Annotated in this window: 208 protein-coding genes and 2 pseudogenes (2 of these 210 only partly in view); 96 read left to right on the forward strand and 114 right to left on the reverse strand. The window is 63.0% G+C overall.

From position 1 onward, the window contains the following. The 6 genes from AB3G31_RS16835 to pruA all read right to left on the reverse strand — a co-directional run. Positions 1 to 2560, reverse strand: the 5' portion of a protein-coding gene (locus tag AB3G31_RS16835; protein ID WP_367847222.1) for a proline dehydrogenase family protein. The gene continues 1124 nt to the left of window position 1, outside the view; the window shows 2560 of its 3684 coding nt (coding positions 1-2560); its start codon is at positions 2558 to 2560; the stop codon falls past the left edge of the window. Continuing rightward, entirely contained in the window at positions 2560 to 3393 is an 834-nt protein-coding gene (locus AB3G31_RS16840) for an ABC transporter permease (protein ID WP_367847223.1), read from the reverse strand. The genes AB3G31_RS16835 and AB3G31_RS16840 overlap by 1 nt, the downstream gene beginning before the upstream one ends. Positions 3394 to 3397: 4 nt before the next feature. Continuing rightward, positions 3398 to 4681: an ABC transporter permease gene (locus tag AB3G31_RS16845; RefSeq protein WP_367847224.1), complete on the reverse strand. Its 1284-nt coding sequence runs from the start codon at positions 4679 to 4681 to the stop codon at positions 3398 to 3400. Positions 4682 to 4705: 24 nt separating this feature from the next. Beyond that, a complete protein-coding gene (locus AB3G31_RS16850; protein ID WP_367847225.1) occupies positions 4706 to 5776 on the reverse strand; it encodes an ABC transporter substrate-binding protein in 1071 nt (356 codons plus the stop codon). 57 nt (positions 5777 to 5833) lie between these two features. Further along, complete coding sequence (locus AB3G31_RS16855; protein WP_367847226.1) at positions 5834 to 6910, reverse strand: ABC transporter ATP-binding protein; 1077 nt, start codon at positions 6908 to 6910, stop codon at positions 5834 to 5836. Positions 6911 to 7230: 320 nt separating this feature from the next. Next, positions 7231 to 8829 (reverse strand): L-glutamate gamma-semialdehyde dehydrogenase, encoded by a 1599-nt coding sequence (pruA, locus tag AB3G31_RS16860; RefSeq protein WP_367847227.1) that lies wholly within the window; start codon positions 8827 to 8829, stop codon positions 7231 to 7233. 232 nt (positions 8830 to 9061) lie between these two features. On the opposite strand from pruA, the gene AB3G31_RS16865 reads away from it, so the two are divergent. Continuing rightward, positions 9062 to 10099 (forward strand): LysR family transcriptional regulator, encoded by a 1038-nt coding sequence (locus AB3G31_RS16865; protein ID WP_367847228.1) that lies wholly within the window; start codon positions 9062 to 9064, stop codon positions 10097 to 10099. 135 nt (positions 10100 to 10234) lie between these two features. On the opposite strand, the gene AB3G31_RS16870 is transcribed toward AB3G31_RS16865, so the two are convergent. The 5 genes from AB3G31_RS16870 to nirB all read right to left on the reverse strand — a co-directional run bounded on the left by AB3G31_RS16870 (position 10235) and on the right by nirB (position 17309). Further along, positions 10235 to 11986: a protein kinase gene (locus AB3G31_RS16870; RefSeq protein ID WP_367847229.1), complete on the reverse strand. Its 1752-nt coding sequence runs from the start codon at positions 11984 to 11986 to the stop codon at positions 10235 to 10237. A gap of 7 nt (positions 11987 to 11993) precedes the next feature. After that, positions 11994 to 12806, reverse strand: a complete 813-nt coding sequence (locus AB3G31_RS16875) for a formate/nitrite transporter family protein (protein WP_367847230.1) — start codon at positions 12804 to 12806, stop codon at positions 11994 to 11996. 308 nt (positions 12807 to 13114) lie between these two features. Next, a complete protein-coding gene (locus tag AB3G31_RS16880) occupies positions 13115 to 14422 on the reverse strand; it encodes a nitrate- and nitrite sensing domain-containing protein (protein ID WP_367847231.1) in 1308 nt (435 codons plus the stop codon). Between the two features lie 4 nt (positions 14423 to 14426). Then, positions 14427 to 14774, reverse strand: coding sequence for a nitrite reductase small subunit NirD (gene nirD, locus AB3G31_RS16885; RefSeq protein ID WP_367847232.1), 348 nt, complete (start codon positions 14772 to 14774; stop codon positions 14427 to 14429). A gap of 12 nt (positions 14775 to 14786) precedes the next feature. Beyond that, complete coding sequence (gene nirB / locus AB3G31_RS16890; protein WP_367847233.1) at positions 14787 to 17309, reverse strand: nitrite reductase large subunit NirB; 2523 nt, start codon at positions 17307 to 17309, stop codon at positions 14787 to 14789. 712 nt (positions 17310 to 18021) lie between these two features. Here nirB and AB3G31_RS16895 point away from each other — a divergent pair. From AB3G31_RS16895 to AB3G31_RS16925, 7 genes are all read left to right on the forward strand, one after another. Further along, a complete protein-coding gene (locus AB3G31_RS16895; RefSeq protein ID WP_367847234.1) occupies positions 18022 to 19278 on the forward strand; it encodes an extracellular solute-binding protein in 1257 nt (418 codons plus the stop codon). A 12-nt stretch (positions 19279 to 19290) separates the two neighbouring features. Next, a complete protein-coding gene (locus AB3G31_RS16900; RefSeq protein ID WP_367847235.1) occupies positions 19291 to 20424 on the forward strand; it encodes a carbohydrate ABC transporter permease in 1134 nt (377 codons plus the stop codon). Beyond that, entirely contained in the window at positions 20424 to 21311 is an 888-nt protein-coding gene (locus AB3G31_RS16905; RefSeq protein WP_367847236.1) for a carbohydrate ABC transporter permease, read from the forward strand. The genes AB3G31_RS16900 and AB3G31_RS16905 overlap by 1 nt, the downstream gene beginning before the upstream one ends. Positions 21312 to 21342: 31 nt before the next feature. Then, positions 21343 to 22734: a glycoside hydrolase family 32 protein gene (locus tag AB3G31_RS16910; RefSeq protein ID WP_367847237.1), complete on the forward strand. Its 1392-nt coding sequence runs from the start codon at positions 21343 to 21345 to the stop codon at positions 22732 to 22734. 14 nt (positions 22735 to 22748) lie between these two features. Further along, positions 22749 to 23918 (forward strand): ABC transporter ATP-binding protein, encoded by a 1170-nt coding sequence (locus AB3G31_RS16915; RefSeq protein WP_367847238.1) that lies wholly within the window; start codon positions 22749 to 22751, stop codon positions 23916 to 23918. A 23-nt stretch (positions 23919 to 23941) separates the two neighbouring features. Further along, the gene (locus AB3G31_RS16920) at positions 23942 to 26587 is read left to right on the forward strand and encodes a GH32 C-terminal domain-containing protein (protein WP_367847239.1); all 2646 of its coding nucleotides are present in this window, start codon (positions 23942 to 23944) and stop codon (positions 26585 to 26587) included. A 70-nt stretch (positions 26588 to 26657) separates the two neighbouring features. After that, positions 26658 to 27710, forward strand: a complete 1053-nt coding sequence (locus tag AB3G31_RS16925; RefSeq protein ID WP_367847240.1) for a LacI family DNA-binding transcriptional regulator — start codon at positions 26658 to 26660, stop codon at positions 27708 to 27710. Between the two features lie 47 nt (positions 27711 to 27757). Here the strand turns inward: AB3G31_RS16925 and hisF are convergent, their stop codons facing one another. From hisF to AB3G31_RS16970, 9 genes are all read right to left on the reverse strand, one after another. Beyond that, positions 27758 to 28540: an imidazole glycerol phosphate synthase subunit HisF gene (hisF, locus tag AB3G31_RS16930; RefSeq protein ID WP_367847241.1), complete on the reverse strand. Its 783-nt coding sequence runs from the start codon at positions 28538 to 28540 to the stop codon at positions 27758 to 27760. A gap of 18 nt (positions 28541 to 28558) precedes the next feature. Then, the gene (locus AB3G31_RS16935; RefSeq protein WP_367847242.1) at positions 28559 to 29401 is read right to left on the reverse strand and encodes a D-hexose-6-phosphate mutarotase; all 843 of its coding nucleotides are present in this window, start codon (positions 29399 to 29401) and stop codon (positions 28559 to 28561) included. Further along, a complete protein-coding gene (hisA, locus tag AB3G31_RS16940) occupies positions 29394 to 30137 on the reverse strand; it encodes a 1-(5-phosphoribosyl)-5-[(5-phosphoribosylamino)methylideneamino]imidazole-4-carboxamide isomerase (RefSeq protein ID WP_315191474.1) in 744 nt (247 codons plus the stop codon). The genes AB3G31_RS16935 and hisA overlap by 8 nt, the downstream gene beginning before the upstream one ends. A gap of 46 nt (positions 30138 to 30183) precedes the next feature. Further along, complete coding sequence (gene hisH, locus AB3G31_RS16945) at positions 30184 to 30846, reverse strand: imidazole glycerol phosphate synthase subunit HisH (protein ID WP_367850374.1); 663 nt, start codon at positions 30844 to 30846, stop codon at positions 30184 to 30186. A gap of 60 nt (positions 30847 to 30906) precedes the next feature. Further along, complete coding sequence (hisB, locus tag AB3G31_RS16950; RefSeq protein WP_367847243.1) at positions 30907 to 31506, reverse strand: imidazoleglycerol-phosphate dehydratase HisB; 600 nt, start codon at positions 31504 to 31506, stop codon at positions 30907 to 30909. Continuing rightward, complete coding sequence (gene hisC / locus AB3G31_RS16955) at positions 31503 to 32525, reverse strand: histidinol-phosphate transaminase (protein WP_367847244.1); 1023 nt, start codon at positions 32523 to 32525, stop codon at positions 31503 to 31505. The genes hisB and hisC overlap by 4 nt, the downstream gene beginning before the upstream one ends. Before the next feature lie 49 nt (positions 32526 to 32574). Beyond that, complete coding sequence (locus tag AB3G31_RS16960; RefSeq protein WP_367847245.1) at positions 32575 to 33543, reverse strand: bile acid:sodium symporter family protein; 969 nt, start codon at positions 33541 to 33543, stop codon at positions 32575 to 32577. Positions 33544 to 33606: 63 nt separating this feature from the next. Further along, positions 33607 to 34431 (reverse strand): NUDIX domain-containing protein, encoded by an 825-nt coding sequence (locus AB3G31_RS16965; RefSeq protein WP_367847246.1) that lies wholly within the window; start codon positions 34429 to 34431, stop codon positions 33607 to 33609. Further along, complete coding sequence (locus tag AB3G31_RS16970) at positions 34428 to 35414, reverse strand: quinone oxidoreductase (RefSeq protein ID WP_367847247.1); 987 nt, start codon at positions 35412 to 35414, stop codon at positions 34428 to 34430. Before AB3G31_RS16970 ends, AB3G31_RS16965 begins: the two co-directional genes overlap by 4 nt. Positions 35415 to 35479: 65 nt before the next feature. Here AB3G31_RS16970 and AB3G31_RS16975 point away from each other — a divergent pair, with 65 nt between their 5' ends. Next, the gene (locus AB3G31_RS16975; RefSeq protein WP_367847248.1) at positions 35480 to 36379 is read left to right on the forward strand and encodes a DMT family transporter; all 900 of its coding nucleotides are present in this window, start codon (positions 35480 to 35482) and stop codon (positions 36377 to 36379) included. A gap of 59 nt (positions 36380 to 36438) precedes the next feature. Here AB3G31_RS16975 and AB3G31_RS16980 read toward each other — a convergent pair whose 3' ends face one another. From AB3G31_RS16980 to AB3G31_RS17070, 19 genes are all read right to left on the reverse strand, one after another. Next, on the reverse strand, positions 36439 to 37404 hold the full coding sequence (locus AB3G31_RS16980) for a polysaccharide deacetylase family protein (protein WP_367847249.1): 966 nt from the start codon (positions 37402 to 37404) through the stop codon (positions 36439 to 36441). Beyond that, positions 37397 to 38725 carry a putative O-glycosylation ligase, exosortase A system-associated gene (locus tag AB3G31_RS16985; RefSeq protein WP_367847250.1) on the reverse strand — a complete coding sequence of 443 codons (1329 nt, stop codon included), beginning with the start codon at positions 38723 to 38725 and terminating at the stop codon, positions 37397 to 37399. Before AB3G31_RS16985 ends, AB3G31_RS16980 begins: the two co-directional genes overlap by 8 nt. A 20-nt stretch (positions 38726 to 38745) precedes the next feature. Continuing rightward, positions 38746 to 40086: a phenylacetate--CoA ligase family protein gene (locus AB3G31_RS16990; protein ID WP_367847251.1), complete on the reverse strand. Its 1341-nt coding sequence runs from the start codon at positions 40084 to 40086 to the stop codon at positions 38746 to 38748. A gap of 54 nt (positions 40087 to 40140) precedes the next feature. Further along, positions 40141 to 41223, reverse strand: coding sequence for a glycosyltransferase family 4 protein (locus AB3G31_RS16995; RefSeq protein ID WP_367847252.1), 1083 nt, complete (start codon positions 41221 to 41223; stop codon positions 40141 to 40143). Beyond that, a complete protein-coding gene (locus AB3G31_RS17000) occupies positions 41223 to 42446 on the reverse strand; it encodes a TIGR04063 family PEP-CTERM/XrtA system glycosyltransferase (protein ID WP_367847253.1) in 1224 nt (407 codons plus the stop codon). The genes AB3G31_RS16995 and AB3G31_RS17000 overlap by 1 nt, the downstream gene beginning before the upstream one ends. Next, on the reverse strand, positions 42443 to 44377 hold the full coding sequence (locus AB3G31_RS17005) for an XrtA/PEP-CTERM system amidotransferase (protein WP_367847254.1): 1935 nt from the start codon (positions 44375 to 44377) through the stop codon (positions 42443 to 42445). Before AB3G31_RS17005 ends, AB3G31_RS17000 begins: the two co-directional genes overlap by 4 nt. A gap of 16 nt (positions 44378 to 44393) precedes the next feature. Then, complete coding sequence (locus AB3G31_RS17010; protein ID WP_367847255.1) at positions 44394 to 45542, reverse strand: TIGR03088 family PEP-CTERM/XrtA system glycosyltransferase; 1149 nt, start codon at positions 45540 to 45542, stop codon at positions 44394 to 44396. Between the two features lie 29 nt (positions 45543 to 45571). Further along, on the reverse strand, positions 45572 to 46852 hold the full coding sequence (locus AB3G31_RS17015; RefSeq protein WP_367847256.1) for a nucleotide sugar dehydrogenase: 1281 nt from the start codon (positions 46850 to 46852) through the stop codon (positions 45572 to 45574). A 44-nt stretch (positions 46853 to 46896) separates the two neighbouring features. Then, positions 46897 to 48453: an exosortase A gene (gene xrtA, locus AB3G31_RS17020; RefSeq protein ID WP_367847257.1), complete on the reverse strand. Its 1557-nt coding sequence runs from the start codon at positions 48451 to 48453 to the stop codon at positions 46897 to 46899. Further along, positions 48450 to 49652, reverse strand: a complete 1203-nt coding sequence (locus tag AB3G31_RS17025) for a TIGR03087 family PEP-CTERM/XrtA system glycosyltransferase (protein ID WP_367850375.1) — start codon at positions 49650 to 49652, stop codon at positions 48450 to 48452. The genes xrtA and AB3G31_RS17025 overlap by 4 nt, the downstream gene beginning before the upstream one ends. A gap of 26 nt (positions 49653 to 49678) precedes the next feature. Beyond that, complete coding sequence (locus AB3G31_RS17030; protein ID WP_367847258.1) at positions 49679 to 50725, reverse strand: FemAB family XrtA/PEP-CTERM system-associated protein; 1047 nt, start codon at positions 50723 to 50725, stop codon at positions 49679 to 49681. 3 nt (positions 50726 to 50728) lie between these two features. Next, positions 50729 to 51568, reverse strand: coding sequence for an XrtA system polysaccharide deacetylase (locus tag AB3G31_RS17035; RefSeq protein ID WP_367847259.1), 840 nt, complete (start codon positions 51566 to 51568; stop codon positions 50729 to 50731). An 18-nt stretch (positions 51569 to 51586) separates the two neighbouring features. After that, the gene (gene wecB / locus AB3G31_RS17040) at positions 51587 to 52714 is read right to left on the reverse strand and encodes a non-hydrolyzing UDP-N-acetylglucosamine 2-epimerase (RefSeq protein ID WP_367847260.1); all 1128 of its coding nucleotides are present in this window, start codon (positions 52712 to 52714) and stop codon (positions 51587 to 51589) included. Between the two features lie 9 nt (positions 52715 to 52723). Next, a complete protein-coding gene (locus tag AB3G31_RS17045) occupies positions 52724 to 53788 on the reverse strand; it encodes an XrtA/PEP-CTERM system-associated ATPase (RefSeq protein WP_367847261.1) in 1065 nt (354 codons plus the stop codon). Positions 53789 to 53791: 3 nt separating this feature from the next. Then, the gene (locus AB3G31_RS17050) at positions 53792 to 55348 is read right to left on the reverse strand and encodes a TIGR03016 family PEP-CTERM system-associated outer membrane protein (RefSeq protein ID WP_367847262.1); all 1557 of its coding nucleotides are present in this window, start codon (positions 55346 to 55348) and stop codon (positions 53792 to 53794) included. 27 nt (positions 55349 to 55375) lie between these two features. After that, positions 55376 to 56293, reverse strand: coding sequence for an XrtA-associated tyrosine autokinase (locus tag AB3G31_RS17055; RefSeq protein ID WP_367847263.1), 918 nt, complete (start codon positions 56291 to 56293; stop codon positions 55376 to 55378). A 3-nt stretch (positions 56294 to 56296) separates the two neighbouring features. Then, positions 56297 to 57874, reverse strand: a complete 1578-nt coding sequence (locus tag AB3G31_RS17060) for an XrtA system polysaccharide chain length determinant (RefSeq protein ID WP_367847264.1) — start codon at positions 57872 to 57874, stop codon at positions 56297 to 56299. A gap of 53 nt (positions 57875 to 57927) precedes the next feature. Further along, positions 57928 to 58581, reverse strand: a complete 654-nt coding sequence (locus AB3G31_RS17065; protein WP_367847265.1) for an XrtA/PEP-CTERM system exopolysaccharide export protein — start codon at positions 58579 to 58581, stop codon at positions 57928 to 57930. 954 nt (positions 58582 to 59535) lie between these two features. Beyond that, positions 59536 to 60588, reverse strand: coding sequence for a CDP-6-deoxy-delta-3,4-glucoseen reductase (locus tag AB3G31_RS17070; RefSeq protein ID WP_367847266.1), 1053 nt, complete (start codon positions 60586 to 60588; stop codon positions 59536 to 59538). A gap of 45 nt (positions 60589 to 60633) precedes the next feature. On the opposite strand from AB3G31_RS17070, the gene AB3G31_RS17075 reads away from it, so the two are divergent. After that, a complete protein-coding gene (locus AB3G31_RS17075; protein ID WP_367847267.1) occupies positions 60634 to 61563 on the forward strand; it encodes an SDR family oxidoreductase in 930 nt (309 codons plus the stop codon). A 67-nt stretch (positions 61564 to 61630) separates the two neighbouring features. On the opposite strand, the gene AB3G31_RS17080 is transcribed toward AB3G31_RS17075, so the two are convergent. Further along, positions 61631 to 62545, reverse strand: coding sequence for a M14 family metallocarboxypeptidase (locus tag AB3G31_RS17080; RefSeq protein WP_367847268.1), 915 nt, complete (start codon positions 62543 to 62545; stop codon positions 61631 to 61633). A gap of 111 nt (positions 62546 to 62656) precedes the next feature. On the opposite strand from AB3G31_RS17080, the gene trxC reads away from it, so the two are divergent. Together trxC and AB3G31_RS17090 are read left to right on the forward strand one after the other, a co-directional pair. Beyond that, positions 62657 to 63097, forward strand: a complete 441-nt coding sequence (trxC, locus tag AB3G31_RS17085; protein ID WP_367847269.1) for a thioredoxin TrxC — start codon at positions 62657 to 62659, stop codon at positions 63095 to 63097. A 106-nt stretch (positions 63098 to 63203) separates the two neighbouring features. Beyond that, positions 63204 to 64268 carry an alkene reductase gene (locus AB3G31_RS17090; protein ID WP_367847270.1) on the forward strand — a complete coding sequence of 355 codons (1065 nt, stop codon included), beginning with the start codon at positions 63204 to 63206 and terminating at the stop codon, positions 64266 to 64268. Here AB3G31_RS17090 and AB3G31_RS17095 read toward each other — a convergent pair. Further along, on the reverse strand, positions 64265 to 64726 hold the full coding sequence (locus AB3G31_RS17095; protein ID WP_367850376.1) for an EVE domain-containing protein: 462 nt from the start codon (positions 64724 to 64726) through the stop codon (positions 64265 to 64267). The genes AB3G31_RS17090 and AB3G31_RS17095 overlap by 4 nt on opposite strands. A gap of 158 nt (positions 64727 to 64884) precedes the next feature. On the opposite strand from AB3G31_RS17095, the gene AB3G31_RS17100 reads away from it, so the two are divergent. Together AB3G31_RS17100 and AB3G31_RS17105 are read left to right on the forward strand one after the other, a co-directional pair. Further along, positions 64885 to 65133 (forward strand): hypothetical protein, encoded by a 249-nt coding sequence (locus AB3G31_RS17100; protein ID WP_367847271.1) that lies wholly within the window; start codon positions 64885 to 64887, stop codon positions 65131 to 65133. A gap of 124 nt (positions 65134 to 65257) precedes the next feature. After that, positions 65258 to 65485 (forward strand): hypothetical protein, encoded by a 228-nt coding sequence (locus AB3G31_RS17105; RefSeq protein ID WP_367847272.1) that lies wholly within the window; start codon positions 65258 to 65260, stop codon positions 65483 to 65485. Here the strand turns inward: AB3G31_RS17105 and AB3G31_RS17110 are convergent. After that, positions 65469 to 66296 carry an MBL fold metallo-hydrolase gene (locus AB3G31_RS17110; RefSeq protein WP_367847273.1) on the reverse strand — a complete coding sequence of 276 codons (828 nt, stop codon included), beginning with the start codon at positions 66294 to 66296 and terminating at the stop codon, positions 65469 to 65471. The genes AB3G31_RS17105 and AB3G31_RS17110 overlap by 17 nt on opposite strands. A gap of 98 nt (positions 66297 to 66394) precedes the next feature. Then, positions 66395 to 67444: a GlxA family transcriptional regulator gene (locus AB3G31_RS17115; protein WP_367847274.1), complete on the reverse strand. Its 1050-nt coding sequence runs from the start codon at positions 67442 to 67444 to the stop codon at positions 66395 to 66397. A gap of 61 nt (positions 67445 to 67505) precedes the next feature. On the opposite strand from AB3G31_RS17115, the gene AB3G31_RS17120 reads away from it, so the two are divergent. The 3 genes from AB3G31_RS17120 to AB3G31_RS17130 all read left to right on the forward strand — a co-directional run bounded on the left by AB3G31_RS17120 (position 67506) and on the right by AB3G31_RS17130 (position 69443). Continuing rightward, a complete protein-coding gene (locus AB3G31_RS17120) occupies positions 67506 to 68249 on the forward strand; it encodes an SDR family oxidoreductase (protein WP_367847275.1) in 744 nt (247 codons plus the stop codon). Between the two features lie 45 nt (positions 68250 to 68294). Then, positions 68295 to 68834, forward strand: coding sequence for a DUF924 family protein (locus AB3G31_RS17125; RefSeq protein ID WP_367847276.1), 540 nt, complete (start codon positions 68295 to 68297; stop codon positions 68832 to 68834). 138 nt (positions 68835 to 68972) lie between these two features. Beyond that, a complete protein-coding gene (locus AB3G31_RS17130) occupies positions 68973 to 69443 on the forward strand; it encodes a TerB family tellurite resistance protein (RefSeq protein WP_367847277.1) in 471 nt (156 codons plus the stop codon). Between the two features lie 28 nt (positions 69444 to 69471). Here AB3G31_RS17130 and AB3G31_RS17135 read toward each other — a convergent pair whose 3' ends face one another. From AB3G31_RS17135 to AB3G31_RS17145, 3 genes are all read right to left on the reverse strand, one after another. Then, positions 69472 to 69903: an MAPEG family protein gene (locus AB3G31_RS17135; RefSeq protein ID WP_367847278.1), complete on the reverse strand. Its 432-nt coding sequence runs from the start codon at positions 69901 to 69903 to the stop codon at positions 69472 to 69474. Between the two features lie 67 nt (positions 69904 to 69970). Beyond that, positions 69971 to 70801, reverse strand: coding sequence for a class I SAM-dependent methyltransferase (locus tag AB3G31_RS17140; protein WP_367847279.1), 831 nt, complete (start codon positions 70799 to 70801; stop codon positions 69971 to 69973). Between the two features lie 88 nt (positions 70802 to 70889). After that, positions 70890 to 71849: a hypothetical protein gene (locus AB3G31_RS17145; RefSeq protein ID WP_367847280.1), complete on the reverse strand. Its 960-nt coding sequence runs from the start codon at positions 71847 to 71849 to the stop codon at positions 70890 to 70892. Positions 71850 to 71982: 133 nt separating this feature from the next. Here AB3G31_RS17145 and AB3G31_RS17150 point away from each other — a divergent pair, with 133 nt between their 5' ends. From AB3G31_RS17150 to AB3G31_RS17160, 3 genes are all read left to right on the forward strand, one after another. Beyond that, positions 71983 to 72951 carry a cupin domain-containing protein gene (locus tag AB3G31_RS17150; protein WP_367847281.1) on the forward strand — a complete coding sequence of 323 codons (969 nt, stop codon included), beginning with the start codon at positions 71983 to 71985 and terminating at the stop codon, positions 72949 to 72951. A gap of 80 nt (positions 72952 to 73031) precedes the next feature. Then, positions 73032 to 73871, forward strand: coding sequence for a peptidoglycan DD-metalloendopeptidase family protein (locus AB3G31_RS17155; protein ID WP_367847282.1), 840 nt, complete (start codon positions 73032 to 73034; stop codon positions 73869 to 73871). Between the two features lie 225 nt (positions 73872 to 74096). Beyond that, positions 74097 to 75629: a diguanylate cyclase gene (locus tag AB3G31_RS17160; RefSeq protein WP_367847283.1), complete on the forward strand. Its 1533-nt coding sequence runs from the start codon at positions 74097 to 74099 to the stop codon at positions 75627 to 75629. Between the two features lie 96 nt (positions 75630 to 75725). Here AB3G31_RS17160 and polA read toward each other — a convergent pair whose 3' ends face one another. Both polA and AB3G31_RS17170 read right to left on the reverse strand, forming a co-directional pair. Further along, positions 75726 to 78524, reverse strand: coding sequence for a DNA polymerase I (gene polA / locus AB3G31_RS17165; protein WP_367847284.1), 2799 nt, complete (start codon positions 78522 to 78524; stop codon positions 75726 to 75728). Between the two features lie 141 nt (positions 78525 to 78665). Further along, positions 78666 to 80054, reverse strand: a complete 1389-nt coding sequence (locus AB3G31_RS17170; protein WP_367847285.1) for an MFS transporter — start codon at positions 80052 to 80054, stop codon at positions 78666 to 78668. 334 nt (positions 80055 to 80388) lie between these two features. On the opposite strand from AB3G31_RS17170, the gene AB3G31_RS17175 reads away from it, so the two are divergent. The 5 genes from AB3G31_RS17175 to AB3G31_RS17195 all read left to right on the forward strand — a co-directional run bounded on the left by AB3G31_RS17175 (position 80389) and on the right by AB3G31_RS17195 (position 87574). After that, entirely contained in the window at positions 80389 to 81159 is a 771-nt protein-coding gene (locus AB3G31_RS17175) for an IclR family transcriptional regulator C-terminal domain-containing protein (RefSeq protein ID WP_367847286.1), read from the forward strand. 203 nt (positions 81160 to 81362) lie between these two features. Continuing rightward, complete coding sequence (locus tag AB3G31_RS17180; protein ID WP_367847287.1) at positions 81363 to 83660, forward strand: penicillin-binding protein 1A; 2298 nt, start codon at positions 81363 to 81365, stop codon at positions 83658 to 83660. 53 nt (positions 83661 to 83713) lie between these two features. After that, positions 83714 to 85237 (forward strand): DUF1800 domain-containing protein, encoded by a 1524-nt coding sequence (locus tag AB3G31_RS17185; protein ID WP_367847288.1) that lies wholly within the window; start codon positions 83714 to 83716, stop codon positions 85235 to 85237. A 64-nt stretch (positions 85238 to 85301) separates the two neighbouring features. Then, positions 85302 to 86486: a DUF1501 domain-containing protein gene (locus AB3G31_RS17190; protein ID WP_367847289.1), complete on the forward strand. Its 1185-nt coding sequence runs from the start codon at positions 85302 to 85304 to the stop codon at positions 86484 to 86486. A gap of 95 nt (positions 86487 to 86581) precedes the next feature. Further along, positions 86582 to 87574, forward strand: coding sequence for a DMT family transporter (locus tag AB3G31_RS17195; protein WP_367847290.1), 993 nt, complete (start codon positions 86582 to 86584; stop codon positions 87572 to 87574). A 21-nt stretch (positions 87575 to 87595) separates the two neighbouring features. Here AB3G31_RS17195 and AB3G31_RS17200 read toward each other — a convergent pair whose 3' ends face one another. Then, entirely contained in the window at positions 87596 to 88234 is a 639-nt protein-coding gene (locus AB3G31_RS17200; protein WP_367847291.1) for a hypothetical protein, read from the reverse strand. 155 nt (positions 88235 to 88389) lie between these two features. Here AB3G31_RS17200 and AB3G31_RS17205 point away from each other — a divergent pair, with 155 nt between their 5' ends. Beyond that, on the forward strand, positions 88390 to 89019 hold the full coding sequence (locus tag AB3G31_RS17205; RefSeq protein ID WP_367847292.1) for a TetR/AcrR family transcriptional regulator: 630 nt from the start codon (positions 88390 to 88392) through the stop codon (positions 89017 to 89019). Positions 89020 to 89130: 111 nt separating this feature from the next. On the opposite strand, the gene AB3G31_RS17210 is transcribed toward AB3G31_RS17205, so the two are convergent. The 10 genes from AB3G31_RS17210 to AB3G31_RS17255 form a co-directional block, all read right to left on the reverse strand. Beyond that, positions 89131 to 89445, reverse strand: coding sequence for a cytochrome C oxidase subunit IV family protein (locus tag AB3G31_RS17210; RefSeq protein WP_367847293.1), 315 nt, complete (start codon positions 89443 to 89445; stop codon positions 89131 to 89133). 7 nt (positions 89446 to 89452) lie between these two features. Then, complete coding sequence (locus tag AB3G31_RS17215) at positions 89453 to 90154, reverse strand: heme-copper oxidase subunit III family protein (RefSeq protein ID WP_367847294.1); 702 nt, start codon at positions 90152 to 90154, stop codon at positions 89453 to 89455. A 32-nt stretch (positions 90155 to 90186) separates the two neighbouring features. Continuing rightward, positions 90187 to 90810, reverse strand: coding sequence for a cytochrome c oxidase subunit 3 (locus tag AB3G31_RS17220; protein ID WP_367847295.1), 624 nt, complete (start codon positions 90808 to 90810; stop codon positions 90187 to 90189). Continuing rightward, positions 90807 to 92573 (reverse strand): cbb3-type cytochrome c oxidase subunit I, encoded by a 1767-nt coding sequence (locus tag AB3G31_RS17225; protein WP_367847296.1) that lies wholly within the window; start codon positions 92571 to 92573, stop codon positions 90807 to 90809. Before AB3G31_RS17225 ends, AB3G31_RS17220 begins: the two co-directional genes overlap by 4 nt. Before the next feature lie 8 nt (positions 92574 to 92581). Next, positions 92582 to 93778, reverse strand: coding sequence for a c-type cytochrome (locus AB3G31_RS17230; RefSeq protein ID WP_367847297.1), 1197 nt, complete (start codon positions 93776 to 93778; stop codon positions 92582 to 92584). A gap of 142 nt (positions 93779 to 93920) precedes the next feature. Continuing rightward, positions 93921 to 94436, reverse strand: a complete 516-nt coding sequence (locus AB3G31_RS17235) for a DUF1269 domain-containing protein (RefSeq protein ID WP_367847298.1) — start codon at positions 94434 to 94436, stop codon at positions 93921 to 93923. Positions 94437 to 94623: 187 nt separating this feature from the next. Further along, on the reverse strand, positions 94624 to 94932 hold the full coding sequence (locus AB3G31_RS17240; RefSeq protein WP_367847299.1) for an EthD family reductase: 309 nt from the start codon (positions 94930 to 94932) through the stop codon (positions 94624 to 94626). 53 nt (positions 94933 to 94985) lie between these two features. Next, positions 94986 to 95474, reverse strand: coding sequence for a VOC family protein (locus AB3G31_RS17245; protein WP_367847300.1), 489 nt, complete (start codon positions 95472 to 95474; stop codon positions 94986 to 94988). Positions 95475 to 95603: 129 nt separating this feature from the next. Beyond that, positions 95604 to 95993 (reverse strand): nuclear transport factor 2 family protein, encoded by a 390-nt coding sequence (locus AB3G31_RS17250; protein ID WP_367847301.1) that lies wholly within the window; start codon positions 95991 to 95993, stop codon positions 95604 to 95606. Positions 95994 to 96117: 124 nt separating this feature from the next. Then, positions 96118 to 97023 (reverse strand): LysR family transcriptional regulator, encoded by a 906-nt coding sequence (locus AB3G31_RS17255; RefSeq protein WP_367847302.1) that lies wholly within the window; start codon positions 97021 to 97023, stop codon positions 96118 to 96120. Between the two features lie 203 nt (positions 97024 to 97226). Between AB3G31_RS17255 and AB3G31_RS17260 the strand changes: the two genes are divergently transcribed. The 7 genes from AB3G31_RS17260 (at position 97227) to AB3G31_RS17290 (ending at position 105235) form a co-directional block, all read left to right on the forward strand. Beyond that, the gene (locus tag AB3G31_RS17260) at positions 97227 to 98744 is read left to right on the forward strand and encodes an aldehyde dehydrogenase family protein (protein WP_367847303.1); all 1518 of its coding nucleotides are present in this window, start codon (positions 97227 to 97229) and stop codon (positions 98742 to 98744) included. A gap of 6 nt (positions 98745 to 98750) precedes the next feature. Next, positions 98751 to 99929, forward strand: a complete 1179-nt coding sequence (locus AB3G31_RS17265; protein ID WP_367847304.1) for an NAD(P)/FAD-dependent oxidoreductase — start codon at positions 98751 to 98753, stop codon at positions 99927 to 99929. Positions 99930 to 99937: 8 nt separating this feature from the next. Beyond that, on the forward strand, positions 99938 to 101614 hold the full coding sequence (locus AB3G31_RS17270) for a thiamine pyrophosphate-binding protein (protein ID WP_367847305.1): 1677 nt from the start codon (positions 99938 to 99940) through the stop codon (positions 101612 to 101614). Between the two features lie 100 nt (positions 101615 to 101714). After that, on the forward strand, positions 101715 to 102191 hold the full coding sequence (locus AB3G31_RS17275; protein ID WP_367847306.1) for a DUF4019 domain-containing protein: 477 nt from the start codon (positions 101715 to 101717) through the stop codon (positions 102189 to 102191). 14 nt (positions 102192 to 102205) lie between these two features. Then, positions 102206 to 102829: a glutathione S-transferase family protein gene (locus tag AB3G31_RS17280; RefSeq protein WP_367847307.1), complete on the forward strand. Its 624-nt coding sequence runs from the start codon at positions 102206 to 102208 to the stop codon at positions 102827 to 102829. Positions 102830 to 102843: 14 nt separating this feature from the next. Beyond that, on the forward strand, positions 102844 to 103068 hold the full coding sequence (locus AB3G31_RS17285) for a zinc ribbon domain-containing protein (RefSeq protein WP_367847308.1): 225 nt from the start codon (positions 102844 to 102846) through the stop codon (positions 103066 to 103068). Positions 103069 to 103270: 202 nt separating this feature from the next. Then, entirely contained in the window at positions 103271 to 105235 is a 1965-nt protein-coding gene (locus AB3G31_RS17290; RefSeq protein ID WP_367847309.1) for a methyl-accepting chemotaxis protein, read from the forward strand. A 27-nt stretch (positions 105236 to 105262) separates the two neighbouring features. On the opposite strand, the gene AB3G31_RS17295 is transcribed toward AB3G31_RS17290, so the two are convergent. The 7 genes from AB3G31_RS17295 to AB3G31_RS17325 all read right to left on the reverse strand — a co-directional run bounded on the left by AB3G31_RS17295 (position 105263) and on the right by AB3G31_RS17325 (position 111729). Next, entirely contained in the window at positions 105263 to 106075 is an 813-nt protein-coding gene (locus tag AB3G31_RS17295; protein ID WP_367847310.1) for a ZIP family metal transporter, read from the reverse strand. Between the two features lie 247 nt (positions 106076 to 106322). Then, a complete protein-coding gene (kynA, locus tag AB3G31_RS17300) occupies positions 106323 to 107183 on the reverse strand; it encodes a tryptophan 2,3-dioxygenase (RefSeq protein WP_367847311.1) in 861 nt (286 codons plus the stop codon). Position 107184: 1 nt separating this feature from the next. Continuing rightward, complete coding sequence (gene kynU / locus AB3G31_RS17305) at positions 107185 to 108483, reverse strand: kynureninase (protein ID WP_367847312.1); 1299 nt, start codon at positions 108481 to 108483, stop codon at positions 107185 to 107187. Between the two features lie 10 nt (positions 108484 to 108493). Continuing rightward, positions 108494 to 109120: an arylformamidase gene (gene kynB, locus AB3G31_RS17310; protein ID WP_367847313.1), complete on the reverse strand. Its 627-nt coding sequence runs from the start codon at positions 109118 to 109120 to the stop codon at positions 108494 to 108496. Positions 109121 to 109284: 164 nt separating this feature from the next. After that, positions 109285 to 109602 (reverse strand): YkgJ family cysteine cluster protein, encoded by a 318-nt coding sequence (locus AB3G31_RS17315; protein WP_367847314.1) that lies wholly within the window; start codon positions 109600 to 109602, stop codon positions 109285 to 109287. A 4-nt stretch (positions 109603 to 109606) separates the two neighbouring features. Next, entirely contained in the window at positions 109607 to 110530 is a 924-nt protein-coding gene (gene argF, locus AB3G31_RS17320; protein ID WP_367847315.1) for an ornithine carbamoyltransferase, read from the reverse strand. Beyond that, positions 110527 to 111729, reverse strand: a complete 1203-nt coding sequence (locus AB3G31_RS17325; RefSeq protein ID WP_367847316.1) for an aspartate aminotransferase family protein — start codon at positions 111727 to 111729, stop codon at positions 110527 to 110529. The genes argF and AB3G31_RS17325 overlap by 4 nt, the downstream gene beginning before the upstream one ends. 308 nt (positions 111730 to 112037) lie before the next feature. Here AB3G31_RS17325 and AB3G31_RS17330 point away from each other — a divergent pair, with 308 nt between their 5' ends. After that, complete coding sequence (locus tag AB3G31_RS17330) at positions 112038 to 112343, forward strand: DUF3579 domain-containing protein (RefSeq protein WP_367847317.1); 306 nt, start codon at positions 112038 to 112040, stop codon at positions 112341 to 112343. Between the two features lie 9 nt (positions 112344 to 112352). On the opposite strand, the gene AB3G31_RS17335 is transcribed toward AB3G31_RS17330, so the two are convergent. Further along, positions 112353 to 113882 (reverse strand): methyl-accepting chemotaxis protein, encoded by a 1530-nt coding sequence (locus tag AB3G31_RS17335; protein WP_367847318.1) that lies wholly within the window; start codon positions 113880 to 113882, stop codon positions 112353 to 112355. A 275-nt stretch (positions 113883 to 114157) separates the two neighbouring features. Between AB3G31_RS17335 and ugpB the strand changes: the two genes are divergently transcribed. From ugpB to ugpQ, 5 genes are all read left to right on the forward strand, one after another. Then, positions 114158 to 115471 (forward strand): sn-glycerol-3-phosphate ABC transporter substrate-binding protein UgpB, encoded by a 1314-nt coding sequence (gene ugpB, locus AB3G31_RS17340; protein ID WP_367847319.1) that lies wholly within the window; start codon positions 114158 to 114160, stop codon positions 115469 to 115471. An 8-nt stretch (positions 115472 to 115479) separates the two neighbouring features. Continuing rightward, the gene (gene ugpA, locus AB3G31_RS17345) at positions 115480 to 116361 is read left to right on the forward strand and encodes a sn-glycerol-3-phosphate ABC transporter permease UgpA (protein WP_367847320.1); all 882 of its coding nucleotides are present in this window, start codon (positions 115480 to 115482) and stop codon (positions 116359 to 116361) included. Between the two features lie 12 nt (positions 116362 to 116373). Further along, the gene (gene ugpE, locus AB3G31_RS17350; protein WP_367847321.1) at positions 116374 to 117225 is read left to right on the forward strand and encodes a sn-glycerol-3-phosphate ABC transporter permease UgpE; all 852 of its coding nucleotides are present in this window, start codon (positions 116374 to 116376) and stop codon (positions 117223 to 117225) included. Positions 117226 to 117297: 72 nt separating this feature from the next. After that, complete coding sequence (locus tag AB3G31_RS17355; RefSeq protein ID WP_367847322.1) at positions 117298 to 118314, forward strand: sn-glycerol-3-phosphate import ATP-binding protein UgpC; 1017 nt, start codon at positions 117298 to 117300, stop codon at positions 118312 to 118314. Positions 118315 to 118316: 2 nt separating this feature from the next. Beyond that, a complete protein-coding gene (ugpQ, locus tag AB3G31_RS17360; protein WP_367847323.1) occupies positions 118317 to 119090 on the forward strand; it encodes a glycerophosphodiester phosphodiesterase in 774 nt (257 codons plus the stop codon). On the opposite strand, the gene AB3G31_RS17365 is transcribed toward ugpQ, so the two are convergent. Next, positions 119080 to 119346, reverse strand: coding sequence for a hypothetical protein (locus AB3G31_RS17365; protein WP_367847324.1), 267 nt, complete (start codon positions 119344 to 119346; stop codon positions 119080 to 119082). The two genes, ugpQ and AB3G31_RS17365, sit on opposite strands and share 11 nt — an antisense overlap. 67 nt (positions 119347 to 119413) lie before the next feature. Between AB3G31_RS17365 and hemA the strand changes: the two genes are divergently transcribed. The 5 genes from hemA (at position 119414) to AB3G31_RS17390 (ending at position 124514) form a co-directional block, all read left to right on the forward strand. Then, positions 119414 to 120682 carry a glutamyl-tRNA reductase gene (gene hemA / locus AB3G31_RS17370; RefSeq protein WP_367847325.1) on the forward strand — a complete coding sequence of 423 codons (1269 nt, stop codon included), beginning with the start codon at positions 119414 to 119416 and terminating at the stop codon, positions 120680 to 120682. 82 nt (positions 120683 to 120764) lie between these two features. After that, positions 120765 to 121847 carry a peptide chain release factor 1 gene (gene prfA, locus AB3G31_RS17375; RefSeq protein ID WP_367847326.1) on the forward strand — a complete coding sequence of 361 codons (1083 nt, stop codon included), beginning with the start codon at positions 120765 to 120767 and terminating at the stop codon, positions 121845 to 121847. A gap of 13 nt (positions 121848 to 121860) precedes the next feature. Beyond that, positions 121861 to 122862, forward strand: coding sequence for a peptide chain release factor N(5)-glutamine methyltransferase (gene prmC / locus AB3G31_RS17380; protein ID WP_367847327.1), 1002 nt, complete (start codon positions 121861 to 121863; stop codon positions 122860 to 122862). Positions 122863 to 123031: 169 nt separating this feature from the next. Beyond that, on the forward strand, positions 123032 to 123358 hold the full coding sequence (gene grxD, locus AB3G31_RS17385; protein WP_367847328.1) for a Grx4 family monothiol glutaredoxin: 327 nt from the start codon (positions 123032 to 123034) through the stop codon (positions 123356 to 123358). A gap of 160 nt (positions 123359 to 123518) precedes the next feature. Further along, the gene (locus AB3G31_RS17390; RefSeq protein WP_367847329.1) at positions 123519 to 124514 is read left to right on the forward strand and encodes an AAA family ATPase; all 996 of its coding nucleotides are present in this window, start codon (positions 123519 to 123521) and stop codon (positions 124512 to 124514) included. Between the two features lie 12 nt (positions 124515 to 124526). On the opposite strand, the gene AB3G31_RS17395 is transcribed toward AB3G31_RS17390, so the two are convergent. From AB3G31_RS17395 to AB3G31_RS17415, 5 genes are read right to left on the reverse strand one after another with little or no spacing between them, the layout of a single operon-like run. Next, positions 124527 to 125333 (reverse strand): S1C family serine protease, encoded by an 807-nt coding sequence (locus tag AB3G31_RS17395; protein WP_367847330.1) that lies wholly within the window; start codon positions 125331 to 125333, stop codon positions 124527 to 124529. A gap of 9 nt (positions 125334 to 125342) precedes the next feature. Then, positions 125343 to 128117 carry an XrtA/PEP-CTERM system TPR-repeat protein PrsT gene (gene prsT, locus AB3G31_RS17400; protein ID WP_367847331.1) on the reverse strand — a complete coding sequence of 925 codons (2775 nt, stop codon included), beginning with the start codon at positions 128115 to 128117 and terminating at the stop codon, positions 125343 to 125345. Positions 128118 to 128142: 25 nt separating this feature from the next. Continuing rightward, entirely contained in the window at positions 128143 to 129504 is a 1362-nt protein-coding gene (gene prsR / locus AB3G31_RS17405) for a PEP-CTERM-box response regulator transcription factor (RefSeq protein WP_367847332.1), read from the reverse strand. Next, a complete protein-coding gene (prsK, locus tag AB3G31_RS17410; RefSeq protein WP_367847333.1) occupies positions 129501 to 131606 on the reverse strand; it encodes an XrtA/PEP-CTERM system histidine kinase PrsK in 2106 nt (701 codons plus the stop codon). Before prsK ends, prsR begins: the two co-directional genes overlap by 4 nt. A 39-nt stretch (positions 131607 to 131645) precedes the next feature. After that, the gene (locus tag AB3G31_RS17415) at positions 131646 to 132941 is read right to left on the reverse strand and encodes a TIGR03013 family XrtA/PEP-CTERM system glycosyltransferase (protein WP_367847334.1); all 1296 of its coding nucleotides are present in this window, start codon (positions 132939 to 132941) and stop codon (positions 131646 to 131648) included. A 467-nt stretch (positions 132942 to 133408) separates the two neighbouring features. Between AB3G31_RS17415 and AB3G31_RS17420 the strand changes: the two genes are divergently transcribed. From AB3G31_RS17420 to AB3G31_RS17450, 7 genes are all read left to right on the forward strand, one after another. Continuing rightward, complete coding sequence (locus AB3G31_RS17420) at positions 133409 to 134605, forward strand: FAD-dependent monooxygenase (RefSeq protein WP_367847335.1); 1197 nt, start codon at positions 133409 to 133411, stop codon at positions 134603 to 134605. A gap of 219 nt (positions 134606 to 134824) precedes the next feature. Then, complete coding sequence (gene groES, locus AB3G31_RS17425) at positions 134825 to 135115, forward strand: co-chaperone GroES (RefSeq protein WP_295951957.1); 291 nt, start codon at positions 134825 to 134827, stop codon at positions 135113 to 135115. 51 nt (positions 135116 to 135166) lie between these two features. Further along, positions 135167 to 136819, forward strand: coding sequence for a chaperonin GroEL (gene groL / locus AB3G31_RS17430; RefSeq protein ID WP_367847336.1), 1653 nt, complete (start codon positions 135167 to 135169; stop codon positions 136817 to 136819). A 332-nt stretch (positions 136820 to 137151) separates the two neighbouring features. Further along, positions 137152 to 137712 carry an isochorismatase family protein gene (locus AB3G31_RS17435; protein ID WP_367847337.1) on the forward strand — a complete coding sequence of 187 codons (561 nt, stop codon included), beginning with the start codon at positions 137152 to 137154 and terminating at the stop codon, positions 137710 to 137712. After that, positions 137709 to 138323: a DJ-1/PfpI family protein gene (locus tag AB3G31_RS17440; protein ID WP_367847338.1), complete on the forward strand. Its 615-nt coding sequence runs from the start codon at positions 137709 to 137711 to the stop codon at positions 138321 to 138323. The genes AB3G31_RS17435 and AB3G31_RS17440 overlap by 4 nt, the downstream gene beginning before the upstream one ends. Beyond that, entirely contained in the window at positions 138305 to 139300 is a 996-nt protein-coding gene (locus tag AB3G31_RS17445) for a GlxA family transcriptional regulator (protein ID WP_367847339.1), read from the forward strand. Before AB3G31_RS17440 ends, AB3G31_RS17445 begins: the two co-directional genes overlap by 19 nt. A gap of 163 nt (positions 139301 to 139463) precedes the next feature. After that, a complete protein-coding gene (locus AB3G31_RS17450; protein WP_367847340.1) occupies positions 139464 to 140273 on the forward strand; it encodes a GntR family transcriptional regulator in 810 nt (269 codons plus the stop codon). A 54-nt stretch (positions 140274 to 140327) separates the two neighbouring features. Here AB3G31_RS17450 and pgi read toward each other — a convergent pair whose 3' ends face one another. The 5 genes from pgi to AB3G31_RS17475 all read right to left on the reverse strand — a co-directional run bounded on the left by pgi (position 140328) and on the right by AB3G31_RS17475 (position 147563). After that, on the reverse strand, positions 140328 to 141896 hold the full coding sequence (pgi, locus tag AB3G31_RS17455; protein ID WP_367847341.1) for a glucose-6-phosphate isomerase: 1569 nt from the start codon (positions 141894 to 141896) through the stop codon (positions 140328 to 140330). Positions 141897 to 141921: 25 nt separating this feature from the next. Beyond that, positions 141922 to 142869, reverse strand: coding sequence for a transaldolase (tal, locus tag AB3G31_RS17460; RefSeq protein WP_367847342.1), 948 nt, complete (start codon positions 142867 to 142869; stop codon positions 141922 to 141924). A 151-nt stretch (positions 142870 to 143020) separates the two neighbouring features. Continuing rightward, on the reverse strand, positions 143021 to 144067 hold the full coding sequence (locus AB3G31_RS17465; RefSeq protein ID WP_367847343.1) for an ABC transporter ATP-binding protein: 1047 nt from the start codon (positions 144065 to 144067) through the stop codon (positions 143021 to 143023). A gap of 86 nt (positions 144068 to 144153) precedes the next feature. Further along, a complete protein-coding gene (locus tag AB3G31_RS17470; protein ID WP_367847344.1) occupies positions 144154 to 146352 on the reverse strand; it encodes an ABC transporter permease in 2199 nt (732 codons plus the stop codon). Between the two features lie 185 nt (positions 146353 to 146537). Continuing rightward, complete coding sequence (locus AB3G31_RS17475) at positions 146538 to 147563, reverse strand: ABC transporter substrate-binding protein (protein WP_367847345.1); 1026 nt, start codon at positions 147561 to 147563, stop codon at positions 146538 to 146540. A gap of 271 nt (positions 147564 to 147834) precedes the next feature. Between AB3G31_RS17475 and zwf the strand changes: the two genes are divergently transcribed. Both zwf and AB3G31_RS17485 read left to right on the forward strand, forming a co-directional pair. Then, positions 147835 to 149295 carry a glucose-6-phosphate dehydrogenase gene (zwf, locus tag AB3G31_RS17480; RefSeq protein ID WP_367847346.1) on the forward strand — a complete coding sequence of 487 codons (1461 nt, stop codon included), beginning with the start codon at positions 147835 to 147837 and terminating at the stop codon, positions 149293 to 149295. Positions 149296 to 149298: 3 nt separating this feature from the next. Beyond that, the gene (locus AB3G31_RS17485; protein WP_367847347.1) at positions 149299 to 150147 is read left to right on the forward strand and encodes a MurR/RpiR family transcriptional regulator; all 849 of its coding nucleotides are present in this window, start codon (positions 149299 to 149301) and stop codon (positions 150145 to 150147) included. A 50-nt stretch (positions 150148 to 150197) separates the two neighbouring features. Here AB3G31_RS17485 and AB3G31_RS17490 read toward each other — a convergent pair. Then, a pseudogene (locus AB3G31_RS17490) lies at positions 150198 to 150653 on the reverse strand (hypothetical protein); the annotation flags it as partial. Here AB3G31_RS17490 and AB3G31_RS17495 point away from each other — a divergent pair. Together AB3G31_RS17495 and pcaC are read left to right on the forward strand one after the other, a co-directional pair. Further along, positions 150643 to 150879, forward strand: a pseudogene (locus tag AB3G31_RS17495) (LysR family transcriptional regulator); the annotation flags it as partial. The pseudogenes AB3G31_RS17490 and AB3G31_RS17495 overlap by 11 nt on opposite strands. A 30-nt stretch (positions 150880 to 150909) precedes the next feature. Then, positions 150910 to 151287: a 4-carboxymuconolactone decarboxylase gene (pcaC, locus tag AB3G31_RS17500; protein WP_367847348.1), complete on the forward strand. Its 378-nt coding sequence runs from the start codon at positions 150910 to 150912 to the stop codon at positions 151285 to 151287. Here pcaC and AB3G31_RS17505 read toward each other — a convergent pair. Both AB3G31_RS17505 and AB3G31_RS17510 read right to left on the reverse strand, forming a co-directional pair. Beyond that, entirely contained in the window at positions 151268 to 152911 is a 1644-nt protein-coding gene (locus tag AB3G31_RS17505; RefSeq protein WP_367847349.1) for an EAL domain-containing protein, read from the reverse strand. The genes pcaC and AB3G31_RS17505 overlap by 20 nt on opposite strands. A 184-nt stretch (positions 152912 to 153095) precedes the next feature. Then, on the reverse strand, positions 153096 to 153680 hold the full coding sequence (locus AB3G31_RS17510) for a helix-turn-helix domain-containing protein (RefSeq protein ID WP_367847350.1): 585 nt from the start codon (positions 153678 to 153680) through the stop codon (positions 153096 to 153098). 89 nt (positions 153681 to 153769) lie between these two features. Here AB3G31_RS17510 and kbl point away from each other — a divergent pair, with 89 nt between their 5' ends. Both kbl and AB3G31_RS17520 read left to right on the forward strand, forming a co-directional pair. Further along, the gene (gene kbl / locus AB3G31_RS17515; RefSeq protein ID WP_367847351.1) at positions 153770 to 154987 is read left to right on the forward strand and encodes a glycine C-acetyltransferase; all 1218 of its coding nucleotides are present in this window, start codon (positions 153770 to 153772) and stop codon (positions 154985 to 154987) included. Further along, positions 154984 to 155931, forward strand: coding sequence for an NAD-dependent epimerase/dehydratase family protein (locus AB3G31_RS17520; RefSeq protein WP_367847352.1), 948 nt, complete (start codon positions 154984 to 154986; stop codon positions 155929 to 155931). The genes kbl and AB3G31_RS17520 overlap by 4 nt, the downstream gene beginning before the upstream one ends. Here AB3G31_RS17520 and AB3G31_RS17525 read toward each other — a convergent pair. After that, a complete protein-coding gene (locus tag AB3G31_RS17525; protein WP_367847353.1) occupies positions 155916 to 156284 on the reverse strand; it encodes a phosphomannose isomerase type II C-terminal cupin domain in 369 nt (122 codons plus the stop codon). The genes AB3G31_RS17520 and AB3G31_RS17525 overlap by 16 nt on opposite strands. Positions 156285 to 156519: 235 nt before the next feature. Here AB3G31_RS17525 and AB3G31_RS17530 point away from each other — a divergent pair, with 235 nt between their 5' ends. Further along, on the forward strand, positions 156520 to 156834 hold the full coding sequence (locus tag AB3G31_RS17530; RefSeq protein ID WP_367847354.1) for a BON domain-containing protein: 315 nt from the start codon (positions 156520 to 156522) through the stop codon (positions 156832 to 156834). Between the two features lie 10 nt (positions 156835 to 156844). Here the strand turns inward: AB3G31_RS17530 and AB3G31_RS17535 are convergent, their stop codons facing one another. Then, positions 156845 to 157576, reverse strand: a complete 732-nt coding sequence (locus AB3G31_RS17535) for a response regulator (protein WP_367847355.1) — start codon at positions 157574 to 157576, stop codon at positions 156845 to 156847. Positions 157577 to 157653: 77 nt separating this feature from the next. Here AB3G31_RS17535 and AB3G31_RS17540 point away from each other — a divergent pair, with 77 nt between their 5' ends. Next, on the forward strand, positions 157654 to 159747 hold the full coding sequence (locus AB3G31_RS17540) for an ATP-binding protein (protein ID WP_367847356.1): 2094 nt from the start codon (positions 157654 to 157656) through the stop codon (positions 159745 to 159747). A 66-nt stretch (positions 159748 to 159813) separates the two neighbouring features. Continuing rightward, positions 159814 to 160188, forward strand: a complete 375-nt coding sequence (locus AB3G31_RS17545) for a hypothetical protein (protein WP_367847357.1) — start codon at positions 159814 to 159816, stop codon at positions 160186 to 160188. A gap of 66 nt (positions 160189 to 160254) precedes the next feature. On the opposite strand, the gene AB3G31_RS17550 is transcribed toward AB3G31_RS17545, so the two are convergent. The 4 genes from AB3G31_RS17550 to AB3G31_RS17565 all read right to left on the reverse strand — a co-directional run bounded on the left by AB3G31_RS17550 (position 160255) and on the right by AB3G31_RS17565 (position 166552). Further along, the gene (locus AB3G31_RS17550; RefSeq protein ID WP_367847358.1) at positions 160255 to 161487 is read right to left on the reverse strand and encodes a M20 aminoacylase family protein; all 1233 of its coding nucleotides are present in this window, start codon (positions 161485 to 161487) and stop codon (positions 160255 to 160257) included. A gap of 119 nt (positions 161488 to 161606) precedes the next feature. Beyond that, positions 161607 to 164555, reverse strand: coding sequence for a peptidase C1 (locus AB3G31_RS17555; protein ID WP_367847359.1), 2949 nt, complete (start codon positions 164553 to 164555; stop codon positions 161607 to 161609). A gap of 75 nt (positions 164556 to 164630) precedes the next feature. Then, positions 164631 to 165884 (reverse strand): c-type cytochrome, encoded by a 1254-nt coding sequence (locus tag AB3G31_RS17560; RefSeq protein ID WP_367847360.1) that lies wholly within the window; start codon positions 165882 to 165884, stop codon positions 164631 to 164633. Then, positions 165881 to 166552 carry a cytochrome c gene (locus tag AB3G31_RS17565; RefSeq protein WP_367850377.1) on the reverse strand — a complete coding sequence of 224 codons (672 nt, stop codon included), beginning with the start codon at positions 166550 to 166552 and terminating at the stop codon, positions 165881 to 165883. Before AB3G31_RS17565 ends, AB3G31_RS17560 begins: the two co-directional genes overlap by 4 nt. A 125-nt stretch (positions 166553 to 166677) precedes the next feature. Here AB3G31_RS17565 and AB3G31_RS17570 point away from each other — a divergent pair, with 125 nt between their 5' ends. Both AB3G31_RS17570 and AB3G31_RS17575 read left to right on the forward strand, forming a co-directional pair. Further along, entirely contained in the window at positions 166678 to 168129 is a 1452-nt protein-coding gene (locus AB3G31_RS17570; RefSeq protein ID WP_367847361.1) for a PLP-dependent aminotransferase family protein, read from the forward strand. A gap of 97 nt (positions 168130 to 168226) precedes the next feature. After that, positions 168227 to 168613 carry a hypothetical protein gene (locus AB3G31_RS17575; RefSeq protein ID WP_367847362.1) on the forward strand — a complete coding sequence of 129 codons (387 nt, stop codon included), beginning with the start codon at positions 168227 to 168229 and terminating at the stop codon, positions 168611 to 168613. A gap of 19 nt (positions 168614 to 168632) precedes the next feature. Here the strand turns inward: AB3G31_RS17575 and AB3G31_RS17580 are convergent, their stop codons facing one another. Then, positions 168633 to 169499 (reverse strand): pirin family protein, encoded by an 867-nt coding sequence (locus tag AB3G31_RS17580; protein ID WP_367847363.1) that lies wholly within the window; start codon positions 169497 to 169499, stop codon positions 168633 to 168635. 134 nt (positions 169500 to 169633) lie between these two features. Here AB3G31_RS17580 and AB3G31_RS17585 point away from each other — a divergent pair, with 134 nt between their 5' ends. Then, the gene (locus AB3G31_RS17585) at positions 169634 to 170539 is read left to right on the forward strand and encodes a LysR family transcriptional regulator (RefSeq protein WP_367847364.1); all 906 of its coding nucleotides are present in this window, start codon (positions 169634 to 169636) and stop codon (positions 170537 to 170539) included. 60 nt (positions 170540 to 170599) lie between these two features. Here the strand turns inward: AB3G31_RS17585 and phbB are convergent, their stop codons facing one another. The 3 genes from phbB to phaC form a co-directional block, all read right to left on the reverse strand. Continuing rightward, positions 170600 to 171337: an acetoacetyl-CoA reductase gene (gene phbB, locus AB3G31_RS17590; protein ID WP_295953763.1), complete on the reverse strand. Its 738-nt coding sequence runs from the start codon at positions 171335 to 171337 to the stop codon at positions 170600 to 170602. Between the two features lie 37 nt (positions 171338 to 171374). Next, a complete protein-coding gene (locus tag AB3G31_RS17595) occupies positions 171375 to 172553 on the reverse strand; it encodes an acetyl-CoA C-acetyltransferase (protein ID WP_367847365.1) in 1179 nt (392 codons plus the stop codon). Between the two features lie 133 nt (positions 172554 to 172686). After that, positions 172687 to 174405: a class I poly(R)-hydroxyalkanoic acid synthase gene (phaC, locus tag AB3G31_RS17600; protein ID WP_367847366.1), complete on the reverse strand. Its 1719-nt coding sequence runs from the start codon at positions 174403 to 174405 to the stop codon at positions 172687 to 172689. A gap of 148 nt (positions 174406 to 174553) precedes the next feature. Between phaC and AB3G31_RS17605 the strand changes: the two genes are divergently transcribed. Continuing rightward, positions 174554 to 174826, forward strand: coding sequence for a hypothetical protein (locus AB3G31_RS17605; RefSeq protein WP_367847367.1), 273 nt, complete (start codon positions 174554 to 174556; stop codon positions 174824 to 174826). Here AB3G31_RS17605 and pgeF read toward each other — a convergent pair. Continuing rightward, positions 174755 to 175537: a peptidoglycan editing factor PgeF gene (gene pgeF, locus AB3G31_RS17610; RefSeq protein WP_367847368.1), complete on the reverse strand. Its 783-nt coding sequence runs from the start codon at positions 175535 to 175537 to the stop codon at positions 174755 to 174757. The two genes, AB3G31_RS17605 and pgeF, sit on opposite strands and share 72 nt — an antisense overlap. A 13-nt stretch (positions 175538 to 175550) precedes the next feature. Beyond that, entirely contained in the window at positions 175551 to 176048 is a 498-nt protein-coding gene (locus tag AB3G31_RS17615) for a flavin reductase family protein (RefSeq protein ID WP_367847369.1), read from the reverse strand. Positions 176049 to 176339: 291 nt separating this feature from the next. On the opposite strand from AB3G31_RS17615, the gene AB3G31_RS17620 reads away from it, so the two are divergent. From AB3G31_RS17620 to AB3G31_RS17635, 4 genes are read left to right on the forward strand one after another with little or no spacing between them, the layout of a single operon-like run. Then, positions 176340 to 176969: a paraquat-inducible protein A gene (locus AB3G31_RS17620; RefSeq protein WP_367847370.1), complete on the forward strand. Its 630-nt coding sequence runs from the start codon at positions 176340 to 176342 to the stop codon at positions 176967 to 176969. Next, positions 176966 to 177625, forward strand: coding sequence for a paraquat-inducible protein A (locus AB3G31_RS17625; protein WP_367847371.1), 660 nt, complete (start codon positions 176966 to 176968; stop codon positions 177623 to 177625). Before AB3G31_RS17620 ends, AB3G31_RS17625 begins: the two co-directional genes overlap by 4 nt. Beyond that, positions 177612 to 179276: an intermembrane transport protein PqiB gene (locus AB3G31_RS17630; RefSeq protein ID WP_367847372.1), complete on the forward strand. Its 1665-nt coding sequence runs from the start codon at positions 177612 to 177614 to the stop codon at positions 179274 to 179276. The genes AB3G31_RS17625 and AB3G31_RS17630 overlap by 14 nt, the downstream gene beginning before the upstream one ends. Beyond that, positions 179273 to 179923 (forward strand): membrane integrity-associated transporter subunit PqiC, encoded by a 651-nt coding sequence (locus tag AB3G31_RS17635; protein WP_367847373.1) that lies wholly within the window; start codon positions 179273 to 179275, stop codon positions 179921 to 179923. The genes AB3G31_RS17630 and AB3G31_RS17635 overlap by 4 nt, the downstream gene beginning before the upstream one ends. 54 nt (positions 179924 to 179977) lie before the next feature. Here AB3G31_RS17635 and AB3G31_RS17640 read toward each other — a convergent pair whose 3' ends face one another. Further along, positions 179978 to 181201: a sugar MFS transporter gene (locus AB3G31_RS17640; RefSeq protein WP_367847374.1), complete on the reverse strand. Its 1224-nt coding sequence runs from the start codon at positions 181199 to 181201 to the stop codon at positions 179978 to 179980. Positions 181202 to 181446: 245 nt separating this feature from the next. On the opposite strand from AB3G31_RS17640, the gene AB3G31_RS17645 reads away from it, so the two are divergent. Beyond that, a complete protein-coding gene (locus AB3G31_RS17645; protein WP_367847375.1) occupies positions 181447 to 181965 on the forward strand; it encodes a glycine zipper 2TM domain-containing protein in 519 nt (172 codons plus the stop codon). Positions 181966 to 182023: 58 nt separating this feature from the next. Here the strand turns inward: AB3G31_RS17645 and AB3G31_RS17650 are convergent, their stop codons facing one another. Next, positions 182024 to 183556: an aminotransferase class V-fold PLP-dependent enzyme gene (locus AB3G31_RS17650; RefSeq protein ID WP_367847376.1), complete on the reverse strand. Its 1533-nt coding sequence runs from the start codon at positions 183554 to 183556 to the stop codon at positions 182024 to 182026. A 101-nt stretch (positions 183557 to 183657) separates the two neighbouring features. Here AB3G31_RS17650 and AB3G31_RS17655 point away from each other — a divergent pair, with 101 nt between their 5' ends. Next, positions 183658 to 184146, forward strand: a complete 489-nt coding sequence (locus AB3G31_RS17655) for an Lrp/AsnC family transcriptional regulator (RefSeq protein ID WP_367847377.1) — start codon at positions 183658 to 183660, stop codon at positions 184144 to 184146. 45 nt (positions 184147 to 184191) lie between these two features. Next, positions 184192 to 185127, forward strand: coding sequence for a ribosome biogenesis GTPase YlqF (gene ylqF / locus AB3G31_RS17660; protein ID WP_367847378.1), 936 nt, complete (start codon positions 184192 to 184194; stop codon positions 185125 to 185127). Positions 185128 to 185218: 91 nt separating this feature from the next. Here ylqF and AB3G31_RS17665 read toward each other — a convergent pair whose 3' ends face one another. Next, positions 185219 to 186265 (reverse strand): porin, encoded by a 1047-nt coding sequence (locus AB3G31_RS17665; RefSeq protein ID WP_367847379.1) that lies wholly within the window; start codon positions 186263 to 186265, stop codon positions 185219 to 185221. Positions 186266 to 186698: 433 nt separating this feature from the next. Between AB3G31_RS17665 and AB3G31_RS17670 the strand changes: the two genes are divergently transcribed. Both AB3G31_RS17670 and coq7 read left to right on the forward strand, forming a co-directional pair. After that, on the forward strand, positions 186699 to 188054 hold the full coding sequence (locus tag AB3G31_RS17670) for a porin (protein ID WP_367847380.1): 1356 nt from the start codon (positions 186699 to 186701) through the stop codon (positions 188052 to 188054). A 119-nt stretch (positions 188055 to 188173) separates the two neighbouring features. Further along, a complete protein-coding gene (gene coq7 / locus AB3G31_RS17675; protein ID WP_367847381.1) occupies positions 188174 to 188818 on the forward strand; it encodes a 2-polyprenyl-3-methyl-6-methoxy-1,4-benzoquinone monooxygenase in 645 nt (214 codons plus the stop codon). Here coq7 and AB3G31_RS17680 read toward each other — a convergent pair. Beyond that, on the reverse strand, positions 188815 to 189267 hold the full coding sequence (locus AB3G31_RS17680; RefSeq protein WP_367847382.1) for an OsmC family protein: 453 nt from the start codon (positions 189265 to 189267) through the stop codon (positions 188815 to 188817). The two genes, coq7 and AB3G31_RS17680, sit on opposite strands and share 4 nt — an antisense overlap. A gap of 281 nt (positions 189268 to 189548) precedes the next feature. On the opposite strand from AB3G31_RS17680, the gene ilvA reads away from it, so the two are divergent. The 3 genes from ilvA to AB3G31_RS17695 are packed head-to-tail and all read left to right on the forward strand — an operon-like array spanning position 189549 to position 192522. After that, the gene (gene ilvA / locus AB3G31_RS17685) at positions 189549 to 191135 is read left to right on the forward strand and encodes a threonine ammonia-lyase, biosynthetic (RefSeq protein ID WP_367847383.1); all 1587 of its coding nucleotides are present in this window, start codon (positions 189549 to 189551) and stop codon (positions 191133 to 191135) included. Positions 191136 to 191149: 14 nt separating this feature from the next. Further along, positions 191150 to 191947, forward strand: coding sequence for an adenosylcobinamide-GDP ribazoletransferase (locus AB3G31_RS17690; RefSeq protein ID WP_367847384.1), 798 nt, complete (start codon positions 191150 to 191152; stop codon positions 191945 to 191947). Continuing rightward, positions 191944 to 192522, forward strand: a complete 579-nt coding sequence (locus AB3G31_RS17695) for a histidine phosphatase family protein (RefSeq protein WP_367847385.1) — start codon at positions 191944 to 191946, stop codon at positions 192520 to 192522. Before AB3G31_RS17690 ends, AB3G31_RS17695 begins: the two co-directional genes overlap by 4 nt. Here the strand turns inward: AB3G31_RS17695 and AB3G31_RS17700 are convergent. Then, the gene (locus AB3G31_RS17700; protein ID WP_367847386.1) at positions 192467 to 192922 is read right to left on the reverse strand and encodes a type II secretion system protein N; all 456 of its coding nucleotides are present in this window, start codon (positions 192920 to 192922) and stop codon (positions 192467 to 192469) included. The genes AB3G31_RS17695 and AB3G31_RS17700 overlap by 56 nt on opposite strands. Positions 192923 to 192944: 22 nt before the next feature. Between AB3G31_RS17700 and gspG the strand changes: the two genes are divergently transcribed. From gspG to AB3G31_RS17765, 13 genes are all read left to right on the forward strand, one after another. Next, positions 192945 to 193397 (forward strand): type II secretion system major pseudopilin GspG, encoded by a 453-nt coding sequence (gene gspG / locus AB3G31_RS17705; protein ID WP_367847387.1) that lies wholly within the window; start codon positions 192945 to 192947, stop codon positions 193395 to 193397. 124 nt (positions 193398 to 193521) lie between these two features. Continuing rightward, a complete protein-coding gene (locus AB3G31_RS17710) occupies positions 193522 to 193914 on the forward strand; it encodes a type II secretion system protein GspH (protein ID WP_367847388.1) in 393 nt (130 codons plus the stop codon). Next, positions 193911 to 194264 carry a type II secretion system minor pseudopilin GspI gene (gene gspI / locus AB3G31_RS17715; protein ID WP_367847389.1) on the forward strand — a complete coding sequence of 118 codons (354 nt, stop codon included), beginning with the start codon at positions 193911 to 193913 and terminating at the stop codon, positions 194262 to 194264. Before AB3G31_RS17710 ends, gspI begins: the two co-directional genes overlap by 4 nt. Positions 194265 to 194335: 71 nt before the next feature. Continuing rightward, positions 194336 to 195022, forward strand: coding sequence for a type II secretion system protein J (locus tag AB3G31_RS17720; RefSeq protein ID WP_367847390.1), 687 nt, complete (start codon positions 194336 to 194338; stop codon positions 195020 to 195022). 104 nt (positions 195023 to 195126) lie between these two features. Next, the gene (gene gspK, locus AB3G31_RS17725) at positions 195127 to 196059 is read left to right on the forward strand and encodes a type II secretion system minor pseudopilin GspK (protein ID WP_367850378.1); all 933 of its coding nucleotides are present in this window, start codon (positions 195127 to 195129) and stop codon (positions 196057 to 196059) included. Between the two features lie 45 nt (positions 196060 to 196104). Then, a complete protein-coding gene (gene gspL, locus AB3G31_RS17730) occupies positions 196105 to 197331 on the forward strand; it encodes a type II secretion system protein GspL (protein WP_367847391.1) in 1227 nt (408 codons plus the stop codon). After that, entirely contained in the window at positions 197328 to 197834 is a 507-nt protein-coding gene (gspM, locus tag AB3G31_RS17735; RefSeq protein WP_367847392.1) for a type II secretion system protein GspM, read from the forward strand. The genes gspL and gspM overlap by 4 nt, the downstream gene beginning before the upstream one ends. After that, positions 197834 to 198652: a type II secretion system protein N gene (gspN, locus tag AB3G31_RS17740; protein ID WP_367847393.1), complete on the forward strand. Its 819-nt coding sequence runs from the start codon at positions 197834 to 197836 to the stop codon at positions 198650 to 198652. Before gspM ends, gspN begins: the two co-directional genes overlap by 1 nt. Before the next feature lie 4 nt (positions 198653 to 198656). Beyond that, entirely contained in the window at positions 198657 to 200879 is a 2223-nt protein-coding gene (gspD, locus tag AB3G31_RS17745) for a type II secretion system secretin GspD (protein ID WP_367847394.1), read from the forward strand. A gap of 15 nt (positions 200880 to 200894) precedes the next feature. Further along, a complete protein-coding gene (locus AB3G31_RS17750) occupies positions 200895 to 202292 on the forward strand; it encodes a GspE/PulE family protein (RefSeq protein WP_367847395.1) in 1398 nt (465 codons plus the stop codon). A 5-nt stretch (positions 202293 to 202297) separates the two neighbouring features. Beyond that, positions 202298 to 203524: a type II secretion system inner membrane protein GspF gene (gene gspF, locus AB3G31_RS17755; RefSeq protein ID WP_367847396.1), complete on the forward strand. Its 1227-nt coding sequence runs from the start codon at positions 202298 to 202300 to the stop codon at positions 203522 to 203524. Positions 203525 to 203526: 2 nt separating this feature from the next. Continuing rightward, entirely contained in the window at positions 203527 to 204429 is a 903-nt protein-coding gene (locus tag AB3G31_RS17760) for a 5'-nucleotidase (protein ID WP_367847397.1), read from the forward strand. A gap of 59 nt (positions 204430 to 204488) precedes the next feature. After that, complete coding sequence (locus AB3G31_RS17765; protein ID WP_367847398.1) at positions 204489 to 206252, forward strand: ABC transporter ATP-binding protein/permease; 1764 nt, start codon at positions 204489 to 204491, stop codon at positions 206250 to 206252. A 42-nt stretch (positions 206253 to 206294) separates the two neighbouring features. Here the strand turns inward: AB3G31_RS17765 and AB3G31_RS17770 are convergent, their stop codons facing one another. The 3 genes from AB3G31_RS17770 to AB3G31_RS17780 form a co-directional block, all read right to left on the reverse strand. Further along, complete coding sequence (locus AB3G31_RS17770; protein ID WP_367847399.1) at positions 206295 to 207014, reverse strand: hypothetical protein; 720 nt, start codon at positions 207012 to 207014, stop codon at positions 206295 to 206297. 129 nt (positions 207015 to 207143) lie between these two features. Beyond that, the gene (locus AB3G31_RS17775) at positions 207144 to 207617 is read right to left on the reverse strand and encodes a DUF1854 domain-containing protein (protein WP_367847400.1); all 474 of its coding nucleotides are present in this window, start codon (positions 207615 to 207617) and stop codon (positions 207144 to 207146) included. Positions 207618 to 207619: 2 nt separating this feature from the next. Beyond that, positions 207620 to 209896, reverse strand: coding sequence for an ABC transporter ATP-binding protein (locus tag AB3G31_RS17780; protein WP_367847401.1), 2277 nt, complete (start codon positions 209894 to 209896; stop codon positions 207620 to 207622). A 153-nt stretch (positions 209897 to 210049) separates the two neighbouring features. Here AB3G31_RS17780 and cphA (AB3G31_RS17785) point away from each other — a divergent pair, with 153 nt between their 5' ends. The 7 genes from cphA (AB3G31_RS17785) (at position 210050) to AB3G31_RS17815 (ending at position 218427) form a co-directional block, all read left to right on the forward strand. Next, positions 210050 to 212296 carry a cyanophycin synthetase gene (gene cphA, locus AB3G31_RS17785; RefSeq protein ID WP_367847402.1) on the forward strand — a complete coding sequence of 749 codons (2247 nt, stop codon included), beginning with the start codon at positions 210050 to 210052 and terminating at the stop codon, positions 212294 to 212296. Continuing rightward, positions 212296 to 214863 (forward strand): cyanophycin synthetase, encoded by a 2568-nt coding sequence (cphA, locus tag AB3G31_RS17790; RefSeq protein WP_367847403.1) that lies wholly within the window; start codon positions 212296 to 212298, stop codon positions 214861 to 214863. Before cphA (AB3G31_RS17785) ends, cphA (AB3G31_RS17790) begins: the two co-directional genes overlap by 1 nt. A gap of 226 nt (positions 214864 to 215089) precedes the next feature. Continuing rightward, the gene (locus tag AB3G31_RS17795) at positions 215090 to 215908 is read left to right on the forward strand and encodes an outer envelope protein (RefSeq protein WP_367847404.1); all 819 of its coding nucleotides are present in this window, start codon (positions 215090 to 215092) and stop codon (positions 215906 to 215908) included. 124 nt (positions 215909 to 216032) lie between these two features. After that, a complete protein-coding gene (gene minC, locus AB3G31_RS17800) occupies positions 216033 to 216767 on the forward strand; it encodes a septum site-determining protein MinC (protein ID WP_367847405.1) in 735 nt (244 codons plus the stop codon). A 95-nt stretch (positions 216768 to 216862) separates the two neighbouring features. Further along, the gene (gene minD, locus AB3G31_RS17805) at positions 216863 to 217678 is read left to right on the forward strand and encodes a septum site-determining protein MinD (protein WP_315230520.1); all 816 of its coding nucleotides are present in this window, start codon (positions 216863 to 216865) and stop codon (positions 217676 to 217678) included. Between the two features lie 3 nt (positions 217679 to 217681). Continuing rightward, positions 217682 to 217945: a cell division topological specificity factor MinE gene (minE, locus tag AB3G31_RS17810; RefSeq protein WP_315205081.1), complete on the forward strand. Its 264-nt coding sequence runs from the start codon at positions 217682 to 217684 to the stop codon at positions 217943 to 217945. Between the two features lie 14 nt (positions 217946 to 217959). Further along, entirely contained in the window at positions 217960 to 218427 is a 468-nt protein-coding gene (locus AB3G31_RS17815) for a CreA family protein (protein WP_367847406.1), read from the forward strand. 1 nt (position 218428) lies between these two features. Here AB3G31_RS17815 and AB3G31_RS17820 read toward each other — a convergent pair whose 3' ends face one another. From AB3G31_RS17820 to cobM, 13 genes are all read right to left on the reverse strand, one after another. Next, positions 218429 to 219079: a DUF2076 family protein gene (locus AB3G31_RS17820; protein WP_367847407.1), complete on the reverse strand. Its 651-nt coding sequence runs from the start codon at positions 219077 to 219079 to the stop codon at positions 218429 to 218431. Between the two features lie 165 nt (positions 219080 to 219244). Continuing rightward, entirely contained in the window at positions 219245 to 219586 is a 342-nt protein-coding gene (locus tag AB3G31_RS17825; RefSeq protein WP_367847408.1) for a ferredoxin, read from the reverse strand. Continuing rightward, positions 219583 to 220554: a precorrin-3B C(17)-methyltransferase gene (gene cobJ, locus AB3G31_RS17830; RefSeq protein WP_367847409.1), complete on the reverse strand. Its 972-nt coding sequence runs from the start codon at positions 220552 to 220554 to the stop codon at positions 219583 to 219585. The genes AB3G31_RS17825 and cobJ overlap by 4 nt, the downstream gene beginning before the upstream one ends. Beyond that, on the reverse strand, positions 220551 to 221348 hold the full coding sequence (locus AB3G31_RS17835; RefSeq protein ID WP_367847410.1) for a CbtA family protein: 798 nt from the start codon (positions 221346 to 221348) through the stop codon (positions 220551 to 220553). The genes cobJ and AB3G31_RS17835 overlap by 4 nt, the downstream gene beginning before the upstream one ends. A 14-nt stretch (positions 221349 to 221362) precedes the next feature. Beyond that, positions 221363 to 221563: a CbtB domain-containing protein gene (locus AB3G31_RS17840; RefSeq protein ID WP_367847411.1), complete on the reverse strand. Its 201-nt coding sequence runs from the start codon at positions 221561 to 221563 to the stop codon at positions 221363 to 221365. Positions 221564 to 221577: 14 nt separating this feature from the next. Next, the gene (locus AB3G31_RS17845) at positions 221578 to 221979 is read right to left on the reverse strand and encodes a cobalamin biosynthesis protein (RefSeq protein WP_367847412.1); all 402 of its coding nucleotides are present in this window, start codon (positions 221977 to 221979) and stop codon (positions 221578 to 221580) included. Positions 221980 to 222039: 60 nt separating this feature from the next. Further along, positions 222040 to 222783 (reverse strand): cobalamin biosynthesis central domain-containing protein, encoded by a 744-nt coding sequence (locus AB3G31_RS17850; protein WP_367847413.1) that lies wholly within the window; start codon positions 222781 to 222783, stop codon positions 222040 to 222042. Continuing rightward, complete coding sequence (gene cobI / locus AB3G31_RS17855) at positions 222780 to 223574, reverse strand: precorrin-2 C(20)-methyltransferase (protein ID WP_367847414.1); 795 nt, start codon at positions 223572 to 223574, stop codon at positions 222780 to 222782. The genes AB3G31_RS17850 and cobI overlap by 4 nt, the downstream gene beginning before the upstream one ends. After that, on the reverse strand, positions 223571 to 224872 hold the full coding sequence (cbiE, locus tag AB3G31_RS17860) for a precorrin-6y C5,15-methyltransferase (decarboxylating) subunit CbiE (RefSeq protein ID WP_367847415.1): 1302 nt from the start codon (positions 224870 to 224872) through the stop codon (positions 223571 to 223573). Before cbiE ends, cobI begins: the two co-directional genes overlap by 4 nt. Next, a complete protein-coding gene (locus AB3G31_RS17865; protein WP_367847416.1) occupies positions 224869 to 225966 on the reverse strand; it encodes a cobalt-precorrin-5B (C(1))-methyltransferase in 1098 nt (365 codons plus the stop codon). Before AB3G31_RS17865 ends, cbiE begins: the two co-directional genes overlap by 4 nt. Positions 225967 to 226135: 169 nt before the next feature. Beyond that, positions 226136 to 226825: a precorrin-8X methylmutase gene (locus AB3G31_RS17870; RefSeq protein ID WP_367850379.1), complete on the reverse strand. Its 690-nt coding sequence runs from the start codon at positions 226823 to 226825 to the stop codon at positions 226136 to 226138. Continuing rightward, positions 226806 to 227753: a sirohydrochlorin chelatase gene (locus AB3G31_RS17875; RefSeq protein ID WP_367847417.1), complete on the reverse strand. Its 948-nt coding sequence runs from the start codon at positions 227751 to 227753 to the stop codon at positions 226806 to 226808. The genes AB3G31_RS17870 and AB3G31_RS17875 overlap by 20 nt, the downstream gene beginning before the upstream one ends. Then, positions 227750 to 228147 carry the end of a precorrin-4 C(11)-methyltransferase gene (cobM, locus tag AB3G31_RS17880; protein WP_367847418.1) on the reverse strand. The gene runs 421 nt beyond the window's last position, so only the last 398 of its 819 coding nucleotides appear in the window; its start codon lies beyond the right edge, outside the window — the gene reads right to left on this strand; it ends in the stop codon at positions 227750 to 227752. The genes AB3G31_RS17875 and cobM overlap by 4 nt, the downstream gene beginning before the upstream one ends.

Below are 228147 nucleotides of genomic sequence, written 5' to 3' on the forward strand. Positions count from 1 at the left end.
ACTGTTCGAATGTCTGGCACATCGCCGCATGGGGAAGCGGGCCAATGTCACTGGCGCTGGCCAGCGCGTCGCCGACACCGCGTTCGTTGAGCATGGCGCACAACATCTCCAGAACCTTGGGCGCCACAACATCCTGCACACAGAGTATTTTGAGAGCTCCGGCTTGGCGGCCCGCACCATCGAACGCACCAGTGACTGCATCGGTAATGACCTGCTCAGGGAGCGCCGAACTATCGACCACCATGGCGTTGCATGGAGTCGACCGGGCCAGCAGCACCGGGACCTGTATTGAAGCCGTCACGTTGCGCGCGACCTCTGCCACCGTGCCACGAGAACCCGCCAGTAAAACTGCGGCCGTGTAGGGATGCGCAACCAGGGCTGCACCCAAGGTACGGCCATCACCGACCGCAAGCTGCAGCACCTTGGGCGGGACTCCGTTGGCGTGGAAGAGTCCCACCAGACACCACCCCGTACGGTTCGCCAGGGATGTAGGCTTGAATACGACTGCATTGCCCGTTACCAGGGCGGCCGCAATCTGCCCGACCGGCCACGCCAGAGGGGACGTCATGGGTGCGAGTACCACCACCGGTCCGCGCGGTTTGGCGGTTGACAGGTTCTTGTCCGAGAGCGCCTGTGCAGCATAGAAACGACAAAGGTCGGCCGCGTTTCGGAGCTCCTCGCTCGCATTGGCAAGGGTCACTCCGCTTTCGTGCACGAGCACCGATTGCAGAACGGGCACACCTTGCTCCAGACGTTCGGCAACCCTCACGAGAATCTGCGCACGCTCGTGGACGGGCAACGCACTCCATCCACCGCCCGCCTGCGCTGCCACCAGCATCACGCTGTCTGCGTCAGCATGGCCAAATGTCAACGGCACTGCATCGCCCTGCGCGATGCCCGCTCCCACCTTTTCCGTGGCCGTGGCGGCGGATGCGCTCGACCGCCAGGGCAACAGCATGGTGGGCATCGGAATCGCCGGGTGCGATAGTCCACCCGTGAGGGCAGATGTTGCGACAGGATCCGCCACGATGTCTTCGATCGAGATAGAGGTATCCACCACCTGGTTCACAAACGAAGAGTTGGCCCCGTTCTCCAGCAGCCGACGCACCAGGTAGGCAAGCAGGGTGGCGTGTCGGCCCACGGGCGCGTAAACGCGACAGGCGCGGCCTAGCCGACGGTCCCCGACCACCTGGTCATAAACCGATTCACCCATCCCATGCAAACACTGGAATTCGTACGCCTTGCCTACGCCCAAGGTATGCACGGCAGCGATGGAAAATGCGTTGTGGGTGGCAAACTGCGGGAAGACCGCATCGGGAGCCGCGAACAATGCCTTGGTGCACGCCAGATAGCTCACATCCGAATGCACCTTGCGTGTGAACACGGGATAGCCCGCGCTACCTTCCGCTTGGCAACGTTTGATCTCCGTGTCCCAGTAAGCGCCCTTGACCAAACGAACGAAGATGCGCCGCTTGGTTTCACGCCCCAGCGCAATGACCCAGTCGATCACAGCCCGTCCGCGCTTCTGGTAGGCCTGGAGCGAAATGCCCAGGCCCTCCCAGCCTGCCAGCTCGGGCTCATGCGCCAGACGCTCCAGCATTTCCAGCGTCAAGGGAAAGCGTGCAGCCTCTTCCTGGTCCAGATGGAAGCCGATGTTCCAGCGTTTTGCGGCCCTCGCCAGCGCCAGCAGCCGGGGGTACATCTCGGCAAGCACACGGTCGCGTTGCAGAACTTCATAGCGGGGATGCAGTCCCGTCAATTTTACGGAAACACCAGGGCCCTCAATCGCCCCCCGGCCTGCCGCGGCGCGGCCCACCTTCTCGATGGTGTGTGCATAGGCTTCATAGTAGGCATCTGCGTCATCAGATGTCAGCGCGCTTTCGCCGAGCATGTCGTAGGTATAGCGATAGCCCAGACGCTCCCGACCCTGGGCCAGGCCAAGCGCTTCTTCAATGGTCTGGCCGGTGACGAACTGCTTGCCCAATAGCTTCATCGCAAATGCCACGCCCGCCCGGACCACGCGCTCCCCGCCGGTCCGCAGTACGCCCGTCAAGGCAGATGCCAGCGACTTCTCGTCGGGCTGCTTCAGTATCTTGCCGGTGAGCGCGAGTCCCCAAGCGGAGGCATTGACAAACAGCGATGGGGAGTTCCCCACGTGGGACTGCCAGTCTTGGTCCACGATCTTGTCGCGGATCAGCTTGTTGCGGGTCTCCGTGTCCGGCACACGCAGCATTGCCTCGGCCAGGCACATCAGTGCCACACCTTCACGGCTGTCCAAGGTGAATTCCTGGGTGAGCAAATCGACACCACCAGAGTCAAGGCGCGCCTTGCGGACACCCTTTGCAAGTTGGGCCGCTAGGGTCTGGGTTGTCTTGAGCTGTTGTGGCTCCAGCTTGGCCTCCTCCGCGAGCGATGCCATGACGGCGTGTTCGTCCAAACCGTCAAAGGTGTAGATGCGCTCGCGCAGAATGCGCAAGGTGGCGGAAGGAGATGGCTCTTGCAGCACGAAAGAATCGGTCAAAACGGTAAGCTCCAGATCGGAAATAGTGGAAGTTTTCATCAATTTCTTTGGATTCCGCGCAGCCGCTCAGTACGCCTGCGCAGCGCCTCTAGGGTAAAGAGCAGGAGCGCGGAGACAACCACGAGCGTCGTCGCCACGGCGAGAATGGTGGGGCTGAGCTGCTCGCGCACGCCTGACCACATCTCGCGCGGCACCGTACGCTGGTCCGGCCCCGTCAGAAAGAGTGCCACGACCACCTCATCAAACGACGTGGCGAACGCAAACAGTCCGCCCGAAATCACCCCGGGTGCAATCAATGGCAGCTTGACGCTCCAGAACACCCGCAAGGGAGAGGCTCCCAGGCTGCGGCCAGCACGCGTCAGGGTTTCATTGAAGCCTGCCAGCGTGGCGGCGACCGTCACGACAATAAAAGGCACACCCAGGGCGGCGTGGGCCAGGATCAAGCCGAAAAGGCTATTCACCAGCCCAAAGGGGCTGAAAGCGAAGTACACCCCCACGGCCGTGATGATGGTGGGCACAATCATGGGCGAAAGCAGCAAGCCTCGGATGAAGGCCCCGCCCTTCAAGCGCTGGTGCATCAGCCCCAACGCGGCCAGCACGCCCAGGACGGTGGCCAACAAGGTAGAGGCAGCCCCCACAACCAAGGTATTTTGCAGCGCCAGACGCCACTCAGGGCGTTCAATGAACATCTGGTACCACCGGACACTGAAGCCAGGCATGGGATAGGTGAAGTACGGCTCGCTGTTGAACGACAGCGGCATCACCACCAGGATGGGCAGCAGCAGCCCAAGCAGCATCAGCACCGAGAACACCGCGTGCGCGACGCGCCCGATGGCTCCCCAAACAGTCACATAGGCTGGAAATTTCAACATGGTGTTAACCCAATTTGACGCCCGACCCACCGGTCAGACGCACAAAAACTGCATACATAGCCGTCACGCCGACCAAGAGCATGGCGGCCAGTGCTGCAGCCAGCCCCCAGTTCAGCGTGGTGTTGACGTGGTTGGCGATGTAATAGCTGACGAGCTGATCGTCCGGACCACCCAGCATGGCGGGCGTAATGTAGTAACCAACGGCCAGGATGAAGGTCAGCATGCCGCCAGCGGCAACCCCGGGCAGCGAGTGCGGAAAGTACGCGCTGAAGAACGCACGCGCCGGACCGGCCCCCAGCGACCTGGCAGCCCGCATGTAGATGGGCGGGATGTTTTTCATCACGCTGTACAGCGACAAAATCGCGTACGGCATCAGGATATGCGTCATCGAGATCAGCACGCCCCAGCGGTTGTAGATCAGGTTCCAGCCGCTCGCAGAAATGCCCAGTACCGACAGCAATCCGTTGAGCACACCGTTGCTTTGCAGGATCACCATCCACGACACCGAGCGCACCAGGAAGGATGTCCAGAACGGCAGCAGTACCAGGATCATCAGCACATTGCTCATGCGGGGCGGTAGCGTGGCCAAAAAGTACGCGACCGGGTAACCCAGCAACAGGCACAGCGCGCTCACCGAGAGGCCGACCCAGGCCGTGCGCACGAAAACGTCACGGTACAGACGCAGTTCTTCCGGCTGCTGGACGATGGCACCGTGGTCGTCACGGGTCAGATCCAGGGCCTTGAGGTAGTACTCAATGGTCCAGGTCCGTGCGGCATACTTGAGCGTCACCCAGGTCCGCGCAGCGCTCCACCGCGGGTCGATGGCAGCCAGGTGTTCACGCCAGTCGACCTGCGGGAGCCCATCGAGGCCGCGCACCGTTTTCAGGATGAGACTGCGCATGCCTGCTTCGTCGTAGTTGAGCCGCATCGCCACCTTACCCGGGCCCTCCGTACCTTTTTTGGCCGCAAGCTCCGCGGCAAATGTTGCAAACACCTCTTCGGGCGGCAACTCTTGTTGCTGGGGATTCCACAATTGCAGCGCCGCAGAAGTCTGAGGCAACTCCTCAGAGAGGGTGGTGTCTTTCACGCTTTTCAGCAGCAAATTCCCGATAGGCACGATGAACGTGAACAGCAGAAACACCAAAAGCGGCAGCACCAACAGATAGGCGCGGAATTGGCCCATGCGCTCCGCCCGGCGCAGGCGCGCCTTCAGGATGCGGCTGTCTTCGCCCAGGCCGACGCTGGGCGCTCGCAATGCGGTTGCATCCGCTGTAGCAGAAATGTTCATCGTGTCCCTCCCCAAGGCCTGGCCTTACTTCCGGTTCAACCAGGCGGAGAACTTCTGGTTCAGGTCGTCCGAATGGTCGGCCCAAAAGGTCGCGTCCACTTCCACCGCGCCAACCTGGTTCTTGGGTGTGGTCGGCAGGTAAGGCGCCACCTTGGGGTCCACCATGCCAACGGCCGACTTGCGCATCGGGCCGTAGGCGGTCAGCGGTGCGAGTGCAGCCAGGCGCTCGGGCTCGGTCGCAAAGCGTACGAAGGCTTTTGCATCCTTCAGGTTTTTTGTACCCTTGACGATGGAATAGCCCTCCACGTTTTTCAGCTGCCCATCCCAGAGGAAATCAAACGGTTTTTTGTCCTTCACGATGGCGGTGTAGATGCGTGCGTTGTAGGCACTGGTCATGACCACCTCGCCGTCGGCCAGGAGTTGGGGCGGCTGGGAACCGGCCTCCCACCACACGATGGACGGCTTGATGGTGTCGAGCTTCTTCAAGGCCCGGTCCACCCCGGCAGGTGTACCCAACACGGTGTAGACCTGGGCTGCAGGAACGCCGTCCGCGAGCAGGGCCCACTCCAGTGCCCCCTCAGGCGACTTGCGCAGGGCGCGCTTGCCCGGGTATTTCTTGAGGTCGAAGAAGTCGGCTACTTTGGCCGGTTCGGTCGCGCCGACCTTGGTCTTGTCATACACCAGTACCGTGGACCACACGATCGTGCCGGCCAGGCATTCGTTCAGGCCCTTGGGCAAAAAGTCTGCACTTGCCGGTGTGCCGTCCTTGGCTGGCGCGAGGTCTTGGGCGGGATTGATTTTTTCAAGCAGACCTTCGTCGCAGGCGCGCATGGAGTCCGACAGCTGCATGTCCACGATGTCCCAGGTGACATTGCCGGTCTGGACCTGGGTGCGCAGCTGCGCAATACCGCCGTTGTAGCTGGCAATCTTGCTGGTCACGCCGGACTTGGCCGCAAAGGGCCGCGTGTGAACGATTTCTTGTGCATCTTGCCAGGAACCGCCCCACAGGGCATAGGTCAGTTCGGCAGCCTGGGCTTGCGATGCCAGCACCAGCGTGGCGGCCACTGCCGCGAAAATTTGGCTTTGAGTCTTCATGGGAACCTTGGTCAATAAAGTAAGAAAACGCGTTGTATCGGGCCTAAACCCGGCCTCTCAATGCAGAGCTCGGCTAGCCTCCGCCCTCCAGCCAACAGAAAGTGCATCGCCCACCTGGATACGCTGCGCCTCGCCGTCATTCGGAATCTTCACAATGAAATCCTGGTGCCCACATACGCTGCACAGCAGCCGCAGGTGGTCGCCGTAATAGATGACATCCGTCACCCGGCTTTCGAAGTTGTTCTCACACGAGGCGGCCACCGCGCCGACCAGCACCTTCTCTGGGCGCATCAGCACGCTGGCCTTGGACCCCACCGCGATATCGGGCCCGACCACCGCCTTCAGCACCACGCCGTTCTCCAGGGCCAACGCACAGAACCCACCCGAAATCGACTGGACCGTGCCGTGCATCTCGTTGCTCTCGCCGATAAAGCGGCCCACGAATGCGGTATCGGGAGACTCGTAAAGGCTTGAGGGCGAGGCGAGTTGCTGGATGCGACCGTTGTTGAAAACCGCGATGCGGTCGGACATGGTCATGGCCTCGTTCTGGTCGTGCGTGACGTAGACGATCGTCAGTCCGCTTTGGGCGTGGATACGCTTGATTTCATATTGCATCTGCTCGCGCAATTGCTTGTCCAGAGCCCCCAACGGCTCGTCCATCAACACCAGTGCAGGCTCAAACACCAGTGCCCGCGCAACGGCAATACGCTGTTGCTGGCCGCCCGAGAGTTGACCCGGCATCCGGTCGGCAAACTTCTCCATCGTGACCATTGCAAGGGCCTTTTTGACCCGATCCGCTATCTCCGTCTGGGACAGCTTGCGCACCTTCAATGGAAAGGCCAGGTTTTCCCGCACCGACATATTGGGAAACAGCGCGTAGCTTTGGAACACCATGCCAATGTTGCGGCGCTCCGGCGGGATGCGATTGATCTCCCGCTCCTTCAACAGGATCTGGCCGTGGGTGGCGGTCTCAAATCCGGCAAGCATCATCAGGCAGGTGGTCTTGCCCGAGCCGGACGGGCCCAGCATCGTCAGGAACTCGCCTTCGCGGATGTCGAGGTTGAGATTCTTGACAACCAACGATTCTCCATCGTAAGTTTTCTGAACATTTTTAAAAGAAACGATCGTGTCCATTTTTATCTTCAGGAAAATTTCGGCACAAAGCCGATGGCCATCAGGAGGTGTGAAATACGTTGCCATTGGCGGCTGGCGAGAGGTTTCAACCCACCGTTTCATGCCAGCGTTCTGTCACATTGGGACCAAGCTTAGTGGCTGGCTTCGAATTCCTTTCAACACAAATTTGCGTTAATACTTAGGTTCAGACTTGCTGATAAACATCGGCTCTGGGGTTGGATCCGGGGTCCGCAGACGGCGTGATGGCAGACGCAGAAACGGGCCTTGCGGCCCGTTGGGGTGGTTCACCGGCCAGCGCCAGGCTGGCCAAATTTCACTGCTTAAAGCCCTCGCGCAGGCGCGTAGGTCTCTTTCACGACGCGCGGCGAAGTCCAGCGCAGCAGGTTCATCCAGGAACCGGCCTTGTCATTCGTGCCACTCGCGCGACCGCCGCCAAAGGGCTGCTGGCCCACCACGGCACCGGTAGGTTTGTCGTTCAGGTACAGATTGCCAGCCGCGTGCAGCAGGGCATCTTGCGCCTGGCGCAGCGCGGCCCGGTCGGTGCAGAAAATGGAACCGGTGAGCGCGTACTCGGATGCGGAATCGACCTCTTTCAGCACCTCATCCCAGGCGCTGTCCTGGTATTCAAACACCGACAGAATCGGGCCAAACAGCTCTTCCTTCATCAGCGAGTGGCGCGGGTCGTTGACCTGCAATACGGTGGGCTGGATGAAGAAGCCCGTCTCGTCACTACAGGCCCCGCCCGAGACGAGCTGGACCTGGTGGTCGTTTTTCGCCGCGGCAATCCGGGTGCTGAGTTTCGCGTAAGAGTTTTTGTCGATCACGGCTCCGATGTAGGTGGCCGGGTCGGCGATATCGCCCATCTTCACCTGGGACAGCAGACCGCAGAGCACATCCTTGACCTGGGGCCACAGGCTGGCCGGAATATACGCACGCGACGCGGCACTGCACTTCTGCCCCTGGTAGCCAAAAGCACCGCGCAACAGGGCCACAGCCACCTCGTTGGCATCCGCAGAACGGTGGGCCAGCACAAAATCCTTGCCACCGGTTTCGCCCACCATGCGGGGGAAGGTGCGGTACTGGTCAATATGGCCCGCAGCACGCTTCCACAAGGAGCGAAACACCTCCGAAGAACCGGTGAAGTGCAGGCCGGCAAAGTGGCGAGAGCCATAGACGGCATCGCTGACCGACAGGGCTTCACCCGGCACAAAATTGATGACCCCCGGCGGCAGACCCGCCTCTTCCAGGGCCTGGAAGAACAAATAATTGGCCAGGGTCGACTTGTTCGAAGGCTTCCAGAGCACCGTGTTCCCCATCAGGGCCGGGGCGCAGCTCAGGTTGGCCCCAATGGCGGTGAAGTTGAAGGGCGATACGGCATAGACAAAGCCCTCCAGGGGCCGCCAGTCCGTGCGGTTCTGTGCGGTCCGCACCGTCAAGGGTTGGTCGGCCAGGATGGTCTGTGCGTTGAACGTGTTGAAGTGCAAAAAGTCGATAAGTTCGCAGGCGCTGTCGGCCTCGGCCTCTTCCAGCGTCTTGCTCTGGCCCAACATGGTGGCCGCATTGATGCGGTGGCGCAGGCGCCCCTGCACGATCGCTGCCGCTCTGTGCATGATGGCCGCGCGGTCGGCAAAGTCCATGCGCGCCCAGTCGTGGGCGGCATCGAGATTGCTCTGGATGGACTCCTGCACCTGCGCAGCGTTGGGACGGTGGACCCGGGCAATGGTGCGGTGGCGGTCGTGCGGAACAATGATGTCCTCTACGTCACCCGAAAAAATCTTCTTGCCACCAATGACGGCCGGGATGTCAAGCACCTCGCGGTTGTCAAGCTCCTTGCGCAGCTGGGCCAAAGCCTCGGTGCCCTCGGTGTAATCGCAAGTGGGTTCGTTCTCGGGGCGGGGAAAGTTCGGACGAAAATGCATGTAAACCTCATAAAGAAAACTGTTCAATGGCCCATACACCCCCCTGGCCGGGCACGGCCGACACGGGCCAACAGAGCGGCATGCCAGCCCAGGGGGCGAGTAACATCAAGTCTGAACCATGAGACCCCTGTGATGGACACCATCAAGAATTCTGATGTTATGCACTCATGCCAACAATAAAGCGAAGCTTCCGATTTCTCCAGGCAGCCGTTGCCACCGAATCGGGCCCTCCATGAACGACGAACCCTCGAACCAATACCCCGAATGGGGGCTGCTCAGTGCCTGGGTGGCCGTGGTGGAGTCAGAATCTGTCTCCCTGGCTGCCCGACGGCTGGGCCTGTCGCAGGCGGCCGTGTCCATGCGCATCAAATTGCTGGAAACAAAACTGAACACCGAGTTGCTCGACCGAAGCACCCGCCCGGCCAAGGTCACCCTGGCGGGTCGGCGCCTGTATGAAAGCACCACACCCTTGCTCCGCAATGCCGACGAGATGCTGGAAAGTGTGCGCGGCATCAGCCGGGCCAAGCGGTCGGTGGTGCGCCTGGGCTGTATCGACTCTTTTGCCGCGACCGTCGGGCCGGTGCTGTTCCGGGCACTCTCCAACACCACCCAGCAGGTGCGCCTGTGGTCCGGGCTCACGCCCTCCTTGATGTCGCAGTTTGTCAACCGGCAGCTGGACATGATGATTACCACGGCACCCGAGATACCCCTCAACGATGTCGCGCATCTGCCGCTGTTCTCCGAGCAATACCTGCTCGTCATGCCGGCATCGCACACATTCCGGCCTTTGAGTTCGATCAGCGACCTGGCCCAAAAACTGCCCCTGATCCGCTATAGCGCGCGCTCCAATATTGGGGAGCAAATCGATAAATTCCTCGCGCTGCATGCCGACCATGTAGAACGCACCTGCGAATTCGACACCTCCGACCCGCTGCTGAGTCTGGTGGCCGCAGGGATTGGCTTTGCCATCACCACGCCGATGTGCATCTGGCAATCCCGCCATTTCGTGCCCCAGTTGCGCATGGTGCCCTTGGACGCCTTGCGCAGCCGCGGCCGCCCCTATGCCCCCATCCAGCGCACCTTCTACCTCACCTACCGGCCCGGAGAAATGGGCAAGCTGCCCAAAGAAGTGGAACACCTCACCCGCATTGCCATGGGCAGCCATATCGCGGCGGATATGGAGACCACGCTGGGCCTGCCGCGCAGCATGATTCTGTCGCCCGTCCATTCTGGCGAGCCGTCAGGTGGCGGGGCTGGCGACACTGGGTAGCTGCTCCAGCCGTGGCCCCGCCTGCCTGTGTGAGGGGGGTTATACGGGCCATCACGATTTATAAGAAATCAGCCCCCTGCGCTTATGGAATGAGCATGAGCAGCTATAAAAAATAGAGCATAAGCCATTTGACGCCTAGCGCAGCCCCAGCAACACCAGCACCGCAATAGCCAGCACCACCGCCACCCCTTGCCAGAAGACCACCGGGTTGCGCTCTACCAGCGGCGGGGTGCGTTGGCTTAGATATTGGGGGCCGGGCGCATGCAGGTCTTGCAGGAATTCAGACAGCGCTTCCTGCCGCTTGGCCGGGTGCGGGTGCAGGGCTTTTTGCAGCACGCCATCCAGCCAGGCGGGGAGCTCGGGGCGCAGGTGGCGTACCGGCACATACCGCAGCCGCTTCAGATCGGCGGGCGACTGCACCTGGGTAACCTGCAGGCCGTACGGCAGCTGTGCGGTGAGCATCTGGTAGGCCAGCACCGCCAACGAGAACAATTCCGACTGCGCACTACCGCCACCACCGGTGAAGTACTCCGGTGCGGTGTACTGCAGCGTGCCGACGATGGCATCGGCACGGGCGCGCGGCGTGCCTTCGGTCAGGCCCGCCACGTGGGTGGACGCAAAGTCGATGATCTTCACCGTGCCGGTGCGGTCGACCATCAGGTTCTCGGGCCGCAGGTCCTGGTGCAGCATTTCCTTGCCATGGAAAGCCTGCAGCCCTTTGGCCACCTGGGCGACGATGCTGCGCACGGTGTCCAGGTCGGGGCGGGGGTGGTCGGTCATCCACTGGGTGAGGGTCTGGCCGTCGACAAACTCCATCGCCACAAAAACGTGGTGGCGCGGTCGATCGGTGGCAAAGGCTTTGAGCACGTGCGGGCTGTGCAGGCGGCGCGCCACCCATTCCTCCAGCAAAAAACCGTCCAGGTAGGCCGGGTCTTCGCGCATATCCACCGAGGGCGTTTTCAGCACCACCTGCTGGCCGGTGGCATCGTCCACGGCCAGGTGCACATGGCTACGGGCACTGGCATGCAGGCTGCGCACCACGGTGTAGCCCTCAAATGCCATGCGCGGCGACAGCGGTGGCGGCACGGCCAACCCCTGGCGCTGCGCCTGCAGGTGCAGCGGGTCGGCGGCGGGCAGCGCGTCGATGCGCAGCAGCTGCACCGTCATATCGTCGTCGGCACCGCGCGCCTGGGCGGTGCTGACCAACACGCTGGCGGCAGCGTCGAAATCGTCCGGGCACAGCGCCAGGGCGGCATGCACGGCGGCCGCATCGAAGTGCAGGTAGGCGCCGTCGGTGGCCAGCACGTAGATCTCGCCCACTTCGGCGCTGAGGCATCGGTAGTCGATCTCCACATTCGGGCCCACACCCAGTGCGCGGCCCAGATAGGACTCGGCGGATGAGAGGTGGACGCGGTGGTCTTCGGTCAGCTGCTCCAGCGCCTGCGGGTGCAGCCTGTAGATGCGCGAGTCGCCCACGTGCAGCAAATGCACCTCACGCCCCTTCAGCACCAGGGCGCTGAAGGTACAGACGTAGCCCCGGTCTTTATCAAACCGCGCATGGCTGCGCATGGTCTGGGCGTGCAGCCAGGCGTTGGTGGCACCCAGCACGCGCTGGGCCGAGCGGCGCACCGACCAGGCGTCGGACGTGGCGTAGTAGTCGTCCAGAAAGCCGCGCACCGCCGCCGCACTGGCCTCCTGGCTCACCGCGCTGGAGCCAATGCCATCGGCCTGCGCCACCACAATGCCCTTGCTGCTGCGCAGGGGCTCCAGCGGCAGCATGGCACCGTGGAAGTCCTGGTTGATGCGAACGGCGCACTCTGCGTCTTCAACCCTTTTCCGCCCGGCCCGCGAGTGCTGGCCCAGCGTCACACGCAAGGCGTGGGTCATGCCGACTTCAGCCCACTACGCGCTTGGGGGCCGTTTTGTAGTGCGTGGAGTACAGGGTCAGACCGACGAAGGTCAAACCACCCACCAAGTTACCCAGCACGGTGGGGATCTCGTTCCAAATGATGTAGTCCATCAGGGTGAACTTGCCGCCCAGCATCAGGCCGGTGGGGAACAGGAACATGTTGACGATGCTGTGCTCGAAACCCATGTAGAAGAAGATCATCACCGGCATCCACATGCCGATGGCCTTGCCCGAAACGGTGGTGGACATCATGGCCGCCACCACGCCGGTGGACACCATCCAGTTGCACATCACGGCGCGCACAAACAGCGTCAGCATGCCCGCAGCGCCGTGGGCCGAATAGCCCAGGGTGCGGCCTTCACCGATGTGGCCCAGCTTCTCGCCAATGGCGTTAGGCGCTTCGCTGAAGCCAAAGGTGAAGATGATGGCCATGAACACGGCCACCGTCAGCGCACCGGCAAAGTTGCCCACAAACACCAGCCCCCAGTTGCGCAGCACACCGGCCCAGGTAGCCCCCGGGCGCTTGTCGAGCACGGCCAGCGGCGCCAGCGTGAACACGCCGGTCAACAGGTCAAAACCCATCAGGTACAACATGATGAAACCCACCGGGAACAGCATGGCGCCGATGAGCGGATTGCCGGAGTTGACGGTGACGCTCACGGCAAATGCCGCGGCCAGGGCCAGGATGGCACCGGCCATGAAGGAGCGGATCAGGGTGTCGCGGGTGGACATCAGCAGTTTGGATTCACCGGCATCGACCATCTTGGTCACGAATTCGGCAGGGGCGAGGTAGGCCATATAACTTCCTTAGGAACGGAAAACTGAAGAGCGCCCCCAGACGGAGTGCCTGGGGTGGCGCACAAAAGAAAACGGCATCCGCGGCAGCACCCGGTGTAAGGGTGAAGCCAGGGACGCCGTTATCCTTGGATGCACGAATCAACTGTTTGCGAGAGATCCGCAAACACCATGCTCTAGAGCCGCCTTTAGCCCAACAACGCAGTAGCTATGCAAGTTTCGTACCGCAGGATTCCGATGCAATCCAGCCATTTGCGCCTTCAACCATCCCCATAAGCCTCGACCCGGTGCACGTTGCGCACCAGCCTGGTTCAGCCCGGGGATTTCTCGCCTGGTGGCGCCGGCGGTGCAAACGCCAGGTTGGGCAGCGACAGTGTGGCTTCGGCCACTTCCAGCAAACGGCGGTTCTGGTCCATCGAGGTTTTTTGCAGCACCCGAAAGGCGGCGTCCTCGTTCATACCCAGCCGTGCCATCAGCACACCCTTGGCCCGTTCGATCACCTTGCGCTCGTGCAGGGCGCGGCGGGCGGCATCAAGCTCAGCCTCCATGCTGGCCATGCGGGCGGCTTGCGCCTGCAGCAGGTCGCGCAGCGCGGTGGATTCGCTGGCAGAGCTGCCCGCGGGTTCAGGCGCGGCGCTGGGGAGGGAGCCGGTGTCAAAAAACCGGTCTACCGCATGCGTGCGCTGCGGCGGGTTGTCGCGCAGGCGGCGCAGCAGGCCCTTGGAGTCTTGCAGGTCCTGCTGGGCCTCCAGGATGCGGGCCGCGCAGTCTTCGCGCAGGCATTTGACCAGTTCCACCTGCAACTGCCACAGGGCGTTGATGCGCTCGGTGCACACCTCGAACCACGGCTCGCTGAGCTTGCTATCCAGCGCCGCGCCGGGTTTGGCGATGCACAGCGTGCGGCGCAGGCGTTCCAGTTGGGCTACCCCCGGGGCCAATTGTTCTTGCTCCCAGCGGGCGCGCAGGGCCGGTTCGGCGAATTCGGCAAACACCTGCAGGCTGCGCTCCTGCGCGTCGATCAGGTGCACCACGCGCTGCTGCTGCGCCTCGTTGCCCAGGCCCGAGGCATACATCAGCGCGCCCACAGCCCGCTCCTGGCCCGCCTCTTCCTGGGCCTGCACCAGGTGCAGCAAAGCCACCAGCAACCGCGACACGCTGGGCAGCCCGGCCCCATCGGCCACATGGAAGACCAGCTCGACCAGCCCGGCGATCAGGTGGCTGAAAGCGGCCACGGCATCGTGGGCGCCCATGGCCTGAAGCGCGATCTGGCTGCGCAGCGCTGCCAGCGCGTCCAGGCCCAGCAGGGCCCAGGCCATCAGGGACAGCGCCTTGGCGGTCGCACCCTGGGCAGGTTCCAGATGCTCGGCAAACACCGCGCGCAACTGGGCTTCCAGCGGCTCCACCTCGCTTACTATTTTTCGGCGCATATCGGCAAAGCGCTGCGCCTGGGATGCCAGGTAGATACCGGAAGCCCCACGCTCGCGCTGCAGGCCCTGGATCAACTGGCCAATGGCATCCACCAGCGCGGCCCGGCTGGCCAGCTGGCGCACCGCGTCGATCTCCAGCTGCTTGGCGCGCAGCACCAGGCTGGAGACCGACAGGGCGGCGGCCAGCGGCATGCCGTTAGGCCAGGGCCACGCTGACGCGGCCTGCGTCGATGCGCACACCATGGGCGCGCACCGACTGCTCGGGCGTTTCGATGCATTCACCGGTGCGCAGGTCGAAGTGGTTCTTGTACAGCGGCGAGGCGACGACGATGCGCTCGCCCAGGTTGCCCATCAGCCCGCGCGACAGCACGCTGGCCCCCGATTTGGGGTCTACATTGTCGATGGCGAAGAACTGGTCGCTTCCATCGACAGTGTTCAGGCGGAACACCGCCACGTGCCGGTTCTCCACCAGGGCGCACACGCCGGTGCGGGGCAGGATGTCATCGACCGCGCAGATGTCGGTCCAGGTTTTGGTAGTGGTCATCGCGGTGTGTCCTTATGCAGTTTCAACAGCCTGGGCGCGCTCTTCGGCACGGGCCGGGCGGATCTGGCCACGCTCTTCCACGAAGATCACGTGCTCGTCCTGCTTGTCGCTGTTCACAAAAGAGCGGAAACGCTTGCGGGTTTCGGGGTCGGTCACCGCGGTTTTCCACTCGCACTGGTAGGTGTCCACCACGTGCTGCATCTGCGCTTCCAGCTCGGCGCACAGGCCCAGGCTGTCTTTGATGAGCACGTCTTTCAGGTAGTCCAGGCCGCCTTCCAGGTTTTCGCGCCAGGTGCTGGTGCGCTGCAGGCGGTCGGCGGTGCGCACGTAGAACATCAGCACGCGGTCGATCATGCGCACCATGTCTTCCTTGGACATGTCGGAGCCAAACAGCTCGGCGTGGCGCGGCTTCATGCCGCCGTTGCCGCAGATGTAGAGGTTCCAGCCCTTCTCGGTGGCGATGATGCCGATGTCCTTGCCCTGGGCTTCGGCGCATTCGCGGGTGCAGCCCGACACGCCAAACTTGATCTTGTGCGGGCTGCGCAGGCCCTTGTAGCGGTGCTCCAGCTCGACCGCCAGGCCCACGCTGTCGCCCACGCCGTAGCGGCACCAGGTGGAGCCCACGCAACTCTTCACCGTGCGCAGCGACTTGCCGTAGGCGTGGCCCGACTCGAAGCCCGCGTCAATGAGTTCTTCCCAGATGGGTGGCAACTGCTCGACGCGTGCGCCGAACAAATCGACCCGCTGGCCGCCGGTGATCTTGGTGTACAGGTTGTACTTCTTGGCCACCTGGCCTACGGCGATCAGGCCGTCGGGTGTGACCTCGCCCCCCGGCATGCGCGGCACCACCGAGTAGGTGCCGTCTTTCTGGATGTTGCCCAGGTAGTAGTCGTTGCTGTCTTGTAGACCGGCCAGGTCTTTCTTGAGCACAAACTCGTTCCAGCAGGAGGCCAGCACGCTGGCCGCCACCGGCTTGCAGATGTCGCAGCCCAGGCCGGTGCCGTGCTTGGCCATGAGTTCGTCAAAGCTCTTGATGTTGCCCACGCGCACCAGGTGGTAAATCTCTTGCCGCGAGTACGCAAAGTGCTCGCAGATGTGGTTGTTGACGGCCATCCCCAGGCGGCCCATCTCGAACTTCATCACCTGGGTGACCAGGGGCACGCAGCCGCCGCAGGTGGCACCGGCCTTGGTACAGGCCTTGATCTCGGCGATGGTGCAAGCGCCCTCGCCCACCGCGGCGCAGATAGCACCCTTGCTGACGTTGTTGCAGGAGCAGATCTGGGCCGTATCGGGCAGAGCCTCCACGCCCAGGCCCGGCTTGGCCTTGCCGTCGCTGGACGGGAAGATCAGGAATTCGGGGTCCGCAGGCAGGGTGATGCCGTTCAACGCCATCTGCAGCAGCGTGCCGTATTCGGTGGCATCGCCAATCAGCACCGCGCCCAGCAGTTGCTTGCCGTCTTCGCTGATGACGATCTTCTTGTAGATCTGGCGCAGCTCGTCCACGTACTGGCAGCTGCGGCTCTTGGGCGTACGGCCATGGGCATCGCCAATGCTGGCCACGTCCACACCCATCAGCTTGAGCTTGGTGCTCATGTCGGCACCGACGAAGGCCGCGTCCTTGTCACCCGCAATATGGCGGGCCACTACGCGGGCCATCTCGTAGCCTGGGGCCACCAGGCCAAACACCTGCTCGTTCCAGGACGCGCATTCGCCGATGGCGTAGACGTTGTGGTCGCTGGTGCGGCAGGCGCTGTCGATCACCACGCCACCGCGCGGGCCGATGGCCAGCACGCACTGGCGGGCCAGGTCGTCGCGCGGGCGGATACCGGCTGAGAACACGATCATGTCGGTTTCCAGGTGCGTACCGTCGGCAAACACCATGCGGTGGCGGGCACGGGCTCCGTCGGTGATCTCCAGCGTGTTGCGGCCGGTGTGCACGGTCAGGCCCAGCTCTTCTACCTTGGCGCGCAGCACGCGGCCACCGCCTTCGTCGACCTGCACCGTCATCAGGCGTGGGGCAAATTCCACCACGTGGGCTTCCAGGCCCATGTCGCGCAGGGCCTTGGCGCATTCCAGGCCCAGCAGGCCGCCGCCCACCACCACGCCGGTCTTCGACTTGGCACCGGAGGCCTGCATGGCCTCCAGGTCTTCGATGGTGCGGTAGACGTGGATGTGTTCGCGGTCACGCCCCGGTACCGGCGGCACAAAGGGGTTGGAGCCGGTGGCCAGCACCAGCTTGTCGTAGGGCAACACTTCACCGTCCAGGGTGGTCACGGTGTGGGCGATACGGTCGACCGAGGCGGCGCGGGCCGCCAGGCGCAGCGTGAAACCGGTGCGCTCGAAAAAGCCGGGCTCGACCAGGGACAGGTCGTCGGCGGTTTTTCCGCTAAAGAATTCGGAGAGGTGGACGCGGTCGTACGCGGGGCGGGGCTCCTCGCAGAGCACCGTGACTTCGACACCGGTCATGCCGGTCTCACTCAGGCTTTCAAGGAACTTGTGGCCCACCATGCCGTGGCCAACTAAAACTATTTTCATCATGCTTATCCTGCAATGACCCGGGGCGAACCGCAGGGAACAGGTACATCACACAGCATCCACGGCGAGGCCATGGGCATACGATGCAAAGCACCCTCCGCGAAGCCACGGGTGTGGGTTGGAACATCCAAACGACCAGGCACTCAGGCCCAGGCTCAATCGGGGTTCCGCCTTCGTTAGCGGAGGGATCTATCGCTCCACAGGCAGCTTTACCTGCGGACACGGTGGATTAAGCAGTATCCATGCCAGGCAATAGGGCAGAGAAAAGCATGGTTTGCGCGCGAATCCCGGGGGTGTTGCCTCATCGCGGTGCAAGCCGTCACCAACTTGGGGCGCACAGCCGGGGTTCTGTCTTTGCAATTGCTTACAGTCCCCACCGTCCATTCCGAGTCTGCTACACAAAACGTAGCTTCTCATGCTGATGGAATGGGCGTAAAGAGCCTTTTTTATATAAATTTTATCGGTCTGCGCAAGCACCCTATCCCACACCTGCGACAAGGGGGTTGGGCTGCAACAACCGCTCCAGACACCCGACCTGCGGGTAACTACTGAATTGACAGTGCATTCCTTCAATCAAATAATCCAACCGCCACCTAATACGATTTAATCACCACTTGCAGCGCACCCGTGGGCTTAGTTGGTACACCCTCCGTTTGCTTTGAATGCCGTTCCGCCCGTTTCAGTTTTCTAACCTAATACGTAAAAGTCAACTATGAAAAAAACCCTGCACCTCACCCCCCTGCTGCTGTCCGCCCTGGGTGCCACCGCCATGGCCGCGCCCATCGATATTCCGCTGTGGCGGCACGAAAGCGGCGACCTGGAAGTCACCGTGACCCGGGCCATGATCGACGACTTCAACAAGTCGCAGCCAAAGTACAAGGTGGTCTACGAGAACCTGCCCAAGGGCTCGTACACCCAGTCGGTCACTGCCGCCGCCGTGGCCAAGAAACTGCCCTGTCTGATCGACATGGACCAGCCCACGGTGGCCAACTTTGCCTGGTCGGGTTATGTGCGCCCACTCGACAAGCTGCTGGACAAAGACCTGCAGGCCGATCTGCTCGAAGGCGGCAAGGGCACTTACAAGGGCGTGCTGTATTCGGTGGGCCAGTACGACGTGGCCCTGGCCCTGTATGGCCGCAAATCGGCACTGGCCAAAGCGGGCGTGCGCGTGGCCACCATCGCCCAACCCTGGAGCCTGGCCGAGACCAACGATGCGTTCGCCAAACTGAAGAAGCTGCCCGAATTTGAATACGTGATCGACATCCACAACAGCTACGACGGCGAATGGTGGACGTATGGCTTCTCTCCCTGGCTGCAAAGCTTTGGCGGCGACCTGATCGACCGCAAGAGCATGACCACCGCCGAGGGCGCGCTCAATGGCAAGCCTGCCGTGGCATTTGGCGGCTGGTTCCAGGATTTGTTCAAAAAGGGCTTTGTCAACAAGAAGCCCGCCGATGACAAATCCTTCGTCCAGGGCCGGGTACCGCTGGACTTCATTGGCAGTTGGGGGCACGACGAGATTTTCAAGAAATGGGGTGACGATGCGGTGGTGATGCCGGTGCCCGATTTCGGCAAAGGCCCCAAGATCGGTGCAGCGTCCTGGCAGTACGGCATCAGCGCCAGTTGCCCGAATCCGGAAGGCGCGGCAGCCTTCATCGACTTCATGCTGCAGCCCGCCAACGTAGCCAAGCTGGCCCAGGCCACCTCGCTGCTGCCCGCCACCAAGCGCGCGGCGGCCCTCACCACCGACTACCGCGAAGGCGGCAAGCTGCGCTTCTATTACGACTTTGCGCAGAAATACGCCCTGACCCGCCCGTCCACGCCCGGCTATCCATTCCTGACCAGCACGTTTGAAAAGGCCTTGCGCGACATCGCCACGGGCGCCAATGTGCAAACCACGCTGGACAACGCCGCCGATGCGATCGACCGCAACATCGCCGACAACAAGGGCTACGGCTTCAAGCGCTAAGGCCGCACCGCCATGTCCTCCACCCTCCCCCTCCCCACTGCGGCGGGCACCCCGGCGGCGCGGCCCAGCCTGCGCCGCGTGCACCAGCAGGAGTCGCGCACGGCCTGGCTGATGTCGGCCCCGGCGCTGGCCGCCCTGCTGCTGTTTGTGGTGCTGCCGTTTGTGCTGGCCATTGTGTTCAGCTTTACCAACCAGCGCCTGCTGTCGCCCAACCCGACCGAGTTTGTCGGGCTGCGCAACTACGACCGCCTGCTCAGCGTCACCGTGGTGCCGATCCAGGCTGAAAAGACCGAGGCCGGTCGGCCGGTGCTGGACGCGCAAGGCCAGCCGCAGTACCCGCGCCTGCGCAGCGTGGTCCGGGGCAACCCGGCCTACGTGGGTTACGAGGACTACCGCGAGGTGTCGGCCTGGAACCTAGGCGGCACGCGCTACACCCTGGTGGCCAAAGACCCGCTGTTTTGGCGCGGCCTGTTCAATATTGCGTTTTTCGTGCTGCTGGTGGTGCCGCTGCAATGCGGCGCGGCGCTGGGCTGCGCCCTGCTGATCAACCAGAAGCTGCCCGGCATGACGTTGTACCGCACCATCTTTTTCAGCCCGGTGGTGATTTCGATGGTGGTGATCAGCATCGTCTGGACGTTTTTATACGACCGCCAGTTTGGCCTGGTGAACCAGTTGCTGGGCAAGCTGTCGTTCGGTCTGATCCAACCGATCGACTGGCTGGGCGACCCGGCGGTGGCCATGATCGCCATCGTCATCATGAGCGCCTGGCAGGCCATGGGTTTGCAGATGGTGATCTTTTTGGCGGGCCTGCAAAGCATCTCGCCCGACCTGTACGAAGCCGCCAGCCTGGACGGCGCCAAGGTGTGGAACAAGTTCCGCCACATCACCCTGCCCGGTCTGCGCAATACCACGGTGTTCATCCTCACCGCCACCACCATGCAGGCGTTTGCCCTGTTTACCCAGATCGACGTGATGACCCAGGGCGGCCCCGAGGACTCGACCGTCACCGTGATGTACAGCGTGGTGCGCACCGGCTTTCGCGAGCAGGACATTGCCTACGGCAGCACCATCACCGTGGTCTTCTTCGCCCTCATTTTGCTGATTGCCTTCTTGCAGCGCCGCCTGATCACAGGGGGTGACAAATGATGGCCGCCAGCAAACGCATGCGGCGCAATACCAAGCTACTGGGCAACTACGCGTTGCTGACCCTGGTGGCCCTGGTGTTCGTGCTGCCCATCGCCTTCATGCTGGTGTCCAGCCTGAAGAGCAGCGACGCCATCTTTGCGGACCTGCGCTCGTGGCGGGCGTTTTTGCCGGTGGGCGAGCTGACGCTGGACAACGTGCGCTACGTGCTGGAGCGGGGCAACTTCCAGCGCTACGTGGTCAATTCCATTCTGATCACCGGCATCACCGTGGTCTTGAGTGTGGCGGTCAACGGCATGGCGGCCTATGCGCTGGCACGGCTGCAGTGGCGCGGGCGCGGCATGGTGCTGATGCTGGTGGTGGCAATTTTGATTATTCCGTTCGAAGCGATTGCGATCCCGCTGCTGATGCTGGTGAGCGCGCTGCCGGGCATCAGCTTCAGCGGCGGCATCCACATCACGGACACGCTGTTCAACACCCATCTGGTGCAGATATTGCCGTTCGTGGCCAGCCCGTTCTCGATTTTCTTGTTCTACCAGTTCTTCCGCGATTTGCCGCGCGAGCTGGACGAGGCCGCCCGCATGGACGGGGCCACGGCCTTCCAGGTGTTCACCAAGATCATCCTGCCGCTGTCCAAACCGGTGATTGCCACGGTGGCGATTCTGCAGTTTCTGGGCATGTGGAACCAGTACCTGTGGCCGGTGATGGTGGTGCAAAGCGCCGATGTGCGCCCTGTGATGCCCGGCATCCAGGAGTTCTTCAACCGCACCCCGGCCTGGGGGCAAATCATGGCCTATGCGGCCATGGTCACGCTGCCGGTGCTGACGGTGTTTGCAGTCTTTCAACGCTGGTTCATCCAGAGCGTCGCCGGTAGCGGCGTCAAGGGGTAATTTTTTGAGCAACGCCACTTCCACACCCACCATGCCCACCACTGATCAAGACATGCACCGACCGCGCTACCACTTCACCGCCCCCAGCGGCTGGATCAACGACCCCAACGGCATCGGCTTCTACCAGGGCCGCTACCACGTGTTCTACCAGTACAACCCGGACGCCCCCCGGTGGGACCGCATCCAGTGGGGCCACGCCAGCAGCGCCGACCTGGTGCAGTGGCGCGACGAGCCTATCGCCCTGGTGCCCTCGCCCGGGGACGATGCCGATGGCTGCTTCTCCGGCAGCTTTGCCGTGGTCGACGGCCAGCCCACCCTGTACTACACCGGCTACACCCTGGAGCGCCAGGTGCAGTGCGTGGCCACCAGCAGCGACATGCTCAGCTGGACCAAACAGCCCGCACGTACCATCCGCGAGCGGCCCGCAGACGTGCACCTGCAAGACTTTCGCGACCCGTACGTATTCCAGCACGGCGGCTGGTGGTACATGGTGGTGGGGGCCTCCGCCGACCACGCACGCGGCCAGGCCCTGCTGTACCGCAGCGCGGACGGGGTGGACTGGGCCTACCGCCACCCGCTGTTCACCTCCCCCCTGCCTACGCTGGGGGTGGTCTGGGAATGCCCCAACTTCTTCCAGCTGGGCGACAAATGGGTGCTGACGGTATCGGTCTGGCCCAACCTGGGGGCGCACTACTTTGTGGGCCGGTTCGCGGACGAGCGCTTCATTGCCGAGTCCGACGGTGTGCTGGACAGTGACAGCGGCGCATTTGCCCACCTGGCCATGCAAGCCCCCGATGGCCGCACCTTGCAATGGGCCTGGATCAAAGAACAGCGGGAACAGCCGCTGATCGATGCCGACGGCTGGAGCGGTGCCCTCACCGTACCGCGCGAACTGTCGCTGGACGCCCAGCAGCGCCTGCAGATGCGCCCGGCCGCCGCCCTGCAGGCCTTGCGCGGCGCGCCTGTGCCTGTCGCTGCTACCGGGGCCACCCGCGGCGAGTTGCTCCACTTCACTGGCCGCTGCCTGGACATCGAAGCCACATTCACCCTGCACGACCACCACAAGGTCGCCCTCACCGTGCTGGCCGCGCCCGATGGCAGCGAGGCCACCCGCATCGAATACTGGCCAGATGCGCGCCGCCTGACGGTGGTGCGGGCCCGTAGCTCCCTGTCGCACCAGGTCAGCCACCAAAACGTGGTCGGCCATCTGGAGCTGGACGCAGGCGAGCCGCTGCACCTGCGGGTGCTGCTGGACCACAGCGTGCTGGAGGTGTACGCCAACCAGCGCCTGTGCCTGACCACCCGCGTCTACCCCACGCTGGCCGAGAGCGTGCACGCCAGCCTGTCCGTCGAAGGCCATGCCGAGGCCACGCTGCAGGCTTGGGGCATGGGTTCCATCCACCTAGACCGCCAAACAACCTAAAACCGGAGACGAGCATGTCCGAGATCAGTTTCAAAAACATCAGCAAGGTCTACGCGGGCAGCCAGCGTGCGGTGATCCATAACGTCAACCTGCAGATCGTTGATGCCGAGTTCTGCGTCTTCGTCGGCCCCAGCGGCTGTGGCAAATCGACCCTGCTGCGCATGGTGGCCGGGCTGGAGGACATCAGCAGTGGCGAGCTGCGCATCCAGGACCAAGTGGTCAACGATGTGCCACCGTCGGACCGGGGCGTGGCCATGGTGTTCCAAAGCTACGCCCTGTACCCGCACATGACCGTGGCCGAGAACATGGGCTTCTCGCTCAAGCTGGCCAAGCACAGCAACGCCGAGATCAAGGAAAAGGTGCTGGCCGCCGCCAAGATCCTGCAACTCGAAGAACTGCTGGACCGCCAGCCCAAGCAGCTCTCGGGCGGGCAGCGCCAACGGGTGGCGATTGGCCGGGCCATCGTGCGCCAGCCAAAGGTATTCTTGTTTGACGAGCCGCTGTCCAACCTGGACGCCGCGCTGCGCGTCGCCACCCGCATGGAAATCGCTCGCCTGCACCGCGACTTTGGCAGCGCCAGCATGGTCTACGTGACCCACGACCAGGTCGAAGCCATGACGCTGGCCGACAAGATCGTGCTGCTCAACAGCGGAGCCGCCACCGACAAATACGGCACCATCGCCCAGGTCGGCTCGCCGCTGGAGCTGTACCATCGCCCGCGCAACCGTTTCGTGGCGGGCTTCATCGGCTCGCCCAACATGAACTTTGTGCCCGGTGTGCGCCAGAGCGTGGACAACGCCACCAGCCAGATCACCGTGGTCGGGGGCCGCACCGTCCAGGCCATGGTGTGCCCTGGCGCGCGCAACTCGACTGGCACCGGAATGAGCATCGGCATCCGGCCCGAACACGTGCGCTTGACCGATGCGGACAACGCCGAGCGCAGCGTGCAAGGCCGTGTGGTCTACGCCGAATACCTGGGCGAAAGCAGCTACGTGCAGGTGCAACTGGCTACCGGCGAGATTCTGCTGGCTAAGGAAGAAGGCACGGCCAACGCGGTGATCGGCGACACCGTGGGCCTGCACTTCCCGCCCGACAAGCTCTACGCCTTCGATGCGCAAGACCAGGCTTACACCCGCACCGCACCCGAGCCCCGCATCCACATCGGCAAACCCGTTCACGCATAGACATAGCCCCTAAAGGAGACAACATGAAGAACCCACCCACCCTGCTCGCCGCTTGCATCGCGGCCCTATTGGTTGGCTGCAACAGCAGCACCGATGGCGGACCCACCCAGTCCAAATACCTCGAAACCTACCGCCCCCAGCTCTCGTACACGGCGGCCAAGAACTGGATGAATGACCCCAACGGACTGGTGTACTACGACGGTGAATACCACCTGTTTTACCAGTACAACCCGAACGGCAATGTCTGGGGCGACATGTCCTGGGGCCACGCCGTCAGTACCGACCTGGTGCACTGGAACGAGTTGCCCATCGCCCTGGAGGCGGAAAAGGATGCCAGCGGCAAGGTCACCCAAATGTTCTTCTCCGGCAGCGCCGTGGTCGACACCGCCAACACCAGCGGCTTTGGCAGCCCCGGCAAGCCCGCCATGGTGGCCATCTACACCAGCCTGTACCCCCAGGGCAAAACGCTGGCCAACGGGCAAGTGCTACCACCCAACACCCAAGCCCAGTCCATCGCCTACAGCCTGGACCGGGGCCGCACCTGGACGCAGTACGCAGGCAACCCGGTGATTCCTACGCCGCCCACACCGTTTGAAAACGAGTTTCGCGACTTCCGCGACCCCAAGGTATTCTGGTACGCGCCAGAGCAAAAATGGGTCATGGTGGCGGTGGCTTCGCAACTGCACAAGGCACTGCTGTTTTCCTCCAAGAACCTGCGCGACTGGACCTACATGAGCGCCTTTGGCCCGGCCAACGCCGTGGGCGGCGTGTGGGAATGCCCCGACCTGTTCGAGCTGCCCGTGGACGGTGTAGCCACCCAACGCAAATGGGTGATGAACATCAACATCAACCCCGGCTCGGTAGCGGGCGGGTCCGGAGCCCACTACTTTGTGGGGCAATTCGACGGTACGCAGTTTGTAGCCGATGCCAACAACGTGATCGACAAATCTCCCCCTGCAGGTACCGTCTACCAGAACTTCGAAGCCGCCAGCCTGGATGCCACCGGGTGGACAGCCACCGGCGACTTTGTGGGCCAGGCCCCCGTAGCCCCCTCGCATGGCGTGGCCGATAGCCAGGGCAGCCAACTGCTCGACACCTTCCGGCTGGGCAAAGATGACGCAGCCGTGGGCACGCTGACCTCGCCCAGCTTTACCGTGTCCAGCAAATACATCAATGTGCTGGTGGGTGGTGGCCGCCATCCCCGCGTGGCCGATGCAGGCGATGGCACGGTCCCGGCGGGCACCTTGCTGTTTCCTGGAGCGGGCTTTGAAGGCGCGGCCAATGCCACCTACGCCGACCTGGGCTGGACGCCCACGGGCGACCTGGTAGGGCAAAAAGTCTCCACCGGGGCCATCACCGACCAGCAGGCGGTGTCCGGCTTTACCGGCTCGGGTTTGCTCAACACCTTCTTTGGTGGCCTGCTGACCCCTCCACAGGGCGGTGACGCGGCCAAGGGCAGCCTGACCTCACCCACCTTCACCATCTCCAAGGCCTACATCAACTTCCTCATCGGCGGCGGCAACCACCCCTATAGCGGCGACAACCCGACGGCAGTGGTGCTCAAGGTCAATGGCACGGTCGTGCGCAGTGCCACCGGCTCGGACAACGAAACCCTGAACTGGACGAACTGGGACGTGCGAGAGTTTGCCGGACAGCAGGCGCAGATGGTCATCATCGATGCCAACGCCGGCGGTTGGGGCCACATCAATGCCGACGCGTTCGAGGCATCGGACCAACCCGCCAAACCGGTCACCAACGAAACCACGGTCAATCTGCTGGTGAATGGCCAGGTCGTGAAGAGCGAAACCGGTGCCAACTCCGAAACCATGGACTGGCGTAGCTGGAACGTTGCCGCCTACCAGGGCAAGAGCGCGCAAATCCAGGTGGTGGACAAAAATACCGGCGGCTGGGGGCATATTCTGGTGGACCAGATCGTCTTCTCCGCCACCGCCAAAGAGCAGGCCAATTGGCTGGACTACGGCGCTGACTTCTACGCCGCCGTGACCTGGAACGGCACACCCGACGGTAAGCGCGTCGGTCTGGGCTGGATGAGCAACTGGAACTACGCCGGCAACACACCCACCACCCCGTGGCGCAGCGCCCAAACCTTTGCCCGTGAATTCACGCTTCGCACCATAGGCGGCCAGGTGCGGCTGGTGCAGCAGCCGGTGGACAGTTTCAGCCAGCTGCGCAGCAAAGTGCTCTACAGCGCCAAAGACCGTACGGTGGCCGTCGGAGCGCAAGCGCTCAACATCGCTACCAGTCCGGGCCAGGCGCTGGACATCCAGGCGCAGTTCACCCCCGGCAGCGCTTCGGGTTTTGGGTTGAAAGTACGCACCGGCAGCAACGGCGAAGCCACCACGGTAGGCTATGACGCGGTGGCGGGCGAGGTCTACATCGACCGCACCCAATCGGGTGATGCCAGCTTTGACACCAGCTTTGCCGCCCGCCATACCGCCCCCCTGCCACTGCGCACCGGCGTGGTGGATCTGCGCATCGTGGTGGACACCTCGTCGGTGATGGTGTTTGCGGGCAACGAGGTGGTGTTGACTGACCAAATCTTCCCCCACCCGTCGAGCAACGGCGTCACGCTGTTCGCCGAAGGGGGTCCGGCGCGGCTGAACGATCTGAAAATTTGGTCCCTGAAGTCGATCTGGGCCGACCGCTAAAACCGACCCACACGGGCCTCTAAAATGGCCCGTGCCTGATTCCGGGCTGAACAGGTGTACCTACTTCCCCATGCCCACGCCCTCGTCTACCCGCAGCCAGCGCATGCAAGCCCCCACCATGCGCGACGTAGCCAAGGCCGCAGGTGTGTCGCAAACGGCGGTGTCGTTTGTGCTCAATGGCCGGGCCGACAAAGAGATTTCCAAGGACACCAGCGAACGCATCTGGGCCGCCATCCGCGCGCTGGGCTACCGGCCCAATGCGGTGGCGCAAAGCCTGCGGCTGGGGCGCTCCAGCCTGCTCGGACTGGTGACCGACGAAATCGCCAGCACGCCGTTTGCCGTGGACATCGTACGGGGCGCCCAAGACGCCGCCTGGGCCGGGGGCCGCATCCTGACGCTGGTCAACACCAACCGCCAAAGTCGGCTGGAGTCCGAGGCCGTGGCCGCACTGGTCCAGCACCAGGTGGAGGGCATCATTTTTGCCATGATGTACCACCAGGAAATCGTGCTGCCGCCGGTACTGGGCCCGCGGCTGCCGGTGGCGCTGGTGAACTGCTTCAGCGCCGACCCCGCAACCCGCTGCGTAGTCCCCGACGAAGAGCTGGGCGGCTACACCGCGGTGCAACACCTGGTGCGACACGGCCACCGCCGCATCGGCTTTATCAACAACATCGACCCGATTCCGGCCACGGCAGGCAGGCTCGCGGGCTACTGCCGTGCGCTCCAAGAGGCGCATATTCCGGCGCGCCCCGAGGCCGTCGCCCAGCAGCCCAGCAGCCAGGAAGGCGGCTTTGACGGCACTTTGCAGCTGATGGCCCTAACCCCCGCGCCGACCGCGCTGTTTTGTTTCAACGACCAGATGGCCATGGGAGCCTACGCGGCGCTGCAGACCCTGGGCCTGCGCATTCCCGAAGATGTGTCTGTGGTGGGTTTTGACGACCTGCAGCTTATCGCACCGCACCTGCGGCCCGCACTGACCACCATGGCACTGCCGCATTACGCGATGGGCCGCTGGGGGGTGGATGTGCTGTTTGATCCCCCGCAAGGGCCGTCCAAAACGCTGATGGCCTGTGCACTGGTGGAGCGGGCCTCGGTGGCCGCGCCACGCGATTTGCTATCGTAAAAATAGCTGCTTACGCCCATTGCATAAGCGCAAACAGCCGATTTTCTTTAAACCAGCCGCACCGGAATACCCCGCTCGGCCATGCGGGCCTTGGCCTGGGCCACGGTGTATTCGCCGTAGTGGAAGATGCTGGCGGCCAGCACGGCATCGGCACCGCCCAGGCTGACGCCGTCGGCCAGGTGGTCGAGGTTGCCAACACCACCCGAGGCGATGACCGGTACGCTGATGGCGTCACTCACGGCGCGGGTCAGGGCCAAATCAAACCCGGACTTGGTACCGTCGCGGTCCATGCTGGTGAGCAGGATCTCGCCCGCGCCGCGCCGCGCCATCTCGGTGGCCCAGGCCACGGCGTCCAGGCCGGTGTTTTTACGGCCGCCGTGGCTGTACACGTCCCAGCCGGGGCCGCGGGTTAGCGCGTCTTCTGCGCTGCGGCGCTTGGCATCGATGGCGACCACGATGGCCTGCGCGCCGTACTTGGCCGATGCGGCCTCGATCACCTCGGGGTTGCTGATGGCGGCCGAGTTGAAGCTGACCTTGTCGGCCCCCGAATTGAGCAGCCGCCGCACGTCTTCCACGGTACGCACGCCGCCGCCCACGGTCAGCGGAATGAACACCTGCGAGGCCACGGCTTCGATGATGTGCAGGATCAGGTCGCGGCCATCGCTGGTGGCGGTGATGTCAAGAAAGGTGAGCTCGTCGGCCCCCTGGTCGTTGTAGCGGGCGGCGATTTCCACCGGGTCGCCTGCGTCGCGCAGCTCGACAAAGTTGATGCCTTTGACAACCCGGCCGCCGGTCACGTCCAGGCAGGGAATGATGCGTTTGGCCAGCATGGCGGTTTCCAGAAAAAATTAGTCGGGAGTGACAACGATGAGGCGTTGCCAGCCGGTCCACTCGGCGCCTGCGGCCAGGGTCACCGGCGTGTTGACGTGCGCGGCTTCCACGCACACCATGTGCTTGAAGCCATCGAACGGCATGTCGGCGATGGCGGCGCATTTGGTCGGGCCGGGGTTCCACACCACCGTCTCGGCGAGTTCCGGGCTTTGGTCGATGCGCAGTTGCACCGGGCCATCCACCAGGGTCAGCGGCTCGGCAGCGGCCTGGTAGACGCGGTCGACCTCGCCTTCGAAAATCACCACATCGGTTTCCAGGCGATCGGTCTGGGCCACGTCATCCCAGTAGGGCTGGCCAGCCAGGCCGCGCAGGTCCAGGCCGGGCAGGTCCTGCACGCGCAGGTAGGTGTGCAAGGCCAGGGCAAAGTCCAGCGGCTGCGCACCGGTGTTCTGTACGGTAAAGCCCAGCTCCAGCGCGCCCGGTGCCAGGTCGATGCGCAGGGTGGCGCTGAAGGCGTGGGGCCAGAGTGCCAGCGTGGCGGGGCTGCTGTGCAGTTGCAGCTCGAGCCAGTCTTCGCCGCTGCCAGACGCCGTCCAGGCGGACGTGCGGGCAAAGCCGTGCTTGGGCAGGGGGCCGCGCATGTTGAACTGCGGAAAGCACACCGGCACGCCACCGCGGATGGCGGTGGCGCCGTCAAATACCGCTTCGGGGCTCAGGTACAGCCGCTCTACCCCGCCGCTGGTCCACGACAGCACGTGCGCGCCATGCAGCGCCACCAGCACCGCGTCGCCATTGGCGTGGTGCAGGCGCAGGCAGGGTTGGTTCTGGAAGACTTCGGGACGGGCCTGCAAATCAGACATCGCCGTAGTTGTCGGCGCGTTCCTGGGCCGACGTGAAATCCAGGTCGCCGGTGTAGATGGCGCGGCCACAGATCACGCCTTCGATGCCTTCGTCTTCCACATCCAGCAGGCGCTCGATGTCGGCGATGTTGCTCAGGCCACCCGAGGCGATGACGGGCGTGTGCAGGGCCTGGGCCAGCTTGACGGTGGCTTCGATGTTGATGCCCGAGAGCATGCCGTCGCGGCCGATGTCGGTGTAGATGAAGGATTCCACGCCGTAGTCCTGGAACTTCTTGGCCAGATCGACCACTTCGTGGCCGGTGAGCTTGCTCCAGCCGTCGGTGGCAACCTTGCCGTCCTTGGCATCCAGGCCGACGATGATGTGGCCGCCAAAGGCGGTGCACGCATCCTGCAAAAAGCCGGGGTTCTTGACCGCGGCGGTGCCGATGATGACGTAGCGCAGGCCCGCGTCGAGGTAGCGCTCGATGGTGTCCAGGTCGCGGATACCGCCGCCGAGCTGCACGTCGATCTCGCCGCCCACCTCTTTGAGGATCTTGCGGATGGCCATTTCGTTCTTGGGCTTGCCCGCAAACGCACCGTTCAGGTCCACCAGATGCAGGCGCCGCGCACCCTTGTCGACCCAGCTACGGGCCATGGCGGCGGGATCCTCGCCAAAGGTGGTGGATTGGTCCATGTCGCCTTGTTTGAGGCGTACGCAGTGGCCGTCTTTCAGATCGATCGCAGGAATAAGAAGCATGGTGCCGTGAACAGCGGGTTAGTGGAGAAATATTCCGAAAGTGGAATCAGGGAGACCAGTGGAGGAAGTTGCGGTAAAGAGCCAATCCGTGTTCGGCGCTCTTCTCTGGGTGGAATTGTGTCGCAAAAATATTATCACGCGCAATGGCCGCGCTAAACGCCGCGCCGTACTCCGTCAAGCCTGCGCTGTGGCGCGCATCCGACGGATCAGCGTAAAAACTATGCACAAAGTAGAAGTAGCTGTCGTCCGGCACCTCGCCCCACACCGGGTGGCGCTGGCCGCCGTGGACCTGCTGGCGCACCTGGTTCCAGCCCATTTGCGGCACCTTGAAGCGGCTGCCATCGGCCTGCAGGCGGCCCGCCAGGTCAAAACGGCGCACGGTGCCGGGGATCAGGCCCAGGCCGGGGGTGTCTTGCTCTTCGCTGTGGTCCAGCAGCATCTGCATGCCCACGCACACGCCCATCAGCGGCTTGTTGCGGGCGGCATCCAGCACGGCTTCTTTCAAACCCGAATCGTGCAACTCGCGCATGCAGTCGCGCATGGCCCCCTGGCCGGGCAGCACGACGCGCTCGGCGGCGAACACGTCTTCGGGGCGGGAGGTGACCACCACCTGGTAGCCGCTGGCCGCGGCCACATGCATCACGGCTTGCGATACAGAAAACAGGTTGCCCATGCCGTAGTCCACCACGGCGACGGTTTTATTTGCTATCAATTTGATTGCTGCTTGTGCAGGAGGAATGAGCGGTAGGGCCCGATTTTACTTAAAACCTTACAGAGAACCCTTGGTGGACGGGATCATGCCCACCGAGCGCGGGTCCAGCTCCAGCGCAGAGCGCAGCGCCCGGGCGAAGGCCTTGAACACGGTTTCGGCCTGGTGGTGCGCGTTCACGCCCTTCAGGTTGTCGATGTGCAGGGTGACAAACGCATGGTTGGCAAAGCCCTGGAAGAACTCGTAGGTCAGCTGGCTGTCGAAGCCGCCAATCATGCCGCTGGTGAAGGGCACGTGCATTTCCAGGCCCGGGCGGCCCGAGAAGTCGATCACCACGCGGCTCAGCGCTTCGTCCAGCGGCACGTAGGCGTGGCCGTAGCGGCGGATGCCTTTTTTGTCGCCCACCGCCTTGTGCACGGCCTGGCCCAGGGTGATGCCCACGTCTTCCACGGTGTGGTGGCCGTCGATGTGCAGGTCGCCTACGCAGGCGATGTCCAGGTCGATCAGGCCGTGGCGGGCGATCTGGTCCAGCATGTGGTCGAAGAAGCCGATGCCGGTGTGCAGCGTGGACTTGCCGGTGCCGTCCAGGTTGAGCTTGACGGTGATTTGGGTTTCAGCGGTGTTGCGGCTGACTTCGGCGGTGCGTTGGGTCGTGGTCATAAAGATTTTTGGAAGGCGGCCAGCATGCGCAAATTCTCTTCGGCGGTGCCGACGGTGATGCGCACGCAATTGAGCAGCAAGGGATGCATTTTAGAAACGTTCTTGACCAGCACGCCCTGGGCTTTCATACCGTCGAAGGTTTTGGCCGCATCGGGCACCCGCACCAGCAGCATATTCGCGTCGCTGGGCCAGACTTTCACGCCCGGCAACACCCCAAGTGCTACTGTAATAATAGCGCGCTGCGCCCGTATCTCCTGCGCCTGGGCCGCAAACTCCTCTAAATGCGCCAGGGCGAACAGCGCGCACTCGCAGTTCAGCACGCTGACGTTGTAGGGCGGGCGCACCTTGTCGATCTCGGCCACCAGCGCCTGCGGGCCGATCAGGTAACCCAGCCGCACCCCGGCCAGGCCGAACTTGCTCAGGGTGCGCATCAGCAGCACGTGGGGGTGGCGGGTGAGCCTGTCCAGATAGGTTTTACTGGAAAACGGCTGGTAGGCCTCGTCGATCACCACCAGGCCGGGCGCGGCTTCGATGATCTGCTCGATCGCCGCGTCATCCCAGAGGTTGGCCGTAGGGTTGTTCGGGTAGGCCAGGTAGACGATGACGGGCTGGTGCTGCGCAATCGCGGCCAGCATGGCGGGTGTGTCCAGCTCGAAGTCTGCCGTCAAGGGCACGCCCACAAAGTCCAGGCCCAGCAACTGCGCGGCCATGCCGTACATCACAAAGCCCGGCACCGGGGCCAGCACCGTAGCCCCCGGGCGGCGGCAGGAGATGGCCAGCAGGTTGATGATTTCGTCGGAACCGTTGCCCAGAATCAGCCCGTAGCCCGCAGGCAGGCCGGTGTGGGCGGCCAGCACCTGGCGCAAGAAGTCCACCCGGCCATCGGGGTAGCGGTTCAGCGCCACCTCGCCCAGGCGCTGGCCCAGTGCGGCCTGCAGGGCGGGCGGCAGCCGGTGCGGGTTTTCCATCGCGTCCAGCTTGACCATGCCGGTGGCATCCTGCACCACGTAGGATTGCATGGCGCGGACGTCGGGGCGGAGGGTGTCTAGGGGGTTTCTCATAGGGCGCTTAAATGGGTCTTTTGGCATAGCGCTGCGCCAATACCGCGCAGACCATCAACTGGATTTGGTGGAAGATCATCAAGGGCAGCAGCATCACGCCCACCACGGGCGCGGCAAACAGCACCTTGGCCATGGGTACGCCGCTGGCCAGGCTCTTTTTGGAGCCGCAAAAGACAATGGTGATCTGGTCCTCTGGCGAGAAACCCAGCAGGCGGCCCAGCCGGGTGGTCAGGGCCAGCACCAGGGCCAGCAGCACGCAGCTGGCCACCACCACGCCCAGCAAAATGGGCAGCGGCACCTGCTTCCACAGGCCCTCGATCACCGCCGCGCTGAACGCGGTGTAAACCACCAGCAAAATCGAGCCCTGGTCGACAAACTTCAGCCCGGCGGCGTGCTTTTTCACAAAGCCGCCCACCCAGGGCTGCAGCAGTTGGCCCAGCACAAACGGCAGCATCAGCTGCAGCATGATGCGCCCCACCGCCTCCAGCTCGCCCGCACCCGACACCCCGCCCGGCACCACCAGCCAGCCCACCAGCAGCGGCGTGATGAACACCCCGATCAGGCTGGACGCCGAGGCGCTGCACACCGCCGCCGACACATTGCCGCGCGCCATGGCGGTAAAGGCAATCGCCGACTGCACGGTGGCGGGCAAGGTGCATAAAAACAGCATGCCCAGCGCCAGATCGGGCGTGAGCATGGCCGCGAACAACGGCTTGAGCAGCAGGCCCAGCACCGGAAACAGCGCAAACGTGCAGCCCAGCACCAGCAGGTGCAGCCGCCAATGGCTGATGCCCGCCACCACCGCCGCCCGCGACAGCTTGGCCCCATGCAAAAAGAACAGCAGCGCGATCGCCGCCGTGGTGAGCCACTCAAACCCCCGCGCCACCGCGCCCTGGGCGGGCCACAGGCTGGCCAGGGTGATCACGGCGATCAGGAGCAGGGTGAAGTTGTCGGGGAGGAAGCGGGGGCGGATCATGGAATTCGGTCAAACGCTATTTTTTATATAGCTGCTTACGCTGATTGAATGGGCGGTAGAGGGCTATTTTATGTGTAACTGGCGGTGGGCTTCCAGGTAGTCCGCCAGGATCAGGGTGGCATCGTCGGTGAACGCACCCTGCGCCAGTTGCTGTAGCAGTTCGGCCGGGTCCAGCAGGGCAAAGGCCTGCACCTCACCGTCCTGGTTCTGCGGCTCCAGGCCTGCGGGCACGGTGCAGGCATACCAGTGGATATGCTCCACCACGTAGCCCGCGCCGCCACAGTCGGTGCTGGGGCGGCGGGTGGTGAGTTGGCCGCCGGGGCGCAGCGCCTGCAGCGTGGGCAGGCGCAGACCGGCCTCTTCCCAGGTTTCGCGCTCCAAAGCCGTGTCCAGGTTGTCGGCGGCAGCCACCATGCCGCCGACCAGGGTGTCCCACAGGCCGGGATCGTTGGGCTTGGTGAGGGCGCGTTGCTGCACCCAGACCCGGCCATCGGGCGCGTCCGCCACCAGGTGCACGGCACGGGTGGTGAGCCCCAGGGCGCGCACCACGGCCCGCTCCACGGTGGCAACGATCTGGCCGTCGGCAGCGGGCACGGCCAGTTGCTCGTCGCGCCATGCGGCGGCCAGGCCCGCATCGCGCAGGGCGTGGGCCAGGTGCGCCAGGCTGTTGGTGGCGTCGCCCTGCAGTTGCCACCCTGCCACGCCGCTTTGCTCCACTTTCAAGAGCACTCTGTGCAGGTAGGGTAAGCGCAGGCGGTCGATTTGGTGCATGAACTCTGGCTCGACCGAGCCGATCTGCGCCGCACCCACCCACAGCGGTGCACGGGGGCGCCGCGGAGGCTGATCGGCATCGGCGCGCAGGCGGGCCAACCAACTCGGCAGGTTCATAGCGTGAGGATGGTGCAGCCGGTGGTTTTGCGGGCTTCCAGGTCGCGGTGGGCCTGTTGCACGTCGGCCAGGGCGTAGCGTTGGCCGATATGGATCTGCACCTGGCCGCTGGCCACCACGGCAAACAGGTCGTCGGCCATGGCCTGGGTGCTTTCGCGGGTGGTGATATGGCTGAACAGGGTGGCCCGCGTGAGGTACAGCGAGCCCTTGGCACCGAGGATGCCGGGCGCAAACGGTGGCACCGGGCCGGACGCGTTGCCAAACGACGCCAGCAGGCCGAAGGGGCGTAGACAGTCCAGCGATTTCTCGAAAGTGTCTTTGCCCACCGAGTCGTAAACCACCTTGACGCCTTGTCCGCCGGTGATCTCCTTGACCCGGGCGACAAAGTCTTCTGCTGCGTAATTGATAGCGTATGCCGCCCCATTGGCGAGCGCCAGGGCACATTTCTCTGCCGAACCCGCGGTGCCGATGAGCTGCAGGCCCAGGGCCTTGGCCCACTGGCTGGCGATCAGGCCCACCCCCCCGGCGGCGGCGTGGAACAGCACAAAGTCGCCGGGCTGCAGGCCACCCTGGGGCAGGGTTTTCTTCAGCAGGTACTGTGCCGTCAGGCCCTTGAGCATCATGGCCGCGCCGGTGTCGAAGCCGATGGCATCGGGCAGCTTGCAGACGCAGGTGGCGGGCATCACGCGGCGCTCGCAGTAGCTGCCGGGCGGGTTGCTGGCGTAGGCGGCGCGGTCGCCCACCTGCAGGTGGGTCACGCCCTCGCCCACCGCCTCGACCACCCCGGCGGCCTCCATGCCCAGCTGCACCGGCAGGTTCTGCGGGTACAGGCCGCTGCGCTGGTACACGTCGATGAAGTTCAGGCCGATGGCGTGGTGGCGGATGCGGATCTGGCCCGGGCCGGGCTCGCCCACGTCGACGTCGGTCAGGGTCAACACTTCGGGGCCACCGTGCTGGTGGATCTGGATGGCTTGGCTGCGCATAGGGAAAAGCTCCTGAAATGGGTTCGGCAGGATGGTGCCATGAAAGCCCAGGTAAAGTGCGCGGCATGCAAGAACGCCTTACTTTTCGCACCGCCCTGCTGCTGGCCTTTGGCCCCCTGATGTGGGCGGGCAATGCGGTGGTGGGCCGGGTGGTCCACACCCTGGTGCCGCCCATCACCCTGAACTTTCTGCGCTGGGCGCTGGCGTTTGCGATTTTGCTGCCCTTGGGCGGTTGGGTTTTGAAGCGCGGCAGCGGGCTGTGGCCGTACTGGCGGCGGTTTGCGCTGCTGGGGCTGCTGGGCGTGGGTCTGTACAACGCGCTGCAGTACATGGCGCTACAGACCTCCAGCCCGATCAACGTGACCCTGGTGGGGGCCAGCCTGCCGATGTGCATGCTGGTGGTGGGTGCGCTGTTTTTCGGGGCCAGCGTGTCGCGCCAGCAGGTGCTGGGCGCGCTGCTGTCGCTGGCCGGGGTGCTGCTGGTGCTGAGCCGGGGCGAATGGCAGCAACTGCTGGGCCTGCGCCTGGTGCTGGGCGATGTGTTCATGCTGCTGGCCACGGTGTCGTGGGCGTTTTATAGCTGGCAGCTGACCCTGCCGCGCGACCCACCCACCGTCCGCGCCGACTGGGCGGCGTTTTTGCTGGCGCAGATCACGTTTGGCCTGCTGTGGTCGGGCGGCATGACGGCGGTGGAATGGGGCCTGGGTGCCGCCCCCATCCAATGGGGCTGGACGCTGGCCGCCGCGCTGGTGTTTGTGGCCGTGGGCCCGGCGGTGCTGGCCTACCGCGCCTGGGGCGCCGGCATGCAGCGGGTGGGGCCGAACGTGGCCGGGTTGTTCATCAACCTCACGCCGCTGTTTGCCACGGTGCTGTCGGCCGCGTTTCTGGGCGAATGGCCGCACCTGTACCACGGGCTGGCATTTGCGCTGATCGTCGGCGGGATCTGGGTGTCGGCGCGGCGCTGACGCTACACATTCAGGAGCTGCTCATGCTTATGGAATAAGCGCTGGCGGCCTAAAAAGCATCAGGTTTTCCAGAGGTTCCCGGCAAAGCGCGCGCCAAAGCGCAGCTTGCTGCGGTCCCACGGCGTGAAACGCGGGATCTGGAACACATCGGTGCCCGCACGCGACGCACCCCAGGTGGTGGACACGGCGGCGTCAAAGCCCAGGTCGCGCACGATTTGCACGCTCTCGGGCGAGTAGTCGGTGCCCGGCTTGCCGTTGGGGTAGGCGAACAGGCCGACGCGTTCGCCCAGCAGTTGCTCCAGGCGCAGGCGGCTCTCATAGATCTCGGCCCGCGCGGCATCGGCGCTGAGGGTGGCCAGGATGGGGTGGGTGCGGGTGTGGGCCCCGATTTGCATGCCCGCCTGGCGCAGTTCGCGCACCTGCTGCGAGGTCATCATCAGGTCGGTGGGCGGCTGCACCTCGGCACAGTCGGCGATCTGCAGGGTCAGGGCGTGGCGCTGGGCCACGGGCAGGTATTTGATCTGGCCGATGATGGCCCCGATGGCGCTGCGCTTGTCGGCGGGGCTGGCGATGGTGTGCAGACCTAAATCACCGGTGCCATCGGGCTTGGCGACGCTGCGCAGATCCAGCTGGGCCGCACGGCAGCCGCGCACCGACTCGATCACGGTGTCGTTCCACATGCGGCCGCCGTCCAGGAAGTCGGTGGCAATGAAAAAGGTGGCGGGGAGGCCATGGCGCGCCAGGATGGGCTGGGCCTGGGTACGGTTGTCGGCGTAGCCGTCGTCGAAGGTGATGGCCACGGCCCGCTCGGGCAGCGTGCCGTCTTGCAGCCGGCGGGCCGCCTGGTCCAGCGGCAGCACATTGCACCAGGATTTCATCCAGCGGCAGATGGCATCGAACGTGGTGGCATCCACCTCGCCCGGAAAGATGGGGTCGGGCTCGGGCAGCACGCGGTGGAAGATGAGCACCGACAGGCGGCCCCGCGCTCCCGCTGGAGACAGGGGCTTGAGCAGCGTTTTAAACATAGCGTTTGACGGGGGAAGGCTTGGGCAAAATGGGGCGCGCCATGCCAGGAATATTTTTCCAGCCAGGCAGATTAGCCGGCTCACGCAGCCAGCCCTTGGTTTGCACCCACACGCGGGTCAAGACCACCATCACCATCACGTTGTAAGGCAGATCGAAGTACGCCAGGCTGAGAAAAGCCCCGCCGACGGCATAGCCCATCAGGCAGACCTGGCACATCGCCCCCAAGTCGACGCACCAGGCGGCCTCTGGAATCTTGCCGCATTGGGTGCGCAACCAGCCGGCCGAGCGCCAGGTGAGAATCCAGATGGACAAAAAGATGAACAGGCCGATAAAACCGTGGTTGCCCAGCACCTGGAAGTAGATGCTGTGCGCGGCATGGACCATGTCGGGGTATGGGGAGAAGCGGGCAAACAGCTCGGGCCGGGCGGCATTGAAGCCCACACCCAACGGGTAATGGAAGGCGATGTTCCAGGCATTCCACCAGGCGGCGATGCGGCCCATGGAGGATTCGTCCTCCTGGTAGTCGTTGATGGTGGACATGCGGCCCATCCAGGCATCGGGCATGAAGGCAATCAGCAGCGGCACGGCCAAAAACAGCACCAGGCCCACGGACAGCTTGTTTTTGCCGTTCCACCACAGAAACGCCACCATGGCCCCCATCGCCAGCAGTGCGCCGCGCGAATAGCTGCCCAGCGACGCCACGGCGCACATCAGCATGGTGACGCTCATGGCGTGCCTGCCCCAGCGGTTGGTGAGCTGCAGCTGCAAAAAGCGCAGCAAGGGGATGGCCATCACCAGCGACAGTGCAAATTCGTTGTTGTCTTCAATGAACGAGCCCGGCGGGCCCCAGACCCGGAAGTTGCCCCCGGTCGTCAAGGTAAACAGCCCGCCCTTGGCCCCCAGCAGGGCCAGGGAACCGGCCGAAATCCAGGTCAGGGCCAAGATATGTTTCTTGGTGTGCAACAAGACCAGGGCGATCAAGATCATGGCATCCACCTTCATGACCTTGTTCCACTGCCAATAGTCGTCTCCCGGGTCCAGCCCGAACAAGGTCGACAGGGAAATCCACACCATGAAGACCACGAACATGGTGACCGCCGCATTCTTGAACGGCGAGGTGCGCTCCTTGGTCATGAGCAAACCCAGGGTGGTGGCCCCGAAAGCAATGGCGGCCACCGGCGCATCGTAGGCAAAACCGAAGGCGTAGCGGTGCGGGTTCATGATGCTCAACCAGGTCCACAGCATGACGCCGATCCAGGGCCGCTTCAGTGCGGCGAACGCGGCGGCGAACACGATCGACATGATCAAAATGTCACGCATGGGAAAGACTACCTGGTTGGTTAGACGGCATGGCTGATGATGTAGCGGAATTTACCCGACTTCTCGGCGGCAATTGACTCCACCAGCTCCACCTCCACCGCCACGTTGGCCCCGAGGCGGCGCTGGAAACCGGCAATGATCTGGCCCACCATGGGCGGCTCGAATCCGGCTCCGGTGACCAGCAGCACGCGGGTTTTTTCGCGCGACTCCTGCACCACCTTGAAGGACTGCACCCCGGCCAGGTCGCGCAGGATGTAGATCAGCGACAGACCGTGCATCACCGTGCCGTCGGCGGCAATCACAAAGTCGGTGCTGCGGCCCTGGATTTCCTTGAGCACCGGCAGGCCCCGGCCACAGCTGCACGGCGCGTTGCCCTGCACGCCAATGTCGCCGGTGCGGTAGCGGATGAACGGAAAGTCGTTGGTCGCCAGGTGGGTGACGACGATCTCGCCCGCCACGCCGGGTGGCTGCACTTCCCCCGCTTCGTTGATGATTTCCACCACCAGGTCGTCGGCGGTGATGTGCATGCTGCCCGCCGGGCATTCGTGGGCAATGAAGCCCGCGTCGCGCCCGCCGTAGCCGTTGGCCACCGGGCAGCCAAACGCCTGGCTGATGGTGGCGCGCTGGTTGTCGTACAGGCGCTCGGAGGTGACAAAGGCCACCTTGATGCCCAGGTCGTCCATCGCCACGCCGCGTTTTTGCGCATGCTGGGCAATGTGCGTCAGGGCCGAGGGGTAGCCAAACAGCATCTTCGGGCGGGTGCTGCGGATGGTGGCGATGAAGCCGTCGAGCTTGGCCTCGGACATCTCGAACGCGGGCAGCAACTGGGTGCGCAGCATCTTGTCGCGCACCTGCTTGATGCGGTCTTGCCCGCCGAGCTCGATGGGCGAGCCCCAGACCACGATCTCCGGGTCGCCAATGTCCACGCCCCACCACCGGGTGGCCCGCCACTTGGCCGCCACATCGTGGCTGACGCGCTTGGTGCCGATGAAGAACACCAGCGGTTCGCCCGACGAGCCACCGGTATTGAAGCGGGCCAGGCCCTGGGCGTGGGCGTGGCGCAGCGCGTCGGTATTCGCTTTGATGACCGATTTGGTGAGAAACGGCAGGCGGGCCAGATCGGCCACCGACTGCACCTGCGCCGGGTCAAAGCCGGTGCGGGCAAACAGGTCGCGGTAGTACGGCACATGCTGGCCCACGTCGGCCAGCAAGGCACGCAGCTGCTGTAGCTGGTAGGCGGCGATCTTCGCAGGCGGCCACCACTGCGCGGTTTCCATATGGCGGCGGGTGGCCACGGTGCTGTGGTTCTTGAGCCGCTCGTGCAGCGGAAATAGCAAACCGGAGACCAGGGATGTGTACATATCAATACTACAAAATGTATAGCTTCTTACGCCGATGGAATAAGCGGTAGAGGGCTATTTTGCTTGAATCGCTTGCCGGTAGTGCGCTGCCAGCAAGGGGGCGACCTGGCCCCAGGTGTAGCGCTGCACTTCCGCCAGGCCCGCCTGCTGCAGGCGCGCCCACAGGCCCGTATCGTCCAGCAGCCGCAAACAGGCCGCGGCCATGGCCTGCGGCTGGGCCGGGGGCACGAGCAGGGCCGTCACGCCGTGTCGCACCATGTAGGGCACGCCGCCCACATCGGTACTGACCACCGGCACGCCGCTGGCCATGGATTCCAGCACCGAATTGGGCATGTTGTCGGCCAGGCTGGGGTTGAGCATGATGTCGGCCTCGCGGTACAGCGCGGCCATGGCATCGCGGTCCAGCCGCCCGGTGAAGTGCACGCAGGCCTGCAAACCCAGGTCGGCCACCAGCTGGCGCAACGCGGCTTCTTGCGGGCCGCTGCCCGCGATGGTCAGCCGCGCCAGAGGCCATTGCGCCTGCACGGTCTGGAAGGCGCGGATGGCGGTGGTGTTGTCATAGAGCGGCTCCAGGTTGCGGGCCACCACGATGTGTGCGGACTGCGCGAGTTTGCCGCCACGCGGATGGAAGCGGGCCAGGTCGATGATGTTGGGCACGATGGCCGCCTGCATGCCGAAGCGGGCAAACACTTCCTGCAAAAAGGCCGACGGCACCAGCAGGCCCGCCGTGGCGGCCATGGAGGTGCGCACCACGGCCTGCGCGCCTTGCAGGAATTGCGCTGCCTCGCCGCCCCGGTAGTTGACCACCACCGGAATACCGCGCAGGCGCGCGATCCAGATGGCGGGCGCAGCAAACAAATGCCAGGACCAGCCCGAGTTGGCCATGATGTGCAGCACATCGCTGTGGCCCGCGGTACGCCACAGCGCCGCCAGGTACGGTAGCAAGCGAAACACCGCCCGCAGGCCCGGCAGCCGCCCGGCCCATTGGGGGCGGTACGGCGCATTGGTTTGCACCAGAGTGACCTGGGCCTGGGCTGACCGCAGCAGTTCGGCCAGTTGCCTGGTCTGGTTGGCCATGCCGCCCGCGGGCGGTGGCAAGGGACCGACCAGGCCGACCCGGATACCCGCCAAATCCATCAGGCCGCGCTGCCAGTCAACGCGCCGTAGGGACGCTGGTAATGGGCAATACTGGCTGTCCAGTTGCGTTCGGATTCGACAAATGCACGGCCGGCCGCACGCAGCTGGGGCCAGCGCTCGGGGGTCGCCAGCAGATCCAAAATGGCCTGGGCCAGCGCAGGCGCACTGCCCGCTTTAAACAGCATGCCAGTTTCGCCATGGCGGATCAGCTCCTTGTGGCCACCCACGTCGGACGCCACCAGCACCCGGCCTTGCGCCATCGCTTCCAGGGGCTTGAGGGGGGTGACCAGCTCGGTCAGTCGCATGGAGTGGCGCGGGTAGGCCAGCACGTCCACCAGGTCGTAGTACCGCTGCACTTCGGCATGCGGCACGCGGCCGGTGAACACCACTTTGTCCTGGATACCCAAGGCCTGGGCCTGGGCTTTGAGCGCGTCGTCCTGCGGGCCACCGCCCACCAGCAGCAGGCGCACCTGGGGTTCCTTGGCCAAAATCTGGGGCAAGGCGGCCAGTAGCAAATCCAAGCCCTCGTAGGCGTAAAAAGAGCCAATGAAGCCCACGACCTTGCAGTCGGAAAGGCCCAGTCGGGCCTTCAGCGCCATATCGGGCACGCCACCGACATCGAACGAGTCGACATCCACCGCATTGGGAATCACTGTGACCTTGGATGCGGGGATGCCCCGCGCCACGATGTCCGAGCGCAGGCCTTCGCAAATGGTGAAGATATGGCTGGCCAGCTTGAAGGCCCGGGTTTCCAGACGGCGCGTCAGGCGGTAGCGCAGGCTGCCCTCGGCCGTGGTGCCGTGGTCTACCGCCGCATCTTCCCAGAACGCCCGCACTTCGTACACCACGGGGATGCCTAGACGCTTGCCGACCCGCAGGGCGGGCATGGCGTTGAGCACAGGGGAATGGGCGTGCAGGATGTCGGGGCGGACCCGCTCGGCCACCTCCTGCAGGCGGCGCTCGACCTGGCGCATCATTGCCCACTCGCCAAAACCTGGTACGGCGGGCAGTGCACTGCCCTCCCCTGCCACCGCTGGCGTGCGGTAGAAATGCCAGCCGTCTACATCCTCTTCCAGCGCATTGCCGTGGGTGTGTTTGGGGGTGGTGAGGTGGAAGGTCTCCCAGCCCAGCTTGCGCTGTTCGCGCAGGATGGACAGGGTGCGAAAGGTGTAACCACTGTGCAGGGGAATGGAGTGGTCCAGCACATGCAAGATGCGCGTCATACCGCCACAGCCTCTGCAGGTGTGGGCATGTGCACTTCGGGCTGCATCACATTGCGCAAAAATGCCTCGAACATCAACAGCGTCCACAAAGGCGCGCTGTAGTCACGGGCACCTGAGTCGTGCGCGTCCACCAGATGCTCCAGGTACTGGCGGTTGAACCAGCCTGTTTCCGCCAGGCGTGGGCCCAGGACCGCATCGCGCACGCGTTGGCGGAGCGGGCCGCGGAACCAGCGTGCCAAGGGCACCGAAAAGCCCATTTTGGGACGGTACAAAATATCATGCGGCAGGCGGGGTTCCATGGACTTCTTGAGCAAATATTTGCCCTCCTGCCCTTGGATCTTGAGCGAGGACGGCAAGGTGGCCATCCATTCGACCAACTCGTGGTCCATCAGCGGCTCACGCACTTCCAGCGAATGGGCCATGCTGGCGCGGTCCACCTTGGTGTTGATGTCGCCGACCAGGTAGGTCTTCAGGTCCAGGTACTGGATCAGGGCCAGCGGATCGTCGGTACCGGCCTGGCTGGCGTGGTAGTTGAAGACCTCCTGGGCGTTGTATCCCGCCAGTTCGGTCTTGAAGCGCGGGCTGAACAACTGGTCGCGCATGGGGCCACGCAAAATCGACACCGAATGGAAATACGCCTCCACCGAGCTGCGGGCCATGCCCTCGAACGTGGTTTTGGCGCGGAACATGCGCGGAGCCCAGTCGGCCTTGGGGTAAATGCGGCCCAAGGTCTTGAACAAGGGCTGGCGCAGCGCCGAAGGCATGGACGAACGCATCTTTTCTTCCATCAGATGCATGCGGTAGCGGCGATAGCCGCCAAATGTCTCGTCGCCACCGTCACCAGATAGCGCCACCGTAACGTGCTTGCGCGCCAGCTCGCACACCCGGTAGGTTGGAATGGCCGAGCTGTCCGCATAAGGCTCGTCGTACAGACGGGCCAAGGTGTCGATCAGGTCGAAGTCGTCGCTCTTGACCATTTCCACATGGTGGTTGGTGTGGTAGCGGTCAGCCACGGTTTGGGCGAAGGCGGCCTCGTTAAAAGCCGGGTCATCGAAAGCGATGGAGCAGGTGTTGACGGGTTCCGGCGAGATTTCGGCCATTTCTGCCACCACCGCGCTGGAATCCACGCCGCCCGACAAGAATGCACCTAAAGGCACTTCCGCGATCATGCGCAACCGCACCGATTCCTTGAGCTTTTCGTCCAACTGCGCGCAAGCTTCATCTACGCCGATCTTGCTGTCCAGCGTAAAGCGCACATCCCAGTAGGGTTCGGGCTCCGCCAGCGGCTGACCGCGTCGGATGGTCAGGGTATGTGCAGGAGACAACTTTTTGGCTTGCCGGAAGATCGTGCGCGGCTCGGCCACGTAGCCCAGGGCGAAATACTCCTCCACAGCCAGCGGGTCCATATCGCGCTTCAGGCTGCCATGGGCCAACAGCGACTTCAATTCCGATCCAAACACCAGCATGCCATCGTCCAACACCGCGTAGTACATGGGTTTGACTGCCAAACGGTCACGCGCCATGAAGAAGGTTTGCTGGTTACGGTCCCACAGAGCAAAGGCAAACATACCGCGAAACCGCTTGACGCAATCCTTGCCCCAAGCCTCCCACGCGTGGACGATCACTTCGGTGTCGCTGCGCGTATGGAACACATGCCCCAGGGCTTGCAGTTCTGGAATCAGTTGCTGGTAATTGTAAATTTCACCATTGAACACCACCACCACTGAACCGTCTTCGTTGAACAGCGGTTGCTGCCCGGTAGCCAGGTCAATGATGGAGAGACGCCGGTGCCCAAAACCCACACCAGGTTCCAGGTACAAACCACCTTCCACCGGCCCTCGATGGCGCTGGGACTCGTTCATGCGGTGCAGCACAGCGCGATCGATGTCGCGCCCGCTTCGGGTATCAAAAATGCCGACAATTCCACACATGGTATTTATCTACTGGTTATCTGTTGCTGGGAGGTAGCCGCCCACTGCTTTCGCCTGCGCCCGAAAGTCGATCGTACAGGCCTTGGTAAGTACCGACCATCGCCTCGAGGCTAAATTTCTCAAGGACACGCTGCCGACCGGCGCGCCCCATCTCTTGCGCCAATTCTGGTGAAGTCGCCAACTGCACCAAACTGCGTGCAATCGCCTCCACATCGCCCACAGGCACGATCTGCCCCGTCACGCCTGAGAGCACCAAATCGGCATTACCGCCCACGTCGGTGGCGATCACTGGCAGGCCGCAGGCCATGGCCTCCAATATCGTATTGGAAATACCTTCGGCCAATGATGGCAATACAAAGCAATCAAGTCCTCGCATGATCTCTGCCACGTCGTTACGTGCTCCAGGAAGCCAGGCAAGCTGCGCTACCCCCGCAGAATCTAACAATTTTTGGCAGGACACTCTCAATGGGCCATCGCCCACCATGGCGAGACGTAAATGCGCTTTAAGCTCCGGCGCAATCTCTAAGGCGCGTATGAAGGCGCGCGTCAGAGTGAGTTGGTCTTTGACGGTCTGCATCCGCCCTACCGTGCCGACTATCCACAAGCCTCTATCCGCAAATGGACTCCCTTGGATCACCGACTGTTTGATCGACTCCGCGGGCGAAAAGCGAACTGCATCTACGCCGTTATAAACCTGTGTTATCCGCTTGCTAGAAATATGCACTTTCTCGGTCAGATACAAAGCCAAATCACGCGACAAGGCCAAATAATGGGTAACGAAGGGCGCATAAATACGGCGCATCCATTGGTACTTCGCATTGTTGCCATCAAAATCACCCACATCGCGACCATGCTCTCCATGGATACGCACCGAGACGCCAGCAGCCCATGCAGGTACTAAAACTTCCAAGGCAGCCAGGTTTCTGGTGTGAACTATGGCCGGACGCAGCTTCCTGAATAGCCGAAAAAGCTTGGGATATAGCCAGAAGGCATGGCCTGCTGGTTTATTCAAAGCATAAAACACAACATCATCGCGCCCAACTCGATTACGAAAATCGGTAATCTCGGTCAAGGCAACTACTGCATGGCGGTATTTTTCAGAATTCATATTGTTAATCAAATTAACAACTCCATTCTCCAATCCCCCCATGTCAAAGCGGTACACAATATGCACCACCAAAGGACGGATATCTGTTAGAGCCTCCACAACTTATAACCAGCAGCTTCAATCGCCACACGATCAAATGACGACTTCACATCAATGAAAGCACCGCCCTTGACCAATTTTTTTCCAAAATCTTCCATGGACAATGCCGCATATTCACTGTGCGCAACAGCAGCCACAATAGCATCTGCACGCGGCAACTCATCCCACGTCAGCAAACGAACGCCGTACTCGTGCATTGCCTCCTCAGCTTCAGCCTGAGGGTCGGTGACAAACACCTCTACACCGTAAGAGCGCAATTCCTTAATGATGTCAATCACCTTGGAATTTCGGAGATCGCCACAATTCTCTTTAAAAGTGAGTCCCAGCATATTGACCCGAGCACCCTTTATGTAGCTACCAGAAGCAATCATATGCTTGATCGTCTGCTCAGCAATAAACTTACCCATGCTGTCATTGATGCGGCGCCCAGCCAAAATAACCTCCGGCTGGTAGCCGAGCATAGCTGCCTTATGGGTTAGATAATAAGGATCAACACCAATGCAATGCCCACCAACCAGACCTGGCTTAAATTTCAAGAAATTCCATTTGGTTCCAGCGGCCTCAAGAACTTCAGTCGTGTCAATACCTATTTTGTCAAAAATAATTGCCAATTCATTCATCAGCGCAATATTCAAATCTCTTTGAGTATTTTCAATTACTTTCGCCGCTTCAGCCGCCTTGATCGACGAAGCCCGATGAACCCCAGGAATAATAATTCTTTCATAAAGCTGAGCAACTTTCTCTAAAGTGTCTGGGGTATCACCAGAAACCACTTTCAAAATTTTCGTCAAAGTATGTTCTTTATCACCAGGATTGATACGCTCGGGAGAGTATCCAATAAAGAAATCTTGCTTCCACTTCATGCCAGATTCGCGCTCTAAAACCGGAATACAAACTTCTTCGGTAGCGCCTGGGTAAACGGTAGACTCGTAAACAACAATAGCACCAGCCTTCATATGACGACCAACACTTGTACTTGCACCAATTAACGGTCGGAAATCAGGGATATGCGCATCATCCACGGGTGTCGGGACGGCTACTACCACAATATCAGCTTCAGTAAGCATCGTAGCGTCATAGGTATACAAAGCATGGGCAGCACTCTGCATTTCCTCATTGGATAACTCTCGCGAAGGATCAACACCCTTCAAACAAGACTCCACCTTCGACACTGATATATCAAAACCAATAGTTTTAAAGTGCTTACCAAATTCAATTACCAATGGTAGGCCAACATAACCTAAACCGATTACAGCAACAACAGTCATTTCAGTTCCTCAAAAATCTTTAGAATTTACTCAATAAACGGCAACTACTCACTGCGAGATTTTTCAAGCAAAATTTTTATTTCAGAATAATTATCTTCTAAAAACTCTTCCATTGCTCTTTTTGCCGAACCATCACCATCATCTCTAGCATACAAAACGATAACAGCTGAATCATCCCCTCCACCAAACAATCGCTGAACAGCACCGTAAATTTTGGCTACATAATCACTACCAGTAAACAAACCATTTACCCAGTAAAACTGCCAAACCTGCAACTTTACGTCAACGGATTCCTCGCGAAGAAGCAGACTTCGCCAAGTGCTTGCCTGGACCGCTAAAGGATCAGCTAGCTTATGTAATACATAATTTCCACCACTCGTCTTTAACCAATCCTTATTTTTAGAATTGAAAATAGAATTTTCAGAACTTACCAACTTACTGTCATAATCTTGATTTCTATAATAAGCGATATAAATACCAGACTGCAAAGAACCTTTTTTATACACATCGCTAACGTCAACAGAATAACCATGAAAATTAGGTTTCAAATTTAAAAATTTATTATCAACTCTATCCCAAGTAGAAGAAAAATTTTCTGGCGCAGTCAAATGAGGAAGGTTAAAATTGCTTTTACTTAAAATAAATTTCCCCCATCCAAAAGGAATAGCCATCGCTATGGCAATTAATATTGAGAGCAACCAAAAATCCGAAGGCTTATAAACTCTATTTACCACACGGTCTACGGGACTATTTTCTTCAATATCTGTATTCTCAGCCCAGCGCCCGCCTATCAAAAACATAAGCATGATAACAACGCCGAAAAAAACCCATCCATAGATTAAATGATCGAACCCCACAGCAAGCCGATTTTCGGAAAAATGGCCCAACATCACAATGAAATAGGCTCTCATCCAATTCGCCAAAACAGGAACCAGTATGGAGACACAAATAAATATCAGACGTCTATTTAAAGATCGGTAATTAAGATATGAGTAAAGCGTGCCGATCATCACAGAGGAAATCAAATATCGAACACCACTACAGGCCTCGACCACAGACCAACTACCGGAAGATATTACAAACTGCAATCCCTCTTGGTAAACCGGAACGCCACTCAGTCGAATTGCAATGACAGTGAACTTTGCGGTCCACTCCATAAGTAAAGGCAAAAGAAACTCGCCCAATGGAACCGAAAAAAACAGAAAAGCAAGTGGAAAAACAATAACCGACGTAACAGACCAACCAAAAACCGCTAAAACTAATAAAACAACAAAACTTGTAGCAGCCAATTGGGTAACTGAATTAATAGAAACCAAATCACCTAAAAGCCATATCAGCGATATGGCAACAATGGGTAAAATATAAAAATAATTAGGGTCTGGCAGCCGGGCAACAATCAATTTTCGTTTACGCCAAATCAGCCAAATAACAATCGGCAAAACTAAAAAACCATGGGTGAAGGTTTCAGATCTAGCCCAAATAGAAACCATTCCAGAAAACGTATTCCAAAATAATAAAATTACCCATGAAATAAGTACTAGGAAGGCAAATATTGCATATCGCCAAATTTTTCTATCAGAATCTGACAAGTAAACACTCATAAAACGTCTTCAATCTTATCAAATTCTAAATATTGATCAATCTTCTTTAAATGAGAATGCCAGCTATACTTATCTTCCACATTAATCCTCGCAGCGCGTCCAATCATTTCTGCACGCTGGTCATCAGCAATCAAAAAATCAATTTTGTTAATAAAATCCATCGGAGTTTCTGCAGACAAAATATCCACACCATCCGTTGAATCGATGGCGCGAACACATTCTACCGATGCAATAACCGGTTTTTGCATGGACATAGCCTCAAGTATTTTATTTTGAACTCCACGTGCAATTCTTAACGGAGCGACCACAATTTTCGCAAATTGCAAGTAAGGCCGAACATCAGCGACGGTACCGGTTACTACAACGAATTTAGAATTAAGATTTAAAACTGCTTGAGTTGGATTACGTCCAACAATATAAAATCGAAAATTTGATTTTTTTTGAATCAATAATTTAAATACATTTTCAAAAAACCAAGTTACTGCATCTACGTTAGGCCAGTAATCCATTGCGCCAGTAAACACTATCTGAGTGCATTCGTTCTCATCCTCAATAAACGGAGAGGAGAAAGAGTCATTTTGTGTGAAAAAATCGGAATCGACGCCATTATTTAGAGAGCTCGTTTTGAGTACACTGTCTGGCGCAAAATTGGAGAATATATTCCGCTCTTTTTCTGTCACAAAAAAAGAGTGTTTTACTTTCGAAGCCAAAAAACGCTCGTATTTTAGAAGAAGTTTACTCTCCCTTCTATACAACCAAGAAATGGGAAAATTTTTTTTATCAGCGTATTCACTCCATTTCTGTGAATCAACATCAACAAAGTCAACAAGCGTACGAGAATACCAATCAATTTCAACAAATTGCGCCATTGCAGACGAAAAAACGACAATGGCATCAATTTTGTTATTACTTATAACGGCATTCACCCATTTTTTAAAATTACGACTTCGATAGTAATTTAACGTCAGCGGACTCTCATCCATAAGCCCAACCAAACTCTGAAGTTTAGAGTTTATAGGATTTATATTTTCGTAATAAAAAGATTTACATAAACCTTGCACAACGGGTATATATTTATGATCTTCAGGATCATCGACAAATGTACCCAAGAAGATATTATAGGAAATTGCAAGATGTTTTAATAAATTAAAAGACCTAACCTTATCTCCTTTGTTTGGAGGATAAGGAAGTCTGTGCACCAGATAAAGAATATTACGCAAAAAGATTAACCTAAATTTTTGACGATAAAAGGACCGATTGCGTTTGCAAAGGAAATAGGCAACCGCTTCCAAGTCGAAATTAGTAGCGAGAATTTTTTGTTCGATGGATTATTTTGAGGAATAGATCTACTTCTATAGAGACAATATTCATAACTCAATTGCTTAGCATCAAAACCCCAATTCTTCTTAAATGCAAAAGAACCAGTATTAACTTTACTTCGTCCATAGTCGAACGTCTTTAATCCGGCTTCACAAGCTCTCCGCAACAGTTCCCAATACTTAAAGTCATTCGCTGCCAAATCACGAGCGGCTACACTATCACCCGCATAATATGGGAGTACTTCATCTCGAAAATAAAAGCTCATGACACTACTAATTGGAATGCCATCATTACTGGATATGATTAATATCTCGCAGTCTTGGTCAAATTCCTTTTTTAGGGCCGAAAAATATTTCTTTGGCATTGCTGGTGTTCCATGTCGGTGAACGTTATCAGCATATAAATTAAAAAATACATCAACATTTGAGTCAATGCTGCTGCATAAGCCATTTTTGATGCCCTTGCGTATCATTGCGCGCTGCTTGCGAGGTATGGCTAATAAATTTTCCTCCTCTGTAGGAAGAATAGTTTTTCGAAAAGTTACATAAATGTCTTGGGCGGGCCAATCTAGATTACGTTGATCTAAATTCCGAAGCTCAAGATGATCAACGTCCAATTTTTTTGCCAGTTCTTGCGCGGCAAATTCTAAACTATTCGCGACCTCATCATTGATCGCGACAACTCCACCATATACGGCAAACGGCAAGCTAATAAGTGAGTTTCCAAACAAAATGCTTTTAACGTGCGCTAATGGAAGAATTCCTTGAATGCAACCATCGGATTCAACGTATAAGAAATATGTCGGATGATTAAATACACTACTAATAATTTTTTGCCAGCCTGCACGATGAAAAAAAGTGGCATTAATATTAGAAAAAACAAATTCATCCCACAAATGAGTACTACGAGAATCAGTAACTTCTAAACGCTTAACCTCAATTTTAGAATTCATAAACTATATCGAAAAAACTCTATCAACTCTATCCCAATTAAAATCCAATAGCAATTTTTTTATTTTTCCTTCCATTCCTTTAATATTCACATAGTGTCTAAATTTCGTTTTTATATTTACACCCGGGATTCTTGGTTGTTCAATATCTATTTCCCAAGGATGAAAATAAAACATGGCAGACTGCTTATCGGTAGCTAAAACTCGACCTATCATCAATTTCGATATAGAGTAGGGTAGCAATCTAAAATAACCACCACCACTAGACGGAAAGTTTTTGCCAAAGAGTCGAACAGTAGTGATCGGTATCTCTATCAATCCTTCTCTAACGGGATAAGAAAATCTCGGTGCATCAGGCATCCCATAATGATCATGCTTGATTGGATAAATACTCGAGCTGTATTTGTACCCTGCAGAAAGCAAACAATCAAAAGCCCATAAATTACTGTAACTAATAGAGAAGCTCGGCGCCCTGTAACCTTTAACTTCAACGCCAGATATATCTTCTAGTAGTTTTTTAGAAGATTTAATATCAGATAAAAAATCCTTCTCAGACAAATCAGAAGCACGGTCATGCTGGTAGCCATGACTTGCCAGCTCATGTCCCTCCTGCACAATTTTATTTACTATCTGTGGGTATCGCTCCGCGATCCATCCCAATGTAAAAAAAGTGGCTTTAGTGCCACTATTATCTAATAATTCTAAAATTTTACCGATATTTCTTTCAATGCGACACTCATGCACATTCCAGTCATCTTTTTTTATGTAGGGAGAAAATGCAGAGACCTGAAAATAATCTTCTACATCAATAGTAAATGCGTTCGTGATGACACTATTATGATTCATGCTGAGAGATATCTAAAATTACAAAACCAGCCATGCTTTTAAATCATCAGCAATACGCTCTGCGGCTGCTCCGTCCCAAAATTCAGGCACTCGCCCGGACTTACCTCTGCCTGCCAATATCTCATCCAAGCAAGACAAAATCAAATTGCGATCACTACCAACGATCGTATTTGTCCCCTGCTCTACTGTAATTGGTCTTTCAGTATTTTCTCTCAGAGTTAGACAGGGAATTCCCAATGCGGTAGATTCTTCTTGAAGCCCCCCTGAATCGGTAAGTATGAGAGAAGCACTAGACATTAAGCCGAGCATTTCAAGATATCCTTGCGGTGGTAGAAATACTATATTCTTGACATCAAAAATGTATGTCAGTTTAAATCTCTCTATATTATTTTTGGTCCGTGGATGAAGCGCAAATATTAATGGCAATCTATTAGATATCTCAATCAATATATCCAACAAATGCTGCAAACTATCCGGTTGATCCACATTTGATGGTCGATGCAATGTCACCACTGCATAATCTTTTAGACCACTCAAAACGGAGGGGTCAATACCGGCTGACTTTAATATATCTAATACCTGCGGCGCGCCTTTTTGGCCATAGATCAAAGAATCAATCATTACATTGCCAACAAAGCAAATTTGGTCGGAAGGGATTCCTTCCTTCTTTAGATTTATCTCAGCAGATCGCTCAGTGGTATAAAGTCGATCAGCAATTTGATCAGTCAAAATCCGATTAATTTCTTCCGGCATTTTTTTATCATAACTACGGAGGCCAGCCTCTACGTGTACGACGGGAACATCCTTTTTAACCGCCACCAATGTACATGCCAGTGTCGAATTTACATCTCCAACAACGATGACACAGCAAGGCTGGTATGTGTCTAAAATTGGCTCGAACTTTCGCATCACATCTGCAGTTTGAACCGCATGGGTCGCGGAGCCAACCTCAAGATTTATATCTGGTCGCGGTAATTTCAAGTCATCAAAAAGTCGATCACTCATATCCTTGTCGTAATGTTGCCCAGTATGGACGAGGAGAACCTGAATATGGGGTAGTTTTATCGACAAAGCCCGCAGAATGGGCGCCATTTTCATAAAATTTGGGCGGGCACCAACTACGCAGATGATATAGCGACTGGACATAAATATAAATTATTTGTTATTAGCTTTTATGGAAAAAAGGATATCTTTTAATATCAATAATGTTTCTGCATTGTTTTTTTCAAGACGCAACATGCTATTCTCAACGCGCTCAATCTTATCGTTTAAACCCGAGTTTTCCATTTCGTTTATTTTTCGTATAGAAAAATCATTGAGGTCAGAAAAATCGCGAGAATTATTACCTTGGGATTTATCGGTTTCATTAAAAGAATTTCTAATTGAAATATTTTCAGTAGATATGTGGCCAGATTCTTCTAATATTTCGCGAGAAACTGTTTTAACGTCATTTTCATCAAATCCATCTTTGTTTTCTAAAAAACCTAACAATAATAATCTATCACAAATTGAATTAATGCGTCTAGGTATTCCTCCACTTGCATCAAAAATGGATTCAAATGCCTCAGCATTAAAATTCGGTTTATTCGTCCAACCGGCACATTTCAATCTATGCTCGATATACCCCTGAGTTTCTTCTATATCCATTGGTCCAATATGACAAGCGGCAATTACCCGTTGCCGTAACTGTTGCATACTTGGGTTCTGCAATATATCTCTGAACTCAGGCTGGCCAATTAAAAAGCTTTGTAACAATGATTGGCTACCAAATTGAAAATTCGATAACATTCTCAACTCTTCTACGGCACGGGGAGTAAGATTTTGAGCCTCATCAATTATTAATAAACAACGTTTACCTAGGCTTGTTTGGCTAACAAAGAAAGCTTCTAGTGCCAATAAAATATCAGCCTTGGATGAGTCATTTGTACGCACACCAAATGCCGCTCCAACCATACGCAGAGTATCTTCAGCGTCTAACTGGGTAGTGACCAAATTACCAGCTACAACCTTGTCCGCATCTAAACTATCTAATAGACTTCGGACGATCGTCGTTTTACCCGCACCAACCTCGCCCGTAACAATAATAAACCCTTCGTTTCTTAAAACACCATATTCTAAATAGGCTTTAGCTCTCCTATGTTGTTTGCTCGCAAAATAGAATGATGGATCAGGGTTTAGCTGAAATGGCTTAGTGGTAAGCCCGTAAAAATTTTCATACATAACTTAAAACTGCACCGTTAAATTACCTGTCACAGCTGCCTCGCTGTAAGGAAATGATCCACTTGCAGACACTGAGCGCCGCGCACTCACCGTCAGGTATGCTTTCGGCCCAACACGCGTTGAAGCACTAATATTGGCAGATCTAACTTCCGATTTTTGAGAGTCTAATTGTCCACTCGTTTTTTGAATTGAAATTTGATTACTAATCGTTGTGTCAGGGGTTAATCTATGTGTGTAAGCAATAGTAAGTCCATTTTGTCGTATAGAACTAGAATTGCTAAAGTCGTCTATAAGAGAGGGGGAGGTGCTAACACTCTTACCTGTACTTCTTGAGGCGGTAAATGTAATGGTATCGCGAAGGCCAAGCAGCGCAAAAGAAATATTTTGTGCCCTTTGCAATGAAGTTCCTGAGGTTAAATAGCCATTTAATGCAACCGAATTTGGATTTATTCCATATGTTTGCAAATAGCTATTAACAAGTTGCGCTCTTTTTATAGGGTCAGGTTCGATTGAAGAAAATTGATTAAATAATAAATCATAGTTGCCACCCAAACTTGAAGGATTTATTCCATTCGACATGGATACGCTTCTGACGTCACTTAGTCGCCAGCTTGTACGAGGTGTTCTATGTTCGAAATTTAAACTATGCATCTTTCCCAGGGGATTATTCTCAATATTTGCTGAAATCTTAGTCATTTCAGAAACAGACCAGTTTAATCCCATCCCAGAAGTCCAAGAACCAACTTTTCCCGTTGAGGTGTAATTTTGACGTTCACGTCCACCAGAGACAGAAACGACTAGGTTGCTGACGATTGGGTAGTTCAACGAAGCTCTGACACTATCTACTTCGGTATCTGGTGCGCTATTTCGCGAAATAATTTGACGGTTTAACCCTAATGTCCACGATAACCTTCCGAAAAACTCATCACCGTTTAAGCTAATTGATGAGGCTTTTGAATCGGATGAAAAATTATTGGCACTTTTGGCGCGTGTCGTGGTTAAGCTATATCGCGCTTCATAGTCAATATATTTAGACAATCTACCTCGATAGTAAGGCGCCAAACTGTAAGTTGAAACTTCCGTCTTATTTGAATTTATACTATCTAAGTTACTATTTTGAATCGAAAAAGCGGAAATTGTCTGTTGAGTTATAACTCCAGATATATCTACAAATCCGTGCCTGTCAATGGCTTCAATATTGACAGATGAATTCAATGAATTCTGTAATGAATTTTTACCTTGACCGCCACTATGATTCAAAATATTCAAAGAATAATTTAAATAACCTTTTACTCTCCCAGATCCACTTCGAATATTTAGTCCTGGACTGATCTCGGTAATCCAGCCAGACTTTTTGCTTCCATTTTCTAAAGATAAATTATCTGTCCAAGTTTCGGTTAACGATAGACTTGGTGAAACGTGGAAGATTCCACCCAAATTCGAAGGGGTCGGTAAGCTTTCCTGAGCATTTGAATTTGTTGCGATACACAATAAGACAACAAGAACAAATGATAATTTTGTACATTTAAACGCACATGAATTATCATAATATAAGTTCATATTAATTTAAAAACGAAGATTAGTTACTTATTGTTCATATCCGTAGCCATATCCATATCCCCCATACCCGCCCTGTAGACTATTCTTAGCTTGATTCAACACCATCATTTTGACAGGGCATGCCTCAATTGAAGCGAGCGCATGTTGAATATCCACTTGGAGAGTTTTCTCAGCATGCACTACCATCACTATTTGTCCCATATGGGTCGCAAGAACTCTAGACTCAGTAGTCAATAAGAGCGGAGGAGAATCAAAAATAATAATCCGATCTGAATATCTATTTGCGATATTTTTAATTAACTGACTCATTGCCTCACTAGCCAATAATTCTGTGGCGCGCAAATGTGGCGTTCCGCTAGGCAATAAAGTCAATTTATCGATATTTGTTTTTAATAAAACACTAGATAAATCATCAACGTCTCCAACAAGCAAATCAAGCAATCCAGGACTAGCCGGTAATCCTAGCATTCGCAGGACTGATGGGCGGGCAACATCGGCATCAACAAGCATCACCGTGTTATCCAATTCGGTTGCGATACTCATGGCCAAATTAATAGCAGAAAAGCTTTTACCTTCTCCGGCCAAAGCGCTCGTGACCATTATCAAGTTACCGTTTGCAATTAACGAAGCCCCTTTACCCATTGCATTGCTGATGAGCGGCCTTTTTATTACACGATATTGATCGGCAATTTGTGATCTTGGGGCATTAGGGCTGACAATACCCGCCCCTGCTAGTGCATCTAAATCTAAATCGACTTTTCTTGAGAAAGATGATGGCTTTATATTATTTTCAGGAATTTTTTTCTCTGACAATTGCAAACTGTCCGCACCTGATCTGTTAGCGGTTATGTCGCCGGTATTTGCATCCTCAAGAGCCTTTGGGATTACTCCAGCTTGCCGCAACTGTTCGAGACGACGGGTTGCCTGTTCAATTAAGCTATTCATTTTTTAACCTATTTGTCCAGATATAAATGCCAAAGCAGAAATTAACAAAATGAATGCGACAATTAATGAAATTAAGACCGCAAAAAATTTGCGGAGATCTGATCTCTCTTTACGTTTTGCAGCCTCACTCAACACTAAAGTAACTACTCCCAAAAGCGGCAAGTCAATTACGTTGCGTAGCGTCCGTGCGTCATGAAATACAGGTCTGAGCTGGCTAGCGGCAAAAGCAGTGAAGCCCCCAGCACCCAGTGCTGCAACCAAGGCCAGCAGCAAAAGTAACAGACGATTAGGTGCCACGGGTTTTGGAGAAACTCTTGGCGGATCGATTAATCGGAAATCAGCAACACCGGCGGCAGACTCTAAATCACCAGATAGAGATGCCGATTCACGTCTGCTGACTAAATCTTCATAGTTCTTTTTGTTAATGGCATAATCTCGATTCAGCTGAGCATATTCAGCCTCTGTTTGCGGCGCAGTCTTTAAAAATTCACGAGCCTTTTCGTATCTGGATGTGTATTCAGAAACTCTGGCACGCAGAGATGCAACTTGCACTTCGGAAGCCGCGAGCAACCGACTCATCTCTTGCGACGCCAAGCTATTGTTGCTTGAAGACAATGGGTTCGCCATCGCGGATTTACGTAGCTCCTGAATCTCTTTTTTCTTTTGATCTTCCAATTCTTTAATTAATCTTCGAGCACCTATAACGTCAGGATGTTGCTCCGTAAATCGCTGTAACAACCCATCTAAATTTCTTTTCTGTACTTCGATACGTGAATCAATTTCAGGTGTGGCTAATGACTGCGCTGATTCCTGCATTAAGCTTTTGGTTGAAATATTTGCGCTATCAGACTTTTCATTTTGAAGCTGCAATTTAGAAGCATCCCGTGCATTTTCTGCTTCACGTAACTCTAATTTCGCTTGATTAAGCTGTGTACTTATTTCGCTTAATTTCCCGGCAATATCGGTTCCACCATTCGCCGTTTGAACATCAATATTTCTTAATTTAAATTCTTTTAGGCGAGCTTCTGCAGACTCCAATTTTGATTCATACGTTTTTATTTGTTCTGTGATGAATTTTTTTGCTGCATCGGTATCTTTGCGGCTGTCACCTAAGCTTGATTCCACAAATATCGAAACCAGTGACTGGACGACGCGCTTGGCCTTATCTGGATTTTGATCTTGATAAGAAAGAGTATATAAATTATCCCTTGCTGTACTCTTTATTTGCAACGTGTTCATTAATTGTTCGACCAATCCATCTTGGGACCCTTTGGATGTGGTTCCCAAATCAAGATCAGCCATCCGAATTAATTTTTCTACATTTGGCCGCGTAATAAGTGTCCGACTCAACATCCCAACCTGTTGATCTACGTTTGGCTGTACGGCTAACCCTGACATCAATGGCTTGAGAATTGATTGGGTGTCTACGTAAATACGCGCTGAGGCTTCGTACTTGTCCGGCACCCGAAGCACTATGCCTGCTCCTATCACACCGACTAGCCATGCAACAAGAACCCCCAACCAACGGTGCTTCCAGGAGCCTTTTGCAAAAGTCAATAATTGACTAATTAACTCATCCATTATTTTTTATATTCTAAAAGTTAATTAAACAATTGCTACATTCACGCAACGCATTAAAACCATCCTTGTGGAATAATTAGAATATCGCCGGGCTTCATTTCAACATTACCTGAGAAATCGCCACGCTTAATTAGGTCCTTTAGTCGAACAGAGTATCGCTTTTCACCTTCCGAGGTTCTCAGTATTGTTGCGCTGTTTCCATCTGCAAAATCTGTCAGACCTCCAACGGAAATCATCACATCCAAGACCGTCATTTTGCTTTTGTAAGGCAATGTCTGAGGCTTTGCCGCTTCACCTACCACCCTTATCTGTTCACTGTAGGGACCTACAAAACCAGTCACCATTACGGTCACAACAGGGTCGCGTACAAATTTCGCAAGTACTACTTCAATTTCTCGAGCAACTTGTACAGAGGTTTTCCCTTGTACTACTAATTCATCTACCAGTGGTGTTGTTAACTTGCCATCGGGCCTTACTGGAACTGACATTGACAGTTCAGGATTACGCCACACGGTAATACTTAATGCGTCGCCTGGTCCGATAATATAGTTGTAATCATTCGTGATCGCGGTTGCGGGTGCCGGTGGATAGCCAGTCGTAAAAATTGAACACGATGCCATTAACCCGCACAGAGAAGTTAAGGCCAAAAGGCGGCTCGCAGATGAAAGATATTTACTATTTTTTTTCAAAATTTTCCCCTTGATCATAGAATTTATACTTATTGATGTTCGAATATAGCGCAAATCTAGACTATCCATCTACCAAATATTTCACATTTATGGTGCTTATTTTGGATTTTGCCTGTTTAGCTTAATTTAATTCGCTGTGTAAATTTAATAACTATTTAATTTCATTAAACTATTACTTTTTAATCCGCGATAGCATCGAATTAAATTTCAAATAACTTGAGCCAATGATATTTCTGTCGTCTATAAATATCATAAATCTTCATGAACCGTAGAAAATTGCATTAAATTTAATGGCGGCGCCGATCGACGAATGTCAAGCGCAATGATAAAGGGCTTCTACCTTTTTTGGCACCTATGGGTTCGCACGCAAACTATACCGCTGCAGCAACACAGCCAATGGCGCATGTTGGCTGCCCCAGTTTGACCAGATCCAAGGTTAACTTATTGCTCGCTCAACTGGAAGTCTGCGGTGTGGGCTTGAGGGCAAGATATAGGCTGCCCCGTGTTAATTGCGGCCGCCTTCGGCAGGCTCCAAAGTTTACGCTGGTGTTTGCTTCCGGCCAACTTGCAACGGCCCGGACGTCCTGTGATGCCATATGGGCTTCGGGCAAGCTCCGGGAGTGTGCAGAACAGCAAGCAACTGCCACCTTGACGGATAGTGAAGACAGCTCTGCCACGTAGATCAGGGTGGCTACGCCCACTGCCACACCGCGAATAGAGTGCACGTACCCTGCCATCAGAGTCCGCCCTTGGTTTTCGCGGCTTCGGCTGCCCCCGCAATGCCTGGGCCGTGTTATGACACTCTTGGAGAAGCAAGACTCAGCGCACACCCTGCTCCAGAACAGGCAAAGCCAAGTGCACGATATCCGGGTTTCCAGCACCTTGACCAGGTGCGCAAGGCCGTTTCTCTGCATATCCCCCAGAATCTCCAAACGCAGGAGATCAGGCCATCGGGGGCACCAGTGGCCAAGTCTAGAGTGCGGCTTTGTCGGCCTCGCTGGTGAACGCGTCTGCAAAGAATGCATCCGGTGACAACCCGGCCTTGGCTACGTAATCAGCCTGGGCCGAATCAACAACGATGGGGGCACCGCAGGCATACACCTCAAAATTGGACAGGTCCGGCAGATCCTGCAGGACAGCCTGGTGAACGAATCCTGTGCGGCCCGTCCAGCCGTCTTCGTGCAGCGCGTCAGAAATGACTGGCACGTAGGCCAAATGGGGCATCGAGGCCAACTGGGCTTGCACCCAGTCGTTCAAATACAGATCGCTGGGACGGCGACCGCCCCAGTACAGCGTAGCCGGGCGGGTGATGGCTTTGTGCTGCATGTGCTCAATGATGGCCTTGATCGGCGCGAAGCCGGTGCCAGAGGCCAGCAGCACGATAGGTTTGTCGGAATCCTCGCGCAAATAGAAGCTGCCGTAGGGGCCCTCGATACGCTGGATTTCCTTTTCCTTCATCGTCCCGAACACATGGTCGGTGAACTTGCCACCGGGCATGTGGCGGATATGCAGCTCCACCACCGGACCGGTGTGCGGAGCGTTGGCCATGCTGTAGCTGCGCCGGGCACCATCGCGCAGGATGAATTCGATGTATTGGCCCGGGTGGTAGCGCAGCGTGTCGTTGGCAGGAAGTTGCAACTTGAGGACCATCACATCGCTGGATACTTTCTCCAGCGAAATCACCCGCGACGGCATCTTCTTGATTGGGAAGGCGCTTTCGTCGGTCACCTGGCGTGACTCCAGCACCACGTCGGTCAGGGGCATGGCGCAGCAAGTCAGCACCAGACCAGCGGCTTCTTCCTCCACGCTCAAGGCCTTGCTTTGGTGGGGACCGTGGAACACCATGCCTTCGAGCTTCTTGCACTTACAGGAGCCGCACGCGCCGTCCTTGCAGCCATACGGTAGACCAATACCCTGCCGAATGCCGGCAGTCAAGATGGATTCATCGGCGGTGGCAGCAAAAGCGCGGCCACTGGGCTGCACAGTGACGGTGAAGGCCTGCGGCGTGGGGATGGGATGGGTCATGGGGTTCGGTATGCTCAGTGGATTCTGTCTCTAACGGTCTCGATTTTGCCTTCAAACCAATCCCCTCTTGGCGCCTTGCCATCGCGCTTTCGCCGTGAGCGCGTGCTCATCATCGGTTGCGGCGACATCGGTCTGCGCGCCGCCGGTCAACTGCCGGGTACTTTACGCTTGCTGGCACTGACTTCCAGCCCCGAACGCCGCCCGACCCTGCGCTCCCAAGGCATCACCCCCCTGTGCGGCAACCTGGATGACCCGCAGTCCTTGCTGCGCCTGTCTGGCCTGGCCACCCGGGTACTTCATTTGGCCCCACCCCCCGGCGAAGACCGTCACGACCCACGCACCCGCAACCTGCTTCGGGCACTGCAGCTGCGTGGTGCTCCACGGGCCTTGGTATACGGGTCGACCAGTGGCGTGTATGGCGACTGCCAGGGAGCGATAGTGAACGAAACGCGCGCTGTGGCCGCCACCACCCCCCGCGCCCTGCGCCGAGTGGATGCCGAGACGGCGGTGCGCCTGTTGGGCCGCCGCGCCAGCCGGGTCCGCACCAGCATTCTGCGCATACCCGGCATCTACGCCCCCGACCGCGACGGTGGCACGCCCGAAGCCCGGTTGCGCAAAGGCACCCCGGTACTGGAGCGTTCCGACGACGTATTTACCAACCACATCCACGCCGACGATTTGGCGCGCGCCTGTGTCAAAGCCCTCTGGTGCGGTCGGCCGCAGCGGGTCTACAACGTGAACGACGACAGCCAGATGCGGATGGGCGACTATTTCGACTTCGCTGCCGACCTGTATGGCCTTCCCCGCCCACCCCGCGTGCCGCGCCACGCCGCGCAAGGCCAGTTGTCGCTGATGCTACTGAGCTTCATGTCCGAGTCGCGGCGGATGGACAACACGCGGATGAAACGTGAACTGCGGCTGCGGCTGCGGTATCCGACGGTCGACACGGGTTTGGTGTCAGACCGACAGACCTAGGGCAGCGCGCATGGCCATGCACACGAAAACCGCTGATGGCCAGGCCAGCAAAACAACCGGCAGGAGCCTACCGGCACGCAAACTCCACCCCCGCACACACCGCCGCCACCTGCGCGGCAATGCACTGCTCTGGCGTGGCACGGGGGCTATCGGGGTAGACCTCGGTGGTGGTGGTGTAACGCGCGCCCGAAATGCCTGCACACAGACCCAGCGCGGTCATCGCATAGTGGATCACGCCATGCGCCACCAGAGGTGAACCGATGATGCCGCCCTGCGCATCTGCGGGGGCGATGTGGGTCACCCACTCTACCGCTGCGATGATGGCCTGCTGGAACGCGGGCTGGGGGTTGGCCGTGTCGTCCACCAGGTAGAAGCCGTCGGGGATGGTGCCAGGCGCAAACGGCTGGCCATCGCGGGCGGCCACGGCGGGGCGGTATTCGGACTCGTCGGTGTCGGTGGTTTCGTGCAGGTCGATGTGGACAGTGAACTGGCCACGCAGGGGCTCCACCAGTCGCATCAAGGCGGCAGACTCTTGCGCGGGGCTGTCTGGGCGGAATGAGCGGTTCGGGTCCAGAGCGTCGAAGTTCCAGCGCTGCACCCGCTCGTAGGCCCAGGGGCTGACGCAGGGCACCACCAACAGATTCACCCGGCCCGCAAAGTTGTCCGCACGCGCCTCCAAAAAGCGCAGCGCGCCCAGCACACCGCTGGTTTCATAGCCATGCACGCCACCGGTCACCAGCACGCCGGGCAGTGCGCTGTCCCAGCCCCGGCTGCGGATGGCGAACAAGGGGAAGCGCTCTTCCCCATAGGTCACCTCACCATACGGCACCACGTCAAAGCGCGCGCGCAGCATCTCGATGCGCGGCAACACGTCGTCTGCATAGCTGCGCTGGCGCACCTGGCACGCACGCCATTGGGCCAACTCTGCAGTGCCCCAGGCTTGGCCGGAGGTACCGATGGGGTAGAAATGGGGGTTGCTCATGGGTGTTTGGCAGATGGGATTACCGAAAAAAACCAGCTGCATTATGGGGTTAGGCCTTGCAGGCAACCCGCCGCCCTTGCAATCCGGCCCACCCGCCACGACATGGACCCAATGACCGAATCCCTGCACATCGTCTGCCCCCATTGCCACACCACCAACCGCTTGCGCTCCGACCAGCTGGGCAGCGCGCCCGATTGCGGTAGCTGCAAAAAGCCCTTGTTCACCGGCAAACCCGTCGATCTGGATGGTGCCGCGTTCGACAAGCACCTGCAGCGCAACCAGATTCCGCTGCTGGTAGATTTTTGGGCGCCCTGGTGCGGGCCGTGCCGCCAGATGGCACCCGCCTACGTGCAGGCCGCCGCCCAGCTGGAGCCGCGCATCCGCGTGGCCAAGGTGGACACCGAAGCCCAGCAGGCGCTGGGCGCACGCTTCCAGATCCGCAGCATCCCTACGCTGGCGCTGTTTGTGGGGGGCCGCGAGGTGGCCCGCCAGGCCGGTGCCATGGGCGCGGCCGACATCGTGCGCTGGGTGCAACAGCACGCGCCGCATTGACTTTTGCGTTTAAACGCCTACTCCATTTCGCAATAACCCGGGCGTAGTGGTCTTATCCACCCGCTGTTACCGTTTGCCCCCTTTCCCCTACCAACCCTTCGACACCATGACCCTATTTACCCCCCTGCAAGTCGGCTCGACCACCCTGCCCAACCGCATCCTGCTGGCCCCGCTCACCCGCACCCGCGCCGACGCGGGCCACCTGCCCAACGCACTGATGGCCGACTACTACAGCCAGCGCGCCACCGGCGGCCTGCTGATCACCGAGTGCACCATGGTGGCCCCCGGCACCTCGGCTTTCATCAACGAGCCCGGCATCTACAGCGACGCGCAGGTCGCAGCCTGGAAACAGGTGACCAGCGGGGTGCACGCCAAGGGTGGCCGCATCTTCCTGCAGATCTGGCACGCGGGCCGCGCCGCCCACCCCGACATCAATGGCGGTGTCCCCACTGTGTCCAGCAGCGCCACGCCCATCGAGGGCGAGATCCACACCCCCAGCGGCAAGGTGCCCCATGCCGTGCCGCATGCACTGACCGCAGACGAGATTCCAGCCATCGTGGCGGCCTTTGCCCAGGGCGCCAAGAACGCCATCGCCGCCGGTTTTGATGGTGTGGAAGTGCACGGTGCCAACGGCTACCTGATCGACCAGTTCCTGCGCGACACGCCCAACCAGCGCACCGACGGCTACGGCGGTTCGCTGGAGAACCGCACCCGCCTGCTGTTCGAGGTGCTGACCGCGGTAACCGCCGCCATTGGCGCCGACAAGGTGGGCCTGCGCCTGTCGCCGCTGAACAGCTACAACAGCATGCAAGACAGCGACCCGCTGGCGTTCATCGGCTTTTTGGCCGAGAAGCTCAATGCCTTCAAGCTGGCTTACCTGCACGTGATGCGCGCCGACTTCTTCGGTGTGCAAAAGGGCGATGTGCTGGCCGTGGCCCGCGCAAAGTACCACGGTGTGCTGGTGGGCAACATGGGCTACACCGCCGAAGAGGCCGAAGAGGCCATCACCGCAGGCCAGCTCGATGCCGTGGCCTTTGGCACGTCCTTCCTGGCCAACCCGGATCTGCCCGCCCGCATCCAGCTCAAGGCCCCGCTGAACACGCCGGACCAAAGCACTTTCTACACCCAGGGTGCCAAGGGCTACACCGACTACCCCACGCTGCAAGGCTAAGCCAGCAGCGCCTCGATCACCTGCCAGTGCGCCGGGTCCACCGGCATGATCGACAGGCGGTTGCCCCGGCGCAGCAACTGCAGATCGGCCAGGGCCGGGTGGGCGCGCAGCGCGGACAGGGCCAGCAGCCGCGTCTTGCGTACCGCCTGCACGTCCAGCAGCAGCCAGCGCGGTGCGTCGGGTTTGCTGGCGGCATCAAAGTACGGTGAAGCCGGGTCAAACTGCGTGGGGTCGGGCCGGATGCCCGAAGCCACGCGGGCCAGCCCGGCAATGCCCGGCTCGGCGCAACTCGAGTGGTAGAACAGCACGCCGTCGCCCGGCTGCATCTGGTCGCGCATGAAGTTGCGGGCCTGGTAGTTGCGCACGCCGGTCCATGGCACGGTGCGGTCTGGCGCGGCCAGGGCATCGTCGATGGAGCATTCGCTGGGTTCGGATTTCATCAACCAGTAGTGGGGCATGGCGGGCTCGCGTGAAGTCATGCCGCCTAGCTTACTCCTGTTTTCATAGCTGCTCACGCTCATTCCATAAGCGCCAGCGGCCTATTTTTCTTGAATTTTAAAACCGGCCCATGGGCTTCGGTTACCCTCCTCCCTCTCCCACCTCTCGGACCTTATCCATGAAAAAACTCCACATCACCATCCAGCTCGAAATGTCTGTTCCCGACGACTGGGAACTGGCCACCACATCCGAAAGCGGCCAGGTACTGAAGCTGCCGAACGGCCAATTCATGGACATTGCCATCGAACCGATGTTTGCCACCGACCCCGAAGACACCTGGACCAGCACCGGCGACGACGACGTGCTCAACGACGTGCTGGACATGATCGATTCCGAAGACGTGACCTACCAGTTCGTCACGCACTGAGCCTTGGGTAGACGCGGCGGTGTGGAACACCCCTGCGGGTGTTTATCTGACACGCCGCAGCCGGGCAACGGTCTGTAATGCAAGCTTGCCGCAGTTTTTTGCGGCCGCCCTACCGGAGCCCGCCATGCAACCCACCCACACCATACAAGCTACCGTCGCCGACCACGTCACCTACACACCGGGTGACGGCGCACCCATCGTGATCCCCAAGGGGCCGGTCGAGATCGAGCTGGCTTCTGAGAGCGCCACCATCAGCTGGACGGCCGACAACGGCGCCGCCGGCTTGGCCGCCATCCCGCTCACACAGTACAAAGAGTACGTGCGCGACAAGAAAATCACCGTGGCAGCGTAGGCACAGCGCCCCAGGCTGGCCGGGGTTGGGTGTCGATCAACGCCTGCGGCACCTGGTAGGCGCTTTGGTCAAACAGGTCGATGCCGCACTGCAAGCCTTCCACCCAGTCAAAAAAGTCGCTGATCGCCGCCGCGCCCTCGATCGGCGCACCGTGCTGCGGCACCAGCATGGCGATGTCGAGCTGGCGCGCCATGCGGGCCCACAGCCGCAAAACCTTGTTCGACACCATGTAACGGCGGTGAAAGCCCTCCATGCGCGCAATGTGCGGAGCCAGCTCGCGCACCGGCTGCTGCGCCTGCACGCCGCTGGTCAGCGACACGCCCAGGTCGCCAGTGAACAGGATTCGGCTCACCGGATCATAGAAGTGAAAGTTGCCCTCGGAATGCAAAAAGTGCGCGGGCAGCAGCCACAGTTCGCTGGCCCCCAGCGGCAGGCGGCCCCCGGCATCGGGCACGGCAATCACCCGCTCCTGGGTCTTGCCGCTCTTGGCGAAATGCGGCACAAAACGCTCCCACACCCTTGAGATCACCAACTGGGCCGAGGTGGTGGTGAGCCAGCGGTCCAACGCCCCGATGATGTCGGGGTCGGCGTGCGAGGCGATCAGGTAACTGAGTTTTTGCGGCGCGAAGTGGCGCGTCATAGCCAAAAACAGCTCGTTGAAGGCGATGTTGCCGCCGGGATCGATGACCGCACCCACGCCGTGGTCGACGACCAGAAACTGGTTGGACTGCACCGCCTGCTCGCCCTCGTGCACTAGGTCAGAAAACATCAGGCAGGCGTGCTGCGCATTGCGGAAAAGTTCGATCGGCACAGCAGCCTGCGGGTATTGGGTGGATGGGGGAGCCACTGTATCTGCCCATCCGGTCCGCAGAGTTGATGCAGATCAGATGCAGGTCAAGCGGTGGCGGATCAGGCTGCTGCGCCATCGCCGCGGGCAAACCGCCTGCGGTAGTCGCGCGGGGCCACGCCCAGGTGGCGCTGGAAGCTCACGCGCATGCGCTCTTCCATGCCAAAGCCGCAGCGGCTGGCGATCTGGTCCACGTTGTCGGTGGACTCTTCCAGCAGGCGGCGGGCGGCCTCCAGGCGCAGCACTTCCACCGCCTTGGCCGGGGTGCGCCCGGTTTTTTGCTTGTAGACGCGGGCAAAGTTGCGCGGGCTCATGCGGGCCTGCTCGGCCAGGCACTCCACCGTCAGGTCGGTGCGGGCCAGGTTCTCGCCCAGCCACAGGTGCAGGGCATCGAAGCTGTCCGCCCCCTGGGTTTGCGATTCCAGCAACACGCTGAACTGCGACTGCCCGCCAGGCCGCTTCAAAAACACCACCAGCTCCCGCGCCACCTCCATGGCCACCGTGTGGCCGCAATCGGCCTTGACCAGCGCCAGCGCCAGGTCGATGCCTGCGGTCACACCCGCCGATGTCCACACCGCCCCCTCGTGCACAAAGATGGCATCGCGGTCGATCTGCAGCGCCGGAAAGCGCTGCTGCAGCATGTCGCACATGGCCCAGTGGGTGGCGGTGCGCTTGCCGTCCAGCAGCCCGGCTGCCGCCAGCAAAAATGCCCCGCTGCACACCGACACCGTGCGCCGGGCGCTGCCTGCAGCCCGCCGCAGCCAATCCACCAGCGGGGCCGACCGGTCCAGCACCGCGCTGATGTGCGGCGAGCCCGGCACCACGATGGTGTCCACCGCCAAGCCAGCCAGGTCGGCCAGGGCCGTGGTGTGCAGCTCCAGCCCCTCGGCGCTGCGCACCAGCCCGCCGTGCAGGCTGGCGGTGCACGGCGCGTAGCCCGGCAGTCCGCGCGCCTCCATGGCTTTGGTGGCGGCCCAGAACACGGTTTGCGCACCGCTCAGGTCCAGCAGGCCCACCGCGTCAAAGGCCACAAACAGCACGCGGCGCACCGGTGGGTGCAGCGGCGGGCGCGGAGGAACAGCTGTTGGCAGTAATTCTGGGCTATTCGTCATTTACGACAGATTGTTCCACACCTACGATCGCCCCATGCAGAACCCCACAGAAAGAATTGCCATGAAAATCGTCGTTATCGGCGGCACCGGATTGATCGGTAGCCAAGTCGTCCAGCTGCTGCGCCAGCGCGGCCACGAGGCCATCGCCGCCTCGCCCGCCTCGGGCGTGAACACCCTCACCGGCGAGGGCCTGGCCCAGGCGCTGGCGGGCGCGCAGGTGGTGGTCGATGTAGCCAACTCCCCGTCGTTCGAAGACCAGCCGGTGATGGACTTCTTCACCACTTCCGGGCGCAACCTGCTGGCCGCCGAGGCGGCCGCGGGCGTGCTGCACCACGTGGCGCTGTCGGTGGTGGGCACCGAGCGGCTGCAGGGCAGCGGCTACTTCCGCGCCAAGCTGGCACAAGAGGCGCTGATCCGGGCCGCCCAGATCCCCTACACCATCGTGCGGGCCACGCAGTTCATGGAATTTCTGGGCGCCATTGCGCAGTCGGGCACCGAAGGCAGCACCGTGCGCCTGCCGCCCGCGCATCTGCAGCCCGTGGCCTCGGCCGACGTGGCCGCAGCGGTGGCCGACTGCGCGCTGGCCGCGCCGCTCAACGGCATGGTCGAAATTGCCGGGCCCGAGCGCGCCAGCATGGCCGCCCTGGTGCAGCGCTACCTGGCGGCCATCGGCGACCCGCGCACCGTGGTGGCCGATGCCCAGGCCCCGTACTTCGGTGTGGCGGTCAACGACCAGTCGCTCACCGCCAGCGACGGCGCACGCATCGGGGCTATCGGCATCCAGGAGTGGATGGCGCACAAGTAGGCAGCTGGCGCGCACCGGGCGGCGGCCTTCCCCGACAATCGCCCCATGCACGCCCAAGACATCCTCGACTTCTGGTTCACCGAACTCACGCCCCAGCAGCACTTCGCCAAAGACGCTGCGCTGGACGACCGCATCCGCCAGCGTTTTGCCGCCACCCTGGAGGCCGCCGCCCGCTGCGAGCTGTTTGCCTGGCGCGCCACGCCGCAGGGGCGGTTGGCAGAAATCCTGGTGCTCGACCAGTTCTCGCGCAACCTCTACCGCGACACGCCAAAGGCCTTTGCCCAGGACCCGCTGGCCCTGGCGCTGGCGCAAGAGCTGGTGGCCAGCGGACAGGACCGCAGCCTGCCCCTGGCCCAGCGGCCCTTTGCCTACATGCCGTACATGCACAGCGAGTCGCGGGCCATCCACATCGAATCGATGGCCTTGTTCACCCAGCTGGGGATCGCCGACAACCTGCGCTTTGCCAGCCGACACCAGGCCATCGTAGAGCGCTTTGGCCGCTATCCGCACCGCAACGCCGTGCTGGGGCGCAGCGCCAGCGCCGAGGAAGTGGCTTTTCTGGCCCAGCCCGGGTCGTCGTTTTGATTGCTATATTTTAAATAGCTGCTTACGCCCATAGATTAAGCGCAAACGGCCAATTCTTTATATATCTTCACCAAGGCACGGGGAACCAACGGCCGGGGCGCGGGGTCCATCTATTCCCGTAGTTTTACCCTCCTCCCCATGCTGCGTGCCCTGAAAGAGATTTTCGACGGACTGCTTGCCCAGTCCAGCGAGCCCTCGCCCGCCGAGCGCCAGAGCGCCGTGAACCTGGCCACCGCCGTGCTGCTGGTCGAGGTCATGCGCGCCGACCCCACCAAGACCGCCGTGGAGCGCCAGGCCGTGGTGCTCGCGCTGCAACAGCGCCTGAACCTGGACGGTGCAGCGCTGACGCAGCTCATGCGGCAGGCCGAACAATCCGCCGCCCGCGCCTACGACTACCACCGCTTCACCAGCGAACTCAACGCGCAATGCACGCATGCCCAGAAGATCCGGGTGGTGGAAGACATGTGGCAGGTGGCCTACGCCGACGGCCAGCTCGGCGCGGTGGAAAACAGCGTCATCAACCAGGTGGCCGGCCTGCTGTACGTGACCCACGGCGAATACATCGGCGCCAAGATGCGCGCCAAGGAAGCTGCGGGCCTGCTGCTGTAACGCATGAACCGCCCTGCAAGGCTTGCCACTACGCCACTCGCAGGTACGTGGCAACGATGGTTCCCACCAGCCAAAAATAGCAGACAAACTGCACGAAGAAGAAGGTAAAGCGCAGCGTAGCGACGGTGTTGGTATGCACGAAGCACACATGCACCAGCGACTGGAAAATCCGGGCAACCAGAACGACCGTTGCCAGGGTGTCCACCAGCGGGCTCTCCACGTGGCCCACGTAGAGCCCGAAAACAATCGCACCGAACACCGGAAGGTTCTCGATGCAGTTGGCGTGGGCCCGCGTCGCACGCCGATACCACGCGTCCCCCCCGGCGGCATCGGCCGGAAAATTCCGGATAGCCGTCCGGCCGCTCAGAATACGGCTCCAGCGGTACACCCCAATCGTGAACAGCAGCAACAGCGCCGTCCACGTGGCGAACCCCAGCAGCATCCATACTGGCACTGTCATACATCACCCTCCTGGTGCAGACTTGGCTTGGGGCCGGAGTACCCCCCAGCCGATGGCCAAGACAAGGTCAAAAGCCGTTGCCCTTACCCACGTGAACCGCCACCCGCAAATAGGTCGCTGGAATGCAGGTTGCGTCTTGGTGGGTGCTTTGGTTCTGGACCTGGAACAGGTCTTCCAGCTCGCGCTGCAAGTCGTCCGACTGGCCGGTTTTGGCTGCGGCATCGAAGGCGCCCATGGTCGGCCCATAGAACTTCCTGAACGTATCGACAACCGTGGACGGCGCATCGGGAAACTCAAAGGTGTAGGTCTGCTTTTGGCAGGAAATGCACTCCCTCGGGATGCCCGCGCCTGCAAAGCGTTCCATCACGTGGCTCTCTACCCCCCAGGCCATCGGGCTGACGAAGCCTGCTGGCGGCGGTGGCATGTAGCTGGCGCTGATTTTCAGGATCTGGGCCACCAGCGTCGGGTCGTTGGGAATCCAGTTGCCCATCACGATCCGGCCACCCGGCTTGCACACCCGCACCATTTCCCTGGCCACATCCAATGGCCTGGGCGCAAACATGGCACCAAAGATGCTCACCACCAGGTCAAAAGAGCTGTCGCTCAGCCCCTGGAGGTCGCACGCATCCCCCTCCTGGAAGCGGCAGTTTTTCAGGCCCTCTGCGTTGGCGCGCCGGTTCCCGGCCGCAACCAGGTTGGCGGCGATATCCACGCCCAGAACGTCCGCCCCGAGCCGGGCTTGCGGCAGAGCCGTCGTGCCGTCACCGCACCCCAGATCCAGCACCTTCAAGCCGGGGGTGATTCCCAATGTGTGGGCCAGCGACTCGCCACTCTTGCGCATGCCCTGGGCGATGCGGGTGAAGTCGCCTTTTTCCCATAGTTCCTTATTTGCATTCATTGCCGTTCTCCTGTTCTGGGTCTGGATACGCCCGTGCAACGGGCGATGGGGCCAGCGCGGCGGGTGCCTGCGCCGGTTTTTTGGCACGTCAATGCGCCGAGACGTGCTGCAGCACCGGTGCCAGCGCCTGCGCAATGCGTTCGCCCTGGGCGGGGGTGATGAGGCTGCCAAGCGTCTTGCCGAAGTGCGGCTCTTGCACACCCGACACGATGTACTGCCACCGGTACGCCTTGAGCAGGGCATCCTTCACCCGCGCCTGGTTGGCATCCGACAGCGTATGGCCACCGATGGCGGTGAAGTACGCCGCGTCGGCCGCCGACTGCATCTGCAGTATTGCGTCGACCGCGCCCACCAGTTCGATCAGGTCTGTCACCGCCTGGTCGCGCGCTTGCGGCGTGAGCTTGGCGTCCTCGCGGATCCATTCCAGCTCGTCCAGAATCGCGTGCTGGGACTCCTCTTTCCAGTGGAACAGGAAAACGTCTTTCCACAGCGCCGAGAGGTTCTCGTCCGCGTCGATGCTTTCGCGGTAGTGCTTCTGGGTGAACAGCTCGATGTGGCAGGTGAGTGCCAGCACCGACCAGGTTGATTTCCCGAGCACAAAGCCGGCCACGCCGTCCGGCTCAGGCACAAACGTGTAGCCGAAAGGCATGCCCGCGGCCATCATTTGCTCCAGGATACGAAACAGCTTTTGGTGCTTGAGCTCTTCATCGCTGAAGCGCACGAGCGCCTCCAGCGCGACCTGGTCGCCCAGCCAATGGTCGCGGCCAACCTCCAGCACTTTCGCGTTGATGAACCGCTCAACCAGCCCGAACAGGTTGGCGTAGGTGCGCCCCTGGATCTGGCTCAACAGGCGTTTGTCGGGTTCCGACAGGAAGTCGAGTTGGTCCAGCCGCGCAAGGCCGTCGGGCAGGAATTTCTTCGAAAAATCGAAGTCTCGCCCGCGTATCACGTCCTTGTCGATGTCCCAGCGGATGCGCTTGGAGGCCTCGATGGTTTTGGCGTACTGCGAGGGTCGCGCCACGGAAACAGTCTGCTCTGCGTCGTTCATGCTACTTACTCCTACATCAAAGTTCGGCGACAATTCGCCGTGGGATCAATGGTGTTCGCGAAGGGGGATGAAATCCTGTCCAACCGTCCGAGCTTCTTGACCAATCCTCTTTTCACGGCTTAAAGGAATTACCGTGGACGTGCTTTCGGATGTGCTGCACACCATTCGCATGCAAGGCGCGATATTTCTCAACGCAGAGTGCCATGAGCCCTGGTGCGTGGACGTTCCCCAGACCTCTGAATTGGCCCGGTTTCTCAAGCCGGGCGCGCGCAGTCTGGCGATTTGCCACACCGTTCTGGAAGGCAGCTGCTGGGTGCAATTGCCCGGCGGTGAGGCGGTCGCCCTGCATGCCGGCGATGTAGCCACCATGCCCCATGGGGACCCGCACCTGATCGGCAGCGGCCTGCACCACGCGCCCGTCAGCATCGACCATGTCGTCAAAATCAAGGAACCGCACCTGACGCCCATTCGGTACGGAGGCGAAGGCGACCGCACGGTGCTGATGTGCGGGTGGTTCGCCTACGAACAGGACATCCCCAACCCGCTGGTAGCCAGCTTGCCCAAGCTTTTCTGTTCGGCTGTGGGCAAGCGACCGTCCGGTCCGTGGATCGAGCAGTCGCTGCGGTACGCCGTCGGAGAAGCCGCCATCGGCCAGCCCGGGTCCGGGGCGATGGCGGCCAAAGTGGCCGAATCCCTGTTTGTGGAGACGCTCCGCGGCTATATCGAATCCCTGCCCCCACGGCACCTGGGCTGGCTGGCTGGCCTTCGCGATCCACAGGTTGGCAAATGCCTCAGCCTGATCCACACCCATCCGGCCAAAGACTGGTCGGTTGAGTCCCTGGCGGGGGAGGTGCACGTGTCGCGCAGCGTGCTGGCCCAACGGTTCAACGAACTGGTCGGCATGCCGCCCATCCAGTACCTCATCCGCTGGCGACTTGCCGTTGCTGCGCGACTCTTGCGCAGTGAGCGCATCAGCCTGGGCCGTGTCACCGAAGCCATTGGGTATGAATCGGAGGCCTCGTTCAGCCGGGCCTTCAAAAAAGAGTTTGGCGTGGCCCCCGGGCAATGGCGCAACGGGAAGGCGGCCGCGCTTTCCGGCTAAGGGCCCGCGCCGCACCCGCCTGCGGCTGGGGGGTATTGCAGGAGCGATACTGTGGAACCACTTTCTCGACCGTTATCCCCATGCCACTGCCGACCCGCCGCACCACCCTGCTCGCCACCCTGGGCCTGCTCGCCAACCGCCTGCATGCCGCCCCGCAAGCCCCCGCCGTGTGGCCGCACGAGCTGCAGGTGCCCGGCGGCGTGGCGCGGCTGTCGCTGGGGCCTGCGGCGGTGCGGCCCGTGGCGTTTGCCAACGAACTGCCCCTGCTGGTACTGGGCGATGCGATCGAGTGGACGGCCATCGTCGGCATCCCGCTGGCGGCGGCGCTGGGCCCGGCCCACATCGACCTGCAGTCCGATGGCGGCACCCGCCCGGTGCCCTACACGGTGGGGCCCAAACAGTACCGCGAGCAGCGGCTGAAGGTGGCCCCCGGCACGGTGGATTTGTCGCCCGAGGACGAGGCCCGCTACAACCGCGAGCACGCCCACCTGCAAACCGTGGTGGCCACGTTCAGCGAACCACCACCCTACGGTCTGCGCATGCGGGTCCCGGTGCCGGGGCGGCGCTCCAGTTCGTTCGGGCTGCGCCGGGTGTTCAACGGCCAGGCACGCAACCCGCACAGCGGCATGGACATCGCCGCCGCCACGGGCACGCCGGTGGTGGCACCGCTGCCGGGCCGGGTCATCGACACCGGCGACTACTTCTTCAACGGCAACACCGTCTGGCTGGACCATGGCGGCGGCCTGCTGGGCATGTTTTGCCACCTGAGCACCATTGCGGTGCAGGTGGGCGACGTGCTGCAGGCCGGCCAGCGCCTGGGGGCCGTGGGGGCCACGGGCCGGGTGACCGGGCCGCACCTGCACTGGTCGATCAGCCTGAACCGGGCCATGGTGGACCCGGCGCTGTTTGTGGAAAACTGAGTTTGCTACATTTTCAGTAGCTTCTCACGCTTATTCCATAAGCGCTAGAGCCCTATTTAATCCTGAATTCACCACCCGGCAGCCAGGTTACGGCTCTGGCCTGTTGCCTGGCCGCGAGACCGTAAAGCCTGCGTTTTTGCGCACCTGCAGGCCAATTTTCCAGCCCTGTACAGGTAGTCGCTGCTATGCTTTGTTACTTGCGTTTACACACTCTGGGCACACGCCATGTTTCGTTTTTCGGTTTTGCGCGCTGGCGCATGGCCACCGCTGGTTGCTGTAGCGGCTTTGGTCGCGGCGCAGGTTGTATTGGCCTGGCTGCCGCTGGCCTGGCCGGTGGTGGTGGTGCAAATGGCGCTGGTGGCGGGCTGGGTGGCCCTGGCAGGGTGCATGCGCAGCGCTGCCGTCCCCGAGGCCACGCCGGTGCTGGGCATAAGCGCCGAGCAAGCGCTGGAAGCCGCGCTGGACGTCCTGCCCGACAACAGCACCTTTGCCCTGTTTGACGCACAGGAGCGCCTGCTGCTGGTGAGCGCACGCACCCGCGCCCTGTACCCCCAGTCAGCGCCTTTCATGCTGCCGGGCGTGTCTTTTGAAGCCGTTCTGCGCCACACCGTTGCGCTCGGGGAAATGCCCGAATCCGAAGGCCAGGAGGCCTGGATCCAGCAGCGGCTGGCCGCCTTTCGCCTAACGGTACCGGTGCAGGTCCAGGAACTGCCCCAAGACCGCTGGATGCGCATCAGCCAGCGCCGCTTGCCGGATGGCAGCACCGTGGTGCTGCGGGCCGAGATTACCGACACCGTGCGCAAGGAACGGGCACTGGAACGGGCGCGGCAAGAGGCGCATGCAGCCCAGTCGCAGCTGTCGGAGGCGCTGGAGGCCATGCCCATTGGCATCGAGCTGTACGACGCGCACGACCGCCTGGTGTATTTCAACCGCAAGATGGGCGAGATGCGCCCTTGGTTCACGCTGGAGGAAGGCCGGGGCCTGACCCACGAGGCCCTGGTGCGCATCGGCCTGCGCCAGGGCTTTCCGCAGGAGGCCATGGGCCGCGAAGATGAGTGGATGGCGACCCACCTGGCCGCGCGCGGCAACCGCGCCATGCCCGAGGTGCGCTCCTACCCCATCGGCGTGTGGATGCACGCCTACGAGTCGCGTACGCCGTCGGGCTACATCGTGGCGGTGCGGCTGGACATCACCGAAATGGTGCTGCAACGCCAGGCGCTGGAGCAGGCCAACCATCGCCTGGCCCAGCTGTCGGCCACCGACGGGCTGACCGGCATCGGCAACCGGCGGCATTTTGACGCGGTGCTGGCCACCGAATGGCTGCGCGGTGCCCGCCAGCAGGAGCCACTGGCCCTGCTGATGATCGACATCGACCACTTCAAGCTCTACAACGACCACTACGGCCATCTGGCGGGCGATGCCTGCCTGCGCCGCGTGGCCCAGCTGCTGACCACCTGCGTGCGCCGCGCGGGTGAGCTGGTGGCGCGCTACGGCGGCGAAGAATTTGTGCTGCTGCTGCCCGGCACCGACCAGGACCACGCCCGCATGGTCGCCCAGCACTGCATGGACGCGCTGGGCCAGGAGCGCATTCCGCACGCGGGCTCCCCCACCGCCGACCATGTGACGCTGAGCATCGGCATCGCCCACACCGTGCCGCACGCCGACCGCAAGGCCGACACCCTGGTGGACGCCGCCGACAGCGCGCTGTACCGGGCCAAGAACGCCGGGCGCCAGCAGTTTGAAGTGAGCCGACTTTAGGCACCCGCCCCCGCTCCGAGGATTTAAGCCTTTTAGGCCGCTAGCGCTTATTCCATCAGCGTAAGCAGCTACTCATTCAGTAGCAAGCGATGCGCCTCAGTGGGCTTTGTCCCAGTTGGGGCCCACGCCCACTTCGGCCAATAGCGGCACTTTGAGCGCGGCCACACCGGCCATCAGCCGCGGGATCTCGACCCGGACCCAGTCCACCTCGGCCTCGGGCACTTCAAACACCAGTTCATCGTGCACCTGCATGATCATCTTGGTGGCGCGCTGCTCGGAATCCAGCGCCTTTTGCACCGCCACCATGCTGAGCTTGATCAGGTCGGCGGCCGTGCCCTGCATGGGGGCGTTGATGGCGGCGCGCTCCAGGCCCGCCAGCACCGCGCCCTTGGCGCTCTGGATGTTGGCCAGTTGCAGGCGCCGGCCAAACACGGTTTCCACGTAGCCCTGCTGCTTGGCCAGTGCGCGGGTGTCTTCCATGTAGGTTTTGACACCCGGGTAGCGGTCGAAGTAGCGGGCGATGTAGTTCTTGGCGGCGGTGTTGTCGATGCCCAGGTTCTTGGCCAGGCCGTAGGCGCTCATGCCGTAGATCAGGCCAAAGTTGATCACCTTGGCGTAGCGGCGCTGCTCGCTGGTGACCTGCTCCACCGTGACACCAAACACCTCGGCCGCCGTGGCGCGGTGCACGTCCAGCCCGTCGGTAAAGGCGCGCAGCAGGGCGGCGTCGCCACTGATGTGGGCCATGATGCGCAGCTCGATCTGCGAGTAGTCGGCGCTGGCGATCACGTTGCCGGGTGCGGCCACAAAGGCCTCGCGCACGCGGCGGCCCTCGGGGGTGCGCACGGGGATGTTTTGCAAGTTGGGGTCGTTGCTGCTGAGCCGCCCGGTGACGGCCACGGCCTGGGCGTAGTGGGTGTGCACGCGGCCGCTGCGCGGCAGGATCAGCAGGGCCAGCTTGTCGGTGTAGGTGCCTTTGAGCTTGGACAGGCTGCGGTGCTCCAGCAGCTTGGCGGGCAGGGGGTAGTCCTCGGCCAGCTTTTCCAGCACCTCTTCGTCGGTGCTGCGCGCGCCGGTGGCGGTTTTCTTGACCACCGGCATGCCCAGTTTGTCGAAGAAGATTTCGCCCAGCTGCTTGGGGCTGCTGAGGTTGAAGGGCTGGCCCGCAATCTCGTAGGCCTCGTTTTCCAGTTGCACGATGCGCTGGCCCAGGGCGTGGCTCTGGCTGGCCAGGGTGGCCGCGTCGATCAGCACGCCGTTGCGTTCGATGCGGTAGAGCGCCTCGCTGCTGTCGATCTCCAGCTGGTAGATGAAGGCCAGGGCGGGCACCGCCTGCAGCTGCGGCCAGAGCACGCGGTGCACCGCCAGGGTCATGTCGGCGTCTTCGCAGGCGTACTCCGAGGCTTTTTCCACATCCACCTGGTTGATGGTGAGCTGGTGCACGCCCTTGCCGCACAGGTCTTCAAAGCTGATGCCGCTGCGGCCCAGGTGGCGCTCGGCCAGGCTGCTCAGGCCGTGGGGCTTGTGCACTTCCAGCACATAGCTTTGCAGCATGGTGTCGTGGGCGTAGCCCTGCACTTCGATGCCGTGGTTGGCGAACACATGGCGGTCGTATTTGATGTTCTGGCCCAGTTTCAACATGGCCGGGTTTTCCAGCCAGGGCTTGAGCCGGGCCAGCACCTCGTCACGCGGCAACTGGGTGGGCGCGTCGGGGTAGTTATGGCCGACCGGGATGTAGGCGGCCTCGCCCGGGGTCACGCACACGCTGATGCCGACAATCTCGGCCACCATCTCGTCGATGGAGTTGGTCTCGGTGTCCAGCGCCACCAGCTCGGCGGTTTGCAGCGTGGCCAGCCAGGCGTCGAAGGCCTCCCAGGTCAGGATGGTTTCAAAGCCCGGGGTGCGTGCGGGCGCGACAGGGGTGGCAGCGCCAGGTTCGTCGAACAGGCCGGGCTCGGACGGCTTGGCCTTGGGCGTCTTCTCCGCCGTGGGGGCAGGTTCTGCGGCGGCGGCGCTGTCCAGGTTGCGGGCCAGGCCCTTGAAGCCAAACTTTTCGTAAAAAGCCTTCAAAGAGTCCGTATCTTGGGCGGTATAAGCTATTGAATCCATAGCAGGCAGGCCGTCGATGTAGCCCGACAGCTCGCAGTCGGTCTTGATGGTGACCAGGCGGCGGCCCTGCGGCAGCCAGTCCACCGCGTTGCGCAGGTTTTCCCCGGCCACGCCCTTGATCTCGGTGGCGCGCTCCATCAGCGCGTCCAGGCTGCCGTATTCCATCAGCCACTTGGCGGCGGTTTTGGGGCCGACCTTGGGCACGCCGGGCACGTTGTCCACGGTGTCGCCCACCAGGGTCTGGTAGTCAACCATCAGGCTGGGGGGTACGCCGAATTCCTCGGTCACCCCGGCCACGTCGCGGCGCTTGCCGTTCATGGTGTCGATGATGGTCACGTGTTGGTTGACCAGTTGGCTCAGGTCCTTGTCGCCACTGGACACCACCACCTCAATGCCCTGGTCGCCAGCCAGCCGGGCCAGCGTGCCGATCACGTCGTCGGCCTCCACCCCCGGCACGGCCACCACCGGCCAGCCCATCAGGCGGATGACCTCGTGCACCGGCTCGATCTGCGTGCGCAGGTCATCGGGCATGGGGCTGCGGGTGGCCTTGTAGGCGGGATACCACTCGTCACGGAAGGTGGGGCCTTTGGCGTCGAACACGCACACCGCGTAGTCGGCCCGCACCTCTTTGCGCAGGCTGTTCATCATGTTGATGATGATGCGGATGGCACCGGTTTTTTGCACCGTGCCATCGGGCAAGGTGGTGCTCATGGTTTCACCACCGGCAAAAAAGGCACGGTACAGGTAGCTGGAGCCGTCGACCAGCAGCAGGGTTTTTTGGGTTGTCATGGGGGCATTTTGCCTGCGGGCCGCCCAGGCCTGCCCGCAGAAAAAATAGGGGTCAGATTCCAATTAATTTAATTGGAATCTGACCCCTATTCATCTCGCTACAAAAAAACCCCAGGAGCACCGCCCCTGGGGTGTTAGCTTTTACGACGCTGCCATCAGCTTTTCGCGCGCTTCGTCGTAGGCACGCTTGGGCACCGGCACGGCGTTGGGGTTGCCCAGATCCACCATGTGGATGCGGTAGGTTTCGCGGGCGGTAAAGGCTGCGATGGCAGCCACCACCGTGACACCCAGGGTGATGCAGCCCACGGTGAAGGGGATATCCATCGCGCCGGGAGGTGCCACATAGGTGAACAGCGCTGGCAGCATGGCGGTGACTAGCGTGCCCAGGTTCTGCGAGATGGCCATGCCCGAGACCCGGGTGCGGGTGGGGAACATTTCAGGGTAGAAGCTGGGGAAAATGGCGTTGTAGCCCTGGTACACGACACCCCACATCAGAATCGACATGCAAATCGCCAGCGGTACGCTGTGGATGCTGATGGCGTACAGGTAGACGAAGGACAGCAGGCCCGAAACAACGGAGCCAATGATGATGGGCGGCTTGCGGCCGATCTTGTCCGACAGATTGCCCACAAACGGGATCACCAGCACCGCGACGATATTGCCCAGCACGGGAATCCACAGGTAGATGTCTTTCTCGAAGCCGATGCCGTAGCCGGGCTGCACCGCGTAGGCTGCGCCGAAGATGGTGGTGACCACCGGGATCACGTTCATCAGCGAGCAGCACATCACCCGCAGCATGTCGCGCCAGCTCTCGGTCACGGCCTGCACAAACGGAGCCTTGGGCACATGGCCTTCGATGGTTTCTTCGGTGAAGGCCGGGGTTTCGTCGACTTCACGGCGGATGATGTAGCCCGCCACGATGACCAAAAAGCTCAAGATGAACGGAATGCGCCAGCCCCAGCTGTTGAACTGCTCGGCGGGCATGAAATGCGCCAGGGGCAGGAACACGGCGGCCGCCAAAATCTGCCCGGCCTGCACGCCTTGCAGGGTGAAGCTGGCGAAGAAGCCGCGCCGCCCGAAAGGGGCGTGCTCCAGAATCATCGAGCTGGCCCCGGAGATCTCGCCGGCCACCGCAAAGCCCTGGATCAGGCGCAGCACCACCAGCAGCGCGGGGGCCCACAGGCCGACCTGGTCATAGGTGGGCAGCAGGCCCACGGCCACGGTCGAAAAGCCCATCAGGAACATGCACAGGATCAGCACCTTCTTGCGGCCCTGGGTGTCGCCCCAGTGGCCCAGGAAAAACGCGCCGATGGGCCGCGCCACATAGCCCACGCCATAGGTGGCCAACGACGCGATGATGGCCGTCTTGGGGTCGCCCTTGGGGAAGAAAATCTGCGGAAAGATCAACGCCGCCGCGGTGGCGTAGATAAAAAAGTCGTAGTACTCCAGCGCCGAGCCGATCCAGCCGCTGGCCGTGGCCTTGCGGGACTGCTCCTTGTGGTGCGCTGCGCCATGCAGGGTATTTGCCATGCTTGTCTCCTTTGTTGTGTGATCGGCCGTCTGCAAAAAAGGAATGCAAGACCAAACCGGGTACTGAACATACCGAACCACCGGGTCTACGTTGCCATCGGTGTTGCGGCCTCACGGCTTTGGGTGGGCCGCAATGAAAATGTAGCGATGGGCGGGGGTAAGCACCATACCGTTTCCCCCAGAAGCGGTCGATGATCGATCGCAGTCGTACACTGTGCGATCAAACTTCGGGTAAGTCCTAGGCCCTGGCGGCCAGGGCATACGCCATCTGCAGCACCGTTTTTGCCATGCCATCGCCCCTCCATCCGCCTTGCCGACACACCCCGTACCCCGCATGACTGAGCCCCCCAGCATCGACCGCAAACTGCTCATTGAAGGCCTGGGCAAAGGCCTGCGGGTGATCGAGGCGTTTTCAGACGACCGCCCCCGCATGACCGCCACCGAGGCGGGCGCGCATACCGGACTGACGCGCACCGCCGCCCGCCGCTACCTGCTCAGCCTGGTGCATTTTGGCTACGCGGCCACCGACGGCAAGCACTACTGGCTGCTGCCCCGCGTGCTGCGCCTGGGCCAGGCCTTTCTGGACGGTGCGCGCATTCCGCGGCTGGTGCAGCCCTACATCCAGCGGGCGTCCCTCCAGTGCGGCGAGACCTTCAACGTAGGCTCGCTGGACGGCCACGAAGTGGTCTACCTGGCGCGCAGCAATTCTTCGCGCATCATCTCCATCGGCCACCCGCCCGGTGCGCGCCTGCCCGCCCACGTGGTGGCGCAGGGCTTCATTTTGTTGTCGACCCTGGACGACGCAGCCCTGGATGCCTGGATCGCCGAGCATGACTTTGCGGGCTTCACCGGCTCGACGGTGATCGACCCCACCGCCTTCCGCGCCAGTGTGGTGGCCGCCCGCTCGGTGGACTACTGGCACGCCGACCAGTACCTCGACTTCGGCCTCAGCGGCCTGGCCGTGGCCCTGAAAGACCGCAAAGGCCGCTGCCAGTACGCCCTGAGCGTCACTGTGCAGCGCCAGATGTACCCCGGCGGGCAAATGGTGGCCAAGTTGCTGCCGATCCTGCGCGAAGTGGCGGAGGCGCTGCGGCCGGTGCTGTGAAGCAGTTACAAGTCTTTTAGGCACCCTGCGCTTATCCAATCAGCGTAAGCAGCTACTAATTAAATAGCAAATCAACTTCACACTCTCTTCACAACCCGCCTTTAAGCTGCGCGGACAAGCCTTTTGGCATCTGGTCCATAATTTGACCGCCTTCCCCATTCCCCAGCCAGCGCCCCGATCGGGTGCTGCGCGCCACAGGTTCCATGACCCTACACACCTCTTTTCCCCCTTCCCCCCACCGCCAATCCGGCAGCGTTTTGATGGCGATCCTGTGGGTCGGCCTGGGCCTGGGCCTGGTGGGCGGCCTGCTCATCGCCATCGCGGCGGCCTGGTACTACCCCAGCCTGCCCGATCTGGACAAGGTGACCCGCTACCAGCCCCAGCAGGCCATGCAGGTCTACACCAGCGACGGGGTGGAGATTGCGCAATTTGGCGCCGAGCGGCGCGCCTTCCTGCCCATCGACCAGATCCCCAAGCTGATGCAGGACGCGGTACTGGCCATTGAAGACGCACGCTTTCGCGAGCACAGCGGCATCGACCCCATTGGCGTGCTGCGGGCGGTGGTGTCCAACCTGACCGGGGGCCGCCGCCAGGGCGCCTCTACCATCACCCAGCAGGTGGCGCGCAACTTTTTCCTGAGCAACCGCAAGACGGCCGAGCGCAAGCTCAAGGAGGCCATGCTGGCGCTGAAGATCGAGAAATCGCTCACCAAGGACCAGATTCTGGAGCTCTACATGAACCAGATCTACCTGGGCCACCGCGCCTACGGCTTTGGTGCGGCGGCGCAGGTGTACTTTGGCAAGCCGCTGGACCAGTTGTCGATTGCCGAAATGGCCATGCTGGCCGGGCTGCCGCAGAACCCGGCGTACGCCAACCCCATCACCAACCTGGAGCGCGCCACCCGCCGCCAGCAGCTGGTGCTGGGCCGCATGCGCACCGTGGAGGCCATCACCGAGGCCCAATTCGCCACCGCCATGGCGCAAAAACTGGTGATCCGATCGCCGCTGCAGGTGCCGGTACACGCCGAATATGTGGCCGAAATGGCCCGCCAGGTGGTGTTTGAGCGCTACGGCCAGGACGCCTATTCGCAGGGTTTCAAAGTCACCACCGCGCTGGTTTCCACCGACCAGCAGGCCGCCTACGCCGCCCTGCGCCGCGGCGTGCTGGCGTTTGACCGCAAGCTGCCCTACCGCGGACCTGAAGAATTTGAAGAACTGCCCAACGATGCCGCAGAAGAAGATGCCGCCGCCGCCCTGGCCCTGAAAGACTACAGCGATGACGAAGACCTGCGCGTGGCCATCGTGCTGCTGGCCAGCCCGCAGGCCGTGGTAGCCCGCCTGGCCACCGGCGAGACGCTGCAGCTCAAGGGAGAGGGCCTACGCTGGGCCCAGGCCGCCCTAGGTCCCAAGGCCATTGCGCCATTGGCCATCAAGCGCGGGGCCATCATCCGCGTGCAAGACCTGGGGGGCAAAACCGGCTGGGCGATTTCGCAGTGGCCCGAGGTGCAAAGCGCCCTGGTGGCGCTGACCCCGAACACGGGCCGGGTGCGGGCACTGGTGGGTGGCTTTGACTTTTCCGACCAGCAGTTCAACCACGTTACCCAGGGCTGGCGGCAGCCGGGCTCCAGCTTCAAGCCGTTTTTGTACTCGGCCGCCATCGACAAGGGCGTGATGCCGTCCACCGTGGTCAACGATGGCCCGCTGGACTTGCCCGGGGTGAACGGTGGCCCGGGCTGGAGCCCGCAGAACGACGACGGCCAGTTCCTCGGGGCCATCCCGCTGCGCACCGCCCTGGCCAAGTCACGCAACCTGGTCAGCGTGCGGCTGGTGCAGATGCTGGGCGTGCAGCCCGCACGCGAATGGGCGGCCCGGTTTGGTTTTGACATCGACAAACAGCCCGATAACCTGACCCTGGCGCTGGGCGCGGGCAGCACCACACCACTGCAACTGGCCTCGGCCTATGGCGTATTTGCCAATGGCGGCCACGTGCTGCCGCCGGTGGTGATCGAGCGCATCACCGACGCGCAGGGCAAGGTGCTGTTCGAAGCCCCGCCGCCCCCGGTGCTGGCAGATATGGAGCCCACCGTCCCCGAGCGCAACCTGTTCATCACCAGCAGCCTGCTGCAAACCGTGACCAGCAGCGGCACCGCCGCGAAGGCGCAAGCCACGCTCAAGCGCCCCGACCTGTACGGCAAAACCGGCACCACCAACGACTCGGTAGATGCCTGGTTTGCCGGTTTCCAGCCCGGCCTGGTGGCCGTGGTGTGGACCGGCTACGACAAGCCGCGCAGCATGGGCCGCGAATCCGGCAGCAGCGTATCCTTGCCCATCTGGATCGACTACATGGGCCGCGCCCTCAAGGGGGTACCGGTGGCCCCCTTCGCGCCGCCGTCCAGCGTGATGCGCGACGCGCTGGACGACTGGACCTACTCCGACCCGCCCGAGAACGGCGAGCTGATCCGCCTGGGCTTTGACGAGCCCGCCCCGGAACCCGCCAAGTAAAGTTGGTCATCGCCCAGCCCGTGGCGACCGTTGCACAAAAAAGGAAGCGCTCCATGATCCGCACCCCCACGGTCCTCCTGCTGTGTGCCCTGCTGGGTGCCTGCGCCACACCGCCCCCTGCAGCCAACCGCCCCGGCCCCGTGGCCGCCTACCAGCTCAGCAACCGCCTGACCTGGGGAGCCACCGGCGCCACGCTGGACCAGGCCGAACGCCTGGGCCTGGGCCCTTACCTGGCCCAGCAGCTGCACCCCGGCCCGGCCACCCTGCCCGTGGCGGTGCAGCAGCAGATCGATGCCTTGGCCATCAGCCAGACCCCGGTGGTGGCCTTGGCGCAAGACATGGAAAAACTCCGGCTGGAGGCCAACGCCACATTCGCCGTGGATGCCGACAAAAAGGCCGCCCAGCAGGCCTACCAGCAGGCGCTGAACCGCCTGGGCCGCGAGGCCGCCACCCGGCACCTGCTGCGCGCGCTGTACTCCAGCAACCAGGTGCAGGAGCAAATGACCTGGTTCTGGCTGAACCACTTCAACGTACACCAGTACAAGAGCGATCTGCGCGCCCTGGTGGGCGACTACGAAGACACCGCCCTGCGCCCGCACGCCCTGGGCAAGTTCCGTACCCTGCTGGGTGCGGTAGCCCACCATTCGGCCATGCTGCGCTACCTGGACAATGCGCAAAACGCCGCCAACCGTATCAACGAAAACTACGCCCGCGAGCTGATGGAACTGCACACCCTGGGCCTGGGCGCAGGCTACACCCAGCAGGACGTGCAAGAGATGGCCCGCGTGCTCACCGGAGTGGGCGTGAACCTCGGACCCGACAACCCCCAGGTCCGCAAAGAGCTGCAAGCCGACTACGTACGCAAAGGCCTGTTTGAGTTCAACCCGAACCGGCACGACTACGGCCCCAAAACCCTGCTGGGCCAGCCCATCCGCAGCCGGGGCCTGGCCGAGCTGGACGAAGCCCTGGACCGGCTGGCCCGGCACCCGGCCACCGCCCACTTCATCAGCCGCAAGCTGGCCCAGTACTGGCTCAGCGACAACCCACCGCCCGCGCTGGTGGAGCGCATGGCGCAAAGCTTTCTGAAGAGCGACGGCGACATTGCCGCCACCTTGCAAACCCTGCTGTCGTCCACCGAGTACGCGCAGGGCGCGGGGCAGAAGTTCAAAGATCCCGTGCACTATGTCGTGTCGGCCGTGCGCCTGGCTTACGACGACAAACCCATCCTCAACGTCGGCCCCATGCTGAACTGGCTCAACCGCATGGGCCAGCCCCTGTATGGCCGCCAAACCCCAGACGGCTACGCGCTGGACGCAGCAGCATGGTCCAGCCCGGGCCAGATGGCCACGCGGTTTGAAATTGCCAAGGCCATCGGCTCGGGCAACGCCGGGCTGTTCAAGACCGACGGCCCGCAGCCGCTGGAAAAACCCGCTTTTCCCCAACTGGCCAACGCCCTGTACTACCGCGCACTGGGCCAGACCTTGGGGCCGAATACCCAGCAAGCCCTGGCCCAGGCCACCTCGGCGCAGGAATGGAACAGCTTCCTTCTGTCGTCGCCTGAACTCATGCACCGCTAACTTTCATGGACTCGGGTGCAACGCACTCCAAGCCATGAAAGTTGTTTCACCTTAAGGACGCTCCATGCAACGCCGCCACCTGCTCCAGTCGCTGTCTGCCCTGCCTTTGCTCAGCGCGGGGCAGCTGTTCGCCGCACCCGCAGCCCAGTCCCGTTTGCTGTTTGTCTTTCTGCGCGGGGCCTACGACGCGGCCAATCTGCTGGTGCCGACCTCCAGCGACTTCTACTACGCGTCGCGCCCCGACATCGCCGTGCCCCGCCCCGGTGCCGACCTGAACACCGCCATTGCACTGAACGCCGACTGGGGCCTGCACCCGGCGCTGCGCGACACGGTGTACCCGCTGTGGCAAAAGGGCGAGGCCAGCTTCATCCCTTTCGCGGGCACCGACGACGTGTCGCGCAGCCACTTCGAGACGCAGGACAGCATCGAGCTGGGCCAGCCGCTGACGGGCCAGAAGAACTACCGCTCCGGCTTCATGAACCGCCTGGCCGCGGTCATCAACGGGGCTGAGCCCATGGCTTTCACCGACAGCCTGCCGCTGGTGATGCAGGGCAGCGTACAGGTGCCCAACACCGCGCTCAAATCGATTGCCAAACCAGCGGTGGACGCGCGGCAGACGGCCATCATTGCCGCCATGTACAAAGACAGCGACTTGTCCAGCCGCGTCACCGACGGCTTTGCCGTGCGCGACGAGGTCGCCCGCGAACTCAGCACCGAGATGCAGGCCGCCAGCCGCGGCGCGATCAACGCCAAAGGCTTCGAGCTGGAAGCCCAGCGCATCGCCCGCCTGATGAAAGAGCGCTACAACCTGGGCTTTGTGGACGTGGGCGGCTGGGACACCCACGTCAACCAGGGCGGTGCCAGCGGCTACCTGGCCTCGCGCCTGGAAGAGCTGGGCCGCGGCCTGGCCACCTTTGCGCAAGAGATGGGCCCTGCCGCCTGGCGCAACACCACCGTGGTGGTGGCCAGCGAATTTGGCCGCACCTTCCGGCAAAACGGCAACCGCGGCACCGACCACGGCCACGGCTCGGTCTACTGGGTGCTGGGCGGCGGCCTGCGCAACGCCCAGGTGGCGGGCGAGCAGGTGCGCGTGGAGCAAGCCACCCTGTTCCAGAACCGCGACTACCCGGTGCTCAACGAGTACCGCGCCGTGCTGGCCGGGCTGTTTTCCCGCCAATTTGGGCTGAACAGCAAACAACTGGAGCAGGTGTTTGCCGGGGTCACGCCACGCGATCTGGGGCTGGTGTGAGCCTGTGTCGGTTACAGGCAAGTTTGTGGTGCCGCATAGAAAGTAGCCGCACCCTGAACGCCTAGCCTTGCGCCTTACACAACCGGGAGCCGGGGATGGGGAAACAGCTGATGCTGGGCGTGGCGGCCGCCATATTTGCCGCGTTTGCGTGGTCGCTGGGCTTTATTGCGCCTTATGTGATCGGCCCCTATTCCATCTACGACCTGGCGGTGGGCCGGTTCCTGATCTCGGGCGTGTTGGCCCTGGGCATCCTGCTGGCCGCGCCCCGCCAGCTGCGCGGGCTGACCGCCATGGACTGGCTGGTCGCGGCCTGGCTAGGCCTGATTGGCTATGTGGGGTATTTTTTGACCATCGCCGCCGCCGTGATCTACGCCGGGCCCATCATCCCCCCGGCCTTTGTGGCCACGGTGCCGGTGGTGCTGGCCGTCATCGGCAACTTCGGGCCCGACCGCATTGCCTGGCGCAGCCTGGTGCCACCCCTGGCGCTGGCCCTGGCGGGCTTGCTGCTGGTCAACGCCGATGGGCTCACCCACCCCAGTGTCAACCCCCTGGGGCACACGCTGCTGGGGATCGGTTTTTCCATCGCCGCGGTGGCGCTGTGGACGCTGTTTGGCATCAGCAACCAGGCGGCGCTGCGCAAACGCCCGCACATGGGCGCGCTCACCTGGACCGGCATGATGATGCTGGGCGGCAGCTTCGAGGTGGCAGCTTTCGTCCCGCTGGGCCTGTCGCTGGATTTGTTCCACGTGCCGCGCATCGGCCTGGCCTGGGCTACCGCCGCACCTTTGTTCACCTCGGCCCTGGCGCTGGCCGTGCTGGGCTCGATCGGCGCATCCTGGGCCTGGTCCATCGCCACCCGGCGCCTGCCCATCGGCCTGGCGGGGCAACTCATCGTGACGGAAACCATCTTCGCCACCACCTTCGGCCTGATCGCCCGCCAGCGCTGGCCCAGCCTGCCCGAGGCCTGCGGCATCACGCTGCTGCTGGTGGGGGTGATTGCGGCGGTGGGGGCGTTTCACCGGGCACAGCAGCCCGCAGCGCCACGGGCATCCGGCCCCCGTCTGGCCCGCGGAAAATCGGGCACCTGAAAATCCCCGCGCCACCGGCGTTCACACCGCAGGTCGGCGCACCCGCAGCGGCCACAGGCGCAAGCCCAGCGCCACCAGCAGGACCAGCACCGGCAGCGCATACGCCCCCGACTGCGGCAGCCGTTTGCCAAAAGTCACCATGAAGCTCACCCACAAAAAATACATGCCGCCCACATGCAGCCAGCGCCAGGCGCGTGGCCCCAGCCAGGCGGCGCTGCGGTCGAACGAGGTGGCGGCCATCGCCGCAATGAAGGCGTAGCCGATATAGCCCGGCACCGGGTTGCTCTGCACCAGGTGGATGTGGAACGCCAAGGGGTCGAGCAGCGCAAAACCCGCAATCGCACAGGCATGGATGGCATGCGATACCGCCATCGCCAGGCCCAGCTGGCGGCGCTGGCGGCACAACCACAGCGACCAGGCACCCGGCCACAGCCGCGCCTGGGCCGATGCGGTAAACGCCAGCACAAACAGCAGCAGCGAGCTGCGCGCCGTGGCGCGGACCAGCTGGCGCAGGCCGGACGCATCCGGCATGCACAGCAGGACCAAGGCCGCCATGGCCAGCAGCGCCAGCGACAGCCCGCCCAGCAAGGCCCAGCGCGGGCCGGTGGCCCCACTGCGGGTAGGAGGGAAGCCCATCGGTGGGAAGAGTGGTTTCGTCATGTCAGTCCTTTGCGCTCTGCACGGTGCAGGGCTGGCGGCAGACTAAGGGCTTTGCCGCGTGCGGTCGAACCGCGTTACAAGGTGCTCACATCGTTGCGCTGGTGGATATTGCCTTGTGGCCATATGATGAAAAACGCTCACACCCTGGACACCCCATGCCCACGCCGCGCCTCTACCACCATGGCAACCTGCGCCAAACCCTGCTGAACGCGGCCGTGCAACTGGCCGAAGAGGTGGGTACCGAGCACCTCAGCCTGCGCGAGGTGGCCCGCCGCGTCGGCGTGGCACCCAGCGCACCGTACCGGCATTTCGCTTCCCGCAAGGCCTTGCTGACGGCGGTGGCCGAAGAAGCCACCGAGCGCTTGCGCATCGGCATGGTCACCGGCGTGGCCGCCCACAGGCAACAGGGCCTGGCCCAGCTGCAGGCCCTGGGCGAGGCGTATCTGGACTGGGCCGAGCACCACCCCATGCACTTTCGCGTGGTGTCGGCCCGCGACCAGATCGACTACGCCGCAGCGGTCGGCATGGCACAGCGCCACCAGGAGCTGCGCGCAATGACAGTGCAGGCCATCACGCTGGCCCAGCAGCAAGGTGCCGCCCCGCCCGTCGACCCGCAAACCCTGGCCGTGCTGGCCCGGGCCACCGTCTACGGCCTGGCCCGCATGCAGACCGATGGCCATTTCGCCCAGTGGGGCGTGGACCCGGCGACGGGCTGGCAGAGTGCACGGGATCTGCTGGGGGTGTTCATGGGCTTGCTGGCACAGTCTGGCGAGGCGGGCCAGTAAAGCTGACCCGACCCGCGGACTACCACCGCGGGGCGATCAGAGCGCCCCGTGCGGGCAGTGCGAGCCACAGCGCAGGCATTGCCTACCCGCCATGGGCTTGCGCAGCCAACCCTAATGGAAAAACGACAGCCGGGTGATAAAGGTATGGTCGGCTTCGGCAGCCATCAGGCCCACCAGCACCAGAACCGCCAGCGGCGGCAGCAGGATGGCGTAGACCAGCGCCAGCCGTTCCCAGGCCATGTGCATGAACACGCCCACAATGAGCCCGGCCTTCAGCAACATGAAGACCAGAATCAGGCTCCATCGCAGGTAGCCCTGGAAGTGGAAATAGTCCACCAGGTACGACAAGGTGCTGAGCACAAAGAGCAGGCCCCAGACCTTGAGGTACAGACCGATGGGATGTTGTTGGCCGGTAGATGGTGACATGGCAACCTCACCAGAGATAGAACAACGCAAAAATGAACACCCAGACCAGGTCGACAAAGTGCCAGTACAGCCCGGCGATTTCCACGATCTGGTAGTTTCCGGCTGCCTCGTAGCGCCCGCGCAACAGGCGCGTGGCCACCACCAGCAGGTAGACCACACCGGCCGTCACATGCAAGCCGTGAAAGCCGGTGATCATGAAGAAGGCCGAACCGAACTGGGCCGCGCCCATCGGGTTGTCCCAGGGGCGCACGCCCTCGTGCAGGATCAGCTTGGACCATTCAAACGCCTGCATGGCGACGAAGGTTTCGCCCAGCGTGGCGGTCACAATCATCAGCGTGGCCGCGTTGATGCGGTCGCGCCGGGCAGCGCAGGTCACGGCCATGGCCATGGTGCCGCTGCTGCTGATGAGCACGAAGGTCATGATGGCGATCAGCAGCAGCGGCACATCGGCGCCGCCCACGTGCAGCGCGAACACCTCGCTGGGGTTCGGCCAGGGCACCGTGGTCGAGACGCGCACCGTCATGTAGCCGACAAGGAAGCAGCTGAACACGAAGGTGTCGCTCAGCAAGAAGATCCACATCATCGCTTTGCCCCAGGCGACGTGGAAGGCCTCTCGGTCGGACGACCAGTCGCTCACCAGCCCGCGCCAGCCGACCGCCGCGCTGGCGCCTGCGCTGGGCGGGGAATCCATCGGTACCGTGGTGTTCATAGAGCCTCCAGAAGTGAGGTGGGCAGTGGACTTCACGCCGTGCCGCAGATCCAGCGCACGGCCTCGGGCGTCAGCCAGGCCAGCATGGCAAACAACAGCAGCCACACCGCCAGCAGGAAGTGCCAGTAGCGTGCGCACAGCGTGATGCGCCAGGCGAACACCGGCCCATCCGCGCCATGTGCGCGGCCCGCATTGCGCACCGTCAGCCCCCAGCCGACCACGCCGCCAACCACGTGCAGGCCATGCATGGCCGTCAGCAGGTAGAAGAAACTGGCCGCCGGGTTGCCGGCCAGCACCACCTGGGCAGACTGCAGCATCTGCCACCCCCAGAGCTGCACGACCAGGAAGGCCAGCGCGCAGGCACCGCCGACCCGCAACGGCCCAGGCACCGCAGCCCAGCGGCCGCCCCGCGCTGCGGCCGCGGCCCGCTGGAGCAGCGCACTGCCAAGCACCAACAGCGCGGTGCTGAGCCAGAGCGGCCAAGGCATGGCAATCGGCGACCAGTCGCCGCCGTCCATGCGCATCGCATACGCCAGGGTGAACAGCGAGAACAAGGCACTGGCGACACCCATGAACACCCACAGGCCGGTACCGGTGCTGGCGGCGCGGCGGTCCGGCGGCCAGCCTGCGCAGGAAGGTGCAACGGCTGTGTTCATGCGTGTGCTCCTTTGGCGTGGCCCACGTCGCCATGGGGCCCGGGCTCCTGCCCGCCCGCCTCGGGAGGCGCAGTTTGCGCAATGAAGTCCTGCGGTGAGCCCGGAACGCTGTAGGCATAGGCCCAGCGGTACACCACCGGTGGTTCCGGGCCCCAGTTGCCGTGCTGCGGTGGCGTCGCAGGCGTTAGCCATTCCAGTGAGGCTGCGCGCCACGGGTTCGGAGGGGCCTGGCGGCCACGGAAAGCACTCCACGCCAGGTTGAAGACGAACAGCAGTTGCGCCGCGCCGACGACCAGCGCGACCACCGTGATGAAGGTGTTCAGCGCAAACGCCGAGGGCGGAATGAACTGGTAGCCGTCGAAGCTGTAGTAGCGCCGCGGCATCCCCAGCACGCCGAGGTAATGCATGGGGAAAAAGATCAGATAGGTGCCCAGGAAAGTGATCCAGAAATGCAGCTTGCCGATCCGGTCGTCAAGCATGCGGCCCGTCACCTTGGGGAACCAGTGGTAGATGCCGCCAAACACCACCAGCAAGGGCGCCACACCCATCACCATGTGGAAGTGCGCCACCACAAAATAGGTCCCCGACAGCGGGATGTCCACGCTCACATTGCCCAGGAACAACCCGGTCAGCCCGCCCGCGAGAAAGGTGAGGATGAAGGCCAGCGTGAACAGCATGGGCACGGTCAGGTGGATGTCGCCGCGCCACAGCGTCAGCACCCAGTTGTAGACCTTGATGGCGGTGGGTACGGCGATGATCAGCGTGCTGGTGGCGAAGAAGAACCCAAACCACGGGTTCATGCCGCTGACGAACATATGGTGCGCCCACACCACAAAGCTGAGGACGCCGATGATGGCAATCGCCCAGACCATCATGCGGTAGCCGAAGATGGCTTTGCGTGCATGCACGCTGATCAGGTCGGAGACGATGCCGAAGGCGGGCAACGCCACGATGTAGACCTCGGGGTGGCCAAAGAACCAGAACAGGTGCTGGAACAGCAGCGGGCTGCCGCCCTTGTAGCTGGTGACCTGCCCCATCGACACCAGCGCCGGCATGAAGAAGCTGGTGCCCAGCGTCTTGTCGAGCAGCATCATCACGCCGCTGACAAACAGCGCCGGGAAGGCCAGCAGCGCCAGAATGGTGGCCACAAAAATGCCCCAGACCGACAGCGGCATGCGCAGCAGCGTCATGCCCTCGCAGCGCGCCTGCAGCACGGTGGTGACGTAGTTCAGCCCGCCCATGGTGGTGGCGACGATGAAAATCAGCAGCGACACCAGCATGGTGATGATGCCCCAGTCGTGCCCCGGCGTGCCGGGCAGGATGGCCTGCGGCGGGTACAGCGTCCAGCCCGCGCCGGTGGGCCCGCCGGGTACAAAGAAGCTGGCCATCAGCACCAGCACCGACAGCAGGTACACCCAGAAGCTCACCATGTTCAGATAGGGGAACACCATGTCGCGTGCACCCACCATCAGCGGGATCAGGTAGTTGCCGAAGCCACCCAGAAACAGCGCGGTGAGCAGGTAGACCACCATGATCATCCCGTGCATGGTGACGAACTGGTAGTAGCGTTCGGCATTGATGAACGCGAAATGGCCGGGAAAGCCCAGCTGCAGCCGCATCAGGTTGGACAACAGCAAACCGACCAGTCCCACGGCGATGGCGGTGCAGGCGTACTGCACGGCAATCACTTTGTGGTCCTGGCTCCAGACGTAGCGGGTCCAGAAGCTCTGTGGATGGTGCGGGGTGGGATCGGAGTGGGCCATGGTGTTCCTTATGGGGCCTGGTCGGACGGCCGGGCCGTCAGCGCTGCGCCTTCTGGCGCCTTCTGTTCCGGTGCCGCAGGGGCGGCCCCGCCCAGGGACTGGATATAGGCCACCAGTGCGGCGATGTCCTCGTCCCCCAGCGCGGTCTTCGGCATGACGGGTGGAAAGCCCTTCACTACCTGGGCCTGGGGCTCGACGATGGAGCGCCTCACATAGTTCTCATCGGCCAGCACCGTGGAGCCATCGGCCAGCGCACGCGTCGCGCCGAACAGGCCTTTCCAGCTGGGGCCGACCCGGGCGCTGCCGTCGACGGTGTGGCACGCCACGCACCCCTTGGACTGGGCCAGCGCCTGGCCCTGCGCAACCCGGTTGTTCCCGGCGGCTGCAGGCGTGGCTGCGCTGGCTTGGCGGGCGCTGGCCATGGCCATGGCAAAGCTCGGCTGGGCTTTCAGCCAGGCCTGGAAGGCGGCCTCGTCTTCCACCACCACATAGCCACGCATATTGGGATGGCCCACACCGCACAGCTGGGCGCACATCGCCTCGAAACGGCCGGTCACCGTCGGTGTGAACCAAAAGCTGCTGACCTGGCCGGGCACGATGTTCATGCGCGCACGGAACGGCGGCACAAAGTAGTCGTGCAGCACGTCGTGCGAGCGCAGCAGCACCTTGACCGGTTGGTTCAAGGGCAGATGCACCTCGTTGCCGTCGACCAGAACATCGTCCTGTCCAGCCGGGTCGCTGGGATCCAGCCCGAAGGGGTTGCTGGCACTGACAAAGCGCGCGTCGGTCAGGCCCAGCTTGCCGTCCGCACCGGGAAAGCGGTAATGCCACTGCCACTGCTGGCCCAGCACCTCCAGCACCCGGGCGTCCTGCGGCGAATGGATGTATTTCGCATAGACAAACAGTCCGGGCGCAAGCAGCGACGCAATGCCCACGGTGGTGACACCGATCAACCAACGCTCCAGCTTGGGGTTTTCGGGTGCGTAGGCAGCGCGGCCGCCCTCCCGGTGGCGATAGCGCAGCAGCGTGTAGGCAAGGAAAAAAATGATGGCGACGAAGAAGATGCCGGTGACGAGCAAGGTGATGCTCAGCGTGTCGTCCATCTGTTGCCAATTCGAGGCCAAGGAAGTCGCCCACCAAGGACTGGCAAAATGAAACGCCACCGACGCGATGACGATGGCGATGAGCACAACGGCAAAAAGCATGTGCATCCTCTCGGTTCAACGCTGGCAGTCCCTCCAGAACCGACACGCAACCACCAGCCCCTTTTTCCAGCCAGCCCCAGGCGCGCGGTGTGGTTGGGAGCCACTGGCCCTGCGTCCGCTACCGCCTGCGCATCTGGCCGGCTCAAGGGAACACCGGGGTATCCAGCTCCTCGCCTTCCAGACGCGCCTCCGGGTGAGACGCCTGTAAATGGTCTTCAATCGCTTTGACCTGCAACACCGGCACATCGACCATCAACAGGATTTCCCCGCGCTCGATGGCGGCATTAAAACGTTTGAGCCGGTGGCTCGGTACGGAAATGCCGATCAAGCTGGACGACCAGGCACCCATCAAAGCGCCCAGCACGCCGAGGATGCCCACGATGCCCCACTGCAAGGAGTCGAATCCGAGGGGGTAGTACAAGGCCACCAGCACACCCGCGGCGATGCCGATTGTTCCGCCAAGCAGAAAGCCGAGTTCGGCGGCGTAAATGATGTCTGTCGTCTGAAAGACATTGGCAGGGTGCAGACCCGCAAGGCTCATGTCCTCACGTCCAAAACTGTGGATGTGCTGCACCGGCACGCGAGCCACCAACAGGTCGTTCACTGTGCGACGGGCACTCTCAACATCCGGTAGCAACCAGTAAATACGTCTGCTCATAGTCCCCCTTTCACCACGCCAAGTGGTCTTGGGATGCAAGACAAACCATGATTTATTTATATACGCGGGAGTAGGCGAATACAAGTTATGAATCGCCGGGCCGGTGCGGCAAGGCCCGTGTGCGGCACCTTGTGCAGGCCCTGTGGACGCAGGCATCGCCACCCGGAGTGGCCGGATCGGGCCGGCATCACACCATCCGTGTGTCCGCCATCATCAGTTCTACACCGGCCCCGGCAAAGTTCGCCAAGTCGGCAGCCGTTGCCAGCCCTTGCGGTGAGGCCATGGCGGCCTGGATGGCAGGCATCGAATCGAAGCCCAGGATGGCCACCAGGTACGCACCATGTTTACCCGCCACGCCCATCACATCGCCGTGGGTCACCTCGTAGCTGCGCAATCCCGGAATGGTCTTGGCCAAGGGCACATGCCGCTTGAAATAGTAGTCGTCGAACTCAGCGGCATTTTTCGGCTGTTGGTATACCGCGATCAGTTTGGCCATGGCGGGTCTCCGGGTGGGTAGAAATTATCGAACGGCTGCGGGAAACGCTGGCCTCAACCCGCATCCCCCCGCCGCGCGGCCTCGATCGCCGCGACATCGATCTTGCGCATTGTCATCATCGCCTCAAACACCCGCCGCGCCACGGCGGGGTCGGGGTCGGATATTCCTTCGGTGAGAACCCGCGGGGTAATCTGCCACGACAGGCCCCAGCGGTCCTTGCACCAGCCGCACTCGCTGGCCTGGCCGCCGTTGTTGACGATGGCGTTCCACAAGCGGTCGGCTTCCGCCTGGTCGTCGGTGGCGATCTGGAACGAGAAGGCTTCGCTGTGCTTGAACTGCGGGCCGCCGTTCAGGCCGATACAGGGGATGCCGACGACGGTGAACGCCACCGTGAGGACATCGCCTTGCTTGCCCGCGGGGTAGTCGCTGGGCGCGCGGAAGATCGTGCCCACCGCGCTATCGGGAAAGGTGGCGGCGTAAAAGTGGGCGGCATCGACGGCGGTGCCGTCAAACCACAGGCACAGGGTGTTTTTGGGGGCCATGGCATTGCTCCTGAAGCGTTGAAATATCGGGTGCGCTGGGGGTCCTTCGGTCCGGCGCCGTCCAGACGGCGGAGCGCATGGACTTGGCAATTCTCGGACATCGGCCCATGCACATCCACCCCTCTCGGCTCAATGGTGCGCGATCGGCGACTCGGTGTGGATGGCGCAACGCCAGCCGTCGTCGGTCTTGACCCAGGTCGAGCTATCGTTCATCAGCTGCTCCGTGGCGGTCCCCTTGGCGCGCGGCGCCACCGCCTGCTTGACGCGGTAGGAAAGAACCGCGGTCGCGTCGTTTGGGAACACCACTTCCATGCCGCTGAATTCGAACGATTTGACCACCATGCTGCCTTGGTCCGCCATCTTGCGGTAGCCCGCATGGTCGAATTTCATCGTTCCGTGCGCGCTGACCATGAGTGCCGGTTCGCAGAGCAGGTCTATCGCCGTGTCGGTCTCCTGGTCCACTATCGACTGCCAAAACTTGGTCTCGAGATCAACGAGGGTCGTGCTGAGGTTCTGCATGTGGGTCTCCTGGAAATCTGAGGGTTTCCATGGTCCTCGCCCCGGACAAAGAGGTCTGTCAGACCGCGCTGATCCGTTTGTAGGTATCGGCCTACGCCGACCCGCGCGGGGGCGGCGCAGCCGCTCAGCCGCTGGCCAGGGGCGTGGCCGGCCCGCGAATCCAGTCCCGAAACGCCGTGACCAGCGGTGCCTGCGCGCGCGACTCGGGGTAGACCAGGTAGTAGGCATCGCTGCTCTGCAACGCCTGCGCAAACAGCTGCACCAGCGCGCCGGACACAATCTCGGCCTCGACCAGAAAGCGGGGCAGCAGCGCAGCCCCCAGGCCGGACACTGCCGCCTGGGCAATCATCGCGAACTGCTCGTAACGCGGGCCGCGCAGGGCGTGCTGGCCATCGGTGCCGACCTGCTCGAACCAGTCGGCCCACTGGGTGGGGCGGGTGGTTTGCTGCAGCAGCACGGCTTTTGCCAAATCCGGCACCTGGGCGATGCCCAGCCGCTGCCGGTAGGCCGGGCTGCACACCGGCACCACCTGCTCGTGCATCAGGTATTCGCACACCGCACCGGCCCACAGCGGTGCGCCGAAGTGGATGGCGGCGTCCAGCGGCTCCTGGGCGAAGTCGAAGGGTTCGCTGCGGGCGGCGATGTTGACGGTGACATCCGGGTGCAGCGCGGCAAAGTCAGGCAGGCGGGGAATGAGCCAGCGGGTGCCGAAGGTGGGCAGCACAGCCAGGTTCAGCAGGCCGCCGCCGTCCGACCAGGCCATGGTTTTTTGCGTGGCCGATGCCAGCTGCTGCAGCACGGCGCGCACGTCGGCGGCGTAGACCCGGCCTGCGTCGGTCAGCACCACGCGCTGGCGCACGCGGTGGAACACGGCCATGCCCAGCTGCGCCTCCAGCTGGCGGATCTGGCGCGACACGGCGCTCTGCGTGAGGTGCAGCTCTTCGGCCGCGCGCGAGATGCTGGTGTGGCGGGCGGCGGCCTCGAAGGCCAGCAGGTCGGCGATGGGCGGCAGAAAGCTTTTGCGCAGCATGGTAATGCCTTTTTGGAATGAAGATGGGTTTCTGCTCTTAAAGAATTTCGGGCTCTCACGCTTATCTAATGGGCGTAAGCAGCTCCTGATTCTGCAACCCACATCAGTTTATTTTCGCATCAAGTCCTTCGCATTTGTCGCTATACAAGTGGCGTAGATTGGGCGATATTGGGACCACCTTTCCATTCCTTTCAAGTTGCCCTATGCCTGCTACCCCCTCCCTGCCTACCGAAGTTGACCAGCTGCTGCAACGCCTGGGCGTGCCCCGCGCCACCTACACCGGCGGCCCGCTGGCCGTGCGCTCGCCCATCACCGGCGAGACCATCGCCCACCTGCCGCAAACCTCGCCCACTGAGGCCACCGCCGCCATCGCCCGCGCCCAGGCCGCCTATCTGGCCTGGCGCACCGTGCCCGCGCCGCGCCGGGGCGAACTGGTGCGCCTGCTGGGCGAAGAGTTGCGCGCAGCCAAGGCCGACCTGGGCCTGCTGGTCACGCTGGAAGTGGGCAAGGTGCCCAGCGAAGGCGCGGGCGAGGTGCAGGAGATGATCGACATCTGCGACTTTGCCGTGGGCCTGTCGCGCCAGCTCTACGGCCTGACCATCGCCACCGAGCGGGCCGAGCACCGCATGATGGAAACCTGGCACCCCATGGGCGTGGTGGGGGTGATTTCGGCCTTCAACTTCCCGGTGGCAGTGTGGTGCTGGAACGCGGCCCTGGCCCTGGTGTGCGGCAACGCTGTGGTCTGGAAGCCGTCCGAGAAAACCCCGCTCACCGCCCTGGCCACCATGGCCATCGCCCAGCGCGCGCTGGCCCGCTTTGGCGACGCGCCCGAGGGCCTGCTGGCGCTGCTGGTGGGCCCACGCGACATCGGCGAAGTGCTGGTGGACGACGCGCGGGTCAAGGTGCTGTCGGCCACTGGCTCCACCGCCATGGGCAAAGCCGTGGCCCCGCGCGTGGCGGCGCGGTTTGCGCGGGCGATTCTGGAGCTGGGTGGCAACAACGCGGCCATCGTCGCGCCCTCGGCCGACCTGGACCTGTCGCTGCGCGGCATCGCCTTTGCGGCCATGGGCACGGCCGGGCAGCGCTGCACCACGCTGCGCCGCCTGTTTGTGCACGACAGCGTGTACGACGCCCTGGTGCCGCAGCTGGCCCAGGTCTACGGCAAGGTGCAGGTGGGCGACCCGCGCGCACCGGGCACCCTGGTGGGCCCGCTGATCGACCGCGCCGCCTTCGACGGCATGCAAAAAGCCCTGGAAGAAAGCCGCGCGCTGGGTGCCAGGATGCACGGTGGCACCCGGGTGGAGAGCGAACCCGAAGCCTTCTACGTGCGCCCGGCCCTGGTCGAGCTGGCCGACCACGCCGGGCCGGTGCTGCGGGAAACCTTTGCGCCCATCCTGTACGTGCTGCGCTACCAGTCGCTGGACCAGGCGATCGACTGGCACAACGCGGTGGGGGCGGGCCTGTCGTCGTCCATCTTCACGCTGAACATGCGCGAGGCCGAGCGCTTCATGGCCAGCAACGGCTCGGACTGCGGCATTGCCAACGTCAACATCGGCCCCAGCGGTGCCGAGATTGGCGGCGCGTTTGGGGGCGAGAAGGAAACCGGCGGCGGCCGCGAATCCGGCTCCGACAGCTGGAAGGCCTACATGCGCCGCGCTACCAACACCATCAACTACTCCACCCAGCTGCCGCTGGCCCAGGGTGTGAAGTTCGACGTTTAGGGGGCAGTGGTGCCCATCGTCATCATCGGCGGCGGCGTGATCGGCAGCGCCATCGCCTACTTCCTCACGCTGCAGCAGCCGGGTTGCGAAGTGGTGGTGCTGGAGCGCGACCCAAGCTATGCGCGGGCCTCGTCGGCGCTGTCGGCCAGCTCGATACGCCAGCAGTTTTCGACCGACATCAACATCCGCATCTCGGCTTTTGGCATCGATTTTTTACGCAACGTGGGCACGTTGCTAGCCTGCCACGGGGATGCACCAAACATCGGCCTGCACGAGGGTGGCTACCTGTACCTGGCCACCGCAGTTGGCGCGGCCACGCTGCGCGACAACCATGCACTGCAACGCCAGCTGGGTGCCGATGTAACGCTGCTCAGCCCGGCGCAGTTGCAGAAGCAATATCCCTGGCTGGCGCTGCAGGACGTGGCGCTGGGCTCGCTGGGTCTGTCGGGCGAAGGCTGGTTTGATGGCTACCTGCTGCTGACGGCGCTGCGCAAAAAGGCGCAAAGCCAAGGCGTGCGCTACCTGGCCGACGAGGCCGTGGGCCTGGACCTGGCCCGCAGCGACGGCGTGCAGCACGTGCAGGCGGTGCGGCTGCGCAGCGGTGGCAACCTGCCTTGCCGGTTTGCGGTGAACGCGGGCGGCCCCTGGGCGGCGGCGATTGCCAGTTGGGCGGGCATCGCGCTGCCGGTGGTGGGCAAGCGGCGCACGGTGTTCCACCTGTCCAGCCCGGCGGAGCTGCCGCGCTGCCCTTTGCTCATCGACACCAGCGGCATCTGGCTGCGCCCCGAGGGCCGGGGCTTCATTGCCGGTTTTGCGCCGCCCGCCGACCAGGATGCCGACTTTGCACCGCTGGAGCCCACCTACAACGCCTTTGACAACCATGTGTGGCCCACGCTGGCCGCGCGCATTCCGGCATTTGAAGCCTTGCGTTTGCAAAGCGCCTGGGCGGGCTACTACGAGATGAACACCTTCGACCACAACGCCCTGGTGGACCTGCATCCGGCCTGCGACAACCTGGTGTTTGCCAACGGCTTCTCCGGCCACGGCCTGCAGCAGTGCCCCGCCGTGGGCCGGGGCCTGGCCGAGCTGATGCACACCGGCAGCTACCAGAGCCTGGACCTTTCGCCCATATCCATCCAGCGCCTGGTAGACCAGCGCCCGCTGCTGGAAAAAAACATCATCTAAGTACCACCATGACCCACCTCCCCACCCGCAGCGGCGGCCAGATCCTGGTCGACCAACTTTTAGTGCACGGCGTGCAGCAGCTGTTTTGCGTGCCCGGCGAGAGCTTTCTGGCCGTGCTGGATGCCCTGCACGACGCGCCCATCGCCGTCACCGTGTGCCGCCAGGAAGGCGGCGCAGCCATGATGGCCGAGGCGCAGGGCAAGCTCACCGGGCAGCCGGGGGTGTGCTTTGTGACCCGCGGCCCTGGTGCCACCAACGCCGCGGCAGGCGTGCACATCGCGCACCAGGACGCCACGCCGCTGCTGCTGTTTGTGGGCCAGGTGGCGCGGGGCGCACTGGGGCGCGAGGCATTTCAAGAGATGGACTACGGCGCGGTGTTCGGCAGCATGGCCAAGTGGGTGGTCCAGGTGGAGGATGCCCGGCGCCTGCCCGAGCTGGTGTCGCGGGCCTTCCACGTGGCCACCTCGGGCCGCCCCGGTCCGGTGGTGATCGCCCTGCCGGAAGACATGCTGACCGAGGTCGCCACCGTGGCCGATGCCCTGCCCTACAGGGCTACCGACACCCATCCCGGCCCCGCGCCGCTGGCCGAACTGCAGCAGCGGCTGGCGGCGGCGCGGCGCCCGGTGGTCATTCTGGGCGGCAGCCGCTGGTCGGCGCAGGCGGTGCAGCAGTTTCGCGCGTTTGCCGAGGCGTTTGCGCTGCCGGTGTTCTGCTCGTTCCGCCGCCAGATGCTGTTTGACCACACCCACCCCTGCTACGGCGGCGACCTGGGGCTGGGGCCCAACCCCCGCCTGCTGGCGCGTATCCGCAGCGCCGATCTGGTGCTGCTGGTGGGCGGGCGTTTGTCAGAGGTGCCGTCGCAGGGCTACACGCTGCTGGACATTCCCACGCCGCAGCAAAACCTGGTGCATGTGTACGCCGATGCGGACGAGTTCGGCAAGCTGTACCGGGCGACTCAATCCGTCCACGCCACGCCGCAGGCATTTGCCGCTGCCGTGGGCACGCTGCGCCCGGCATCCCCACCGGTCTGGCGGGCCGAGACCGAAACCGCCCACGCCGACTACCTGCGCTGGAGCGACCCGGCCCCCATCCAGATCCCCGGGCCGCTGCAAATGGGCGCAGTGATGCAGGATCTGCGCACCAACCTACCGCCCGACACCATTTTCTGCAACGGCGCGGGCAACTTTGCCACCTGGGTGCACCGCTTCTGGCCGTTTACCACCTACGCCAGCCAGCTTGCGCCCACCAGCGGCTCCATGGGCTATGGCCTGCCCGCGGGCGTGGGGGCCAAGCGCCTGTGGCCGCAGCGCGAGGTGGTGGTGTTTGCGGGCGACGGGGACTTTCTGATGCACGGCCAGGAATTCGCCACCGCCGTGCAATACGGCCTGCCCATCCTGGTGGTGCTGCTGGACAACGCCATGCTGGGCACCATCCGCATGCACCAGGAGCGGCACTACCCGGGCCGCGTCAGCGCCACCGCCCTCCAGAACCCCGACTTCTGCGCCTATGCCCAGGCCTTTGGCGGCCATGGCGAGCGGGTCACCACCACCGCGGAATTTGCCCCGGCCCTGGCGCGCGCCCGGGCCAGCGGCTTGCCCGCCATCCTGCACTGCCTGCTGGACCCCGAGGCCATCACCCCCACCGGCACCTTGCAGGGCATCCGCAACGCAGCGCTGGCAAACTAATGTAAAAGCCGTCAACGGGTGGCGGCTGGGAGGCGTCAGGTACCGGTGGGGCCGCGCCGCAGCGCCTACACTCCCCCTATTGACCGCTACCGGAAGACGTATGACCTTGTTCAAATCCACCTCCCTCGGCCTGTGCCTGGCCGCATCGACCCTGCTGTTCGCCCACACCGCCCAGGCCCAGACCGCCAAGCCCGCCGCCCCGGCATCGACAGCGTCGGTCGCCGAACTGGCCAAGCAGGCCGAAGGCCAGCTCGCTGCCGCCGGTTGGCTGTCCATGCTGGACCGCGGCAACTGGGGCGGGGCCTACGAGGCCAGCAGCCAGCTGTTTCGCAACATGGTGCCCATCGGGGCCTGGATGGACAGCATCCCGGGCGTACGCGCACCGTTTGGTGCGTTCGAGAGCCGCACCGCCTCCACCGTGGTCTACAAGACCACCCTGGCCGGTCGGCCCGATGGCGAATACGTCACCGCCATTTTTGATGCCCACTTTGCCGACAAGAAAGACGTGGAAGAACTCGTCACCACCGTGCGTGAGGCCGATGGCCAGTGGCGCGTGATCGGCTACCAGCCACGCTAAACCCGGACACCGCCATGCTGCAGTTACTGGGTAAATCGACCTCCATCAATGTGCGCAAGGTGCTGTGGCTGTGCGCCGAGCTGGACATTCCGTTCGAGCACGAGCAATGGGGCTCGGGCTTCCAGTCCACCGAGGTGGACGCATTCCGCGCGCTCAACCCCAACGCCATGGTGCCGGTCATCCGCGACGGGGCGTTTGTGCTGTGGGAATCCAACGTGATCTGCCGCTACCTGGCCGCCCGCCATGGGCGCGCCGACCTGCTGCCCACCGACCCGCAGGCCCGCGCCCTGGTCGAGCAGTGGATGGACTGGCAGGCCACCGAGCTGAACAACGCCTGGCGCTACGCCTTCATGGCCCTGGTGCGCCACAGCCCCGCCCATACCGACCCCGCCGCCCTGGCCGCAGGCGTGCAGAACTGGAACCGCCACATGGCGATGCTGGACGGGCAACTGCAAAAATCCGGGGCCTACGCCACCGGTGCCGACTTCACCCTGGCCGACATCGTGCTGGGCCTGTCCACCCACCGCTGGTGCGCCGCCCCCATGGAAAAGCCCGCCCTGCCTGCCGTGCAGGCCTACTACGAACGCCTGAGCCTGCGCCCCGGCTTCCGACTGCATGGCCGCAACGGCATGCCCTGACATCCCCACGACCCATGCCCACCTACGATTACGTCTGCCCCGCCTGTGGCGGCTTCGAAGCCATCCGCCGCCTGGCCGAACGCGATGACCCCTGCGCCTGCCCCGTCTGTGGCAACGCCGCGCAGCGCGTCTTGACGCTGAGCACCGCAGAGCCCCGCCGCGCTAGCAGCGCCCACGGCCAGAGCCTGGAAGCCAACTACCAGCGGCTCAAGCACCGCGCCGGTTGCGCCTGCTGCTAGTGGAGTGCGCGCGGGCCGCCGGTGCCCGGAAGGTGGTTTAAAACACACATCCGCCACGCCCTGCACTTGATCCAAGTCAAACCCGGCCCAACGGGGCCATCCATCGGGAAAGTAGCGGGTACCAAACTAGATCCATGCGCTACCATCCGCCTTAATAAAGTAACTTTATGTAAGTTACTAAGATCGATGGAACTTTGCAGCTATGGACAATCGGAATGCAGGCAGCGGTGGTTTTGGCGCGTTCTTCAGCTACCACGGCTGGCTGGCACCCGGGGTGCGCTTGTTCCGCAGCATCAGCTTCCCGGCCAAGGCGGCCTGGATCAGCACCATGTTTCTGGTTCCTTTGGTACTGATGCTGTGGCTGCTGTGGAGCAGTGCCAGCGAGCAGATCGAGGTGACCCGCAGTGAACGCGCAGGTCTGGTGTATGTGGACCCCGTCACGGAGCTGATCACTGCCCTGCAGAACCAGCGGCGGGCCGCCATGGCCAAGGCCGCGGACCTGGCAGACACCCAATCCAAAACCCAAACCGCGTTCAGCGCGGTAGCCGTCCAGCAAAAGGCCTTTGGCCCGGCTGCGGCTACGGCAGCGGGCTTTGAGGCCCTTCAAAAGGCCGTTGGCGCGCTGGCGCAGCTACCGCCCGCAGCCGATACCGATGCCCTCTTTACCGCGCACACCACGGCCATCAATGCGGCCATTGGCCTGATCGCCCACATCGCCGACGATTCGCAGCTGGCGCTGGACCCCGAGCTGGACACCTACCACCTGATGAATGTGGGGGTTCTGCTGGGGCCCCAGTATTCCGAGTACCTGGCCCGCCTGCGCGGCCTGGGTTACACCTCGCTGCTGGAAAAAGCGCCCTTGTCGGTCGGGCGCAGCCAGGTGTTGCACAAGACGCTGGCGCTTGTGGGCTACATCGACGAGCACGTTGAAAACTCCTTCCAACAGGGCGTGGAGAACTTTCCAGAGGTGGCCCGCCAATTCGACATGAAAAACGTGGACAGCGCACGGGAGGCCTTTCTGGCCGCGCTGGACAAGCAGGTGCTGGGCGAAACCGTGGAAGGCGACAGCGCGGGTTTCCTGGCGCTGGCCAACACCGCGATTGAGCGGCAACGGCAGATCGACAAACAGATACGCGTTCGCCTGGACGCGCAACTGCAGGCCCGCATTACGCGGACCGAACAAAAGATCTATTTCAACGCCGGGCTGTGCCTGGTGTTTGTGCTGATCGCCTTGTACCTGATGCAGGCTTTCTACAAGGTCATGATGGGCGGGCTGCGCGAAGTGGCCGGGCACCTGACGGAGATCACGCAGGGCAACCTGACCACCGCCCCCAAGCCTTGGGGCTCGGACGAAGCCGCTCAGCTGATGTTGACCATGGGGGCCATGCAAAGCAGCCTGCGCAACATCGCCCGCAATGTGCGCGACGGCGCCGCCAGCGTGCAAACCGCCAGCGAGGAAATTGCCTCGGCCTCCAACGACCTCTCCCAGCGCACCGAATCCAGTGCAGCCAGTCTGCAGCAGTCGGCGGCCAGCATGGAGCAGATTGCGGCCACGGTGAAGCACAGCGCCGACACGGTGCAGGGCGCCAGTGCCATCGTGCGCGAAAATGCCGCTGCCGCCACCCGGGGGGGCGAAGTCATCGCCCAGGTGGTGCACACCATGGACAACATCCGCGCGTCCTCCCACCAGATTGGGGAAATCATCAGCGTCATCGACGGCATTGCCTTCCAGACCAACATCCTGGCGCTGAATGCCGCGGTAGAAGCCGCCCGCGCCGGTGAGCAGGGCCGGGGCTTTGCGGTGGTGGCGTCCGAGGTGCGGGCACTGGCGGGCCGCTCGGCGGCAGCGGCCAAAGAGATCAAGACCCTGATCAGCACCAGCATCCAGCAGGTGGAGGCAGGTACCCAGGTGGTGGCCCAGGCGGGCGAAACCATCCACGACATTGTGGCCAACGCGGGCAAGATCGACGCGCTGATGGCCGAGATCGCCACCGCCACCCGGGAACAAACCCAGGGCATCAACGAAGTCGGCGCCGCCATCCACGACCTCGACCAGGGCACCCAGCAAAACGCGTCGCTGGTAGAAGAAACCGCGGCGGCGGCAGGCCACCTGGCCGAACAGGCGCAGCGCCTGGCCGACGATATTGCCTTCTTTCAGTTCAAGTAGACCGCGCGCCGGCCTCGCCAGCGTGCCTCAGTGCCCGTGGGCCAGATGGCTCACCAGCATCACCAGGCCCATGCCTATCAGCAGCCAGGCAACCTGTGCGGCCGTGGCGCGGGCGCTCAGGCGGGTTTGCAGTTGCGGAATCAGGTCGGCCAGCGCCACGTAGATGAAGCTGCTGCTGGCCACCACCAGAAAGTACGGCAACCAGTCGTGCAGCAAATCCACCAGCCCGTAGCCCACCATGCCGCCCAGGGCGGTCACGGCCCCGGCCAGCGACACCTTGAGCAGGGCCACCCGGCGGTTGCTGGAGCTGCCCCGCAGCACCACCAGATCGCCCATGTGGTGCGGCACCTCGTGCACCAGCACGGCCAGCGCCGCCACAAAGCCCAGCTGGAGGTCGGCCATGAAGGCCGAGGCGATCAGGATGCCGTCGCCAAAGGCGTGTACGCTGTCGCCGGTGAGCACCGCCCAACCGCCGCTGCGGGGCGGGCTGCCATGGTCGTGGTGGTGGTGTCCGTGGTCGTGGCCTGCATGCCCGGCATGCGCATCGGCCTGCGGCCCGTGGTGGTGCTCATGCCCGTGGTGCCATAGCTCGGCTTTGTCGAGCAAAAAGAAGAACACCAGCCCCACCAGCAAGGTGCCAAACAGCTCCTGCGGGCTGACCTGGCTCTCGAACGCCTCGGGCAGCAAATGCATGAAAGCCGTGGCCAGCAGCGCACCGGCGGCCAGGCTCAGCATGTGCTGGGTATAGCGCGCCAGCACCCCAAAACTGAGGACCGCCGCCACCCACACGCTGCCAATACCGGCGCACAGGGTGGCGATCAAGATTGCTACTAAAGTCATAGCTGGTGGTGCGCGCAGAATCTGCGCGGAGGGGTTAAAAGGTTCTAAGGCGACGTTGAATGAGTCACCGCGAGGCGGCGCGCCATGGATCGGGATGGGATGCAAGGCGCAAGCCGCAGACATAGCTCGGGCCATGTCGAGGATTTGCAACGCCGCAGACCGCCCGAGTCCAGGGAGGCGCAGACCGCGAGGGACTCGTTCAGCGTTGCCCAGAATTGTAACGATTCACCCCACCCCGCCAGCCCGGCTACAAATTGGTGCGCAGGGTCCAAATCTCGGGGAACAGCACTACATCCAGCATCTTGCGCAGGTAGCTCACGCCGCCGGTGCCGCCGGTGCCGCGCTTAAAGCCGATGACGCGCTCCACGGTGGTGACGTGGCGAAAGCGCCAGAGGCGAAAGCTGTCCTCCAGGTCGGTGAGCTTTTCGCCGAGCTGGTACAGCTCCCAGTGCTGGCGCGGGTCGCGGTAGGCGACCAGCCAGGCGGCCTCGACGGCGGGGCTGGCCAGGTAGGGCTGGGTCCAGTCGCGCTGGAGATGGCTGGCAGGCACGGCCAGGCCGCGGCGGGCCATGAGGCGCAGGGCTTCGTCGTACAGCGACGGGGCTTCAAAAGCCGCCTGCACCAACGCCAGCAGGTCGGGGCGGTGGGCGTGGGGCTTCAACATGGCGGCGTTCTTGTTGCCCAGGGCGAACTCGATGCAGCGGTACTGCGCGCTCTGGAAGCCGCTGGAGCTGGCGAGAAAAGGGCGCATGGCGCTGTATTCGGGCGGCGTCATGGTGGCCAGAACGTCCCAGGCGTGCACCAGCTGGTCCATGATCTTGCTTACCCGGGCCAGCATCTTGAAAGCGCTGTGCAGGTCGTCGCTGGCCACGCAGCGGATGGCGGCATGCAGCTCGTGCAGCATCAGCTTCATCCAGAGTTCGCTGGTCTGGTGCTGCACGATGAACAGCAGCTCGTCGTGGGCGGGCGACAAGGGCTTTTGCGCCGACAAAATACTGTCGAGCTGCAGGTAGTCGCCGTAGCTCATGGACTGGCTGAAGTCGAGCTGGGCGTGCTCTTCCTGCACGATTTTTTCGGTGTGGCCGATCGGGTTGTGAGGGCAGCCCATATCAGGTCACCGCGCTGATCTTGTGGAACTCGGGGCGCTGCCACTCTGCGGTTTCCAGCACCTCGCGCAGTTGCTCCACCGCATGCCACACGTCTTCATAGCCCACATACAGCGGGGTGAAGCCGAAGCGCAGGATGTCGGGGTGGGCCGCGCCGTCGCCCGCGCGGAAGTCGCCGATCACGCCGCGGGCGATCAGCGCCTGGACGATGGCGTACGCACCCTCGGCTTTGCTCAAGGACACCTGCGAGCCGCGCCGGGCGTGTTCGCGCGGGGTGGCCAGCGCCAGGCCGAAACCGGCGCAGCGCTGCTCGACCAGGGCGATGAACAGGTCGGTCAGGGCCAGCGATTTCTGCCGCAGGGTTTCCATGGCCGTCTGGTTGGGGACCAGGGTGGCGGCTGCCGCAAACACGTCCAGCCCGCACTCCAGGGCCGACAGGCTGATCATCGGCTGGGTGCCGCACAGGTAGCGCTGCACGCCGGGCGCGGGGCGGTAGTCGGGTGTGAAGGTAAACGGCGTGGCGTGGCCCCACCAGCCGGCCAGCGGCTGCCAGAAGCGGTCGGCATGCTTGGGATTCACCCACACAAAGGCCGGGGCACCGGGGCCGCCGTTGAGGTATTTGTAGCCGCAGCCCACGGCAAAGTCGGCCCCAACACCCGCATCAGCGCCGGTCAGGTCCACCGGCACCGCGCCCGCGCTGTGCGCCAGGTCCCACAGCATGAGCGCGCCTGCAGCATGGGCGGCGGCGGTGACGGCGGGCATGTCGTGCATGGCGCCGGTGCGGTAGTTCACGTGGGTGAGCATCAGCACCGCCACCTCGGGCGTGAGGGCGGCAGCGATTTCTTCGGGCTCCACCAGTTGCAGGGTCAAGCCGTGCTGGCGGCACAGCGATTCGGCGATGTACAGGTCGGTGGGGAAGTTGCTGCGCTCGCTGACGATCAGCTTGCGCTGCGGTGCGTCGGCGCTGGCCAGATGGATGGCGGCGGTGAGCACCTTGAACAGGTTCACCGAGGTGCTGTCGGTGGCCACCACCTCCCCGGGCCGGGCACCGATGAGGCGGGCGATCTGGTTGCCCAGGCGCTGCGGCAGGTCGAACCAACCGGCGGTGTTCCAGGCCTTGATGAGGTCGGTGCCCCATTCCTGGGTGACCACCTCGGCCACGCGGGCGGCGGTGGCGCGGGGCAGCGCGCCCAGGGAGTTGCCGTCCAGGTAGATCACGCCCGCCGGCAGGCTGAAGTGGTCGCGCAGGGGGGCCAAGGGGTCTTGCGCGTCGAGGCGCAGGCAGTCGTGCAGGGTGGTCATCTTTCTACTTTCAAAGAGCACGCAGGATGGCGCGCACAGGAGAGGCATCGGCGGTCATGAGCTTGAGCGGCAGGGCAATGAGCTCGTAGTCACCCTCGGGCACGGCGTCGAGCACCAGGTTTTCCAGCACGCGCAGGTTGAGGCGGCGGATGGCCTGGTGGCTGTCCAGGGTCTTGCTGCTGGCCGGGTCGATGCTGGCGGTGTCGATGCCGATGAGGGTCACGCCCAGGGCGGCCAGGCGCTCCACGGTGTCGGGGGCGAAGGCGGCCAGGTCGGCATCCCAGCGGTCGATGGGCATGCGGGCGTAAGTGCGCACCAACACCCGCGGCGGCAGATCCACCAACGCGTGGGCCAGGTGGCTCCAAAGCACCAGCGGCCCGCAACCTATGCAGTGGATGACGCGGCAGGGGCCCAGATAGGGCGCCAGATCGACCGCACCGATGGCTGCGCCCTGCGGGTCGTAGTGCAGCGGGGCATCGGCATGCGCGCCCACGTGGGGCGACAACGTAATGGCGCTGACGTTGACCGGGCAGTCGGGCGTGATGGTGGCCGACCAGTGCTGCTGGTAGGGCGTGTCGCCGGGAAAAACTGGGCAGCCGGGAGCGATGGGTGGGGAAATATCCCAGAGGTTTTGCATGGTGCCGCCGAAGGTAGCACCGCTGAAATTCGCGTGGTGTCGGTTATTTCCAACAGCCGCCGAATTCCCCCGGATTTTCAGAAAATCCTAAAAAACAGGCCAATTTTCAGGCATAAAAATGGCAGCCTACGCTTATCCAATGAGCGTGAGCAGCCACGATTTTTTTACTCAAAAACAAGAGCATTCGACACCCCCCGGCGGGTACGGGCTTGCAGACAGGCCGCACTGCCCGCCTCGAACTCGCGGCAGGGCGAGGGCCGCCATTCGTAGATGCCGCAGGCCACGCGCTCGCCCAGCGTGCCCACCAGGGCCGCGCAGCGCGGCGGGCTGTGGTCGGTGCCACGCATGCGGCGCAGGCGGGCGTTGACCTCGACCACCAGGCCCTCGGGCACGCTGCCGCCCTCTTCCTGCGACTCTTCCACCGCGAAGTCCACGCGGAAGCTGGCGCAGCAGATGCCGCAGCTTTGGCAGACAGCAGACATGGGTTTACGCCAGCTTGCCCAGCATCAGGTATTCCATCAGCGCTTTTTGGACGTGCATGCGGTTCTCCGCCTCGTCCCACACCACGGATTGCGGGCCGTCGATGACATCGGCGTCGACCTCTTCGCCGCGGTGTGCGGGCAGGCAGTGCATGAAGAGTGCGTCGGGTTTGGCAATGCCCATCATCTCCAGATCGACACGCCAGTCGGCAAAGACGGTTTTGCGGACTTCGTTTTCGGCCTCGTAGCCCATGCTGGTCCACACGTCGGTGGTGACCAGGTCGGCCCCGGCGCAGGCCTGCATCGGGTCTTGGAAGACCTTGTAGCTCTCGGCCGAGCGGATGCCCGCCACCGACTGGTCCACCTCGTAGCCGCTGGGCGTGCTGACGTGCACGGTAAAGCCCAGCACCTCGCTGGCCTGCAGCCAGGTGTTGGCCATGTTGTTGCCGTCGCCCACCCAGGCTACCGTCTTGCCCGCGATGGAACCACGGTGTTCGATGTAGGTGAAGATGTCAGCCAAAATCTGGCAGGGGTGGAACTCGTTGGTCAGGCCGTTGATGACGGGCACGCGCGAATGGGCGGCAAAGCGCTCGATCTTGGTTTGCTCGAAGGTGCGGATCATCACCAGATCGACCATGCGGCTGATGACCTTGGCGCTGTCTTCGATGGGCTCGGCGCGGCCCAGCTGGCTGTCGCCGGTGGTCAGGTGCACCACACTGCCGCCGAGCTGGTACATGCCGGCCTCGAAGCTCACGCGGGTGCGGGTGGAGGCCTTCTCGAAGATCATGGCCAGGGTGCGGTCCACCAGGGGGTGGTGCTTCTCGTAGGCCTTGAACTTCTTCTTGATCAGCGCGGCGCGGCCAAAAATATAGGCGTATTCGTCGGCGCTCAGGTCGCTGAACTGCAGGTAGTGCTTTAACGGATGTTTCATACCGGTTCTGCCAAAAATTGCTGGATCAAGGGGCACAGAATGGCCACCAGTTCGTCGGCCTCGGCGGTGGTCAAAATCAGCGGGGGCACCAGGCGGATGACGCTGTCGGCCGTGACGCTGATGAGCAGCCCGGCCTCGACCGCGCGCTGGGCCAGCACGCCGCAGGGGCGGTCGAGCTGCACGCCGATCATCAGGCCCTGGCCGCGCACTTCCTTGAAGCCCGCCACGCCCGCCAAAGCGTTGCGCAGCCCGGCCTGCAGGTGCGCCCCGACCTGGGCGGCATTCTCCAGCAGGCCGTCTTCTTCCATGATGCGGATGGTTTCCACCCCGGCGCGCATGGCCAGCGGGTTGCCGCCAAAAGTGGTGCCGTGGTTGCCGGGCTGGAAGATGTGCGCCGCCTTGGGGCCTGCAACCACCGCGCCCACCGGCACGCCCGAGCCCAGGCCCTTGGCCAGCGGCATCACGTCGGGCTTTATGCCCGCCCACTGGTGGGCAAACCATTTGCCGGTACGGCCCATGCCGCACTGCACTTCGTCGATCATCAGCAGCCAGTCGCGCTCGTCGCAGAGCTTGCGCACCTGCTGCAGGTATTCGATGCGCATCGGGTTCACGCCGCCTTCGCCCTGGATGGTCTCGAAGAACACGGCGGTGACGTTGGGGTTGTTGGCGGTGGCGGCCTTGAGGGCTTCGATGTCGTTCAGCGGCACGCGGATGAAGCCTTCGACCATGGGGCCAAAGCCCTTCTGGATCTTGGTGTTGCCGGTGGCACTGAGGGTGGCGATGCTGCGGCCGTGGAAAGCTTTTTCATAGACCACGATTTCGGGGCGTTCGATGCCCTTGTCGTGGCCGAATTTGCGCGCCAGCTTGAGCGCGGCCTCGTTGGCCTCCAGCCCGGTGGAGCAAAAGAACACATTGGTCAGGCCCGACAGCTCCACCAGCTTGGCGGCCAGCGCCTCCTGCAGGGGGATGTGGTAGTAGTTGCAGCTGTGGATGATCTTGCCGATCTGGTCTTGCAGGGCAGGCACCAATTTGGGGTGGTTGTGCCCCAAGGTGTTGACCGCAATGCCGCCCAGCCCGTCCAGGTAGGACTTGCCGTTCACGTCCCACACGCGACAGCCCTGGCCGTGCGACAGCGCGATCGGCAGGCGGCCATAGGTGTTCATGGTGTGGGGCGAGGAAGCCTCTTGCGTAGCGGTCATGCAGTTTCTCCAAAGTAGTCAAGTTCACGTTCAGGGCCACATCAACCGCTGAAACACAATTCTAGGCGCAGAGTTTGCTTAGTTTTTTGACAATCCCGCATCACTGCGATGCGTTACCACCCGTCACAATGCGCCCAAAGCCCCCCCAAATGGCCCCAAGTCTTATATAAGATACAATTATTGTGCACCGCAGCATAGTTACCCTCTACGTGCCATTGGCGCTATCATTCCAGCCTAAAGTGCCGTCCCAACCAGCCTACCGGCCCGGTTTTGCACACGCACCCAACCCCCTCTGAAAAGCCCCACCGATGGTTTCAACCTCCGCCAAAGAAGTCTTTATCCAGGGTGTCACCGAGAACGGGCGACCCTTTCGCCCCAGTGACTGGGCTGAGCGCTTGGCAGGGGTTTTGAGCCAGTTTCGCCCGGGCGGCGCACAGCCCGGCAGCCACCTGAGCTATTCGCCATGGTGCGTGCCCACCACCATCAACGGAACCAAGGTGGTGATTCTGCACAGCGACTTGCGCGACTACGACGTGATGGCCTGGGACTTTGCCATCAACTTCGCGCGCGACAACGGCTTGCAGGTCGTCGAGGCCTGCCTGATTCCCGAGTAGCTCGGGCGTTTACGCCAACCGGAACGCCGCCACGGTATCCACCAACTGCTGCGCCTGCTGCGTCAGGCTGGCAGCCGCGGCCGCGCTTTCTTCCACCAGGGCCGCATTTTGCTGGGTCGCCTGGTCCATTTGCGACACCGCCTGCCCCACCTCGTTGACACCGGCGCTTTGCTCGGCGCTGGCGGCGCTGATTTCGGTGACGATGGCCGCCACGCGCCGGATGGCCTCCACGATCTCGTCCATGGTCTGCCCGGCCTGCCCCACTTGCAGCGTGCCCTGGTCCACCCGCTCCACGCTGGTGGAGATCAGCACCTTGATTTCACGGGCCGCTTCGGCGCTGCGCTGGGCCAGACTGCGCACTTCACTGGCCACCACCGCAAACCCACGGCCCTGCTCCCCGGCGCGAGCCGCCTCCACAGCGGCATTGAGAGCCAGGATATTGGTCTGGAAAGCGATGCCATCGATCACGCCAATGATGTCGGCAATCTTCTTGGCGCTGTCGTTGATGCCGGTCATGGTCTGCACCACCTGGCCCATCATCTCGCCGCCCTTGACAGCCACGCTGGTGGCGCCCAGGGCCAGCTTGTTGGCCTGTTGGGCGTTATCGGCGTTGTTGCGCACATTGCTGCCCAGTTGCTCCATGGTGGAGGCGGTCTGCTGCAGGGCACCGGCCTGCTGTTCGGTACGGTTTGACAGGTCCTGGTTGCCCTGGGAAATCTGGGCGCTGGCCATGGCCACCTCGTCGGCATTGGCCTTGACATCGCGCACGATGCCCGAAAAGCTGTTTTGCATATGGGCCATGGACTGCAATAGCTGCACGGTCTCAAAATTTCCCGCAGGCTGGATGGCGCTGGCCAGATTGCCCTGGGCCAACCGGTCGGCCACACCTACGGCATACACCATGGGCCGCGTCATGCTGCGGGCCAGCCACAGCGCGCAGGCCATCATCACCACGCACGCCAAGACCAGAGAGCCGCCGATGGCCAGCCGGGTGCTTTCCACGTTCTGCTTGGCCCGGGCATTCAGGTTCTCCCCGTTGTGCTGGATGGTGTCGGACAAGGCCTCCATCTCCTTTTCCAGCTCGGAGAACGCGGCCTGCAAAGCCGGTACGGCGGCCTGGGCGGCCTGCAGGTCGGTGCTGGACGCGCTGACCACCAGCGTGGCCGAGGCGATGTATTTTTTCACCAGCGGTTGCACCTTGGACAGGGCGGCATTGCTCTCCTCTGTCAATGGCATGGCTTGCAGCTCGGCAAGCGCCTTGTTGAAGGTGTCCGCGTGCTCCTTCAGGTCCTTGTCGGCCTCGGTGATTTGGGCCGACTTTTGCTCCATCGCCCCCAGGATCGCCAACTGTGCATCGCCGCGCACGGCGTCGTGCATCATGTCTGCCGACTGGCTGGTCTGCAGCGCCACGCTGGCCTGGATAGCCTCGTCCAGGGCATCGCCCAGGCGGGCCGAAGCAAACAGGCCAATGCCGCCAGCCAATCCGGCCAGCAAGGTGCCGACCAGGCCAAAGCCCATAATTTGGGTGCGCAGTTTCATAGTGGTGCTCCTCCATCCGGTGTGCAATACAAAGGACCGCAAACCGACCCTTGCCAGAAATTGCCCACCTACTGAAGCATTTTGATACACAACCGCCCATCAAGCCAGGTTTATGCAAGCCCCAAACAAGAAGGCCCGCGTGCTGTATACATCCCAGGCGTGCACCAAAACGGGTTTTCCCGCTAGTACAGATGTCAGCTTTGGGACAGAATTTCATAGCACTGTCACCTTTCTCGCCTAGCATCTCCCTCTTTTCCATTCCGTTAGGAACCCGCATGCAGATTTCCCGTTTGGCATTGGCCCTGGCCACTACTGCCCTCACGCTCTCCACGGCCCAGGCCCAAACCGAGATCCAGTGGTGGCATTCGATGAACTCGGTCAATGGCGAGTGGGTCAACGACCTGGCCAAAGACTTCAACGCCAGCCAGAAAGACTACAAAATCGTGCCCACCTACAAGGGCCAGTACGACGAGTCCATGACGGCCGCCATTGCCGCCTTCCGCGCGGGCAATGCACCGCACATCCTGCAGGTGTTCGAGGTCGGCACGGCCACCATGATGGCCAGTAAAAAGGCCATCATGCCCGTAGGCCAAATGATGAAGGACGCAGGCGAGAAGTTCGACCCCGCCGCGTACATTCCCGCTGTGGCCAGCTACTACACCACCGCCAACGGCCAGATGATGAGCTTCCCGTTCAACAGCTCGACCACGGTTTTCTATTACAACAAGGATGCTTTCAAAGCCGCTGGTTTGCCGGTCGACAAGGCCCCCAGCACCTGGCCCGAAGTGGCCCTGGCCGCAGCCAAGCTCAAGGCCAGCGGCCACAAATGCCCACTGTCCATCGCCTGGCAGGGCTGGACCCAGCTGGAGAGCTTTTCCACCTGGCATAACGTCGAATTTGCCACCAAGGCCAACGGCCTGGGCGGCATGGACGCACGCATGAAGATCAACTCGCCGCTGCACGTGCGCCACATCGAAAACCTGGGCAACATGGCCAAGCAGGGCCTGTTCATCTACAAGGGCCGCGGCAACGTACCCGAGGCCAGCTTTGTGTCGGGTGAATGCGCCATGATGACCACCTCGAGCGGCTTCTACGGCAACGTCAAGAAAAACGCCAAGTTCGCCTTTGGCCTGGCCCCCCTGCCCTATTACCCCGATGTGCCCGGTGCACCGCAAAACACGGTGATCGGCGGCGCCAGCCTGTGGGTTCTGGCCGGCAAGAAGCCCGTTGAGTACAAGGGCGTGGCCAAGTTCTTCAGCTACATCTCCAGCCCCGAGGTGCAGTCGGCCAGCCACAAGCGCACCGGCTACCTGCCGGTGACCACGGCGGCCTTCACCCTGACCGAGAAGTCTGGTTTCTACCAGGAAAACCCCGGCACCGACGTGGCCCCCAACCAGATGATCCGCAAGACGACCACCAACTCGCGCGGCATCCGCCTGGGCAACTACCTGCAGGTGCGGGCGATCGAGGACGAAGAGCTGGAGCAGGTCTGGGCCGGTAAAAAGACCGCCAAGGAAGCCCTGGACAGCATCGTGCTGCGCGGCAACGAGCAGCTCGAACGCTTCGAAAAAGCCAACAAGGGTAGCTAACCGCCGGTATGGAAAAACGCGTTGTCTTCCAATCCAGCTGGTTGCCCTGGGCGCTCATCACCCCCCAACTCATCGTCATCGTCGTGTTCTTCTTCTGGCCTGCGGGCCAGGCGATGCTGCAGTCGCTGCAGCAGTCGGATGCCTTCGGCACCTCGGTCGACTGGGTGGGTCTGGAGAACTTCCGCAACCTGTGGAATGACGCGAGCTACCTGGCCTCGTTCAAAACCACCGCGGTTTTCTCGGTACTGGTAGCGGGCCTGGGCATTGGCCTGTCGCTGGTACTGGCGGTGTTTGCCGACCGGGTCATCAAGGGCAGCAGCATCTACAAGACGCTGCTGATCTGGCCTTACGCCGTGGCACCGGCGGTGGCGGGCGTGCTGTGGCTGTTCATGTTCTCGCCCAGCATCGGCATCGTGGCCTATTGGCTGGGCCTGCTGGGGCTGGACTGGAACCACCTGCTCAACAGCACCCACGCCATGGCGCTGGTGGTGGGCGCAGCGGTGTGGAAACAGCTGTCGTACAACTTCTTGTTCTTTCTGGCGGGGCTGCAAAGCATTCCCAAATCGCTGATCGAAGCGGCCGCCATGGACGGTGCCCGGCCCTGGCGGCGCTTCTGGACCATCCAGTTCCCGTTGCTCACTCCCACCAGCTTCTTTTTGCTGGTGATCAACATCGTCTACGCGTTTTTTGACACCTTCGCCATCATCGACTCGACCACCCAGGGCGGGCCGGGCAAAGACACGGCCATCCTGGTCTACAAGGTGTATTACGACGGCTTCAAGGCCATGGACCTGGGCGGCTCGGCGGCCCAGTCGGTGGTGCTGATGGTGATCGTGGTGGCGCTGACCGTGGTGCAGTTCAAGTTTGTCGAAAAGAAAGTGAATTACTGATGGACGGCTTTTATGGTTGAGCGCCGCAGCTTTGGGGCCATTCTGGCCCACGTGGTGCTGATTCTGGGTGTGCTGGTGGTGGCCTTTCCGGTCTACGTCACCTTTGTCGCCTCCACGCACACGGCGCTGGAGATGGTGCAGCGCCCCATTCCCATGCTGCCCGGCGCGCACTTGGTGGATAACTACCTGACGGTGCTGCGCGGCACCGGCTCCAGTGGCGGCTCGAACGCGGCGGTCGGGCAAATGATGGTCGTCAGCCTGATTACGGCGCTGACCATTGCCATTGGCAAGATCGCCATCTCGCTGCTGTCGGCCTTTGCGCTGGTGTACTTTCGGTTTCCATTCAAACAGTTCTTCTTCTGGGCCATCTTTGTCACGCTGATGCTGCCGGTCGAGGTGCGCATCGGCCCGACCTACAAGGTGGTGGCCGACCTGGGCATGCTCAACAGCTACGCGGGTCTGACGATTCCGCTGATCGCCTCGGCCACGGCCACCTTTTTGTTCCGCCAATTTTTCATGAGCGTGCCGGATGAACTGGTGGAAGCCGCGCGCATGGACGGTGCCGGCCCGATGCGCTTTTTCAAAGACATCCTGCTGCCTTTGTCCACCACCAGCATGGCGGCCCTGTTCGTGATCCAGTTCATCTACGGCTGGAACCAGTACCTGTGGCCGCTGCTGGTTACTACCAACGAAGACATGTACCCGGTGGTCATCGGCATCAAGCGCATGATCTCCGGCGGCGACGGCCAGACCGAATGGAACCTGGTGATGGCCACCGCCATCCTGGCCATGCTGCCGCCCGCTTTGGTGGTGATGCTGATGCAGAAGTGGTTCGTCAAAGGCCTGGTAGACACCGAGAAGTAATTTATAAGAAATAAGCCTCCAGCGCTTATTTGATCAGCACAAGCAGCTACCAATCTAATAGCAGACACCCTTATGGCCGCCATCTCTCTCTCTAATATCATCAAGCGCTACGGCAAAGGTCCGAGCGCCAACCAGGTCATCCACGGGGTCAACGCCGAGATCAATGACGGCGAATTCATCGTCATCGTCGGCCCCTCGGGCTGCGGCAAATCCACGCTCCTGCGCATGGTGGCCGGGCTGGAAGAAATCAGCGACGGCACGATCAGCATCGGCGGGCGGGTGGTCAACAACTTGGAGCCCTCGGAGCGCGACATCGCCATGGTGTTCCAAAACTATGCGCTGTACCCGCACATGACGGTGTTCGACAACATGGCCTACGGCCTGAAGATCGCCAAGGTGCCGGTGGACGAGATCAAAACCCGCGTCGACAAGGCCGCCAAGATTCTGGAACTGGGCCAGTACCTCACCCGCAAGCCGCGCGAGCTCTCCGGTGGCCAGCGCCAGCGCGTGGCCATGGGCCGCGCCATCGTGCGCCAGCCGCAGGTGTTTTTGTTCGACGAGCCACTCTCCAACCTGGACGCCAAGCTGCGCGCCCAGACCCGGCTGGAGATCCAGAAGCTGCACCGTGAACTCGGCATCACCTCGCTGTTCGTCACGCACGACCAGGTCGAGGCCATGACCCTGGCGCAGCGCATGCTGGTGATGAACGGCGGTGTGGTCGAGCAGTACGGCACGCCCGAGCAGGTCTACACCCAGCCGGCCAGCACCTTTGTGGCCAGCTTCATTGGCAGCCCACCCATGAACCTGCTCAAGAGCGCCCCCAATGCCGCGCATGGTGGCCCGGCCAACGCCATCCTGGGCATCCGCCCCGAGCACCTGCACCTCAGCCAAACGGGCTGGAGCCTGGCCGTCGAAACCACCGAAATGCTGGGAGCCGAGCGCCTGATTTACGCCCGGCTGGGCCAGGAGCTGCTGATCATCCGCACCGACGAGAGCACCGCCGCCCCCGCCATCGGCAGCACGATCTACGCCACGCCGCGGGCCGACCGTTTGCACTGGTTTAATAGCGAAACAGGAAAACGAATCTAACCATGCACGTCACCGCGCTCAATTGGCCCTACCCCCGCTGGATCGCCCACCGGGGCGCAGGCAAACTGGCACCAGAAAATACCCTTTCCGCCTTCCGCCTGGGGGCCCAGCACGGCTACCGCATGTTCGAGTGCGACGCCAAGCTCAGCGCCGACGGCGTGCCCTTCTTGCTGCACGACGACACGCTGGAGCGCACCAGCACCGGCGTGGGTGTCGCGGGCGAACAGCCCTGGAGCGCGCTGGCACAGCTCGATGCCGGCAGCTGGCACTCGCGCAGCCAGGCGGGCGAGCCCATTCCCACGCTGGACAACATTGCCGCGTTTTGCCAACGCAACAGCCTGTTTTTGAACATCGAGATCAAACCCTCGCCCGACACCGACCGCCTGACCGGCGAAAAGGTGGCAGATGCCGCCGCCCGCCTCTGGCAGGGCCAGGCCGTGCCGCCGCTGCTCACATCTTTCAGCGTCGCCTCCCTGGAAGGTGCGCAGGCGGCCCAACCCGGCCTGCCGCGGGGCCTGTTGCTCGATACATTGTGGGACGGCTGGCTGCCTGCTGCGCAGCGCCTGGGCTGCATCGCCATCGTCTGCGACCACACGCTGTGGACGGCCGAGACCGTCGGCCTGGTGAAAGCCGCCGGGATGCGTAGCGCCAGCTACACCGTCAACGACGCGCCTTCGGTGCAGCGCCTGACCGCGCTGGGCACCGACGCCATCATCACCGACCGGATCGATCTGTTCGCCCCCGCCGATGGCGCCGCGCAGGCAGCTAACGGCTGAGCGCCCACTGGCTGGTGGCGCAGGCCAGCACCAGCGCCGCGTAGGTGGCCATCTTGCCGTCGTGGCCAAAGAACCACAGTCCACCCACTAACGCCAACAGGCATACTACAGAATTGATAGCTGCTTGCGCGTACCAGGAGCGCGTAAGCGGCTTATTTTTCATAAATGCCTTGGCGGCCAACGCGGTCAGCGCCCCCACCACCAACGCCGGTGCGGCGAAATTCAACAGATGAAAAAACGAATCTAAAGGTCCCATAGCCGCAATTTTGAGGCTTTGGCGGCGCGCAGGCGTTTTAGCCCCGCACAAATTTTATAATCGGGCCATGGCAGTTTGGGCATTAGGCATTAACCACAACACCGCACCTCTGGATTTGCGCGGTCGGTTTGCGTTCGCCCTGGACCAGATCGCCCCCACACTGCACGGCCTGCGCGCCGCGCTGCAAGGCCCCGAAGCCGCCATCATCTCCACCTGCAACCGCACCGAAATCTATTGCGCAGGCAACCAGCAGGCGCTGGACCACACGGTGGACTGGCTGGCCCACTCTGGCGGTGTCTCGCCTGCGCTCTTGCGCTCCCATGCCTACACGCTACAAGACGGCCCGGTGGCCCGGCACGCGTTTCGTGTCGCCAGCGGGCTGGACTCGATGGTGCTGGGCGAGCCGCAAATTCTGGGCCAGATGAAGGATGCCATCCGCGTGGCCGAGCAGGCCGGGGCACTGGGCAGCACCTTGAACCAGCTGTTCCAGCGCTCGTTTGCGGTGGCCAAAGAGGTGCGCACCTCCACCGAAATCGGCGCGCACTCCATCAGCATGGCGGCCGCAGCGGTGCGCCTGGCCGGCCAGTTGTTTGAAGACCTGACCCAGGTGCGCGTGCTGTTTGTCGGCGCGGGCGAGATGATCGAGCTGGCTGCCACCCACTTTGCCGCCAAAAACCCCAAATCCATCGCCGTCGCCAACCGCACCCTGGAGCGCGGCGAAAAGCTCGCCATCCGCTTCGGCGGCGAGGTGATGCGCCTGGCCGACCTGCCCAGCCGCCTGCATGAATTCGATGCCGTGGTGAGCTGCACCGCCAGCACCTTGCCCATCATCGGCCTGGGCGCGGTAGAGCGGGCGCTGAAGCTGCGCAAACACCGGCCGATTTTCATGGTCGATCTGGCCGTGCCGCGCGACATCGAGCCCGAAGTCAAGGCGCTGGAAGACGTATTTCTGTACACGGTGGACGATCTGGCCCACGTGGTGCAAAGCGGCCAGGCCAACCGCCAGGCGGCGGTGGCGCAGGCCGAGGTCATCATCGACGCGGGTGTGCAAAGCTTTTTGCACTGGATGGAACAACGCCACCCGGTGCACGGCGTGGTGCCGCTGATCCAGCAGCTCAACGCCCAGGCCGACGAATGGCGCACCACCGAGCTGGCCCGCGCCCGCCGGCTGCTGGCCAAGGGCGACGACATCGACGCCGTGCTGGACATGCTCAGCAAGGGCCTGACGCAAAAAATGTTGCATGGCGCGATGGCCGAGCTGCGTGCAGGCGATGCCGACAGCCGTGAACACACGGTACAGGCCATCCACAAGCTGTTTTTGCGCAAAGAGCGTTAGCGACGCTGCCTACCCCTGCGCCAGGCCCCCAAGGGGCCGTCGTCCCGCCTTGGGACTGTTATTGATGTAAGTTGCCCCCTTTATGAAACCCTTTCTCCGCCAACAGCTAGAGCGCTACGTCTTTCGCCTTGCAGAACTCGACTTTTTGCTGTCCCGCGAGGACATCATGGGCGACATGAAGCAGTTTTTGCTGCTTTCGCGCGAGCACACCGAGGTCGGCCAGGTGGCGGCGCGCTTTACCCGCTACACCCAGCGCGAGTCCGACCTGGCCGCCGCCCAGGCCATGCAGAGCGACCCGGAAATGGCCGAGATGGCCGAAGAAGAGATCGCCTCCGCCGAAGCCGAGTTGCAAAAACTCGAGGCCGAACTGCAACGCATGCTGCTGCCCAAGGACCCGGACGACGCGCGCAACGCCTTCATGGAAATCCGTGCGGGCACCGGCGGCGACGAATCCGCCCTGTTTGCCGCCGACCTATTGCGCATGTACAGCCGCTACGCCGAGCGCCAGGGCTGGAAGACCGAGATCGTGAGCGAGTCGCAGAGCGAACTGGGCGGCTACAAGGAAGTGGTGCTGCGCATCGAAGGCGACAATGTCTACGGCCAGCTCAAGTTCGAGTCGGGCGGCCACCGGGTGCAGCGCGTGCCCGCCACCGAAACCCAGGGCCGCATCCACACCAGTGCCTGCACAGTCGCCGTGCTGGCCGAACCCGACGAGGCCGTGGCCATCAAGATCAACCCGGCCGATCTGCGCATCGACACCTACCGCGCCAGCGGCGCCGGTGGCCAGCACATCAACAAGACCGACTCTGCGGTGCGCATCACCCACATTCCCACCGGCATCGTTGCCGAGTGCCAGGATGGCCGCAGCCAGCACAGCAACAAGGCCCAGGCGCTGAAAGTGCTGACCGCCCGCATCCATGAAAAAGACCGCTCCGAGCGCGCCGCCAAGGATGCCGCCGAACGCAAGGGGCTGATCGGCAGCGGCGACCGCAGCGACCGCATCCGCACCTACAACTTCCCGCAGGGACGCTGGACCGACCACCGCATCAACCTCACGCTGTACAAGCTGCTGTTCATCATGGAAGGCGATCTCAGCGAACCCATGGAAGCCCTGCGTGCCGCCCACGAAGCAGAACAGCTCGCCGAACTAGAAACCATCGCTTAACTGCAAGGAACCCATGGCACGCTCCATCAACAAAGGCCCCAAGCCACAAGGCGGCTACGCCAAAGTGTCCAGTAAGTCCCTGAAAGACGCGAAGGAAAAAAGCGCCAAGCGCATGGCCCCACGCCCCGAACGCCCCGGCCTGGGCAAAACGGCACGCGCCGCGGCCCGCCCGGTATCGGTCTACAGCGATGAGGTCAGCACCTTGCAAGTAGCCCTGCTGGGCGCGCAAAAACACGGCATCGACAAGCTGGACGCCCGCATGCTGCTGCTGCACGCCTTGGGCAAGAACCCGCTGGACGCCGCCTGGCTGCTGGCCCATGGGCAAGATGCCCTGCGTCCAGCCCAAGCCGCTGCCTTTGGCACCGCCTGCACCCGCCGTCGAACCGGTGAGCCGGTGGCCTACATCACCGGTCAGCGCGAGTTTTACGGCCTGGACCTGCGGGTCGATGCCCGCGTGCTCGACCCCCGGCCCGATACCGAAACCCTGGTGGACTGGGCGCTGGAACTTTCGACCGGACGAACTGCGCCGCTGGTGATCGACCTCGGCACCGGCAGCGGGGCCATCGCCCTGGCGATCCAGAAGGCCCGGCCAGATGCACAGGTTACTGCGGTCGACAACAGCACCGACGCGCTCGCCGTGGCCCAGGCCAATGCGGCCCGGCTGGCCCTGCCCGTGGCCTTCCTCCAAAGCACATGGTTGGCAGGGGTGAATGGCACGTTTGACCTGGTGGTGTCCAACCCACCGTACATCGCCGATACCGACCCGCATCTGCCCGCCTTGGCACACGAGCCACGCAGTGCGTTGACCGCCGGCCTCGACGGACTGGACGACATCCGCCAAATCATCGACCAGGCCCCAGCGCATCTGCGGCCCCAAGGCTGGTTGCTGCTGGAGCATGGTTTCGACCAGGCCCCGGCAGTGGCAGCGCTGCTGGCGCAGGCCGGCTTTGTGCAGGTGCAATCCCGGCCCGACCTGGCCGGACTCGCGCGCTGCACTGGCGGGCAATGGAATTAAGAGTTTTTTAGGCCTCTAGCGCTTATTGAATAAGCACAAGAAGCTATTTAAATAATAGCAAATCGAAAACCGGTGCGTCCTTGGTATGAATGAGGGCACTCCACCGCGCGCCACCTGCCACGGCACGCTAAGTGAAATAATAGTGGCTTGATATTCAAGGAGTCTTTTGATGAGCGACACACAACAACGCATTGATGCACTGGTCAAATCCAACGACGTAGTGCTATTCATGAAGGGCAACGCCAGCTTCCCCCAGTGCGGTTTTTCCGGCCGTGCCATCCAGCTGCTGAAGGCTTGCGGCGTGGATACCAAAACGGTCAAAACCGTCAATGTGCTGGAAGACGACGAAGTCCGCCAGGGCATCAAGGAATACAGCCAATGGCCCACCATTCCGCAGCTCTACATCAAAGGCGAGTTTGTGGGCGGCTCGGACATCATGATGGAAATGTACGAATCCGGCGAACTGCACCAGATGCTGGGCTCCACAGCCACCTGATTCCCGGCATCCACGCACGATTTCGGGCGTGGCGCGGTGTGGTGGCATGTCCACAACGCGCAAATAGGTAGCGCAAGCGGCACTAATGCGCAGCTTGGACCCTGGTACGCTGGCACGGCTTATGCTGAAATGAAGCCGTGTCTGTAACCAGGAGTAATCGATGGAATCCCGCAGCCTCGTTCCTCATGCGTCCTCGTTCCAACTGCCCGTGGCCAACGTGCGCAGCGTCTTTCAGCCGCACGATGTCGAGCGCAAACTCGCCAAACTGCCCAGCCGAGAACACGAAAACCTGCGCAGCACCTATGAGCGCATGCTGGAGCGCGGCCCCGACCGCTTCCAGGTCAAGCCCTCGGGCATCCCCGAAATGTCGGCCCTGTACCAGGCCCTGCCCAACTTCACCGAGGTGCTGGACGACGTAAAACGCCACGTCGCCCTGAGCCAGGACAGCCGTGACGGCCTGGAGGTCACCCCCATCCTCCTGCTGGGCCTGCCTGGCATCGGCAAAACCCACTTCGCCAAGAAGCTCGCCGACCTGCTTGGCACCGGCATGAGCCTGGTACCCATGAGTTCCATGACTGCAGGCTGGCTGCTGTCGGGTTCATCCTCGCAATGGAAAGGTGCCAAGCCCGGCAAAGTATTTGAGGCGCTGATCGACGGCGAATATGCCAATCCGGTCATCGTGGTGGACGAAATCGACAAAGCCAGCGCCGATGCCCAGTACGACCCGCTGGGCGCGCTCTACAGCCTGCTAGAGCACGACACCGCCCAGAACTTCATGGACGAGTTCGCAGAGATTGCTATCGATGCCAGCCAAGTGATCTGGATCACCACGGCAAACGACCCGCGCGGCATCCCCGAACCGATTTTGAACCGCATGAACGTATTTGAAATCGAGCCACCCTCCCCCGAGGCCGCGCGCCAGATCGCCCGCAACCTCTACCAATCCATCCGCGCCGAACATGGCTGGGGTGAGCGCTTCGCGCCCGACCCGCACAGCGATTTGCAAGATGCCTTGGCTGAGCTTGCGCCGCGCGAAATGCGCCGGGCGTTGATGACCGGCTTTGGCAATGCCCGTCTCGATGGCCGCGGCACCGTGCGGGTGGACGACCTGCCCAAGGCCGCGCTGCACAAAGGCCGCATGGGCTTCATGCAGTAAGGGGAAAAGGCCTCAGTTGGCCTTTTGGCGTTGTACCAGTTGCTGGATGTAATTGGAGGGAATAGCGTACGAGATGCCGGAGGGTTGGCTGATGGCCGACTCTTTGGTTCCCTTCACAAACACCATGTTCACGATACCCACCACTTCGCCCGACTCGGCATCAAACAGCGGCCCGCCGCTATTGCCCGGATAGGCCGTACCGTCCAGTTGGAAGATATCGAAACCGCCATCCCGGATGCTGCGAATCGACTTTTCGGTTAGCAACTGCCCGGTGGCTGCTGGCAAAACGATTGGGGTAATGGATGACACCATTGCCCGGTGCGTCACTGGCGAAAACCCCAACGCACCACCAATCGGAAAGCCCATCAGTGCAACCGCTTGACCTTCACGCACGGTGTTGGAATCCCGCAAGGTCAGAGCAGGCACAGACTCCCCCGCAAACCGCAGCAGTACCAAGTCGTGCAGACGGTCTTGCTCCAACACCACAGCCTGCCGCAATTGCCACTCGCCTTTGGGCCCTCGCACCTGCACCACCAAATCCGAACCCGTGTTGTCGTCCGACGGACCGAATAAGACATGGGAATTGGTGATACCCAAGTTACCCCCGACCGCCACAAAACCCGAACCGCGCAAAGTAAACCGGGGACTATTGGTGCTTTTGTAATAGCCCACGATAAGCATTGAGGGCTTGACCTTTGCAATCACATCCGACAACTCGGCATGCACCATGTAAAAAGGAGAAAGAAAGACCGCCAATACAACCGCGCATTGGATAGAAAATTTACCTGGCATATTCACCTCCAATGCGTTTTTGATCAAGTTTAAAAACTATAAGCTCTTTAATGCAGCATCAACCTCTGCTTGAGCCGAGAACTTATCACCCAATTTTGTCAAATCATCCAGCAGCACCTTGGCCTGTTTTTTATCTCCGGATTTTATATAAATTTTCGCCAAATTCAATTTAAAAACAGGATTTTCGGGTTGCAATGCAATTACCTTATTCTGTAATTCAATGGCTTTTGCAGAATCACCTTTTTCTGACAACAGCATGGCCAAAGTATCCATAAATGCCGGTTGGTTAGGCGCCAGTTTATTGGCCTTCTCAGCATAAGCAATCGCGCTATCTTTTTTAAGCTGCCCGCTAATCCAAGCCAAGTTGTTGAAGGCAACCGCATTGTCAGGCTGGGCCTGGGCAACAATCGCATAGAATTTTTCTGCGTTAAAAAAATCTTTTTTCGCCAGGGCTGCATCGCCCAAATAGGTGACGAACTGCACATCCTTGGGGTGGTCTTTCATCCAGGACGTCGCAAATTTATCCGCTTCTGCTTTTCTATCTGATGCATTTAAAACTGCATGAATCTTTGTAGCAGGCTCCAGCGCAGTGGATTGCTTTAGCCCTGCCCGGTAGGCCGCCAAAGCGTCATCCCACTTCTTTTGTGCAACATTCACGTCGCCTTCTAACACATAGCCCGCTATTTCCTTGGGTCTCTGTTTCTGTATGGATCGTGCGATCTCAACAGCTTTTGGATACCGCTCCGCAGACATATTCAACATAATCAAATTGGATTGTGCCTCAATCGAATCTGGCTTCAACTCCAACACCTTGTTGAGAGCCTGCTCTGCCGCTGCTGTGTTTTTGGCGGCCATGTTAGCGCCCGCAAGACGCATCAAGGCCGGTATCGATTGTGGTTGCAAGCTGACAAGCTTGGTATAAGACAATATCGCTTGGTTGGTATCACCCGATGCAAGTTGTGAACGGCCTAACGCATCCAAAACCTCCATGCTATCGGGCAATACCGTGGCGGCATTTTGGGCTGCAGAAAATGCTGCTTTATTATCTTTATTTCTTAAATAAAAATCGACCAACAAAATCCGGGGGCCTACTTCGGAGGGATTAGCGGCTATCGCTTTATTAATAGACTCCGCGATCTCTTCCTTCGTACCGCCTAGACGAGCCCGCAATTCAGCTAACGCGAGAAGAGCTTGGTTATTTTTAGGCTCCTTAACCAACAAAGCTTCCAATCGTTTTTTTGCATCTTCAGGTTTTTTCTCAAAAACATCCAATCCGGCCAGACTGGCAATAGCTGGAAAATATGTTGGATTAATTGCAACGGCTTTTTCGAAATTTTTACGGGCATTCACATAATCATTTTGAGAAATCTGAATTTTTCCACGCAAATTAAATACAAAAGGATTATCCGGCTGCTTTTTCTCCATTCCGTCAATGGCTTTGAGCGCTTTATCAAAATCTTGCCTACGCAAATGTGCACTGATCAATGCAAGATTAGCCGATATACCTTGATCCGACGCAGCAATGTCATCCAATTCATTGAACGCAGAGGCTGTCTCACCTTCCATCATTCGAACCAATGCCACCGAAGTACGTTTTCTGCCGTCTTTAGGATCCAACTTAGAGGCCTTGGAAAAATATTCACCAGCTTTCTTGATATCACCGTTTTGCAAAAATACTTCGCCTGCGATCGAATACAGAGCGGTATCAATTGGCTCCTGTGCAAGTCCAGGACGCAATGTCGCGAGAGCCTTGTCTGGCTGCCCCATACGCAGGTATGTCATCACTAGGAGTCGACGCGCTATTGTCAAAGCAGGATTAATAGTAACCGCTTTGCTTAAATAAATTTCAGCCTGCAAGAATGAATTTAATTGAAATTCAATCAATCCTGCTGACTGCAAACCAACAGGATTATCTGGTGAAATCTTCAAAAGTTGCTGAGCCAAAGACCGCGCCGTCAAAAAGTCTTTCTTCTGATAAGCCAACTGCACTTCAAAATATTTAGTTTGTGGATTTTTATCCGCAAACTTCTTCAAAGCATCTAATTCTTTTTGCGCATCATCCAGTTTCTCCTGCTGAAACAGGACAGTTAATGCCCCAGCATACCCTGGTATATAATTACTTTTAACTTCAGTCGATTTTTTATATAACGACAATGCAGCATCGAGGTCTTTTTTTCCAAAAAGAAGAATATCGCCCTTCATCTTGAAGGCTTCAGGATTCTCGGGATTCTTGGCGATAACAGCATCAATCAACGACAAAGCTGCTGAAAAGTCCCCTTTCGCAGCAAGATCACGAGACTTAATGATCAGTGCATCGGGATTTTCCGGCTCAAATGAAAGAGCAGAATTCAATGCGCTTTGCGATAAATCGGAAAGTCCTTGAGCTGCATACGCTTTACTCAATGATATTTGTAAATTAGCTTTTGCAGCCGTTGATTGCAACTCAGTCTTGGAAAAGTCCTCTGTTATTTTTTTAAATTTTCCCTGAAAAAGCAATGATTGCGCTAATTTCGGCACAATCAAGTCATCAAGGTACTTTAAACGACGGGACTTATCAAACTCTATTTCTGCAGCGGCAGGATCACCCGAAGCCAAAAGCGCAGAACCCAGCAAAAATCTGGCTTCCGGCAAGTTCGGGTCAGCTTGTAGAGCATTTTTAATTTGGATAATGGCCGTTTTTTGGTCATTTTTCTCGAGGCTGGTCTTGGCAGCAGCGATTAAGACCTCGGGTTTTTCATCTCCGCATGCAGACAAAAGCCCCGCCGCAATCAATACGGGCAGAAGCTTATGTAGAAAAATAGTTTTTTTCATTTTTTTATCTCAAAATAAATATGAATTATTTCAAACCAAGGCGATGCATCAAATCATATAGTGTGGGGCGACTGACGCCCAACAATTCGGCTGCTTTGACAATATTTCCATTGACGCGCCCAAGAGCTGCAATGACGGCGTTTTTTTCCGCTGTGTCGCGCACCGCTCTCAAATCCAGTGACTTGTCGGATATCTCAGAAGACTGTGACTCCAAGCCTATATCTTCGGGAAGAATCTGATTACTGTCGGACATAATTACTGCCCGTTTGATGCAGTTTTCAAGCTCCCGGATGTTTCCGGGCCAATTGTGCTGCTCGATCAGGCGCACACTTTCTTCGCTCAAATTCAACGAACCTCTATTTTGCTCCCGGGCAAAGCGCCGTACAAATGCAAATGCCAATAAAGCTGCATCGCCTTTGCGGGCGCGCAAAGGCGGGATATTGATGACGATTTCAGCCAATCGGTAGTACAAGTCCTCGCGGAAGCGACTCTCTTTGCTGAGTGCTTTCAGGTCTTGGTGGGTGGCGCATACGATCCGTACATCTACCGGTATCTCTTGGCGCCCGCCCACACGCTCGATGGTGCGTTCCTGGATGAACCGCAGTAACTTGGCCTGCAACGAAAAAGGCAGGTCCCCGATTTCGTCCAGCATTAGAGTTCCGCCGTTGGCCAACTCGATTTTGCCCAACGTGGTTTTGGCGGCACCTGTAAATGCGCCTTTTTCGTAACCAAAGAGTTCGCTTTCCAGTAGATTTTCGGGAATGGCGGCGCAGTTGATAGCCACGAATTTCTCGTTTTTACGCGCCGATGCCTGGTGCAGGCCCCGCGCCAGCACCTCTTTACCCGTTCCGCTCTCACCCAAGAGCATGACGGTGGCGGTGGTATTGGCGACTTTTTCAATCGTGCGGCAAACCCGAAGCATTTCTGGATCGCGGGTAATCAAACCCGTGAGGGCATCCGGCTGGTACATGGACTGCAAGCGCCGGTTTTCCTTCTGCAACTCGAACATCCTGAAGGCGCGTTCGATGGTCAGATTTAGCAGGTCGGGCTCGAACGGCTTTGCAAAAAAATCATAGGCTCCTAGTGCCACAGCGCGCAATGCGTTCGCCTGGTCGTTTTGGCCCGTCAACACAATCACCTTGGTGTCCGGCTCCACGGTCAGGATCTGCTCTAACAAGCGAAATCCTTCGGCCACACCGTCCGCGTCAGGCGGCAATCCCAGGTCCATCGTGACGACTGCCGGACTGTGTCTACGCAGTTGCACCATGGCGCTATCGCGGTCATGGGCGGTAACTGAGTCAAATTTGTCCACAGACCATTTGATTTGTTTTTGAAGGGCCAAATCGTCTTCCACGATCAAAAGTGAACGTACTGCATCTAAGCTCATGAGGTACCCAATATGTGAAGATCTGACCCCTGATGGACCTCAAACAAAGGCAATAAAAGCGTCACCAGCGTTCCTTTATTTAGCGCACTATTCACGAGAATCTTGCCTCCTAATTCCTGTACGTACTGAAAGCTTTCATAGGCACCAATGCCCATTCCGGCTTGCTTGGTTGTTTGAAAGGGTTTGAAAAGGCGCTCCTGGACAAATTCCTCGCTCATTCCCTGCCCGGTGTCTCCAATCTCTATGCGAGCTTGGCCGTTATGCCGATCCAGCGTGAGCCATACACGGCCGGAAGGGTCCGTGGCATCGAAAGCATTTTGCACAATGTGACCAATGATCCGCTCGAGGCGCTCTTCGTGGCCCCTTGTGACAATTCTGTCAGTCTGCGTTACCTCAAGGTGGCGGCCCCGCTTGGAGGCGACCAGAGAAATACCTTGCACGATGGCACCCAAGTCCACACCTACTGCCGTCCCTGGAGGCGTGGCACCTTCTCTCAATTGAAGCATCAGCTGCCGCATTCTGTCCAAGGAATTTTCAACGGTCATCAGCATGTCTTGCTGAAACTCCGGATTGGCGTGCAGGCGTTTGGCGTTTTTCAACATCAACGACAGCTGGGTCACGATATTTTTAAGGTCGTGCACCACAAAAGCCGACATGCGGTTGAATGCATCAAACTTGCGAACCTCCAGCAAAGCTTCGGTCGCCCGCATCTGGGCCAGATAGCTCGCCGCCTGGCGACCGGCGGTCTTAAGCAAATCGTTGACCTCCCAATTCACCTCGATATTGGTGCGGGCACGGGCAAGAATGACAAAACCGATCAGTTCACCACCTGCCGTCAAGGGAACGATCAGCCAAGCCTGCGTGACATCTTGCAGCCACACCGGCAGCACCAGGTCACCATAGCGCTTGGAAAACGAGCGGTACTCCTCCAGATTGATCACCCAACCACTGCGCACCAGAAACTGACAAAACGAAGACTCCGCATCTTCCTTTACCGAAGTCGCCGCTAGGTTCCAGTGGGCCGTCTGGCGAAATGACGATTCGCCAGTGCTTTTCATCCATAGACCACCGCCGGGGCTGTCAAGCATATCGGCCAGTGCACGAATCACCTGTTGCCCCATGTCCTGGGGGGCATTGTTGCTGGACAGTGTCTGTGTGAATTTAAGCCACTCTTCTCGGTAGTCGTACCGGTAGCGGAAAAAGTGCTTGCCGACAAGCACCCTGAGTTTGGCTCGGAAAGAACCCGACAAAGCCAACACCATCAACGCAATCAAGGCAGAAAACACCACTCCTACCTGCAGGGCACGCCCCCATTCACCACCAAAGTACCGCACGTAGTAACCCACGGCAGAAATGAAAATCAGATAGGCACCGGCCACCAGGAGGGTCGCGGAATGGAAAGCTGCCTTTTGGGATATCCGGATGCTGGAAATCCAGTCGCGACGGCGGGTGGTGGAGAGCAGCAATAACAAAACCATCAATGCGTGCACCGCTCCGCGTACGCTCAGGGCGTCTCCATCCAGGTGCTTAAATAAAACCGCTTGCGAGTACAAATACAGGTCAAACAAGAACAAGCCGGCCAGCCCCAAGCTCAAAGGTTTGACGTTCCAGCGTGAATCCTCGGTCACATTGCGGTAGATCTGCTCCAACAAGACCAGCGCCAAGACCGGAAGGGCCATGGCACACATCAACGCTATCGCCCGCATATCGCCCATAGCGGAAAAACCAAATGGTGCAAGCGTCTGTGTGGTCAGGCTCAAAACCACCAAGACCCCGGACATCATGGGCAGCCAAGCCATCCCGGGAGGCAGCTTTCCGTCTCGGCTGGAACGACATAGGGCCAGCATGAATCCAAACCAACAACCGTAGCGCAGTACATCGGCCAGATTGCCCAGCAACAGCCACCACAGATTGACGATGGACAAAAGCTGGCACGCACCCCACAAGGCAGAGAAAACAACCGCAAACAGCAGATACAAGGCGGATTTGTTTCTGGGTGCGCTCGCGGCCCCCATCGCCAACAAGCGCAAAGCAAAACCCAGGTACGCCAAACCCACCAGGGCGTAGCCTGCGAAGGTCAAAGACAAGGTTTGTTTGTCCATAGATTCATACCGCGTGCGGCACCATCTGTATGGAGCACCTCAGCGTGCACCTTTTGCCATCAGCACGACGCCAACGGTTTCAAACAAGATGACGATGTCCAAAAACAGCGAGTGGTTCTTGACGTAATACAGGTCGTATTGCAACTTTTCAGCCGAATCCTCCAGCGTGGCACCGTAGTGGTAGCGTACTTGGGCCCAGCCCGTCACACCAGGTTTGACGCTTTGCCGGACCGCGTAGTAAGGAATCTGGCGGGTCAACTGGTCGACAAAGTAAGGCCGCTCGGGTCGTGGCCCGACCATACTCATATCGCCATTGAGCACGCAAAACAACTGTGGCAATTCGTCGATACGCACCTTGCGGATGAATTTGCCGACCTTCGTGACACGGTCATCCTTGGCGGCAGCCCAGCGGGGTGTGCCGTCTTTTTCGGCATCCGCACGCATGCTTCGAAACTTCACCACATTGAACAGCCGGCCATTGAAGCCCACCCGTTCCTGCCGGTAAAAGACCGGGCCCGGGCTTTCCAGTACCACCAACAGCATGGTGATGAGCATGATGGGCAGGCTGAGCAGAATTAACACCAAGGCGCTGAAAATGTCGAACAGGCGCTTCACCGCCGTACGCACCCCACCCTGGCTAAAACCGTCGCCAAAAATCAACCATCCGGCGTTTACCGAATCCAGACGGATCTGGCCCTTGGTTTTCTCAAAATGCGTGGCCACATCCACCACCCGCACGCCGTGCAGCTTGCAATCCAGCAGTTCGCGCAAGGGCATGCTGCCGCCCCGGCGCTCTACCAGTGCCACCACAATTTCATCCACTTCCAGCTCGAGCGCGGTATCGGTCAAAGACTTGTGCTTGGACAATATCCCCCAGGCCGACACCTCGGACTCCGCCTCGTTCGGGCTGGCGTAGTAGCCCACCACATCCACATGGGGATCTTCATTCTTGAGGGTCTTGCCTACCAACGCCGCACGGGGCCCCGTGCCAAACACCAGCACCCGGTGGCGCATCATGGACTGTGGCATCGAGTGGACCACGTACACCCGGTGCAATACCACCACCACGAAGCCGACCATCGCGGCCATCGCGAGGGTTTCGCGGCTGGTGGAGCTTTGGGGGAACAGGGAAAACACGCCGTATGTCAGTGGCAATGCCAGCACCAGGGACAACACCGCACGCGCACGCGACTGGTTCAACGAGCGGTTGTGGATGCGCTGGTAGAAGCCCACAGCCGAATTGATCACCAGCATGCCCAGCGACAGCAAACTAGCGTGCCCCAACAGGGAAACCACCGAGGTGAAATCCTCACCCTTCCAAATGGCTACCGTCAAAACGGCCAGAATAATCAGCCCCAGATCGAAAAAAATTTGCTGGAGCGTGCGCCGGTGCAAATAATGGCTGAATATTTTAATCATACCGGCCACCCAAAAGCTGAAATAACTCTACAACTCGGTCAATTAACCAGGGTTCAGTGTCTAAATTTTTTAGAAAACGCATCGAATATCGGTTGGTCTAATGGAATATGGTTTGAATATAAAGCGCATTTGACAGAATTTTTAAGTGCTTGGGCCCACTGCGATGAGCGGTAAATTTGGCTGGTGCATTATGGGCTTTTTTTGAGACGGAAATGGGACGCTAGGGTAAGCGCCCTAGCCACTTTTGTGGCCCAAACAAGGCATTGGTCACAAGGTAGGCGGGTTCCGGCCGGGCCAACCTAGAAGGTTGCAGCCCTGGGCGCTACAGGCTGGGCTTCGGCCTCAGCGCAGGAAACGCCCTTCGGGCGCGGCAAAATCGCTCCATGGTTCAACATTTACTGATTGCAGGCGCAGGTATTGGCGGCATGGCGGCCGCCTTGGCATGTTCCCGGGCCGGGTGGAATGTCCGGGTGTATGAGCGAGCAGCCGCCTTGAGCGAAGTGGGCGCAGGGGTCCAGATCGGCCCCAACGTCACCCGGTTACTGCACGGCTGGGGTCTGCAGGACGCACTGGCCGCAGTAGCCGCCTTCCCCCAGCATTTGGAAGTGCGCGATGCCTTGAGCGCCCGCGAATTGGGCCGTCTGACCCTGGGCACCGATATGCAGCAGCGCTACGGCGCACCCTACGCCACGCTACACCGGGCCGACCTGCTGGCCCTGTTGCACACCGCCGTACAACAAACCCCCACCCAGTTGCAGCTCGACCACGGCCTGCAGCATTTCAGCCAGAACGCTTCGGGTGTAGCAGCGCGCGGCAGCACAACGGAAGAAATCCGGGGCGATGCCCTGGTCGGTGCCGACGGCCTGTGGAGCCCCGTGCGCCAATGGCTGCTGCACGATGGCCCACCGCGCAGCACCGGCCACCTGGCCTACCGTGCTCTGGTGCGCCAGGCCGATCTGCCCCACGGCCTGCGGTCCCAGCACGTCACCGCGTGGCTCGGCCCGAATCTGCATGTGGTGCAGTACCCCGTGTGTAGCGGCGACTGGCTCAACGTCGTGGCCATCGTGCACGGCCAGCTCCCGCCGCAGCACAACAGTCTGGAGCACTGGGACCACAGCGCCAACGCCGCCGATCTGCGTGCCAGCCTGGCAGGCGTGTGCAACCCGCTGCAAGACCTGTTGCAGGCGGTGCCCTCCTGGCGCCTATGGGTGCTGTGCGACCGCCCGCCCATGTCTGGAGCCCACCAGCACGCACAAGGCCGGGTTGCGCTATTGGGCGACGCGGCCCACCCGATGCGGCCCTATCTGGCCCAAGGTGCAGGCATGGCCATCGAAGATGCCGCCGTGCTGGCCAGCGCGCTGCAGCCCGGTGCCGACGTCCCTGCCGCGCTGGCGCACTACGCCCGCCAACGCTGGCAGCGCAACGCACGCGTGCAGGCCCGTGCCATCCGCAATGGCCGCATCTTCCACGCCTCGGGTCTGGTGCGCTGGGGCCGGGACCGGGCCATGCAGCTGGGCGGTGAGCGCTTGCTGGATCTGCCCTGGCTGTACGGCACGGGCCAGAAGCTATCAAATCAATAGCTTCTCACGCCGATGGAATAAGCGCTGGTGGCCTATTTTCTTTAAATTCCGGATTTCGAAGGGCGCCTCCAGCGGCTGGCAACGGCCCCCGCCCGCATAGCATTTCTGGCCTTTGCCCTTGAAACGTCACAACTTGCCCTTATCATTAGCACTCGTAGGGGTTGAGTGCTAGCACCGACCCCACGCCCTTTTTTTACCGTTCCATTTTTAGGAGACTCCATGAACCTACGTCCTCTCGGCGACCGCGTGATCGTCAAGCGTATCGACAGCGAAACCAAGACCGCTTCCGGCATCGTGATCCCTGACTCGGCTGCTGAAAAGCCAGACCAAGGCGAAATCCTGGCTGTCGGCCCCGGCAAAAAGAACGACAAGGGTGAAATTTCCGCCCTGACCGTCAAGGTTGGCGACCGCGTTTTGTTCGGCAAGTACAGCGGCCAGACCGTCAAGGTCGAAGGCGACGAACTGTTGGTCATGAAAGAAGACGACCTGTTCGCAGTCGTCGAGAAGTAATTTCTCGCTTTCCAATCCATCCCCCCATTAACTGATTCCGGAGAAATTCTCATGGCAGCAAAAGACGTAGTTTTCGGCGGCGAAGCCCGCGCACGCATGGTTGAAGGCGTGAACATTTTGGCTAACGCAGTCAAGGTGACCCTGGGCCCTAAAGGCCGTAACGTGGTTCTGGAGCGCTCGTTTGGCGCCCCCACCGTGACCAAGGACGGTGTGTCCGTGGCCAAGGAAATCGAACTCAAAGACAAGCTGCAAAACATGGGTGCGCAGATGGTCAAGGAAGTAGCTTCCAAGACCTCCGACCTGGCTGGTGACGGCACCACCACCGCGACCGTGCTGGCCCAGGCCATCATCCGCGAAGGCATGAAGTACGTGGCCGCCGGCATGAACCCGATGGATCTGAAGCGCGGCATCGACAAGGCAGTGACTGCTTTGGTCGCCGAGCTGAAGAAGGCTTCCAAGGCCACCACCACCTCCAAGGAAATCGCCCAAGTCGGCTCCATTTCCGCCAACTCCGATGAATCCATCGGCAAGATCATTGCTGACGCGATGGACAAGGTTGGCAAAGAAGGCGTGATCACCGTGGAAGACGGCAAGTCGCTGGAATCCGAACTGGATGTCGTCGAAGGCATGCAATTCGACCGTGGCTACCTGTCGCCCTACTTCATCAACAACCCAGAAAAGCAAGCCGCTTTGCTGGACAACCCGTTTGTTCTGTTGTTCGACAAGAAGATCAGCAACATCCGCGAACTCCTGCCTACCCTGGAACAAGTTGCCAAGTCCGGCCGTCCTCTGCTGATCATCGCTGAAGAAGTCGATGGCGAAGCGCTGGCGACCCTGGTGGTCAACACCATCCGCGGCATCCTGAAGGTTGTGGCTGTGAAGGCTCCTGGCTTCGGCGACCGCCGCAAGGCCATGCTGGAAGACATCGCCATCCTGACCGGCGGCAAGGTTATCGCTGAAGAAGTCGGCCTGACCCTGGAAAAGGTCACCCTGGCCGATCTGGGCCAAGCCAAGCGCATCGAAGTGGGCAAAGAAAACACCACCATCATTGATGGCGCTGGTGCTGCTGCCGACATCGAAGCCCGCGTCAAGCAAGTTCGCGTGCAAATCGAAGAAGCTTCCAGCGACTACGACCGCGAAAAGCTGCAAGAGCGCGTGGCCAAGCTGGCTGGCGGCGTGGCCGTGATCAAGGTGGGCGCTACCACCGAGATCGAAATGAAGGAAAAGAAGGCCCGCGTGGAAGACGCCCTGCACGCTACCCGCGCTGCTGTGGAAGAAGGCATTGTGGCTGGTGGCGGCGTAGCTCTGCTGCGCGCCAAGCAAGCGGCTGGCAAGATCGAAGGCGCTAACGCCGACCAAGACGCCGGCATCAAGCTGGTGTTGAAGGCCATCGAAGCGCCTCTGCGCGAAATCGTCTACAACGCAGGCGAAGAAGCTTCTGTGGTGGTGGCAGCTGTGTTGGCCGGTTCGGGCAACTACGGCTACAACGCGGCCAACGGCACCTACGGCGACATGATCGAAATGGGTATTCTGGACCCAACCAAGGTGACCCGTACTGCACTGCAAAACGCGGCCTCCGTGGCATCGTTGATGCTGACGACCGAAGCCATGATCGCTGAGTCTCCAAAAGACGAAGCTGGTGCTGGCGGCATGGGCGGCGGCATGGGTGGTGGCATGGGCGGCATGGGCGACATGGGCATGTAATCCGGGGTCGCCGCGAAACGGGCGGCTGGGGGTGTTGCACCGTCTTGCCCTCCGGTAACGCTGCAAAGCGTTACCGGACACGGCTCTGCCACTGTCTACGACGATGCGCCTACCCAGCCACCCGTTGCGCGACGAGGTTGGCATCCCTGTTGTAAGACCGGGACCACAGCTTCCTCCAAACCCCGCAGAGTGCGAACTCTGCGGGGTTTTTTCATTTCCGATCCAGTTCATGGCTGAAAATGATCGAAACTGGGCTGATCGTGGATGGCTTGTGGGCCGCTCGTGCCCAAGAATAGAGCGCTAGCAACCACCACTACCCGAGGCCACACACTATGCAAACCTGTCTGATTTTGATCGATGCCCAAGAATCCTTTCGGCAACGCCCCTACTTCACCCCGGCCACGCTGCCCGGCTACCTGGCGAAACAAAACGCGCTGATCGACGGCTGCGTGGCGCGGGGCATTCCGGTCGTGCGCATCTTCCACGTCGATGGCCCCAAGACGGCCGACAACGCGTTTGCGGTCGAGTCCGGCCACATCCAGCCCATCGCGGGGCTGGCCGGGTTCGAACCTGCCGCCACGTTCACCAAAAGCCGCCACAGTGCGCTGGTCGGCACCGGGCTGGACGTGTGGCTGACCCAGCACGGCATCCGCCGCCTGATCGTCAGCGGCATCCGCACCGAGCAATGCTGCGAAACCACCACCCGCCACGCTTCCGACCTGGGCTGGACGGTGGACTACTGCCTGGAAGCCACGCTGACCTGGGACATGCAGCACCTGGACGGCACGGTACTGCCCGCCGCCGACATCATGGCCCGCACCGCCGCCGTCCTCACCCAGCGCTTCGCCCGCATCTGCACGGTGGAGCAAGCCCTGGCCGGAGCCGCCGCATGACACACCAAGTTGCCATCCTGGTCTTCGACGACGTGGAAGCGCTGGACTTTGCCGGGCCGTACGAAGTGTTCACCACCGCCAGCCGCGTGCATGGCCGCAGCCACCCCCACGACCCACCGCTGTTTGCTACACAATGCGTAGCGCGTCACGCTGATTCCATAAGCGCAAGGGCCGGATTACGCATTGTTCCTGACAGCACGTTTGCAGCCTGCACCACCACCGATGTGCTGGTCGTCCCCGGCGGTGTGGTCGATGCCGCCATAGCCTGCGAACACACCCTCGCCTGGATTGCCGCCACCGCCGCCACCGCCACCACCGTGGCCGCCGTCTGCACCGGCGCATTCCTGCTGGCGCGCAGCGGCGTGCTCACCCACGGCCCAGTCACCACGCACTGGGAAGACGTAGACGACCTGCAGCGCATGTTCCCGGCCCTGCAGGTGCAGACCGGCAAGCGCTGGGTGCAAAACGATGACCGGGGCCACATCACCACCTCGGCGGGTATCAGCGCGGGCATTGACATGTGCCTGCACCTGGTCGCCAAGTTGGCGGGCCACGAACTGGCCGCCCGCACGGCCCGGCAAATGGACTACGCATGGCAGCCCCAGCCCTGATCCAAGTTCATTTCGTGCTGCTGCCCAACAGCCTGATCCTCGACTGGGCAGGCCCGGCGGAAGCCCTGCGCATCGCCAACCAATGCCTGCTGGCGCAGGGCCAGCCGGAGCGTTTTGCGCTGCAATTTGTCGGGCCGGATGGCAGCACCGCCACCTCGGTCGGCGCGCAGCTCACCGGGCTGCAGCCCCTGCCCACCGCGCTGACCGCCCGCCCCGCCACGCCGCACTGGGTGGTATTGGTTGGCCTGCCCGGCGAAACAATAGCGGTCGACAACGCCCCGGCCCGCGCCGTGCTGCACTGGCTGCGCGGCCTGCGCCTGGTCACCCACCAACTGGAGCTGGTGACGGTGTGCGCGGGCACCCTGCTGGCGGCGCACGCCGGGCTGCTCAAGGGCCGCCGCGTCACCACCCACCACCAGCACCTGGATGAGCTGCGCGCCGTGGAGCCGCAGTGCGAGGTGGTGGCCAACCGGGTGTTTGTGGAAGACGCACCGGTCTACAGCAGCGCGGGCGTGACCACCGGCATCGACCTGGTGCTGCAACGCATTGCCGACACCTGCGGCGAACCCATCGCGGCGCAGGTCGCCCAGACCATGGTGGTGGCGCTGCGGCGCGGCCCGCACGACCCCGAGCTGTCGCCGTTTTTAAGCTACCGCAACCACCTGCACCCCGCCCTGCACCGGGTGCAGGATGCCGTCAGCCTGGACCCACGGGCGGGCTGGACGGTGCCACGCATGGCCGACATGGCCCACACTTCACCGCGCCACCTGACCCGCTTGTTCATGGAATACGCGCAAATTGCACCCTTGCAGTACCTGCGCCGCATCCGCCTGGCGGTGGCGCAGACGGCGCTGCAGTCGGGCCACAACGTCAACCACGCCGCAGAACTGGCGGGTTTCAGCTCCGATACCCAATTGCGCCGCGCCTGGCACCAATTGGGCTTGCCAGGGGCACCGTCGCAGGCCCGGCAACGCTGATCTGGCGGCCTGGCCAGAGTCACGCGGGCGACAAATCGGCCCGCGCAGGCCAGATTAGTCGGCAAAACCCCAAATATGTCGCGAACCCAAAATACACATATTGTTACGACTGGAACAAAATTGCCCGGCCAGCAACGCCGCTGGTATTTTTTGGACCTACCGAGTGAACAACCCGACGACACCCGCACGCGATGCCGCCGCCCTGGCCCTTCCCAAAGGTGCCGCTGCCAGCGGCATTCTGGCCAAACTCCGCCTGGACGCCACCACCTCGGAACCCTACTACCAGCAGCTCAAACGTCAGATCCAGAACCTGATCCACGGCGGCGACATTTCCACGGGCAGCAACCTGCCGTCCGAACGGGTGCTGGCCGAAGCGCTGGGCGTGAGCCGCACCACCATCAAACGCTGCTACAACGACCTGCGCCACGCGCGCCTGCTCAGCACCCATGGCCGGGGTGGCACCCAGGTACAGGCAGCGCAAAAAGACTACCACCCGATGGGCAAACTCAAAGGCTTCGCCGACGATATGCGCGAACGGGGCCTGGCCGCCAGCACCCAGTTGGTGACCCACGACGTGGTGCAGGACCGCATGATTGCGTCCATCTTCGGGCGGCCCTCGGTGAACAAGTTTGCCAAGCTGGTGCGCATCCGCCTGGCCGACGGCCAACCCCTGGCCCGCGAAGTGGCCTGGTATGACCTGGCCCTGGCCCCGCCCATGGCCGAATGGGATACCCGCGGCTCGGTCTACACCTTCCTGCAAGAGCGCTGCGGCCTGACCCTGACCACCGCCGAGCAAACTATCGAAGCGGTGATGAGCAGCGAAGCCGAAGCCAAGGCCTTCCAGTACGCCGCACCCTCGCCTTGCCTGCTGCTCAAACGCAAGTCTTTCAGCAGCGACAACAAGCTGGTCGAGTATGTGGAGAGCACCTACCGGGGCGAGGCCTACGCCTACCGCCTGAACCTGGCGGGTTAACGTTCAAAGGCTCGGGTCAACGCGACCCGCGCCCTGGCCGCACATCCACGCCCTTCACGACCGCAGCTTGGCCAACAGCCCTGCGGTCGAGCCGTCCAGCCCGGACACATCGCCCGACTGCAGGCGCGGCTCGATGTCCTTGGCCAGCACCTTGCCCAGCTCCACGCCCCACTGGTCAAAGCTGTTGATGCCCCACAGCGCGCCGCTCACAAACACCCGGTGCTCTTGCAGCGCAATCAGTGCGCCCAGGCTGGCGGGGGTCAGGTCGTCCAGCAGCAAGAAAGTGCTGGGGCGGTTGCCGGGGAAGTTGCGGTGGCCGCCTGCATCCACTTTGCCGACCATCAGCGCCTGGGCCTGGGCAACCACGTTGGACAGCAGGGTGTTGTGGTGGCCGGGCAGGCTGTGGCGGGCCTTCTTGACCGCGATGAACTCGACCGGCACCACATCGGTGCCCTGGTGCAGCATCTGGAAATAGGCGTGCTGGCCATTGGTGCCAGGCTCGCCCCAGAGCACGCAGGAGGTGCCAAACGGCAGCTTCTGGCCCTGCATGTCCACCTGCTTGCCGTTGCTTTCCATGTCCAGCTGCTGCAGGTAGGCGGGCAAGCGGCGCAGGGCGCTGTGGTACGGGGCGATGCTGCGGCTGGTGAAGCCGTGGAAGTTGCGGTACCACACGTCCAGCAGACCCAGGCGCATGGGCAAATTTTGCTCCAGCGGCGCGGTGCGGAAGTGTTCGTCCATGGCCTCGGCACCGGCCAGAAAGTCGCGGAAATGCGCCGCGCCGATGGCAATCGCCACCGGCAGGCCGATGGCCGACCACACCGAATAGCGCCCGCCCACCCAGTCCCAGAACCCAAAGGTGGTGCTGATGCCGAACGCGTTGGCCGCCGCCACATTGGTGGTGAGTGCGGCAAAGTGGCGCGCCGTATCAACGCCACCCTGCGCCTCGAACCAGGCCTTGGCCGAGCGGGCGTTGGTCATGGTCTCGGTGGTGGTGAAGGTCTTGGAGGCGATTAAAAACAGCGTGCTGTCGGGCTTGAGGCGCGGCAGCAGCGCAGCCAGTTCGTGGCCGTCCACATTCGACACAAAGTGCATGCGCTTGGTGGGCGTGGCAAACGCATCCAACGCCAGCGTGGCCATCAGCGGGCCCAGGTCGGAGCCGCCAATACCGATGTTGACCACGTCGGTGATGGCCGCGTCGGCCCGCGTGGTTTCGGCAAAGGCCAGCATCGCGTCCAAGGTAGCGTGCACCTCGGAAAAATCATTTTTGATAGCTGCTTGCGCTGGATTGGCGGGCGTGGGAGCACTTTTTCTTAACAAGAAATGCATCACCGCCCGGTCTTCGGTGGTGTTGATCTTGGCACCGGAAAACATGGCGTCGCGCAGCACTTCCACGCCGGTCTGGCGGGCCAGGTCGAACAGCAGGCTCTGCGTGGCCGCGTCGATACGGTTCTTCGACAGGTCGGCGAACACGTGGGGCGCGTCCTGGCTGAAGGCGGCAAAGCGACCCGGGTCGGCGGCAAAGGCGGTGCGCAAGTCCAGCGCCGCACCACTGGCAGCGTACTGGGCTTGCAGTTGCGCCCAGGCGGGCACGGTGTCACAACGGGGGCGGTGGAGTGCGTCCATTTTTGTCCTCTTGGGTCTTTTGGATTTAAGCGGCCAGCAGCAGTTTGTCGAGCTTGATGGCATCGGTGACGAAGCCGCGGATGCCTTCGGCCAGCTTCTCAGTAGCCATCGCATCCTGGTTCAGGGCGAAGCGGAAACCGGCTTCGTCCAGCGTCACTTCTTCCAGGTCCATGGCCTGGGCGGCTTGGGCATCCAGCGCGCGCGCCAGTGGAGCGTCGCTGGCGGCCAGCAGGGCCAGCAGGTCGGGGCTGATGGTCAGCAGGTCGCAGCCCGCCAGCGCGGTGATCTGGCCCACGTTGCGAAAGCTCGCACCCATGACTTCGGTTTGGATGCCAAAGCGCTTGTAGTAGTTGTAGATCTGCGTGACCGACACCACGCCGGGGTCTTTGGCTTCGGCCATGTCGGCCTCGACCCAGGCGGCACCGGCGGTCTTTTTGTACCAGTCGTAGATGCGGCCCACAAACGGCGAGATCAGCTGCACCTTGGCCTGGCCGCAGGCCACAGCCTGGGCAAAGCTGAACAGCAGCGTGAGGTTGGTGCGGATGCCCGCGCGCTCCAATTCGGCGGCAGCCTGGATGCCTTCCCAGGTAGAGGCCACCTTGATCAGGATGCGCTCCTTGGCAATGCCTTCGCTGGCGTACATCTCGATCAGGCGCTTGCCGCGGGCCACGGTGGCGGCGGTGTCAAAGCTCAGGCGGGCATCGACTTCGGTGGACACGCGGCCCGGCACGATGCTTAAGATCTCGCAGCCAAAGCGCACGATCAGGCGGTCGCACACCTCGTCGAGCGGGCGGCCCTTGTACTTGGCTACGGCCTCGGCCAGCAGCGGCGCGTAGTCGGGCTTTTGCACGGCCTTGAGGATCAGCGAGGGGTTGGTGGTGGCATCGGTGGGCAAGAACACACCCAACTGCTTGAAGTCGCCGGTGTCGGCCACCACGGTGGTGAACTGCTTGAGGGAGTCGAGTTGGGTCATGGTGTGCTTTCGTGTAACTTGGTTACAGAACCCAATAGAGCGCGGGGTTCCATCGCTGAAAACGGTTGCGCCATGGATGGCGCAACCTTCGATGGTACAAACAAAAAATGCCCAAAGTGTGAGTAAGTACCCGTGCGCAGCATCATTCGGGTTACGAAACCCCCACCACCGACACCCCATGGTCGGCCAGGCGCAGCACCACCTCGGTGCCCAGGGGCAGCACGTCGGCCAGATCGGGCGAGACCACGAAGATGCTGCCCAGCTCGGTGTCGAAGGTGTATTCAAAAAAGCTGCCCAGATAGGACGACTTGCGCAGCGTGGCCAGCATGCCCGGGCCGCCGTGGGTGATCAGCCAGGCCTCGGGGCGCACCGCCACCTTTACCGGGCCGGACGTGACGCCGGGACGCGGGGCCAGGCGCAGGGGCCCGAGCTGCACGCTGCCGTCGGCCGCCGCCTCGCCGGGGAACAGCATGGCCTCGCCCATGAAACCGGCCACAAATTCGGTCTGCGGGCGCTCGTACATGTCTTGCGGGGTGCCGCTTTGGGCGATCAGGCCCTGGTGCATGACGATGATCTGGTCGCTCACCGCCAGTGCCTCGCTCTGGTCGTGCGTCACATAGGCCACGGTGAGCTGCAGGCGCTGCTGCAGGGCGCGGATTTCTTCGCGCATTTCGCGGCGCAGCCGGGCATCCAGGTTGCTCAGGGGTTCGTCGAACAGCAGCACGGCGGGCTCCAGCACCAGGGCGCGGGCCAGGGCCACCCGCTGCTGCTGGCCGCCGGAGAGCTCGCTGGGCAGGCGCTCGTCAAAACCCACCAGGCCCACGTTGGTCAGCATGGCCTGGGCGCGGCGCAAGGTTTCGGGCTTGCCCACGCCGCCCATCTTCAGCCCATAGCCCACGTTGGCCAGCACGTCCATGTGCGGAAACAGCGCGTAGCTCTGGAACATCATGCTGACGTTGCGCTGCGCCGGGCCCAGCGTGGTCACGTCCTGGCCGTCCATGAAGATCTGGCCGCCGGTGGGCGACTCCAGCCCGGCAATCATGCGCAGCGTGGTGGTCTTGCCGCAGCCCGAGGGGCCGAGGATGGTGGTCAGCGAGCCCTTGGGCACCACAAAACTGATGCCCTTGACCGCCAGCGGAGCCGAAGGGTCGCTGCCGTAGCGCTTGGTGACGTTTTTGAATTCAATGCCGTGCTGCATGCGAAAAACCTGGTTGCTATTTAATTAGTAGCTGCTCACGCTCATGGAATAAGCATGGGAGCCCGATTTCTTATAAATGTATAGATTCAGTGGGCGGGTGCCAGCGCCACGTTCTTGCGGCGCCCCAGCTTGCGTTCGCCCACCAGCAGCTGGATAAGCCCCATGGCTGCCGACATCAACACGATCAGCACCGTGCAATAGGCCAGCGCCACGCCGTAGTCGCCCTGGCCCACCCGGCCAATGATGTAGGTGGTGGCCAGCTCGTTCTCGGCGGTGACCAGAAACACCACCGCCGACACGGTGGTCATGGCCCGCACAAAGCTGTAGACCAGCGCGGCAATCAGCGCTGGCTTGAGCAGCGGCAGCACCACATGGATGAGGGTTTGCAGGGTGGAGGCGCGCAGCATCAGCGAGGCCTCGTCCAGCGACTTGTCCAGCTGCTTGAAGGCCGCCGTGCCCGCACGCACGCCCACCGGCAGGTTGCGGAACATGAAGCACAGCACGATCACCAGCCCGGTGCCGGTCAGTTCCAGCGGCGGTACGTTGAACGCCAGGATGTAGCTCACACCCAGCACCGTGCCCGGAATGGCAAAGGCCAGCAGCGCCATGAACTCGAACAGGCCCTGGCCCTTGAACTCGGTGCGCGCCAGCAGGTAGGCAATCAGCAGGCCCAGCAGCGCGGTGATGGGCGCCGAGGCACCCGCCAGCTGCAAGGTGGTGAACAGCGAATTCCAGGCCGTGCCCACCCACTGCAGGCCAAACTGGCCCCACTCCAGCGCAAACGCGGTCTTGAAGTGGCCCAGCGTCAGCGTGTAGTCGCGGCCCCAGGTCTGCACAAAGCCGCCCGCAAACGCAAACAGGTAGACGATGACGGTAAACGCCATCCACGGCAGCGCCACCGCGTAAATACTGCGGCGCACCCCGTCGGGCAGCGGCATGGGCAGGCCGGAGTCGCCCTTGCCGCTGACGGTGGTAAAGCTGCTCTTGCCCAGCAAGGCGCGCTGCGCCACAAACACCGCCAGCGCAAACAGCGTCAGTATCCAGGCCAGCGAAGCCGCCTTGCCCTGGTCGTACTGCGCGCCCACGATGGCAAAAAAGATCTCGGTGGACAGCACCGCAAACTGCCCGCCCACCACCACCGGGTTGCCGAAGTCGGCCATGCTCTCGATGAAGCCCACCAAAAACGCGTTCGCCAGCCCCGGCTTGAGCAGGGGCAAGGTGACGGTCCAGAAGGTGCTGCTGCGGTCGGCGCGCAGGGTGAGCGCGGCCTCTTCCAGGCTGGGGGCCACGCCCTGCACCACGCCGCGCATGATCATGAAGGCGATGGGCGTGAAGGCAAACATCTGCGCAATCCACACCCCGAACATGCCGTAAAACCAGCGCGTGGGCTCGATGCCAAAGGCCGACTCCAGCAGCTGGTTCACCACGCCCGCGCGGCCAAACAGCAAAATCAGCCCCAGCCCCACCACAAACGGCGGGGTGATGATGGGCAGCATGGCCAGCAGCTTGAGCGGGCCTTGCAGGCGCGCCGCCCCCCGCTCGGCCATCAGCGCCATCATGGTGCCCAGCACCACCGTGCCGCTGGCCGTCAACAGGCCCAGGGCCAGCGTGTTCCAGGCCACGCCGCAGCGCAGCCCCCCGGCCACGCAGCCCAGGCCCCAGATGCGCTCATTGCCCACCCGGTCGGCCAGCGCAGCCAGCGACCACTGCCCGTCTTCGTTCAAGAACGCACCAACCAGCGCCTTGGTCACCGGATACGCGATGAACAGCAACAACAGCGCGCCGCAGCCCACCACGCTGGCCGCCACAAACAGGTCGCCCTTGAAATAGCCGCAGCGCGCCAGCCCAAACGCCGCCAGCATGAGCAAGGCCACGATCGCCACGCTGCCGCCGATGCCGATGCCAAACTGGTTCGTTGCCAGCTCGCCAAACTGCCCGTTCAGCGCCTCGAACGCCCAGCCCTTGGCGCGGATCACAAAGCCGCTGGCCACCAGCCCCAGCGCGCCCAGGCCACCGCCCAGCACCAGCCAGCCGCCCTGCTGCTTGCCCGCCGGCATACCCAGCCCCACGGTGGCCAGCAGCAAGCCCGCCACGCCCAGCAGCAGCCATTTGCGGCCATACAGAATCGCCTGCACCAGCCCGTTGCCCGCCTCCGGCCCGGCAAACACCTGGCCCCATACCGACACCCAGCTGCTGTCTTGCTGCGCATACCAGGGCAGCCCCACATAGGCCAGCAGCCCGATGACGATCCACACCCGGATCGCGAAATTGGAATTTGGATTCAAACAATCACCTTGAAAACGCAGGTTCGCGGCTGCGCGGGCGCGGCGAACGAAAGGAAACGGAAGTGAGGCCCCCACCCCGGCCCTCCCCCGGCGGGGGAGGGAGAAATGCGGGCCAGTGGCTTACTCCCCCGCCCCTTCGGGGAGAGGGCGGGGGTAAGGGGCGGGCGGACACCCACGGCGCATGTCTAGCGCGGCAAGGAGTTGACTTCTTTTTCCCAGCGCGCAATCAGGCGGCGGCGCTCGGCGCTGGCGCCGTATTTGGCGTAGTCGTAGTTGATGAACTTGATTTTCTTGAAGTCGGGCATGCGCTCGTCGAGCTTGGTGGACTTGTTGCTGGGCAGCTGGAACTGCTTGGCGGCCACGGCCAGCTCCTGGGCGGCGGGGGTCAGCGCCCAGTCGTAGAACTTCTTGGCGGCCTCCAGGTTGCGCGCGCCCTTGACCAGGCTCATGGAGCCGATTTCGGCGCCGGTGCCTTCGGTGGGGGTCATGGTTTCGACCGGAAAGCCCTGCATCTTCTCGCCCGGCGCGTCGTGCACAAAGCTGATGGACACGGCGGTTTCGCCCCGCGCCACGGCCTTGATCGGGCCGACACCGGTGCGGGTGTACTGGCTGATGTTTTTGTGCAGGCCCTTGAGGTAGTCAAACGCCTTGTCTTCGCCCATCAGCTGCACCAGGGTGGCGATCATGGTGTAGGCCGTGCCGCTGGAGGCCGGGTTGGCCACCTGGATGTCACCCTTGTATTCGGGCTTGAGCAGGTCGGCCCAGGTTTTAGGGATGGAGAGCTTTTTCTTGGCGACCAGCTCGGTGTTGTAGCCAAAACCCAGCGGGCCGGAGTAAATGCCCACCGTCTTGTAGCCCGACTGCTGGGCCTGCTGCTGCGCCCAGGGGTAGAGCTGGGGCAGCATGGCGGACTTGTACTCGGTGCTCAGGCCCAGCTCGGCGGCCTGCATGTGCGGGTCGCCGGTGCCGCCGTACCAGAGGTCGGTTTTGGGGTTTTCCTTTTCGGCCATCAGCTGCGCCAGTGCTTCGCCCGAGCCTTTGAGCGACATGTTGACCTTGACCCCGGTGATGCGTGTGTAGACCGTGCCCATCATGTTGCAGCCCTCGGCCTGGGCCGAGCAAATGATGTTGATCTGGCCCTGTGCCAGGGCGGGTGCCGCCGCTGTCGCTGCCAAAAAAGCCAGAGTTGCACTGTATACAATTTTATTCATGGAAAATATTTGAGTAATAAGATTACCAACCCAGCTTAGACCGCAGTTTGAAAGCGCTGCAACCGGGAAAACACTGAGGAAAGCCCATAAAAAAACTATTTTCCATGCCCATATTTTCAGAAACCTGAAACTAAGTTACATTGGCGACCACCCTTGGGACCGGTGCACAGCACCGGTCGTGACCCCCACGGGACTGGCGCAATGCCCGGTGTGCAGCCCTTTGGATGCGCACCGGGATTTGCGTAAGTCTTGCCTCTTTTGGATGAAAACTATGAGCTTTGATCTCGTCTTGTTTGGCGGCACCGGCGACCTCGCCTGGCGCAAGCTGATGCCCGCCCTGTTCCAGTCTTTCCGCCACGGCACCTTGCCCGAAGGCGGTCGCATCATCGGCGTGGGCCGCGACGACCTGAGCCATGTGCAGTACCGCGAGCAGATCCAGTCGCGCTTCAATAGCGTCGAAGAGTCCAAGCGCCCCAACGCCGAAGAGTTTGCGCGTTTTGCCGCCCTGCTGGAATTCCAGCGCATGGACCTGTCCAAGCCCGATGACTACTCCGCGCTGAAGTCCATTCTGGACACCCGCAGCGCCGACTCGGTGGTGATGTACGTGGCCACCGCACCCGGCCTGTTTACCACCGTCTGCGAGCAGTTGGCCGCCGCGGGCCTGAACACCCCGCACACCCGCATCGTGCTGGAAAAGCCGCTGGGCCACGACCTGGCCTCGAACCGCGCCATCAACGAAACAGTGCGCCACTGCTTCAAGGAAAACCAGGTTTTCCGCATCGACCACTACCTGGGCAAGCCCTCGGTGCAGAACCTGTTTGCGTTGCGCTTTGGCAACGCCTTGTTCGAGCCGCTGTGGAAGCGCGAGCACATCGCCAACATCCAGATCACCATCGCCGAAGACCTGGGCGTGGAAAAGCGCGGTGCCTTCTACGAAAACACCGGTGCCCTGCGCGACATGGTGCAAAACCACGCGCTGCAACTGCTGTGCGCCATCGGCATGGAGCCGCCGATCAACTCGCACGCCGATGCCATCCGCGACGAAAAGCTCAAGGTGCTGCGCTCGCTCAAGCCCTGGACGGCCGAGACCCTGTCGCAGCACGTGATCCGCGGCCAGTACAGCGCGGGCAAGTCCAGCAGCGTGGCGGTGCCCGGCTACCGTGAAGAGCTGGGCGTGAACCCCGAGAGCCAGACCGAAACCTTTGTCGCGCTGCGCACCGAAATCGCCAACTGGCGCTGGGCCGGTGTGCCCTTCTACATCCGTACCGGCAAGCGCCTGGCCGGACGCGATGCGCACATCGTGGTCAACTTCCACCAGACCCCGCACCCGATCTTCAACGCCCCGGTGGGCGCGGCGAACCGCCTGGTCATCAACCTGCAACCCAAGGACGGGCTGGAGCTGCACCTGCTGGCGCAAGCCCAGGGCAACCGCAGCCGCTCCGCCAGCCAGTCGCTGGCCCCGGTGCAGCTCGATCTGGACTTTGACAAACGCTTCGGCGCGGAACGCGTGGGCGCCTACGAGCGCCTGCTGCTCGACGTGCTGGACGGCCGCCTGAACCTGTTTGTGCGCAGCGACGAGCAAGAAGAAGCCTGGCGCTGGGTCGAACCCATCATCGAACACTGGAAGAACGACGCCGCAGGTCCACGCCCCTATGTGGCTGGCACCTGGGGCCCCAGCGCTTCCAGCGCCATGATTGCGCGCGACGGTTACTGCTGGAGCGAAGAGTCCTAATCCATGCTCGACCGTATCAAAGCTTCCCTCTCGTCGCTAGCCCCAGCGGAGCAGCGGGTGGGCAAGCTGGTGCTGGCCGACCCGCGCGCCTTTGCCAACCTGCCCGTCAGCGAGCTCTCTGACCGCGCCCACGTCAGCAAGCCCACCGTGGTGCGGTTTTGCCGCAGCATGGGCTACGACGGCCTGAGCGACTTCAAGCTCAAGCTGGCAGGCAGTGTCAGCGAAGGCGTGCCCTTCATCCACCGCAGCGTGGACCTGGACGACAAGACCAGCGATGTGATGGTCAAGGTGATCGACAACACCGTCGCCGCCTTCCTCAAATACCGCAATGAAGCCAGCACCACGGCGCTGGAAAAAGCCGCCGAGATCCTGGCCGAGACCTACAAGACCGGCAAGCGCATCGAGTTCTACGGCGCGGGCAACTCCGGCATCGTGGCGCAGGACGCGCAGCACAAGTTCTTCCGCCTGGGCGTGCACGCCATTGCCTACAGCGACGGCCACATGCAGGTGATGGGCGCATCCATGCTCGGCCCGGGCGACTGCGTGGTGGTGATATCCAACTCGGGCCGCACCCGCGACCTGATGGATGCCTGCGACATCGCGCGCAAAAACGGTGCCACCACCATCGTCATCACCACTAGCGGCTCCCCCCTGGCCGCTGCCGGCCATGTGCACCTGGCCGCCAACCACCCCGAAGGCTACGAGCGCTACAGCCCCATGGTGTCGCGCCTGCTGCACCTGTTGATCATCGACATCCTGGCCACCTGCGTGGCCCTGCGCATCGGCGGCTCGACCCTGCAGCCCAAGTTGCAGGAGATCAAGAACAACCTGCGCAGCAAACGCTACACTTGATTTTCATGCATGAAAACAGGGCCTAGCGCAATATTTACCAGCGCAAGCAGCTACTGATTCAATAGCAAACTCGGTTCAGCCTGGGCCACCGGCAAGCAACCCAGGCCCTCCAGCGTCGCCGCTACCGCCGCATCCAGCGCGGTATGCGGCTCGCGCCCCAGCACAGCCACCAGCCGGGTGTTGTCCAGCCGCACCGGTTGCTGCCACAGGTAGCGCATTTCCTGCATCTCGCGCAGCGTCTCCACAAAAGGCGAAGCCAACCGCAGCAACCACCAGGGGAAGGCGGCCACCCGCGGCGCAGCGCCCGTGCGCCGGGCCACCACGCGGCAGACTGCCTCGGCCATCTGGCAGCCATCGGCATCCCAGTGGCCAGCGAAGTGGAAGCTGGCAAACGGCTGCAACGTGCCACGCCGCGCCAGCAGCGTGACCATGGTGCGCGCCACATCCGGCAGATAAGCCCACTGGTGGTCCACGCCCTGCCGCCCCGGGTTGCTGACGCTGCGCAGCGACAGCGACCTCGCGCACTGGGCGTTGATCCAAGCCGGGGCCGGCATCGGCATCTGCCAGGTGGCGCTGGCCCGTCGCAAGCCGGATCTGGTGCGGCTACTGCCCGGGCAAGTCAGCCTGCCGCTGGAGACCTGGATCACCATGCACGAGAACCTGCGCCACAGCCCGCGCTGCCGCGCCACCTTCGACGCCCTGGTCGAGGGGCTGCAACAGCACATCGCGTAGAGTGGCGCATCTTTTTTGACGGGAGCCCCCATGAACCAAGAGCTGTTTGACCAAGGTCTGAAAACCCGCCGCGAGGTGCTGGGCGCCGAGTATGTGGACGCGGCCATCCAGAATGCCGATGCCTTCACCCGCGACATCCAGGAGCTGGTGACCCAGTACGCCTGGGGCGATGTGTGGAACCGCCCCGGCCTGGACCGCAAAACCCGCAGCCTGCTGAACCTGGCCATGCTGACCGCCCTGAACCGCCCGCACGAACTCAAGCTGCACCTGCGCGGCGCGCTGACCAACGGCGTGAGCCAGGACGAGATCAAGGAGGTGTTTTTGCAAACCGCCATCTACTGCGGCGCACCGGCCGCCATCGACAGCTTCCGCACCGCCAAGGAGGTATTCAAAGAGTTGGGGGTGTAGCCCCCGCATCGCAGGCCCGCAGGTAGGCCAAAAAAGCCTCCAGCGGCATGGGCTTGGCAAAGTAATAGCCCTGGCCAAAGGGTACGCCCAAGGCGCGCAACTGGGCGGCCTGGGCGGCGTTTTCGATGCCTTCGGCGACCACCTGGCTGTTCACAGCTTTGGCGATGGCGATGATTTCCGGGATCAGGCTGGAGCGCAGGCTGGCGTCTTCCATCTCGAACACAAACGATTTGTCGATCTTCAAAAAGTCGGGCGCGACGCGCTTGACCATGCCCAAGTTGGAATAACCGGTGCCAAAGTCATCGATCGAGATGTAGTAGCCGTCGGCCTTCAGACGCTGCAGCTCGGGCACGATCTCGGGAGAAAAGTTGTATTCGGTGACTTCCAGCTCCACCTGCAGGTCGCTGCGGCCCAGTGCCTGCAGGCTGGCGCGCAGGTGCGGCTCGATGGCATCGCGGCGCAGGTTTTGCGGAAAGAAGTTCAGCGCCACCTTGAACGGCCCGCGCGCGGGCAGGGCCGCACCCAGCTCCTGCAGCGCCCGGGTGCTGACTGCGGCATCAAACGCCCAGGTGCGATTGTCGGCAATCAAGGCCGGAATGAAATGGTCGGGGTAGACCAATTGGCCCGCGTCCTCCAGCCGGGCGAGTACTTCGCAGCCGATCGGCTGGCCCGTGGCCAGGTCCATGATGGGCTGGTAGTGGCAGACCACATTCGCCGGTTGGCACAGAAAGCGGATGCGGTAGGCCATGGACTGGAAATGGCGGCAGCGCTGCGTCACTGCAGCCTGCACCAGCAGACCCAGCAGCAGGCACACCAGGGCGGCCCCGGCCAGCACCTCGCCATGGCTCTGGTACAGGTCTTGGGGCAGCAGAACCGACTGCACCGAGATCGGGCTGACCCCGGGCAGAGTGGTCGTGACCCGCACTACGGCCCGGGCCACATCCAGCTGCAGATGCGGGGTTTGCGGGGTGACCAGGCGGTCCGTCCACGCACCCCGGGCGCTTTGGTAGACCCGGGTGCGCTGGTTGGCGCGCCCGGCCCACATGGCATCGGCATAGCGCTTGCGGATGTCCTGGGTGGCGTTGGGCTGCATCACCACCTGGAAGCGCCCGCGCTCGACCAGGGCGGCCCGCACCGTTTCCTGCGACAAAGGCAGGGGGGCGTTGAGGTAGTAGTGGCCGATGGAGCCCTGGATACCACCTTCGGCGGCGGCGCTGGGGGTCTCCAGCAAGCCGATGTTGGTGGTGCAAAACAACTGGCGCTGCGGGTTCAGTAGGCCGATGTCGCGTGCGTAACGGTGGGAGAACATCAGGCTGCGCAGCCGGTTCAGATTGTCGGCCGTGCACACCGGGGCGTAGGAGGTATTGAGCTCGTCCAGCAGCAAGCCAATGTCGGCCTGCAACTCCTGCATGCTGGCAATCACCTGCCCGTGGCCGCTGTCGATGGCCTGGATCCGCAGGTGCAAGGCCGCCAGCACCACCACCAGCGCCATGCCCAGCCCTGCCGCGTAGCCGCAGACCATGCCCACGGTGCGCGGGTAGCGACCCATGAAATGCCCCATGGAGCGGCCCAGCCCGAACAGGCCGGTGCCAGGCGGTGCAGGCGCGGCTGTCAGGCGCGGCATACCCGCCGGTAGCCCTGGCAGCGTGGGAAAACTATTCCGTACCACGACCCCTGCATGTATGTGCCCTCAAGAAACCGGAATGCCCCACAGTACACCCTGGCTGGTCGTAAATTATGGAGTAATTACCGTTGCAATTTGTTGCATTATGGAATGGGGACAAAAATTAAACCGCGCCCTTCCCCGCTCACCCGGCATGCACCACCACCAGCCAGGCCGTGGCCTCGGTGCGGCCCGGATTGCGGATGGCGTGGGGCCGGTCGGCAGCGTAGCGGGCGGTTTCGCCCGGGGCCAGGTGCTGCCGGGCATCGCCAGACACCACATCCAGCGCACCGGCCAAAAGCGTCAGGTGTTCGCGGGTACCGGCCTCGTGCGGCTGCGACTCCAGCGCGCCACCGGGCTGGACGGTCAGCGCGTACCACTCGAACTGGCCTGCCAGGTCGATGGGCCCCAGGATGCGCAACTCGCAGCCCCCGTCCGGGTGGCGCAGCGACGGCGTGGCGTGGGCAGGCACCACGGTGATGGCGGGCGCGGCCGGCGCGGGCGCGGAGGCCAGCAGGTCGCCCAGCGGCACCCCCAGCGCGTTCGCCAGCCGCCAGACCACGGCCACCGTGGGGTTGGCCTGGGCGCGCTCGATCTGCGACAGCATGGATTTGGACACCCCGGCCTTGCGCGACAAAGCGTCCAACGACAAGGCCTGCGCCTGGCGCAGCGCCGCCAGGGTGTCGCCTACGCGGGGCGGCTCGGCGGGTGGGGAGACATTTTTACGCATGCACATTTCCAATATATTGACTTATCGTTCGATATAAAGAACAATTTCGATTTACTGTAACCCGCATTGTGCCGCAGGAGCCCCCCGCCATGACCACCACCGCTGCCTTCTATACCCACCTGCAACAAGAGCTGCAAGCCATCCGCGATGCGGGCCTGTACAAGGCCGAGCGGGTGATTGCCAGCGCCCAGGGGCCGCACATCCAGACCGTGGCCGCCGATGGGTCCACCCGCGAGGTGCTCAACCTGTGCGCCAACAACTACCTGGGCCTGTCCAGCCACCCCGCCGTGGTGGCCGCCGCCGCCGAGGCCCTACACACCCACGGCTACGGGCTGAGTTCGGTGCGCTTCATCTGCGGCACGCAAGACATCCACAAGACCCTGGAGGCGCGCCTGTCCCAATTTTTGGGCACCGAGGACACCATCCTCTACGCCGCGGCCTTCGATGCCAACGGTGGCCTGTTCGAACCCCTGCTGGGCGAGGACGATGCCATCATCAGCGACGCGCTGAACCACGCCTCCATCATCGACGGCATCCGCCTGTGCAAGGCCAAGCGGTATCGCTATGCCCACAACGACATGGCCGACCTGGAGCGCCAGTTGCAGCAGGCCCAAGCCGACGGCGCACGCCACACCCTGGTGTTTACCGACGGCGTTTTTTCCATGGACGGCACCATCGCCCAGCTCGACGTGATGCGCCGCCTGTGCGACCAGTATGGCGCGCTGCTGGGGGTGGACGAGTGCCACGCCAGCGGCTTCATGGGGGCCACCGGCCGGGGCACGCACGAGCACCGCGGCGTGTTCGGTAAAGTGGACATCATCACCGGCACGCTGGGCAAGGCGCTGGGGGGTGCCTCGGGCGGCTTTACCAGTGCGCGGCGCGAAGTGGTGGAGCTGCTGCGCCAGCGCTCGCGGCCCTACCTGTTCAGCAACACCGTGGCCCCCAGTATCGTGGGCGCATCGATTGCCGTGCTGGACCTGCTGGAGGCCTCCACCGCCCTGCGCGACACCCTGGCCGACAACACCGCCTACTTCCGCAACGCCCTGGTGCAGGCCGGGTTCGACATCAAGCCGGGCGAGCACCCCATCGTGCCCATCATGGTGTATGACGCGGTGGTGGCGCAAAAGCTGGCGGCGCGCATGCTGGAGCTGGGCGTCTACGTGGTGGGCTTCTTCTTCCCGGTGGTGCCCAAGGGCCAGGCGCGTATTCGCGTGCAGATGAGCGCGGCCCACACCCGGTCGGACCTGGAGAGCGCCGTGGCCGCCTTCACCCAGGCCGGACGCGAACTCGGATTGATTGCAGTATGAGCCCGCGCATTCTGATCATCGGTGCCAACGGCCAGATCGGCACCGAACTCACCCACGCCATGGTGCTGCGCCATGGCACAGAGGCCGTCATCACCAGCGACATGGTGCCCAAGGGCCGGGTGCAGGGCCTGCGCCACGAAATGCTGGATGTGACCGAAACACAGGCCCTGACCGAGGTGGTCGAGCGCCACCACGTGACCCAGATCTACCTGCTGGCGGCGGCCCTGTCGGCACGCGGCGAGCAGCACCCCAAATGGGCCTGGGACCTGAACATGAAAAGCCTGCTCAACGTGCTGGAGCTGGCCCGCACCCACAAGCTGGACAAGGTGTTCTGGCCCAGTTCGATCGCCGCCTTTGGCCCCAACACCCCGCGCGACCACACCCCGCAGCACACCGTGATGGACCCCACCACGGTCTACGGCGTCTCCAAACTGGCAGGCGAAGGCTGGTGCAACTGGTACCACCGCAACCACGGCGTGGACGTGCGCAGCCTGCGCTACCCCGGCCTGGTGAGCTGGAAGACCGCGCCCGGCGGCGGCACCACCGACTACGCGGTCGAGATCTTCCACGCCGCGCTGAAAGTGGGCCGCTACACCAGCTTCCTGGCGGGTGACACCGCCCTGCCGATGATGTACATGCCCGATGCTATCCGCGCCACGCTGGAGTTGATGGAAGCCCCCAGCGACAGCGTGCGGGAGCGCGGTTCGTACAACCTGGGCGGCATCAGCTTCACGCCCGTGCAGATTGCCGAGGCGATTGCGCGCTACGTGCCGGGCTTCAGCCTGGAGTGCGTGCCGGATTTTCGGCAGGCCATTGCCAACAGCTGGCCGCGCTCCATCGACGACTCGGCGGCGCAGCAAGACTGGGGTTGGAAGGCGGAATACGACCTGGACGCGATGGTCCAGGACATGCTGAAGAACCTGCGGGTTCAGTTGCGTCCGTAGTCGTCCTGCAGGCGGACAATGTCGTCTTCGCCCAGGTAGTCGCCAAACTGCACTTCCATGATTTCCACCGGGCCGGTGGTCTTGTTGGCCAGGCGGTGCACTTCGCCGATGGCGATATCGACATGCTGGCCGGGGGTCATTTCCAACACCTTGTCGCCCACGGTGACGATGGCGGTGCCGACCACCACCACCCAGTGCTCGGCGCGCTGGTGGTGCAGTTGCAGGCTGAGCTGCTGGCCGGGGTGCACGCCGATGCGCTTCATCTTGTGGCCAGGGGCTTCGAACATCGTTTCATACCAGCCCCAGGGGCGTTCGGTGCGTTCGATGGAGACAGTGCGGGTGGAGGTTTGCATGGCGTTCGGGTTCCTTGTGGATAAAAACCGGTTTGTCCACCCATGTTAACCCGTAGAGTACTTTAATGCCATTTACGGCCCTAGCGCTTATTCCATAAGCGTAAGAAGCTATATTTTATATAGCAACCGTACTAGGCAGATATGACAGATGCAACACCCGTCTACCCCGGTGTCATATGCCGGCGGTGGATCCGCCGCAGAATCCGTCCATCCCACTCTATTGAGCAGAAACACCATGGCACACCTCTTCAAGCGCCTCGCCGCATCCACCTTGCTGGCCATCGCCGCAGGCCCGCTCCTCATGGCCAGCAGCATGGCCGCTACGCCCGACGAGGCTTTGGCGGAAACCGTGCAAACCGCACTGGCCACCCAGCTAGGCCGTGCGGCGAAAGATGTGACGGTCAGCGTCAACAATGGCACGGTGGTACTGCACGGCTGGACGCAGGGACCCGGCACCGAAGGGAAAGCCCGCTATATCGCCAGTACCGTGCCCGGCGTGACCCGCGCCTACAGCAAGATCCGCATGTTTTCGAGCGACTACTACCGCTAACCCTTGGGCGCTAGTACAGCGTTTCCACTTCGCTGGCCAGCAGGTAGCCCGCGCCTCGCTCGGTGACGATCAGCATCGGGTTGGCCGAATCTACCTCGACCTTCAAACGCAAACGGCGGATCTGCACGTCGATGGTGCGGTCATAGACCTCGGCCTCGTGCAGGCGCGACATCGACAGCAGCTGGTCGCGCGACAGTACCCGCTGCGGGGCCCGGCACATGGCACCCAGCAGGCTGAATTCGCCATTGGACAGCTCTACCGAGACGCCCGCCGGTGACACCAGGCGACGGGTGCGCAGGTTCAGCTCCCAGCCCGAAAAGCGGAAGGCGCGGCGGCTGTTGTCGCGCTCGGGCAGCGTGGCCTGCACCTGGTAGCGGCGCAGCACGGCGCGCACCCGGGCCAGTAGCTCGCGCGGGCTGAAGGGCTTGGTGACGTAGTCGTCGGCCCCCAGCTCCAGGCCCATCACCCGGTCGGCCTCCTCGTTGCGGCCGGTCAGGAAGATGATGGGCACGCTGGCGCGTTCGCGCAGGGTGCGGGCCAGCTGCATGCCGTCTTCGCCGGGCAGCTTGAGATCGAGCAGCACCAGGTCGATGGCTTCGCGGTCGATCACCGCGAACATCTCACGGCCCGAGGCGGCCGCACTGACGCGCAGGTCGTGGTCGCCCAGGTATTCAACCACCAGCTCCCGGATACTCGGATCGTCGTCAATTACTAGAATGTGCGGGGCGGTAGGGGTGGTCATTGGTGGAAATCAGACTGCGTTTTTCGACAAGTATCAACGATGGCCCTATGCTGCCACAACCAAGGGATTCCCTGACTATGCAACGGATCTGGCGAAGACTGCAGGATAGCCTGCCCCGGCTGTGGATGGTGGCGATCAGCCTGGGCGTGGCGCTGGTGCTGGTGGCTGTGGTGGCCCTCACGCATCTGCGCGGCGAAGCCGTCAACAGCCAGTCGCGCGAGCTCAGCATGCTGTCGCTGGCGCTAACCGACGAGATCCACCGCGAGCTGCGCGGGATGAACGCCGGCCTGCACGCCATGCAGGTAGAACTGAGCGAGGGCAGCCTGCCCACCGCTGGCACAGCCGCCACACGCGCCCTGCAAACCCGCACCGAACTCATGGCCATGGTGGATACCTTGACCCTGGTAGACCGCAACGGCCAGGTGCTGTCGTCGTCCAACCCCAGCCCCCTGCCCAACCAGGCCACCTTCGCGCCGGGGTTGAACCAATTGGAGCCCGAAGCCGTGGCGGTGAGCCGCCCTTTCCTGGACCCGCGCACCCAGTCACCGCTGGTCACCCTGGCCGTGCCCTTTGTGGACGCCACCGGAGCCGCCGCGGGCTGGATCTTTGCCACCATGCGGGCCGAGGCCCTGCTGGGCGCATTCTCGGTGGCATCGCCCGCCGCCGATGCGCGCATGGCCGTGTTCCGCCGCGACGGCGTGCTGCTGGCCGGGGGCGTGGTCAATAAATCGCACTGGGACGAGGCCACCATCGCCCGCCGACTGGCGACCCAGCGCGCCACCGAACTGCGCCAGTTGCCCGACGGCACCGAGCGCCTGGTGGCCCTGCACAGCCTGGAGCGCTATGGCCTGGAGGTGGTACTGACCCGCAACCTCGACGTGGTGCTGGTGGCCTGGCGCGAAGCCGCCCAGCTCACGGCCGTGGCCGTGGTGCTGCTGCTGGTGGTGCTGACCGCATCGGTGCACCTGGTGCTGCGCGCCAACCAGCGCCGCGCCGCCGCCCAGTTGGCGCTGCAAACCCAGTTGTCGCGGGCCAACAAGCTGGAATCGCTGGGCGAACTGGCGGGCGGCGTGGCCCATGACTTCAACAACGTGCTGGCGGCCATCGTCGGCTTTGGCGAAATGGCCCAGGATGCCGCCGCCCCCGGCAGTGCCCAGGCACGGCACCTGGACAAAGTACTGGGCGCGGCCCTGCGCGGCAAGGCCCTGGTGGAGCGCATCCTGTCGTTTGGCCGGGGCGGTGGCTGCGCCTCCACCGTATTCGAACTGCAACCCATCGTGGCCGAAGTGCTGGCCATGCTGGCCGCCACCCTGCGCCCCGGCGTGGTGCTGGAGCGCGGCCTGGAAGCCCCCGGCGTGCTGATGCGCGGCGACCCCACCCAGGCCTTTGAAGCCGTGATGAACCTGTGCACCAACGCCATGCAGGCCATGCCGAACGGCGGCATGGTGCAGGTGCAACTGGTGCGCCGGCAGGTAGCGCAGCGCAAGGTGCTGTCGCACACCCAGCTGTCTGCCGGGCCCTACCTGGTGCTGACCGTGACCGACCAGGGCAGCGGCATCACGCCCGAGGTGATGGAGCGGCTGTTCGAGCCCTTTTTCACCACCCGGGGTGCCGAGTCGGGGACCGGCCTGGGCCTGGCCGTGGTGCACGGCGTGGTGGCCGAATTTGGCGGTGCCATCGACGTGCAAAGCCAGCCCGGCCAGGGAGCCCGTTTCACCCTGTACATCCCCGAATGCACGGACGCGCCCACGCCCCGCCGCCCCACCGCCTTGCCCACCTCCACCGGCGCAGGGCAAAGCCTGCTGGTGGTAGACGACGAGCCCACCCTGGTGGCCTTGGCCGAAGAAATGTTCGCCAGCCTGGGCTACCAGCCTGTGGGATTTACCGACCCGGTGGCCGCCCTGCAGGCCGTGCGGGCCGACCCGCAGCGCTTTGCCGCAGTAGTGACCGACGAGGTCATGCCCGGCCTGAGCGGCATCGGGCTCACCCAAGCCATCCGGCAGTTTGCCCCCACCCTGCCCATTCTGATGGTCAGCGGCTATGGCGGTGCCTCGCTGGCCGAGCGGGCCGCCGCCGCCGGGGTGTCGCGCCTGCTGACCAAGCCCCTGCAGCGCGAGGAACTGGCCCGCGCCATGGCGCTCTTGCTCAAGCCCTTGCTGCAGGTTGTATGACAAATGCAATATGGGCGTTGGAACGGCGACACAGGGAAACGGGCACGGCGCGTGCAAGATAGGGCCATGTCCACCAAGTCCCGTTCCACCCCACCGCCCGAAGCCAGCCTGGTGATCCATGCCGCCGCCGACCCGGCCGAGCGCGGCACGCTGTTTACCGCGCCGCTGGCGTGGTGGTATTGGCTGCGCAGTTTGTACGCCCCCGCCCCCAACCCTGCCGCCAAGCCCGAGGGGCCGCTGCGCCTGCACATCGACAACCTGCAAGGCCAGCGGGTGTTTACCGCCGACGACGCAGGGCCGTTGGTCGAACTGGCCCTGCCCGCGGGTACCTACCACGTGACCGCAGTGCTGGGCACGCTGTGCCGGGGCTACACCCTGACGCTGGTGGAAGGCGTGCCCAACGACCTGTACCTGTGCCCCAGCCTTTGCAATAGCAAGTAGCAGCGCCTGCTGCGATTTACAAGAGAAATTGGCAGCTGGCGCTTATTCCATAAGCGTAAGAAGCTATCAATCTGATAGCGGCATGAACTGTTCGGCCAGGCTGGCGTGCATGGCGGCCCCCAGCGGCAGGATGGCATCGTTGAAGTCGTAGCGGTTGTTGTGCAGCGCACAGCTGCCCACACCGTTCTCGGTACCCTGGCCGATGCGCATGTAGGCCCCGGGCTTGACCTGAAGCATGAAAGAAAAGTCTTCCGAGCCCATGCTCGGGTCCAGGTCGCGCACCAACTGCGACGAACCCACCAGGCCCTCGGCCACCCGCATCATGAATAGCGCTTCGGCGGTGGTGTTGATGGTGGGCGGGTACAGGCGCTCGTATTTGACCGAAGCGGTGGCCCCAAAGCCCAGGGCCACGGCGCTGCACAGCTCGGTAATGCGCCGCTCGATCAGCTCCTGCACAGCAGGGTTGAAAGTGCGCACCGTGCCCACCAGCGTGGCCTTGCTGGGCACCACGCTCATGGCCCCCAGGTCGCCTGTCTGCACGGCGCAGATGCTGACCACCCCGCTGTCGATGGCGCGGATGTTGCGCGACACCACGCTTTGCAGGGCAGTGATGGTGTGGGCCGCCACCAGCACCGGATCAATATTTTGGTAGGGGTGCGCACCATGGCCGCCACGGCCCGTGATTTCGATGGTGACCCGGTCCGACGCGGCCATCATCGCGCCGGCATTGAGGCCGATGGTGCCGGGTCGCATGTGGGGCCAGTTGTGCATGGCAAACACCGCCTGCACCGGAAAGCGCTCGAACAGGCCGTCGTCGATCATCGCCTTGGCCCCGGCGTAGCCTTCTTCGCCGGGCTGGAAGATCAACGCCACCGTGCCGTCGAAGTTGCGCGTTTCAGCCAGGTAGCGGGCCGCGCCCACCAGCATGGCCACATGGCCGTCGTGGCCGCAGCCGTGCATCAGGCCACCCTTGGCCGACTTCCAGGCGAAGTCGTTTTGCTCGGTCATGGGCAGCGCGTCCATGTCGGCGCGCAGGCCCACCATCTTGCCGCTGCTGTTGCCCTTGGCATGGTTGCGCCCGTGGATGATGCCGACCACGCCGGTTTTGCCTATCCCGGTGTGCACCTCGTCGACGCCGCACAGCCTGAGCGCCTGGGTCACGCGCTCTGCCGTGTACACCTCTTCATAGCCCAGCTCGGGATGGGCATGCAGGTCGCGGCGCAGCGCCGTCAACTCCGGGTGGAACTGGGCAATGTGCGCAAATGCGCGCCCATTGGCTTGGAGCAAAGGTGTGGACATGGAGAGCCTTTAACTCTCATGGACGCGGGCGCAGAGCGCCCTGCGCCATGAAAGTGGGTTAGTGACAGCGGAAGTGCCGAAACTGTACAAGCTTCGGCACCAGGCCCCACCCTGTAGCGCTAAAAGCCCCGCAAATCGTCCACCGGCTGCAAGAGCTTGCCGCCCAGAACCACCTGCAGCGTGCGGGTGATCGCGTCGATGTTGTTGTCAAAGCTGCCGTGGTCGGCGGGGATCATCACGTTGCTGGGGTCGTCGCGGCGCGGGTCGGCCAGGGCGGTGCAGACTTTGTCGGTGGTAACTTCCACCAGGCGGCCCGTGCTCTTGAGCTTGGCATCTTGCACCGCGCGCCGCCAGACGTTCAGGCTCTCGTTGGTGCTGGAGCTCCCGTCCCAGCCGCCATCTCCGGTGCCATAGACCTTGGCCATGCCCGCGATGGGGGTGCGCAGGTCGGTCTCCAGCGCGCCCGACACCAGGTACAGCAGCGACTTGCGGTAGATACCCGCCACGCTGTCGGCGCGCTCCCGGGTGTCGGACAGCACGGCCAGGTAGAGCCGCTCCATGATCTGCTTGTTGCTGGCATAGCATTGGTTGGCAAAGGCCACACTGCAGGCGGGCGCATACAGGTGGATGGAGTTGATCTTCTCAATGGGTACTTCACGGTGCGCCAGCCCCCCCAGCATGTGGCCCAGAATGATCGAGCCCGCCGAGTGGCCCACCAGGTGGATTTCCAGCTGCTCGCCCCAGGTATCCATGAGCTGTTGCAGGGCGCGGATGATCTGTTCGCCGCCACGCCGGGTTTCAAAAGCCAGCGCGGCCACATCCTTCATCTGCGTCCAGACCGGGCGCACCAGGCTGCGGCCAATGCTGGACTCGACGGCCAGATCGGTCTTTTCGGTGACGGCCTCGGCCAATTCGTCAAACCAGCCGCCCGCCATGCCTGGTGCCTCGCGGCTTTGCTTGTGCAGAATGCCGCTGATGGACTCCAGCAGCCCGGTCTTCCAGACCAGAAACAGCGGATAGCAGCCGTTGGCCTCGAAATGCCGCCCCATGGCGCGGGCACGCTTGATCGCATCGGCCTCGCTGTTGAGGCCGCCGTGGGCGTAGATGACGATGCGCTTCTTGCCGTCCAGCGGGCCGTGGGCCGGGTCGCGGAACCAGGCATTGGGCAGCTCGCAGACCTGGTGGGCCAAGGTTCGGCTGAGCGCATCCTCGGTCAGGTAGTGGCCCACCCGGCCATCGTCGCCCAAAACCACGCTGTGCTGGTAGGCCTGGTCGGCGCTCCACCACAGGCCGGTATTGACCGCACCGGCCCGCGCGTGTGCGCCGTCCGAGGCGGTGACGCTGATGCGCCCCTCCACCACCCCGGGCACGCCCAGCGCCACCACCCAGGCGTCCATGCCGTTGGCCAACCAGTCGGCATAGCCCAGCACGGCAAAGCCGCCCATGCCAAATTGGGTACCCCATGAGTTCTGCACGATGAACCCCTGGGCATTGAAGCCCACCAGTGCAAACGCGTGGCCCCCGCCTTCGGCCGGGCGGCCATCGAACGCAATCAGCGGCAGGTCTTTGTGCCCGCTGGGAACGGCCTTGGTGGTGGGCACGCTGTGCCAACCGTCGTGGGTCAGGGCCGACACATAGACCGCGCCCACGGCCTGGATGGCGGCCTGCAGGTCGGTAATGGACTGCAGGGCGATGCGGTAGTACACGCCCAGCGTCTGGTCGGTGGCGTTCTTGGCGAAGCCGTAGCGGGGTTGCGGCGCATCTTTGCGCCAGTAGTCGTCCAGGCACACGCCATGGTTGAACCAGCCTTTGAGCGCGCCCCGGCAGCTGGAGCCGCTGTAGTCTTCGCCCGCATATTCGTCGTAGCGGCGGGCATAGCTGTAGAGCATGCGCGGGCTGACCGAATCGATCTTGCTTTTGTCGGCGGCCTTGTACCAGCGCAGGTAGTTGACCACGCAGGCCAGGCCATAGCCGGTGCAGGCGCCTTCGTTGCCCTGGTCCAGGATCAGCCCGGCGGCGGTGTAGGCGGCCAGGTATTTCTTGATGTCGTCATCGCTGGGGTAGGCCCCCTGCAGGCCCAGCGGCGGCGGCAGGTAGGCGCGGTCGTTCAGGTCGATGGGGTCTTTGCGCACCTTGAGCTGGCGCTCAGCCCCGAGCCTGGGGGGCACGGCGGCCGGGGTCGCCTTGCCGGCCTTGGCCGACTTGGCGGCACCTGCGCCCACATTCCGCACCGGAACGATCTTCCCCACCAACGGCTCGGCCCGCGCAAAAACGTCCTTGAAGCGGTCCAGCCCGTGTGCGCCGCCGTTGACCAGCTTGCGGGCCGCAGCCAAGTTGCCGGTGGCCAGCGCGGCACGGATGGGCTCGGCCTTGTCGGCCAGAAACTTGGCCAGCAACAGTGCAGCGATCTCCGGGGCGTTGGCCAGATCGGCGTTGCCAGCCTGCACCACGCCCAGGTCGATGCCCAAGGCATTGCCATAGCGGGTGTAGTTGTCGCGCCCGGTCAGCTGCACAAAGCCACGCCCCTTGAAACGGGCCCCATCGCCCGCCTGGGTATTGCCCACGCGCTTGCCCGGCCCGGTGCCCGGCTCGTACAGGCCAAACGGCATGCCGCCCGGCGCGGTATTGAATTGCGACTGAAATTCCGAGATCGGCAAAAAGCCTTCGGTTTCGGCGCGGATGCTGCCCAGAGCGGCACAGACCATGGGCCAGTCGGTCAGCTCCAGCGCATCCAGCGCGGCGGCCACGTAAGGCAGGTAGCGGGCGATGTTGGCGGGCTTGGTGGCCGGGAACAACTGGCGCACCAGCTCCAGTGTCAGCGGTACTTTGAGACGGGGCGCCGGGCGCAGCTCCAGCAGTCGCAGGCAATACGGCCCCACTACGCCATCGGCCACCAGCCCCACACCCGACTGCCAGCGCCTGGCGGCAGCCTCTACATCGGCCGTCATCTCGTCGCCCAGATCCAGACCCGGAAAGGCCTGGGCATCGGCGCCCAGTTCATTGAACAAGGCGGTACGCAGTTTTTGCACTGCCGGGCCTTGGCTGCCCCGCACCAATAGAAAGTCCATGCCCGTCTCCTTGTAAGAAGACTTGTGATTGTGGGCATGTCAGCCGTTGCGGGCATCCTCCTTTTGGTGGACAGATCAGGGGCGTGCAACCTCCAGTTCGGTCACGCCCGCGGCGTGGTTGCCCCAGGAGGTGCGGATAAAGCTCAGCACGGCGGCGATGTCGGCATCGTTGAGCACCAGCACAAACGGCGGCATGCCAAACGGGCGCGGGTTGCCTGCAGTGGCCGGGGCAAAGCCACCGTTGCGCACCGCGTGCACCAGGTTGGCGGTGCTGTCCATGGTGACGGCACGGTTGCCTGCCAGCGGCGGGTAGGCCCCCGCCACGCCCTGGCCCTGGGCACCGTGGCATTGGGCGCAGTGCCGGTCGTACAGCTTGGCACCCCGTTGGACATCACCTGCCGTGGTGGGCACGGCGCGCACCGGCTGCGCCGGGGTTTGCGGCAGGGCTTGCAGGTAGGTGGCCATGGCGGTCAGGTCCGGGGGGGTGAGGTACTGGGTGCTCTGCTGCACCACCTCGGCCATCGGGCCCAGCACCGTGCCTTGCGGGGCCACACCGGTTTGCAGCAGGCGCACCGCATCTTGCAGCGGCCAGCCGTGCAGGCTGGCTTCCTGGGGGGCAGTGAGCGAGGGGGCATACCAGTTTTGCACCGGAATCAGCCCGCCCGCCAGGTCCAGCCGGGTATCGGTGGCGCCCAGGGCGTTGCGGGCAGTGTGGCAGGCACCGCAGTGGCCCAGGCCGCGCACCAGATAGGCCCCGCGGTTCCATTCCGCGGACTGGGCTGCCTCGGGCTGGAAGCTGCTCGGGCTGAAGTACAGCGCGCGCCACACCGCCAGCGCCGCCTGCTGGTTGAACGGCCAACGCAGCGCGTGCGGTGGGGCAGGCTGGGCCGTGGCGGGCCGGCTGCGCAGGTAGGCGTAGAGCGCGTCCGAGTCGGCCCGGGTCACGGTGGTGTAGCTGGGATACGGAAACGCCGGGTACAGCAACCGCCCGTCTTTGGAACGGCCGTTGTGCAGGGCCCGCCAGAACTCCGCCGCCGACCAGCTGCCGATGCCGGTGTGCACATCGGGCGTGAGGTTGCTGCTGTAGACCGTGCCAAACGGTGTGTCGATGCCGCGCCCGCCCGCGTACGGCGTGCCGCCCCGGGTGGTGTGGCAGGCCGCGCAATTGCCCGCACGGGCCAGGTAGGCGCCGCGGGCCAGCAGATCGGGCGTGGCGTTGAGCGCAGGCGCAGTGGCCGACACATCCGGCTCGTCGCGGATGTTCAGCTGCCATACCAGGGCGGCCAGGGCCAGGACGAAAACGCACAGACCCAGCGCAATTTTCTTCATGGTGCGCTCCCGCAGGCAATCGCCTGGGCCCCGGGCGGCAAGGCCGGCAGCGTGGTGGCCGGGTGGGTGTTGGCGGGCAGTGGCTGGGTGGCCAGCCAGCTGGCCGCAGCGTTGACCTCGTCGGGGCTGAGCTGGCGGGCCACCGTGCCCATGCAGTCGGGCGCATGGGCCCGCCGCTGGCCAGTGCGCCAGGCCCCAAGCTGGGCGTTCAGGTAGTCGCGCGGCAGACCCAGCAGGCCGGGGATGTGCGGGGCCACGCCGGTGAGTGCCGTGCCGTGGCATTGCACGCAGGCGGGGACATTGCGCATGGGATCGCCCTGCTGCACCAGCGTCTGGCCCCGGCGCAGCACCTCGGCGGTGACTTTGCTGGGCTGGGGCGCGGGGTACGGCAGGTCCAGCTGGGAAAAATACTGCGCGATCTCCAGCAGGTAGGCATCGCTTAAAGGGTCGACCATTTGCACCATCAGCCCGTAGTGGCGGCGGCCCTCTCGGAAGTTGAGCAGCTGGTTGTACAAATAGCCCGCCGGTTTGCCCGCGATGCGCGGGTAGTAGCCATCGCTGGCGGCACGGCCCTCTTTGCCGTGGCAAGCGGTACAGGCCTGGGTGCGCTGGGCGATGGTGTCTTCAAACGGAGGCGGGGCGGCCTGGCTGGCGGTGGCGGCCAGCAGGCACAGGGCGGTCAAGAGGTTTTTCACGATAGGCCATGATGCCCCAGCCTGGCCCGCAGGGACAGCACCAGTAGGCAACTAAAAAACCATACCAGATGCCAAAAATGTAAAAATCTACAGCTCAGATGAAACGTTACGAGCAACTGGCCGACCTGCTGGCCGCCGACATCCGCTCTGGGCTGCGCGCCCCGGGCAGCCGCATGCCGTCCATCCGCATGCTCACGGCGCAGCACGGCATCAGCCCGTCCACCGCCTTCCAGGCCTACTACCGGCTGGAAGAAAAGGGCCTGGTGCGGGCGCGCGAGCGCTCGGGCTACTTCGTCACCGGGGCCGTCGCCCTGCCCGCCCCCGCGCCCCGGGTGGTGGCCGCGCCCGCGCAGGTGGCGGCCAAGGTGGACATCAGCGACCTGGTGTTTGCGGTGCTGGACGCGGCGCAGCAGCGCGACATTGCGCCGCTGGGCTCGGCCTTTCCCTCGCCCGCGCTGTTTCCGCTGCAGCGCCTGGCCCAGTCGCTGAGCCGCAGCATGCGCCGCAGCCAACCCTGGGAATCGGTGCAGCACCTGCCGCAGGGCCATGCCGGGCTGCGCCAGCAGATTGCGCTGCGCTACCTGGCCATGGGCATGGCCCAGCCGCCCGAAGACCTGGTGGTGACCAGCGGCGCGCTCGAAGCGCTGAACCTGTGCCTGGCCGCCGTGGCCCAGCCCGGCGACCTGGTGGCGGTGGAGTCGCCCGGCTTTTACGCCAGCCTGCAAACGCTGGAGCGGCTGCAGATGCGGGCGCTGGAAATCCCGGTGCATCCGCAGCACGGGCTGGACCTGGACGCACTGGAGCGGGCGCTGCAACACCACCCGGTCAAGGCCTGCTGGCTGATGACCAGCTTCCAGAACCCCACCGGGGCCAGCCTGTCGGCGGCAGGCAAAGAGCGGCTGGTGGCCCTGTTGGCGGCCCGCCAGATCCCGCTGATTGAGGACGACGTGTACGGCGAGCTGTACTTCGGCAGCCAGGCTCCGCTGCCCGCCAAAGCCTATGACCGGGAGGGCCTGGTGATGCACTGCAGCTCGTTTTCCAAAACCCTGGCCCCGGGCTACCGGGTGGGCTGGGTGGCCCCCGGGCGCTACGGCCCGCGCATTGCACAGCTCAAGCTGATGACCACCCTGGGCGCCAGCCTGCCCGCCCAGGCGGCCCTGGCCGACTACCTGCAGCACGGCGGCTACGACAAGCACCTGCGCCGCCTGCGCCACGTGCTGGAGACGCAACACGCCAGCCTGGTAGCGGCCATTGCCCGCTACTTTCCGGCCGATGTGCAGGTCTCGCAGCCCGGCGGCGGCTACTTTGTATGGGTGGCTTTGGCACCCGGTTTCGACAGTCTGGCCCTGCACCAGCAGGCGCTGGCCCAGGGCATCAGCATCGCCCCGGGGCCGATGTTCTCAGCGCGGCAGGGTTTACGTCACTGCATCCGCCTGAACTTCGGACACCCCTGGGATGCCCGCATGGAAGCCGCCATGGCCGCGCTGGGCGCCTTGGTAAAAAATTTATACGAAATTGGCACGCCACGCTTACGGAATAAGCACAAGTAGCTACTAAAAATATAGTAACTGTATGTGTGGCGACGCACAGACGGCAGGCACACGGGAGCGCATATTGGCCACTTTCCCATCCAGCCAGGAGTCCACCATGCCCATCCGTACCGCCACCCTCCTCTTGACCGCGCTGCTGTGCACCGCTGCTGCGCAGGCCGCCGACCCCGCCGCCTCAGCCAGTGCCCAGGCCCGCTACAAGCAGGACATGGCGCTGTGCAACAGCGGCAAGTCGAACCAGAGCTTTGCCACCTGCAAGATCGAAGCCGAACGCGCCCTGGCCGAGGCCCGCCGGGGTGGCCTGACGGCAGCCGCACCGTCGGAGTACCAGCAAAACGCCCTGCGCCGCTGCGAGGTGTTCCAGGGCGATGAGCGCACCGCCTGCGAAGCCCGCATGCGCCAACCCGAGGGGGTCGACGGCAGCGTGCAAAGCGGCGGCGTGTTGCGCGAAAGCGTGACCATCGTGCCGGTGCCCGCCAACTAAAACCAGGCCCGCCTCTGCGTCAGGCAGGCAGCTGCCCGAAGCGGCCGGCCTGAAAGTCGCTGATCGCCTGGACGATCTCGGCCTGGCTGTTCATCACGAACGGGCCGTGGCCGACGATGGGCTCGTCGATCGGCTCGCCGCTGAGCAGCAACAGGGTGGCATCGGTGTTGGCTTCGATCTCTATGCCGCTGCCGTCCCGCTCGAACTGCACCAGTTGCGCCTCCCGCACGACCTCGCTGCCATTCACCAGCACCGTGCCATGCAGCACCACCAACGCCAGCGTGCGGCCCGCGGGCACGCTGAAGCGGCTGGTCGCGCCCGCATGCAGGCGCACATCCCACACATCGATGGGCGTGAAGGTGCGCGCGGGGCCTTGGTGGCCGTCGAAGGCACCGGCAATCACCCGCACCTGGCCGGCACCGTCCGGCAGAGCCACGGACGGAATGTCGGCGTTCAGCAGGTTCTGGTAGCCGGGCGCGGCCATCTTGTCCTTGGCGGGCAGGTTGACCCAGAGCTGCACCATTTCCAGCGTTCCGCCGCTCTGGGTGAAGGCGGGCGAGTGGAATTCCTCGTGCAGGATGCCGCCCGCTGCCGTCATCCACTGCACATCGCCCGGACCGATCAGCCCGCCCGCGCCGGTGGAATCCTTGTGCGCAACCTCGCCCTGGTACACGATGGTCACCGTCTCGAAGCCACGGTGCGGGTGCTGCCCCACACCGCGCGGGCGGGTAGCGGGCCCAAACTGCGCCGGGCCGGCATAGTCCAGCAGCAGGAACGGGCTCAGCTGCGCACTTTCGCTGCCGTAGCTAAACATCGAACGCACCGGGAAGCCGTCGCCCACCCAGTGCGGGCGGGGTGCATTCTGGACGCCGAGGATCTTCTTCATGGTCTTCTCCTGTAAGAACGTATTCAAGGGCGGGAACGAAGGCTCCACCCATGCTCGCATCATAAATATGGAACGCTGACTCTGGTAGTTGGCTAAATTTGCCATCATCGTTCTATTTAGTGAACAATGCAGGCATGCGCGACCTCAACGACCTCTATTACTTTGTCCAGGTGGTGGAACACGGTGGCTTTGCGCCCGCAGGCCGGGCGCTGGGCATGCCCAAATCCAAACTCAGCCGCCGCGTGGCCCTGCTGGAGGAGCGCCTGGGCACGCGGCTGATCCAGCGCTCCACCCGCAGCTTCACGGTGACCGACAGCGGCCAGACCTACTACGGGCACTGCAAGGCCATGCTGGTGGAGGCCGAAGCGGCCGACGAAGCCATCGCCCTGGCCCATGTGGAGCCGCGCGGCACCGTGCGCATGGCCTGCCCGGTGGCGCTGCTGGACGCGCTGGTGGGCGAGATGGTGGCGGCCTTCATGGTCGCCCATCCGCGGGTCGAGATCCACCTGGAGGAAACCAACCGGCGGGTGGACGTGGTGGGCGAAGGCATCGACATCGCCATCCGCGTGCGCCCCCCACCCATCGAAGACAGTGACCTGGTCATGCGCGTGCTGGCCGACCGCGGCCAATGCCTGGTGGCCTGCCCGCGCTTGCTGGAGACCACCGGGCTGCCGCGCACCCCGGCCGATCTGGCGGGCCTGCCCAGCATGGACCTGGGGCTGCCGCAAAACGAACATGTCTGGAACCTGCTCGGCCCCGACGGCGCGCAGATGGCCATCCGCCACCAGCCCCGCCTGGTCACCCGCAGCATGCAGTCGCTGCGGGCGGCGGCGCTGGCCGGGGTGGGCATCGTGCAACTGCCCCGGATGCTGGTGCGCGCGCAGTGCGAGCGGGGCGAGCTGGTGCACGTGATCCCCGGCTGGGCGCCACCGCGCGAGATCATCCATGCAGTGTTCGCCTCGCGCCGTGGCCTGCTGCCCTCGGTCCGGGCCCTGGTCGACTTCCTGGCCGATCGCTTTGCGGGGCTGCAGGAAGACTGAGCCGATTTCGCGCACAAAAAAACCCGCCGAAGCGGGTTTTTGAGAGCAGCGCCTGGGCGATCAGCCCATGTGCAGACCACCGTTGACCGAGAAGTCGGCGCCGGTAGCGTAGCCACCTTCTTCGGACGCCAGCCAGGCGATGATGGAAGCGATTTCGCTGGGCTTGCCCAGGCGTTTCACGGGCACGGTGGCGACGATCTTGGCCAGCACGTCTTCACGGATGGCGTTGACCATGTCGGTGCCGATGTAGCCGGGGCTGACGGTGTTGACCGTCACGCCCTTGGTGGCCAGCTCTTGCGCCAGGGCCATGGAGAAACCGTGCATACCGGCCTTGGCAGCCGAGTAGTTGGTCTGGCCAGCCTGGCCTTTTTCGCCATTGACGCTACTGATGTTGATGATGCGGCCCCAGCCCTTTTCCACCATGTCGGCCACCACTTGCTTGGTGACATTGAACATGCTGTTGAGGTTGGTTTCGATCACCGAATCCCAGTCTTCGCGGCTCATCTTCAGGAACATGCGGTCCTTGGTAATACCGGCGTTGTTCACCAGCACGTCGATCACGCCGTGTTCGGCCTTGGTCTTGGTGAAGGCTTCGACGGTGGAATCCCACGCGCCGACATTGCCCACCGAGGCGTAGAAGGTAAAGCCCAGTGCAGCCTGCTCGGCGATCCACTTGGCGTGGTCGCGGGTGGGGCCGCAACCGGCAATGACCTTGAAGCCGTCGGCATGCAAACGCTGGCAGATGGCGGTCCCGATGCCACCCATGCCGCCGGTGACGTACGCTACTTTTTGTGTCATTTCTATCTCCTGTTTGTTTTAAAAAATACGCAGTGGATTAGCGTTCGATGGTCAAAGCAACACCCATGCCGCCGCCGATGCACAGCGAGGCAATGCCCTTCTTGGCATCGCGGCGCTGCATTTCGTGCAGCAGCGTGACCAGAATACGGCAGCCAGACGCACCGATGGGGTGGCCAATGGCAATGGCGCCGCCGTTGACGTTGACCTTGCTGGTGTCCCAGCCCATTTCGTTGTTCACAGCGCAAGCCTGGGCGGCAAAGGCTTCGTTGATTTCCAGCAGGTCCAGGTCTTGCGCCTTCCAGCCCGCACGGGCCAGGGCTTTGGTGGACGCTGGCACAGGGCCCATGCCCATGATGGCGGGGTCCAGGCCGGTGGTGGCAAAGCTGGCGATGCGGCCCAGCGGGGTCAGGCCCAGGGCGGCGGCTTTCTTGGCGGTCATCACCATCACGGCGGCGGCGCCGTCGTTCAGGCCGGAAGCATTGCCTGCGGTCACGCCACCGGCCTTGTCGAACGCAGGGCGCAGGCCAGCCAGGGCTTCAGCGGTGGTCTTCTTGTTGATGAACTCGTCGTTCGAGAAGATGATCGGGTCGCCCTTGCGCTGGGCAATGCTGAACGGCGCGATTTCGGCCACGAACTTGCCCGCTTCCTGCGCGGCAGCGGCTTTTTGCTGGCTGGCCAGGGCCAGAGCATCTTGCATGTCGCGGGTGATGCCGTACTTCTTGGCCACGTTTTCGGCGGTGATGCCCATGTGGTACTGGTTGTACACGTCCCACAGGCCGTCCACGATCATGGTGTCGGTCATCTTCCAGTCACCCATGCGCTGGCCGTCGCGGCTACCCATCAGCACGTGGGGCGAGGCACTCATGTTTTCCTGGCCACCGGCGATGACGATTTCGCTGTCGCCATAGGCCACGGCCTGGGCTGCCAGCATCACGGCTTTCAGGCCGGAGCCGCACACGGCGTTGATGGTCAAGCCAGGCGTGCCCTGCTGCAGGCCGCTTTTCAGCACCGACTGGCGGGCCGGGTTCTGGCCTGCGCCAGCGGCCAGCACCTGGCCCATGATGACTTCGCCGATTTGCTCGGCGCTCAGGCCACTGCGGGCCAGCACTTCCTTGATGACGTGGGCACCGAGCTCGGTGGCCGGGGTCTTGGCGAGGCTTCCGCCGAATTTGCCTACGGCGGTACGGGCCGCTGCGACGATGACGATGTCTTCCATTTTTTTGCTCCTGGGTCTCGTTGGTAATTGAAGGTCGGTCGAAATGTGCTGGACCCACCCCGCAGATGTGTACGGGATGGTTAATTCGCGTTTCAGTGTAGGGCCAAGTAGCACATTTTTTGTATACGGACTTCTACTGTGCACGGGCTTTCACGTAGCGGCCCGGCGCGGCTTCGATCACCTTGTAATCGGCGTTGCCGTAGGCGGTGGGCGCTGCAATTTGCTTGCCCGCATGGCCTTTGAGCCAGGTGGACCAGTCGGTCCACCAGCTACCGGCGTGCTCCTGGGCGCCAGCAATCCAGTCCTCGGCCTTGGCCGGGAAGCTGGTGGTATCGCTGATCCAGTGGCTGCGCTTCTTTTTGGCGGGCGGGTTGATGACCCCGGCGATATGGCCGGACGCACCCATCACGAAACGCTTGGGGCCCGGCAGCTGCTGGGTAGAGGCGTAGGCCCCGCCAATCGGCACGATGTGGTCTTCGCGCGAGCCGTAGATGTAGGCCGGGATATCGAGCTTGCGCAGGTCGATCTTTTCGCCGCAGACGGTGAGCTTGCCGGGCTGCACCAGCTTGTTTTCCAGGTAGGTATTGCGCAAGTACCACGCGTAAAACGGGCCGGGCAGGTTGGTGGAGTCACTGTTCCAGTAGAGCAGGTCGAACGGCGGTGGCGTTTCGCCCTTGAGGTAGTTACCCACCACGTAGTTCCATACCAGATCGTTGGGGCGCAAGAAGCTGAAGGTGCTGGACAAATCGCCGCCGGGCAGCAGGCCGCCCTGGCCCATCTGCTTCTCACGGAACTGCACCATGGCCTCGTCCACAAAGATGTCGATGATGCCGGTGTCGGTAAAGTCCAGCAGCGTGGTCAGCAGGGTCAGGCTGGAAACCGGCTTTTCGCCGCGTGCCGCCAGCACGGCCAGGGCGGTGCTCAGGATGGTGCCGCCCACGCAGAAACCCAGGGCATTGAGGGTTTTGGAGCCGGTGATCTCTTGGGTGACGGCAATGGCCTGGATAACCGCGTCTTCGATGTAGTTGTCCCAGGTCTTGTGGCCCATGGACTTGTCGGGGTTGCGCCAACTGACGACGAAGGTGCGGTTGCCCTGCTCCACCGCATAGCGGATCAGCGAGTTTTCAGGCTGCAGATCAAGGATGTAGTACTTGTTGATGCAGGGTGGCACCAGCAAAAACGGCTTGGCGTACACCTTGGCGGTGAGCGGCTTGTATTCGATGAGCTGGAACAGCTCGTTCTCGAACACCACGGCGCCTTCGGTGGTGGCCACATTCCGGCCCACCTCGAACAGGCTCTCGTCGGTCATGGACACATGGCCCTGCTGCATGTCGTGCATCAGGTTCTTCAGGCCCTTGGCCAGGCTTTCGCCCTGGGTTTCGATGAGCTTCTTTTGCGCTTCGGCGTTCATCGCCAGGTAGTTGCTGGGCGCCGATGCAGCCGTCCACTGCTCAACCGCAAACTGGATGCGGGCACGGGTTTTTTCGTCGCCCTCGACCGCGTCGGCCAGGCCCATCAGGGTGCGGCTGGTGAGCAGGTACGAGGCGGCGGTATACGCGGTGAGGGGGTTTTCCGCCCAGGCCTTGGCAGAAAAGCGCCGGTCTTTGGCGATGTTGCCGGCATCCATGCTCTGGTTCCACAGCGCGGCGGACTCTTCCAGGTACTGCTTTTGCAAAGCCTGCAGCTTGGCGGGCGAAAACGTGATCTGGGGCGGCGTCGCCGTGCCGATGGGAACGCCCAAATCCAGCCCCTGGATGGGCTTGACGGCATCGGCCCAAGCCCGCGTCCATGTGTCGCCCAAGGTTTGCTGGAATTGCTGGGCGGTTTTGGCCCAGTCTGGATCAGAATGCATAGTGGCTCCTCACAAAGCGATATCTCTGACGCATGTTCCGCACCCCGTGCGTGGCCTGCGCCATTTTTAGGTTGTAGACGGTAACTGACACCAGGGCCGAAAACCCTGCGGGTACTGCGTAGACCTCCCCGAATTTGAAACAATTTGTATGTATATCGTTCCTATTGGCTGGCTTTATGTGGCCCTCATGATGGCTGTCGCCGAGGCGACCAATACTAACGGTACTGTACTCGGCGGCATCCTCACGTTTGTACTGTACGGCCTGGGCCCGGTGTCGCTGGTGGTGTACCTGATGGGGGCGCCGGCACGGCGCAAGGCACTCAAGAGGCGCGAAGCAGCGGAACTTGCCCTAGCCTTGCAGCCAGATGCAGGCGGCCATGCGCCCGCAGACCCCGCTGCGGCGGTACGAGAAGAAGCGTGAGGGTTGGCTGACGGTGCACCAGTCCAGGCTGCCGTCGTTGCCGTAAATGCCCTGCACACCCAGCGCCTGCAAACGCAGCCGCGCCAGGCCGGGCAGGTGGGCCAGCCATTTGTCGGGGCCATGGCGCACAAACATCGCAGCGGCCTCGGGCTGCCGGGCAATGAAGGCGGCGGGCACTTCCGGTCCCACCTCGAAGGCCGTCGGCCCGATGCACGGACCCAGCCACGCTATTATTTCTGTAGCTGCCTGCGCTGATTCAGCAAGCGCAAGCGCCTTTATTTCCTTGTAAGTGGCTTCCAGCACGCCCTGGCCGTCCACCCCCAGCAGGCCGCGCCAGCCCGCGTGCGCAGCGGCCACCACGGTGCCCCGGGTGTCCGTGAACAGCACCGGCAGGCAATCGGCCACCATGGCGGTGCAGGCGATGCCTGGCTGGGTGGTGAGGCTGGCATCGGCCACCAGCGTCTCGGCGGTCGGCCCGGTCAAGTGCGCCACCACGCGGCCATGCACCTGCTGCAGGAACACCGGCTCGGCGGCGATGGCCTGGGCCAGCCGGGCGCGGTTGGCCTGCACGTCGGTCGGCACATCGCCCACGTGGTCGCCCAGGTTCAGTGCGTCATACGGCGCGACCGACACGCCCCCGGCACGGGTGGTAAAAACGGCGCGCACCCGGGCGGGCGCAGGCCACTCGGGAACCAGCCAGTCGGTGTGCATGCTTAAAACGGCATCAAAACGGCGAGGTGGACGCAGCCCCCACCTCCAGCGTGTCCACCGCGAACTGCCCGCGCTCAAACACCAGCCCCTTGCCGGGGCGGCTGCCGCTGTGGTTGATCTGGCCGATCAGGATGTCGTGGTCGCCCGCGGTAAAGGCCTGCTGCAGCGTGCAGTCGAACCAGGCCAGCGCGTCCACCAGTTGCAGGCGCTGGGAGCCCAGCCGCACAAACTGCCCCGCCGCAAAACGCTCGGCCTGGGTGCCCCGGGCAAAGGCCTGGGCCAGCTCTTTGTGCTCGATGCCCAGCACGCTGACGGTGTAGCCCCCACCCTGCACAAAGGCGGGATGGCTGGCGCTGTTGTGGCGGATGTTCCACAGCACCAGGGCCGGGTCCAGCGACACGGCATTGAATGAGCTGCAGGTCATGCCCCAGTCTTGCCCGTTCCAGTGGGTGGTGACCAGCGTCACCCCGGTGGCAAAGCAGCCAAACGCGTCGCGCAGTGCACGGCTCATGGGGTGGGTGTCCTGGGAGTGGAGAAGCCAGCCAGCTTCTGTAAAGGGATGTACATCGGGTCAGTTTACCCATAAGCGATGACCCAGAGGCAGGCAGGTATAAGGCAACGCTTATATGGGCGCCTCCCTGGACTCGGGCGGTCTGCGGCGTTGCAAATCCTCGCCATAGCCCAAGCGATGTCTGCGGTTTGCGCCTTGCATCCCATCCCGATCCAGGGCGCGCCGCCTCGCGGGGACGCATGAAGCGTCGCCCTAAACCGACTAAAGTACGCCCTTACCATGCCATCCCCCATGCAACTTGTCCCCCATGCCATCCTCTGCGAGGGCTGCGACGCGGTCTATCCCAGGACCCGGCTGCAGCCGGGCGAAACCGCGCGCTGCAGCCGCTGCGGCACCGAGCTGGAACGCTACCAGGGCGATGCCCACCAGCGCATGCTGCCGCTGGTGCTGGCAGGCCTGTTGATGTTTGCGGTGGCCAACCTGTTCCCCATCGTGTCCATCATGATCGGCGGCCAGTCCAGCGACACCACCCTGGTGGGCGCGGTGGCGGCCCTGACCGACGAGGGCATGGGCGGAGTGGCGACGCTGGTGCTGGCCACCACGCTGCTGTTTCCGCTGCTGCAGTTGCTGGTGCTGCTGTATTTGCTGCTGCCCCAGCCGCGCCAGCTTCGCAAGAACCGGCCCCTGGGCTTTGCCATGCTGGTGCGGATGCTGCAGATGCTGCAACCCTGGGGCATGGTGGAGGTGTTTTTGCTGGGCGTGCTGGTGGCCATCGTCAAGCTGACCAGCTCGGCCGAGGTGATTGCCGGCCCGGCGCTGGGCGCGTTTGTGGCGCTGACGGTGTTGCTCACGGCGATCTTGTCCTTTCCGCCGCGCAACTTCTGGCACCTGGCGTTCGATGCGCCGCCTTCCCGCCCATGAGCGAACCCCGGACGGCACAGTCGCTAGGCTTGATCGCCTGCCACCCTTGCGGCGCGGTCTGGCAAGGTGCCACCGAGGGCGCGGCCTGCGGGCGCTGCGGCAGCCCGCTGCACCGCCGCAAACCCGACAGCCTGAACCGCACCTGGGCGCTGCTGGCCGCGGCCTACCTGATGTACCTGCCCGCCAACCTGCTGCCGGTGATGGTCACCAGCAACCTGCTCAACACCAAGCAGGACACGATTCTGAGCGGGGTGATCTACTTCTGGGTCACCGGCGCCTGGGGCCTGGCCACGGTGGTGTTTGTGGCCAGCTTTCTGGTGCCACTGTTCAAGCTGGGCGCGCTGACCACCCTGGCCTGGATGGCGCAGCGCCACAGTGCCAACAACCGGGCCGACCGGGCGCGGCTGTACCGCATCGTCGAGGTGATTGGCCGCTGGTCGATGCTGGACGTGTTCGTGGTGGCGCTGCTGGCCGGGCTGGTGCGCATCCAGGGGCTGGCCGAAGTCACCGCCGGGCTGGGCATTGCCGCCTTTGCCACGGTGGTGGTGCTGACCATGCTGGCCTCCTTGAGCTTTGACCCGCGCCTGACCTGGGACGATGCCCAGCCCCTTTCTACCGAAAACCCTTTGCACCATCCACCGCATGAGCCCACCTGACCCCCAGCCCACCGACCTTCCCGCCGACCTGCCCGCCCCCACCGTGACCCGCGCGCGGCGCTGGCTGCCGTCGCTGGTCTGGATCGTCCCCATCGTGGCCGCGCTGGTGGGCATCACCCTGGTGGTCAAGACCATCCGCGACCGCGGGCCGGTGATCGACATCAGCTTCAACACCGCCGAGGGGCTGGTGGCGGGCAAGACCAAGGTCAAGTACAAGGACGTGGAGATCGGCGCGGTCACCGCCATCACCCTGGCCGAGGACCGCTCCCGCATCATCGCCACCGTGCAGCTGCAAAAAGAAGCCAAGAGCTTTGTGGCCAGCGACACCCGGTTCTGGGTCATCCGGCCCCGGCTGGAGGCCGCCGGGGTCAGCGGGCTGGGCACCCTGCTGTCGGGGGCCTACATCCGCGCCGACGCAGGCACGTCCGAGGAGACGCGCAAGACCTTCACCGGGCTGGAAGTGGCCCCCATCGTCACCCGCGATGCCTCGGGGCGGCAGTTTGTGCTGCGCGCCAGCAACATCGGTTCGCTCGACATCGGCTCGCCGCTGTACTTTCGGCGCATCAAGGTCGGCCAGGTGGCGGCTTTTGCGCTGGACGAAGACGGCAAGGGCGTGACCCTGCGTGTCTTCGTCAACACCCCGTTTGAGAAGTTTGTGGGGGCCAACACCCGCTTCTGGCATGCCAGCGGCATCGATGTAGAGGTGAACGCCAGCGGCTTCAAGCTGCGCACCCAGTCGCTGGCCACTGTGGCGCTGGGCGGCATTGCCCTGCAAGCACCGAACGATGCCACCGGTCCCCAGGCCAGCGAAAACACCAGCTTCACCCTGTCGGACGACGAAACCACCGCCCTCAAGGCCCCCGACGGCCCGGCCCAGACCCTGCTGCTCAACTTCAACCAGTCGCTGCGCGGCCTGAGCCCGGGTGCCACGGTGGACTTCCGCGGCGTGGTGCTGGGCAAGGTGGTGTCGATCGGCGTGGAATTCGACCGCAGCAAGCGCCAGCTGCGCATGCCGGTGCTGGTCGAGATCTACCCCGAGCGCCTGGGCACCATGCCCGGCAACCAGGCATCCGAGACGCCTGCGGTGCAGCAGCAGCGCCTGCGGCAAATGGTGGCCCGGGGCCTGCGCGCCCAGCTGCGTACCGGCAGCCTGCTGACCGGCCAGCTGTACGTGGCGCTGGACTTCTTCCCCAAGGCGCCTCCGGTGGAGCTGGCCAGCGGCAAGGCAGATGACCCCATCGAGGTCCCCACCCTGCCCAACGGCCTGGACGAGCTGCAAACCCAGGTGTCCGAGATCGTCACCAAGATCAACAAGGTGCCGTTCGAGCAGCTCAGCAGCGACCTGCGCAAAACCCTGGCCACGCTGGACACCACCCTGGCCGGTGCCGAGCAACTGGTGCAAAAGCTCAACAACGACGTGGCCCCCGCGCTCACCGCCGCCATGCAGGACGCGCGCGCCACCCTGGGTGCCGCCAACCGTACGCTGGGCTCGGCCGAACGCACCCTGGCCGAAGACGCGCCGCTGCAACAAGACCTGCGCCAGACCCTGCGCGAGGTCAACCGTGCCGCCGCCTCCATCAAGGTGCTGACCGACAGCCTGGAGCAGCATCCCGAGTCGCTGCTGCGCGGCAAATCCGAGGAGAAAAAATGAACACCCGCCCCCAGTCTTTACTCCCTCTCCCACACGCGGGAGAGGGCCGGGGTGAGGGGCGACGCGCACCCGCCGCCGTGCTGCTGCTGGCGCTGGCCCTGGCCGCCTGCGCTACCCCGCCCGCCACCCGCTACTACAGCCTGGCCTCCACCCTGCCATCGGCCCCCGCCAGCGCGCTGCAAATCGAGCTGCCGCCCATCGCCCTACCCGAGCGCCTGGTGCGGCCGCAGCTGGTGGTGCGCAGCGCGACCAACCCGTTTGAGGTGCTGGACGCACACCGCTGGGCCGCCCCCTTCAACAGCGAGCTGCACGACGCGCTGGCCAGCGGCATCGCGCAGCAATTGGGGGCCATCGACGTGGGCACCGGGGGCCGCCTGGCCGCCCAGCCGGTCTACCGCATCAGCGTGCAGTTGCGCCAATGGGATGCCGCCGTGGACCAGCAGGTGCAGGCCAGCTTCAGCTGGACCATCCGCCGCAGCGACGGCGCGAGGAATCTGGCCTGCCAGTGGAACCAATCCGAGCCCGTGGGCGCGGGCATCGCCGCCCTGGCCCAGGGGGCCCAGCGCCTGACCCAGCGTGCCGCGCAGAGCATGGCGGCAGCAGTCCAGGCCCTGGAAGGTGATGCAGCCGCCACCTGCCCGGGTTAATGTTTTGCTATCGTTAAAGTAGCTGCTTGCGCTTATTCCACCAGCACGGGCGGCCTATTTCTTTGCAAAACCGGGAACCGGTGGAGCGGCAAAGTGCACGATCTTCCACACCACCAGGGTGAACGCCAGCACCACCAGCAGCATGCAGCCATAGGCCCAGCGCAGCCCCACCCAATCCGACAAACTGCCCACCACCACACCCGCCAACTGCGAGCCCAGGCTGAAGCCCAGCATCAGCAGGGCCGACAGCCGCGAAGCCTGGCCCGGCGCCGCGTCGATCATGGTGGCCAGCAGCACCGGAAACACCACCCCCACGCCCAGGCCAAACAGCAGGTTGCCCACCGCCGGCAGCCCCCAGCCGCCCACGCCCGGCAGCAGCACATTCAGCGCCATGCCCGCCAGCGCCAGCAGGTTCAGCCGCCACAGCTTTTGCCGTATCGACCAACTGCTGTGGAAAAACGCCTGCCACAGCCGCGCCGCCACCATGCCCGCCACAAAAAACTGCAAGCCCACCCGCGCGGCGTTGGGGCTGAGGTGCTGGGCGCTGATGCCGTAGCTCACGTACCAGAAGTTCTGCCCCCACTCCAGAAACCCGGCCAGCACCCCGCCGCCCACCGTCCAGGCGATCACCGGGCGGCGCAAGAGCTGCGCATAGCTCAGACCACCGCCCGCTTCCTCGGCCGCGTGGTGTGGCGCGGCCAGCCGCGCAAAAAACCGGCGCGGCCAGAACAGCAGCAACACCGTCAGCAGCGGCAGCAAATACAGCGCGTAGGGCGCACGCCAGTTGGTGTTGACCGTCTGCACGCCAATCACCAGCAAGGGCGACAGCAGATTGCCCAGGCTGAAGGCCACGTCCACCATGCTCAACAGGCGGGCGCGCAGCTCGGGCTGCGGGCTCACATCGGCCAGGATGCCGTGGGCCAGCGTGAACAAGGCCGTCTCCACCAGGGCCACCACAAAAAACCCCAGCAGCAGCGTGCTGAAATTGGGCGACAGCACGATCAGCACGATCGACGCCAGCGCGGCGGCGGTGTAGCCCAAAAATAAAGGCCGCGGCGGATAGCGCTGGGCCATGCGCCCGCCCTGCAAAGCCCCCAGCACCGCGCCGCTGGACCAGACCATCATCAAAACGCCCAGCTGCTGGTAGTTGTCGAGTTCCTCGCGCAGCTCAGGCGTGACCGCCCCCAGGATGGCGGCAAAGATGCCCGCACAAAACGCGGTGTAGATCACCACCCAGGCCAGGTAGGGGATGGTGCGGATAAAGTCTTTGAGTTTCACGTTGGGCAATACAAGGGCCTGCCCGCCACGGTGGGCGGGATGGCAAGCGAAAGGAACAAGGGGGTTGGCAAGGCGGATGGGGGGCGCGAGGCCCTGCCCGATGCACCGGTCGATTGTCGCCGTTTACCGCCGGTTCCCGCTGGCGACGGAACCCATTCCGGGGATGCCCTGTCAACCATCCACCGGCTAGCGCGTCATAGAAAGCACGGCCCTGCCGCTTTCATTCATTCCAGGAACACCCCGCCATGCGATTCACCACCACCGTTTTGACCGCCACCCTGCTCGCCACCGGCCTGAGTGCCTGCGTGGTCGCGCCGCCGCGCCAGCAAGCCTCTTACCCCCAGCAGGGCTACCCGCAGCCGACCTACCCCCAGCCGGTCTACCAGCAAGCCCCCCCGCCCATGCAGCAGGTGCAGCGCGTCGACACCGGCCGCGTGGCGCAGATGGAACTCATCCGCACCCAGGAACGGCCCCAGCCCACCGGCGGCGGCGCACTGATTGGCGGCATCCTCGGCGCAGTGATCGGTCACCAGATCGGCGGCGGATCGGGTAGGACCGCTGCCACGGTATTGGGCGGCGTAGGTGGCGCAGTTGCAGGCAATGCGATCGAAGGCAACCAGCAGCCCGGCCAGATGAACGAGTCCTACCGCGTGGGCGTGCAGGGCGACGACGGCAGCTACCGCTATTTCAGCGTGCCGGTGCAAACCGATCTGCGCATCGGCGACCGCGTGCGCATGGGCAATGGCCAACTCTTCCGTTATTGAATGGGTTAATGCGTTTCAGGGCACTTGTGCCTACGGCATAAGCGTGGGCAGCTATTTTTTAGATAGCATCTGCATCTTTTAACTGCCAGGCCTGCGCGTAACCCAGATGGCGCAGGGTGTGCACCGCCCGCTGGCTGCGCTGGCCGCTGCGGCACACGAACACCAGCGGTGCCGGTGCGGCGCCCAGCCATTCCGCCAAACGAGACTCCAGACTCCCCAGCGGCACGTTCAGCGCGGTGCGGCCACAGCCCAGGGGCTGGGGGTCGGCGGCATGCTCCTGGGGTTCGCGCACGTCCACCAGCACGGCACCGGGGTGCTGCTGGAAGAAGTCGGCCAATTCGGCGGGTACCAGGTGCATGGCCGGGTCGGCCTCCAGGGGCGGGCCACAGCGCATTGCCTCGGCGGCAGCGGCGCGGGCTTGCAACCCGGCACCGCAGCGGGCGATGCGCGCACAGGCGGCGGCAATGAAGTCCGCATCGGCCATCGCCCCAAACGACATGCGCACCGCCGACGCGGCCTGCCATGCAGGCACACCCATGGCCTGCAGCACATAGCTGGGCGCCGCCTTTTTGGCCGAGCAGGCACTGCCCGCGCTGACCTGCACGCCCACCGCACCCAAGGCATCCACCACCGCGCTGCCGGGCAGGCCGGGCACCGAGAAGTTCAAGGTGGTGGGCAGGCTGTCGTTAAAGTCGGCATTGAAGATGATTTCGGGCCATACCGCCCGTAGACTGAGCGTGAGCAGCTCTCGAAACTGTAGCATTTGAGAATGGCTGCTGAAACTGCCACCTTCTTCCAGTGCCTGCAGCACCGCCCCCAGCGCGGCGATGCCCACCATGTTCTCGGTACCCGAGCGCAAGCCGTCTTCCTGCCCGCCCCCGGCCATCAGCGGGGTGAACGGCGCGCCGGGGCGCACATACAGCAGGCCTATGCCCTTGGGCGCGTACAGCTTGTGGCCAGAAAACGGCGCGTAGTCGATGCGGGTCTGCGCCAGGTGCAGAGGCAGCTTGCCCAGCGCCTGCACGCAATCCACCAGCCAGTAGGCCTGTGGAGCCACATCTTGCAGCACGGCTTCGATGCCCGCCAGGTCCGACACCACGCCGGTTTCGTTATTCGCAGCCATGGTGCAGACCAGCGCTGCCCGCGGGGCCAGCGCGCGCAAGGCGGCCAGGTCGTGCCGACCGCTGCGCGCCACCGGCAAGGCCTGCAACTCCAGGTGCAAGCCCAGCACCCGGTTCCAGTGCGCCAGGCTTTCGGGCACGGCCTTGTGCTCGGTGGCGCCATACACCAGTAGCTTGCCCACCGCCTCGCCACGCGCCAGCCGATCCCGCACGGCGCACAGGGCGGACAGCACCGCCGTCTGGATGCCTTCGGTGGCGCCGCTGGTGAACAGCACGTCGCCCGCCCCCGCACCCAGCACCCGCGCCGCGCGGGCGCGCACGGCATCGACCCACTGGCGGGCCTGCACCCCAGTGGCATGCGTGCTGCTGGGGTTGCCAAACACCGCCCCCATGGCCTCCTGCGCAGCGGCCAGGGCGGTGGGCAGTACGGGGGTGGTGGCGTTGCAGTCGAGGTAGATGGTGGTGTTCATGGCGGTGCATCCTACCTATCCATCCCGAAATACGTATTCCAAAAATATTACAATACGACTCAATAAAAGAACAAATTAACCATAAATTCTAAATATGCAGCATGAATGAACTTGACCGCCTGGATTACGCCATTTTGGGCGCACTGCAGGTGGACGGCAGCCTGTCGGTGGCCGCGCTGGCCGAGCGGGTAGGCCTGTCCACCACGCCCTGCTGGAAGCGCCTCAAACGCCTGGAGGACGAGGGCTATCTCACCGGCCGCGTGGCGCTGGTAGACCGGCACAAGGTCGGCCTGCCCATCACCGTGTTCGTCAGCATCCGCACCGCCCAGCACGACGAGAAATGGCTGGCCCAGTTTGCCGCCGCCGCGTCTGCCTTGCCCGAGATCCAGGAACTGCACCGCATGAGCGGCGACGTGGACTATCTGCTCAAGGTGGTGACCACCGACATCGGCGGTTACGATCGGTTCTACAAAAAGCTCATCCAGGCCGTGCCGTTAAGCGGCGTGTCCTCCGCCTTCTCCATGGAGCAAATCAAGTCCACCACGGCCCTGCCGCTGGATCTGGTGGCCTTCGGCACCACAAAGTTATAGAAACCGACTTGCGCAGCAGCGCAAATCTCACAGAAAGAATTCCCCATGGCCATCCAATGGTTCCCCGGTCACATGCACCTGACCAAAAAAGCCATCACCGAGCGCCTCAAAGAGACCGACGTGGTGATTGAGCTGCTGGACGCGCGCATGCCCGGCTCCAGCGCCAACCCCATGCTGGCCGAGCTGATCGGCAGCACGCCCACCCTCAAAATCCTGAACAAGCAGGACATTGCCGACCCGGCCCGCACCGCCCTGTGGCTGGCGCACTACAACGCCCTGCCCGGCACCCGCGCCATCGCCCTGGATGCGAGTGAAACCGCGCCCGCCCAGCGCCTCATCCCCGCCTGCCGCCTGCTGGCCCCGCTGCGCGGCGGCATGGTCAAGCCCATGCGGGTGCTGATCTGCGGCGTGCCCAACGTGGGCAAGTCCACGCTGATCAACACCTTGAAGGGCAAGCGCGCCGCCAAAACCGGCGACGAGGCGGGCATCACCAAGCTGGAGCAGCGCATCGTGCTGGCCGACGACTTCTATGCCTACGACACCCCCGGCATGCTGTGGCCGCGCATCATCGTGGAGCAAAGCGGCTACCACCTGGCCGCCTGCGGCTCCATTGGCCGCAATGCGTTTGACGAGGAAGAAGTGGCGCTGGAGTTGCTGTTGATTCTGCAGAAGCACTATGCCGGACAGGTGGAAGAACGCTACAAGCTCGACCCCATCCTGGGCCTCACCGACATTGGCGTGCTCACCGAGATCGCCCGCAAACGCGGCGGCCTGCTGGGCGGTGGCAAGGTCAACCTGCAAAAAGCCGCCGAAATCGTGCTGACCGAATTTCGCTCCGCCACCCTGGGCCGTGTGACGCTGGAAACCCCGGAAGAATTCGCCCAGTGGCTGGCCGTGGGCCAGGCCGCCGACGCTGCGCGCCAGGCCAAAAAAGACAACCGCAAGAACAAGAAACCCGCAGCCCCCGAGTCTGCCGAGTAAGGCCGCAAACGTCAAAAAGCCGCTGGGTTTGCACCCAGCGGCTTTTCTAGTTATTTGACTTTCAAGCCAACCCGATCAGGCTGGCGTTCGATCAGAAGCGGTGTTGGACACCCACTGCGAACAGGTCATGCTTGAGGGTGGTGGTGCCGGACACTTTGCTGTTGTCAGCTTCGTAGCCACCGTACAGAGCGGTGCGCTTCGACAAAGCGTACTTGGCGCCCAGGCCGAAACCCTTGCGCTTGTCGTTACCAGCGGTAGCGTTGTCTTTCGACTGAGCGTAGCTGGCAGACAGCGTCAGAGCAGCACCCACGGGCACGTCAACGCCGACTTGGTAGTCAGAAGCCTTGGCACCGCTCAGAGTGGCTTTGGAGCTGAACTCATAGTTCTCAGCACGGCCGTAGTTGGCGTACAGCTTGGCAGCGCCGAAGTCATACGAACCGCCCAGACGGACGTACTTGCGAGCCAAAGCAGAGCTGTCAACCTTTTCGTTCTGGTAACCCAAGCTCACGCCGATAGGACCGTTGGCATAGGCCAAAGCCAAGCTGTACACAGAACCGGCATTGACCGCAGCGGTCTTGTTTTCGCCCAGGCTGTAGCTGGCCGAAGCGCTGAAGCCGCTCAGGTTAGGTGTGTAGTAAGCAATGGTGTTGCCAGGACGCACCAGGTAGCTGTTGGCAGATGCGAACACGCTGTTCATGGGGGACAGACCAGAGTCAAACACTGCATCGTACTGGCCGCTGACATCGTCAAAAGGCGTAGGGGTCAGACCGATACGGGTCGAACCGAACGAGCCAGACAAACCAACCCATGCTTGGCGAGAGAAGGCAAAGCTGGTTCCAGCAGCAGGAGCAACCAACAGAGTCGCCGTCTTGGCAGCGCCGGTGTCGGCAGCAATACCTTGTTCCAGCACGAAGTTGGCAGCCAGGCCGTTGCCCAGATCTTCAGTACCCTTCAGACCGAAGCGCGAAGTGTTCACCAGGCCGCTTTCGACCTTGGTTTGGCGCAGGCTGGTCGTGCCATTGCCGGTCTTGACGCTACCAACATACATGTCAACCAGGCCGTACAAGGTCACGGACGACTGAGCCATGGCAGCGCCGGAAGCGGCGATAACTGCCAATGCGATCAGGGATTTTTTCATTCAAACATCTCCAAAGATTGAAAAATGTCGGGTTCGCAGTCTGGCTGCCACCTCGACGTTACTTCTGATTCAGAAGCTGCCGCGATTACACCAGACGGTTCAAATACATTTAGTGAATAGCTTGTCACAAAACCAAATATGTTGACTTTTAGCAACGGTTATTTACCCCATCTTTGCGCGACTCATGGTATTCCCTAGGGCAAAGTAACCATTTCGTAACTTTCTACAATTTTGTTACAGACTCCATTCGCCAGCGTTGTAACTTTGCCAACTGGATACATAGTAGACATCCATTTCAAACCGCACTTTGTCTCGGCGGTGTGACGGTACACAGGGTATTTACCTGTAAAAAAAGTCGCCCAAGCGACCTGTATCCGCCTGCAATTTGGCAACATGCAGGCTCACGCGGCTTGGTGACCGACCCAAGCGCGCCATGAAAACAGCAGCTTGGCTGCGCTATTTTGAGAATAACTTTGGAGCACGTATGAAGAAGATGACTTTGGTTTCTGCAGCCGCACTGGGCTGTCTGGCCACGGCCGCCATGGCACAAGATTCCACCGCCACCAGCGTCACGTTGTACGGCATTGCCGATGCAGGTATCAACCATGTCACCGGACTCAAGCAAGGCTCGGTCACCCAACTGGCCAGCGGCATCATGGAAGGCTCGCGTTGGGGCCTCAAGGGCAATGAAGAGTTGGGTGGCGGATACAAGGCCATCTTCACATTGGAAAGCCGGGTGGAACTGGACACGGGTTCGGTGAGCAACACCACGGCCTCGGGCTCGCAGTTGCCGGACCGGGTGTCGTTTGCCAACCAAATGGGTTTGGTATCGGCCAACCCTCAAATCCAAGCCCTCTACCAAGGTTTGGTCGCGGGTGCCGGTGCAGGGATTGGCGCCAGTCTGGGGGTCAACCACATAGAAAAGAATCTGTTTGACCGTCAAGCCTATGTCGGCTTGGTCACGCCGGTGGGCGCCATCACGGCAGGCCGCCAGTACACGCCTGGATACTTGGCGGTAGGTGCCTTTGACTCGATGCACACCGAGTCGAGCTTGGCTGTGGGCCAATTGGTTGCAGTACCAGTCTCCTTCACCATCCGCACCAGCAACTCACTGCAATACGCCATAAAGACCGGTGGACTTACCGCAACGGCCATGTACGCCTTCGGTGAAGTTGCCGGTAACAACTCCGCGGGCCGTTTGCTGGGTGCGATGGCGATGTACAAGGGCGAGGGTTTTGGCTTTGGTGCCGGATACAACACCCAAAAGAACGAACTGGGCCAAAAGTCGCTGACGAATGCAATTTTGGGCGCATCAGTGGATATTGGCCCCGGCGTTTTGAGTGTCGTAGCGGCCAACATCAAAGATGACAATCCCGCCGGCTTGTCCAAAATTGCCGCCGGACTAACACCGGGCGCTATTCAAAATGCGGGCCCCGTCCTTGGTCCCGTTCTGGCTCTGCAAGTGCAAAACGCATTCATCAGCAGCTTCAAGCAAAACTCCAATGTCTTCCACATCGGCTACCGCATGACCATGGGTGCCAACACCGTTACCGTGGCTTACAACACCATGAACGACAAAACGGCGGCCAATGCCGACCGTGACTCGTATGGCGTGGCATACACCTACGCGTTGTCCAAGCGCACCGACCTGAATGCCGTGTTGACCCGCTTCAACAACAAGAACACCTCGCAGCTCGCGCCTGGCGGCAACGGCTTTCTGGGCGGCGTGACCCGCGCGGCAGGTGTGGACTCGACCAACGTGGCATTGGGTATCCGCCACCGCTTCTGACCTGACGGCCTTTCCCGGCCTTTGCTAAAAAGTCCTCCCCTGCGGAGGACTTTTTTTTGCGCGGCTGCAGGCGCGCAAGCTTGCTTTACAGTGGCGGGATGTCTTCAACCAGCCCCCGCATGTCCTTGCCCCGCCTTCCCACCCTGGACCAGCTCTGCCGCGCCGCCGACACCGCGCTGCGCACGGTATTCACCCGTCCGCACGCCAGCCGCAGTTGCCCGACGGTGCCCGAGCGCGCCACCGAACTCAGCCCTGCCGAAAAAGCCCATGCCGGAGCCCTGATGCGGGTCAACCATGTGGGCGAGGTATGTGCCCAGGCCCTGTACACGGCGCAGGCGCTGGTGACGAAAAGCCCCACGCTGCGCGACCATTTTCTGCACGCGGCAAACGAGGAAACCGACCACCTGGCCTGGACGCGCCAGCGGCTGGACGAGCTGGGCGCCCACCCCAGCGTGCTGAATCCGCTGTGGTACGCCGGAGCTTTTGGGCTAGGCCTGGCCGCCGGTCAGCTCGGCGGTGACCGCTGGAGCCTGGGCTTTGTGGTGGAAACCGAAACCCAGGTCGCCGCGCATCTGCAAAGCCACCTGGAACACCTGCCCGCCGAAGACCACGCCTCGCGGGCCATCGTGGTGCAAATGAAGGATGACGAAGAGCGGCATGCGCAACAGGCCACGCTGGCCGGTGCGCTGGACCTGCCCGCGCCCGTCAAAACCCTGATGACCCTGGCCGCCAAGGTGATGACCACCGTGGCGCACCGGATTTAAGCGGCTTCGACCAGATCAAAACTGGTGGTAATTTCCGCCGTCTTGCCCAGCATGATGGTGGCCGAGCAGTATTTGTCGTGGCTCATGGCGATGGCACGTTCCACCGCGCTGGCGGGAATGCCCTTGCCGGTCACGGTGAAGTGCATGTTGATCTTGGTGAACACCTTGGGGTCGACCTCGGCGCGCTCGGACACCAGCTTGACGGAGCAACCGCGCACGTCGTGGCGGCCCCGCTTCAAGATCAGCACCACGTCATAGGCGGTGCAGCCGCCCGTGCCCGCCAGCAGGGTTTCCATCGGGCGGGGGGCCAGGTTCTGGCCACCGTTCTCGGGCTTGGCCGCGTCGGGCGCGCCGTCCATGGCCAAGGTGTGGCCGCTGCCGGTCTCGGCGATAAAACCCATGCCCGAACGGGTGCCCGCGGCACCGGTCCAACTGACTGTGCATTCCATGCTGCTGTCTTTCTTTAACAAAATTACGGAAATAACCGAAGTAAAGGCCCGATTCTGCCCGCGATGCCAATTTGTTCACGCTTTTCGCCACACAACATGCTGCATCGCAACATCACCTAGGGAAAACGATTACAATAAAACCATCGTAACAAAATTACTTTGTTACCCCGGTTGTCTCCTCCACCCTCTGAAAAGGTGGATTTAAGCCCCGAGTCGCAAGACTCGGGGCTTTTTTTATGCCTGGCGGGCTGCCCCTTATCATCCAAGACCCAGGAGGATTAATGACAACCGCACCCGCCAAGGCCGTAAAAGCCCCCAAGCCGCTCACCCCCGCCGACTATCTGAAGAAGATTCTGACCGCCCGCGTCTATGACGTGGCGATTGAAACCGCACTGGAGCCCGCCCGCAACCTCAGCCTGCGGCTGAACAATACGGTGCTGCTCAAGCGCGAAGACACCCAGCCGGTGTTCAGCTTCAAGCTGCGCGGCGCGTACAACAAAATGGCGCACCTCACCCCGGCGCAGCTCAAGAAGGGCGTGATTTGCGCCTCGGCCGGTAACCACGCCCAGGGCGTGGCCATGAGCGCCCGCAAGCTGGGCACCCGCGCGGTCATCGTGATGCCGACCACCACGCCCCAGCTCAAAGTAGACGCGGTGGCGGCACTGGGCGGTGAAGTGGTGCTGTTTGGCGAGAGCTACACCGATGCCTACAACCATTCCCTGCAGCTGCAAAAAAAGCAGGGCCTGACCTTTGTCCACCCCTTTGACGACCCGGACGTGATCGCCGGCCAGGGCACCATTGCCATGGAAATCCTGCGCCAGCTGCAAAGCCTGGGCTCGCAGAAGCTGGACGCGGTGTTCGTGGCCATTGGCGGTGGCGGCCTGATCTCCGGCGTGGCCAATTACATCAAAGCGGTGCGCCCCGAAATCAAGGTGATCGGCGTGCAGACCGAAGACTCAGACGCCATGCTGCAGTCCGTCAGATCCAAGAAGCGCGTCACCCTGCCCGACGTGGGCCTGTTTGCCGACGGCACCGCCGTGAAGCTGGTGGGCGAGGAAACCTTCCGCGTGGCGCGCGGCCTGGTGGACGACTACATCACGGTAGACACCGACGCGGTGTGCGCCGCCATCAAGGACGTGTTTGTGGATACCCGCAGCATCGTCGAGCCCTCGGGCGCGATGGCGGTGGCGGCCATCAAGCAGTACGTGGCCACGCACAAAACCAAGGGCGAGACCTACGCTGCCATTTTGTGCGGCGCCAACATGAACTTCGACCGTCTGCGCTTCGTGGCCGAGCGGGCCGAGGTGGGCGAGGAGCGCGAGGCCCTGTTTGCCGTCACCATGCCCGAGGAGCGTGGCAGCTTCAAACGGTTTTGCGAACTGATTGGCCAGCTGCCAGGCGGCCCGCGCAATGTCACCGAGTTCAACTACCGCATCAGCGACGCCGTCAAAGGCCATGTGTTTGTCGGCCTGACCACCTCCGCCAAGGGTGAATCGCTGAAGATCGCCGCCAGCTTCAGCAAACATGGCTTCAAGGCCCTGGACCTGACCCACGATGAACTGGCGAAGGAGCACATCCGCCACATGGTGGGCGGCCATTCCTCCCTGGCCCAGGACGAGCGGCTGTTGCGCTGCACCTTCCCCGAGCGGCCGGGCGCGCTGATGAAATTCCTGAGCCAGATGCGCCCGGGCTGGAACATCACCCTGTTCCACTACCGCAACCAGGGCGCCGACTACGGCCGCATCCTGGTCGGCATCCAGGTACCCCAGGCCGACGACAAGGCGTTTGCCAAATTCCGCGACACGCTCGACTACCCCTGCGTGGAAGAAACCCTGAACCCGGTGTACCGGCTGTTCCTGCAAAGCTGAGTCCCCGCGCCCCCATGGACGGCATCCGCCACTTCCTGCTGGCCGTCCAGTTCTTCACCCGCATCCCGGTCACCGGGCGGCTGGCGGCCTGGGTCGGCTACAGCCCGGCCATGCTGCGCGCCAGCGCGGCGCACTTCCCTGGCGTGGGCTGGCTGGTGGCGCTGGTGGCCTGTGCGGTGGCGGCCCTGTGCGGCACACTGCTGCACGGGCGGGTGGGCAGCGCGCTGGTGACGGCAGTGCTGTGCACCATCGCCACCGTGCTGCTCACCGGCGGCTTCCACGAAGACGGCCTGGCCGATGTGGCCGACGGCCTGGGCGGCTTTGTGGCACGCGAGCGGGCCCTGGACATCATGAAAGACTCGCGCGTTGGTGCGTATGGCGCCATGGCCCTGGTGCTGGCGCTGACCGCCAAGATTGCCCTGCTGGCGTTGCTGGACGCGAGCAGCGGCACGGCCTTGCTGGCGGCGCTGGTGGGCGGCCATGTGTGGTCGCGCTTTTGCCCGCTGGTGCTGGTGCGTCTGCTGCCGCACGTGGGCGACACCGCCACCTCCAAGAGCAAACCCCTGGCCGACCAGATCAGCCGCCGCGCGCTGGGTGTGGCATTTTTGTGGTGTTTAATGCCGCTAGCGCTTGTGGAATGGGCGCAAGCAGCTCCGTTTTTAATAGCAGGCATCGCCACCAGCCTGGTGGCCCTGGCCTGGATGGGGCGGATGTTCCAGCGGCGGCTGCAGGGCTTTACCGGCGACTGCCTGGGTGCCACGCAGCAGGTGTGCGAGATTGCCTTCTACCTGGGCGCGGCGGTCGCCTTATGACGCTCTGGCTGGCACGGCACGCCCTGCCGCTGGTGGAGTCCGGCGTGTGCTACGGCGCACTGGATGTGGCGGCAGACGGGCCAGCCACGCAGGCGGCGGCAAAAAAGCTGGCAGCGGCCGTGCCCCTGGGGTGTGCCGTGGCCAGTTCACCGCTACAAAGATGTGAGCTGCTCACGCTGACCCTGTGTGCGCTAAGACCCGATTTGACCCCTCAATTTGACCCCCGCCTGCGCGAAATGGACTTTGGGGGCTGGGAAGGCCAGCACTGGGATGCCATTGGCCAATCCGCGGTGGAGGCGTGGACCGCGGACTTTGCCGGATACCGGCCCGGCGGCGGCGAATCGGTGCGCGGGTTTATGCAGCGGGTGGCCGCCGCCTGGGATGCAGTGGGCACCCAGCCCACGTTGTGGATCACCCATGCCGGGGTGGCACGGGCTTGCAGCCTGCTGGCAACCGGCATCCGCAGCTTAGACCGCGCCGACCAGTGGCCGCAGGCAGCACCCGGCTTTGGGGAGTGGCTTACTTTCGAACCGGCAATTCCAGCGCAAATGCCGCCGGACCGTCCGCGCTGTTAGCCAGTTCGGCACGGCGCGGGCCGACGGACTGCAGCAGCAGGTTGCCGTCCACCACGCTGCCCACCCGGAAGGGCTTGGGTGGCTTGCCATCCACCGAGATCAGGGCCGCTCCGCCATGGCCCCGGCCCGCAATCACACCAGACAGCACAAACCGGGTCGAGGGATTGACCAGGGGCTCGGCAGCCATGTCTTGCGGCACCGCGCCCAGCACCCGGGCCACGGCCGCCGTGTCGATGGGCGCGAGCATCTGCGTGGGCACCGCGGTCTGCGGACCGGCGGCATCCGCGGTGGACTTCAGCCCCCAGTACGCCGCACTGCCCAGCGCCAAGGCCCAGACCACCAAAGTCACCAGCCGGGGCGCCCAGCGCGATGTAACGGAATCGGATGTGTTGAGTAACATGGATTGATTATCATCGCTGCCCATGACACACCACCGCTCTCCTACCCGGTCTTTTCCGCGCCGTTTTCTGCACCGCGGCTTCACCCTGATCGAACTGATGGTGGTGCTGGTCATCATCGGCGTGCTGGCCGCACTGATCGTGCCCAACGTGCTGGAGCGTGCCGACGATGCCCGCGCCACCGCCGCCAAGACCGACGTCAACAACCTCATGCAGGCACTGAAGCTGTACCGGCTGGACAACCAGCGCTACCCCACGGCCGAACAAGGCCTGCAAGCCCTGGTGGCCAAGCCCAGCACCAATCCCGTGCCTCCCAACTGGAAGCCCTACGTGGAGAAGCTGCCCAACGACCCCTGGAGCCGCCCCTACCAGTACCTGAACCCCGGCGTGCAAGGCGAGATCGACGTGATGTCCTTCGGTGCCGACGGCCAGCCTGGCGGCGAGGGTAAAAATGCCGATATTGGTAGCTGGCAGTGATGTGGCCCCCACGCTTGGCACTTCGTGTCCTGCGCTGCCCCCCGAGGGTGCCGTGCCTTGCTTGGGGCGGCCCAGCGCTGCGGCATTGAAAGCCCATACAAGGGGCTTCACCCTTTTAGAACTCTTGGTCGTAGTCGCCATCATCGCCATCGCCAGTGCCGGAGTCGCCTTTGCCCTGCGCGACAACAGCCAGACCCTGCTGGAGCGCGATGCGGCGCGGTTGGCCGCGCTGTTCGAGTCGGCGCGCGCCCAATCGCGGGCCACGGGCGTGCCAGTGCGCTGGCGGCCCACGCCCGAGGGATTCGTATTTGATGGCCTGCCCGCCAAGGCCCTGCCCGACCGCTGGCTGGGCCATGACACCGTGGCGCGCGCTAGCGCCCCGGTGCTGCTCGGCCCGGAGCCGGTGATTGGCCGCCAGGAGATCGTGCTGCAGTCCACCAGCCAGCCGACCCAGGCCCTGCGCATTGCCACCGACGGCGCGCGGCCTTTTACCGTGCAGCCCGTCGGCACCCCATGAAGGCACGCGGCTTCACCCTGATCGAAGTGCTGGTGGCCCTGGCCATCGTGTCGATTGCGCTGATCGCCGGGCTGCAGGCCACCCAGGCGCTGACCACCAACGCCACGCGCCAGACCGACGTGCTGCTGGCCCATATGTGCGCCGAAAACCAGCTCATCGCCATGCGCCTGTCGGCCCAGATGCCCAGCGTGGGCGACAGCACCCAGAACTGCGAACAGGCCGGCCACATCTACGAGGTGCGGCTGAACGTGCTGCCCACGCCCAACCCCAGCTTTCGGCGGGTCGATGCGCAGGTATTCGACGGCAACGCGCCCATCCTGCGTTTGTCCACCATCGTGGGGCGCTTCTAATGACGAATAAAGCCCCCCGGCTTGACGCTACGCGTTCTACGCCACCCCCCAGGGGGGAGGCGTGGCTCGCCTTGGGGCGGCCCGGCGGCGGCCACCAACGCGGCTTCACCCTGGTCGAGCTGCTGGTCGCGCTGATGGTGATGGCGCTGCTGGCGGTGCTGAGCTGGCGCGGGCTGGACGGCATGACCCGGGCACAAAGCCAGACCCAGCAGCGCGCCGACGCGGTGCTGACCCTGCAGGCCGGGCTGGGCCAGTGGACGGCCGACCTGGATGCCCTGCTGGAGCAGCCCAACACCACCGCCCTCGACTGGGACGGGCGCGGCCTGCGGCTCACCCGGCGCAGCAGCGACCCGCAGGCCACCGGCGCGCTGGTGGTGGCCTGGACGCGCCGCAGCGTGGACGGCACCGACCAGTGGCTGCGCTGGCAGTCGCCCCCGGTGCACAGCCGCGCCGAACACGCCCAGGCCTGGAGCAATGCCGCGCTGTGGGCGCAAAACCCCGGTGAAGAAGCCAAACGCGCCGAAGTCGCCCTCACCCCGCTGGCCGACTGGCGCATCTTCTACTACCGCGAAGGCACCTGGAGCAACCCGCTGTCGAGCAGCGCCACCGTGGCCGCCGCCGCCACCGTGGGCGCCACCACCGACAACAGCATCCCCGACGGCATACGCCTGGTGCTGACCCTGCCGCCCGGCCAGGCCCTGGCCGGGGCCATCACGCAAGACTGGATCAAACCCACCGTGGGCGGCGGCAAGTCATGACGCCTGCCCGCTTGTATAAGAAATCGGCCCCTTGCGCTTATTCCATGAGCGCAAGCAGCTCTCAATTGCATAGCAAGCACCCCCAGCGCGGTGCCGCCCTGCTGATGGCCATGCTGACCGTCACGCTGGTGGCCACCCTGGCCGCTGCCTCGCTGTGGCAGCAGTGGCGCAGCGTGGAGGTGGAGGCGGCCGAGCGCCAGCGCGTGCAGTCCCGCTGGATTTTGACCGGCGCGCTCGACTGGGCCCGGCTGATCCTGCGCGAGGATGCCCGCTCCAGCGGCCAGGACCACCTGGCCGAGCCCTGGGCCGTGGCGCTGCAAGAATCCCGCCTGTCCACCTTTTTGGCGGCCGACCGCAACAACACCGGCGGAACGGCCACCGACGAACAGCTGGACGCGTTTTTGTCGGGCCAGATCACTGACATGCAGTCGCGTCTGAACATCACCAACCTGGTACAGGACAACAAAGTCTCGCCGGTCGCCCTGGCCGCCTTCGGCCGCCTGTTTGAGCAGCTGAACCTGCCGCCGCTGGAGCTCACCCTGCTCGGCAGCCAGCTACAGCAGGCGCTGGACACCAGCAAGACCAGCAATGCCGATAGCACCGTGCCCCTGCTGCCGCGCAGCGCCGCGCAACTGGGCTGGCTGGGCCTGTCGCCCGCCACCGTGGCGGCGCTGCAGCCATTTGTGAGCGTGCTGCCGGTGCGCACCCCCGTCAACCTGAACACCGCCAGCGCCCAGGTGCTGGTGGCCAGCGTGCCCAATCTGAGCATGGCCGACGCCCAGAAGCTGGTGGCCGCACGGGCGGGCAAATATTTTCGCAGTACCGCCGACGCCAACGCCGTGCTGAACCAGCCCACCATCGTCTTCACCGAGAGCGAACACAGCGTATCGACCCGCTACTTCGAGGTGCTGGGCCGCCTGCGCCTGGGCACCACCACGGTGCTGGAACGCTCGCTGGTGTGGCGCGACGGCATCAATGTACGCACGCTGTGGCGCGAGCATGCCGTTGCCGATCCGGCTGGCCAGGCCAGGCCCTGAGAACGGGTTCAGCGTCCGCATGCCACTCCCTACAATGCCCCACCAATGAGCACCCTGATCGTTCTCCTCCCCCTGGAACCTGCCACCGGCATGTTCGACTACGTGCTCACCGCCGACGGACGCAGCGCTGGCAGCCACGACCGCGCGGCCGCCGCCCTGCTGCCGCGCAGCACCGAGCTGGTGGCCGTGGTGCCTGCACAGGCCCTGTCATGGCACCAGGTCAGCCTGCCCAAGGGCAGCCTGAAACAAGGCACCCTAGGCGGCGCCATCGATTCACCCCGGCTGCGTGCCGTGCTCGACGGCCTGCTGGAAGACCGGCTGCTGGAAGAACCCGCCGAGCTGCACTTTGCGCTACAGCCCGACGCGCCCGCCGACGGCCCGGTGTGGGTGGCCGCCTGCAACCGCGCCTGGCTGCGCGCCGCGCTGGCCGTGCTGGAAGCCGCCAAGCGCCCGGTGGCCCGTATCGTGCCCGAGAGCGCGCCCGACGGCCTGCGCCTGCAGGTGCTGGGCACGCCCGAGCAGCCCCAGCTGCTGAGCACCAGCCCCCAGGGCGTGAGCCTGCTGCCGCTGAGCGCGGCCACCCTGGCCATGGCCCAGGCCGCGCACACCGAGCCGTTGGAATTAGTGGCCGAACCCGCCGTGGCCGCGCTGGCCGAACAACTGGCGCAGCGCCCGGTGACCCTGCAACAAACCTCGGAACGCTGGCTGGCCTCGGCCCGCGGACGCTGGGACCTGGCGCAGTTCGACCTGAGCAACTCCACCCGCAGCCGTGCCTGGAAAGGCCTGGCCGCCCAAGCCACCGTGTGGCTGCAGGCACCCCAATGGCGGGCCGCCCGCTGGGGCCTGGCCCTGCTGGTGCTAGCCCAGATCGTCGGCCTGAACGCCTGGGCCTGGAAGGAAAGCAGCAGCCTGCAAGCCAAGCGCGATGCGCTGCGCAGCACCCTGACGCAAACCTTTCCCGGCGTGAAAGTGGTGGTCGATGCCCCGGTGCAGATGGGCCGTGAGATGGCGCTGCTGCGCCAGACCGCCGGGGCCACCTCGGCCCGCGACCTGGAAGCCATGCTCAGCGTGCTGGGCAGCACACTGCCGCCACAACTTGCCGCCACCGCCCTGGACTTTGCCCCCGGCGAGGCCCGCATCAAGGGCCTGCCCACCGGCGGCGACCCGGCCCTAGCCCAAAACCTGCGCAGCCTGGGCTACAGCCTGCGTACCGAGGGCAACCTGACCATCCTGCAACCCGCTGCGCCATCGGCCACTGGAGCCACCCCATGAAGCTGCCCGCATCGATTCGCCCGCATTGGGACAGCCTGGCCCCGCGCGAGCGCCGCAGCGTGCAGGCCGCGCTGGCCCTGGTCGCGCTGGCCCTGCTGTGGTGGCTGGGCATTGCCCCGGCCCTGCACACGCTGCGCGCCGCCGACGCCCAGCACCGCAGCCTGGACGCCCAGTTGCAAAGCATGCGCAGCCTGCAGGCCGAAGCCCAGGCCCTGCAAGCCCAGCCCAAGCTCAGCTTTGACGATGCCCTCAAAGCGGTAGAGCTGGCCGTCAAGTCCGAGCTGGGCGGCAGCGGCCAGATCAACGTCACCGGCGAGCGCATCACCGTCAGCCTGAAGAGCGCCCCGGCCGACGCGCTAGCCCGCTGGCTGGCCCAGGTGCGCATCAACGCCCACGCCCTGCCCACCGAAGCCCGCCTGGTGCGCGGCCCAGCCAAAACCAGCGGCCTACCCACCGCCACCTGGGACGGCTCGCTGGTGCTGACCCTGCCTAGCAACCGCTGATGCGCCGCCCGTCTACCGCCTCTTTCACCACCGTGGCCAAGACCCCCTGGCGCTGGGCCTGGGCGGGTGGCCTGCTGGGCCTGGGCCTGGCCGTGCTGTTGTGCGCCCCGGCGCGCTGGCTGGCCGCCGGGGTGGCCCAGGCCAGCCAGGGCCAGGTGCAACTGGCCGACCCGCGCGGCACCGTCTGGGACGGATCGGCCCAGCTGGTATTGGCGGGAGGCGAGGGCAGCACCGGCAGTACCGCCCTGCCCGAGCGCCTGCGCTGGCAGATCCGCCCGGCCCTCAGCGGACTGCACGCCGCGCTCCAGGCCGACTGCTGCATGGCCCAGCCGCTGCAGGTGCATGCCCAGCCGCACTGGGGTGGTGCCCAACTGGCCCTGACCGACAGCCAATCGCACTGGCCTGCGCCCCTGCTGGCCGGCCTGGGCGCGCCCTGGAACACGCTGCAGCCCGAGGGCACTCTGGCCCTGAGCACCCAGGCGCTGGTACTGGACTGGAACGCGGGCCGCATGGTGCTGGCCGGGCAGGTGCGGCTGGAAGCCATCGACATGGCATCGCGCCTGTCCACCCTGAAACCCATGGGCAGCTACCGGCTGACGCTGACCGGCGGACAAAACGGCAATACCACCAGCACCGTGCAACTCGAAACCCTGGGCTCCAGCAGCCTGCAACTCGTGGGCAGCGGCCAGTGGGTGGGCGCACGGCTACGCTTTGAAGGCACGGCCACTGCCGCCCCCGACCGGGTGGATGCCTTGTCCAATCTTCTCAATATCATCGGGCGGCGCGACGGCGCGCGCGCCACCATCAAAGTAGGTTGATTCCATGCCCATGCATTCCCCCTCCCGCGTTCCTTTTGCTATTCATACCATAGCTGCTTGTGCTCTATTGATAAGCGCTGGAGGCATTTTTCCTATCAATGTGCTAGCCCAGCCCCAAACCACCGCCGCGCCCAAGCGCGGCGAGCCGGTGACGCTGAATTTCACCAACGCCGAGATCGAGTCGGTGGCCCGCACCATGGCCGTGATCACCGGGCGCAACGTGGTGGTGGACCCGCGCGTCAAAGGCACCATGACGCTGAGCACCGACAACGCGGTCTCACCCGCCGTGGCCTACAACCAGTTTTTGTCGGCGCTGCGGCTGCAGGGCTTTACCGTGGTGGAGTCTGCCGGGCTGGACAAGGTGGTACCCGAGGCCGACGCCAAGCTGCAGCCCGGCCCGGTGACGGTGGGCGGCAACAACGCCGCCGTGGGCAGCCAGATCGTCACCCAGATCTTCAAGCTCAATTACGAGAACGCCGCCAACATGGTGCCGGTGCTGCGCCCGCTGATCAGCCCCAACAACACCATCAACCTGAACCCCGGCAACAACTCGCTGGTCATCACCGACTACGCCGACAACCTGCGCCGCATCGGCCGCATCATCGCGGCGATGGACGTGTCCAACGCCACCGACGTGGAGATCATCCCCCTGCGCTTTGCGATTGCCGGTGACCTGGTGCCATTGCTGACCAAGCTGGTCGAGTCCGGCAGCACCAGCGGCATGGCCGCCGCCCCCGGGCAGACCGACAGCTCGTTCAAAACCACCATGCTGGCCGAGCCGCGCAGCAACGCCATCATCTTGCGCGCCGCCAACCCGGCCCGGGTCTCGCTGGTCAAGTCGCTGATTGCCAAGCTCGACCAGCCCACCATGAGCGGTGTGAACGGCGATGCAGGCAACATCTATGTGGTGTACCTGAAGAACGCCGATGCCACCAAGCTGGCCACCACCCTGCGTGCGGCCATGAGCGGCGAGGCCCGCAGCAGTTCGGGCAGTTCCGGCGGCTCCAGCGGATCGGGCAGCACCTCCAACCCGCTCAGCGGCCTGAGCCCCACCAGCGGCATGGCTGGCAGCAGTGCCACCAGCACCGCCAGCACCGCGGCCCTCAGCGGCACCACCAGCAACCAGCCATCTACCGGCGGCCAGATCCAGGCCGACCCGTCCACCAATTCGCTGATCATCACCGCGCCCGAGCCGCAGTACCGCCAGCTGCGCGCCGTCATCGACAAGCTCGATGGCCGCCGCGCCCAGGTGCTGGTAGAGAGCCTGATCGTCGAGGTCAGCAGCGACAAATCGGCCGAGTTCGGCATCCAGTGGCAGGGCGTGCTGGGCAAGGTCGGCCTGGGCACCAACTTCGGCTCCGGCAGCAGCAACCTGGCCACGCTGGCCACCAACATCGCCACCGGCAGCACCAGCACCGCGCTCAGCAACGGCCTGAACCTGGGCGTAGCCACCAAGATCGGCGGCACCTACGTGCTGGGCGCACTGGCCCGGCTGATGGACGAAACCGGCACCGGCAACGTGCTGTCCACCCCCAACCTGCTGACCCTGGACAACGAAGAGGCCAAGATCGTCATCGGCCAGAACGTGCCCTTTGTCACCGGCACCTACACCAGCACCAGCTCCACCACCACCGCCAACCCGTTCCAGACCATCGAGCGCAAAGACGTGGGCCTGACACTGCGGGTGCGCCCGCAGATCAACGAAAACGGCACGGTGAAGATGGCGATTTACCAGGAAGTGTCCAGCGTGGATGCGTCCACCAAGAGCAACAGCAACGGCCCCACCACCAACAAGCGCTCCATCGAATCCAATGTGCTGGTCGATGACGGCTCCATCGTGGTGCTGGGCGGCCTGCTGCAAGACGACTACGCGGGCAACATCGAAAAAGTGCCGCTGCTGGGCGACCTGCCCTACGTGGGCAACTTCTTCAAGAGCGAAAGCCGCAGCCGCAAGAAGACCAATCTGATGGTCTTCTTGCGCCCCATCGTGGTCCGCGACAGCGGCACCAGCGACGCACTGGCCCTGGACCGCTACGACATGATGCGCGTGCAGCAGCAGGGCGTGAACCCGTCGGCGCACCCCATGCTGTCGGCCGTGCCCTCGGCCAGCGAGCTGCCCGCCCTGCCCGCCAGCATCACCAACACCACGGTGGTGGTGCCCAGGCCCCTGAGCACGCTGCCCCTGACGGCACCGGCCCAGCCCGCCACCATCACCACCATGCCCTGAGCCCCCCAAAAGCCGATGCGCCACCCCCTGCCCTACGCCTTCGCCCGCACCCAGCAAATGCTGCTGGAGGAGAACCTGGGCGACTTCACCCTCTGGCTGCACCCGGCCAGCGCCCAGACCGCCGCCAACGCCCTGAGCGAGGTGATGCGCAAGTACCCGGTGCGCCAGATCGAAACCCTGGCCCTGGACGCCCTGCTGCAGCGCATCAGCGCCGCCTACGCGCAGGGCGAATCCAGCGCCGCGTCGGTGGTCAGCGAGGTCGAGAGCGATGCCGACCTGTCGCGCATGATGCAGGAGCTGCCCGCGGTGGAGGATTTGCTGGAGATGAGCGACGACGCGCCCATCATCCGCATGCTCAACGCCCTGCTGACCCAGGCCGCGCGCGACGGGGCCAGCGACATCCACATCGAACCCTACGAACGCCATTCCAGCGTGCGCTTTCGGGTGGACGGCACGCTGCGCGAGGTGGTGCAGCCCAACCGCGCCCTGCACGCCGCGCTGATCTCGCGCCTGAAGATCATGGCCGACCTCGACATCTCGGAGAAGCGCCTGCCGCAGGATGGCCGCATTTCCCTGCGCATCGGCACCCGTGCCGTGGACGTGCGCGTCAGCACCCTGCCCAGCGCCCATGGCGAACGCGCCGTGCTGCGCCTGCTGGACAAAAGCGGGGCCAAGCTCACGCTGGAGGCCGTGGGCATGCAGGGCGAGGTGCTGGGCCAGCTGCAGAACCTGATCAACCAGCCGCACGGCATCATTTTGGTGACCGGCCCCACCGGCTCCGGCAAAACCACCACCCTGTACGCCGCCCTGAGCCGCCTGGACGCCAGCAGCAGCAACATCATGACGGTGGAAGACCCGATCGAGTACGAGCTGCCCGGCGTGGGCCAGACCCAGGTGAATGCCAAGATTGACCTGACCTTCGCCAAGGCCCTGCGCGCCATCCTGCGGCAAGACCCGGACGTGATCATGATCGGCGAAATCCGCGATTTTGAGACCGCGCAGATCGCCATCCAGGCCTCCCTCACCGGCCACCTGGTGCTGGCTACCTTGCACACCAACGACGCGGCCAGCGCGGTCAACCGGCTCATCGACATGGGCGTGGAGCCGTTTTTGCTCAGCTCCACCCTGCTCGGCGTGCTGGCCCAGCGCCTGGTGCGCAAGCTGTGCCCGGTATGCGCGGGCAAAAACTGCGAAGCCTGCAACCACACCGGCTACCAGGGACGCACCGGCATCTTCGAGCTGCTGGTCACCAACGATGCCATCCAGGCACAAATCCACAACCGCGCCAGCGAGGCCGACATCCGCAGCGCCGCCCGCACCGCCGGCATGGCCCTGATGCGCGAAGACGGCGAACGCCTGGTGCAGACCGGCATCACCTCGCGTGAAGAGCTGCTGCGTGTGACGCGGGACTGAACCCCATGCCCGCCTATTCCTTCGAAGCGCTAGACGCCCAAGGCCAGACCCGCAAAGGCGTGATGGAGGCTGACACGGCCAAGGCCGCGCGCGGCCTGCTGCGCGCGCAGGCGCTGGTGCCGCTGGCGGTGGAGCCGGTGAACGCCAGCGGTACCCAAACCGGCAAAGGCCTGCGTACCAACTTGTTTGAAAGCCGCGTTTTCAACTCCACCGGGCTGGCCATCTGGACCCGCCAGGTGGCAGGGCTGGTATCCAGCGGCCTGCCACTGGAGCGGGCCCTCACCGCGCTGACCGACGAGGCCGAAGATGAGCGCCAGCGCAACCTGCTGGCCTCGCTGCGCGCCGAGGTGAACGCGGGCGCCAGTTTTGCCAAGGCCCTGGGCCAGCACCCGCGCGAGTTTTCCGGCATTTACGTGGCGGTGATCGGCGCGGGCGAGCAAAGCGGCAGCCTGGGCCTGGTGCTGGAGCGCCTGGCCGACGACCTGGAAGAGCGCCAGGCGCTGCAGTCCAAGCTGATCGGCGCAGCGCTCTACCCGGCCATCGTCACGCTGGTGGCGATTGCCATCGTGCTGTTTCTGGTGGGCTATGTGGTGCCGCAGGTGGCCAATGTGTTTGCCGGGAGCAAGCGCGCCCTGCCCTTCCTCACGGTGGCCATGCTGGCCATCAGCGACGTGGTGCGCAACTACGGCTGGGCGATGTTGATTGCTATAATTTTTCTAGCTTCTACCGCCCGTATTACCTACGCCAATGCCGTATTTCGCCAAAAAATAGATGCCGCGTTCCTGAAGCTGCCATTGCTCGGCCCGCTGGCCCGGGGCTACAACGCGGCGCGGTTTTCCGGCACGCTGGCGATGCTGGCCTCGGCGGGCGTGCCGATCCTGAAAGCCCTGCAGGCGGCAGCCGAAACCCTGAACAACACCGCCATGCGCGCCGATGCGCTGGACGCCCTGGTGCTGGTACGCGAAGGCGCGCCACTGGCCTCGGCCCTGGCGCAGAAAAAGCGCTTCCCCGGCCTGCTGGCCATGTTTGCCCGGCTGGGTGAGCAAACCGGCCAGCTGCCGGTGATGCTGCAGCGCGCCGCGGTGCAGCTCAGCACCGAGGTGCAGCGCCGCGCGATGGCCCTGGCGACGATTCTGGAGCCGCTGCTGATCGTGGCCATGGGCTTGGTGGTCATGCTGATCGTGCTGGCAGTATTGATGCCCATCATCCAACTCAACCAATTTGCGAAGTAAGCATGCCTATCTCGCTTGACGACAAACTGGTGGTGGCGATTTCCTCGCGCGCCCTGTTCAACCTCGAAGAAGAAAACCGCCTCTTCGACGCGGGCGACGACAAGGCCTACATGCAGCTGCAGTTCGACCGGCTGGACGTGCCGGCCCAGCCGGGCGTGGCGTTTTCGCTGGTCAAGAAGCTGCTGGCCTTCAACACGCCCGACACCAAACGGGTCGAGGTGGTGATGCTGTCGCGCAACGACCCGGTCAGCGGCATGCGCATCTTCCGCTCCGGCCAGGCCAATGACATCCACCTGGAGCGCGGCGTGTTCACCCAGGGCCGGGCCCCGTTTGGCTACCTGCGGCCACTGGGTGCGCACCTGTTTTTGTCGGCCAACGAGAAAGATGTGCGCGAGGCGCTGGCGCTGGGCTTTCCGGCGGCGCGGGTGCTGACCGAATCGACCCAGGCGGGTAATGCCTTCCCGAATGAAGTGCGCATCGCCTTCGACGGGGACGCGGTGCTGTTCAGCGACGAGGCCGAGCGCGTCTACCAAAGCGAGGGGCTGGATGCCTTCCAGCGCCACGAGATCGACAAGGCCACGGTACCCCTGCCCGACGGCCCGTTCAAGCCCCTGCTGGCCGCCCTCCACCGCCTGCAAAAGGCCGGTACCCCGCACATGCGCATCCGCACCGCCCTGGTCACCGCCCGCAGCGCCCCGGCGCACGAGCGCGCCATCCGCACGCTGATGGACTGGCACATCGAGGTGGACGAGGCCATGTTCCTCGGCGGCCTGCCCAAGGGCGAGTTCCTGCGCGAATTCGAGCCCGACTTCTTCTTCGACGACCAGACCGGCCACGTCAACTCCGCCGCCCGCCATGTGCCTGCCGGGCACGTGAGCAGTGGCGTGTCCAATCCGGCGAACTAAATCGCCGTGCGCGGCTCCATGCGGGTCCATCCCTGTGCTTTCCCTACCCTGAAAACCCCATGCGCCTTGCCAACCTGAAAGCCCAGACCGCCCAAGTCTGGAAGCTGTCGATCCCGTATTTCCAGTCCGAAGACAAATGGAAAGCGCGGGCCATGCTCGCCGCCATCGTGGCGCTGAACCTGCTGGGCGTGTACCTGCTGGTGCTGCTGAACGAATGGAACCAGGTGTTCTACGACGCGCTGCAGAACAAGAACCAGCCGGTGTTCTGGCAGCAGCTGGGGCGCTTCACCTACATCGCCTTTGCGCTGATCATTTTGGCGGTGTACAAGTTCTACATCACCCAGCTGCTGGAGATGCGCTGGCGGGCCTGGATGACCACGCACTACCTGGTGCGCTGGCTGTCCAACCAGGCCTTTTACCAGATGGAGCTGGCCCGCTTCGCCAAAAACAACCCCGAGGCCGGGCCGGACAACCCCGACCAACGCATCCAGGAAGACCTGAACCAGTTCACCAGCCTGACCATCGGCCTGTGCATGGGCGTGCTCAACGCCGTGGTCACCTTGGTCAGCTTTGTCGGCATCTTGTGGAACCTGTCGGGCGAATTCTCTTTCCACCTGGGTGGCAGCGAATACTTTGTGCCCGGCTTCATGGTCTGGATGGCCCTGCTCTACTGTGCAGCGGGCAGCGTCATCACCTTCTACATCGGGCGCCCGCAAATCAAGCTCAACTTCCAGCAGCAGCGCGTAGAGGCCGACTTTCGCCACCACATGGTGCGGGTGCGCGAATACAGCGAATCGATTGCGCTGGACCACGGCGAAAAGGTCGAACGCGCCCACCTGGACACGCGCTTCGGCGCCGTGCTGGCCAACTACCTGAAGTTGCTGAAAGCGCAAAAGCGCCTGATCTGGTTCAACAGCTTCTTTGGCCAGGCGGCGGTGGTGTTTCCGTTCATCGTGGCCGCGCCGCGGTTTTTCAGCGGGGCCATCCAGCTGGGCTCGCTGATGCAGATTGCGTCCGCCTTTGGCCGCGTACAAGACTCGCTGAGCTGGTTTGTCGATAACTACAGCAGCCTGGCCACCTGGCGCGCCACCACCGACCGGCTGACCTCGTTTGAAGAACAAATTCAGGCCCTGGCGCTTATTCCATCGGCACAACAAGCTACTGATTCAGTAGCAAGTAACACCCTGGAAGCCCGCGACTTGACGCTGCGCCTGCCCGACGGCAGCGTGCTGCTGGACGGTGTCAACCTGCAGGCCCGCCCCGGCGACCACATTTTGCTCAGCGGCCCCTCGGGCAGCGGCAAATCCACGCTGTTCCGGGCGTTTGCCGCCATCTGGCCATTCAGCAGCGGGCAGGTGGCGCTGCCCGCCGACGCCATGTTCATCCCCCAGCGTCCTTACTTCCCCGACGGCACTTTGCGCAGCGCCCTGGCCTACCCCAGCGCAGCCGGGGGCTACTCCGACGCAGCGCTGCGCCAAGCCCTGGTGGATGCCCTGCTGCCCGACCTGGCCGACCAGCTGGACCTGGAAGCCGCATGGGGCCAGAAGCTGTCGGGTGGCGAGCAGCAGCGGTTGGCCATTGCCCGCGTGCTGCTGAAAAAACCGCGCTGGATCTTTGCCGACGAAGCCACCAGCGCACTGGATGCAACGGCCGAGAATTTGATCTACAAACGGCTGCTGGCGCTTGTGGAATCAGCACAAGGTGCTATTATTTCGATAGCCCACCGTCCCGGTGTGGCGGCTTTCCACACCCAGCGCTGGACGCTGGAGCCAGAGCCCGCTGGCGCCGTGGCACGCTACCGGATCGCACAAACTCCGATGTAATCCAAAAAGCCGCTGTAGAAGCGGCTTTTTTTTGGGGAGGGCTTAGACGCCCGTCGTTTTCTTGACCGCAGAGGGGTCTTCGTAGGTCAGCGGCCCCTCGGCCAGCTTGTCGGGGTTGAGCGTCTGGTTGGCCACTTGTGCCACGTCGATCGCATTGCCACCGGCCCGCCACAGCAGCTGCAAAAAGTCCAGCAGCTTCTTGGAGATGGGCTCCGGGGGCGGATTCTCGGGCTTCTTTTCCACCGCCTTGGGCGTGGTGGTCCAGTCGGTGGAGGGGTCTTTTTCGGTGCTGGTCGGCTGGTTGGGGCCGGGCTCCTTGCCCGCCTCCAGCAGCTTTGCGGCCTTGGCTGCGGTCTCGGGCGATTCGTTTTGCAGGCCGTTGTCGGGCTTTTTCTCGGAATCGGCGGGTGCCACCTTCTGGCTGACCGCCTGGGCGGCCGCCGTGGTGCTGCTGGCTTCCACGCCACCGACCGCTTTCACCGCCTGGGCCTGCGCCGCCTCGCCCTTGGGCACCGCCCGCACAGCGGCACGGGCCTGCTCGGCGGCTTCGAGCTTGGCGATGTCTTCCTGGGTGGTGGAAATAATGAGCTTGACCGACGGCGTCGGCTTGTTGGCCGCCTCCAGCTTGGTGGTCTCTTCCTGGATGGCCGCGGTGACGGACTGGGTGTCCGGCCCCTGGGTCGCTGCAGACCCCGCGCCGGAACGTGTACCGGTCGCAGCGGGCGGCCAGTTCACGGTACGTTCGACAGGAGGAATTTGCATTGTGTTCACCAGGTAAGGCGGTCTGCGGATACTTTTTTCAGACCTCGTACTTTGGTTAACGGCAGAAATGCAGGGTTATTTAGGGCTATTTCTAAAAATATTTAAAAAACTTTACCTGGGCGCTGCCGCCTACAGAAAACGCTCCAGCAACTTGCGCGACCCCCGGTCCAGCGCCGCCATGTCGCGCACGCTGAACTGCACGCCTGCGCCACCGGCAATCAACAGGCCGGTGCGGCCCAGGCGGCGGATGTCTTCTTCGGTCTTGAGCACAAAGTCGGTGTCGCCCCGGTCGGTTTCCACCGTCCACACGCTGGGCGTGGAGAAGGTAGACACGGCCTTGACGCGGCGGATCTCGGGCACAAACTCGCGGGCGGCCAGCTCTTCCACCAGCAGGCTGTGCAGGGCGGGCGGCATGGCCGCCAGGCTGTCGATCCACACCAGTTCATGGCCTTCAGTGCCGACCAGGGACACGCCTTCGTCGGGCGCAGCGATGGGAAAGGCGCGCACCGGCACCACGCCCTCGTGGCGCTCGCCATTGGCAAAAACCAGCACCAGGCGGCCAAATGCGTCGCGCTCCAACAGGAAATCACGGGTAGGGGTCATGCTCAGTTTCCGGCAGGGTGGGCAGAGTGTTCGGTGGGGCGCGACAGGCTCAGGCCTTCGTCCTCGCTCTCGGTACGGCGCAATTGCGCCTGGTACAGCCGCCAGTAGGCGCCTTCGCGGGCCATCAGCTCGTCGTGCGGGCCGACCTCGACCACGCGGCCCCGGTCCATCACCACCAGGCGGTCGGCCTTGCGCAGGGTGGACAGGCGGTGGGCGATGGCAATGGTGGTGCGGCCTTGCACCAGGTTGTCCAGCGCCTTCTGGATCTCGTTTTCGGTCTCGGTGTCTACCGACGAAGTGGCTTCGTCCAAAATCAAGATGCGCGGGTCGATCAGCAAGGCCCGGGCAATCGAGATGCGCTGGCGCTCACCACCCGACAGGCCCTGGCCGCGCTCGCCCACCAGCGAGTCGTAGCCCTGGGGCAGGCGCAGGATGAATTCGTGCGCATGGGCGGCACGGGCGGCGGCCACGATTTCACTGCGCGTGGCCCCCGGCTTGCCGTAGGCGATGTTTTCGGCGATGGTGCCAAAGAACAAAAACGGCTCCTGCAGTACCAGACCGATGTTGCGCCGGTAGTCGGCCACAGCGTAGCGGCGGATGTCGGTGCCGTCCACCTGGATGGAGCCGTCGGTCACGTCGTAGAAGCGGCAGATCAAATTGACCAGCGTGCTCTTGCCCGAGCCGCTGTGGCCCACCAGGCCGATCATTTCGCCAGGGCGGATCACCAGGTCCAGGTCGCGGATCACGGCGCGGTTGCCGTAGCGAAAACCAATGCCCTTCATCTCGATCTGGCCGCGCACGCCCCCCGTGCTGGCGCTGACGGGCACCGGCACGGGTTGCGCGGGCTCCGGCACATTGGACACATGGTCCAGGATGTCAAAAATCCGCTTGGCCCCGGCGGCGGCCTTTTGCGTGACCGAGACGATGCGGCTCATCGAGTCCAGCCGGGTGTAGAAGCGCCCGATGTAGGCCACAAAGGCCGTCAGCACGCCCACGGTGATCTGCTGCTTGGATACCAACCAGATACCAAAAGCCCAGACCACCAGCAAACCGATTTCGGTCAGCAGCGACACCGTGGGCGAGAACAGCGACCAGATCTTGTTGAGCCGGTCATTGGCTTCCAGGTTGTGCCGGTTGGCGGTGCGAAAACGCTCGGCCTCGCGCTTTTCCTGGGCGAAAGCCTTCACCACCCGGATGCCGGGGATGGTGTCGGCCAGCACATTGGTGACTTCGGACCAGACCCGGTCGATCTTCTCGAAGCCGGTGCGCAGGCGGTCGCGCACGGTGTGGATCATCCAGGCGATGAAGGGCAGCGGGATCAGCGTCACCAGCGCCAGCAGCGGGTTTTGGTAGAACAAAATGACCGCCGTCATGGAAATCATCAGCACGTCGGTGGCAAAGTCCAGCGCGTGCAGCGACAAAAACACGCAGATGCGGTCGGTTTCCGAGCCGATGCGCGACATCAGATCGCCGGTGCGTTTGCCCCCAAAGTAGTCCAGCGACAGCTCCAGCAGGTGGTCGAAGGTGGTGGTGCGCAGGTCGGCGCCGATGCGTTCGGAGACCAGTGACAGGATGTAGGTGCGGGCCCAGTTCAGCCCCCAGCCCAGCACCGCAGCGCCAAACAGGCCGCCCAGGTAGACCACCACCTTTTGGGGCTCGATGGTCTGCCCGTTCTGGAACGGGATCAGGATTTCGTCCATGAGCGGGATCGCCAAATAGGGCGGGATCATCGACGCGGCGGTGGAGGCCATGGTGAGTGCAAAACCGGCAGCCAGCTGCTTGCGGTAGGGCTTGGCAAAGCGCCACAGGCGCAGCAGTACCCAGGTGGACGGCGGGGTGTGCAGCTCGCGCTGGCAGACCGGGCATTCTTCGCTGTCGGGCGGCAGGGGCGCGTGGCAGGTGGGGCACTGGCCGGGCTCGTCCAGGGTCAGCTCCAGGGGGGTCGCGCGCTGCTCGAACAGCTTGACCAGGCGCAGCGCCTGCGGGTCGGCCGCCAGGGTGTAGCGCCAGCGGGCCAATCGGGTGTGGGTGTTGTGCAGTTCCAGCGTGCCCACACCGGCGTGGTCAAAGTGGCGCAGGGCCAGATCGGGCGTGAGCGGCCAGGCTTGCCAGCTACCGTCCTGGTGGCTCAGCAGGCGCTGGTCGGTCAGGGACAGCAGGCCGGGCGCAAAGCGCAGCCGGGCGTCCAGGTCAACGGACAGACTGACTAGGGCGTTCTCGTGGGGAAGGAGCTGCGATTGCAAGCCACTGCTTAGTTCGACGGGATGATGGTGTTGCATTTGATTAAAGACCCCAAGATTTTGGCCCAGCGCCGGTGCTTCGTCGGGGACTGAGATTCTCGCCGATGCCAAGTCCATTTCTAATTACCATATGCACCTGCGCACATTAGCCACCAGCAGCCGGGCCGCCCGGACACTACTTACGCCAAAAACATGAGCCTCAAGGACGATATCCAACTGCTGCGCATCAATTATTTGCGCGGCCCCAACATCTGGACCTACCGGCCCGCCCTCGAAGTCTGGCTCGACCTGGGGGAACTGGAAGAATTTCCCTCAAACCTGCTACCTGGCTTTACCGACCGTCTGGTCGCCCTGCTGCCTGCCCTGGTGGAGCACCACTGCGGCGTGGGCGAACGCGGCGGCTTTTTGCAGCGGCTGGTAGAAGGCACCTGGGCCGGCCATGTGCTGGAGCACGTGGTCATTGAGCTGCTGAACCTGGCGGGCATGCCCACCGGCTTTGGCCAGACCCGCAGCACCTCGCAACGCGGCGTGTACCGCATGGTGTTCCGGGCCCGCGACGAGCAGGTCGCCCGCTGCGCCCTGGCCCAGGGCCACCGCCTGCTGATGGCCGCCATCAACGACCAGCCGTTTGACGTGACCGCCGCGGTGGCCGCCGTGCGCGCCGAGGTAGACGACTGCTACCTGGGCCCCAGCACCGCCTGCATCGTGGCCGCCGCCACCGACCGCAGCATTCCGCACATCCGCCTGAACGATGGCAACCTGGTGCAACTGGGCCACGGTGCCCGCCAGCGCCGCATCTGGACGGCCGAGACCGAATTCACCAGCGCCATCGCCGAGGGCATTGCCCACGACAAAGACCTGACCAAGACGCTGCTGCAGTCCTGTGGCGTGCCGGTGCCCGAAGGCGTGGTGGTCGATAGCCCGCAAGCCGCCTGGGAGGCCGCGCAAGACGTGGGCCTGCCGGTGGTGGTGAAGCCCTCCGACGGCAACCATGGCCGCGGTGTGGCGCTGGACCTGAGCACCCAGGCCGACGTGGAAGCCGCCTACCTGGTGGCCGAGCAGCACGGCAGCGAGGTGCTGGTGGAACGCTTTGTGCGCGGCAATGAGCACCGCCTGCTGGTGGTGGGTGGCCGTGTGGTTGCCGCCGCCCGGGGTTCGGTGGCATGGGTCACGGGCAACGGCCAGTCCACCGTGTTTGAGCTGGTGGATGCGCACATCAACACCGACCCGCGCCGTGGCACCCACGAAGACGCACCGCTGGGCCTGATCGACGTCTACAAAGACGAAGCCGTAGTGCTCGACCTGCAGCGCCAGGGCCTCACCCCCGACGCAGTGCCTGCCGCCGGCAAACAGGTGCTGATCCAGCGCAACGGCAACGTCGCCATCGACTGCACCGACCTGATGCACCCTGAGGTGGACCACATCGTGTCGCTGGCCGCGCGCATCGTCGGGCTGGACATTGCCGGGGTGGACGTGGTGTGCGAAGACATTTCCAAACCCCTGGGCCCCCAGGGTGGCGCGATTGTGGAGGTCAACGCCGGCCCCGGTCTGCTGATGCACCTGAAACCCGCCGAGGGTTCGCCCCGCCCGGTGGGCCGCGCCATCGTGGACCACTTGTTCGACGAAGACGCCACCGGCCGCATCCCCATCGTGGGCGTGGCGGGTACGCAAGGCACGCACACCATCGCCCGGCTGGTGGCCTGGCTGCTGCACCTGAGCGGCAAGCGCGTCGGCCTGGCCTGCCGCGACGGCCTGTTCCTGGACACCCGGCGCATCGAAACCAAGGACTGCGCCCACTGGGAACCGGCCCACCGCCTGCTGATCAACCGCTCCATGGAAGCCGCGGTGATCGAAAACGGTGCTGCCAGCATTCTGCGCGACGGCCTGGCCTACGACCGCTGCATCGTCGGCATCGTGACCGACCTGGGCGGCGCATCCACGCTGGCCGAATTCGACATCACCGAAGAAGACCAACTGGTGAAAGTACTGCGCACCCAGGTCGACGTGGTGCTGGCCGAGGGCGTGGCGGTGCTGAACGCCGTGGACGAGCGCGTGGCCGCCATGGCCGAGCTCTGTGACGGCTCTGCCATTTTGTATGGTATTGACCCGCTACTGCCCGCCACCATTGCACACCGTGCTACTGAAGGCAGAGCAGTCATCATCCACAAGGGCCACATCATGCTGGCCACCGGCAGCGCCGAAGTGCCACTGGTCAACCTGGAGCGGCTCACCGCCAACTGGACCACCCCGGCCCAGCTGGAGCCCATCCTGGCCTCGATTGCCGCCGCCTGGGCGATGGATATTTCGCCCGACCTGATCGTGGCCGGGCTCAAGACCTTCGAGCTGGACCTGCCCACCGCCCGCCCCACACCCCCGGTGCGCCCCACCCTGCCCCCTGCCGCCCCCCGCAGCGAACAAGAAGATAGAAAGACCGACTGATGGAAGTCTCACGCATCCGGGCCCTGCGCGGCCCCAATCTCTGGAGCCGCCACACCGCCGTGGAAGCCGTGGTGGCCTGCGCAGAATCCGAGCAAGCCATCGCCCAGCTCCCGGGCTTCGAGGTCGCCCTGCGCGCCCTGTTTCCGGCCATCGGGCCACTGCGCCCCAACCGCGAACACGGTTCGGTGTCGCTGGCCCATGTGCTGGAAGCCGCCACGCTGGCGCTGCAGGCCCAGGCGGGCTGCCCGGTCACTTTCAGCCGCACCGCGGCCACCGAGCAAACCGGTATCTACCAGGTGGTGGTGGAATACAGCGAAGAAGCCGTAGGCCGCCAGGCGCTGGAACTGGCCCAGGCGCTGATCCAGGCTGCACTGGACCACACCGCATTCGACAAAGATGCCGCCATCGCCCAGCTGCGCGAAACCGACGAAGACGAGCGCATGGGCCCCAGCACCGGGGCCATCGTCGATGCCGCCGTGGCCCGGGGCATTCCCTACCGCCGCCTGACCAAGGGCAGCATGGTGCAGTTTGGCTGGGGCTCACGCCAGCGCCGCATCCAGGCGGCAGAGTTCGATTTGACCAGCGCCGTGTCTGAGGCCATCGCCCAGGACAAAGACCTCACCAAGAAGCTGCTGCACGCCGCCGGTGTGCCCGTGCCGCTGGGCCGCCCGGTGGAAACGCTGGAAGAAGCCTGGCAAGTGGCGCTGGAAATCGGCCTGCCCGTGGTGGTGAAGCCGCAAGACGGCAACCAGGGCAAGGGCGTGACGGTCAACATCGTGGACCGTGCGCACCTGGATGTCGCCTTCGCGGCGGCCGCCGAGATCGGCGAAGTGATGGTGGAGAAATTCTTGCCCGGCAGCGACTTCCGCCTGCTGGTGGTGGGCAACAAACTGGTGGCCGCCGCCCGCCGCGACCCACCCCAGGTGCTGGGCGACGGCGTGCACACGGTGCGCGAGCTGGTCAACATCGTCAACTCCGACCCCAAACGCGGCGAAGGCCATGCCACGTCACTGACCAAGATCCGCTTTGACGACATCGCCATCGCCCGGTTGGCGCTGCAAGACCTGGAGCCCGCGTCCGTGCCGGACAAAGGCCGCCGCGTCATCCTGCGCAACAACGCCAACCTGAGCACCGGCGGCACCGCCACCGACGTCACCGACGACGTGCACCCCGCCGTCGCCGCCCAGGCCGTGGCCGCCGCCCAGATGATCGGTCTGCACATCTGCGGCGTCGACGTGGTCTGCGAAAGCATGCTCAAGCCGCTGGAAGACCAGCACGGCGGCATTGTGGAAGTCAACGCCGCGCCCGGCCTGCGCATGCACATCTCGCCCTCGTTCGGCAAGGGCCGCAATGTGGGCGAGGCCATGGTCAGCAACCTGTACGCCGCAGGCGACGATGGCCGCATCCCGGTAGTGGCCGTCACCGGCACCAACGGCAAGACCACCACTGCCCGCCTGATTGCCCACCTGTTCACCAGCAGCGGCCTGCGCGTGGGCATGACCAACACCGACGGCGTGTACGTCAATGGCCGCCAGATCGACAGCGGCGACTGCTCAGGCCCCAAAAGCGCCCGCAATGTGCTGATGCACCCCGATGTGGACGCCGCCGTGTTTGAAACCGCCCGCGGCGGCATGCTGCGCGAAGGCCTGGGCTTTGACCGCTGCCAGGTGGCCGTGGTAACCAACATCGGCGCGGGCGACCACCTGGGCCTGAACTACATCACCACCGTGGAAGACCTGGCGGTGCTCAAGCGCGTGATCGTGCAAAACGTGCCCGCCACTGGCTACGCCGTGCTGAATGCCGCCGACCCCATCGTCGCCGCCATGGCCACGGCCTGCCCCGGCAACGTCATCTACTTCACCGCCGACCGCCACCACCCGGTGATGGCCACCCACCGCGCCCAGGGGCGGCGCACGGTGTATGTGGATGGCGACCATATCGTGGCGGCTGTGGGCTCGTGGCGCGAGCAGATTGCCCTGCGCGATGTGCCGCTGACCCGTGCAGGCACCATTTCCTTCCAGGTGGACAACGCCATGGCCGCGGTGGCCGCCGCCTGGGGCGTGGGCATGAACTGGGAGACCATCCGCCGCGGCCTGTCGAGCTTCTCCAACGATGCCGACAACGCCCCGGGCCGCTTCAACGTGATGGACTACAAGGGTGCCACGGTGATTGCCGACTACGGCCACAACCCGGATGCCATGCGCGCCCTGGTGTCCGCCGTGGAAGCCATGCCCGCCAAGCGGCGCTCGGTGGTGATCAGCGGCGCGGGCGACCGGCGCGATGAAGACATCCGCGAACAGACCGTGATTTTGGGCGACGCGTTTGACGACGTGATCCTGTTCGAAGATGCCTGCCAACGTGGCCGTGCCGACGGCGAAGTGGTCAAGCTGCTGCGCGAAGGCCTGGCCAACGCCCAGCGCACCCGCTCGGTGGACGAAATCTACGGCGAATTCATCGCCATCGACCACGCCCTGGCGCGCCTGCAACCGGGCGACCTGTGCCTGATCCTGGTGGACCAGGTGGAAGAAGCCCTGGCGCACCTGGCGCAACGGGTGGCTGCGGCCTAGAAAAAGCCGTTTTGCTGCACTGCAACAGGGCAGGATGGTGGAAGCCATCCTGCCCTGTTGCGTTGGGATGGTGCACCTGGGCACGGTTACAAGCCTTTCAGGCCGCTCACGCCGATGGGATCGGCGTGAGCAGCTATAAATTTTGAAAAATATGTAAATATTTGTTGGCATGGTGTTTGCACTGTGGAAGTGGACATTCAGTTCACTTAACCACCAGGGATACACAATGAAAACCACACGCACAGGCGCGGTTCTTTTGGCAGCTGCAGCAGCTTTGACCACCGGCACGCTGGCGCAAGCCGCCGACTGGAGCGACACCTCCATCGGCTACCGCTACGGCACCAGCTTCCGTGAGCCGTTCAACAGCAAAGACCTGTCCAAGAACATCATCAACATCACCCACGTCAGCGGCTACAAGTACGGCACCAACTTCCTGAACCTGGACTTGCTGCAATCCGACGCGGACGACAGCAGCGCCCAGGAGGCCTATCTGGTCTACCGCCACACGCTGGACCTGGGCAAGGTCAGCGGCAAAAGCTTTGCCATGGGCCCGGTGCGCGGCCTGGGCCTGACAGCCGGGTTCGACTGGAACACCAAGAACGACACCGGCTACGCGTCCAAAAAACGCATGTTTGTAGTGGGCCCTACGCTGATGATGGACGTGCCGGGGTACTTGAACGTCAGCCTGCTGCTGCTACGAGAAAGCAACATGCCCAAGTCCATCACCAGCCGCTACACCTACGACACCCACCCCATGCTGAACCTGGCCTGGGGTGTGCCTATCGGTGGCACCGGACTGGCGTTTGAAGGCTACATGAACTACATCGCATCCAAGGGAAAGAACGAATTTGGTGGACCCACCTCTGCCGAAACCAATATCGATGGCACGGTTTTCTACGATCTGAGCCCGGCGCTGGGTGCCAGCCCCAAGACCCTGCGCATCGGCGTGGGCTACCAGTACTGGCGCAACAAGTTTGGCAACCCCGGCACCATCACCGGAACCACGGCCAAAACGCCCATGGTCCGCGCCGACTACCACTTCTAGTGCCCAAAGCGCCATGCGGGCTAGCCACCCAGCCGCATGGCGCGTAACTGCCCCTTGCCGGAGCGAAGGCCGGGGGCACGGGCAGCGGTAAAATCGCGCCTTTGTCGACCTTCCCCCTCCATCCATGCCGCCTGTAACCGCCGGGCCCACCCGGGCCTGCTTTGACCTGAAAAGTGCCACGCTGCCCCTGATTGCGGTGGTGCTGAAAACCGCCGACCTGGCCGCCCTGGCCCAGGAGATGGAAACCCGCTTTGGCGACACCCCCGATTTTTTCGACCAGGACCCGGTCGTCATCAACCTGGTGCCGGTGGCCGACAGCACCGACTCCATCCATTTCAAACTACTGATCGAGCTGTTGCGCAGCTACCGCATGCAGCCGATTGCCGTGCACGGCGGCAACGCAGAGCAACGGCAGGCGGCTGTGCAGGCCGGGCTGGTGGATGCCCCCGACATCACCAACGCGGCACCCCTGCCCCCCGCTGCGCCCCCCGTTGCCGCCCCTGCGCCCGAACCCGCCGTGGTGGTGCCCAGCGGTGCGCTGGTCATCGACAAGCCCTTGCGCTCGGGCCAGCAGGTCTACGCCCGCGGCAGCGACCTGGTGGTGCTGGCCATGGTCAGCAACGGTGCCGAGGTACTGGCCGACGGCAGCATCCACGTGTATGCCCCGCTGCGGGGCCGCGCCATTGCCGGTGCCAAGGGCAATGAAGATGCCCGCATCTTCAGCACCTGCCTGGACGCCGAGCTGGTCTCCATTGCCGGTGTCTACCGCACCTCTGAAATCCCCTTGCCCGCCGAGGTGCAGGGCAAACCGGCCCAGGTGCGGCTCCTGAGCGAAAAGCTGGTCATGGAAGCCCTCTAATGGCCACACGCCGCAAACAAAACCCGGTTCGCCGCCCACCACCGTCGGCATCCATCACCCCATTCAAACCCAGAACCCTGAAAGACCCGCAACCCATGACCAAGATCATTGTGGTGACATCCGGCAAAGGTGGCGTTGGCAAAACCACCACCAGTGCCAGTTTTGCCTCCGGCCTCGCGCTGCGCGGCTTCAAGACTGCCGTGATCGACTTTGACGTCGGCCTGCGCAACCTCGACCTGATCATGGGCTGCGAACGCCGCGTGGTGTACGACCTGATCAACGTCATCCACAACGAGGCCAACCTGAACCAGGCCCTCATCAAGGACAAGCAGTGCGACAACCTGTTCGTGCTGGCCGCCTCGCAGACCCGCGACAAAGACGCACTGACGCAAGACGGCGTGGAGCGCGTACTCAAGGACCTGGGCGAGATGGGCTTTGAGTACATCGTCTGCGACTCGCCCGCAGGCATCGAAACCGGCGCGCTGATGGCCATGCACTTTGCCGACGAGGCCCTGGTGGTGACCAACCCCGAAGTGTCTTCGGTCCGCGACTCCGACCGCATCCTGGGCATGCTGGGCTCCAAAACCAAGCGCGCCATCGAAGGCAAGGAGCCGATCAAGGAGCACCTGGTCATCACCCGCTACAACCCGGTGCGGGTGGAAGACGGCCAGATGCTGTCGCTCGAAGACATCCAGGACATCCTGCGCATTCCGTTGATGGGCGTGATCCCCGAGTCGGAAACCGTGCTGCAGGCCTCCAACCAGGGTCTGCCCGCCATCCACCTGACCGAAACCGATGTGTCCGAGGCCTACAAAGACGTGGTCGCCCGCTTCCTGGGTGAAGATAAGCCCATGCGTTTTGTCGAAGCCGTGAAGCCCGGATTTTTCAAGCGCCTTTTCGGAGGGAAATAAGCCATGTCTTTTCTGTCGTTCTTCTTGGGCGAGAAGAAAAAAACCGCCACGGTGGCCAAAGAGCGGCTGCAGATCATCTTGGCGCACGAGCGCAGTGGGCGGGGTGCCAGCCGCCCCGACTACCTGCCCGCCCTGCAGCGTGAACTGCTGGCGGTGATCTCCAAGTACGTGTCGATCAACGCCGAAGACATCAAGGTCCACCTGGAGCGCCAGGACAACCTGGAAGTGCTGGAAGTGAAGATCGAACTACCCGAAGCCTTGCGCTGATACAGGAGACCTGGATGAAGCTGTGGACTGTTTCCCTGGCACTGGCTGCCACCTGCGTGGCCGCCCAGGCCGAGCAGATCGGCTCCGTGGACACGGCCTTCCAGTGGATTGGCCCCGACCACAAGATCGTCGTCGATGCCTTTGACGACCCGCTGGTGCAGGGCGTGACCTGCTTTGTGTCGCGGGCCAAAACCGGCGGGCTCAAGGGCGCGTTTGGCCTGGCCGAAGACAAGGCCGAGGCCTCCATCGCCTGCCGCCAGGTCGGCCCCATCAGCTTCACCAAGCCGCTGCCGCAAAGCGACGAGGTGTTCAATGAACGCCTGTCCATCCTGTTCAAAAAGCTGCGCATCGTGCGCATGGTGGACAAAAAGCGCAACGCCCTGGTCTACCTCACTTATTCTGACAAGCTGATCGACGGCTCGCCGGAAAACGCCGTCACCGCCGTGGCGGTAGACCACGCGACGGCCATTCCGCTCAGGTAATTCAGGCCCAGTCGCTGGAGCTATCCCCGCCGCTGTCGCCGCCGATATCCAGCCCGTCGTCGTTGCCAAACACATCGGTGGTGTCGTCGGCCAGGGGCTGCGCCGCTGCGGGTGCCGCTGCGGGTGCCGCCGCCGTTGGCTCGCTCAGGCCGAACGCCGAAGCCGGGGTCTCGCTGGCCAACGCCGCCGCCTTGCTGCCGTGCTGGCCCATCAAGCTCTCGATCCCCTGGAACAAAAATGCCCCCGCCGCCACGCCCGCCGCGGTGGTCGCCATGCTGGTCAGGAAACTGGGGGCTTGAAAGCGCGACGGGGCTGCCGGGGCGGCCACCGGCATCGCCTGCGGGTACGCGGGTGCAGGGGCGTAGGCCGCCACCGGGGCCACCGGGGCACGGCCCCACCCATTGGCATCCAGAAAGTTGCCCGCCGGTTGGGCCTGTTGCGCCTCGGCCTGCAGGCGGGCGATCTGGGCCTGGGCGGTTTGCAGGGCGTTGTCTTGCAGCAGGCAGCGTTGCACCAGCAAATAGGCGGCATCGGGCTGGCGCGCCACGGCCTCGGCGATCAGGGCCTGGGCTTGCGGGTCTTTGGCCCCGGCCTGGGCTTGCGCCAATTGCAACAAAAACCGGCTGAGCTGTTCGCGTTCTGGGATGTTCATGGGAGCCTCGGTGAAAGTAGATGCCTTCTAAATGCTGCCGACCCACCCCAATTCAACACCCCAGGGATGTCAATTCGGGGTAAAGCCCAACCGGCAAATACTATATTTTTTATAGCTACTTACGCCTATAGAATAAGCGCAAGATGCCTATTTGGCACCAAGTCTTTATGCGCTCGCGGGCCCCTGGTGGAACACCAGTTCGTCCACCACCTGCCCGCCCACCAGATGCTGGTCGATGATGCGGTCCATGTTGGCGGGGGTGACGTTGTAGTACCAGGTGCCGTCGGGCTGCACGCACAGCACCGGCCCGCCCTTGCAGGCGGCGAAGCAGCTGACCCGGCTGCGTTTGACGCGCAGCGCGCCCTCGTGCAGCCCGGCGGCCTTGAACTTGTCGCCCAGGCTGTCGAACAGCGCCTGCGACTGGCCATCCTGCGTGCAGCGGCTGCCGGTACAAACGAGGATGTGGCGCTTGTAGTCGCCGATCTTGGGTTTGGTGACCTCGCTCATTCCTGCACCTCTTCGACCGGCGCAGGCTCGGCGTGGACCGGGGTGCGCAGCACCATGTCGACGTAGTCCTCGGGCAGCCGGTGCTGCCGGGCCAGGGTGGCCACACTGGTGCCGTCGGCAAAGTCGGCGCGCAGGTTGTCCATCCAGCCCAGCAGGCCGGTGGACAGCGAACGCCCGGCCTTTTCGCCCGCGCGGGTGCTGCCACCGTCGTCCAGGTCGTATTTGTTGGCGTAGCCACGGGGCGTGACCATCAGGCCGTGCTGGACGAAGGTGTGGCTGTTGCCGATCAGCACCGTGGTCAGCATGCCGATGTCGCAGTCGCTCATGGTGGCCAGCGTGGTGAACTCGATGCGCTCGCGGCGGCGGTAGGCCGACTTGACCACCGCCACCGGCGTGTCCGGCCTGCGGTGGCGCAGAAACAGCGCCTGCGCCTGCACGATCTGCTGGGTGCGCCGTCCACTCTTGGGGTTGTACAGCGCCACCACAAAGTCGGCGGCGGCCACGGCGTCCAGGCGGCGCGCAATCACCGGCCAGGGGGTCAGCAGGTCGCTCAGGGAGATCGAGCAGAAGTCGTGCGTCAAGGGCGCCCCCACCAGCGCGGCGCAGGCGTTGATGGCCGACGCGCCGGGCACCACCTCCACCGTAATCTCCGACTCCGGGGTCCAGCCCGCCTGGAACAGCACCTCGTAGGTGGGCCCGGCCATGCCGTAGACCCCGGCATCGCCGCTGGAGATCAGCGCCACCTTCTTGCCCTCGCGGGCCCGGTCCAGCGCGTTAACGGCGCGGTCCAACTCTTCGGTCATGCCTTTGCGGATGACCTCCTTGCCCTCCAGCAGGTCGGCCACCAGCTTGATGTAGGTGGAGTAGCCCACCACCACATCGGCCTCGGCAATCGCCTCGCGGGCGCGCTGGGTCATGTGCGCATGGCTGCCCGGGCCAATACCAACCAGGGAAATCTTGCCGCTCATGGCTGGAGCCCCGGCACCGGGATGGCGCGGGTGAACGCCCCGGCCAGGCTGGGCCGCAGCCAGCGCTGAAACGCCAGGCCACAGGCCACAGCCATGCAGGCCCAGAACGAGAGCGACACCCAGGTGGTGGCCCAGATGAACTGCGTACCCAGCGCGCGCAAGGCCGTCTGCGCCTCGCCGCTGAAACCGGCCAACGGGTCGGCGCTGATGTGCGGAGCCCCCACGACAAACGGCAAAGCCAGCCAGGCCGCCGCTGCCACCCAGCGCAGCGGGCTGCGCAAACCCGCCGCCACCGCGCAAGCCAGCGCCGCGCTCACAGCCGCCAGCAGCCACCAGCCTTGGCGCGAGCCCAGGCGGGCGGCATCCATGCCCGGAATCTCGGCATGCAGCCCCAGGGACGGCCAGAAATGGAACACCAGCCAGCCCGCAGCCGCCGTCCACAGCGCCAGCGGCACCGGGCGCAGCGCCGTGCCGCGCCACAGGCAGACGCCCATCACCGCCAGCACCAGCAGCGCCATGCTGAAAGCGTGCAGCACGTTGGCGACCCAGGTCCAGACCACACGTTCGGTGCCGTCGGCGGGAGCCCAGGCTTCGGTTGCGTGGTCATGCGCTGCGGCTTCCGTCTGCACCAGGGTGGCAGGCTCCAACGCCACCGGGGCTTCGAGCTTCAGGTCCTCGTACTGTTCGGCGGCCAGAATGATGGGCACAGCCTGCCACTGCTGCACACCCGACTGCACGCTGCCGACCAGCAGTGCGGCGGCCAGGGCCGAAAAAATTAAGCGTTGAAAGATCATGCGGTGCTCCGGGCTCAGTGGCAGGGTTTGACGGTCACGTGGCGCACGTCGTGCGCGGCGTTGTGCAGCAGCGGGCTTTCGGCAAACGCCACGCCGTAAAGCACCACCATGCCCAGGGCGGCCCCGGCGGCAAGTTGCAGCAACAGGCTGCGGGTGGCGCTGGTGGTAGCGGCAGGCGTAGTGATGGTGGGGGTGGTGGTGGAAGTGGTGTGCATCAAGGGCTCCAAGGTTAAGAAAGACGGGCAAGGGAAACCGTGGCGTTGTGCCCATCGGCACCACGGTGTTTGAGTTTTTCGACCACCAGGGCGGACATGGGCAGGTTGCCCCCCACCAGCAGGGCCGCAGCCTCGCTGACCGATGGGGTGCCGGTGTGCTTGCGAACCACCTCCGACGGGTGGGGAACAGCGACGGTGGCGAGTTCGTCCGGGCGGAAGAAGCGAACCGCCCAGCCGTGCTCCAACGCCAGGGCCAGAAGCCCGGGTTCGTCCGCTTTGAGGTCGATGCTGGCCACCGCCCGGATCTGCGACACCTGCGCACCTACCCGCTGCAAGGCCTGCTGTAGCGCCTGGTGCAAGGTGGCCAACGAGGTGCCGCGGTCGCAACCCAGGCCCAGGGTGAATTGGGCGGTCATGGGCTGCCACCCTGGAGGGCCAAGCGCGGGCCGTTATTTTCAAAAATCATAGCTACAAACCTAAGCCACATCAGCGCAAGGTGGCCGGTAGACTACCAAGCGCTCGGGCAGCGCGGTCCAGCGCTCCACCGGCACCTCGGCATCGGTGATCCACAGCACGGCTTTGAATTGCGCCAGGTCCACATCGGCAAAGCGGGTGAACGTGTGGATGTTGGCGGGCAAGGGCGTGGGCCGGGTCCACCAGTGCGGGCTGCCGGCTTCCTGCACCAACGCAATCGGCTCGCCATTCACCACATGGGCCGATACGCGGGTGATGTTGATCTTGGGTGCCTCCACCTTCCAGCCCAGCTCGCGGCCCAGAATGTCTACGGGAATGGTCTTGCCTACGTCGGATGCGGTGGTCAGCACCGCAGTGGCACCCAGCAGGGCCGCGACGTGCTCGGCCATGGCATTGGCCCCGCCCACATGGCCCGACAGCACCGGAATGACAAACTGCGCCGCGTCGTCCACCACCAGCACGCCGGGGTCTTCGTCCTTGCTTTTCAGGTGCGGGGCGATCAGGCGCACCACCGCCCCCAGCGACACGAAAAACACCACCTGGTCAAAGTCGGCCATCAGCGCGCCGATCTCGTCGCGGAACGGGCCGCTGTAGGCCCGCACCGGGTTGGATAAACCAGCCATCAGTGGTGCAAACTTGTCGGCCACACAGACGCTGGCCTCGGGCATCTGGCGGGCCAGATCGGCGGTTTGCTGGGCTCCGTGCTTGGTGATGGCCACTAGGGCGACGCGGACGGGGGTGTTCATGCGGGGGTTTCCTCTTCTTCGGTGTCGGTGGATGTTTTCTTGCGGCAGCCGCGCTGCAGTTCGCCGCGCACGCGGTCGGGGTTCTTCACCAGCAGCAGGGATAAATAGTTGACCGTGGTGCCCTGCAGCGTGGCCACGTCGGTCACGATGCGCTCCACCGGCGAACCGGCTTTTTCGATGAAGCGGCTGTGCTGCAGCAGGCCGCGCCGCGCCAGCAGCGCCAGCAGCTCGTCCAGCAGCGGCTTGACCTTCATCAGCACCAGGGTGTCAAAGTCGTCCAGCATCTTCTCCACCGCCGCGATGCCGTAGGCCGCGGGCACGATGGCGATGGTGTCGTCCTGCTCCGACAGCGGCATCTGCAACTGGGCGCAAGCGGCGTTGAACGAGGTGACGCCGGGCACCACCTCGATGCGGGCCTGCGCATCCAGCCCGCGCAGCACGCGGGCCAGGTAACCAAAGCTGGCGTAGGTGGAGGCATCGCCTTCGACCAGAAACAGCACGTCCTGCCCGGTGGCCAGCAGCGCCTGCACCGTCTCGGCGGCCTTGAGCCAGTGGCGGGCCAGCTTCTCCACGTCGTGCGTCATGGGAAACAGCAGCGGCTGGTGCCGGGGCGGCAGCGGCAACCCGGCGCGCACGGCGATGTCCAGCGCATAGCTTTCCTTGCGCAGGCTGCGCACCGGGTAGGTCCACACTGTGCCGGGCCGCTCCAGCAGGGCCCAGGCGCGGCGGGTGATCAGGCCGGGGTCGCCGGGGCCCAGCGATACGCCATACAACATGCCGGGCTGTGTCATGCCGAAGCTCCTGCTTGCGCGCACACAATCCACACCGGATTCTCGGCGGCCATGCGGTGCATGTGCAGGATGGGTTTGCTGCGCGAGGCCTGTAGTTGCAGCACGTCCCAGCTGGCGCCCTGCGCTTTCAGGCTGGCCACGGCCACGCCCAGGTTTTCAATCGTCACAAAATTCATTACCAGCCAGCCTTGGGGTTTCAAACGTTTCAGAACCAGCGCAATCAGCTCGGCCAACTCGCCACCCGAGCCGCCGATGAACACCGCGTCCGGGTCGGCCCAACCGTGCAGGCCCTCGGGGGCCTTGCCGTGCAGCAGGCCGTGGTTGCTGATGCCCATGGCCAGCCGGTTGCGCTGCACGATGGCGCAGTCGTCTGCGTTCTTCTCGATGGCGTAGACGTGGCCATGGCGGCACAGGCGCGCGGCTTCCAGGCCCACCGCACCCGAGCCCGCGCCGATGTCCCACACCACGCTGTGCGAAGTCAACTGCATGCGCGCCAGCGATACGGCACGCACCTCGTTCTTGGTGATCAGCCCCTTCTCGGGGTGGCGCTGTTCAAAGCGGGCATCGGGCAGGCCGAACAGCACCTGCGGCGGGCGCAGCGTGGTACGCCACAGCAGCACCACGTTCGGGTCGGCAAACGGCATCTGCGCCGCAGCGCTCATGGCCATGCCGCTGACGATGCGCTCCCCAGGCTGGCACAGGCGCTCGGCCACGGCCATCTCGAAGCCATCGGCCAGGCCCTCGGTGACCAGCATGCGGGCGATGCGGTCGGGCGTGTTGTGCGGGCTGGTGAGGATGGCCAGGCGGTCGTGCTGGCGGATGTCGCGCAGCAGGGCGTACAGGCCGTGGGCCGGCGGCGACCCGGCCACCCAGTCGCCCGCGTCCTGGCTATGCACCGAGGCAAACTTCATCTCCTGCCACGGCAGGCCCAGACGGGCGCAAGCCAGTTGCAGGGTGGAGACGTTGGGCACCACCTCGATGGCCTCGATGCACAGGCGCGAGGCCAGATACGCCGCAATGCCGTGGCACAGCGGGTCGCCGGTGGCCAGCACCACCACGCGCAAGGCGTCGGCCTGGGCGGCGCGTATCCACTCGGGTACCTGCGACAGCGCGCCGGTCAGGTCGCGCTGCTGCGCACCGGGGGCAATCTGGTCGGCAAACAGCTGCAGCGTGCGCGTGCCGCCAATCACCAGCTGGGCCGCTTGCAGGTGCTGCAAGGCGCTAGCACTGAGGCTGGCAATGCCGTCGTCCAGCACGCCGACGATGCGGCATTTGTCGATTACGGGTTCAAATCTCAAGAAGCCTCCGCTATTTTTTTGCCGTCAAAATCACAGACGAGCACCTGCAGTTCAAATTGGTCGGGGTAGCGCGTGCGCAGGGTCTCGATGACCTTGTGTGCCAGCGCGGTATGGAAGGCGGTGCCCAGGCCCAGCGCGTCCATGCGCTCCCCGGCATAGCGGGCGGTCTCGTTGCCGCGGATGGCCTCGCACACCTCGGCAGGCGCGCCGATGCGGGCGGCAATGTCGGCCAGCAGGCCGGTATCCACCTCGGCCCGGCCCGCGTGGGTGATGGTTTCGCCCTGGGCGATCTTGGTCAGCTTGCCCACCATGCCGCCGATGACGACCTTTTTCAGCCCGGCCTTCACCGCCGCTCCCATGGCGTAGCGCAGGAAGTCGCCCATCTGCACAAACGCGGGTTCGGGCAGCTCCGGCATTTCGGCCATCACAAATTTCTCGGTGCGGCCACCGGTGGTCAGCACCACCACGCCATGGCCCAGGGTGCCCGCCACCTGCACGCCCTGCACCACGCTGGCACGGTAGGCCGCGGTGGAATACGGCTTGACGATGCCGGTGGTGCCGAGGATGGAGATGCCGCCCAGGATGCCTAAGCGCGCGTTCAGCGTCTTCTTGGCCATCTCTTCGCCCTGGGGCACGGAGATGGAGACTTCCAGCCCCACCTCGTCCAGCAGCGCCACCCCCACCAGCCGCACATTGGCTTCGATGTTGCGGCGCGGCACCGGGTTGATGGCCGGGCCACCCACCACCAGGCCCAGCCCCGGCATGGTCACCGTACCCACGCCCACGCCCCCCGCCAACACCACCTGGCCCGCGTGGTCCGGCAGCACCCGCACATCGGCGGTGAGGTGGGCCTTGTCGGTGCAGTCCGGGTCGTCGCCCGCGTCCTTGATGACCATGGCGTGGGCCGTGTGGCCGTCCACGCGGCCATCCAGCACGGCAAAGGTCACCAGGTCGCCATTGGGCAGCAGGCACTCCACCTCCGTTGGCACCGCGCCCGTGGCCAGGCCGATCACAGCAGCACGCGCAGCCGCGGCGGAGCACGCACCGGTGGTGAAGCCGGTGCGGGTGCCGCGGGGGGTGTCTTTTTTCAGCATGGCGTGGGGGTCTTTTTGCATCCCTGGCCGGGCGCACATCCCGGCCAGGGATCGCCGTTAGCGCCAACCCGCCCATAAGGGGCAGAGCCCCAATGCGAGAAGCATCTCTCTGCGCCCGCCAGCAGCCCGCGCGCAATGGGCATCCGACCCCCATGGGCTACAACGCCCATCACGCAGCCAACTCCCGCGCCTCGGCCAACCCCAGCAGCGCATGGATCGCCGCCACCACCAGGGTCGAACCGCCCTTTCGGCCCCGGATGACGATCCACGGCACATCCACTTCCAGCGCCACCAGATCCTTGGACTCCGCCGCCGACACAAAGCCCACCGGCATGCCCACCACCAGCGCAGGCCGGGCCCCCTCCTCGTGCACCAGGCGCACGATCTCGATCAGGGCCGTGGGCGCATTGCCGATGCCCACAATCGCGCCATCGACCAGCCCCAGCCGGTGGGCTTTGCGCATGGCCTGCACCGCACGGGTCGTGCCCTCGGCCTTGGCGCTTTCAATCACATCCGGGTCGCTGATGAACTGGTGCGTGCGCATGCCAAAGTGGCCCAGGCGCGGGGCCGACAGGCCCACGCAGATCATCTCCACGTCGGCCACCACGCGGGTGCTGCGCGACAGAATGGCGACCAGCCCCTGCTCCACCGCAGTGGGGTGGAAATCGGTCAGGCCGTTGAAGTCAAAGTCGGCGTTCGCGTGGATCATGCGGCGCACGATGGGCCACTGCGTGGGCGTGTAGCCGTGCGCCAGCACCTCGCGGTCGATCACGGCGAAAGAATCGTGCTCGATGGCGCGCCCGGCCGCAGTGAGCTGCTCGGTAACGACGTTGGCGGCCTTAGATGCGGGCGTGGTCATGGTCGTGCCCGTGGGGGTGCGCGTGGTCGTGCGCATGGGGATGGCCATGCTCGTGAGGATGGTCGGGCCCATGGCTGTGCGGCGCCGCGCCATCGTGGTGGTGGCCACCCATGCCGTGCTCCTCGGCAAAGCTGCGGAACTTGCAGCCGTCGCAGGGCATCAGCGCCGCCGGGGCGTTGCGCTTCAGGTCCATCACCCGCTGCTCCAGCAGTTCGAAAATTTCCTTCTCAAAACCGAAGTATTTCGTCGCAATAAAGCGCAGCGTGGGGTACTGGGCCTGCAGGTGCGCCACCTGGCGGGCGATGCGCTCCACCAGCGTGCCGTTGAACAGGTAGTACGGCAGCACCACCACCTGCCGCATACCCAGCAGGCTCTGGCGCTGCACGGCTTTTTCCAGGCGCGGGTAGGTGATGCCGGTAAAGGCCAGGTCCACCAGCTCGTGGTCGGTTTCTTCCATCAGCCAGCGCGCCATCTTGGCCATGTCGCCATTGGCCTGGCGGTCGGACGAGCCCCGGCCCAGCAGCACCACGCCGGTGGTGGTGGGGTCGGGCATGTCCAGCGCCTGCATCGCACCCTTGAGGCGGCGGCGCAGGATCTCCAGAATCGGGTCGCAGGCGGTGAGGTGCGGCGCGTACAAAAACTGCACCAGCGGGAACTGCAGGCGCGCGCCGTCGATGGCCTGTGGAATGTCCATCTTCACGTGGCCCGCCGCGTTCAAAATCAGCGGCACCACCACCACGCGGTGGGCGCCCGCCGCCGCGCGGCGCAGGCCCTCGCCCATGGTGGTGTCGGAAAACTCGATGAAGCAGACCTCGATACGCCAGCCCGGCTGGCGCTGCCGCCAGTGTTCGGCGAAGGCCAAAATCTCGTCGTTGCCCGACTGTTCACGCGAGCCGTGGCCGATCAGCAAAATGGTGTCTAGGGTCATGGGGATTCCAAAGTAAGGTTCTCGGCAGGCACGCTGGCGCGGCGAAACCGGTGGGTGAAACTGGCGTCGTAGAGCTTGGACTTGGCCAGGGTGGTCCATTGGCGCGCACCCAGGGTGGGGCTGGCGATGACCATGGACTGGGTGGCAATGCGGGCCTCGCGGCACAGGGCCTGGATGGTGGCCACGGTGCCGCGCACGATCTTTTCCTCGCCTGGCCAGCTGGCTTTGTGCACCACCACCACGGGTGCGTCGGGCGACCAGCCTGCGGCCAGCAGCTCGGAGGCCACCTTGCCCAGCAGCGTGATGCTCAGAAAGATGCACAGCGTGCAGTGGTGCGCCGCCAGCGCTGCCAGCGACTCGCCTGGGGGCATGGGCGTGCGGCCTTCCACACGGG

Origin of the sequence: Rhodoferax sp. WC2427 (assembly GCF_040822085.1) — a bacterium.
In the GTDB taxonomy this organism is placed as follows: Bacteria; Pseudomonadota; Gammaproteobacteria; order Burkholderiales; family Burkholderiaceae_C; genus Rhodoferax_B.

Bases quoted from the DNA above. Each gene is read 5' to 3' on its own strand.
- AB3G31_RS17635 (WP_367847373.1), top strand. From the start codon at position 179,273: ATGAACACCCGCCCCCAGTCTTTACTCCCTCTCCCACACGCGGGAGAG.
- AB3G31_RS17245 (WP_367847300.1), bottom strand. From the start codon at position 95,474: ATGGCCCCCAAAAACACCCTGTGCCTGTGGTTTGACGGCACCGCCGTC.
- coq7 (WP_367847381.1), top strand. From the start codon at position 188,174: ATGTCCTTGCCCCGCCTTCCCACCCTGGACCAGCTCTGCCGCGCCGCC.
- hisF (WP_367847241.1), bottom strand. From the start codon at position 28,540: ATGCTGGCCAAACGCATCATTCCCTGCCTGGACGTGACCGGCGGCCGG.
- trxC (WP_367847269.1), top strand. From the start codon at position 62,657: ATGACCGAATCCCTGCACATCGTCTGCCCCCATTGCCACACCACCAAC.
- gspD (WP_367847394.1), top strand. From the start codon at position 198,657: ATGCCCATGCATTCCCCCTCCCGCGTTCCTTTTGCTATTCATACCATA.
- AB3G31_RS17240 (WP_367847299.1), bottom strand. From the start codon at position 94,932: ATGGCCAAACTGATCGCGGTATACCAACAGCCGAAAAATGCCGCTGAG.
- AB3G31_RS16840 (WP_367847223.1), bottom strand. From the start codon at position 3,393: ATGTTGAAATTTCCAGCCTATGTGACTGTTTGGGGAGCCATCGGGCGC.
- AB3G31_RS16990 (WP_367847251.1), bottom strand. From the start codon at position 40,086: ATGTACACATCCCTGGTCTCCGGTTTGCTATTTCCGCTGCACGAGCGG.
- AB3G31_RS17465 (WP_367847343.1), bottom strand. From the start codon at position 144,067: ATGCAGCACGGCATTGAATTCAAAAACGTCACCAAGCGCTACGGCAGC.
- AB3G31_RS17115 (WP_367847274.1), bottom strand. From the start codon at position 67,444: ATGACGAATAGCCCAGAATTACTGCCAACAGCTGTTCCTCCGCGCCCG.
- AB3G31_RS17620 (WP_367847370.1), top strand. From the start codon at position 176,340: ATGCAACTTGTCCCCCATGCCATCCTCTGCGAGGGCTGCGACGCGGTC.
- AB3G31_RS16865 (WP_367847228.1), top strand. From the start codon at position 9,062: ATGAACGACGAACCCTCGAACCAATACCCCGAATGGGGGCTGCTCAGT.
- AB3G31_RS16970 (WP_367847247.1), bottom strand. From the start codon at position 35,414: ATGCGCAGCCAAGCCATCCAGATCCACCAGCACGGTGGCCCCGAAGTG.
- phaC (WP_367847366.1), bottom strand. From the start codon at position 174,405: ATGCATTCTGATCCAGACTGGGCCAAAACCGCCCAGCAATTCCAGCAA.
- gspN (WP_367847393.1), top strand. From the start codon at position 197,834: ATGCGCCGCCCGTCTACCGCCTCTTTCACCACCGTGGCCAAGACCCCC.
- minD (WP_315230520.1), top strand. From the start codon at position 216,863: ATGACCAAGATCATTGTGGTGACATCCGGCAAAGGTGGCGTTGGCAAA.
- AB3G31_RS17260 (WP_367847303.1), top strand. From the start codon at position 97,227: ATGCCTGCTACCCCCTCCCTGCCTACCGAAGTTGACCAGCTGCTGCAA.
- kynB (WP_367847313.1), bottom strand. From the start codon at position 109,120: ATGCAAAACCTCTGGGATATTTCCCCACCCATCGCTCCCGGCTGCCCA.
- AB3G31_RS17225 (WP_367847296.1), bottom strand. From the start codon at position 92,573: ATGGCCCACTCCGATCCCACCCCGCACCATCCACAGAGCTTCTGGACC.
- AB3G31_RS16855 (WP_367847226.1), bottom strand. From the start codon at position 6,910: ATGGACACGATCGTTTCTTTTAAAAATGTTCAGAAAACTTACGATGGA.
- argF (WP_367847315.1), bottom strand. From the start codon at position 110,530: ATGAAACATCCGTTAAAGCACTACCTGCAGTTCAGCGACCTGAGCGCC.
- AB3G31_RS17250 (WP_367847301.1), bottom strand. From the start codon at position 95,993: ATGCAGAACCTCAGCACGACCCTCGTTGATCTCGAGACCAAGTTTTGG.
- AB3G31_RS17570 (WP_367847361.1), top strand. From the start codon at position 166,678: ATGAAACGTTACGAGCAACTGGCCGACCTGCTGGCCGCCGACATCCGC.
- cobI (WP_367847414.1), bottom strand. From the start codon at position 223,574: ATGACACAGCCCGGCATGTTGTATGGCGTATCGCTGGGCCCCGGCGAC.
- AB3G31_RS17680 (WP_367847382.1), bottom strand. From the start codon at position 189,267: ATGGAATGCACAGTCAGTTGGACCGGTGCCGCGGGCACCCGTTCGGGC.
- polA (WP_367847284.1), bottom strand. From the start codon at position 78,524: ATGACAACCCAAAAAACCCTGCTGCTGGTCGACGGCTCCAGCTACCTG.
- AB3G31_RS17145 (WP_367847280.1), bottom strand. From the start codon at position 71,849: ATGAACGACGCAGAGCAGACTGTTTCCGTGGCGCGACCCTCGCAGTAC.
- AB3G31_RS17445 (WP_367847339.1), top strand. From the start codon at position 138,305: ATGGCAGCCCCAGCCCTGATCCAAGTTCATTTCGTGCTGCTGCCCAAC.
- AB3G31_RS17390 (WP_367847329.1), top strand. From the start codon at position 123,519: ATGGAATCCCGCAGCCTCGTTCCTCATGCGTCCTCGTTCCAACTGCCC.
- AB3G31_RS17865 (WP_367847416.1), bottom strand. From the start codon at position 225,966: ATGCTGAAAAAAGACACCCCCCGCGGCACCCGCACCGGCTTCACCACC.
- AB3G31_RS17625 (WP_367847371.1), top strand. From the start codon at position 176,966: ATGAGCGAACCCCGGACGGCACAGTCGCTAGGCTTGATCGCCTGCCAC.
- AB3G31_RS17185 (WP_367847288.1), top strand. From the start codon at position 83,714: ATGATCCGCACCCCCACGGTCCTCCTGCTGTGTGCCCTGCTGGGTGCC.
- AB3G31_RS17770 (WP_367847399.1), bottom strand. From the start codon at position 207,014: ATGCAAATTCCTCCTGTCGAACGTACCGTGAACTGGCCGCCCGCTGCG.
- AB3G31_RS17535 (WP_367847355.1), bottom strand. From the start codon at position 157,576: ATGACCACCCCTACCGCCCCGCACATTCTAGTAATTGACGACGATCCG.
- AB3G31_RS17190 (WP_367847289.1), top strand. From the start codon at position 85,302: ATGCAACGCCGCCACCTGCTCCAGTCGCTGTCTGCCCTGCCTTTGCTC.
- AB3G31_RS17325 (WP_367847316.1), bottom strand. From the start codon at position 111,729: ATGACCGCTACGCAAGAGGCTTCCTCGCCCCACACCATGAACACCTAT.
- AB3G31_RS16910 (WP_367847237.1), top strand. From the start codon at position 21,343: ATGCCCACCACTGATCAAGACATGCACCGACCGCGCTACCACTTCACC.
- AB3G31_RS17285 (WP_367847308.1), top strand. From the start codon at position 102,844: ATGCCCACCTACGATTACGTCTGCCCCGCCTGTGGCGGCTTCGAAGCC.
- phbB (WP_295953763.1), bottom strand. From the start codon at position 171,337: ATGACACAAAAAGTAGCGTACGTCACCGGCGGCATGGGTGGCATCGGG.
- AB3G31_RS17650 (WP_367847376.1), bottom strand. From the start codon at position 183,556: ATGAACACCACCATCTACCTCGACTGCAACGCCACCACCCCCGTACTG.
- hisB (WP_367847243.1), bottom strand. From the start codon at position 31,506: ATGACCACGACCCAACGCACCGCCGAAGTCAGCCGCAACACCGCTGAA.
- groES (WP_295951957.1), top strand. From the start codon at position 134,825: ATGAACCTACGTCCTCTCGGCGACCGCGTGATCGTCAAGCGTATCGAC.
- gspF (WP_367847396.1), top strand. From the start codon at position 202,298: ATGCCCGCCTATTCCTTCGAAGCGCTAGACGCCCAAGGCCAGACCCGC.
- AB3G31_RS16960 (WP_367847245.1), bottom strand. From the start codon at position 33,543: ATGATCCGCCCCCGCTTCCTCCCCGACAACTTCACCCTGCTCCTGATC.
- AB3G31_RS16935 (WP_367847242.1), bottom strand. From the start codon at position 29,401: ATGTCTGATTTGCAGGCCCGTCCCGAAGTCTTCCAGAACCAACCCTGC.
- AB3G31_RS16985 (WP_367847250.1), bottom strand. From the start codon at position 38,725: ATGCGTGACATTTTGATCATGTCGATCGTGTTCGCCGCCGCGTTCGCC.
- AB3G31_RS17875 (WP_367847417.1), bottom strand. From the start codon at position 227,753: ATGACCCTAGACACCATTTTGCTGATCGGCCACGGCTCGCGTGAACAG.
- hisC (WP_367847244.1), bottom strand. From the start codon at position 32,525: ATGCAATCCTACGTGGTGCAGGATGCCACCGGCATGGTCAAGCTGGAC.
- AB3G31_RS17065 (WP_367847265.1), bottom strand. From the start codon at position 58,581: ATGATCAAGGGGAAAATTTTGAAAAAAAATAGTAAATATCTTTCATCT.
- gspK (WP_367850378.1), top strand. From the start codon at position 195,127: ATGGCCATGCTGACCGTCACGCTGGTGGCCACCCTGGCCGCTGCCTCG.
- AB3G31_RS17845 (WP_367847412.1), bottom strand. From the start codon at position 221,979: ATGACCGCCCAATTCACCCTGGGCCTGGGTTGCGACCGCGGCACCTCG.
- pruA (WP_367847227.1), bottom strand. From the start codon at position 8,829: ATGCATTTTCGTCCGAACTTTCCCCGCCCCGAGAACGAACCCACTTGC.
- AB3G31_RS17060 (WP_367847264.1), bottom strand. From the start codon at position 57,874: ATGGATGAGTTAATTAGTCAATTATTGACTTTTGCAAAAGGCTCCTGG.
- AB3G31_RS17595 (WP_367847365.1), bottom strand. From the start codon at position 172,553: ATGGAAGACATCGTCATCGTCGCAGCGGCCCGTACCGCCGTAGGCAAA.
- AB3G31_RS17315 (WP_367847314.1), bottom strand. From the start codon at position 109,602: ATGTCTGCTGTCTGCCAAAGCTGCGGCATCTGCTGCGCCAGCTTCCGC.
- AB3G31_RS17030 (WP_367847258.1), bottom strand. From the start codon at position 50,725: ATGAATTCTAAAATTGAGGTTAAGCGTTTAGAAGTTACTGATTCTCGT.
- AB3G31_RS17870 (WP_367850379.1), bottom strand. From the start codon at position 226,825: ATGACCACGCCCGCATCTAAGGCCGCCAACGTCGTTACCGAGCAGCTC.
- AB3G31_RS17605 (WP_367847367.1), top strand. From the start codon at position 174,554: ATGTATATCGTTCCTATTGGCTGGCTTTATGTGGCCCTCATGATGGCT.
- AB3G31_RS17510 (WP_367847350.1), bottom strand. From the start codon at position 153,680: ATGCGTAAAAATGTCTCCCCACCCGCCGAGCCGCCCCGCGTAGGCGAC.
- AB3G31_RS17655 (WP_367847377.1), top strand. From the start codon at position 183,658: ATGAATGAACTTGACCGCCTGGATTACGCCATTTTGGGCGCACTGCAG.
- AB3G31_RS17170 (WP_367847285.1), bottom strand. From the start codon at position 80,054: ATGGCAAATACCCTGCATGGCGCAGCGCACCACAAGGAGCAGTCCCGC.
- AB3G31_RS16905 (WP_367847236.1), top strand. From the start codon at position 20,424: ATGGCCGCCAGCAAACGCATGCGGCGCAATACCAAGCTACTGGGCAAC.
- AB3G31_RS17125 (WP_367847276.1), top strand. From the start codon at position 68,295: ATGCACGCCCAAGACATCCTCGACTTCTGGTTCACCGAACTCACGCCC.
- AB3G31_RS17545 (WP_367847357.1), top strand. From the start codon at position 159,814: ATGTCCACCAAGTCCCGTTCCACCCCACCGCCCGAAGCCAGCCTGGTG.
- AB3G31_RS17000 (WP_367847253.1), bottom strand. From the start codon at position 42,446: ATGACGCGCATCTTGCATGTGCTGGACCACTCCATTCCCCTGCACAGT.
- AB3G31_RS17070 (WP_367847266.1), bottom strand. From the start codon at position 60,588: ATGACCCATCCCATCCCCACGCCGCAGGCCTTCACCGTCACTGTGCAG.
- AB3G31_RS17160 (WP_367847283.1), top strand. From the start codon at position 74,097: ATGTTTCGTTTTTCGGTTTTGCGCGCTGGCGCATGGCCACCGCTGGTT.
- ugpB (WP_367847319.1), top strand. From the start codon at position 114,158: ATGCAGATTTCCCGTTTGGCATTGGCCCTGGCCACTACTGCCCTCACG.
- AB3G31_RS17840 (WP_367847411.1), bottom strand. From the start codon at position 221,563: ATGCACACCACTTCCACCACCACCCCCACCATCACTACGCCTGCCGCT.
- AB3G31_RS17440 (WP_367847338.1), top strand. From the start codon at position 137,709: ATGACACACCAAGTTGCCATCCTGGTCTTCGACGACGTGGAAGCGCTG.
- prsT (WP_367847331.1), bottom strand. From the start codon at position 128,117: ATGAAAAAAACTATTTTTCTACATAAGCTTCTGCCCGTATTGATTGCG.
- prfA (WP_367847326.1), top strand. From the start codon at position 120,765: ATGAAACCCTTTCTCCGCCAACAGCTAGAGCGCTACGTCTTTCGCCTT.
- AB3G31_RS17690 (WP_367847384.1), top strand. From the start codon at position 191,150: ATGGACGGCATCCGCCACTTCCTGCTGGCCGTCCAGTTCTTCACCCGC.
- AB3G31_RS17140 (WP_367847279.1), bottom strand. From the start codon at position 70,801: ATGAATGCAAATAAGGAACTATGGGAAAAAGGCGACTTCACCCGCATC.
- gspM (WP_367847392.1), top strand. From the start codon at position 197,328: ATGAAGCTGCCCGCATCGATTCGCCCGCATTGGGACAGCCTGGCCCCG.
- cobJ (WP_367847409.1), bottom strand. From the start codon at position 220,554: ATGAGCGGCAAGATTTCCCTGGTTGGTATTGGCCCGGGCAGCCATGCG.
- groL (WP_367847336.1), top strand. From the start codon at position 135,167: ATGGCAGCAAAAGACGTAGTTTTCGGCGGCGAAGCCCGCGCACGCATG.
- AB3G31_RS16870 (WP_367847229.1), bottom strand. From the start codon at position 11,986: ATGACCCACGCCTTGCGTGTGACGCTGGGCCAGCACTCGCGGGCCGGG.
- AB3G31_RS17835 (WP_367847410.1), bottom strand. From the start codon at position 221,348: ATGATCTTTCAACGCTTAATTTTTTCGGCCCTGGCCGCCGCACTGCTG.
- AB3G31_RS17665 (WP_367847379.1), bottom strand. From the start codon at position 186,265: ATGAAAAAATCCCTGATCGCATTGGCAGTTATCGCCGCTTCCGGCGCT.
- gspL (WP_367847391.1), top strand. From the start codon at position 196,105: ATGAGCACCCTGATCGTTCTCCTCCCCCTGGAACCTGCCACCGGCATG.
- hemA (WP_367847325.1), top strand. From the start codon at position 119,414: ATGGCAGTTTGGGCATTAGGCATTAACCACAACACCGCACCTCTGGAT.
- kynA (WP_367847311.1), bottom strand. From the start codon at position 107,183: ATGGGCTGCCCTCACAACCCGATCGGCCACACCGAAAAAATCGTGCAG.
- AB3G31_RS17850 (WP_367847413.1), bottom strand. From the start codon at position 222,783: ATGAACACCCCCGTCCGCGTCGCCCTAGTGGCCATCACCAAGCACGGA.
- AB3G31_RS17560 (WP_367847360.1), bottom strand. From the start codon at position 165,884: ATGAAGAAAATTGCGCTGGGTCTGTGCGTTTTCGTCCTGGCCCTGGCC.
- AB3G31_RS17200 (WP_367847291.1), bottom strand. From the start codon at position 88,234: ATGACGAAACCACTCTTCCCACCGATGGGCTTCCCTCCTACCCGCAGT.
- AB3G31_RS17765 (WP_367847398.1), top strand. From the start codon at position 204,489: ATGCGCCTTGCCAACCTGAAAGCCCAGACCGCCCAAGTCTGGAAGCTG.
- AB3G31_RS17760 (WP_367847397.1), top strand. From the start codon at position 203,527: ATGCCTATCTCGCTTGACGACAAACTGGTGGTGGCGATTTCCTCGCGC.
- AB3G31_RS17670 (WP_367847380.1), top strand. From the start codon at position 186,699: ATGAAAACAGCAGCTTGGCTGCGCTATTTTGAGAATAACTTTGGAGCA.
- nirB (WP_367847233.1), bottom strand. From the start codon at position 17,309: ATGAAAATAGTTTTAGTTGGCCACGGCATGGTGGGCCACAAGTTCCTT.
- AB3G31_RS17775 (WP_367847400.1), bottom strand. From the start codon at position 207,617: ATGACCCCTACCCGTGATTTCCTGTTGGAGCGCGACGCATTTGGCCGC.
- AB3G31_RS17095 (WP_367850376.1), bottom strand. From the start codon at position 64,726: ATGCCCCACTACTGGTTGATGAAATCCGAACCCAGCGAATGCTCCATC.
- AB3G31_RS17750 (WP_367847395.1), top strand. From the start codon at position 200,895: ATGCGCCACCCCCTGCCCTACGCCTTCGCCCGCACCCAGCAAATGCTG.
- hisA (WP_315191474.1), bottom strand. From the start codon at position 30,137: ATGCTTCTTATTCCTGCGATCGATCTGAAAGACGGCCACTGCGTACGC.
- ugpA (WP_367847320.1), top strand. From the start codon at position 115,480: ATGGAAAAACGCGTTGTCTTCCAATCCAGCTGGTTGCCCTGGGCGCTC.
- AB3G31_RS17630 (WP_367847372.1), top strand. From the start codon at position 177,612: ATGAGCCCACCTGACCCCCAGCCCACCGACCTTCCCGCCGACCTGCCC.
- AB3G31_RS17540 (WP_367847356.1), top strand. From the start codon at position 157,654: ATGCAACGGATCTGGCGAAGACTGCAGGATAGCCTGCCCCGGCTGTGG.
- ylqF (WP_367847378.1), top strand. From the start codon at position 184,192: ATGGCCATCCAATGGTTCCCCGGTCACATGCACCTGACCAAAAAAGCC.
- AB3G31_RS17420 (WP_367847335.1), top strand. From the start codon at position 133,409: ATGGTTCAACATTTACTGATTGCAGGCGCAGGTATTGGCGGCATGGCG.
- prmC (WP_367847327.1), top strand. From the start codon at position 121,861: ATGGCACGCTCCATCAACAAAGGCCCCAAGCCACAAGGCGGCTACGCC.
- AB3G31_RS17210 (WP_367847293.1), bottom strand. From the start codon at position 89,445: ATGTCACCATCTACCGGCCAACAACATCCCATCGGTCTGTACCTCAAG.
- kbl (WP_367847351.1), top strand. From the start codon at position 153,770: ATGACCACCACCGCTGCCTTCTATACCCACCTGCAACAAGAGCTGCAA.
- AB3G31_RS17130 (WP_367847277.1), top strand. From the start codon at position 68,973: ATGCTGCGTGCCCTGAAAGAGATTTTCGACGGACTGCTTGCCCAGTCC.
- gspG (WP_367847387.1), top strand. From the start codon at position 192,945: ATGACACACCACCGCTCTCCTACCCGGTCTTTTCCGCGCCGTTTTCTG.
- AB3G31_RS17615 (WP_367847369.1), bottom strand. From the start codon at position 176,048: ATGAGCCGTGCACTGCGCGACGCGTTTGGCTGCTTTGCCACCGGGGTG.
- AB3G31_RS17270 (WP_367847305.1), top strand. From the start codon at position 99,938: ATGACCCACCTCCCCACCCGCAGCGGCGGCCAGATCCTGGTCGACCAA.
- AB3G31_RS17355 (WP_367847322.1), top strand. From the start codon at position 117,298: ATGGCCGCCATCTCTCTCTCTAATATCATCAAGCGCTACGGCAAAGGT.
- AB3G31_RS17645 (WP_367847375.1), top strand. From the start codon at position 181,447: ATGCGATTCACCACCACCGTTTTGACCGCCACCCTGCTCGCCACCGGC.
- AB3G31_RS16980 (WP_367847249.1), bottom strand. From the start codon at position 37,404: ATGTTTAAAACGCTGCTCAAGCCCCTGTCTCCAGCGGGAGCGCGGGGC.
- AB3G31_RS17180 (WP_367847287.1), top strand. From the start codon at position 81,363: ATGACCCTACACACCTCTTTTCCCCCTTCCCCCCACCGCCAATCCGGC.
- AB3G31_RS17045 (WP_367847261.1), bottom strand. From the start codon at position 53,788: ATGTATGAAAATTTTTACGGGCTTACCACTAAGCCATTTCAGCTAAAC.
- wecB (WP_367847260.1), bottom strand. From the start codon at position 52,714: ATGTCCAGTCGCTATATCATCTGCGTAGTTGGTGCCCGCCCAAATTTT.
- AB3G31_RS17485 (WP_367847347.1), top strand. From the start codon at position 149,299: ATGCTCGACCGTATCAAAGCTTCCCTCTCGTCGCTAGCCCCAGCGGAG.
- AB3G31_RS17365 (WP_367847324.1), bottom strand. From the start codon at position 119,346: ATGGGACCTTTAGATTCGTTTTTTCATCTGTTGAATTTCGCCGCACCG.
- AB3G31_RS17330 (WP_367847317.1), top strand. From the start codon at position 112,038: ATGGTTTCAACCTCCGCCAAAGAAGTCTTTATCCAGGGTGTCACCGAG.
- AB3G31_RS16925 (WP_367847240.1), top strand. From the start codon at position 26,658: ATGCCCACGCCCTCGTCTACCCGCAGCCAGCGCATGCAAGCCCCCACC.
- AB3G31_RS17090 (WP_367847270.1), top strand. From the start codon at position 63,204: ATGACCCTATTTACCCCCCTGCAAGTCGGCTCGACCACCCTGCCCAAC.
- AB3G31_RS17155 (WP_367847282.1), top strand. From the start codon at position 73,032: ATGCCACTGCCGACCCGCCGCACCACCCTGCTCGCCACCCTGGGCCTG.
- AB3G31_RS17780 (WP_367847401.1), bottom strand. From the start codon at position 209,896: ATGCAACACCATCATCCCGTCGAACTAAGCAGTGGCTTGCAATCGCAG.
- AB3G31_RS17120 (WP_367847275.1), top strand. From the start codon at position 67,506: ATGAAAATCGTCGTTATCGGCGGCACCGGATTGATCGGTAGCCAAGTC.
- AB3G31_RS17195 (WP_367847290.1), top strand. From the start codon at position 86,582: ATGGGGAAACAGCTGATGCTGGGCGTGGCGGCCGCCATATTTGCCGCG.
- prsR (WP_367847332.1), bottom strand. From the start codon at position 129,504: ATGAGCTTAGATGCAGTACGTTCACTTTTGATCGTGGAAGACGATTTG.
- AB3G31_RS17290 (WP_367847309.1), top strand. From the start codon at position 103,271: ATGGACAATCGGAATGCAGGCAGCGGTGGTTTTGGCGCGTTCTTCAGC.
- ugpE (WP_367847321.1), top strand. From the start codon at position 116,374: ATGGTTGAGCGCCGCAGCTTTGGGGCCATTCTGGCCCACGTGGTGCTG.
- AB3G31_RS17700 (WP_367847386.1), bottom strand. From the start codon at position 192,922: ATGTTACTCAACACATCCGATTCCGTTACATCGCGCTGGGCGCCCCGG.
- AB3G31_RS16895 (WP_367847234.1), top strand. From the start codon at position 18,022: ATGAAAAAAACCCTGCACCTCACCCCCCTGCTGCTGTCCGCCCTGGGT.
- AB3G31_RS17580 (WP_367847363.1), bottom strand. From the start codon at position 169,499: ATGAAGAAGATCCTCGGCGTCCAGAATGCACCCCGCCCGCACTGGGTG.
- AB3G31_RS17295 (WP_367847310.1), bottom strand. From the start codon at position 106,075: ATGACTTTAGTAGCAATCTTGATCGCCACCCTGTGCGCCGGTATTGGC.
- AB3G31_RS17175 (WP_367847286.1), top strand. From the start codon at position 80,389: ATGACTGAGCCCCCCAGCATCGACCGCAAACTGCTCATTGAAGGCCTG.
- AB3G31_RS17575 (WP_367847362.1), top strand. From the start codon at position 168,227: ATGCCCATCCGTACCGCCACCCTCCTCTTGACCGCGCTGCTGTGCACC.
- AB3G31_RS16875 (WP_367847230.1), bottom strand. From the start codon at position 12,806: ATGGCCTACCTCGCCCCTGCCGAATTCGTGACCAAGATGGTCGATGCC.
- AB3G31_RS16995 (WP_367847252.1), bottom strand. From the start codon at position 41,223: ATGGATTTGGCGGGTATCCGGGTCGGCCTGGTCGGTCCCTTGCCACCG.
- AB3G31_RS16845 (WP_367847224.1), bottom strand. From the start codon at position 4,681: ATGAACATTTCTGCTACAGCGGATGCAACCGCATTGCGAGCGCCCAGC.
- AB3G31_RS17055 (WP_367847263.1), bottom strand. From the start codon at position 56,293: ATGAATAGCTTAATTGAACAGGCAACCCGTCGTCTCGAACAGTTGCGG.
- AB3G31_RS17475 (WP_367847345.1), bottom strand. From the start codon at position 147,563: ATGAATAAAATTGTATACAGTGCAACTCTGGCTTTTTTGGCAGCGACA.
- kynU (WP_367847312.1), bottom strand. From the start codon at position 108,483: ATGACCACCCTGCACGACTGCCTGCGCCTCGACGCGCAAGACCCCTTG.
- pcaC (WP_367847348.1), top strand. From the start codon at position 150,910: ATGAACCAAGAGCTGTTTGACCAAGGTCTGAAAACCCGCCGCGAGGTG.
- AB3G31_RS17820 (WP_367847407.1), bottom strand. From the start codon at position 219,079: ATGAACATCCCAGAACGCGAACAGCTCAGCCGGTTTTTGTTGCAATTG.
- AB3G31_RS17255 (WP_367847302.1), bottom strand. From the start codon at position 97,023: ATGCTGCGCAAAAGCTTTCTGCCGCCCATCGCCGACCTGCTGGCCTTC.
- AB3G31_RS17825 (WP_367847408.1), bottom strand. From the start codon at position 219,586: ATGAGCGAGGTCACCAAACCCAAGATCGGCGACTACAAGCGCCACATC.
- AB3G31_RS16850 (WP_367847225.1), bottom strand. From the start codon at position 5,776: ATGAAGACTCAAAGCCAAATTTTCGCGGCAGTGGCCGCCACGCTGGTG.
- AB3G31_RS17435 (WP_367847337.1), top strand. From the start codon at position 137,152: ATGCAAACCTGTCTGATTTTGATCGATGCCCAAGAATCCTTTCGGCAA.
- AB3G31_RS17520 (WP_367847352.1), top strand. From the start codon at position 154,984: ATGAGCCCGCGCATTCTGATCATCGGTGCCAACGGCCAGATCGGCACC.
- tal (WP_367847342.1), bottom strand. From the start codon at position 142,869: ATGACCCAACTCGACTCCCTCAAGCAGTTCACCACCGTGGTGGCCGAC.
- AB3G31_RS17555 (WP_367847359.1), bottom strand. From the start codon at position 164,555: ATGGACTTTCTATTGGTGCGGGGCAGCCAAGGCCCGGCAGTGCAAAAA.
- AB3G31_RS17235 (WP_367847298.1), bottom strand. From the start codon at position 94,436: ATGAGCAGACGTATTTACTGGTTGCTACCGGATGTTGAGAGTGCCCGT.
- AB3G31_RS17505 (WP_367847349.1), bottom strand. From the start codon at position 152,911: ATGCCGCGCCTGACAGCCGCGCCTGCACCGCCTGGCACCGGCCTGTTC.
- minE (WP_315205081.1), top strand. From the start codon at position 217,682: ATGTCTTTTCTGTCGTTCTTCTTGGGCGAGAAGAAAAAAACCGCCACG.
- AB3G31_RS16915 (WP_367847238.1), top strand. From the start codon at position 22,749: ATGTCCGAGATCAGTTTCAAAAACATCAGCAAGGTCTACGCGGGCAGC.
- pgeF (WP_367847368.1), bottom strand. From the start codon at position 175,537: ATGCACACCGACTGGCTGGTTCCCGAGTGGCCTGCGCCCGCCCGGGTG.
- ilvA (WP_367847383.1), top strand. From the start codon at position 189,549: ATGACAACCGCACCCGCCAAGGCCGTAAAAGCCCCCAAGCCGCTCACC.
- AB3G31_RS16900 (WP_367847235.1), top strand. From the start codon at position 19,291: ATGTCCTCCACCCTCCCCCTCCCCACTGCGGCGGGCACCCCGGCGGCG.
- AB3G31_RS17335 (WP_367847318.1), bottom strand. From the start codon at position 113,882: ATGAAACTGCGCACCCAAATTATGGGCTTTGGCCTGGTCGGCACCTTG.
- AB3G31_RS17550 (WP_367847358.1), bottom strand. From the start codon at position 161,487: ATGTCCACACCTTTGCTCCAAGCCAATGGGCGCGCATTTGCGCACATT.
- AB3G31_RS17530 (WP_367847354.1), top strand. From the start codon at position 156,520: ATGGCACACCTCTTCAAGCGCCTCGCCGCATCCACCTTGCTGGCCATC.
- grxD (WP_367847328.1), top strand. From the start codon at position 123,032: ATGAGCGACACACAACAACGCATTGATGCACTGGTCAAATCCAACGAC.
- AB3G31_RS17050 (WP_367847262.1), bottom strand. From the start codon at position 55,348: ATGAACTTATATTATGATAATTCATGTGCGTTTAAATGTACAAAATTA.
- AB3G31_RS17220 (WP_367847295.1), bottom strand. From the start codon at position 90,810: ATGAACACAGCCGTTGCACCTTCCTGCGCAGGCTGGCCGCCGGACCGC.
- AB3G31_RS17005 (WP_367847254.1), bottom strand. From the start codon at position 44,377: ATGTGTGGAATTGTCGGCATTTTTGATACCCGAAGCGGGCGCGACATC.
- AB3G31_RS17525 (WP_367847353.1), bottom strand. From the start codon at position 156,284: ATGCAAACCTCCACCCGCACTGTCTCCATCGAACGCACCGAACGCCCC.
- AB3G31_RS16965 (WP_367847246.1), bottom strand. From the start codon at position 34,431: ATGAACCTGCCGAGTTGGTTGGCCCGCCTGCGCGCCGATGCCGATCAG.
- AB3G31_RS17230 (WP_367847297.1), bottom strand. From the start codon at position 93,778: ATGCTTTTTGCCGTTGTGCTCATCGCCATCGTCATCGCGTCGGTGGCG.
- AB3G31_RS17205 (WP_367847292.1), top strand. From the start codon at position 88,390: ATGCCCACGCCGCGCCTCTACCACCATGGCAACCTGCGCCAAACCCTG.
- nirD (WP_367847232.1), bottom strand. From the start codon at position 14,774: ATGACCACTACCAAAACCTGGACCGACATCTGCGCGGTCGATGACATC.
- cphA (WP_367847403.1), top strand. From the start codon at position 212,296: ATGGAAGTCTCACGCATCCGGGCCCTGCGCGGCCCCAATCTCTGGAGC.
- AB3G31_RS17585 (WP_367847364.1), top strand. From the start codon at position 169,634: ATGCGCGACCTCAACGACCTCTATTACTTTGTCCAGGTGGTGGAACAC.
- AB3G31_RS17035 (WP_367847259.1), bottom strand. From the start codon at position 51,568: ATGAATCATAATAGTGTCATCACGAACGCATTTACTATTGATGTAGAA.
- AB3G31_RS17275 (WP_367847306.1), top strand. From the start codon at position 101,715: ATGACCTTGTTCAAATCCACCTCCCTCGGCCTGTGCCTGGCCGCATCG.
- gspI (WP_367847389.1), top strand. From the start codon at position 193,911: ATGAAGGCACGCGGCTTCACCCTGATCGAAGTGCTGGTGGCCCTGGCC.
- AB3G31_RS17280 (WP_367847307.1), top strand. From the start codon at position 102,206: ATGCTGCAGTTACTGGGTAAATCGACCTCCATCAATGTGCGCAAGGTG.
- pgi (WP_367847341.1), bottom strand. From the start codon at position 141,896: ATGGACGCACTCCACCGCCCCCGTTGTGACACCGTGCCCGCCTGGGCG.
- AB3G31_RS17815 (WP_367847406.1), top strand. From the start codon at position 217,960: ATGAAGCTGTGGACTGTTTCCCTGGCACTGGCTGCCACCTGCGTGGCC.
- xrtA (WP_367847257.1), bottom strand. From the start codon at position 48,453: ATGAGTGTTTACTTGTCAGATTCTGATAGAAAAATTTGGCGATATGCA.
- AB3G31_RS17215 (WP_367847294.1), bottom strand. From the start codon at position 90,154: ATGAACACCACGGTACCGATGGATTCCCCGCCCAGCGCAGGCGCCAGC.
- ugpQ (WP_367847323.1), top strand. From the start codon at position 118,317: ATGCACGTCACCGCGCTCAATTGGCCCTACCCCCGCTGGATCGCCCAC.
- AB3G31_RS16975 (WP_367847248.1), top strand. From the start codon at position 35,480: ATGCAAGAACGCCTTACTTTTCGCACCGCCCTGCTGCTGGCCTTTGGC.
- AB3G31_RS16880 (WP_367847231.1), bottom strand. From the start codon at position 14,422: ATGCCGCTGGCCGCCGCCCTGTCGGTCTCCAGCCTGGTGCTGCGCGCC.
- AB3G31_RS17795 (WP_367847404.1), top strand. From the start codon at position 215,090: ATGAAAACCACACGCACAGGCGCGGTTCTTTTGGCAGCTGCAGCAGCT.
- AB3G31_RS17015 (WP_367847256.1), bottom strand. From the start codon at position 46,852: ATGACTGTTGTTGCTGTAATCGGTTTAGGTTATGTTGGCCTACCATTG.
- zwf (WP_367847346.1), top strand. From the start codon at position 147,835: ATGAGCTTTGATCTCGTCTTGTTTGGCGGCACCGGCGACCTCGCCTGG.
- AB3G31_RS16920 (WP_367847239.1), top strand. From the start codon at position 23,942: ATGAAGAACCCACCCACCCTGCTCGCCGCTTGCATCGCGGCCCTATTG.
- AB3G31_RS17695 (WP_367847385.1), top strand. From the start codon at position 191,944: ATGACGCTCTGGCTGGCACGGCACGCCCTGCCGCTGGTGGAGTCCGGC.
- minC (WP_367847405.1), top strand. From the start codon at position 216,033: ATGCCGCCTGTAACCGCCGGGCCCACCCGGGCCTGCTTTGACCTGAAA.
- AB3G31_RS17105 (WP_367847272.1), top strand. From the start codon at position 65,258: ATGCAACCCACCCACACCATACAAGCTACCGTCGCCGACCACGTCACC.
- cphA (WP_367847402.1), top strand. From the start codon at position 210,050: ATGAGCCTCAAGGACGATATCCAACTGCTGCGCATCAATTATTTGCGC.
- AB3G31_RS17100 (WP_367847271.1), top strand. From the start codon at position 64,885: ATGAAAAAACTCCACATCACCATCCAGCTCGAAATGTCTGTTCCCGAC.
- prsK (WP_367847333.1), bottom strand. From the start codon at position 131,606: ATGGACAAACAAACCTTGTCTTTGACCTTCGCAGGCTACGCCCTGGTG.
- AB3G31_RS17135 (WP_367847278.1), bottom strand. From the start codon at position 69,903: ATGACAGTGCCAGTATGGATGCTGCTGGGGTTCGCCACGTGGACGGCG.
- AB3G31_RS17080 (WP_367847268.1), bottom strand. From the start codon at position 62,545: ATGAGCAACCCCCATTTCTACCCCATCGGTACCTCCGGCCAAGCCTGG.